At 53.6% G+C, this 163,784-nt stretch carries 145 protein-coding genes and 1 pseudogene (1 of these 146 only partly in view); 72 read left to right on the plus strand and 74 right to left on the minus strand.

Annotated elements, in window-relative coordinates:
• Positions 1 to 521, minus strand: partial view of an SrfA family protein gene (locus F3J40_RS18625; protein WP_167016961.1) — the start only. The gene continues 688 nt to the left of window position 1, outside the view; only the first 521 of its 1,209 coding nucleotides appear in the window; the start codon lies at positions 519 to 521; its stop codon lies off the left edge, out of view.
• Positions 522 to 682: 161 nt separating this feature from the next.
• Positions 683 to 1,510, minus strand: a complete 828-nt coding sequence (locus F3J40_RS18630) for a helix-turn-helix transcriptional regulator (RefSeq protein ID WP_369410955.1) — start codon at positions 1,508 to 1,510, stop codon at positions 683 to 685.
• A 96-nt stretch (positions 1,511 to 1,606) separates the two neighbouring features.
• Here F3J40_RS18630 and F3J40_RS18635 point away from each other — a divergent pair, with 96 nt between their 5' ends.
• Entirely contained in the window at positions 1,607 to 2,494 is an 888-nt protein-coding gene (locus F3J40_RS18635) for an SDR family oxidoreductase (protein ID WP_167016963.1), read from the plus strand.
• On the opposite strand, the gene F3J40_RS18640 is transcribed toward F3J40_RS18635, so the two are convergent.
• A complete protein-coding gene (locus tag F3J40_RS18640; protein ID WP_167016965.1) occupies positions 2,491 to 3,666 on the minus strand; it encodes a benzoate/H(+) symporter BenE family transporter in 1,176 nt (391 codons plus the stop codon). The two genes, F3J40_RS18635 and F3J40_RS18640, sit on opposite strands and share 4 nt — an antisense overlap.
• Positions 3,667 to 3,760: 94 nt before the next feature.
• Here F3J40_RS18640 and F3J40_RS18645 point away from each other — a divergent pair, with 94 nt between their 5' ends.
• The 3 genes from F3J40_RS18645 to F3J40_RS18655 all read left to right on the plus strand — a co-directional run bounded on the left by F3J40_RS18645 (position 3,761) and on the right by F3J40_RS18655 (position 5,380).
• Positions 3,761 to 4,318 (plus strand): helix-turn-helix domain-containing protein, encoded by a 558-nt coding sequence (locus F3J40_RS18645; RefSeq protein ID WP_167016967.1) that lies wholly within the window; start codon positions 3,761 to 3,763, stop codon positions 4,316 to 4,318.
• 68 nt (positions 4,319 to 4,386) lie between these two features.
• On the plus strand, positions 4,387 to 4,812 hold the full coding sequence (locus tag F3J40_RS18650) for a MarR family winged helix-turn-helix transcriptional regulator (RefSeq protein ID WP_167016969.1): 426 nt from the start codon (positions 4,387 to 4,389) through the stop codon (positions 4,810 to 4,812).
• A gap of 16 nt (positions 4,813 to 4,828) precedes the next feature.
• A complete protein-coding gene (locus F3J40_RS18655) occupies positions 4,829 to 5,380 on the plus strand; it encodes an isochorismatase family protein (protein ID WP_167016971.1) in 552 nt (183 codons plus the stop codon).
• A 54-nt stretch (positions 5,381 to 5,434) separates the two neighbouring features.
• On the opposite strand, the gene pqqU is transcribed toward F3J40_RS18655, so the two are convergent.
• A complete protein-coding gene (pqqU, locus tag F3J40_RS18660) occupies positions 5,435 to 7,561 on the minus strand; it encodes a TonB-dependent receptor PqqU (protein WP_205297434.1) in 2,127 nt (708 codons plus the stop codon).
• Positions 7,562 to 7,769: 208 nt separating this feature from the next.
• Here pqqU and F3J40_RS18665 point away from each other — a divergent pair, with 208 nt between their 5' ends.
• Both F3J40_RS18665 and F3J40_RS18670 read left to right on the plus strand, forming a co-directional pair.
• Positions 7,770 to 8,633 (plus strand): NAD(P)-dependent oxidoreductase, encoded by an 864-nt coding sequence (locus F3J40_RS18665; protein ID WP_167016973.1) that lies wholly within the window; start codon positions 7,770 to 7,772, stop codon positions 8,631 to 8,633.
• 14 nt (positions 8,634 to 8,647) lie between these two features.
• Complete coding sequence (locus F3J40_RS18670; RefSeq protein ID WP_017346076.1) at positions 8,648 to 9,415, plus strand: AraC family transcriptional regulator; 768 nt, start codon at positions 8,648 to 8,650, stop codon at positions 9,413 to 9,415.
• Here the strand turns inward: F3J40_RS18670 and leuA are convergent.
• Entirely contained in the window at positions 9,351 to 11,066 is a 1,716-nt protein-coding gene (gene leuA, locus F3J40_RS18675) for a 2-isopropylmalate synthase (protein ID WP_167016975.1), read from the minus strand. The genes F3J40_RS18670 and leuA overlap by 65 nt on opposite strands.
• Positions 11,067 to 11,252: 186 nt before the next feature.
• Between leuA and F3J40_RS18680 the strand changes: the two genes are divergently transcribed.
• The 9 genes from F3J40_RS18680 (at position 11,253) to F3J40_RS18720 (ending at position 19,651) form a co-directional block, all read left to right on the plus strand.
• A complete protein-coding gene (locus tag F3J40_RS18680) occupies positions 11,253 to 12,185 on the plus strand; it encodes an ABC transporter substrate-binding protein (RefSeq protein ID WP_167016978.1) in 933 nt (310 codons plus the stop codon).
• 46 nt (positions 12,186 to 12,231) lie between these two features.
• The gene (locus F3J40_RS18685; protein ID WP_167016979.1) at positions 12,232 to 13,257 is read left to right on the plus strand and encodes a dipeptidase; all 1,026 of its coding nucleotides are present in this window, start codon (positions 12,232 to 12,234) and stop codon (positions 13,255 to 13,257) included.
• Positions 13,258 to 13,409: 152 nt separating this feature from the next.
• Positions 13,410 to 13,481, plus strand: coding sequence for a pyrroloquinoline quinone precursor peptide PqqA (gene pqqA, locus F3J40_RS18690; RefSeq protein ID WP_010617686.1), 72 nt, complete (start codon positions 13,410 to 13,412; stop codon positions 13,479 to 13,481).
• Between the two features lie 52 nt (positions 13,482 to 13,533).
• On the plus strand, positions 13,534 to 14,451 hold the full coding sequence (gene pqqB / locus F3J40_RS18695; protein ID WP_017346072.1) for a pyrroloquinoline quinone biosynthesis protein PqqB: 918 nt from the start codon (positions 13,534 to 13,536) through the stop codon (positions 14,449 to 14,451).
• A 3-nt stretch (positions 14,452 to 14,454) separates the two neighbouring features.
• A complete protein-coding gene (gene pqqC / locus F3J40_RS18700) occupies positions 14,455 to 15,210 on the plus strand; it encodes a pyrroloquinoline-quinone synthase PqqC (RefSeq protein WP_167016981.1) in 756 nt (251 codons plus the stop codon).
• 4 nt (positions 15,211 to 15,214) lie between these two features.
• Positions 15,215 to 15,493 (plus strand): pyrroloquinoline quinone biosynthesis peptide chaperone PqqD, encoded by a 279-nt coding sequence (gene pqqD / locus F3J40_RS18705; protein ID WP_017346070.1) that lies wholly within the window; start codon positions 15,215 to 15,217, stop codon positions 15,491 to 15,493.
• Positions 15,480 to 16,622 (plus strand): pyrroloquinoline quinone biosynthesis protein PqqE, encoded by a 1,143-nt coding sequence (gene pqqE / locus F3J40_RS18710; RefSeq protein WP_167016983.1) that lies wholly within the window; start codon positions 15,480 to 15,482, stop codon positions 16,620 to 16,622. Before pqqD ends, pqqE begins: the two co-directional genes overlap by 14 nt.
• Positions 16,622 to 18,928, plus strand: coding sequence for a pyrroloquinoline quinone biosynthesis protein PqqF (gene pqqF, locus F3J40_RS18715; protein WP_167016985.1), 2,307 nt, complete (start codon positions 16,622 to 16,624; stop codon positions 18,926 to 18,928). The genes pqqE and pqqF overlap by 1 nt, the downstream gene beginning before the upstream one ends.
• A 138-nt stretch (positions 18,929 to 19,066) precedes the next feature.
• Positions 19,067 to 19,651, plus strand: a complete 585-nt coding sequence (locus F3J40_RS18720) for a YceI family protein (RefSeq protein ID WP_167016987.1) — start codon at positions 19,067 to 19,069, stop codon at positions 19,649 to 19,651.
• Positions 19,652 to 19,686: 35 nt separating this feature from the next.
• Here the strand turns inward: F3J40_RS18720 and F3J40_RS18725 are convergent, their stop codons facing one another.
• On the minus strand, positions 19,687 to 21,867 hold the full coding sequence (locus F3J40_RS18725) for a glycoside hydrolase (RefSeq protein WP_240155534.1): 2,181 nt from the start codon (positions 21,865 to 21,867) through the stop codon (positions 19,687 to 19,689).
• A 647-nt stretch (positions 21,868 to 22,514) separates the two neighbouring features.
• Here F3J40_RS18725 and F3J40_RS18730 point away from each other — a divergent pair.
• From F3J40_RS18730 to F3J40_RS18745, 4 genes are all read left to right on the plus strand, one after another.
• Complete coding sequence (locus F3J40_RS18730) at positions 22,515 to 24,518, plus strand: protein-disulfide reductase DsbD family protein (protein WP_167016989.1); 2,004 nt, start codon at positions 22,515 to 22,517, stop codon at positions 24,516 to 24,518.
• Positions 24,515 to 25,237, plus strand: coding sequence for a DsbA family protein (locus F3J40_RS18735; protein WP_167016991.1), 723 nt, complete (start codon positions 24,515 to 24,517; stop codon positions 25,235 to 25,237). Before F3J40_RS18730 ends, F3J40_RS18735 begins: the two co-directional genes overlap by 4 nt.
• Positions 25,234 to 25,734, plus strand: coding sequence for a protein disulfide oxidoreductase (locus tag F3J40_RS18740; protein ID WP_167016993.1), 501 nt, complete (start codon positions 25,234 to 25,236; stop codon positions 25,732 to 25,734). Before F3J40_RS18735 ends, F3J40_RS18740 begins: the two co-directional genes overlap by 4 nt.
• 345 nt (positions 25,735 to 26,079) lie before the next feature.
• The gene (locus F3J40_RS18745) at positions 26,080 to 29,325 is read left to right on the plus strand and encodes an ATP-binding protein (RefSeq protein ID WP_167016995.1); all 3,246 of its coding nucleotides are present in this window, start codon (positions 26,080 to 26,082) and stop codon (positions 29,323 to 29,325) included.
• An 8-nt stretch (positions 29,326 to 29,333) separates the two neighbouring features.
• Here the strand turns inward: F3J40_RS18745 and F3J40_RS18750 are convergent, their stop codons facing one another.
• The 3 genes from F3J40_RS18750 to F3J40_RS18760 form a co-directional block, all read right to left on the minus strand.
• Entirely contained in the window at positions 29,334 to 30,380 is a 1,047-nt protein-coding gene (locus F3J40_RS18750; RefSeq protein WP_167016997.1) for a tyrosine-type recombinase/integrase, read from the minus strand.
• A 667-nt stretch (positions 30,381 to 31,047) separates the two neighbouring features.
• Entirely contained in the window at positions 31,048 to 31,371 is a 324-nt protein-coding gene (locus F3J40_RS18755; RefSeq protein WP_167016999.1) for a hypothetical protein, read from the minus strand.
• A complete protein-coding gene (locus tag F3J40_RS18760; protein WP_167017001.1) occupies positions 31,372 to 32,112 on the minus strand; it encodes an NADPH-dependent oxidoreductase in 741 nt (246 codons plus the stop codon).
• A 145-nt stretch (positions 32,113 to 32,257) separates the two neighbouring features.
• On the opposite strand from F3J40_RS18760, the gene F3J40_RS18765 reads away from it, so the two are divergent.
• A complete protein-coding gene (locus F3J40_RS18765; RefSeq protein WP_167017003.1) occupies positions 32,258 to 32,731 on the plus strand; it encodes a GNAT family N-acetyltransferase in 474 nt (157 codons plus the stop codon).
• A 111-nt stretch (positions 32,732 to 32,842) separates the two neighbouring features.
• On the plus strand, positions 32,843 to 34,135 hold the full coding sequence (locus tag F3J40_RS18770) for an OprD family outer membrane porin (protein ID WP_167017005.1): 1,293 nt from the start codon (positions 32,843 to 32,845) through the stop codon (positions 34,133 to 34,135).
• Positions 34,136 to 34,182: 47 nt separating this feature from the next.
• On the opposite strand, the gene fraE is transcribed toward F3J40_RS18770, so the two are convergent.
• Positions 34,183 to 35,226 (minus strand): fructose-asparagine asparaginase, encoded by a 1,044-nt coding sequence (gene fraE / locus F3J40_RS18775; RefSeq protein WP_167017007.1) that lies wholly within the window; start codon positions 35,224 to 35,226, stop codon positions 34,183 to 34,185.
• A gap of 330 nt (positions 35,227 to 35,556) precedes the next feature.
• Between fraE and F3J40_RS18780 the strand changes: the two genes are divergently transcribed.
• The 3 genes from F3J40_RS18780 (at position 35,557) to F3J40_RS18790 (ending at position 37,173) form a co-directional block, all read left to right on the plus strand.
• Complete coding sequence (locus tag F3J40_RS18780; RefSeq protein ID WP_017349235.1) at positions 35,557 to 35,766, plus strand: YMGG-like glycine zipper-containing protein; 210 nt, start codon at positions 35,557 to 35,559, stop codon at positions 35,764 to 35,766.
• A gap of 164 nt (positions 35,767 to 35,930) precedes the next feature.
• Positions 35,931 to 36,569, plus strand: coding sequence for a glutathione S-transferase family protein (locus F3J40_RS18785; protein WP_167017009.1), 639 nt, complete (start codon positions 35,931 to 35,933; stop codon positions 36,567 to 36,569).
• 31 nt (positions 36,570 to 36,600) lie between these two features.
• On the plus strand, positions 36,601 to 37,173 hold the full coding sequence (locus F3J40_RS18790; protein WP_167017011.1) for a flavin reductase family protein: 573 nt from the start codon (positions 36,601 to 36,603) through the stop codon (positions 37,171 to 37,173).
• Positions 37,174 to 37,220: 47 nt separating this feature from the next.
• On the opposite strand, the gene F3J40_RS18795 is transcribed toward F3J40_RS18790, so the two are convergent.
• From F3J40_RS18795 to F3J40_RS18810, 4 genes are all read right to left on the minus strand, one after another.
• Positions 37,221 to 37,661 (minus strand): 6,7-dimethyl-8-ribityllumazine synthase, encoded by a 441-nt coding sequence (locus tag F3J40_RS18795; protein WP_167017013.1) that lies wholly within the window; start codon positions 37,659 to 37,661, stop codon positions 37,221 to 37,223.
• Between the two features lie 512 nt (positions 37,662 to 38,173).
• Positions 38,174 to 38,932: an ABC transporter ATP-binding protein gene (locus tag F3J40_RS18800; RefSeq protein WP_167017015.1), complete on the minus strand. Its 759-nt coding sequence runs from the start codon at positions 38,930 to 38,932 to the stop codon at positions 38,174 to 38,176.
• Between the two features lie 10 nt (positions 38,933 to 38,942).
• Complete coding sequence (locus F3J40_RS18805; protein WP_167017225.1) at positions 38,943 to 39,683, minus strand: ABC transporter permease subunit; 741 nt, start codon at positions 39,681 to 39,683, stop codon at positions 38,943 to 38,945.
• Between the two features lie 117 nt (positions 39,684 to 39,800).
• The gene (locus F3J40_RS18810) at positions 39,801 to 40,796 is read right to left on the minus strand and encodes an ABC transporter substrate-binding protein (protein ID WP_167017017.1); all 996 of its coding nucleotides are present in this window, start codon (positions 40,794 to 40,796) and stop codon (positions 39,801 to 39,803) included.
• A 331-nt stretch (positions 40,797 to 41,127) separates the two neighbouring features.
• Between F3J40_RS18810 and F3J40_RS18815 the strand changes: the two genes are divergently transcribed.
• The 6 genes and pseudogenes from F3J40_RS18815 (at position 41,128) to F3J40_RS18840 (ending at position 46,968) form a co-directional block, all read left to right on the plus strand.
• A complete protein-coding gene (locus F3J40_RS18815) occupies positions 41,128 to 42,024 on the plus strand; it encodes a LysR family transcriptional regulator (protein WP_167017019.1) in 897 nt (298 codons plus the stop codon).
• Positions 42,025 to 42,141: 117 nt separating this feature from the next.
• Positions 42,142 to 43,092 (plus strand): efflux RND transporter periplasmic adaptor subunit, encoded by a 951-nt coding sequence (locus tag F3J40_RS18820; RefSeq protein ID WP_167017021.1) that lies wholly within the window; start codon positions 42,142 to 42,144, stop codon positions 43,090 to 43,092.
• Between the two features lie 2 nt (positions 43,093 to 43,094).
• Positions 43,095 to 44,276: pseudogene (locus tag F3J40_RS18825) on the plus strand (efflux RND transporter permease subunit); the annotation flags it as partial.
• Positions 44,277 to 44,300: 24 nt separating this feature from the next.
• Positions 44,301 to 45,404: a heavy metal sensor histidine kinase gene (locus F3J40_RS18830; protein ID WP_240155538.1), complete on the plus strand. Its 1,104-nt coding sequence runs from the start codon at positions 44,301 to 44,303 to the stop codon at positions 45,402 to 45,404.
• Positions 45,405 to 45,513: 109 nt separating this feature from the next.
• Positions 45,514 to 46,134, plus strand: a complete 621-nt coding sequence (locus F3J40_RS18835; protein ID WP_167017023.1) for a VTT domain-containing protein — start codon at positions 45,514 to 45,516, stop codon at positions 46,132 to 46,134.
• A 66-nt stretch (positions 46,135 to 46,200) separates the two neighbouring features.
• On the plus strand, positions 46,201 to 46,968 hold the full coding sequence (locus tag F3J40_RS18840) for a COG4705 family protein (protein WP_167017025.1): 768 nt from the start codon (positions 46,201 to 46,203) through the stop codon (positions 46,966 to 46,968).
• Positions 46,969 to 47,088: 120 nt separating this feature from the next.
• On the opposite strand, the gene F3J40_RS18845 is transcribed toward F3J40_RS18840, so the two are convergent.
• The 4 genes from F3J40_RS18845 to F3J40_RS18860 all read right to left on the minus strand — a co-directional run bounded on the left by F3J40_RS18845 (position 47,089) and on the right by F3J40_RS18860 (position 51,682).
• The gene (locus F3J40_RS18845; protein ID WP_167017027.1) at positions 47,089 to 48,198 is read right to left on the minus strand and encodes an SDR family oxidoreductase; all 1,110 of its coding nucleotides are present in this window, start codon (positions 48,196 to 48,198) and stop codon (positions 47,089 to 47,091) included.
• Positions 48,199 to 49,262: 1,064 nt separating this feature from the next.
• Complete coding sequence (locus F3J40_RS18850; protein ID WP_167017029.1) at positions 49,263 to 50,222, minus strand: quinone oxidoreductase family protein; 960 nt, start codon at positions 50,220 to 50,222, stop codon at positions 49,263 to 49,265.
• Positions 50,223 to 50,284: 62 nt separating this feature from the next.
• A complete protein-coding gene (locus tag F3J40_RS18855) occupies positions 50,285 to 50,965 on the minus strand; it encodes a type 1 glutamine amidotransferase domain-containing protein (protein ID WP_167017031.1) in 681 nt (226 codons plus the stop codon).
• A 111-nt stretch (positions 50,966 to 51,076) separates the two neighbouring features.
• Positions 51,077 to 51,682 (minus strand): TetR/AcrR family transcriptional regulator, encoded by a 606-nt coding sequence (locus tag F3J40_RS18860; RefSeq protein ID WP_167017033.1) that lies wholly within the window; start codon positions 51,680 to 51,682, stop codon positions 51,077 to 51,079.
• Between the two features lie 260 nt (positions 51,683 to 51,942).
• Between F3J40_RS18860 and F3J40_RS18865 the strand changes: the two genes are divergently transcribed.
• Positions 51,943 to 54,228 carry an FdhF/YdeP family oxidoreductase gene (locus tag F3J40_RS18865; RefSeq protein WP_167017035.1) on the plus strand — a complete coding sequence of 762 codons (2,286 nt, stop codon included), beginning with the start codon at positions 51,943 to 51,945 and terminating at the stop codon, positions 54,226 to 54,228.
• 49 nt (positions 54,229 to 54,277) lie between these two features.
• Here F3J40_RS18865 and F3J40_RS18870 read toward each other — a convergent pair whose 3' ends face one another.
• The 4 genes from F3J40_RS18870 to F3J40_RS18885 form a co-directional block, all read right to left on the minus strand.
• Complete coding sequence (locus tag F3J40_RS18870; RefSeq protein WP_167017037.1) at positions 54,278 to 54,511, minus strand: glycine zipper domain-containing protein; 234 nt, start codon at positions 54,509 to 54,511, stop codon at positions 54,278 to 54,280.
• A gap of 203 nt (positions 54,512 to 54,714) precedes the next feature.
• Positions 54,715 to 55,641, minus strand: a complete 927-nt coding sequence (locus tag F3J40_RS18875; RefSeq protein WP_167017039.1) for a DMT family transporter — start codon at positions 55,639 to 55,641, stop codon at positions 54,715 to 54,717.
• Entirely contained in the window at positions 55,638 to 56,207 is a 570-nt protein-coding gene (locus F3J40_RS18880) for a TetR/AcrR family transcriptional regulator (RefSeq protein ID WP_167017041.1), read from the minus strand. The genes F3J40_RS18875 and F3J40_RS18880 overlap by 4 nt, the downstream gene beginning before the upstream one ends.
• Before the next feature lie 85 nt (positions 56,208 to 56,292).
• Entirely contained in the window at positions 56,293 to 57,102 is an 810-nt protein-coding gene (locus F3J40_RS18885) for a shikimate 5-dehydrogenase (protein ID WP_167017043.1), read from the minus strand.
• A 337-nt stretch (positions 57,103 to 57,439) separates the two neighbouring features.
• Here F3J40_RS18885 and F3J40_RS18890 point away from each other — a divergent pair, with 337 nt between their 5' ends.
• Positions 57,440 to 58,465, plus strand: a complete 1,026-nt coding sequence (locus F3J40_RS18890; protein WP_167017045.1) for a GlxA family transcriptional regulator — start codon at positions 57,440 to 57,442, stop codon at positions 58,463 to 58,465.
• A 3-nt stretch (positions 58,466 to 58,468) separates the two neighbouring features.
• On the opposite strand, the gene F3J40_RS18895 is transcribed toward F3J40_RS18890, so the two are convergent.
• Positions 58,469 to 59,851, minus strand: a complete 1,383-nt coding sequence (locus tag F3J40_RS18895) for an MFS transporter (RefSeq protein WP_167017047.1) — start codon at positions 59,849 to 59,851, stop codon at positions 58,469 to 58,471.
• Between the two features lie 244 nt (positions 59,852 to 60,095).
• Entirely contained in the window at positions 60,096 to 61,007 is a 912-nt protein-coding gene (gene yddG / locus F3J40_RS18900) for an aromatic amino acid DMT transporter YddG (protein WP_167017055.1), read from the minus strand.
• 441 nt (positions 61,008 to 61,448) lie between these two features.
• On the opposite strand from yddG, the gene F3J40_RS18905 reads away from it, so the two are divergent.
• Both F3J40_RS18905 and F3J40_RS18910 read left to right on the plus strand, forming a co-directional pair.
• On the plus strand, positions 61,449 to 62,351 hold the full coding sequence (locus F3J40_RS18905; RefSeq protein ID WP_017349209.1) for a dihydrodipicolinate synthase family protein: 903 nt from the start codon (positions 61,449 to 61,451) through the stop codon (positions 62,349 to 62,351).
• A gap of 9 nt (positions 62,352 to 62,360) precedes the next feature.
• Positions 62,361 to 63,854 carry an aldehyde dehydrogenase gene (locus F3J40_RS18910; RefSeq protein ID WP_017349208.1) on the plus strand — a complete coding sequence of 498 codons (1,494 nt, stop codon included), beginning with the start codon at positions 62,361 to 62,363 and terminating at the stop codon, positions 63,852 to 63,854.
• Positions 63,855 to 64,018: 164 nt separating this feature from the next.
• On the opposite strand, the gene F3J40_RS18915 is transcribed toward F3J40_RS18910, so the two are convergent.
• Positions 64,019 to 65,338, minus strand: coding sequence for an NAD(P)/FAD-dependent oxidoreductase (locus F3J40_RS18915; protein WP_167017060.1), 1,320 nt, complete (start codon positions 65,336 to 65,338; stop codon positions 64,019 to 64,021).
• A gap of 292 nt (positions 65,339 to 65,630) precedes the next feature.
• Complete coding sequence (locus F3J40_RS18920) at positions 65,631 to 66,311, minus strand: GntR family transcriptional regulator (protein WP_017349206.1); 681 nt, start codon at positions 66,309 to 66,311, stop codon at positions 65,631 to 65,633.
• Between the two features lie 183 nt (positions 66,312 to 66,494).
• Here F3J40_RS18920 and F3J40_RS18925 point away from each other — a divergent pair, with 183 nt between their 5' ends.
• From F3J40_RS18925 to F3J40_RS18935, 3 genes are all read left to right on the plus strand, one after another.
• Entirely contained in the window at positions 66,495 to 67,949 is a 1,455-nt protein-coding gene (locus F3J40_RS18925) for a UbiD family decarboxylase (RefSeq protein ID WP_167017062.1), read from the plus strand.
• A 102-nt stretch (positions 67,950 to 68,051) separates the two neighbouring features.
• Positions 68,052 to 69,398, plus strand: coding sequence for a glycoside hydrolase family 10-like protein (locus F3J40_RS18930; protein ID WP_205297438.1), 1,347 nt, complete (start codon positions 68,052 to 68,054; stop codon positions 69,396 to 69,398).
• Positions 69,399 to 69,492: 94 nt separating this feature from the next.
• A complete protein-coding gene (locus F3J40_RS18935) occupies positions 69,493 to 69,780 on the plus strand; it encodes a VF530 family protein (RefSeq protein WP_167017064.1) in 288 nt (95 codons plus the stop codon).
• Positions 69,781 to 69,864: 84 nt separating this feature from the next.
• On the opposite strand, the gene F3J40_RS18940 is transcribed toward F3J40_RS18935, so the two are convergent.
• The gene (locus F3J40_RS18940; protein ID WP_167017066.1) at positions 69,865 to 70,113 is read right to left on the minus strand and encodes a DUF2442 domain-containing protein; all 249 of its coding nucleotides are present in this window, start codon (positions 70,111 to 70,113) and stop codon (positions 69,865 to 69,867) included.
• Entirely contained in the window at positions 70,097 to 70,315 is a 219-nt protein-coding gene (locus F3J40_RS18945) for a DUF4160 domain-containing protein (RefSeq protein ID WP_167017068.1), read from the minus strand. Before F3J40_RS18945 ends, F3J40_RS18940 begins: the two co-directional genes overlap by 17 nt.
• A gap of 411 nt (positions 70,316 to 70,726) precedes the next feature.
• Here F3J40_RS18945 and F3J40_RS18950 point away from each other — a divergent pair, with 411 nt between their 5' ends.
• The 7 genes from F3J40_RS18950 to F3J40_RS18980 all read left to right on the plus strand — a co-directional run bounded on the left by F3J40_RS18950 (position 70,727) and on the right by F3J40_RS18980 (position 77,907).
• The gene (locus F3J40_RS18950) at positions 70,727 to 73,087 is read left to right on the plus strand and encodes a membrane-bound PQQ-dependent dehydrogenase, glucose/quinate/shikimate family (RefSeq protein ID WP_167017070.1); all 2,361 of its coding nucleotides are present in this window, start codon (positions 70,727 to 70,729) and stop codon (positions 73,085 to 73,087) included.
• 120 nt (positions 73,088 to 73,207) lie between these two features.
• Complete coding sequence (locus F3J40_RS18955; protein WP_167017072.1) at positions 73,208 to 74,065, plus strand: MurR/RpiR family transcriptional regulator; 858 nt, start codon at positions 73,208 to 73,210, stop codon at positions 74,063 to 74,065.
• Positions 74,066 to 74,200: 135 nt separating this feature from the next.
• Complete coding sequence (locus tag F3J40_RS18960; RefSeq protein WP_167017074.1) at positions 74,201 to 75,544, plus strand: aspartate aminotransferase family protein; 1,344 nt, start codon at positions 74,201 to 74,203, stop codon at positions 75,542 to 75,544.
• Positions 75,541 to 76,107 (plus strand): carboxymuconolactone decarboxylase family protein, encoded by a 567-nt coding sequence (locus F3J40_RS18965; protein ID WP_167017076.1) that lies wholly within the window; start codon positions 75,541 to 75,543, stop codon positions 76,105 to 76,107. The genes F3J40_RS18960 and F3J40_RS18965 overlap by 4 nt, the downstream gene beginning before the upstream one ends.
• Positions 76,108 to 76,110: 3 nt before the next feature.
• Positions 76,111 to 77,148 carry a C45 family autoproteolytic acyltransferase/hydrolase gene (locus F3J40_RS18970; RefSeq protein WP_167017078.1) on the plus strand — a complete coding sequence of 346 codons (1,038 nt, stop codon included), beginning with the start codon at positions 76,111 to 76,113 and terminating at the stop codon, positions 77,146 to 77,148.
• 44 nt (positions 77,149 to 77,192) lie between these two features.
• Complete coding sequence (locus F3J40_RS18975) at positions 77,193 to 77,600, plus strand: type II toxin-antitoxin system RelE/ParE family toxin (protein WP_167017080.1); 408 nt, start codon at positions 77,193 to 77,195, stop codon at positions 77,598 to 77,600.
• Positions 77,593 to 77,907 carry a helix-turn-helix domain-containing protein gene (locus F3J40_RS18980; RefSeq protein ID WP_017349191.1) on the plus strand — a complete coding sequence of 105 codons (315 nt, stop codon included), beginning with the start codon at positions 77,593 to 77,595 and terminating at the stop codon, positions 77,905 to 77,907. Before F3J40_RS18975 ends, F3J40_RS18980 begins: the two co-directional genes overlap by 8 nt.
• 80 nt (positions 77,908 to 77,987) lie before the next feature.
• Here F3J40_RS18980 and F3J40_RS18985 read toward each other — a convergent pair whose 3' ends face one another.
• Genes F3J40_RS18985 through F3J40_RS19005 form a run of 5 tightly spaced genes read right to left on the minus strand, consistent with a single transcriptional unit; the run spans position 77,988 to position 84,350 of the window.
• Positions 77,988 to 79,598 (minus strand): dipeptide ABC transporter ATP-binding protein, encoded by a 1,611-nt coding sequence (locus F3J40_RS18985; protein WP_167017082.1) that lies wholly within the window; start codon positions 79,596 to 79,598, stop codon positions 77,988 to 77,990.
• Positions 79,595 to 80,428 carry an ABC transporter permease gene (locus tag F3J40_RS18990; protein ID WP_167017084.1) on the minus strand — a complete coding sequence of 278 codons (834 nt, stop codon included), beginning with the start codon at positions 80,426 to 80,428 and terminating at the stop codon, positions 79,595 to 79,597. The genes F3J40_RS18985 and F3J40_RS18990 overlap by 4 nt, the downstream gene beginning before the upstream one ends.
• Positions 80,425 to 81,408 carry an ABC transporter permease gene (locus F3J40_RS18995; RefSeq protein ID WP_167017086.1) on the minus strand — a complete coding sequence of 328 codons (984 nt, stop codon included), beginning with the start codon at positions 81,406 to 81,408 and terminating at the stop codon, positions 80,425 to 80,427. The genes F3J40_RS18990 and F3J40_RS18995 overlap by 4 nt, the downstream gene beginning before the upstream one ends.
• Positions 81,409 to 81,411: 3 nt before the next feature.
• Entirely contained in the window at positions 81,412 to 83,013 is a 1,602-nt protein-coding gene (locus F3J40_RS19000; protein ID WP_167017088.1) for an ABC transporter substrate-binding protein, read from the minus strand.
• A gap of 11 nt (positions 83,014 to 83,024) precedes the next feature.
• Positions 83,025 to 84,350 carry an LLM class flavin-dependent oxidoreductase gene (locus tag F3J40_RS19005; RefSeq protein ID WP_167017090.1) on the minus strand — a complete coding sequence of 442 codons (1,326 nt, stop codon included), beginning with the start codon at positions 84,348 to 84,350 and terminating at the stop codon, positions 83,025 to 83,027.
• 342 nt (positions 84,351 to 84,692) lie between these two features.
• Between F3J40_RS19005 and F3J40_RS19010 the strand changes: the two genes are divergently transcribed.
• Positions 84,693 to 85,292 carry a hypothetical protein gene (locus tag F3J40_RS19010; RefSeq protein ID WP_167017092.1) on the plus strand — a complete coding sequence of 200 codons (600 nt, stop codon included), beginning with the start codon at positions 84,693 to 84,695 and terminating at the stop codon, positions 85,290 to 85,292.
• Between the two features lie 43 nt (positions 85,293 to 85,335).
• Positions 85,336 to 85,974, plus strand: a complete 639-nt coding sequence (locus F3J40_RS19015) for a TenA family protein (RefSeq protein WP_167017094.1) — start codon at positions 85,336 to 85,338, stop codon at positions 85,972 to 85,974.
• 32 nt (positions 85,975 to 86,006) lie between these two features.
• Here F3J40_RS19015 and F3J40_RS19020 read toward each other — a convergent pair whose 3' ends face one another.
• The 12 genes from F3J40_RS19020 to F3J40_RS19075 form a co-directional block, all read right to left on the minus strand.
• Positions 86,007 to 86,966 carry an apurinic/apyrimidinic endonuclease family protein gene (locus F3J40_RS19020; RefSeq protein WP_167017096.1) on the minus strand — a complete coding sequence of 320 codons (960 nt, stop codon included), beginning with the start codon at positions 86,964 to 86,966 and terminating at the stop codon, positions 86,007 to 86,009.
• 130 nt (positions 86,967 to 87,096) lie between these two features.
• Positions 87,097 to 87,288: a hypothetical protein gene (locus F3J40_RS19025; RefSeq protein WP_167017098.1), complete on the minus strand. Its 192-nt coding sequence runs from the start codon at positions 87,286 to 87,288 to the stop codon at positions 87,097 to 87,099.
• A 77-nt stretch (positions 87,289 to 87,365) separates the two neighbouring features.
• Positions 87,366 to 88,340 (minus strand): LysR family transcriptional regulator, encoded by a 975-nt coding sequence (locus tag F3J40_RS19030; RefSeq protein ID WP_167017100.1) that lies wholly within the window; start codon positions 88,338 to 88,340, stop codon positions 87,366 to 87,368.
• 113 nt (positions 88,341 to 88,453) lie between these two features.
• Positions 88,454 to 89,146: an amino acid ABC transporter permease gene (locus F3J40_RS19035; protein ID WP_167017101.1), complete on the minus strand. Its 693-nt coding sequence runs from the start codon at positions 89,144 to 89,146 to the stop codon at positions 88,454 to 88,456.
• Positions 89,147 to 89,159: 13 nt separating this feature from the next.
• A complete protein-coding gene (locus tag F3J40_RS19040; RefSeq protein ID WP_017349178.1) occupies positions 89,160 to 89,852 on the minus strand; it encodes an amino acid ABC transporter permease in 693 nt (230 codons plus the stop codon).
• Positions 89,853 to 89,934: 82 nt separating this feature from the next.
• The gene (locus tag F3J40_RS19045) at positions 89,935 to 90,756 is read right to left on the minus strand and encodes a transporter substrate-binding domain-containing protein (protein WP_167017103.1); all 822 of its coding nucleotides are present in this window, start codon (positions 90,754 to 90,756) and stop codon (positions 89,935 to 89,937) included.
• 18 nt (positions 90,757 to 90,774) lie between these two features.
• Entirely contained in the window at positions 90,775 to 91,512 is a 738-nt protein-coding gene (locus F3J40_RS19050) for an amino acid ABC transporter ATP-binding protein (RefSeq protein ID WP_167017105.1), read from the minus strand.
• A 2-nt stretch (positions 91,513 to 91,514) separates the two neighbouring features.
• Positions 91,515 to 92,087, minus strand: a complete 573-nt coding sequence (locus F3J40_RS19055) for a peroxidase-related enzyme (protein WP_167017107.1) — start codon at positions 92,085 to 92,087, stop codon at positions 91,515 to 91,517.
• Positions 92,084 to 92,566, minus strand: a complete 483-nt coding sequence (locus F3J40_RS19060) for a CMD domain-containing protein (RefSeq protein ID WP_167017109.1) — start codon at positions 92,564 to 92,566, stop codon at positions 92,084 to 92,086. Before F3J40_RS19060 ends, F3J40_RS19055 begins: the two co-directional genes overlap by 4 nt.
• Positions 92,563 to 94,014: a flavin-containing monooxygenase gene (locus F3J40_RS19065; RefSeq protein WP_167017111.1), complete on the minus strand. Its 1,452-nt coding sequence runs from the start codon at positions 94,012 to 94,014 to the stop codon at positions 92,563 to 92,565. The genes F3J40_RS19060 and F3J40_RS19065 overlap by 4 nt, the downstream gene beginning before the upstream one ends.
• Positions 94,015 to 94,270: 256 nt before the next feature.
• Complete coding sequence (locus F3J40_RS19070; protein ID WP_167017113.1) at positions 94,271 to 95,470, minus strand: FAD-dependent oxidoreductase; 1,200 nt, start codon at positions 95,468 to 95,470, stop codon at positions 94,271 to 94,273.
• Positions 95,471 to 95,547: 77 nt separating this feature from the next.
• Positions 95,548 to 96,447, minus strand: coding sequence for a LysR family transcriptional regulator (locus F3J40_RS19075; RefSeq protein WP_017349170.1), 900 nt, complete (start codon positions 96,445 to 96,447; stop codon positions 95,548 to 95,550).
• Positions 96,448 to 97,014: 567 nt separating this feature from the next.
• On the opposite strand from F3J40_RS19075, the gene F3J40_RS19080 reads away from it, so the two are divergent.
• The gene (locus tag F3J40_RS19080) at positions 97,015 to 98,322 is read left to right on the plus strand and encodes an MFS transporter (protein WP_167017115.1); all 1,308 of its coding nucleotides are present in this window, start codon (positions 97,015 to 97,017) and stop codon (positions 98,320 to 98,322) included.
• 23 nt (positions 98,323 to 98,345) lie between these two features.
• Complete coding sequence (locus F3J40_RS19085) at positions 98,346 to 99,818, plus strand: amidase (protein ID WP_167017117.1); 1,473 nt, start codon at positions 98,346 to 98,348, stop codon at positions 99,816 to 99,818.
• Here F3J40_RS19085 and F3J40_RS19090 read toward each other — a convergent pair.
• Together F3J40_RS19090 and F3J40_RS19095 are read right to left on the minus strand one after the other, a co-directional pair.
• The gene (locus tag F3J40_RS19090; protein ID WP_167017119.1) at positions 99,815 to 100,837 is read right to left on the minus strand and encodes an ABC transporter substrate-binding protein; all 1,023 of its coding nucleotides are present in this window, start codon (positions 100,835 to 100,837) and stop codon (positions 99,815 to 99,817) included. The genes F3J40_RS19085 and F3J40_RS19090 overlap by 4 nt on opposite strands.
• 1 nt (position 100,838) lies before the next feature.
• Positions 100,839 to 102,956 (minus strand): TonB-dependent receptor, encoded by a 2,118-nt coding sequence (locus tag F3J40_RS19095; protein WP_167017121.1) that lies wholly within the window; start codon positions 102,954 to 102,956, stop codon positions 100,839 to 100,841.
• 294 nt (positions 102,957 to 103,250) lie between these two features.
• Between F3J40_RS19095 and F3J40_RS19100 the strand changes: the two genes are divergently transcribed.
• Both F3J40_RS19100 and copC read left to right on the plus strand, forming a co-directional pair.
• Entirely contained in the window at positions 103,251 to 103,745 is a 495-nt protein-coding gene (locus F3J40_RS19100) for a DUF2946 domain-containing protein (protein WP_167017124.1), read from the plus strand.
• A 296-nt stretch (positions 103,746 to 104,041) separates the two neighbouring features.
• The gene (copC, locus tag F3J40_RS19105; protein ID WP_167017126.1) at positions 104,042 to 104,416 is read left to right on the plus strand and encodes a copper homeostasis periplasmic binding protein CopC; all 375 of its coding nucleotides are present in this window, start codon (positions 104,042 to 104,044) and stop codon (positions 104,414 to 104,416) included.
• 58 nt (positions 104,417 to 104,474) lie between these two features.
• Here copC and proP read toward each other — a convergent pair whose 3' ends face one another.
• The gene (proP, locus tag F3J40_RS19110) at positions 104,475 to 105,944 is read right to left on the minus strand and encodes a glycine betaine/L-proline transporter ProP (protein WP_167017128.1); all 1,470 of its coding nucleotides are present in this window, start codon (positions 105,942 to 105,944) and stop codon (positions 104,475 to 104,477) included.
• Between the two features lie 543 nt (positions 105,945 to 106,487).
• On the opposite strand from proP, the gene F3J40_RS19115 reads away from it, so the two are divergent.
• Together F3J40_RS19115 and F3J40_RS19120 are read left to right on the plus strand one after the other, a co-directional pair.
• A complete protein-coding gene (locus tag F3J40_RS19115; protein WP_205297451.1) occupies positions 106,488 to 107,732 on the plus strand; it encodes an OprD family outer membrane porin in 1,245 nt (414 codons plus the stop codon).
• A gap of 110 nt (positions 107,733 to 107,842) precedes the next feature.
• The gene (locus F3J40_RS19120) at positions 107,843 to 109,636 is read left to right on the plus strand and encodes a flotillin family protein (RefSeq protein WP_167017132.1); all 1,794 of its coding nucleotides are present in this window, start codon (positions 107,843 to 107,845) and stop codon (positions 109,634 to 109,636) included.
• Positions 109,637 to 109,676: 40 nt separating this feature from the next.
• On the opposite strand, the gene F3J40_RS19125 is transcribed toward F3J40_RS19120, so the two are convergent.
• From F3J40_RS19125 to F3J40_RS19135, 3 genes are all read right to left on the minus strand, one after another.
• Positions 109,677 to 110,579: a homocysteine S-methyltransferase family protein gene (locus F3J40_RS19125; protein ID WP_167017134.1), complete on the minus strand. Its 903-nt coding sequence runs from the start codon at positions 110,577 to 110,579 to the stop codon at positions 109,677 to 109,679.
• A gap of 128 nt (positions 110,580 to 110,707) precedes the next feature.
• Positions 110,708 to 111,136, minus strand: a complete 429-nt coding sequence (locus F3J40_RS19130) for a DUF3828 domain-containing protein (protein WP_167017136.1) — start codon at positions 111,134 to 111,136, stop codon at positions 110,708 to 110,710.
• Between the two features lie 3 nt (positions 111,137 to 111,139).
• A complete protein-coding gene (locus F3J40_RS19135; protein ID WP_167017138.1) occupies positions 111,140 to 111,496 on the minus strand; it encodes a CHAP domain-containing protein in 357 nt (118 codons plus the stop codon).
• Between the two features lie 185 nt (positions 111,497 to 111,681).
• Between F3J40_RS19135 and F3J40_RS19140 the strand changes: the two genes are divergently transcribed.
• Entirely contained in the window at positions 111,682 to 112,431 is a 750-nt protein-coding gene (locus tag F3J40_RS19140) for an HAD hydrolase family protein (protein WP_369410956.1), read from the plus strand.
• Here the strand turns inward: F3J40_RS19140 and F3J40_RS19145 are convergent.
• Entirely contained in the window at positions 112,411 to 113,799 is a 1,389-nt protein-coding gene (locus F3J40_RS19145) for an aminotransferase-like domain-containing protein (protein ID WP_167017142.1), read from the minus strand. The two genes, F3J40_RS19140 and F3J40_RS19145, sit on opposite strands and share 21 nt — an antisense overlap.
• Before the next feature lie 129 nt (positions 113,800 to 113,928).
• Here F3J40_RS19145 and F3J40_RS19150 point away from each other — a divergent pair, with 129 nt between their 5' ends.
• Positions 113,929 to 114,786, plus strand: a complete 858-nt coding sequence (locus tag F3J40_RS19150) for a DMT family transporter (protein ID WP_167017144.1) — start codon at positions 113,929 to 113,931, stop codon at positions 114,784 to 114,786.
• On the opposite strand, the gene F3J40_RS19155 is transcribed toward F3J40_RS19150, so the two are convergent.
• The 3 genes from F3J40_RS19155 to F3J40_RS19165 form a co-directional block, all read right to left on the minus strand.
• The gene (locus F3J40_RS19155; protein WP_167017146.1) at positions 114,787 to 115,311 is read right to left on the minus strand and encodes a GNAT family N-acetyltransferase; all 525 of its coding nucleotides are present in this window, start codon (positions 115,309 to 115,311) and stop codon (positions 114,787 to 114,789) included.
• Between the two features lie 13 nt (positions 115,312 to 115,324).
• On the minus strand, positions 115,325 to 115,519 hold the full coding sequence (locus tag F3J40_RS19160) for a hypothetical protein (protein ID WP_167016890.1): 195 nt from the start codon (positions 115,517 to 115,519) through the stop codon (positions 115,325 to 115,327).
• A gap of 373 nt (positions 115,520 to 115,892) precedes the next feature.
• Positions 115,893 to 117,068, minus strand: a complete 1,176-nt coding sequence (locus F3J40_RS19165) for a YbfB/YjiJ family MFS transporter (RefSeq protein WP_205297439.1) — start codon at positions 117,066 to 117,068, stop codon at positions 115,893 to 115,895.
• A 117-nt stretch (positions 117,069 to 117,185) separates the two neighbouring features.
• Here F3J40_RS19165 and F3J40_RS19170 point away from each other — a divergent pair, with 117 nt between their 5' ends.
• The 3 genes from F3J40_RS19170 to F3J40_RS19180 all read left to right on the plus strand — a co-directional run bounded on the left by F3J40_RS19170 (position 117,186) and on the right by F3J40_RS19180 (position 120,686).
• A complete protein-coding gene (locus tag F3J40_RS19170) occupies positions 117,186 to 117,983 on the plus strand; it encodes a helix-turn-helix transcriptional regulator (RefSeq protein ID WP_167017148.1) in 798 nt (265 codons plus the stop codon).
• A gap of 137 nt (positions 117,984 to 118,120) precedes the next feature.
• Positions 118,121 to 118,516, plus strand: coding sequence for a hypothetical protein (locus F3J40_RS19175; RefSeq protein ID WP_167017150.1), 396 nt, complete (start codon positions 118,121 to 118,123; stop codon positions 118,514 to 118,516).
• Between the two features lie 346 nt (positions 118,517 to 118,862).
• Positions 118,863 to 120,686 (plus strand): M48 family metallopeptidase, encoded by a 1,824-nt coding sequence (locus tag F3J40_RS19180; protein WP_167017152.1) that lies wholly within the window; start codon positions 118,863 to 118,865, stop codon positions 120,684 to 120,686.
• A 64-nt stretch (positions 120,687 to 120,750) separates the two neighbouring features.
• On the opposite strand, the gene F3J40_RS19185 is transcribed toward F3J40_RS19180, so the two are convergent.
• Positions 120,751 to 121,146 carry a VOC family protein gene (locus tag F3J40_RS19185; RefSeq protein ID WP_167017154.1) on the minus strand — a complete coding sequence of 132 codons (396 nt, stop codon included), beginning with the start codon at positions 121,144 to 121,146 and terminating at the stop codon, positions 120,751 to 120,753.
• Positions 121,147 to 121,402: 256 nt separating this feature from the next.
• Positions 121,403 to 122,323, minus strand: coding sequence for a LysR family transcriptional regulator (locus F3J40_RS19190; protein ID WP_167017156.1), 921 nt, complete (start codon positions 122,321 to 122,323; stop codon positions 121,403 to 121,405).
• A gap of 109 nt (positions 122,324 to 122,432) precedes the next feature.
• Between F3J40_RS19190 and F3J40_RS19195 the strand changes: the two genes are divergently transcribed.
• From F3J40_RS19195 to F3J40_RS19205, 3 genes are all read left to right on the plus strand, one after another.
• Positions 122,433 to 123,815, plus strand: coding sequence for an MFS transporter (locus F3J40_RS19195; protein WP_167017158.1), 1,383 nt, complete (start codon positions 122,433 to 122,435; stop codon positions 123,813 to 123,815).
• Complete coding sequence (locus F3J40_RS19200) at positions 123,812 to 124,189, plus strand: DUF4440 domain-containing protein (protein ID WP_167017160.1); 378 nt, start codon at positions 123,812 to 123,814, stop codon at positions 124,187 to 124,189. Before F3J40_RS19195 ends, F3J40_RS19200 begins: the two co-directional genes overlap by 4 nt.
• Positions 124,190 to 124,303: 114 nt before the next feature.
• On the plus strand, positions 124,304 to 125,104 hold the full coding sequence (locus F3J40_RS19205; RefSeq protein ID WP_167017162.1) for a MetQ/NlpA family ABC transporter substrate-binding protein: 801 nt from the start codon (positions 124,304 to 124,306) through the stop codon (positions 125,102 to 125,104).
• A 53-nt stretch (positions 125,105 to 125,157) separates the two neighbouring features.
• Here the strand turns inward: F3J40_RS19205 and F3J40_RS19210 are convergent, their stop codons facing one another.
• From F3J40_RS19210 to F3J40_RS19220, 3 genes are all read right to left on the minus strand, one after another.
• The gene (locus F3J40_RS19210) at positions 125,158 to 125,817 is read right to left on the minus strand and encodes an HAD family hydrolase (protein WP_167017163.1); all 660 of its coding nucleotides are present in this window, start codon (positions 125,815 to 125,817) and stop codon (positions 125,158 to 125,160) included.
• A gap of 571 nt (positions 125,818 to 126,388) precedes the next feature.
• Positions 126,389 to 126,826, minus strand: coding sequence for a type II toxin-antitoxin system YafO family toxin (locus F3J40_RS19215; protein WP_167017165.1), 438 nt, complete (start codon positions 126,824 to 126,826; stop codon positions 126,389 to 126,391).
• A 10-nt stretch (positions 126,827 to 126,836) separates the two neighbouring features.
• Positions 126,837 to 127,376 (minus strand): hypothetical protein, encoded by a 540-nt coding sequence (locus F3J40_RS19220; protein ID WP_167017167.1) that lies wholly within the window; start codon positions 127,374 to 127,376, stop codon positions 126,837 to 126,839.
• 168 nt (positions 127,377 to 127,544) lie between these two features.
• Between F3J40_RS19220 and F3J40_RS19225 the strand changes: the two genes are divergently transcribed.
• The 3 genes from F3J40_RS19225 to F3J40_RS19235 all read left to right on the plus strand — a co-directional run bounded on the left by F3J40_RS19225 (position 127,545) and on the right by F3J40_RS19235 (position 130,553).
• Positions 127,545 to 127,982, plus strand: coding sequence for a universal stress protein (locus tag F3J40_RS19225; RefSeq protein WP_167017169.1), 438 nt, complete (start codon positions 127,545 to 127,547; stop codon positions 127,980 to 127,982).
• Between the two features lie 355 nt (positions 127,983 to 128,337).
• Entirely contained in the window at positions 128,338 to 129,639 is a 1,302-nt protein-coding gene (locus F3J40_RS19230; protein WP_205297440.1) for an OprO/OprP family phosphate-selective porin, read from the plus strand.
• Between the two features lie 14 nt (positions 129,640 to 129,653).
• Complete coding sequence (locus F3J40_RS19235; RefSeq protein WP_205297441.1) at positions 129,654 to 130,553, plus strand: ParB/Srx family N-terminal domain-containing protein; 900 nt, start codon at positions 129,654 to 129,656, stop codon at positions 130,551 to 130,553.
• A gap of 39 nt (positions 130,554 to 130,592) precedes the next feature.
• On the opposite strand, the gene F3J40_RS19240 is transcribed toward F3J40_RS19235, so the two are convergent.
• Genes F3J40_RS19240 through F3J40_RS19250 form a run of 3 tightly spaced genes read right to left on the minus strand, consistent with a single transcriptional unit; the run spans position 130,593 to position 134,697 of the window.
• Positions 130,593 to 131,999 carry an efflux transporter outer membrane subunit gene (locus F3J40_RS19240; RefSeq protein ID WP_167017171.1) on the minus strand — a complete coding sequence of 469 codons (1,407 nt, stop codon included), beginning with the start codon at positions 131,997 to 131,999 and terminating at the stop codon, positions 130,593 to 130,595.
• A gap of 24 nt (positions 132,000 to 132,023) precedes the next feature.
• On the minus strand, positions 132,024 to 133,589 hold the full coding sequence (locus tag F3J40_RS19245; protein ID WP_167017173.1) for an MDR family MFS transporter: 1,566 nt from the start codon (positions 133,587 to 133,589) through the stop codon (positions 132,024 to 132,026).
• The gene (locus F3J40_RS19250; protein ID WP_167017176.1) at positions 133,582 to 134,697 is read right to left on the minus strand and encodes an HlyD family secretion protein; all 1,116 of its coding nucleotides are present in this window, start codon (positions 134,695 to 134,697) and stop codon (positions 133,582 to 133,584) included. The genes F3J40_RS19245 and F3J40_RS19250 overlap by 8 nt, the downstream gene beginning before the upstream one ends.
• Positions 134,698 to 134,827: 130 nt before the next feature.
• Here F3J40_RS19250 and F3J40_RS25230 point away from each other — a divergent pair, with 130 nt between their 5' ends.
• On the plus strand, positions 134,828 to 135,535 hold the full coding sequence (locus F3J40_RS25230; RefSeq protein WP_167017178.1) for a CerR family C-terminal domain-containing protein: 708 nt from the start codon (positions 134,828 to 134,830) through the stop codon (positions 135,533 to 135,535).
• Between the two features lie 29 nt (positions 135,536 to 135,564).
• Here the strand turns inward: F3J40_RS25230 and efeB are convergent, their stop codons facing one another.
• From efeB to efeU, 3 genes are read right to left on the minus strand one after another with little or no spacing between them, the layout of a single operon-like run.
• Positions 135,565 to 136,830, minus strand: a complete 1,266-nt coding sequence (gene efeB, locus F3J40_RS19260) for an iron uptake transporter deferrochelatase/peroxidase subunit (RefSeq protein WP_167017180.1) — start codon at positions 136,828 to 136,830, stop codon at positions 135,565 to 135,567.
• Between the two features lie 3 nt (positions 136,831 to 136,833).
• A complete protein-coding gene (gene efeO / locus F3J40_RS19265) occupies positions 136,834 to 138,057 on the minus strand; it encodes an iron uptake system protein EfeO (protein WP_167017182.1) in 1,224 nt (407 codons plus the stop codon).
• Positions 138,058 to 138,068: 11 nt separating this feature from the next.
• Positions 138,069 to 139,649, minus strand: a complete 1,581-nt coding sequence (gene efeU, locus F3J40_RS19270; protein ID WP_167017184.1) for an iron uptake transporter permease EfeU — start codon at positions 139,647 to 139,649, stop codon at positions 138,069 to 138,071.
• Between the two features lie 341 nt (positions 139,650 to 139,990).
• On the opposite strand from efeU, the gene F3J40_RS19275 reads away from it, so the two are divergent.
• From F3J40_RS19275 to F3J40_RS19290, 4 genes are read left to right on the plus strand one after another with little or no spacing between them, the layout of a single operon-like run.
• Positions 139,991 to 140,554, plus strand: a complete 564-nt coding sequence (locus F3J40_RS19275; RefSeq protein WP_017348766.1) for a peroxiredoxin — start codon at positions 139,991 to 139,993, stop codon at positions 140,552 to 140,554.
• Between the two features lie 16 nt (positions 140,555 to 140,570).
• On the plus strand, positions 140,571 to 141,794 hold the full coding sequence (locus tag F3J40_RS19280) for a protein-disulfide reductase DsbD family protein (protein ID WP_167017186.1): 1,224 nt from the start codon (positions 140,571 to 140,573) through the stop codon (positions 141,792 to 141,794).
• 60 nt (positions 141,795 to 141,854) lie between these two features.
• Positions 141,855 to 142,400 (plus strand): sigma-70 family RNA polymerase sigma factor, encoded by a 546-nt coding sequence (locus F3J40_RS19285; protein WP_167017188.1) that lies wholly within the window; start codon positions 141,855 to 141,857, stop codon positions 142,398 to 142,400.
• On the plus strand, positions 142,387 to 143,019 hold the full coding sequence (locus F3J40_RS19290) for an NrsF family protein (protein WP_167017190.1): 633 nt from the start codon (positions 142,387 to 142,389) through the stop codon (positions 143,017 to 143,019). The genes F3J40_RS19285 and F3J40_RS19290 overlap by 14 nt, the downstream gene beginning before the upstream one ends.
• Positions 143,020 to 143,487: 468 nt before the next feature.
• Here the strand turns inward: F3J40_RS19290 and F3J40_RS19295 are convergent, their stop codons facing one another.
• The 4 genes from F3J40_RS19295 to F3J40_RS19310 form a co-directional block, all read right to left on the minus strand.
• Entirely contained in the window at positions 143,488 to 144,402 is a 915-nt protein-coding gene (locus F3J40_RS19295) for a hypothetical protein (protein WP_167017192.1), read from the minus strand.
• 128 nt (positions 144,403 to 144,530) lie between these two features.
• A complete protein-coding gene (locus tag F3J40_RS19300; RefSeq protein WP_167017194.1) occupies positions 144,531 to 145,754 on the minus strand; it encodes a YncE family protein in 1,224 nt (407 codons plus the stop codon).
• A gap of 23 nt (positions 145,755 to 145,777) precedes the next feature.
• Entirely contained in the window at positions 145,778 to 148,024 is a 2,247-nt protein-coding gene (locus F3J40_RS19305) for a condensation domain-containing protein (RefSeq protein ID WP_167017196.1), read from the minus strand.
• A 69-nt stretch (positions 148,025 to 148,093) separates the two neighbouring features.
• The gene (locus tag F3J40_RS19310) at positions 148,094 to 150,208 is read right to left on the minus strand and encodes a TonB-dependent receptor (protein ID WP_167017198.1); all 2,115 of its coding nucleotides are present in this window, start codon (positions 150,206 to 150,208) and stop codon (positions 148,094 to 148,096) included.
• 488 nt (positions 150,209 to 150,696) lie between these two features.
• Between F3J40_RS19310 and F3J40_RS19315 the strand changes: the two genes are divergently transcribed.
• The 4 genes from F3J40_RS19315 to F3J40_RS19330 all read left to right on the plus strand — a co-directional run bounded on the left by F3J40_RS19315 (position 150,697) and on the right by F3J40_RS19330 (position 157,984).
• Positions 150,697 to 152,286 (plus strand): condensation domain-containing protein, encoded by a 1,590-nt coding sequence (locus F3J40_RS19315; RefSeq protein WP_167017200.1) that lies wholly within the window; start codon positions 150,697 to 150,699, stop codon positions 152,284 to 152,286.
• A gap of 32 nt (positions 152,287 to 152,318) precedes the next feature.
• The gene (locus F3J40_RS19320; RefSeq protein ID WP_167017202.1) at positions 152,319 to 155,360 is read left to right on the plus strand and encodes an amino acid adenylation domain-containing protein; all 3,042 of its coding nucleotides are present in this window, start codon (positions 152,319 to 152,321) and stop codon (positions 155,358 to 155,360) included.
• A gap of 48 nt (positions 155,361 to 155,408) precedes the next feature.
• The gene (locus tag F3J40_RS19325; protein ID WP_167017204.1) at positions 155,409 to 156,782 is read left to right on the plus strand and encodes a condensation domain-containing protein; all 1,374 of its coding nucleotides are present in this window, start codon (positions 155,409 to 155,411) and stop codon (positions 156,780 to 156,782) included.
• 662 nt (positions 156,783 to 157,444) lie between these two features.
• Positions 157,445 to 157,984, plus strand: coding sequence for a VOC family protein (locus F3J40_RS19330; protein ID WP_167017205.1), 540 nt, complete (start codon positions 157,445 to 157,447; stop codon positions 157,982 to 157,984).
• A 145-nt stretch (positions 157,985 to 158,129) separates the two neighbouring features.
• On the opposite strand, the gene F3J40_RS19335 is transcribed toward F3J40_RS19330, so the two are convergent.
• The 4 genes from F3J40_RS19335 to licT all read right to left on the minus strand — a co-directional run bounded on the left by F3J40_RS19335 (position 158,130) and on the right by licT (position 163,422).
• Positions 158,130 to 159,413: a carbohydrate porin gene (locus F3J40_RS19335; protein ID WP_167017207.1), complete on the minus strand. Its 1,284-nt coding sequence runs from the start codon at positions 159,411 to 159,413 to the stop codon at positions 158,130 to 158,132.
• Complete coding sequence (locus F3J40_RS19340) at positions 159,403 to 160,815, minus strand: glycoside hydrolase family 1 protein (protein ID WP_167017209.1); 1,413 nt, start codon at positions 160,813 to 160,815, stop codon at positions 159,403 to 159,405. The genes F3J40_RS19335 and F3J40_RS19340 overlap by 11 nt, the downstream gene beginning before the upstream one ends.
• A 95-nt stretch (positions 160,816 to 160,910) precedes the next feature.
• Entirely contained in the window at positions 160,911 to 162,344 is a 1,434-nt protein-coding gene (locus F3J40_RS19345; RefSeq protein ID WP_167017211.1) for a PTS transporter subunit EIIC, read from the minus strand.
• A 232-nt stretch (positions 162,345 to 162,576) separates the two neighbouring features.
• Complete coding sequence (gene licT / locus F3J40_RS19350) at positions 162,577 to 163,422, minus strand: BglG family transcription antiterminator LicT (RefSeq protein WP_167017213.1); 846 nt, start codon at positions 163,420 to 163,422, stop codon at positions 162,577 to 162,579.
• Positions 163,423 to 163,784 lie beyond the last annotated feature (362 nt).

The following is a 163,784-nucleotide window of genomic DNA, read 5'->3' on the forward strand; positions in this document are numbered from 1 at the left end:
ACGTCTTTCTCTGCCACCAACAGCGGTAAACGTTCTTCCAGGGTGTCTCGTAAACACGCCAGCGGATCCAGGTTCTGCTGTTCGTGGTTCTCCACAAATCCCCAGAAAGTGATGACCGGTTTGCCGTTGACCAGGCTGATATATTGCTGGCCGGGAAAGTGCAGGCTTTTGCTCAGCAGCGCCGCAAAAAGCTGCTGTGCAGGGCTAGTGGTCGCACTGGCCTTGGCGGCGATCTCTCTGAATGTTTGCTGGTATTCTGTCAACAGGGTCAGCGCCTGCTGGCGTTCTTCCGGGCTGGCCGCCAGCCAGGATTTTACTTTTCCTTCGAACGGGGCATACCAGTAAAGACGATCGCCGCGATCGCAAGCTTGCGGAATCGCCAGACAATCAGCCAGCGCGCTGTAATTACGCAGTCGTAGGGTTTCACGTATTTGTAGGGCGGAGAGGAAGACCGGTTTGCCGTTTTCCCCCAGTGACAGCAGTGCGTCAGGATTGCCGCTGCGCAGAAAAGTCTTAGCCACTCGGTGTCCTTATAGGATGATCGCAGGCAGAAAATCGCGTTTTATCAACAATTGCAGTGATTTTAGGTGGGCTAAGCGAAAATCAAACGCCAGAAAAGGCGCTGATTTTAGTTAATATTCATTTGTTAGCGTCGGTAACGCTCAGGGTAATGGCAGGACATTTACCGGGTGGTTGCCAGATATTGCCGCAGCCGCAGCGCATCCGTGGGATGAACCGGATTAAAGACCATCAGGCTCAAGGCCGGATGACCATCAACGGAAAAGCTGGAGTATTCAAGCTCAAGCGGACCGAGGGTGGCGTGATATAAACATTTAATGCCTTCAGCATGTTGCGAAACATCATTGTTCAGCCATAACGCGGCAAACTCTGGGCTGGCGGCACAAAGTTCATCCACCAACTGCTTAATCTCAGTTTGCGCCCCGGCTCTGACCGCATCGGCACGAAAGGCGCTCACTACCGCACGAGCGGTAGATTCCCAGTCACGCTGACCACGGCGAATGTGAGGAGCGCAAAAAATCAGCCGTAAAATATTGCGTTGGTCGGCAGGCAACAGGCTGTAATCCGTCAGCACCCGCGCCGCTGCATGATTCCAGGCCAGCACATCCCAGGTGGCTGATTTGATAATGGCTGGGCTGGCATCCAGCGTATCTAACAGGCGTTGTAAACGCGGCGTCACGGCAACCGGCGCCCGGTAACTGGCTTCCGGTGGGTGGCCAAAAGCCAGCATAAACAAATGCTCACGCTCTGGTTCGCTCAGCAACAGGCTTTGTGCAATTCGATTCAGCACTTCCGCTGAAGGCCCGCCGCCGCGCCCTTGTTCCAGCCAGGTGTACCAGGTCGGGCTAATATTGGCACGTTGTGCGACTTCTTCCCGCCGTAAACCGGGAGTACGACGGCGGCCAGGCGCAAAGCCAAGCTGCTCCGGATCAAGGCGACGTCGGCAGTTTTGCAAATAGTGCCCGAGTAAATTGGCTGGCTGAACTGACACAATTACCCCGTTAGTTTTTATACCCTGATAATGTCACTACTTTTACCCGATGGCGCACCGGATGATGATAACGCTTCACCAATAGGGGAGTTGATTATGCGCATATTTCTTACCGGTTCAACAGGCTTTGTCGGCAGTCAGGTCGCTCAGGAACTTATCAACGGCGGCCATCAGGTGCTGGGCGTTACACGTTCAGAGGCGGGCGCGGAGAAACTGGCCACTTTGGGTATTGAGGCGTATCGCGGTGACTTAAATCAGCCGGAAAGTTTACAGCGCGGTGCCGCAGAATGTGATGGCGTCATTCAAACCGCTTTCGATCACGACTTTAGCAACTTCGTTGCCAATTGTGAAAAAGACCGCCGCGTGATCCTCGCCTTGGGTGATGCGCTGGCCGGTAGTCAACGCCCGCTGATCATCACATCGGGCGTAGCCATCGGCGCAGATGCAGAAGGGTTGCGCGCGCATGAAGACAATTTTAATCCCGACTATCCCCATCCACGCATCGCCTCTGAACTGGCCGGGAACGTATTGTTGCAGCGCGGTCTTAACGTAATGACGTTGCGCCTGGCGCAGATCCACAACCCGCAAAAGCAGGGACTTATAACGGAAGTCATCAGAGTGGCGCGCAGCAGTGGCATTTCTGCCTGGGTCGGGGATGGAGACAATCCCTGGTCGGCGGCGGGACTGTCGGACACGGCCCGTCTCTATCGCCTGGCTTTAGAAAAAGGTCAGCCTGGTGCCCGTTACAATGCGGTGGCGGAAGAGGCCATTAGCTTTAAAGATATCGCATTGGCAATCGGCGAGCGCCTCGGGTTGCCGGGTGTCTCCCTGACAACGGAACAGGCCACAGCGCACTTTGGTTGGATGGCAAACTTTGTCACAGCGGATATGTCGGCGGACAGCGCCCGAACCCGTCAACGGTTGCAGTGGCAACCAACCGGGCCGGGTCTGTTACAAGACCTGGCCCGGTTAGAGGTTGATTAAGGGCGTACGCGGGTCAGGAAGAGGTGGGCGATCATTCCGCCCACTAACCCCCAGAAGGCGGAGCCGATACCAAAGAGCGTGAGCCCGGAAGCGGTGATCAGGAAGGTAATCAGCGCCACATCGCGTGAGCCAACGTCCTCTACGGCGCGCTGCAAACTGTTCCCTAAGGTAGCAATAAGCGCCAGACCGGCCAGCGTCTGAATAAAGACCGGTGGTAGCGCGCTGAACAGCAGGCCAATCAGTGCGCCCGAAAGCCCGGCCAGAAGATAGAACAAACCGGCCAAGGCCGCGGCCATCCAGCGGCGACGCGGATCGGCATCCACATCCTCGCTCATGCAAATTGCCGCAGTGATGGCCGCAATGCCCACAGAGTAGCCGCCAAATGGCGTGAACAGCAGGGCGATCAGGCCCGTCCAGCTGATCAGCGAGGAGACCGGCGGTTTGTAACCATACGCCTGCAAAGTCGCAATACCGGGGGCGTTTTGTGAGGCCATGGTGACAAGGAAATAGGGTAAGCCGATGCCTACCAGCGTGGCCAGGTTAAAGCTCGGCATAATAAATTGCGGCAGTGTGAAATGGACCTCTTGCAATGAGAGGTGCACATTGCCCTGCCCAAAGGTGACTACGATTCCGGCCAGTAATGTCATCAAAATGGCATAACCAGGCATCCAGCGACGGCAGACAAGCCAGGTCAGGCACATCGCACCGCAGAGTGCGATATTTTGTTGTAGCCCCGTGAAGGTTTGCAGTCCAAAGCGCAACAGAATCCCGGCCAGCAGGGCGGCGGCCAGTGACTGTGGGATCCACGCCATCATGCGGGCAAACAGGCCGGTAATACCGCATATAATAATCAAGACATTAGCAAACACGAACACGCCAATCGCTTCGTTCAGCGTGGTGCCGTGCAGGCTGGTTGCCAGCAGGGCGGCTCCAGGCGTTGACCAGGCCGTGAGCACCGGGATGCGATAGCGCAAAGAGAGAAACAGCGAGCTGATGCCCATCGCCACACCCAATGCCGACAGCCAGCCGCCGATTTGCAGCGTAGTCGCCCCCGCCGCCTGAGCGGCCTGGTAAACAATCGCGGCGGAACTGCTGTAACCTACCAATACGGCAACCAGGCCAGAAACCAACATTGGAAAGGAAAAAGGGGTGCGAATAGTCGTGCTGAGCATCAAAAAATTCCGGTTGTGCGTTATAACGCACATCGTCGCACAGGCTGAGTATGCGCACAAGTGATACAATGCTGGGGTCATATCAGGAGATGTTATGGAAAGTCCTCACGATTATCTCAGCCACGCTTTGAAGCAGCTACGCCAGGCCAACGGCTGGAGCCTGACGCAGGCGGCAGTGAACACCGGCGTCAGCAAAGCCATGTTGGGTCAGATTGAAAGAGCAGAGTCCAGCCCCACGGTGGCGACATTGTGGAAAATAGCCACGGGCTTTAACGTGCCATTCTCTTTCTTTATACAGAGTGAAAACGACGGCAGTGAAACACCGGTAACCTTCAGTCAAAGCAATGCACAGATGGAGGTTCGCAGCCTGCTGCCTTACGATCCGCAACTGCATATGGATCTGCTTGAAGTCACGTTGGCACCCGGCGCGCAGAGTCACTCTTCCGCCCATGAAGAGGGGGTGATTGAGCAGGTCGTGGTGCAGGAAGGTGAATTGCTGCTTGGCGTGGCAGGCGTGTGGCACCGGCTGGTTCGTGGCCAGGCCCGTCAGTTTTCTGCTGATGTCGCGCATAGCTACCGTAATCCGCTTGCCACACCGTTGCGTTTTCATAGCCTGATTCACTATTTGTCCAGGCCACGCATTACAAATTGATACGAAGGTAAACTACACAGTTTAGCTTCGCATCTATATACTGCCCGCACAGCAGTAAGGAGCGAGCAATGAGTGATTTAAGTAACGCCGCCGTCGCGCTGCGGATGATCTCCGGCAAACTGAGCCGTCGCCTACGCGAGTCGGCCCCACCGGCCGATCTCACCTGGTCCCAGGTGTCCGTACTGGGTCATCTGGTCCGCAATGGCGGCATGACGATTACCGAATTGGCAAAAGCCGAAGGTGTGCGCAGCCAGTCAATGGGGGCGACGGTCGCCAGCCTGTCAGGTGCAGGCATGGTGAAGGCGGAGAGTGTGCCGGGGGATGGCAGAAAAACCCGCTATGTCCCAACCGCCTCTTGTCTGGCGCTGATCGATGAAAATCGCGCAATGCGTGATGACTGGTTGCTACAGGTGATGGAACAAACATTCAGTGCTGAAGAGCGCCAAACGCTACTTGCCGCGATCCCTCTACTGCAACGTATCGCCGATCAATAATCTTTAAGGAGTTTCCATGGCCGTAACCACACTTGATGCAAAAACCGCGCTGATCGTCATTGACCTGCAACACGGTATTATCCGCCTGCCGGTGGTTCACGATCCAAAACCGGTGATTGCCCTTAGCACCTCACTGATCGCCGCATTCCGCAGCAAAAACCTGCCGGTGGTATTAGTGAATGTGGCTGGCGGTGCGCCAGGCCGTAACGAACAGGCGCGCCATGCGGGTGAACTACCTGCGGACTGGGCAACCTTAGTCGACGAAGTGGCACCACAATCAGGCGATCTGACCATTACCAAACATAGCTGGGGTGCATTCAACCAGACCGCACTGCATGAAGAGCTGCAACAACGCGGCATCACCCAGGTGGTGATCTGCGGTATTGCAACCAGCATCGGGGTAGAGTCTACCGCCCGTCAGGCTTATGAATTAGGTTACAACGTCACGTTGGCCGTAGATGCGATGACTGACCTGAACCTCGAAACCCACGAGAACAGCATCAAGCGTATTTTCCCACGTCTTGGTGAAACCGGCACCACAGCCGAGGTGATTGCACTGCTGGGCTAACCCGATATTACGAAGTGAAAACCCCGACACAGTCTACTGTGCCGGGGTTTTTTATTACTGGAAGGCGTACGTTACGGTCAGGCCCACGCTGTAGTTGCGGCCAGGCGCTGGCTCGTAATAGCGGCTGTTGCTCTCATTGACGATAACAGAACCGATGTAGTTGCGATCAAACAGGTTATCGACGCGACCGAACATATCCAGCGTCCAGTTGCTCAACAGCCATTTGTAACCGGTATTCAGCGAGGTGATGCTGTAAGCCGGTGCTTTCACGCTGTTGGCGTCATTGGCGGCGATATCGCTCATGTAGCGAATCTCTGCACCACCGTACCAGCCCTGTTCCGGGGCATATTCCAGACCGGCATACGCCATGCTGCGCGCAATACCTGGAATACGGTTGCCATCACAGTTAGCGGTGCCACAAGCATTGGTGCGGTAACGTGCATCCAGCAATGTCCAGGCGGCTTTCAAACGCCAGTCATAGGCAAACTGCTGATCCAGTCCCAATTCGAGACCACGACGACGGGTTTGGCCAGCATTCTTGTAAGTCGATCGCCCGTTGCTGCTGGTATCGGTGACAATTTCATTTTGTGTATCGGTCTGGAACACCGCCGCAGAAATCAGGCCATTGCCAATGCGTTTTTTGGTGCCCAGTTCAATGGTGTCACTGGTGGCAGGTTTCAGATTGATATTCAGGCCAGATACGCCGCCAGAGCGGTAGGCCAGCTCATTGATGGTTGGCGTTTCGAAGCCACGACCGGCAGAAAGGTAGGCATTCCAACTGTCATCAAACGCATATTTCAGCGCCGCCGCTGGCAGCCAACGGTGATAGCTGGTGCTACCGCTGTCGTCGCCGTTTCCGGTGGTGATGTAATAATCGTTGGAGTCGAAATAAACCGAGCTATAACGCAGACCGGCATCCAGTGACAGCTTGTTGGTAAGCTGCCAACTGGTTTGCAGATACGGATCAAGGTTCCACATCAGGTTGCGTTCGTTACGACGCATATCGCCCATGACACCATAATCGGTGCTGGTCCCGTTGTTACTGAAATTGAGGTAGCCCTTGCGGCGTTCCATCATGGTTTCGTAGTCAACGCCGCCAGTGAAACTGACCGGAATCGAGAACAGGGTGTCGCGGTGCGTCCAGCGTGTATCAATACCCTGATAGTGACGGGTCAAATCAATCACGCCGCCGGGGTGCGCTGCGCTGCTCTGTGAGGAAGCGGGCAGTGACTGATATTGCGTGGTTTCACGGATACCGGCGTACATCATGACGCTCAGGTCATCATTCTCGCCCATTTGTCGCACGTAGTGCAGCCCGGCCTGAGTCTGATCAACCGTCTTGCGCGCATTGTAGATACTGACGTTGCTGGCAACCTGATGCGGGTCAGCGCGCCACATATCGGGCGTTAAGCCACCTGGGTCATCAGCCTTCACGTGCACGCTGTTGAACAACAGCGTCAGGGTACTGGCATCATCCAGGCGTACGCCGAGTTTTGCGTTGGCAAGGTTCTTCTCAGCGCCGCTGTGGTCGCGATAGCCATGGGTGGTGAAGCGTGAAGTCGACACGGTGTAGTTTACATCGCCAGCATGGGTGCCATCGCCCGTCGCGCCGCTGACCTTCAAACTGTTACGCCAACTGCCGTAGCTACCAAACCAGGTTCCGGCCTCTAACGTGGTGGGCTGTTGGCCGGTTTGGGTATCGATATTGATCACCCCACCGGACGAGTTGCCATACAGCGCAGAGAACGGGCCGCGCAGCACTTCAATATGATCGATAGAGCCGATATCAACGTTAGACGTCTGTCCCTGACCATCAGGCATGGTGGCCGGAATACCATCGACATAAATGCGGATACCGCGCACGCCAAACGTCGAGCGGGAACCAAAACCACGCACCGACAGCTGCAAATCTTGCGCGTAGTTCTGACGGTTCTCGATTTGCAAGCCCGGTACACTGCTGAGATTCTCGGAGAGATTGACGCGTGGAGCCGCCTGACGCATATCATCACCGCTCACCACGCTCACAGCGGCGGGTGTATCCAGTTCGGATAAACCGCTGGCGGCAGGGGCGGCAGAAACGACCATTGTGTTGCTGGCATCGGCGGCATACAGCGGCAGTGGCAACACCACTGGCAACAGCAGCATGGAGAGCGGTGCCTGGCGTAATAAGGCAATTTTCATGGTGAAAGACCGTAAAAAAGTTAAGTAAATTAGTTGTCTACGTGTGGAGTGGGTCTTATGTTAAACGCTTTTGTTCTGGCGGGAAAACGATTAATCAACATATTCCCTTACGGTTTTCTGTCATTAATGCCACACAGTGCCTGCTGCGTGATGACAATCTGATGTAGTCTGAAAGACAATCAAAGATGAATAAATAGAGGGACATACGATGAGTAAACCCGTAGTGGCTGTGCTGGGCTTAGGCGCGATGGGGCACGCTTTTGCCGCCAATCTGTTGAAAAATGATTTTGTTGTGCAGGGCTGGAACCGCACCAAATCACGCGGCGAAGACCTGTTAGACCACGGCTTGCAGTTGGCAGACAGCGCGCAACAGGCGGTGCAGGGCGCAGATGTGGTGCTGACCATGCTGTCTGACGGCGAAACCACCGAACAGGTGCTACATGATGTCAGTGAGACACTGAAATCCGGTGCAACTGTGTGTCAGATGGGCACGATTGGGGTTGAGAAAACCGATGCACTGATCGGCTATTTCGCCGCACAGCGTAGCGATGTGATCTTTATCGATGCGCCGGTCTCCGGGACCAAAGCCCCGGCTGAGAATGCACAGATTCTGGTGATCGCCAGCGGCGATCAGAGCAAAGCGCAGGCGGCTGAGCAGGTGTTTGCGGCTATTAGCAAAGGCACGCGCTGGCTGGGTGAGGCCGGGGCCAGTTCACGCATGAAACTGGTGGTGAACAGTTGGTTGATCGGTATGGTGCAAAGCCTGGCGGAAAGCACGCGTCTGGCCGAGCAGTTTGGTTTCACACCGGATGACCTGTGGCAAGTGATTGAGGGTGGCCCACTGGCTGCACCATACGCCAAAGCCAAGCTGGGCATGATGGCCAGCGAAGATTTCACGCCGCAAATGCATCTGATCTGGGCGTTGAAAGATGCGCGCCTGGCGCTGGAAGCCGCAGAAGGTCAGACTTCACTGCCTGCGTTACCAAACATTGTCAATGTCTGGCAGGATGCGGTAGATGCGGGCTTCGGCCAGCAGGATCTTGCCGTCATTCATCAATACCTGAAAAAGTGACAGCGTAACCAAAGATGAGCGCGCAGCTACAGTTTGATTTTACCCACCGTCCGCTGGTTCCCTATGCACATGATTATCAGCACGGGGAAGGTGAACCCTGGCATTTTCACCACTGCGCGCAGCTCATTCATACGTTAAGCGGCGTGGTGCGCGTGGATACCGCGCAGGGAAGCTGGATTGTGCCGCCCAGTCGTGGCGTCTGGTTACCTGCATTTACTCGCCATGCTTTGCACATCACCGGGCGCGTTGCGGCCCGCACGCTGTTTATCGATCCACTCGCACGCGCGGATCTGCCCGCCAGTTGTCAGGTGGTACAGATTTCCCCGCTGCTGCGTGAACTGATTGTGAGCGCACTGACGCTGGCAGAAAGTTACCAACCCGGCACGCGAGAAGAGCGGATTTACGAATTAATTCTTGATGAACTGCGCGGCCTGGATGTCCTGCCTTTTGCCCTGCCAGGTGCAACGTCTGAACGACTGCTACGCCTGTGTGAACAGATCCAGCAAGCGCCAGGGGAGAGCTGGACGCTGGCCCGTGCCGCAGCGCTGTTGAATGTGGCAGAGCGCACGCTGGCACGCCACTTTATGCGCGAAACCGGGCTGCATTTCAGTGACTGGGTGCGCCAGGCGCGACTGGTGATTGCATTGACGCGGCTGGCACAGGGCGACTCGGTGTTACGTGTCGCCCTTGATCTCGGTTATGAAAGCCCGAGTGCCTTTAGCGCGATGTTTCGTCGTTTGCTGGGTGTGTCACCGGCGGAGTATTTTCCAGCGGGATCGTAGCGGCTGCCGCGTTAAGCAACGCCTGCAACGAAGCGCGCGCCACATCATTATCAATCGCCACGCCCCAACTGCGCTCACCCTGAGCATTCAGGCAGCTAACGTAAGCCACTGAACGACTATCACTGCGTTTGCCCAGCGTATGTTCGTGGTAGTCCTCAATACTCACCACCACCCCCAACGACTGGCGTAACGCGTGCGTTGCAGCGGAGAGCAACCCATTGCCATTGCCCTGTAAACGCAGCACCTGATTCTGCTTGCGTACGCTAGCGCGCAGCTGCGTTTGCTCCCCCTGGCCACTGTGGCTCTCTGCCTGTTCCAGTTGCAGCAGCGGGGTGTCCGTGCCGTAGCTATGGCAGAACAGTTGCCACAAACTGTGCTGGGTCATCTCTTTCCCGTGCCGGTCGGTTTCGCGCTGTACCCGCTGGCTAAAGTCTTGCTGCAATCCGCGCGGCAGTTGCAAACCGTGATTTTGCTCCAGCAGCCAGGCCGCGCCACTCTTCCCTGACTGACTGTTCACGCGGATCACCGCCTCATAGCTACAGCCAATATCCGCCGGATCGAGCGGCAGGTAAGGCATCTGCCACAGGGTTTCCTGCTGCTGCTGGCGGATAGCAAAGCCTTTTTTGATCGCATCCTGATGTGAACCGGAAAAAGCTGTGAACACCAATTCACCGGCATAAGGATGACGCGGATGCACCGGCAATTGATTACAGCGCGTCACCACCTCAATCACCTGTTTCATCTCGCTGAAATCTAATCCCGGCGCGATACCCTGGGTATAGAGATTTAAGGCGAGGGTAATCAGGTCGACGTTTCCGGTGCGCTCACCGTTGCCCAACAAGCAGCCCTCAACCCGGTCAGCCCCGGCGAGTAATGCCAGCTCGGCACAAGCGATGCCAGTCCCGCGATCGTTATGGGGATGAACACTGATGCACACCGCCTGGCGGCGGCTAAAGTGGCGGCAGAAATACTCAATCTGATCGGCATAGACGTTAGGGGTGTTCACCTCTACCGTCGCCGGTAAGTTGATGATCATCGGGCGTTCGGGACAGGGCTGCCAGACTTCTGCCACGGCCTCGCAAATTTCCAGCGCAAATTCGGGTTCGGTAAAGCAAAACGTCTCCGGTGAGTACTCAAATGTCCAGGCCGTTGCTGGGTTCTGCTCACAGCCGCTGCGGATCTCCCGTGCCGCACGCGTTGCTAGCTCAATAATTTCGGCTTTGCTTTGGCGGAACACGCGCTCGCGGAACAGCGGCGCCGTGGCATTGTAGAGATGGAGAATAGCGCGAGGCACGCCTTCTAACGCGGCAAACGTGCGCTCAATCAGATCGCTCCTCGCCTGGGTCAGCACCTGGATGGTGACATCTTCCGGGATGCGCTGTTGTTCGATTAAATCACGCACAAAGCGAAAATCCGTCTCTGAGGCGGATGGGAACGCCACCTCAATCTCTTTAAAACCGCACGCCAGCAGCAGTGACCAGAACTCAAGTTTACGTGCCGCATCCATCGGCTCCGCCAGTGACTGGTTGCCATCGCGCAGGTCTGTCGAGAGCCAACGGGGGGCTTTGCTCAGCGTCTGCGCGGGCCACTGGCGGTCAGGCAGGTTGACCGTGGGGAAAGGGCGATATTTGTTTTCTGGTTGGGTCAGCATGGCGATTCTCCTGTGTTTTTTCCTATTGTGGCGCGTCTGTTCACGCCGTCGCGCCTGCAAAACTGACAATCCATCCTGCATAAGTGACACCTTTAGCTGCCAACTGGCATTGCTCATGCGGAATCGGCAACAACGATTTCTGCCCGGCGGTTTACTCTGGCACCACACATCACGCAGGGAAACCCCATGAAATTATCGCGTTTTTTAGCTCTTAGCCTGTTACTGACGGCCCACGCCCATGCAGCAGAGGTCACGCTGCGTATTGCCGACCAAAAGGGAAATATGCGCGCTGAACTGGAAGCCGCACAGCAGCTGCAAAATTTGCCTTACCACATTGAGTGGGCTGAGTTTCCGGCGGCTGCGCCGCTGGCTGAAGCCCTGAATGCCGGGGCAGTGGATGCCGGGATTATTGGCGATGCGCCACTGTTATTTTCTCTCGCGGCCGGTTCACCGGTTAAAGCGGTTGCGGTGAGCAAATCAGCGCCCTATGGCACGGCTGTGGTGGTTAACAGCGATTCACCGCTGAAAACCGCCGCAGACCTGAAGGGAAAACGTATTGCCACCGGACGGGGATCGATTGGACATTTTGTCGCGTTGAAAGCACTGCAACAGGCAGGTGTGAAAGACAGTGAAGTCAGCTGGCGTTTTCTGACACCTGCGGATGCGCGTCTGGCATTGGCCAAAGGGGATGTCGACGCCTGGGCAACGTGGGACCCGTATACCGCCCTGGTGGAAACCACTCACAGCGGGCGCGTATTAGTTCCGGGCACTGGGTTAGCAACCGGTAACAGTTTCCTTGCCGTGACCGACAGCGCATTAAAAGATGAGGCTAAGCGTGCGGCCTTACAGGATTACGTTAATCGTCTCGCCGCCGCAGATCGCTGGGCCAATAGCCATGCCGATGCCTACTCGCAAACGCTGGCAAAAATCATTGGCTTCCCCGCCGATGCGGCGAAAAAAGCCTTTACCCGGCGACAGTCTCACTGGCAGAGCATCGATAGCGGGACGATTGAACAACAGCAAGCCACCGCCGATTTTTATCAGCAACATGGGCTGATTAGCCAACCGCTGAATGTGAAAGTGACATTCTGGCAGGGGTTTGAGGTTAAGCAGCAGTGAACTATTGGTGTTAGCATAAGAGAAATGCCATTTTTGCAGGAAAATCATGAGTACATTACCGGTATTTGACGGTCACAACGACCTGTTGTTGCGTTTGTGGATGTATCACCGTGACGCGCCAGCGGAAGCCTTTTTCAATGGCATCCCAAACGGACACCTTGACTATGACCGCATGCGTAGCGGCGGTTTTACAGGTGGGATGTTTGCCATTTTCGTCTTGCCGCCTGACCGACTGGCACAAATGCTGCCGGAGCGGGCAAAGCTGCCTTACGATCCCCTGAGTGTGATGTGGGAGCAGTTTGATATCCTGCAACAGCTGATTGACGCTAGCGCAGGAAAGATGCGGTTGTGCCGGACAGGCGAGGAGATTGCCGCCTGTCGTGAACAGGGCGTGATCGCCGCCGTTGCCCACATTGAAGGCGCAGATGCTCTGGATGAACAAGGCGAGGGGCTGCAAGCGTTTTATCAAGCCGGGGTGCGCAGCATCGGTCCATTCTGGAATTTGCCGAACCGTTTTGGCACCGGCATCAGCGGATCGTTTCCCGGCTCGCCCGATACGGGACCGGGTTTAACGCCCGCGGGTGAACGGTTGATCCAACAGGCGGCGGAATCAGGCATGGTCATTGATGCCTCGCACATGAATGAAAAGGCGTTTTGGGACACGGCGCGACTCACGACACAACCGTTGGTTGCCACGCACTCAAATGCACATGCTCTGTGCGCACAGCCGCGCAATCTGACCGATGAACAGCTTCGGGCCATCCGCGCCAGCAAAGGTATAGTAGGTGTTAATTTTGGTAACGCTTTCTTACGCGCGGATGGGCAACGCAATAGTGACACGCCGCTTGAGGTCATCGTCCAGCACATCGATCATCTGATTGATGTCGCTGGGGAAGAGCACGTTGCGCTGGGTTCAGATTTTGATGGTATCTCTGTTCCCAATGACTTAGGTGACGTTAGTGGCCTGCCGCGCCTGTTCACGCAACTGCGTGCCGCAGGCTATGATCAGCAGACGTTAGAGAAGTTAGCCTGGCGAAATTGGCAGCGAATTATGAACCAGTTGTTACGTTAGTTATGATTACCTGTTCATAACAACTTGATCTCAACCGCACATTGGCGCAACATTCTCTCGCGCTAAATCGATAAACTGGATGGGTAGTTTCATCTGGTTCGATAATCCCCATTGGATTAGTGTGTGTTTAATGACTCTTGAGGAAGAATATTATGTGGAAAAAACCTGAATTCGTTGATTTGCGTCTGGGCCTGGAAGTGACTCTGTACATCTCCAACCGTTGATGTTTATGCCCGCCTTCGTGCGGGCATTTTGTTTCCCACCAGGTTCCTCTTCATGTTTATAAAAGTCCTCGGTTCCGCCGCAGGGGGTGGTTTTCCCCAGTGGAACTGCAATTGCGCCAATTGTGCCGGTTTACGTCAGGGCACGATTCAGGCCAGCGCGCGTACTCAGTCTTCAATTATCATCAGTGATGATGGTAAAACGTGGGTGCTGTGTAACGCCTCACCCGACATCAGCCAACAGATTGCGCATACGCCAGAGTTGAATAAAACCGAAGTGCTGCGTGGCACCAATATTGGCGCAATCATTCTGACTGACAGTCAAATTGACCATACCACCGGCCTGTTGAGCCTGCGTGAAGGTTGCCCACACCAGGTGTGGTGTACCAAAGAAGTGCATGACGACCTCACCACCGGCTTCCCGATTTTCACCATGTTGCAGCACTGGAATGGCGGTTTACAGCATCATCCGCTGACCCCGCTGGCCCCTTTTCGCGTCGACGTGTGCCGCGATCTGCAATTTACGGCTATCCCGATTCTCAGTAACGCGCCGCCTTACTCGCCGTTCCGCGACCGTCCGCTGCCGGGCCATAACGTGGCACTGTTTATCGAAAACACCGCCAACGGCCAGACGCTGTTATACGCCCCCGGGTTGGGCGAACCCGATGATGTGATTATGCCGTGGCTTCAGCGTGCCGACTGCCTGCTGATCGACGGTACCGTCTGGCAGGATGATGAACTGCTGACAACCGGCGTAGGCAAAAACACCGGTAAAGCCATGGGCCATTTGGCGCTGGCTGAAGAAAAAGGGCTGATGGCACTGCTTGGTAAGCTGCCAGCGAAGCGCAAGATCCTGATTCACATCAACAACACCAACCCCATCCTTAACGAGCAATCGCCGCAGCGCCAGTACCTGAAACAACAGGGTATTGAAGTGAGCTGGGACGGTATGGCGATCCACCTGCAGGACTAAATTATGGCGATCACTGAGGCTTTAAGCCCCGCAGCCTTTGAAGAGGCATTACGCGCTAAAGGCGCCTATTATCATATTCATCACCCGTATCATATTGCGATGCATCAGGGTAACGCGACGCCGGAACAGATCCGTGGTTGGGTAGCCAACCGTTTCTACTACCAGACCAATATCCCGTTGAAAGATGCGGCGATCATGGCGAACTGCGCGCACCCGGAAGTCCGTCGGAAGTGGGTACAGCGTATTCTTGACCATGATGGAAATAACGGTCAGGAGGGCGGCATTGAAGCCTGGCTGCGTCTGGGTGAAGCAGTGGGGATCGATCGTGAAGACCTGCTGTCGGAAAAACATGTGTTGCCGGGCGTACGCTTCGCGGTAGATGCCTATGTGAACTTTGCCCGTCGGGCGAACTGGCAGGAAGCGGCATGCAGCTCTTTAACTGAACTGTTTGCGCCACAGATCCACCAGTCGCGTCTCGATAGCTGGCCACAGCACTATCCGTGGATCAAAGAAGAGGGCTACTTCTATTTCCGTAGCCGTCTGAGCCAGGCTAACCGCGACGTTGAGCACGGTCTGGCGTTGGCGCTGGAAGTCTTTACCACCGCTGAACAGCAGAACCGCATGCTGGAAATCTTGCAATTTAAGCTGGATATTCTCTGGACCATGCTGGATGCCATGACCATGGCTTATGAACTGAATCGCGCACCGTATCACACCGTCACCGATAAAGCGGCGTGGCACACAACCCGACTGGTATAACATCATGAATGATTTGCAAATCCCGGCTTTCCGTCGCGGCTATCGTATGCAGTGGGAAGCGGCTCAGGAGAGCCATGTTGTACTCTATCCAGAAGGGATGGCGAAACTGAACGAAACCGCCGCGCTGATTCTGGAGTTAGTGGACGGCAAACAGAGCGTTGCCGCAATCATTGCTACTCTTGACGCACGTTTCCCGGAAGCGGGTGGCGTGGGCGAGGATGTAAAAGAGTTCCTGCAATCTGCGATTGAACAGAAGTGGATAATGTGTCGTGAACCCGCATAAACCTGGCGTTAACCCGCCGCTCTGGCTGTTGGCAGAGCTGACTTACCGTTGCCCGTTGCAGTGCCCTTACTGCTCAAACCCGCTGGACTTTGCCCAGCAGGAACAAGAGCTGACCACCGAACAGTGGATTGACGTTTTTCGTCAGGCACGCGCCATGGGTAGCGTGCAGTTAGGCTTTTCTGGCGGCGAACCGCTGACGCGTAAAGATCTGCCTGAACTGATTAAGGCCGCCCGTGATTTGGGTTTCTATACCAACCTGATCACCTCCGGGATCGGCCTGACGCCGAAAAAACTCGATGCTTTTGCCGAAGCGGGTCTTGACCATATTCAGATCAGCTTCCAGGCCAGTGATGAAACGCTGAATGCGGCGCTGGCCGGTTCGAAGAAAGCCTTCCAGCAGAAGCTGGAGATGGCGCGAGCGGTCAAAGCCCACGGCTATCCGATGGTGCTTAACTTTGTACTGCATCGCCATAACATTCATCAGATCGATAAAATCATCGACCTGTGTATTGAGCTGGAAGCCGATGACGTTGAGCTGGCAACCTGTCAGTTCTATGGCTGGGCACATCTGAATCGCAAAGGGCTGCTGCCTACGCGCGAACAGATTGCGGATGCAGAAGCGACGGTGAATCGTTATCGCGAAAAAATGAGCGCCAGCGGTAACTTTTCAAACCTGCTGTTTGTGACGCCAGATTACTACGAAGAGCGGCCTAAAGGCTGTATGGGCGGTTGGGGAGCGATCTTCCTCAGCGTGACGCCAGAAGGGACTGCGTTACCCTGTCACAGCGCGCGTCAGTTACCTATTAAGTTCCCTTCAGTGCTGGAACAGCGGCTGGATGATATCTGGTACAACTCCTTTGGCTTCAATCGCTATCGCGGCTACGACTGGATGCCAGAGCCGTGCCGCAGCTGCGATGAAAAAGAGAAGGACTTTGGCGGATGCCGCTGTCAGGCCTTTATGCTGACCGGTAATGCCGATAACGCCGATCCGGTATGCAGCAAGTCTGAACATCACGATAAAATTCTCGAAGCGCGACGTGAAGCCAACTGTAACGATATGCAGATATCCCAGTTGCAGTTCCGTAACCGGGTAAATTCTCAGCTGATCTATAAGTCCACCGTATTCTGATGGATCAAAATCAGCGCCTGCTGCGGCTCTGCAACGGTTTTGAGCTGCACCTCAGCCATCAACCTGGCGCTTCCCAGAGCGCTGCGTTGCTGCAAGTCAAAGCAGGCAGTTATGATGAGCCAGCCCGCTGGTCTGGGCTGGCGCACCTGCTGGAGCATCTTCTTTTTAGTGGTGGGGAGCAGTTTCCCGGCCAACAGCGTCTGATGCCATGGGTACAGTCGCTGGGCGGGCAAGTCAATGCCACCACGCTAGCCTATCGAACCGCCTACTTTTGGCAGGTGCCAGCGAATTGCCTGGGTGATGGAATGGCGCGCTTAAAAGACATGGTGTTGCATCCGCAGTTGACCGCAGCGGCGATTGCACAAGAAAGCCGTGTTATCGATGCCGAGTATCGGTTATTGCAGCAACATCTCCCCGCACTCACGGAAGCCGCTTTACTACACAGTATCGAAAACCCGGCCTGTTTTCGGGATTTTCATGTGGGTAGCCTGGCCTGTTTTGGTGAAGACACCGCACTATTGCGTCAGGCTTTAGTGGCGTTTCATGCGCGCTATTATGTCAGCCAGAATGCCCAGTTACGGCTGAGCGGGCCGCAGTCGCTCGATGAGCTTGAAGAAATGGCGCGGCAGTTTGTGGCCGGCTGGCCCGAAGGTACTGCGCGAGCAGCCGAGCCACTGCCGCAACTTGCCGCGGCTCCGCATGCCCAGTTAAAACAGAATGGCCCGCAGCAACTGTGGATCAGCTGGCTGATACAGCGAAGTGATGATGTAATTCGTGACGCTGTCACTTTATTGCGTGAGTTTGCCTTAGATGCTGCACCCGGAAGTTTGCTGGCACAGTTACGTGAGCAGGGTTTCTGCCGCGAAATCAGCTTCCACTGGCTCAGTACAGGCGATAACAGTTGCTGGCCAGCCGTTAAATTTATTACCGATACCCCCGACCAACTGTTAGCCGCGTGGCAACAGTGGTTGGCTCAGTTGGCGGAGACCAGCCCGCAACAACAAGCGCATTATCAGCAGTTAGCGCTACGTCGCTTCCATCACCTGACACCGCTGGAAAAAGTGCGCCAGCAGACGCTGGGGTTTGCGCCCGAATCTGCCATTCCGCATCTTGATCAACTGCTACCGCTACTGAAAGAGAGTGTCTGTTTGTGGGTGTCACCGGATGCGCCAACTCAGACCTGTGTGACGCAAGGGTATACGCTTTCACGTTCTTCCTGGTCTTTACCTTCGATGAGTCTAGAAGTCCGCTGGAAATTTACGTTTTATCCCCAACCGCTGCCTGAGCCAGCACCCGCCGTTCTCGCTGACGGCGCAGGTTTATTACACCTCAAACCGGATAGCTGGCCAGCCACATTGCTGTTGCGCCCAGCATGGCACTGTAGTCCGGACGCGGTCCGTGGCCGCGCGCTGGCCGAGCAATTAGGCGGCAGTTTTGCCTGGCTACGCCATCTCGGCGGTGAGGCTGAGTGGGCTGAAGTGCAGGGTATCTGGCAATTCACGCTGCAACTTCCGGCGAACCACAGCGCGGCACAGTGGTTGATGACACAAATCGCTGACGCGCTGGTATCCACTTCTCCTGCTCATCCACTCCCACCGGAGAGCATCGCATTACGCCAACTGCTGGCTGCGTTGCCAGGCGTGCTGCTTGCCTCAACGGGCAGTGGTCAGTGGCAAGGTGCCTTACTGGGGGGCGATCGCACCCTGGCACAGCAACTGGCCGCACGCATGGCCGTTTTACCCCCACTGGAAGAGGTTGAAAAAGCCCGCCCGGCAAGACAAATGCAACCCATTGCTCACCCTGGTAATGAAAATGCACTTTTGCTGTTTATTCCGCTACTGGATGCCACACCCGCCTCATTGCTGGCATTGCAGGTGTTGGCACGTTGCTATGAGCCGCTGTTTTTCCAGCGACTGCGGGTTGAATTGCAGGTGGGATATGCGGTGACATGTCGTTATTTACGCTGTGGCGATCGGGACGGTGTGTTACTGGCGGCCCAATCTCCTGATGTGCCCATTGCCACGCTTTTGGCGGAGTTCAAGGCATTTTTGCGCAATATGACGGCACAAATTGCACAGCTCACTCAGGAAGACATTCAGCAGCATGTGCAACGCCTGCTGCATGAGGCACAAGGGCAGAACATTGCCACGACGCTGCAACGTACCCTGCGGCGTGAAGCGGGGCTGGCCGAACTTCCTGAAGAGACAAACACCCAATTAACGGCCGTTGATTTACTAGGATTGCATCAGCAATTGTTAAGTCAGCGTCGCCAATGGCGCATGCTGTTTAGTCGTGGAAAACAGTAAATAAATGGATGAAAGTGATTATAACCCACCGATATTACTGAATATATTTGAATAGCTCGAACAAATCTCTTCACTGGCGCAAATAGTCGATATGCACCTAGACTGCATAAGTCGATAAATTTTAATAAGGATTGTGCAGTGAAATCATTCAAACGTGTTGCGTTACCTTTACTGGCTGTTGCTAGCCTGTACGTGCCTTTCAGCCAGGCGGCTGCAACTCAATACCAGCTTGATCCAACGCATACCTCGGTGATTGTCACCTGGACCCACTTTGGTTTCTCTCACCCAACGGCCGCCATTCCAGGTACCACGGGTACAGTGGTGTTTGATAAAGAAAATCCATCACGCTCCCGTGTAGACGTCACTCTGCCGGTCAGTAAAATCGATACTTTCGTGCCAAAGTTGACCCAGGAATTTCTGACTGCCGCCTACTTTGATACGGCTAAATACCCAACTGCGGTGTTCCACAGTACGAAAGTGACGGCAACCGGCGACAACAAGTTTGATGTAGAAGGCAATCTGACCATCAAAGGCATTACTAAGCCGGTCACGCTGCACGCCACGCTGAACAAGCAGGGTGAACACCCAATGGCGAAGAAGCAGGCGATTGGTTTTGATGCCACTGCCACGCTGAAACGTTCAGACTTTAAAGTGGATCAGTTTATCCCGGCGGTCAGTGATGACGTCACGCTGACTATCTCCACTGAAGGTTTCGCGAAATAATGTCGACGCCCGCCCAAGCTGGGGCGGGATGTTTTTCACAACGAGAAGCGTATTACTTCTCCGCTTGGCCTGTGCATCACCAGTTCATAAGGCTGAATACCGGCACGGACAACCTCACTAAAATTAGCGCTAAGCAGTGAACCATCACTAAAGCGCGTCTGCTGTACCCAGCCTGTTTCATCGAGCCAGCGAAAATCCACGAGGGCTTTATCCCACAAAATTTCGTGCATCGGGCGGAACAGACGATCCATTTTAACGATTTCAGGCAAACGTAGCGCTAGCGAAGCACGTGACAGGTTGAACAGTGGAGGGGTGTTATATAACAGGCTCAGCAAATCACGGTTTCGCTTCACTTCAGGAAACTTCAGGTTGTCGTAGGTCCAGTGGTGCGTCGCGATCACCGAATCATGAAATACAGCCTGATAGAGCGGTACACGATAGCGGGGATCGAACACCACGGTTTTATAACGTGGCTTCAGCTTTGTCGGCTGGAAAAACTGTGCGGGCTGACTCTCAGGCCACCAGGCACCCAGGAACCACGGCGAGGTTTTATCTTGGTGGATAGACGTATCCTGCCAGCCAAACCCCCAGGTTTCAGTGCCATGCGCAAACAACAAATGCTGAGCCGTTAACGCATTGCCATCTTCAGAGCCCACCGGGATACCCAGTTTTTCGCCAACCCACGCCAACCTTTGGTTCCTTGCCGTGGCCATTTCAGCCGCAGAGGTGGGATGCCGGGGATGAAAATCATCACGCACCATTGCCGTTCCGTCGACATCCAGAAACAGGCTATTAATGCCGCTGGTCGTCACCACTGACTGCATGCGCTGTCGTGACCAGTCCAGCATACAGCCCGGATTGAGGTAGTAACCGGCACCACCAAATCCCGGCAACCGCGTTCCGTTTTCTCTGACGATGGCGCACTTTTCCCCGAGATTTGTCGGTATTTGCGCAGTCAGCCAGTTGTTATTGATACCACGGGGGATGGCGGTATCGTAAGAGTCATAGCTGGCCACTAACCAGCCTGCATTTTTGGCCTGGCCGATCGCAGCGGGGTTGAGTAACGCGGCCGTCCAGTTATCCGTCCCTAACCATAGGCGAGGCAAACCAGCGAGTTGCAAACTTTCCAGCAAGGGGAGCGACAAACTCTGGCCCCACGTAGTTGGCGGTGTTAGCCACTGCGCCAGATGTTGTTGTGTCCAGTCCCGCACGGCAGCCGCTTGCTGTTGCTGAGGCGTCAGATCGGAACTGACGACATCTGTTTTTATGTCTTTAACCTGCGTGGTAATCGCCTGATTCAGGGCTTCAATCAGCTGTATTTGTTGCCATTTTTCTGGCCTTTGGCTCCCTATTTGTTGAATGTCGGCCACAATATCGTTCGCTAACCTCTGGCGCAGTTCGATGCCCGATTCCGATCTTAGCCAATCTATGAGTCCGGGCCAGTCCCGCACATTCTCTGCAGCCAGCAATCCGTTCCCCCACAAATAGAGATGACTGGCCCCGATCAGTTTGTTGCCATCCTGCGTTTTCGCCATTTTTTCAGCAAGCGATGAAAATTGCCCTTGCTGTTGCAGCTGTTCACGATAGCGAATGGCACCTGAAAGCGGGGTGTCTCCCACCGTGAGTAGTACGCGGAAAGGGGTAGCAAGGCTCATCGGACTAAATTTGTGACTGGCCTGCATCATTACGCGCGTGGCATCCCCGCTGAACTGGAGTTCATTATCGTAGGGATTGAGCATCAGCCAACTGATCCACTGTTGCTGATGTTGCTGGCTCCAGAGCGGTAACTTCAAATCCCAATGGGTATTGATGGCGTTCATTTCTTGCTGCAAATAGGCACGCCACTCAGGATCGTCAAGGGGGATTCGGCTCCCTTCACCAATCGGCAGTAAAAGGGTCTCTGCTTTATCCGGTAAATGGTACCAGTTCATGGCTTGGGGCGTACTGGTCTGAAATGTCAGGAGTAGATCACCTTCTTGTAAGCTGGCACTGATGTGCATCTGCTTGCCGGGCCAATACCATCGGGCCGCGCGTTCATCCTGTTGCAGCGCTGCAACCTGCTGCGCGACAACACCTTGATTTAACAGATGATGATTAATATGGATACGCAAAGTGGCGGGGTCTAAGGTAAATACGGTTTCTCCTTGCTGCAGGGTTAGCGCATAAAGCGGCGTGCTACTTAGCATTGCAAACACAAATAGGGCGTTTCGAAGCATAGTTGCCATCCTCAGACTAAAAAAACAGCCTGGCACTAAAACGGCGAGCCCACCCCAAGACCGGGCTTGAACTGGGAAAATGATTAAACCAGAGCTTGACGTTGTCAGCATGATCAACAGGTTAGGATAAACAGCATGACGTGTAAGTTATAGATGTCATTTATTTTCTATCGATGACAAATTTTTACATGGCGTGACGTTTTCCTGCGAGTTGCGCGCTTATCATAGCCGCACTTTTTTTGTGGAACCCGCTAATGACTCGACCTCACCACTGTGCAAAATGGATTCTCGCGCTGGCTTGCTGCGCGATGATCTTTTGCCTGGCACAGAGGGTGTATCAGCCAGCGCCTTTACCGTCCTCTCTCGCTTCATCATCTTTTAGCGAACTCATCGCGGATGGCAGTGATATGACCTGTTCCCTGGGTGAAAAATCGCTTTTTTCATACCCCCCAGTCATTGAACACCTGTTTATCCCTTTACTGTTTCTGTTATTGGCTCTGGCGACACGGTCTAACGTGGTTTCAGTCTGTTCATTTACACCTTCTTACCGACCACCCAGGTTAAGAAGACATCTGACTTTCTGTGTTTTCCGGGAATAAAACGCACAGTTTCGCACTGTGCCATTTTTATTAACCGGAGAAATAAATATGTTTGTTATCTTGCAGCGCTTGCTACTCACACTGCTTTTCTTTAGCGCATCAACATTTGCGGCCGATACCGGCTGGCAACGTAGTGATACTAATCCTTATGCTGAAGTGCGCCTGCGTGGCGCAACTCTGCAACAACAACCCCGCATGCTGATGGATATTCAGCTGGTTTCAGGCTGGAAAACCTATTGGCGATCGCCAGGTGAAGGGGGAATAGCGCCTGCAATACATTGGGAAGATAGTGCGGTTCAGGCAAAGTGGCATTGGCCACTGCCGACACGTTTTTCAATAAGTGGTTTTACTACACAGGGCTATCGTGGTGATGTCACTATACCGATTGAACTTAATCAGGTGCCGGAAGGGCCACTACGCGGCGTATTGACGCTCTCCTCATGCAGTAATGTCTGCATCCTCAGTGATTTTCCCTTTGAGCTTCCTCCATTAACTCCGGCAGATGCTGCTTTTCAGGCGGACTACGCCCGAGCAATGGGTACAGTACCGCCAGCGGAAGGGGTGACTGAACAACTTGAAGCCAGTTGGGTGGGAAACACGCTGCAAGTGAAAGCGGAACGTGCAGCGGGATGGTCTCGCCCCGCATTGTTTTTTGATTACCCGCCAGAGGTGATGTTGGGGGAACCCGAGATTCAGGTCAAAGGCTCGGTGTTGACAGCACGAGTGTCAGCGACCGATGAATGGGGTGATAAACCGGAAAGCCAGGTGGGACATTCGCTTTCTCTGGTGATTGCTGACGGTGATATCGCCCAGCAAAGTCACGTTACGCTGAGCAATAAGGTTTTAACGCAAAATACCGACGAAAGCTTTTTGATGGTGATATTGCTGGCATTGGCTGGCGGTCTAATCCTTAACCTGATGCCGTGCGTGTTGCCGGTGCTGGCGATGAAACTGGGCAGTCTGGTGCAACAAACCGGTCAAACCCGGCGACAAACCCGGCACCAGTTTCTGGCCTCCAGTGGCGGAATTCTGGTCTCCTTCTTGTTGCTGGCGCTGATGATGACGTTGTTGCGGTTGAGCGGGCAGGCGCTAGGCTGGGGAATACAGTTCCAGAGCAGCGGATTCCTCGTTGTCATGGTGTTGGTGACGTTTATCTTCAGCTTGAGCCTGTTTGATTTACTGCATTTTCAGCTTCCTTCCGGGCTCACAACCCGCATGGCAACCCAGGGTGGAAATGGCCTGAGCGGGCATTTTTTCCAGGGCGCCTTTGCCACTTTACTCGCGACACCGTGCAGTGCGCCGTTTCTCGGCACCGCCGTAGCCTATGCCTTGACCGCATCGTTACCTGAACTCTGGCTGCTCTTTTTGTTCCTTGGCATCGGGATGAGTTTGCCGTGGCTAGCCGTGGCATTAATGCCCGGAATAGCACGCATTCTGCCACGTCCAGGCCGCTGGATGATCCATCTACGCACTGTGCTTGGGCTTTTGTTGCTGCTGACCACGGGCTGGTTGATCACCTTACTCCAGCCACACTGGGGGCAACAGATCGTGGTTATTGTGTCTTGCTTGTTGCTGCTGTTGCTGGGCGTCCTGCTGTGGCGGCAGCGAGATCGGGTTCGGCTCGTGTTGCTGCCACTTGTTTTGCTGGTGGCCGCAGCGGCCGGGCATTTCTACCAGCAACCCGACCAGACCGAGCCATTACCCTGGCAGCCGTTAACGGAAGAAGCGTTACAACAGGCGCGCGCGAAAGGCGGCCTGGTGTTTGTTGATGTCACGGCTGACTGGTGCATTACCTGTAAAGTGAATAAGTTGCGCGTGCTCAACCATCCAGATATTCGCGCAGCGCTTATGGCACCCAATGTCACGCTATTACAAGGTGACTGGACACGCCCCGATCCTGCCATCAGTGAATTCTTGCGCCATCGCAATGTGGCTGCCATTCCGTTTAATCAACTCTACAGCCCGGCTTACCCGGACGGACTCATCTTCTCACCTCTGCTCAATACAGAGGATCTTTTGACTGAGCTCAACTCCAATAAGGCAAAAAAATGAAAAAATCTCTGCTTCTAAGCTTATCTCTGCTCGCATTTCCCTTGATGGCATCAACGGCGCTGACATCTGAGCAAGAAGCACGCGTGCGCGAGTTGGTGCGTGAAACACTGGTCAGCAACCCCGCAATCCTGGCGGAAGCGGCAGATGCGTGGGATAAACAGGCAGCGCAAAACCAGCAGTCGATGGTGCAGGAAGCCATCAAAAAAAATCACGCTGCGTTATATGAAGATGCCTATTCACCGCGATTGGGCGCTAAACAGCCGCAGTTGACCCTGGTGAATTTCACTGATTACAACTGCCAGTTCTGTAAGCGTCAGGAGGCGGATCTGGAACGTTTGATGCGCGCCTATCCGCAGGTAGCGGTGATCATCAAGCCGTTGCCTTACCGTGGTGAAACCTCTATGACCTCTGCGCGCTACGCCATCAGTATCTGGCAACAACAGCCGGAAAAATTTGCGGCATTCCATGAGACCCTAATGAGCAAAAAGGGCGATCACACGGATGCCACCCTTCAGGCAGCACTAAAGAAAAACGACCTTGTTCTAAAAGCGATGACGCCGGAAAGCGAGAAAACCATGGCGCTTAATCTGGCATTAGCGCAGCAGATGATGGTGCAGGGAACGCCCGCTACCCTGATTGGCAAGCAGATGGTCATGGGTGCCGTACCTTACGAGCAATTAGAAGCGGCAGTTAAAACTGCGCTGGCTGAAGGTACATGAAAAGGCTAAAACGCCTGCTGCGTGAAGGCGTTCTGCTGCTGTTGCTTCTGGCCTCAATATTGTGGGGACTTGATCTCTGGCGCGCACCCAAACTCACCGATCAGATGTTGACGCAGTCGTTGATGGATATGAATGGGGAATCACTCTCGTTGCAAGCGATTAGCCAAGAGGAGCCAGTACTGGTTTATATCTGGGCCACTTGGTGTGGTGTTTGTAAGTTGACGACGCCAACGGTTGCGGCGTTGAGTGCAGAAAGTGTGCCCGTGTTAAGTGTTGCACTGCGTTCAGGTGATGATGATCGGGTTACGGAATGGATGAGAAAGAAAGCGTTGCCGCAACCGGCACTCAATGATGAGCGCGGTGAACTAGCGCAACGTTGGGGAATTAATGTCACACCCACTTTCGTCGTGATTTACCGTGGTGAGGTCAAAAGTGTGACCACCGGGTGGAGCAGCCGCTGGGGCTTGCAATGGAGAATGTGGCTGGCAAAACAATGACGATCAGCGCCGCTGAAGGGTGGCGCTGCTCTTATTACCAGAGATAAGTGTTTTCTCATCTCCCATGAGCCTGCTTCCGCCGTCACCTGAAAAAATTTCAGCGCTTGAACAAAGAGGCAGAACTTTTTTCGCAATGAATGAACCCAGATTAGAGCCGCATTACCTGACAACGATTATCGTTATCAAACAGCAGGCATCAATTAGATTGTAGTGCTTCAGATGAAGTGATTAATTAAAAGTTGTTAAATTTTTGTCGTATTATTTTTATGTCAGATGATTTTTGCGCAACGTCTTCTATCCGGGATAGCCATGCTCATGTTGTTTTATTATAAAAAAGGTGCCGTGATGAAAGCGTTCATGCTGCTATTATTGATGCTGACATTTACTGCCCAAAGTGAACAAGTGCGACAGGCTAATGTATTACTGCATATAGAACCGACGCATAACATTGTTTTACCGTTATCTCCGGCAGAAAAACACTATCTGAGCCATAAACGGCAACTCCGATTGGGTTTATTGACCGAGCCTTCTCCTCCATGGAGAACGCAAAATTATCGTGGCGAATTCGAAGGTGTGAGCGTTGATTATTCAGCAATTATTGCCAACCGACTAGGCTTAACCCTTGAAGCTTATCATTTCAGCAATCTAACCGAAGCGAAAAGGGCGCTAGCGCGCGGCGAAATTGATTTGCTGGCAGATATAGATGTGACCAGCTGCTCCTCTCGTTTTCTCTGTAGCAGCATGTACACGGAAAACAGACCGATAATTGCGGTCAAAAAAAATCAGCACTATCCCATCCCTGCGGACCTGGCTGATATCGAAGTGGCAATTGCGGTTGATTATGTAGCCCTTGAGAATGTGCAACACACTTATCCCAAGGCCAGGGTTCGGTTATATAGCAATACTCAAGCTGCGTTGAGTGCAGTCGCTTATGGCAATAAACAGGTCTATTTGGGCGGCAGTGAAACGGTGGGATACAATGACTTTGATGGGCTACGAACGGAGCGTTACGCGCTACTCCCTGAAAAGAAAATTGGCTATTTACTCAATGATAGTCACCTGATTCTGGTTGCACTGATTAATCGGGCGATTACTTCACTGACCCGTTCTGAAATTGCTAGCATACAGCAGTTCTGGCAGCCAGAACTGTTTTTGTCGGGAGAGAACGCCCTGACATTAGCATTAAGTGACACTGAAAAAAAATGGATTTCAGAGCATCCACAAGTGAATGCACTACTCTATGATAATAACTATTCATCACCGTTGGCGTTTGTGGATGACTCAGGTGAAATACATGGTCTGGCGGCAGATATCTTACGGATTGTTGAATTACACACCGGTATAAAATTTAATTTCCAACGGATGGAAACCGTCACGGAGATGATTGATACAGTAAGCGCAGGGCATGCCGATTTGCTTTCTGCCCTGGTTTCCAGTAAACCTCGCGAGCCTTCCATCTTATTTACCCGCCAGTACATCACCAGCCCCTTTGCCCTGTTAACCCATAAAGAGACGGAGAAAATTCAGCACCTTGCCGACGTCCGTGGGAAAAAACTAGCGTTGATTCAGGGGACATCAGTGGCTGAAATGGTGCGAAGAAATTATCCCGACATCGATATCTACTGGGTTGAGAGTGATAAAGCACTACTGGACAGTGTTGCGAAGCGCAAGGCTGATGCGGGTATCATGACACTGATTTTTGCTCGTTATCAAATTAACCGACATTATCATGAACAATTAAAAGTCGTGAATACCGCCGGTATGACGCCGGCTTTTATTTCTTTTGCTGTAGGGAAACATGTTCCCGAACTGCGCGATATTATTGATAAAGTCATGATGACGATTCCGCCTGGTCATATGAATCTGCTGGCCAGCCGCTGGCGACCGGAATCCTTGGTGGTACATCAAAGTTTCTGGCAGAAGTATCAGACCTGGGTATTATCCGGCATTGGTTTAAGCACACTCCTGATCTTCTTTTCTCTCATCTGGCTTTTCCATTTACGTCGCCAGGTGATATTACGTACCCGAATTCAGCGCCAGCTTGACGATCAACTTACGCTGCTTCGCCAGATGGTTGATGGTACGCCTTTCCCGGTATGGATGCGCGATCAGCGTGGCGCACTGACCTACTGTAATCAGCGTTATCTGGCAGAAACCGCCAGTGACTGGTTACACGTAAAAGGCACAACGCTACTGGAATATCAGGGGAACCTGACCCGGGAAGAAGCCGTTGCCGCACATCAACTTCTTCAACAGGTGATCGAACATGGCAAAGCGCGATTTGAAGATCGCAATTATCAACGCCAGCATCAGAATGGAGAACAAGACAGCTGTACGGTATTTCAATGGCTGCAACCCTGGCTGGACAGTGAAGGGAATACCTGTGGTGTCATGGGCGGATGGATGGATATCAGTAATCGCCAGGCGCTGTTGCTGGAATTACGTGAAATGCGTGATAAAGCCGAGGCCTCCAACCGTGCCAAGTCCACCTTCTTGTCAACGATGAGCCATGAAATCCGCACGCCGCTAAATGCTGTGATCGGCATGTTGGATATGGCGATTCGGCAGATGAAAATGGGGCAGCAGGATCTTCAGGCGCTGGAGTTGGCTCATGATTCTGCTCAGAGTCTTATCGGTTTGATCGGAGATGTACTCGACATTTCTCGTATTGAAGGTGGCTATCATGAGTTTCATCCTGAGCGCGTGAATCTACGCAGTCTGGTTGAGAAACTCCGTTTAGTGTTTGGCGGAGTGGCGAGTGAAAAAAATCTGCAAGTGGTACTGCAACTCAGCGGCGATAGCGAGCAAGATGTGGAAGCCGATCCTTTGCGCATCAAACAGATACTCACCAACCTGTTGAGCAATGCGATTAAATATTCCGATCGCGGCAGTGTTTTGCTCCGACTGGAACAGAACTGGGATGTCGACCTTAATCAGGTACGTTGTGTGATTGAAGTTGAAGATAACGGCATAGGTATTCCGCTGGAACAACAGGCCGCACTGTTCCAGCCTTTTGCGCAAGCAGAAAACCGACGTGCCGGTACCGGACTGGGTCTCTATATCAGTCGAAATTTATGTCAGGCCATGCAGGGTAACCTCACTTTGCGCAGCCAACCGGGTGAAGGGACCTGCGTACGTGCTGAGTTTTATTTACCGACGGCAGTTTCGCCACCCGTCTCCGAAGATATGACAACCGTTGTAACCGCAGTCAGCACAAAGTTAACTGTCCTGGTGGTTGATGATAACTCTGCAAACCGGCTGTTGTTGTCGCGCCAGCTCACCTGGCTGGGCCATGAGTGCGAGACAGTTGGCAGCGCCACTGAGGGATTGGCGCAATGGCGTTCAGGAAAATTTGACGTCATCATCACCGACTGCAATATGCCGGTGATGAACGGCTACCAGTTGGCCGCTGCGATCCGTTTAGCTGAGCAGCAAAAGTCGTGCAATCCTGTGTGGATTATCGGTTTTACCGCGAGCGCACTTCATGAAGTGAGCCTCAGCTGTGAGCAAGCGGGTATGGATGACTGTTTATTTAAACCCTGTTCGTTGAATGCTATCGCTGAAGCGCTGCAAAAAAGTCTCACTGTGTAATGAGTCCATTAGTCACGCGGTTGGCGGAAGACGCGCTTCTCCATTAAATCAACCATCGCACCTTGTTGTGCTTCCACATGACGAATGTAGCGCATCAGGGTTTCGGGTTTTTTCCATGTGCCTTCCTGCATAATTTGTGCGACCGAGTAGCCTTGTTTTGCCAGATCCTGAGCGGCACCGACACGGCTGCTATGACCACTCCAGCTCAGATAGCGTTTTTTGTTGGCTTTAACATTCCGGCTGCTGGCAATACTGTGCCAGGCATTTTGGAAAATAGCTTCCAGCGCCGGGAGCGTTAAGGGCTTTTCGAACTGTAGATGGACACGATTGGATCGATGTACCCGGCAGAACAGAAACGCGTCTGGCTCATGTACCAATCCCGAATTGATTAGCCAGTCTGTCAGACGCTCGCTGGATAAACTGCTCAGTGCTTTAACCAGGCCGCCAGTCTGTACCACGGTTTTGGTCCAGCCCACATCAAGAATGATCCGCCCATCTTCCGCGCGGGAAATATCGCGCACTCGCAGGCGGGCAACTTCACTCACACGCAGCAGTGTACTGTAAGCCACATGAAGAAAGGCCAAATTGCGTTGCTCAATGAGCCGACTGGATTGCTGCCAACAAGCATCGATCTGCTGCAGGTCTTCCAACCGAAAGGGTAAAGCCTGGCCGCTGCGCTCCCCGGACACCACCGCCGAACGGTTAATCTTTTTCATGGCGCGGAAGACAAGAGGATCAAGATTGGGCGGGACCAATCCTGCATTTCTATGCAGCATGGCAATCAGCGCCGCGTGGGTTGCAATGGTGGACGATGCGCGACCGGCCTGTTGCAGATGCTGCAAGTAATCACGCAGATCTTCTGCACTTAAGGGAAAAAAGATCCGTTGGTGATCATTTGCCCAGCGGTAGCAAAGGCGCATTACGCTCATCAGTTGACGCCAGGTATTGGGAGAGAAGGCGTCCCGATCCTGAATAAATGACAGCAGACGCGCAGTAATCTCTTCATTGACGTTAGCCTGGGCCAGTAACGTGGAGTGTGGGGTGATCAACGACATAATTAGGGCGCTTTTCCTTGCTTACAATTGATCGCGCTACGCGAATTCTGCAAATAAAGCAGGGGGATTACCCTGAAGAATTCACGTAGCGTCGTCAGTAAAATTCACGGCAATCGTCAGTTTTCTACGGATCCTAAGAAGATCCTGATGATACAGGCTTTATTCAGCCTTGTCCTGACTTTATATAATGCCAATTATATAAAGCCAGAATCATGAAATGGCGGTTTAATGGCTAAATTGTCTTTAATTTGTGCAGATTGAGATCAAAACACTCGCCTGTAAAATCGAGATGCCTTGGCCTGTCAGGGGAGTCGGGTTACGACGTGGCTCGCTCCGATGTTCCTGTTCTCCGAAATCGATACGGTTGTTTTTGTCTGTAAAGCAGGTCAAGGTCAAAACACTCGTCTGTGAAATCGAGATGCCTCGGCCTGTCAGGGCAATCGGGCTACGACGTGGCTCGCTCCGATGCTCCTGTTCTCCGAAATCGACACGGTTGTTTTTGTCTGTAAAGCAGGTCAAGGTCAAAACACTCGTCTGATAAATCGAGATACTTCGGCCTGTCAGGGCAATCGGGCTGCGACGTGGCTCGCTCCGATTACCCTGCCCTCCGAAATCCATACGGTTGTTTTGCCTGAACATAGGCTGTCTGGAAGTTAAGCACTGAAACTCACCAAGGGCTGGGGCTGCTAACAGCCGCACTGCTGCTTCTGGGAAGATGATGGGGGGTATGACAGCAAATGCCTCTGGCACATGGATGTGCCAGCGGATCGCAGGATGCGGATTTCTTTGCAGTCATACCCCCCATTGTCTGACCTGTCACCTGAATCCACAGCGGATTCTCAAAGCGCGCACCGGCCAGGTTGGGCAGGTTGGGCAGGTTGGGCAGGTTGGGCAGGTTGGGCAGGTTGGGCAGGTTGGGCAGGTTGGGCAGGTTGGGCAGGTTGGGCAGGTTGGGCAGGTAAAGATGATCCTTTTCCCTGCCCGGTGTCACTTATTTATCGTTACCGAAACCTTGTTTCAATAACGCCGGTAACACATCCGGGAAGTACACTTTTTGATAATAACCTGCAACGCTATCGCTCCAGTTTTCACCATCATTGCGACCGGTATTCTGCCAGTGCTGCACAATTTGCTGATTATAATTTGCAATGCTTTCAGCTAATTGGCTGTTATCGTAACGCTCTTCATGCCGGAAAGTGCCAATCGGCAAGCGTGGTTTCTGATGAGAAGGAACATCAACGTGACCGATAACTACGCCCGCTACCGGGAAAGTGTGCTGCGGTAATTGCAGATGTTCAATCAACTCCTGAGGCACACGACGGATCCCACCGATCGGAACAACACCCAGGCCTTCGGCACGGGCTGCTGCTAAAACGGTACCCAGTGCAATGCCTACATCGGTGGAGCCAGAAACAATACTTTCAATACTCTCATGCGCCACTTGTTCTTTACCGGCGGCAGCAATAGCCTGCTGGCTCTTGTGCATATCCAGAACAAAAGTCAGGAAAACCGGTGCCTTAGCAATCCAGGGTTGGCCGCCGGCAATCTGCGAAATTTTCGCGCGTGAGGCCGCATCACGGGTCACAATCACTGAAACTTGCTGCGAATTGACTGAAGTGGGTGCGCGATACGCCGCCTGAATAATACGATCGAGTACCGCTTCGTCTACGGGTTGATCGGTAAAACTGCGATCGCTTTTATGGCTGGTGAAGATATCGTTTAATGAACTCATACATCCTCCGATTGTGTGCGATGGAGAATAACAGCACTTGCGGGTAGCCAGTTAACCGCTTATGCGATCACACGATAAGTGCAGAATTGATATAAACTTTGCACCACAAAAGCGATCATTTCAGCCCGGAAAAAGCAGGGGAATTATGGATATCAGCATCAGAACGTTGTCAGCCACGGATTATCCTCACCTGGCTCGTATCTATTTTATTGCCGTATATGAAGGAACGCGTGAGCTTTATTCTTTTCAGCAGCGGTTTGCCTGGGCAGGTGAAACTATCGACCTTGCCGCCTGGCAACAACGCTGCGAAATGTTGCAGGGGTTTGTCGCCGTAAAAGAAGACGAACCCGTTGGTTTTCTGGCAATGGATGAAAAGGGTTACATCGACCTGCTGTTTGTTCTGCCATCATTTGCACGTCAGGGGGTTGGGGCACAATTGCTCGATCGGGCACAGCAACTTGCTCAGCAAACAGGCGTAGAAAAGCTAACTGCATTCGCCAGCTTAGTTTCCCAGCCCTTTTTTAGTCGTCAAGGTTGGGAAATTTTATCCAAAGAGGTTGTCGTCAGAAAAGGTGTTTCGCTTGATCGTTATGCAATGCAAAAAGACTTGAGCCACTAATGCTGCTACGTTGAGGGTTTATTTACAAACTATTTAATAATCAGTGCGTTATTGAGCTATCGTTTAATGCTGATGCTAATAATTATCATTTTAATTAGCATAAGAAATCTCATGGAACGAATAACGACAAAACGTCACTTGCTCTTAACCCCTCTGGCTCTGGTCACCGCTGCGATTACACATACTGCTACGGCGGGCATCATCGATGACAGCCACATTGATTTAACCAGCCGCACGCTGTACTACAATAACGACACGCGTTCAGTGGCAAAAAATCAGCCAACCGGTGAGCAGTTAGGGCAAGGATTTATCCTGGAAGGAAAGTCCGGCTACACAGAAGGGCCAGTAGGGTTCGGTCTGGATGCGATTGGCCTACTGGGGGTAAAACTTTACGGACCCACAGGAAATAATATTTCCACCGGCATGTTCCCACAACATGATGATAATAGTGCGCCGGGCAGTTTCGGTGCGTTGCGTCTGGCGGCAAAAGCCAGGATCAGTGAAACGCAACTCCGGGCGGGTTATCAAACCATTAATCTGCCTGTAATCAAAACCAACAACGGTCGTCTGTTACCCTCCCTGTATCGCGGCTACACGCTACACTCTGATGACATCGATAACCTGGTGCTGGACGCCGGTTTTATTGATCGTGTTGAAGGACGTAATCAAACCCACTATCAAAAGCTGAAATCCACGGGTAAAGCCAGTGGCTTCAGTTCGGGCTTTAGTTATGCCGGGGGCCGCTATACGCCGATCAAACCGCTGGCTCTGAGTTACTACTTCGCTCAACTGAATGATTTTTATGATCAAAACTATTTGGGTATCCAGCACAATTTAACGCTGGGTGCCGGGAAACTCACCACCGATTTGCGTTATTTCAACAGCCAGGGCAACGGTAATCGCTACGGCGGCAGTGTGGATAACAATGCCTATGGTGCAATTGTGACTTACAGCCTGTGGGGAAACAGCCTGGGTCTGGGTTATCAGCAGTTAACCGGATCCAGTGATTTTCCCTATCTCGATCCCGGTCAGACGGTTGACGGAATCTCAACTGACACCACCGGCGGATCAACCGGTTTAGTCACGGAATCTCCGCTGTCGAAATTCAAAACGGCGCATGAGCGGGCATTCGTCATTCGTTACAGCGTGAAGTTGGATGCGATCGCTAGTGGACTGCGTTTCAACAGCAGCTATGTTTCAGGGCATCACGCCCGGGCTTCAGGCAGCCAGGTCAATCAAAATGAGTGGGTGCGCACTGTAGGGCTGAGTTATCAACTGCCTGCGGAGTGGGTGAAGGGCGTCACGCTGGACTGGAAAAATGTGACTTATCGTACCAACATCACCGGTACGCGCAGTCAGGATCAAAACATGTTGTCCGTCACGTGGAAGTTCGGCCTGCTTTAATACGCTGGGAACATCGCTCCGCTTGAGTTGCGGAGCGATAAAACCGATCAGTAGGTATGGAAATATTGCTGAATCAGTTCAGGATTTTTTGTTTGGGTCAGGGCGGTCATCAACAGAATACGTGCCTTGGCCGGATTTAGCGAGTCCGAAACCAGACCTGGTTGCTGTGAATCGACCGGCACAACACCGCTGCCGGTGCGAGAAGCACGTACCACCACGATACCGGCTTTCTCTGCTTTCTCAATTCCCGCCGCACTGCGAACTGAAACAGAACCCGCACCTGTCCCCGCATAAATAATGCCTGCGGCATGGTGGGCGATTGCCGCATCATACATATATTCCGGATCATCCTGATACCCGTAGATGATCACTACCTGTGGCAGGGTTTTCACCTGACGCACATCAAACACTGAGCGCAGCGTATGAATTTTCTCAACGCGCGTTTCAAACTCGGGTTTTCCACCCACGATCACACCGAGGTATCCCTCTTCGGGCGCTTTGAACGTGTCCAGCGTGGTCGCATTGGTTTTGGTAACAAAACGAGCAGCACCGATGCGATCGTTAAGGACAACCATCACGCCACGTCCTTTTGCATCGGGATCTGCCGCTACGGTAACCGCTTCCAACAGGTTCATTGGACCATCTGCACTGATTGCCGTAGCAGGTCGCATTGATGCGGTGAACACCACCGGCTTGTTACTCTTCACCGTCAAGTTCAGGAAGTAGGGGGTTTCGTCTAAGGTATCAGTACCATGAGTGATTACCACGCCATCCACATCATCTTGTGCCAGTAACTGGTTAACCCGATCGGAAAGTTTGAGGATGACATCGCTGGTCATATTTTCACTGCCGATATTCGCCACCTGTTCACCGGTGACATTAGCGACCTGTTTGAGTGCAGGAACGGCGTTGATCAGCGTATCCACGCCTAGTGCGCCTGCTTTATATCCCGTGGTTTGTGTGCTGCTAGCCGCTGAACCGGCAATAGTACCGCCCGTCGCCAGGATGACGATGTGGGGTAATTTTGTGGCACTAAAAGCGCCAGCGCTGAGAGTCAGTAACAGCGTTGCGACTAAGGCTTTATATTTCATTCTATTTGCTTCTCCAGAAATTAAAATCAACCAGATAAAGCAAAAACGATGCCAGCTTATTTTGCTGATTATTTAACCGTTATTAGCCTCTGTGACAACCAATACACACGGTCATGTTGTTAGCCAGTGCAATGGCGAGTGAAAGCGCACCATTTACAGGCAGCCAATCACAGTACCATTAAAAAATAGGAATTTTTACCTAGGCGTAAAACACGAAAAAATCTAAATTAGCTACGCCGGGCAGTGTGTTCCAACGCTGCTTTGAGGTTTAAAAAACAATCACATTTAACTTTTTTACATTCCATTAGTATTAATGGTGATGGGGCTTTCATGCTGGTAAATCGCAGCTTTAAAATCTCGGTAGTATTACTTCTTACGCTCTCTGTTACCGCTTGTGGTATGTCACATCGCGGCAGAAACACCGCCATTGGTGCAGGTGTAGGTGCGTTAGGCGGTGCGGTTCTTACCGGCGGCAGCACCTTTGGTACGTTGGGTGGCGCAGCCATCGGCGGTATCATTGGGCATCAAGTTAGCCGTTAATTGCAGCATGTCACGTCCCGGAAGCCGCTTCGGGACGTGATGGATTCACCTCATATTAGTACTTATTCCCACCCCATATTTCCCCGCCACTTCTGACCAATGCCATCGCTGCGCTTAAGTGATAAGGTATTTAGCTACTGTGCCAGTCGTGAAAGGAAGGAAAAATGCTGGAAGTCTGGGGTCGTAAAACGTCGTCCAATGTTCAGGCGTTAATGTGGTGTATTGGTGAACTGGGCTTACCTTATCAACGTCATGACGTTGGTCATAAGTATGGCGGTACTGATACTGACTGGTTTTATGCGTTAAATCCCAACCGTACCGTCCCCGTTCTTCAGGATGGTGATCATCCTCCGCTGTGGGAAACGGGTGCTATTTTACGGTACCTTGCAAGTCGCTATGGCCATGATGCATTTTGGCCAGCGGAGCTCTTTGCTCGCACAGAAGTCGACCGCTGGCTCGAGTGGTCTAAAATCAATGTGGCGTTGATGTTTACTGCTCCGGTGTTCTGGCACGTAGTGCGCACGCCGTTGGCACAGCAAGATAGTACCGCTATTCATAAGGCGGTAACACAGCTTGAAAAATCGCTGTTGATTGCCGAACAGCAGTTAAAGAAACACGCTTTCCTGGTGGGTGAACACCTCACTCTGGCGGATATTCAGTTCGGCCACATCTTATTCCGTTATTACGACATCGATATTGAGCGTGCACCGTTACCCGCCCTGGCATCTTATTATGCGCGTTTATGCGAGCGTCCCGCTTTTCTTGAACATGTTTGCGTCTCATATGACGATTTACGTGCCTGATCGCAATCAAAAACCAAAGGAATCACCCTCCATGAATCATTATCTTGCGCCTGTCGAACTGGAGAAAGCCTACCGTTTGATTAATCATGGCCCAACGGCGTTGGTTTCTTCTCAGTATCAGGGCATTGAAGATGTTATGTCGGCGTCGTGGGTTTGTGGCCTGGAATTTAAACCGGCCAAACTTACGGTGGTGTTGGATAAAGCGGCGTATACCCGCCAGTTGATTGAAAAAAGCCATCAGTTTGTGATCCAGGTGCCGACCGCTCGTCAGGCGCAAATGGTGCATTATCTCGGTACGCATACCCGCTACGACGAACCGGATAAACTGGAAACGTCAGGGGTAGAGCTATTTCGGCTGCCAGAAATTCCCGTTCCGCTGGTCACAGATTGCGCGGCGTGGCTTTACTGCGAGCTTATTCCTCTGGAACAGAACCAGAATGAACACGATCTGTTTATTGGCGAAATTAAAGCCGCATGGGCAGACAGCAGAGTGTTTCGCGACGGGCGCTGGGTATTTGAGGAAGTGTCGGAAGAGTGGCGCAGTCTACATTACATCGCGGGCAAGCGTTTCTATACCACGGGTCCAGCGCTTGACGTTGAGTAGCCATAAAATAACCCGGCCCTGTGAAGGTGCCGGGTCATGAAGGGCAATTACAGCTCGCTGCTCAGCTGATGAATCGCTAATACTGCGCGCGCCGCTTCAGCGCCTTTCTTGATGAAGTGAGTCTGGAAGAAATCAATGTGCTCATCAATAGGCTGGAAGTTGTGTGGCGTTAACGACACTGAGAACACCGGTACGTTGGTTTCCAGCTGTACGTTCATCAGGCCATCAACCACTGCCTGAGCGACGAAGTCATGGCGGTAGATACCACCATCAACCACCAGTGCGGCGCAAACAATCGCGTCATACTCGCCAGTTGCTGCCAGTCGTTTGGCTAACAGTGGCATTTCAAATGCGCCAGGGACATCCAGAACTTTCAGCTCTGCATTGACTGACTTCTCCTGCAACTCCTGTTTAAAACCAACCAGAGCATTGCCGACGATTTCCTTGTGCCAGTTGGCTTTAATGAATGCAATTTTCAAATTTTTCATAAGGCTTCCGAAACCATTTTTTTCCAGTAAGTATTCAACTGCGTTATGCTGTTGGTATACCACATCTGCCTATTCTGAGCTACATCAAAACCAGCAATGCTTTTTCGTTACGTGCGGTCATACGGGTTTTATGGTGATAAAGGCCATTTTGGCGGCATTTCCTCCAAAAAAAGCTCTTTTTTCAATCAGCTCTGCTATCGCCCACCCCAGGAAAGATGTGTGATCCAGAAGATTAGAGGCACAGTTTATTTATTTACTGTTATGTTCCAGGAGTGCATGAAGAACACCTTCAATCTGCATTGTCTCCTGTACAGCAGGACAGCAGACACCGAATGCGCAAGTTTCAACAGATCGCTGAAGTGACAAGCTGAAATATTTTGTGAAGCTCACTCTCAGCCCGACGTCATTGTCGGGCTGATACGTACCAATCTCATCTCGATCATTTTAAGTGGGAAAGAGCAGGGCAAAACGGGTTTTTCCCTGTTCAACCTTCATCAAAAGGTAGCCTCCCGTTAGATGGTGAATTCTGCCTGTGTGCTCTGATGTTCCGGCTGATGCAGGATCTTGCTGAGAATCAGTTTCTTGTAGTGCAGCAGGTCCTCTTCGGCGGTGTGCGGGCGACTGAGCTCAATACGGACATCCAGCGCGATGTGCTGGTGCGCCATAACGATCACCCGATCCGCCAGCCGCACGGCTTCGTCCACGTCATGGGTAACCAAAATGCCGGTGAAGCGCTGCTCCAACCAGACATTCTCGATCAGCGCCTGCATGTCAAGGCGGGTGAGGGCATCCAGTGCACCGAGCGGTTCGTCCAGCAGCAGTACGCGCGGTTTGGCAACCAGCGCGCGCGCCAGCGCCACCCTCTGTTTCTGCCCACCGGACAGCACGCCCGGCCAGCTGCGCTGCTTATCAGCCAGACCGACTTTGGCCAGCACGCTCCGCGCCACGTCGTAGTCCCGACTCGGCGAGCCGGAACGCACGTTGTCCAGCACACTGCGCCAGGGCAGCAGACGCGCTTCCTGGAACAGTACGCGGACGTGCGAGTTGACGCCGTCGATCGGCAGATGGTTGATGGCGATCGTGCCGCTACTGGGCTGCTCCAGCCCGGCGATCATGCGTAGCAGCGTACTTTTACCGCAGCCACTGTGGCCAACGATGGCGACGAACTCGCCGGGTACCAGCGTCAGGCTGACGTTGTTGAGGATGGACACGTCGCCGAAACGCTTGCTGACGTTGTCGAGGGTAATGCCATAGCCGTTGGGTGTCGTCATGATGGATTTCCTATTGATTGCGCCAGCGCAGAACCCGGCGCATCAGCGACGAAGCGATGACGTCGGACAGTTTACCGAGCAGCGCATAGATGATGATGCTCAGCACCACCTTGTCCATTTGCATCAGCTCGCGGCCAGTGATGGCCATGTAGCCGATACCCGCATCGGAGGCGATGGTTTCGGCAGCAATCAGCACCAGCCACATGATGCTGAGCGACAGCCGCACACCGACCAGAATCGAAGGCAACGCGCCGGGGAAGATGATGTCGCGGAACATTTCCATCGGTGTGAAGCCGTAGACTTTGCCCATCTCCAGCAGGCCGCGATCAATGTTCCGGATACCGTGAAAGGTATTGATGTACACCGGGAAAAACACGCCAAACGCCACCATAACGATTTTCACTTCCTCGCCGATACCAAACCAGACGATAAACAGCGAGATCAGGGCCAGCACCGGAATGTTGTGCACCATGTTGATCGTAGTGCTGAGGGTAATTTCAGCCCGCCGCGATATGCCGTTGAGCAGGCCGAGTACGAAGCCAATGCTGCCGCCGAGCGCGAAGCCTGCAAGGGCGCGCCGAGCGCTGACGTACATGCTTTCGGACAGATCGCCATTCTCCAGACTGGTGACAGCGCGCGTTACCACCTCAAACGGCGACGGCAGGATAGTGCGGCTGGCTTCGTTCAGGCTGGAAAGGTACCAGACGATCAGTAGTACAATGGGCAGCAGCCAGGGGGCGAGCAGGCGCATCAGCCGTGCCAGCGCTGGTTTGAACCGCGACGCAGAGATGACGCGCGGCGGCTGAATCACCGACTCGCCGGTGAGTGAAACGGGATGATTTTTCTGCATTGCGGTCGTTCCGTGAAGTTATTTGGGAAGGTGGCTGGCAAGGGACTGATTGATTCCATCGGTCAGTGAGGTGTCGTAGAACGTGGCGACATCGACCGGTTTTTCCAGCAATCCAGTGGCGTAAAGTGTGTCGGCCACGTCCTGCTGGGTCTTGCGCGCTTCAGGTGAAACTGTGGTGTCGCGGGTTGGGCGCTGGGCGAACTCAGCTTTGGTGTCTGCCAGCGCGACGTCGTAGGGGCGGCCGGTCGGGTCGGCGGAGACTTTAGCCCAGGCTTCCGGGTGCGTTTGGGCATAGTAGTACGCGGCATTCAGGCGTCCGATGTAGTCTGCGAAGGCGGCACGTTTGCCGGGGTCTTGCAGCGAAATTTGTGACGCCACGATAGGGAAATTGCCGGACAGAATATTTTCGGCGCTGGCCAGTTGATGAGCACCGCGCAGCTCGGCGGCCCTGATCGAGTTGCCGTAGCTGGCGAAAGCATCGATGCCGCCGCCGAACAGCGCGGTGACGCCGTCGGCGGTGGTAATTTCCACACGCTTAATGTCGTCCCACTTCAGACCGGCGCTTTTCAGCATCTGATAGAGAAAATAGTGCGCGGTGGTGGATTTAATATAGCCGACGCGTTTGCCTTTTAAATCCGCCACGCTTTTTATCGGCGAATTAGGCGGAACAATCAATTCCTGATGCAGCGTGGTGCTGTTTTGAATCGCGATAATTTTGAAATTACCCTTATTTGCTGCCAGCGAAGCAAATACCGGTGGAATTTCGCTGGTGACGGCGAAATCCACTTTGTTAGCCGCCATCGCTTCCAACCCCAGAGCGCCGCCCTGGAAGGTCTGATAGGTCACGCGATAGGGTGTGTCGTCCAGTTTAGCCAGCTTTAACACTGCCTGTTCGACCTTCCAGCCGGTACTGGCCACGCTCAGCGTGGTCTTGCTCAGATCGGGAGCGGCGATAGCGCTTTGTGCCCCCAATGTCAGCAGGGTAAATACCCAGCCCAAAGTTTTTATTCTCATTTATTATTTCCTGTTGTGTTGGCGTTTTTAATTGATGCTATGGCAATGTTATTGCCGGTTCGAGAATAAGGTAGTTTTTATGATGTTTGTAGAATTTCGTAATGCTTTATATTGCATTACTTATGCGGCAATTTACTGCACAAGTATTTACTGTTGCGCCTGCCCATAAATCTCAGTAACCGCGAACATCTCGCCAATCCCCTCTCACATGGATAAATTTCAGCGGCGTCGATCCGGGCGCAAAGGTTTTTTTCCCTGTTCAACCTGAGCGTATTTCGCCTATATTCCCCCTTTGGTATGCCGCTGAAGGGTACAAAGGTGAAAGCGTAAAATGCTTAAAGAAAACTTTAACGACCTCATTTACCTGGTCATGGTCGCGCAGGAACGCAGCTTTACGCGTGCAGCCGCAAAACTGGGTGTTTCGCAATCGGCATTAAGCCATGCCATCCGGGGTCTGGAAGAACGCCTGAATGTACGCCTGCTGACCCGTACCACACGCAGCGTTGCGCCGACGGAAGCAGGGGAACGTCTGGTGCAGAGCGTTGAACCAATGATCAACGACATCGAAAAAGCGCTGGTGAGTGTTCAGGAGAAACAGGGCAATATCTCCGGCAATATCCGCATTACCGCCGGTGAACACGCGTTGACCACCACGCTGTGGCCACTGCTCAAACCCTTTCTCCAACAGTACCCGGAAGTGAACGTTGAAATGTCGGTGGATAATACGCTGACCGACATTGTCAGCGGTCGGTTTGATGCCGGGGTGCGCTTAGGCGAACAGGTCGAGAAAGATATGGTCGCCGTCCGTATCGGTCCTGACTGGAGTATGGCGACCGTGGCTTCACCTGGCTATTTTGCCCAGCACGGTATTCCGGCCACGCCGTATGAGTTACAACATCATAACTGCATCAATATGCGGCTTCCCACCCTGGGGGGAATATACAACTGGGAATTTCGCGATGGCGATAGGGAGATCAAAGTCAAAGTTGAAGGCCAACTGATTTTTAATAATTTGTCCTCACGTATTGATGCCGCAGTTTCTGGCATGGGCATCGCCTATGTGCCGGAAGACAGCGTAAAGTCTCTGATTGCAGAGGGGAAACTCCAGCGCATTCTACAGGCATGGTGTACACCGTTTAGCGGGTATTATTTGTATTACCCCAGCCGCAAACAACACACCGCAGCCTTCGCGAAACTGATCGACGCGGTTAAGTACCGGCCATCGTAAAACACCTTCCCAAAATCGATAGTCACGGCAAGATGACAGGATTGTCATCTTGCTAACCCCTTTCTGTAGAGATCACCTCAGTAGACTGGCCCCATTTCTTATTCACAGTGAATAACCATGACATTACTTCGCTCAAGACCCTCGCTGGTTATCGGTCTTATTTTGGGTGCCGGCCTCCTTTCTTATTTCCTCTTTCGTCAAAACAGCAGTGCAGCATCGGTTCAAAAAGCAACCGAGCCACTTGTCAGCCTGAGTCAGGCAGAGATGAAGTCCGTACCGCTGCGGCTTTCCACTCAGGGACATGTGGTGTCACTGAATCAGGTGGATATCCAGTCTCAGGTAACCGGAACGGTAGCCTCCGTGGCTTTTAAGGAAGGGGATTTTGTTAAGCAGGGACAGCTGTTATTTACGCTGGACGATAGCACGCAGCAGGCTTCGTTACGCCATGCGGTGGCGGCACTGGCGGAATCCCACTCTGCGTTGACCAAAGCGCAGAACGATGTTGCCCGTGGCCGCAGCTTAAAAGCGAAGAATTATATTTCCGCCTCTGACTGGGACACGCTAATCAGCACGCAGCAGCAGTATGCGGCGCAAAGCAGCGCCGCGCAGCAGGATATCGAGACGGCGCGGGTGCAGCTGGGCTACACCAAAATTTATGCCCCCGTTAGCGGTAAAACCGGCGCGCTGAACGTCCATATCGGGAGTCTGGTGCAGCTCGGTAGCAGCTCACCGATGGTCAGCATTAATCAGTTCGATCCTGTCGGCGTCTCGTTTACTCTGCCCGAAGCCAGCCTCAATGCTGTGCTGTCCGCACAGAGTCAGGGGCCGGTAACCGTGTGGGTGAAGAATGCCAGAGGCGAAAAGGTGGCAGGGCAACTGGATTTCATCAATAACACCGTGAGTACCAATACCGGGACGATGGCCTTTAAAGCACGATTTTCGAATGCCGACCATCTGCTGTGGCCAGGGGCTTATGAGGATATCACTGTCGATGCCGGCTCGCAGAGTGCCGTGGTGCTGCCGCCTGCGGATTTGATGCCGTACTCAGCGGTTACGCACGCGCGTTGAACGTGGTTATCGCCCATAAGATATCGATGGTGCTCGCGGCACTGGCGACGGTACTCCTGACGATCTTCCTGTACTGGATCGCACCGAAAAGCTTCTTCCCACAGGAGGATATCGGCCAGATCACCGCGAATATCGATACGCCACAGGACATGTCCTACGATGGCCGTCTTGCCGTGGCGCAGCAGATCGGCAAAACGCTGCTGGCTGACCCGGCCGTGGCGGATATGGTCACCAAAGTGGATCATGACACCACACAAGTAGTACTCACGCTGAAAGACCTCTCGCGGCGCCCGGCCATGCCACAGTTTGTGCAGCAAATGCGTGCCGAAACAAGCTATATGCCTGGGATCACGGTGTTTTTCAGCCCGGTGCAGAACCTGAAAATAGGGGGGCGTTCGTCTAAAAGTAGCTATCAATACACGCTGCAATCCGTCAATAGCAGCGATGCGCTGGCGCTGAACAACTGGGCAAATAAACTGATGGAGGGGATGAAAAAAACCGGCGTATTTGTGGGCGTTAACAGCGACTCACAGCTCAACGGGCTGGAAGCCGACCTGAACATTGACCGTAACAAAGCTTCACTGCTTGGCGTTGATGCCGATCAGATCCGCAGTAACTTGTATGCGGCATTTGGTACTCAGCAGGTCTCAACCATCTACGCGCCGGAAGACAGCTACGAAGTGATTATGGAAGTGAAGCAGCCGTTCCGTCAGAACGAAAGCGATCTGTCGAAGATCTATGTCCGTTCTGCCGCCAACACGCTGCTACCTGTGACAACCTTCACCCATATTTCTCGTATGCAGGGCATAACCGCCGTTAACCACCAGGGACAGCTACCCGCGATCACTGTCTCTTTCGACCTTGCACCGGGTAAGTCACTGTCAGATGCCACCGCGGCGATCGCCCAGGTGGAGCACGACATGCAGATGCCTACATCGGTCTTTGGTAGCTACGCTTGACAGGCGGCGCTCTACCAGCAGTCGCAGAGTAGCCAAATCTGGCTGATTGTCATGGCACTGGCGGTTATTTACGTGATCCTTGGCGTGTTGTATGAAAGCTGGATCCACCCGCTGACCATTTTGCTGGGCTTGCCCTCGGCGGCGGTAGGCGCGCTGCTGGCGCTAAGGCTGGCTCATCTGGATCTCACCTTTATCGCCATGATCGGTATTCTGCTGCTGATTGGCATCGTCAAGAAGAATGCCATCATGATGATAGATTTTGCACTGGTGGCGCAGCGACAGCATAATGTTTTTCCACCGCCATCCCGTGACTTTACCTACCGCTCATGGCGCTATCACCAAGGGGAGATCAGGGAGAAATACCTGATCGCTTCAACCAATTTCATTCTGAAAGGAAACCAACCCTGGCTGGTTCAGGCGGCGCTTAATGTCTCACGGAACAATGAAATTATTGAAGATTACTGGCAGCGCATGCAAATTGCGGTAGCGCTGTCTATTGTGGTCTTTTCCGCCATTGGCTACTGGCTTGCCCGACGCGGCTTGCTGCCCCTGCGCAAGATCAGCCGGGAAATTGAGGCTATTGATGCGGAAGATTTGCATACACGCCTTGCTACACGGCACTGGCCGCACGAACTCAACACCCTGGCGACCTCCTTTGACCGGATGATGACGCGGCTAGAAGCGTCCTTTAAACAGTTAAGCCGTTTCTCATCCGATATCGCTCACGAGCTTCGCAGCCCGATTAACAACCTCATCTCAGCCGCCAGCGTGACGCAAAGTAAAGACCGTAGCCCGCAAGAGTATCGGGAGACGCTGGCCGAGATCATCGAGGAGGGCGAAAGGCTCTCGCGCATGATTTCCTCGATGCTGTTTCTGGCGAGAGCAGATAACAGCCGCGAACCGTTGCATCGCGAACCGCTTAATAGCGTCACAGAGTTTGAACGTCTGATGGGTTATTACGACATTCTGGCGGAAGAGAAAAATATCCGTTTAACCTGTGAAGGCGATGTCTCTTTCCATGCCGATGCGCTTCATCTACAACGCGCGCTCTCTAATCTGCTGTCAAATGCGATTCGCCATACCGGATCGGGGGGAGCCGTTTATCTCAAGGCATCTCGGGAGAATGATACGGTATTGCTGGCGGTGCAGGACAATGGTGAAGGGATCAGCCCGGAATATTTGCCGTATATCTTTGACCGCTTTTATCGCGTGGATGCGGCCCGAAGTAGGGCAGAGCACACCGGGCTGGGGCTGGCGCTTGTAAAGACAATCGCAGAACTGCACGGCGGCAGAGTCAAGGCGGAAAGCACTCCAGGCCAGGGCAGTTGCTTTACCCTGATACTGCCTCTGTAGCAGTAGCGCCCAGAATCTAACAAAATTGTCATCCTGAGGTTCAGGTTTGGTCATGGTCAGAAGCAGATAATCACGGGAATTCCACTGTGGAAATTTCCCGGAGCAACCCATGGTTCTGCATGACATTCTCACCTTTTTTTCTGCTTCGCATATCAGCGAACTCCTGGCCCACTACGGCTTGTGGGGGCTGGGCGTCATCGCGCTGATTATATTTTGTGAAACGGGCGTGGTCATCGCGCCTTTCCTGCCTGGTGACTCGCTGCTCTTTGCCTTGGGCGCTTTTCTGGCCAGCAGTACCGTTTCACCCCTCCTGGCCATTGGCGTCATGATTGCCGCCGCCGTTGCCGGAGATAGCCTGAATTATCTGGTTGGCCGCTCAGCCATTGGTCAGCGCATGATGAATCAACGCATTTTAAAACCGCATCACGTCGCACAGACAAAGCACTATTTTGAGAAATACGGGCCTGCCACTGTTTTTATCGGGCGCTTTATTCCTGTCATCAGAACCTTTGCGCCTTTCACTGCCGGTATGGGGCAAATGCCCACAGGCAAATTTATGTTATGGAACGGCGTTGGCGGCAGTTGCTGGTGCGTATTCTTCATCACCCTGGGTTACTGGCTGGGCTCGGTTTCGTGGGTAAAAAGTCACATGGAATGGATGGCGCTGGCCATCGTAGCGCTTTCTGTGATGCCGGTAGGGTACCAGTTTGTTCGCCGGGTGGCTCGCTAGCGCGGCTCAGTGCCGGGGGTGATCCCGGTGCAAACATTCAGTTTTGATAATGGCAGGAATATACAAATGACGATTCAGCAAAGCCATTCAGTATGGCTCAATAAAGTGCCCGAGATTACGCTTGTATTCTGGTTAATCAAAATGATGTCCACCACCATTGGTGAAACAGCGGCGGATTTTCTGAATATGGATTTGCGGTTTGGTTTAACCATCACGTCGATAGTGACTGGCGCGCTGCTGATGTTGTCACTGTTTTACCAGATGCGGGCAACCTGTTACCAGCCGGTTCGGTATTGGACTACGGTGGTGTTTATCAGTGTTTTTGGCACCCTAATCACCGATAACCTCACCGATGTCTGGAATGTGCCGTTAGTTATCTCATCACTGATCTTCAGCCTTCTTTTGCTGGCTGTTTTTATCCTGTGGTATCGCCGGGAAGGGACGCTGTCGATTCATCACATTGACAGCCGTAGGCGCGAATTATTTTACTGGCTGGCAATTCTGGCCACGTTTGCGCTCGGTACCGCAGTGGGCGACTGGCTGGCGGAAAACGTTAATCTCGGTTATTACGGTGCGGCGGTGTTCTTCGGTACATGGATCGTGATTATCGCGGGTGCCCACTTTATTTTTAAGGCCAACCCGGTCTTTTGCTTCTGGGCGGCATATATCCTGACCCGACCGTTCGGCGCAGCCTGCGGCGATCTGCTGTCACAGCCAGTGGATAACGGCGGTATCGGCCTTGGCGCAAACCTCACCAGCCTGATTTTCGGCTTTGCTATCGTATTAATGATTGTTGGGCTGGTTGTGAGTGGCAGGCGTAAACGCGCAGCTTGATAACAGTTTCACGTTTTGCTTGCGTAGACGCTAACGGCCCTACTCAATATGAGTAGGGCTGCAGAAATCCAGTTTGTTCTAAAGTTCTGCAGTAATTACGATCTCATCGAACCATTACGCTTATTTGAAATCTACCTGCATAAGTTCTGCAATTGACGCATCCCGTGTTGACAGCACACAGCGATCGACATAATCGATGAATTTTGACGGTTTCCGTATTCCCAGCTTCAGAAGCTTAGAATTATCAAATACCACATTGAGTTCTGAGAAATGACCATATAAGTTCATGGCGCGCAGCATGATTCGTTCGTTACAGGGGCCAAACAACGCTTTAAATTGCTTTCTGCTCTCAGAAAGTTGCTTATACGAGACTTTCTGATAATTATCTCCTAACGCTGGTGTACCTGAGGCTTTAGCCATCGCCTCATCAATCTCTGCAAAGGTTACACTTCTGTCTGTGCCCGCAGAAATATGGAATATTTCATTGAGAACGCCCTCAGCACTGAGCAATAGCACCAGAGCATCTGCACAATAGTCGACGGGAATAACATCAATGCGGTCTTGCATTTGGCAGGTGAATTTACCCAATGTGAGTGCCATACGGAAAACCCAGAAAATACTCGCAGAAGGCAGGCAACCTTGATTTGAATGTCCAACCACAATAGAAGGACGAGCAATAATGAGCGGCAGCTGTGGTAATCGCTCCGTCATCATTTGTTCAATCGTGGCTTTACTCCATGTGTATTCGACAATATGCTGCTCCCTGTTGGAAACCAGCTCGCTTTCAGTCACAAGGGAATCAGGTTCCGGTGTGCACGACATTGCTGTTCCGACATGGATAAACTTTTCTAAGACGCGAACCCGACTCATGCGCTCAGCAAACTGGAAGGTTCCCTCAACGTTGACCTTCCAGATGAAAGGATTTTTTCCAAACGAAGCCACCGCCGCACAGTTGATCACATGCGTGATTTCATCCAGCAGGGGATTGTCGATAAAGCTTTCCGCTGTAGCGAGGTCGCCCAAAATAATATTTTTGAGGGTAACATTGTTAACGACATCCTCACTGAGGCCAAAATTTCTCAGGTTGATCTGAATCCTGTCCAGTCCTTCCTCTGGTGTGTTGCCTCTGACAAGGAGATACAAATGGTCATCATTGCCTTGCTGGAGCAAATTTGCCAGCACAGCTCCACCTAAAAAGCCTGTTGAGCCGGTAATTAAAATTTTTTTCATCTTATTCATTTCTTTAAATAAATTTAACCGAGAGAGGTGTTTCCAGGAAACATTCTCGCTGTTGAGTTATGAATGCAGCCAACGCCAGCTCTTAATGGCTTACAGTTGTAAACCTACTCAGGAACCTGTATTTCATCGTCATGAAGCAAGTCAGGTGATGATGAAGAAAATCATAATCACTCATTTAACACCGATAGAATGAACAGGGCAGGTGATACAAGGATCTTTGCATTCATCAATACCCGAAAAATTACCTTTCAATTTGAACAGTGTTCGTGGTGTCTTATCAAGCGCTTTTTTAACTTTTTTTCCTGGAACTTAATGTACTTCTTGCGAATGAATATTTTCCGCGCCTGTTTGTTTGAGGTGCGTTTACTCTGTGTGTAGATCGTGTGTAGAAAAAAATAATTACACCTGAAATGCGCGAATATAAAACTTGTTGTGCGTTCGTTTAGTAATTCAAATTCACAGTTCTATTTTCCTTTAAACAAATCCTCAACGGATCATCAATGTTTATTGGGTTAGGTTGCCATCATTATTGAATAGATAAAAATTCGACCGCAAGTTTACAGCTTCATCCACAGCTGCTTGTTTGAACAAGACGCGGAAATTGAGAAGGGAGCATCGCTTAACATTATCATCGCCAGGTCATGTTTAGACGAAGTAGCGCATTGCGGCCTGTGCATGTTACTGATAAGGAACAGCAGCAAGCTGCTCGAGTTCGGCCCAGGGTGCAGTCTGAAATTGTTAGTCGTCAACGCGATGATAATGCTGCTGGCAATGCTCAGCCTGTAACAGCAGAAGGAGATGAGAGTGCGGGCGTTATGAGGGGGAAATGCGGTAGCAGGGAGCACAAAGCAATGGAGAGTACGGACTCAGTGTCACTATTTAACATAATTATGATTGTACGTATTTATGTTATAGAGGCAAAGCTGACCTGATTGTTCCGAACTAAGACGCCATGAGATGACCTTCATCTTCTCTGGCTGGTTCGGCATTGATGACAATGCCAGATCAAAATCTTGACCGGTTCAGCATAGAGTATCGCTTCACCGGCCTGTTCACTACAGGGTCATGAACACACGACCAAGACGCCCGCGGGTTTCTGCACGCTGGTGTGCCTCAATCACCTTTTCCAGCGGGAACGTGCTGTCAACGGGCACGGTTAACTCACCGTTTGCCGCCATCTGCATCAGTTCATTCACCAGATCGCGTGCAATCTGTTTTTCACCCCATTCCGGGCCTAACAGGCAACCAATCAACGTGATGCGATGCAGCAGCAGATATTCGGTATCAATCATATGATTGCGACCGGCCAGAATGCCGATAATCACTGCGGTTCCGCCATCACGCAGGACTTCGACACCATCCGATAACGCATCACCGCCGATGGTATCAATCAGCAGATCGACTTTGTTACCGCCCAGCAGCGCACGCACTTGATCGCCCGCCTGTTGCTCGCCAACCACGATGGCGTCATCCAGGCCGAACTGACGCAGCTTCTCGAGTGATTCGGCTCGTGTTCCAGTACCGATAACGCGTGCGCCCATACGTGATGCCAGCTGAACGGCAGCGACGCCAACACCACCTGCTGCACCCAAAATCAACACGGTCTGGCCGGGTTGTAATTTACCCAAATGGTACGCCCATGCAGCGGTGCCAGGTCCAACCGGTATGGCCGCCGCTACGCGCGGATCAAGGCCTGCGGGAACAGGAAAACAGTTATAGGCTGGGACGGCACGGCGTTCTGCATAAGCTCCACGCCAGTTGAACGTGGCCACCTTTTGTCCTGGTGCCAGGCCCTGCACATCACTGCCGGTTGCGAGAATCGTGCCCGCCGCCGAGTAGCCTAAGTATTCACCCGGCTGCAAAGACTGGCTGTTACGCGAGATAATATCGCCGCCTTCAATACTGATGGCTTCCACGGCAATCAGCACTTCATGCGGTTTGATCACCGGTTCAGCAACGTCGACTAACTGCATGACTTCCGGGCCGCCGGGCTGTGCATAGGTTACTGCTTTCATTGGAGGTATCCTTTGCTATACAAACTGGCTGAGCCATAATCGTGCTCAGCCAGTGATTTCAATTACTTAGTCAGCGCTTTAATCAGCTGCGCCGCAGTAGCTTCTGATGAACCTGGGTTCTGCCCGGTGATCAGCAGACCATCAGTGACGACATAAGATGACCAGTCAGCGGCTTTCGAATAAAGACCGCCCTTCGCAATCAGCTCGTCTTCAACCAGGAATGGCACGACATCGGTCAGGCCGACGGCCTCTTCTTCGGTATTGGTGAAGCCCGTCACTTTACGTCCGGCAACCAATGGCTGACCGTCTGGTGCTTTTACATGACGCAATACGCCCGGCGCGTGGCAGACAAAAGCAACCTGCTTGCCCGCGGCAAAGAACGACTCAATCAGTGCAATGGAGTGTTTGTCTTCAGCCAGATCCCACAGTGGACCATGGCCCCCTGGATAAAATACGGCATCGAAGTCAGCCTGAGATACGCTGTCCAGCTTCACGGTGGTGGCAAGCTGGGCTTTGGCAGCCGCATCGGCTTCGAAGCGATGAGTAAATTCGGTCTGGAAGTCAGGTTCGTTACTTTTCGGATCAAGCGGAGGATTGCCACCCAGCGGAGATGCCAGCGTAATTTCTGCGCCTGCATCTTTAAACGCGTAATAAGGTGCTGCTAACTCTTCAAGCCAGAAGCCAGTTTTATGGCCGGTATCACCGAGTTTGTCGTGCGAGGTCAGTACCATCAGAACTTTCATTGTCTAACTCCTGTTTGTCGATAGGTAATTAATAGTAGACCGGGCGCTCATAAATGCATCGGTTTAAAGTAGACCGGTCGACTATAAAACAGATAAAAAATAACTCCCTCCTTAGAGGGAGATGCGTAACGTCTGTCGGGTCAGGCTCAGCGCTGCTTCAAACGGTGTCGCCGTGCGGACAATTTTCACCATAATGCTTGCCCCCACCCACAGCTGATAAAGTGCTTCAGCAGCCCTTTCAGCTTCACCTTCGAACTGCAAAGAACCTTCCGCTGCGCCGGCTTCCAGCGCCGCCGCCAGTCGTGAGATAATCCCAGCCGTACCGCGCATCAACGCGGCGCGCATCTTGTCTGACAGATCAGAGACTTCTGCGCCCAGTTTTACCGCCAGGCATTTGCCCTGACAATCTTCACAAGACTGGGTTTCAGACCACAGCAACCAGTAGTTCATCAACCGTTGAGCGTACGTCGTCCCGTTTTCAGCGAGCAATTGATCAAGCTCCGCCAGGTAGGCGTCGAAATAGTGACTCAACATCGCTACCCCGAAATCCTCTTTGGACGTGAAGTAGTAGTAAAAGGAGCCTTTTGGCACCTCTGACTCATCGAGAATCTCTTTCAGGCCAACGGCTGAAAAGCCCTTACCCGCCATAATACGCTGGCCGACAGCCAGAATATGTTCGCGGACTTGCTGGTTATGTTGATGCGTTGCAGTTTTCATGTTGCTACGGTAACAACAATTCGACCGGTCGTCTATAAAATATTTTCAGCAACCGGGATCCCCTTTTCAAGCACGGAATGGATCTGCACAGGCCTCTTCCAGTGGCCATGAACCCCACCAGCCGAATCACCATCCGTGTGCAAGCCCTCTCCTGTCTGGGCTTCACAGCAAAATCGCCGTTGTGCTCTACAATTATCAGTACATTTTGCAGGGGTAATTACGCCTGTCCGTCATTATCAGGAAGCACACCCGGAGCCAATATGAGCAACAAACCGCGTAATGTCCCAGGGGTTCACCCTTACGATGGCCCAGCAGGAGGCTGGGGAGCACTGAAAGCGACAGCCATTGCCGTAAAAACGCAAATGGATGCGCTGGTCGCGCCTCAAACGCTGATGCGCACCAATCAGCCCGATGGTTTTGATTGTCCCGGCTGCGCGTGGCCGGATAAAGACCACAAATCGACGTTTCAATTCTGTGAGAATGGTGCCAAAGCCGTCACCTGGGAAGCGACCAATAAGCGGGTTACGCCGGAGTTTCTCGCGCAGAATACGGTGTCCAGCCTGCTCAGGCAGAGTGATTTTCAAATTGAAGGCTATGGCCGGTTAACCACGCCGCTGCGCTATGACGCCACAACGGACACCCTGGTGGAAGTCAGTTGGGAAGAGGCTTTTAGCCGCATCGGGGAACAGCTACAACAGTTATCTCCCCATCAGGTTGAGTTCTATACCTCCGGTCGCGCCTCAAACGAAGCCGCGTATCTGTTTCAGTTGTTCGCCCGGGAATACGGCACCAATAACTTCCCGGACTGCTCCAATATGTGCCATGAAGCCACCAGTGTTGGCTTGCCGCAATCTATTGGCATCGGCAAAGGCACCGTTTCGCTGGAAGATTTTGACCATGCCGAGTTGATCTTATCGATTGGGCATAATCCCGGTACTAACCATCCACGGATGATGGGCACCCTGCATGAGTTGGCCCGTAAAAATGTTCCCATCATCGTATTTAATCCGATGCGTGAACGGGCGCTGGAGCGCTTTGCCGATCCACAAAACGTGATGGAAATGGCGACCTATCGTTCCACCAACATTGCTTCAACCTACTATCTGGTGCGCGCAGGTGGAGACTCTGCTGCATTGAAAGGGATTGCGAAAGCGGTATTAGCGCTGGAGGAAGAGACCGGCCAGGCGCTTGATCACGCGTTTATCGATGAACACACCCAGGGCTTCCCCGCCTTTAAGCAGGATATCGAGACCACTTCATGGACTTCCATTGAGGCGGTCTCCGGCCTTAAACGCGCAGAACTGGAAAGCGTTGCCCAGGCGTACGTGAAATCCAAAGCGACCATCCTGACGTATGGCATGGGCATCACCCAGCATAACCGGGGCACGGATAACGTCCGTCTACTGACCAATCTACTGCTGATGCTCGGCAACATTGGTAAGCCCGGTGCGGGCGTTTGTCCACTGCGCGGACACTCTAACGTGCAGGGCAACCGGACGGTGGGGATCACGGAGAAGCCCTCTGCAACCTTCCTGAATAATCTCCAGCAGACCTTTCACTTTACCCCTCCGCAGGCGCATGGGCACGATGCGGTACAGGCGATGAAAGCGATGGTTGAAGGCAGCGCTAAAGCACTGATCTGTCTCGGGGGTAACTTTGCCGTTGCCCTACCCGATTCCGATGCCTGCTTCCCGGCCATGAAAAAACTCGATCTGAGTGTGCATGTGGCGACGAAACTCAACCGCACGCACCTGCTCACCGGCAAGGAGACGCTGATCCTTCCCTGCCTCGGTCGCACAGAAGCTGATGACCAGGCCACTGGACGCCAGGCCATCACGGTTGAGGACTCCATGTCGATGGTGCATGCCTCTTCAGGCAAGCTGAAACCGGCTTCGCCCCTGTTACGTTCTGAACCAGCCATTGTTGCAGGAATGGCGAAAGCCACCTTACCGGCATCTCAGGTACCTTATGACGAACTGGTTGCGGATTACGATCGCATTCGTGACTTGATTGAAAAAACCATTCCCGGCTTTGAGCAGTACAATCAACGCATCCACCAACCCGGCGGCTTCCAGATGCCTCTGCCGCCTCGTCAACGTATCTGGCCGACACCCAGCGGTAAAGCCATGTTCTCAGTGTATCAAGGGGATGATGAAGACCCGGCCTTGCAGGAAGCCGATGTGCTCAGGATGATTACGCTACGCAGCCACGACCAGTACAACACCACCATTTATGCGCTGGACGATCGCTATCGTGGCGTGTTTGGCCGCCGTGATGTGTTGTTCATGTGTGATGAGGATTTACAGCGGCTCGGGCTTGAACACGGAGATACGGTGGATCTTGAGTCTGCGGTACCGGGGCATCATATGCGATTGGAGGGCATGACGGTGATCCGCTATGGCATTGCACAGGGATCGATTGGTGCCTATTATCCAGAAGCCAACGTGTTGGTACCGCTGGATTATATCGATAAGGAGAGCGGTACGCCTTCCTACAAGTCAGCGCCGGTGCGCATTCTACGTCACCCAGAAATCACCGAAGCCTGATAAGACAAAAACCAGCGGCTTATGCGGCCGCTGGTCTGTTGGGTATCACTTAGTGTTGTTGTTGCTGTTGCTGCTGGCGTTGTTCAGCTTCTTGCTTCTGCTTTTTGCTCGCCAGATGGTGTCCGACGACGCAACCCACCGCTGCACCGGCTAATGCATGATGCTTAAGATGGCCTGCGGCACCCCCTACAATCGCGCCCTTAATACAACCAGCCGCTTGAGCTTGTGTCGTGGCTACCATTAATAAACCGAACGTTACGGCAATAAACGTCATCTTACGCATACAAAAATTCCCCGATCAATATACGGATAAAATCGTCCGTAACCGGATGATAAGCGCAATCCCGGGAAAAAAAAGTGGGGTGTCAAAAGCAAGGTGAAAGCAAACGTAATCATGTGGGCTATTGCGCATAAACCCCGGCGATTTTCTGCTATTTCCGGGGATATGCATTACCAAAAAAAGCGTATATAAGCGTTACGCGAGGCTTAAACTGCCTCTGTTTGGGGACGTCGGGTCAACAGCGAAGCCGGTACGGTGATAATCACCAGGCAACCCACAATCAGCACGATGCCCCCCCATCCCATCAACGGTAGCGTTTCCCCCACCCATACCACTGCCAGAATTGCCGCGACTACCGGCTCCAGTAAGGTAATGGTGGTGGCGGTACTGGCGCGAATCCGGGCCAGACCCATGCCATAACAGAGATAGCCAATAAACATCGGTACCAGGGCCATGTAAATACCGACTGCCGCATTAACCCAGCCATGCAGCAAGGGTGCTCCGGTCAGTAACAGCACCGGCATCAGTAGCAACCCACCGATACCGAAGGTCGCCCCCATTGCCGCCCGGCCGCTCGTCCCTTGTTGCATCATCTGACGCGCAGACCAGGAGTAAAACGCATAGGTTAACCCCGCAACCAGACCTAAAAGGATCCCCAGCAGCGCGTGGGTATTGACTGCCTGGCTTCCATGACTTTCTGCAAAGGTTAACAGCCCCATTCCGGTCACGCCGACAGCGGATCCGCACATCCAGCGGCGGCTTAAGCGATGCCCCTCCAGCCAGAACTCCAGCAGCGCAGAAAGTAACGGAGCAGATCCAATTGAAATAACAGTACCCACAGCGACCCCCGCCAAATGCATCGATGCGTAGAACGAGAGCGGATAGATTGCCACCGCCACCGCCCCCATCAGCAGGTAGCGTCGCTGCTGCCAGATTTGACGGCGCTGCCTGATAATCGCGGACCAGGCGACCAACGCCTGCAAAATACCGCCAGTCCCCATGGCTACCGCGCCGATGGCGAGCGGGCTTAACGCCGGCGCAAAGGTTGCGGCGGTGCCCGTGGTGCCCCAGAGCAATGCGGCAATCAATACGCCTGACATCCCTAAGGCCTGTTGCCCATTGCCGCGGCTCATAATGCCTCCATCATCTGCTGAGCCATCTCACTGGCCTGAAAAATACAGCGGCTATCGCCTTCCAGCCCCGCACGGGAGATGCTCCCCTCCAGTAAAAAGGCGAAGTGGCGTGCCAGTGGTTGAGTGTCACGTCCTGTGGACCTGGCCAGCTCTGCAAGGTGTTCTGCAAGAATCGATTCAACCTGCTCTTTGTGTTGTCGCACCGCCAAACGACCCGGTGAACCTGCGGGAAACTCAGCCGCAGCATTTAATAACCCGCAACCGCGAAAACCCTCTTCGTAAGCGAACTCAGCGTGATCGGCGTAGGCCTCAAACACCGCCACCACTTTGTCACGCGGGGTTTGCGCCCTTTTCTCACGCGCGTAATAAAAATCTAACCACTCCTGATGGCGAGCCGTCAGATAGGCCTCAATCAGCGCGTCTTTAGAACTGAAATTGTTATATAAGCTCTTTTTCGCCACCCCGGCACGTTTGGTAATCGCATCAATACCGGTGTTATTAATCCCGTGGCTGTAGAACAGCGCGCGTGCGGCATTCAGCAGTTTGTCATGGGCGCTGTCTGTCATGGACACTCTCCAGAGTCTTAAGTAGGTAGACCAGTCTACCTACTTAACAAAAAAGCACAACTCTGGCTGAGGATTGAGAGGAATATCAGGCTCGAGACCAGGCAGAGGCTTCGAGCATTAACGCGTGATCGGGACGAACGCCGGTATATAAAGCAAACTGTTCCAGCGCCTGCAAGGCAATGACTTCGGCCCCGGTGACCACGGTTTTATTTAACTGCCGCGCCCGCTGAATCAAGGGGGTTTCTGCCGGGAATGCCACCACGTCAAACACAAATGTCGCTGCGGCAATCGCAGGCTCAGAGAACGCGAGCTGATCCTGCTCTGCGCCGCCGCTCATCCCAATTGGGGTGACATTCACTAAAATATCTGCCGTCACGCCTTCAGGGGTGGACTGCCAGCGATAGTGATATTTGTCCGCCAGAGCCTGACCTTGCTGCTGGTTGCGCGCCGCAATCACCACATCGCGAAAACCACTGTCACGGAATGCCGCGATCACCGCTTTTGCCATGCCGCCACTGCCCTGAATCAACACACGTTGTTGTTTATCTTTGAAGTTGAGGTCAATCAGGTCTTTTACCGCAATGTAATCCGTGTTGTAGGCAGTTAAGTGACCCTTGTCGTTGACGATGGTATTCACAGAATCGATCGCCTTAACGGAATCAGACAGCGTATCAATGAACGGGATGCAGCTCTCTTTGAACGGCATAGAAACCGAACAACCGCGAATCTGCAAGGCGCGCACGCCTTTAATGGCGTGCTCAATGTCATCGGTTGAAAACGCTTTATAGATGAAGTCCAACGCCAGTTTTTGGTACAGATAATTATGAAAACGCGTGCCAATGTTGCTCGGCCTGCCTGAAAGCGAAATACAAAGCTGGGTATCTTTATTCAACATCACTCTCTCCATGCATCAGAATTCATCAATAAATACCTTAACCACTCGCCGTTACCTGGCGGATGCGTTTAAGCTGAATCGATTATTCTAGTAGAATTCCTTAACGTTCGCCGCAAATTTTCGCCTGAAAATTCACCGGTTAGCGATCAGAGAATCGCCCTTTTCAGCAGGAGGACAATAGCCCTTTTTCACCCGCGAATTTGCTTAGCCAAACGGGGAGTGAATAGCGGAAAAAAATTGTGTTATATCGCGGCAAATCTGCACCATTGCATTTCATTTTGGCCGTATTTGGGCGATCATCAAGACAGTAAATATTTCCCCGAATGGGCCAGCATTTATGACATTTTCCGCCGTATCGCCCGACGAAATTGCCCAACCGAAACCCGAACTCCGTATCGGTTTTCTGCTGATGAATCATTTCACCCTGATGCAGGTTGCCGGGTTAGTGGAATCGCTGCGTTTCGCCGCCGATGAGTCTTTCTCCAGTCGGCAGATTTTTTGTCAGTGGGAGTGGATGACCTGCGACAATCAGCCAGTAACGGCCAGTTGTGGTCTACCCGTTAGCCCAACGGCACCGCTGGATTTCAATCAACACTGGGACTATTTGGTGCTGGCCGGCGGGCTGCTGGAAGAGACGCGAAATCCCCCCGCGTGGTTACTGGATGCCGTGCGCGAAATCCACGCGCGCAATATTCCCATTATCACCCTGTGCAGCGGCGCGTTTATTGTGGGAAATGCGGGTCTGTTAGACGGTAAGCGCTGTGCCATTCACTTCACAACCCGTGATGAATTTCGCCAGCGCTTTCCCAAGGCAATACCGGTAATAGATAAAACTTATATCAAGGATGGCGGCATCATCTCTTGCCCTGGCGGCACGGCTATTGATCTGGCAGCGGACCTGATTCGTAAACATTGTGGCGAGATGCGCGCAGAGAAAGGGTTGCAATATTTGCTGGTCGATAACGGCAAATCTCGCTCCACTAAGAAAGCGACCGGTGAGGCGGCAACCCTGCTGTATGACAACCCGGCGGTACGCAAAGTGATTGATTTTATGCGTCATCATCTCGACTCACCGCTGCCGTTAAGCGAGGTTGCTGAATTCTCTGCGCTGACGGTGCGCCAGCTCAACCAACTGTTTATCAAAAACACCGGTTATACCGCCGCAGTGTACTGGCGGCGGATGCGCCTGGAACACGCCCGTAAACTGATGTCTGACACAGACAGTAGCATTCACGCCATTGCCACTACCTGTGGCTTTAGCGATGCTTCGCATCTGGTGGACTGGTTCCGTAAGCAGTATGGCGAAACGCCGGGCTCCTTCAGGAAGCGCCGGCGTGATGTGGAGAAATTAGTGAAGCCTTAAGCTTCAGATATTACTGCGTCGGGTGAGTGGCGCAGTTTTTTCACTCAGCCCAGGGCTCGCTTCAGATAAAGACGCAGCATCTTCCAGGCTCATGGCATTGGTTTCTGGTGCCAGCCACCAGGAAACCACCAGTCCCACAAAGGTAATGCCTGCAGCAATGTACATGGTATGGCCGATGCCAATGGTATCCAACGACATCGGCACCAGATACGTCCCCACCGCCGCGCCAATACGAGATAAAGACGTCCCGATGCCCACTGCGCCAGCACGGATCGCGGTCGGGAAGATTTCATTGGGATAGACCAGCTGCAACACCTGCGCACCACCAATAAACAGGGCATAAGCGCCAAACATCAGCAGAATCATCGCGGATGATCCATCGCGCAGATAGCCGAGGGCTAACAGCGCCAGCCCAGACCACAGGAAGCTGTGCAGCAGCAGTTTACGACGCCCTACTACGTTGACTAACTTGGTAGCAATCAAACAACCGACCACAAACAGCAAGGTAATCGCGATCGAACCCAGTGAAGCCCAGTTACCGTCGAGGTGCAGTGCCTGAAGCACTTTCGGCGCAAAAGCGTAGACGGCAAACACCGGGATCACCGAACAGGTCCAGAACAGGCTGACAAACACCATGCGTTTGCCGTAACCCGAGTGCAGCAGGCTTTTGAATGAGAGGTGCTTTGAGGCGGGCTGTACCGGCAGATTGCGCAGGCTAAACTCCGGGCCGTAGACTTGTTTAATAATGACTTCCGCTTCCTGCTGACGCCCTTTACTGATCAGCCAACGCGGAGATTCCGGTGTCCCCAGGCGAATAATAAACAGCAGCACACCAATCACCACCGTACTTGCCAGCGTATAGCGCCAGGCATCCGCCCCGCCAGATTGCATAATCGCTTCGCCCACCATATAGGCGGTGGCCGCGCCAGCAAACCACAGCAGCGTCAGCGTGGCCAGACAAGGACCGCGTGATTTCTTAGGCAGAAACTCTACCAGAAAGGCAGTAGCCACCGGATATTCAATACCGATGGCGATACCACTCAGAAAACGCAGGGTAAACAGCATCTCTCCGCTCTGTACCCAGAACTGCGCCAGCGAGCAGACGATAAACAAGGTAGGACCGACAAAATAGATACGTTTGCGGCCAAAGCGATCGGTCAATGCGCCACCGAAGAAGCCGCCAAAGAAAATACCAATCAGCGCGGAGGCGGCAATAATACCTTCCCAGAAGGCCGTCAGCCCGAGCGCGGGTGATACTTGCGTCATCGCGATACCGATAATGCTTAACACATAGCCATCAACGAAGGAACCGCCGCCGGAACGGAGGGTTAACAGCCGATGAAAACGACTGAAAGCGACATCTTCTACAGAAATTGGGTGAGACATAAAAACTCCCGTTTTTCTAATACTTTGCTACTAAGCAGGCGAATGAATGCAACCCGTAAATAAACGGGCGACACTATGAAGTTATAATTAAGCGATCAGCCTGACGGCCTGGTTGCGATAAATAAAGAGATTAATCAGATTAAGCGGCTGATAATTTCTCCGTTATCAAATATTAAAATAAAAACAGTGCAATCACGATTAAAAGAGGCTGATGCCGATGGGTAACGGCATCAGCTTCAGGTGCTTATTGCGCTTCTTGCGAAACTTTTGACAATGACCGTGTCCGGGTTGACCACCAGCAAACCAGGGAGCCAATACACACCAGTGCCGCGCCCTGCCAGAACTGGATACTGAGGCCAGACTGCAAAATCGTGGCGGCAATAACGGAAGAGATTACCGGAATAAAGTAAGAGGCCGAGGCCAGCACCGTCACATTGCCGTGCAGAATCCCCACGTTCCAGGCAGCATAGCCAAAGGCCATTGCCATCGCCGCCAACAACAGACTAATCACAACGTGCGTATTAATAATAAAGTCCGGTTGATGTGAAAATGAGAATTTAATCCACAGTGTCAGCGCTGTCAGAATAAAGAACAGCGTCACGCCATTTTTTCCGTTCGCGATGCGCTTGGTCACAATACAATATACCGACCAGATAATTGCGCCAGCAAAGGCCAGACCATAACTGAGTGGGTTTGATTGCAGGTTGAGTCCAATTTCATGCAGCGATAGCCCATGACTGCCGCCCAGCACCTGCCCAATTCCGGCAATCGCTAACAGCATACCTGGGATAATCAACAAACTGGCCCTCTGCTTGTTAAACACCACGGAGAACAAAATGGTCATACTGGGCCAGAGATAATTCACCATCCCCACCTCAATCGCCTGTTGTGCGCTATTGGCGAACCCCAGTGAGAGTGAAAGACAGAGTTCATAACTGACAAACAGCAGGCTTCCCCAGATAACGTAAGCGCGTGGAAATTCCCGCAGGCGAGGAAAACCCACGGTAAATAGCAGCAGTATCGCGCTACAGGTGTAGATCATGGCTGCGCCGCCAATTGGGCCGAACCCTTCGCTAACACTCCTAATCAGCCCTACAATTGCGCTCCACAGCAGGACTGCCATCAGTCCAATCAGTGTCGCTTTGCGGTTTGTCATTCCTACCACCTCGGTATCACTACAGCCTGGCTACGCGCAGCAAAGCTGTTAAAAACAGGTTAAATTCAGCGTTAAAAGTATGCTTCTCCCACCGCAGTGTAAAGAGACTCCACGCAATAATTCTCACAGATTGTGATCGTTATTAAACTTCAGCTATAAAATTATCACGCTGAAATTTATTACATAATCGAATGATTTTTATCAAAAAAATATTTTACACCGGTAAAATCCTCCTACGATTTTGTATTTACCTTGTATTTTTCAGGTATACAAAATTCTTATCCCCGTTGACCCCGCTATCCACTCTATGCAAATTTTTAACAACCACCCGCACTCTGCCCCGCAAGTGACAGGGATGACACAGCGCTTAAATCGCAATTTATCGCCGCAAGATGGCACCCGATGATAGACGGCCATCTGCATCTAAACCTGGAGAGAATCGTGTTTAAATTTGAAGGCATTTATACCCCAGCTATTACCCCTTACGCAGCCGATGGCAGCATTGATTTCGCGAGCTTTTCCCAGGTGCTGGAATCCCTGATTGAGGGCGGCGTTCACGGTATTATCATCGGCGGTTCTACCGGCGAATATTACGCACAGACCACCGAAGAGCGCCTGGCGCTGGCAGAACACGCACGTAAAGTGATTGGCGACCGTCTGCCGCTGATCATCGGTACTGGCGCAATCCGTACTGAAGACGCGGTGACCTACGCTAAGCATGCGCGTGAAATCAAAGCCGACGCGATTTTAGTGACCTCTCCTCCATACGCTCTGCCAACCGAGCTGGAGAACGCACACCACGCACTGACCGTCGATAAAGCCGCTCAGCTGCCAATTATGCTCTACAACTACCCAGGCCGTATGGGTATCTCTATGGGCGAAACCTACTTCAATGCGGTGAGCAGCTCACCAAACGTTGTGGCTATCAAAGAGAGCTCCGGTGATTTCAACAATCTGCACCTGCTGGCGTGCAAATTCCCGAACATCTCACTCTCTTGTGGTTGGGACGATCAGGCGCTGGAGTTCTTCGCCTGGGGTGCACCGAGCTGGGTTTGTGCCGGTTCTAACTTCATCCCGCGTGAGCATGTAGCGCTGTATCAGGCGTGCGTAGTAGAGAAAGACTTCGCTAAAGGTCGCCGCATTATGGCTGCCATGATGCCACTGATGCACTTCCTCGACGGCGGCAAGTTTGTACAGTCAATCAAATACGGTTGCGAACTGGCTGGCCTGTACACCGGTCCGGTGCGCGCGCCACTGCAAGCACTGGATGCGAGCGAGAAAGAGCAGCTGCAGGCTGTGATCGAAGGAGTGAAACGTAACGTGGCAGCGGCTATCGCCCAGTAAGGAGTCAGCATGACAATTCAGAATTTGAATCAGGCGGCGGCAATGGCGCGGGATCTTAACCTGCCCAATAAAGCCTTTATTAATGGTCGCTTCATGTCCTCATCCAGTGGTCGTACGCTTGCGACCACCAATCCGGCGACCGGCGAAATCCTGGCGGATATCGCCGCGTGTAACGCGGAAGATGTGGAATATGCCGTTACCAAAGCGCGTGCTGCATTTGAAGACGGTAGCTGGAGTCAACGTGCCCCCGCTGAACGTAAACAGGTGCTGCTGAAGCTGGCAGAGCTGCTGGAACGGGAAAGTGAACAGCTGGCGGTAATGGAAAGCCTCGACAGCGGCAAGCCCGTGGGCGAATGCCTCAGCGTCGACGTGCCGGAAACCATTCATATCCTGAAATGGCATGCGGAAGCGATTGATAAGCTGTACGACCAGACCGCACCTACCGCCCGTGAAGCGATGGCGTTGATCGTCCGTGAGCCCATTGGCGTAGTAGGCTGCGTGCTGCCATGGAACTTCCCGCTGCTGATGCTGGCCTGGAAAATTGGCCCAGCGCTGGCGGCAGGTTGCTCGGTGATTGTGAAACCGGCAGAACAGACCTCACTGACTAGCCTGCGTGTCGCGGAGCTGGCCTTTGAGGCGGGCATCCCAGCGGGTGTACTGAATATCGTTACCGGCACCGGTAAAGATGTCGGTGAACCGATTGGCCTGCACCCGGATATTGATATGGTGAGTTTCACCGGCTCAACCGTGACGGGTCGTCGTTTCCTGCGTTATGCCGCTGACTCGAACCTGAAGAAGGTGGTACTGGAGTGCGGAGGCAAAAACCCAGCGGTGGTGTTTGCCGATGTGGAAGATATTGATGCCGTTGCCGAGCAAGTGCTGAACGGCTCCTTCTGGAACATGGGTGAGAACTGCTCCGCAACCTCTCGCCTGTTAGTGCAGGAAGACGTTAAAGCGCCACTGCTGGCGAGCATTGCCCGTCAAATCGCTGGCTGGACGCTGGGCAACCCGCTGGACCCGGAGAATCGCCTGGGCTCCATGATCAGCCCAGAGCATTTTGCCAAAGTTAGCGAGTATCTGGAGATTGCTAAAGCAGAAGGTCTGCCAGTGCTGCACGGCGGTAAAACGGAACGCGATATCTACGTGCAACCGACCATCTTCGATAACGTGACGCCGCAAAGTGCCCTGTTCCAGGAAGAGATCTTTGGTCCAGTCCTGTGTGTCACCACCTTCAAAACCGAAGCAGAGGCCATTGAACTGGCTAATGATACGGAATACGGGTTGGCGGCATCGGTCTATACCGACAATCTCAACAAAGCCGTACGCGTTGCCCGTGCTATTCGCGCAGGTACCGTCACCGTCAATGGATTTGGCGAAGGCGATGCAACCACACCGTTTGGCGGTTATCGCCATTCAGGTTTTGGTGGCCGTGATAAGTCTATCTATGCCCACGATCAGTACACTGAGCTGAAGACTATCTGGTTCAACATCGCTACACAGTAATTCCCCCCTGTTCGTCCCTGCTGCCGGGTTCACCGGCAGCAATTTATTCCCCCTGTCAGAACATCCCGTTGGGCCTGTCCGCCCGCAAGTTCCCTACTCGTTTGAGGTTTCACAGGCATAAAAAAACCGCCGCGATGTGCGACGGTTGCTGTCTGGTGGCTGGACTAGACTTCCAGACCGGCTCTGAAATGCCCCCACTTCAGGACCGAGTTCACCCCAATGGAGAGGAACGGCTCTGGCGGCGTCTTATTCGGGCCCGGCGAGGCTAACAGGAAGTCAATCGTGTCATTACGCTCTCCGGCAATCATATCCGCCAGCAGCTTGCCTGTCGCAGTACCGCGCGTGATCCCCAGCCCATTACAGCACAGCGCACCATAGACGTTTGGCGCCAGCTTGCCAAAGAACCCTTCGTGGTTGTCAGAGAGGCAAATTGCGCCGCTCCAAGAGTACTCAAAATCAACACCTTTCAGCATAGGGAAGCGACGCGCAAACGACTTACGGTGATTGCGTTTATAGCTCTCCAGCTGTTTGGCACGTGGACGACCATCCGGGTAGAAACTAAAGCTGTTACGCACCAGAATACGGTTATCCAGCGTGCGACGAATGGTGCTGCCAAACGGATGCGCAGGAATCACCCCCCACACCGGCTTACCGCCCAGACGGCGCTGCTCATCTTCCGTTAGCTGACGCGTCAGGCTGCCGTAGAGGAACGTCGGGAGCAAACGCCCTTTCAGGAAACCAAAGTGCGAAGCAAAGCCGTTATTCGCCAGAATCAGCGTATCGGCGGTGATTTTGCCATTGGCATGGATCAGCGTGACCTTATCGCCATAATCAATATCGGTGATCGGCGTATTCTCATACAGCGTGACGTTCGACGGCAAGCTGTCCGCCAGCCCTTTTACCAGGGCTGAGGGTTGCAGCAGGACCGTACCGGGAATATAGAGCGCCTGCTTGTAGTAAGAGGTGCCGAGATGATCTGGCAGGTCTTTGCCCGCAATCATTTCGGTTTCACGGCCAATTTTGGCTAAGCCACTGCGATAAGCCTCCAGAATCGCGATACCCGGCGCGCCCACCGCTGCCTGATATTTACCCGCATCCACCATCTGACACTCAATCTGGTGCTCGGCCACAATAGCTTTCAGGTAATCCTGACCCACGGTATTGAGCTTCAATACCTTACTGGCAATACCCACATCGCCAATGTAGTCCTTTGCCCCGATATCGTGCGGGACATCAATAGCAAAGCCCGCATTACGTCCGGCAGAACCAAACCCCACTTCCTGAGCCTCAATCAACACGACTTCATCATTGGGGAAATTAAGCGCCAGCTGGCGCGCCGCAGCCAGCCCGGTTAGCCCCGCGCCGACAATCGCCCAGCGGGCTTTTTTCTGTCCGACATGGGCCGGACGAGGGGTACGCGCTCGGCTGGTGTGATACCAACCCGGTAGCGCATCATCAGCGGGAAGTGAAGTGATCTTTTGCACGGTAATACTCCATAAGGGGGGTGAAGCATATCTCTGAAAAGCGGCGGAACAGTGCCGGTGAGGTACTGTTCCATACGCTTAGACCTGTGTAAAATAGATATATCTTATGTATACTTTGCGTATACGATATGTGTTCGGAATATATCGCCAGCGTTATGTTGCGTCAATGTAATGAAATAGCCACGTAACAGAACTGTGAGCGAGTACGAAAAAAAGGCGCGGAATTGCCCTCCAACCGCAGTTGGAGAGCGTGCATCAAGGTAAGTATTTAGGGGTTACATCCGGGAAAGGATCAGAACGGCATGGTGTCCGCTTTCAGACCTTGTGGGGCAATAAACATTTCCATATTCGCGCGGGAGAGTTCCCAGTGTTCCATCACCAGTGTTACTACCGCCTCTTCATCACGGTTTTCCAGTGCAGTAATGAATTCATCGTGGTGTTGGGCAGAAAGCTGCAGGCGATGCTCCATGTCCTCGTTCTGGGGACGGTAAAACGTGTGACCAATGCGCGAATGGTCGATCAGCAAGCGACCCAGACTCGGTTGCAGGTAGGGATTGCCCGCCATTTCGCCCATCAACTCATGGAAACGGTTGTTCTCCAGCACCAGCGCCAGCGGATCGCGGGTTTGTACCGCCTTACGGAACCGTTTTTGCGTCTCTTTCAGCGCCTTCAGCTGCGCCGGTCGATAGTTTTGCACCGCCAACCGACCAATGGCGGCATAGACCAGCGGAGCAACCTGAAAGAAATTACGCAGCGTGGCGTGGTTCATCGGGATCACTCTGACGCCGCGCTTCTCAATAATCTCCAGATACCCTTCACCCGCCAGACGCTGAAACACCTCCCTGACCGGGGTGCGGGAGAGCCCATATTGCGCACTCAGTCCCGACTCATCCAGGACATCATCGGGATCGATTTCCATGGTCAGAATCATGCGCTTTAGGTCTTCGTACAGTGCTGCTTTACCTGAACTCACAACCGCCTCCTGCAAAGAATGTCACTTTTTTTATGTTTTTGATCTCAAGGGGTGTGAGGTTATACCGATCGCACATTTTTTGTATACCCAAAATATAAAGCAATTGTGTGGCGTAGGCCAAAGTTTGACGCTTAACCTGCATTACACGCTGCCTGATTCCCGCTACGGCTTAAGGAGAGCCTGATGAAATATTACGACGATTTGAGAAGTTACATTGATGCCCTTGATGCGCTGGGTGACATCATGCACGTGGAACGTGAAGTCGACGGTGATTTTGAACCCTCCGCGATCACCCGCCGCAGTTGCGAAATTCAGTCGCCTGCCCCGCTGTTCCACCATATCAGCGGCGTTGAAGCCGGTTTCCGTATCTTCGGTGCCCCGGCGGCGCTCTCATCACGACCAGAAATGCCTTATGCCCGCGTGGCACTGTCATTTGGCCTGCCACCGGAATCCACCGGCCAGCAGATCATTGAAGCGCTCTACGATGCGCGCCAGCAGCCAGGCATTCCGCCGGTACGCGTGGAGCGCGCCGCCGCGGCCTGCCAGCAGAACATTTTGCAGGGTGAGGCCGCCAGCCTGGATCGCTTCCCGATTCCGTTTATTCATGACAAAGACGGTGGCCGGTATGCCAACACCTGGGGCACGCTGATCGTGAAATCCCCGGACGGCAAATGGATTAACTGGTCGATTGCACGCGTGATGAAGGTAGACGGCAAGCGCATGGTAACGCTGATTGTACCAAGCCAACATATTGGGCAGATTTGGACAGAATGGGTGAAGCTGGGTCAGCCGATGCCGTACGCGTTGGTACAAGGACCGGCTCCGGCCATCTCCTGCGTGTCCGGTATTCCTATTCCTGCGCACGCTGATGAAGCGGACTATATCGGCACGCTGGCGGGCAAACCGGTCGAGGTGGTGAAAGCCATCAGCCTCGATCTGGACGTGCCTGCCACGGCGGAGATTGTGATTGAGGGGCACGTTTCCATTGAGCGTGATTGCCCGGAAGGCCCGTATGGCGAATACGGCGGTTATCTCGGACATGGCTCTTCAATGCAACCGACGTTCTCCGTGGATGTGATTACCCATCGCGATAACCCGATCTGGCCGATTTCGGTTACCGGTCGTCCAACCGATGAGTCACATACCCTGTGGGCGATTGGCCTCGCCGCCGATGCCTTAACCTATTTGCGCGCCGCCAATCTGCCGGTGAAAACCACCTGGATACCGGAAGATTCCGCCGTACACTGGCTGCTGGTGGTGATGCCAGAGAACTGGCGCGAACAGCTGCCGGGGGTGAGCAGCCAGCAGTTAGCGGAACAAGTGGCTGAAATTCTGTTTAAAACCGATGCGATGGTCTTTTTGCCGACCGTGTATCTGGTGGATGACGATTTCGATCCCACAAATCTGCGTGAAGTGGCCTGGGTCATCTCTACCCGCGTTCACCCAACTGGCAAACGTGTGATCTACGAAAACCAGCGTGTTATCCGCCTGCCGCAGTGCTACACCGAAGAGGAGTATGTGGCTGGCAAAGGGCCAAAAGTGGTGTTTGACACGCTACAGTCTGAGCGTCATCGCCATGCCTCGTTTGACCAGGGCTACCCGGAAGAGGTGAAACAGCGCGTGCTGGATAACTGGTAACATCCCCTTTCAGCCGCTGTGATACGCAGCGGCTGCAATCCCCCTAATTGACTTTGTCTGCGATAAGATGAGAATGGCTGTTTAGCGCTGCGACCTGACAACATGGAGTTCATCATCGCCCGTTCTCTGTTAAAAACCCGCGTTTTTCCCTACGCAACCTTGACGGCGATGGCTCTGCTACTGGCAAGCTGCGCCTCAAAGCCGCCTAAATCACTGGTTACGCCTTTTCCAACGGCCACCAAACCGCCGCTGGTGACTCAGCCCGCTCAGCCTGCTCAATCTACGTCTGAAGTGCGGGGCGTATGGCTAGCCACGGTTTCACGTCTTGACTGGCCACCCCCCAGTTCGGTGTACGCCAGTAACCGTATCCAACAACAGCAAGCGGCGCTGATCGCAACACTGGATAAACTCAAGAGCCTTGGCGTGAATACCGTGTTTTTCCAGGTTAAACCGGATGGCACTGCGCTTTGGTCATCTAAAATTCTGCCCTGGTCAGATATGCTCACCGGCACCATCGGTAACGACCCAGGGTATGATCCGCTGCAATTTATGCTGGATGAAGCTCACAAGCGTGGCATGAAGGTCCATGCCTGGTTTAACCCTTACCGCGTTTCGACCAATACCAAACCCGCCACCACGGCTGCGCTCAATCGCACTTTGTCGTTGCACCCGGCGAGCGTGTTTGTCTTGCATCGGGACTGGATTCGTACCGCGGGCGATCGCTATGTGCTCGACCCCGGCATTCCTGCCGCACGCGACTGGATAACCAGCATTGTGGCTGAAGTGGTGTCCCATTATCCGGTGGATGGCGTGCAGTTTGACGACTACTTCTACGCCGAAGCACCGGGGCAGTTACTGAACGATAACCAGACCTTCCGCGAATATGGTCAGGGCTTCAGTAATAAAGCTGACTGGCGGCGGCATAACACGCAGCAGTTGATTGAGCAGGTGTCACGGACCATCAAACAGTTGAAGCCTGGCGTGGCGTTTGGCGTCAGCCCTGCCGGTGTATGGCGCAATATCTCTCACGACCCGGCCGGTTCGGCGACCAGTGGCGCAGCCGCGTATGACGAAGCCTATGCCGACACCCGGCGCTGGGTGCAGCAGGGGTTACTTGATTACATTGCGCCACAGCTCTACTGGCCGTTTGCTCGCCAGGCCGCGCGTTACGATGTGTTAGCCAACTGGTGGGCAAACGTGGTGAAACCCACGCATACCCGGCTGTATATCGGTATTGCGCTGTATAAAGTAGGTGAACCAGCCAGGAACGAGCCCGACTGGATGGTGCAAGGCGGTGTGCCGGAGCTGAAAAAGCAGCTTGATCTGAATCAGTCCGTGCCAGAGATCAACGGCACCATTCTGTTCCGCGAGAACTACCTCAATCAGCCACAGACGCAGCAGGCAGTGAGTTATCTGAAAACCCGTTGGGGCAACAACCCCGTTGAATAGGCCGTAAAGGTCGCTTTCCTTTCTGCCTGCCCTTGCACATCCCGCTGGCGCTCAGTATGGTGAGCGCCATTGTTTGTATACCCCTGGAATTGTTATGACTGGCCACACCTCAAAAGATCCTCTGCACGGCATCACGCTGGAAATGCAGGTCAACGCGTTGGTAGCACGCTACGGCTGGGTAAAACTGGGGCAGCTAATTAAAATTAACTGCTTTAACAGCGATCCGAGCGTGAAATCGAGCCTGAAGTTTCTTCGCCGCACCCCGTGGGCACGGGCCGAAGTAGAAGCCCTGTATCTTGACTCACTGGAAGCGCCCGAACCCACGCAGGATGATGCCGAAAACCCGTGGGCAAACTGGAGCGGAAACAAACCCCAGGGTTAAGTGAGTGCAGGCGATTGTCCGCAAATGAGCTATACGATGTGACACAAAAAACGCTGGCCGAAGTCAGCGTGGAGTTTTGCATTATCAGGCGACCTGATGGGGAGGATGTGTAATATCACCACGGCCATTTAACAGGCCTTCGATAGACACATCTTCATCCAGCGAGTCCCAGTGAATGCCTCGGGGGGAAAGCTCATAGTCTTTCCGCTGTTCAGCAGACGCCTCGCGCAGCCGCGGGAACCACGACAGGGGTACGCCAATAATGCGGTCGTCTGTCAGCTCGACCCACATCGTGTGTTCGTCGAACCGGACTTCTTTAGCTGAAATAGTCATTCCAGGCCTCCAGAAGTTGAGGTTGATGAAGCTTTACCAGGATTAGCAGCTCTTTCACTGTCCGGGAATCGAATCCGTCGTTGCGTGCCAGTTTCACCACTGGCTCCAGCCAGAACTTTGCTTCTGTACCGGCTTTCATCACATGAATGTGAGCAGGCTCGAGCGGATTACCTTCGTTGGGACAGCCTGTTGATGTGTTCATCGGCTAAAACCTTGCTTGTCGAGTTGTCACAATAAATCTCTACGTAAGATTGCGGCTTTTTAAAGCCACTTCCTGCAAGATTTATCTCGGTTTGTTCGGGTTTAAAATTATTTTTATTTGCGTGTGTTTTTTGCGGCTATAGCACCCTACAAAAACTTCTGGACGGGCGGTTGGCTGACACACTTTTGAAATGGCAGTCCATTACGGCCAGCGCTGGCCTGCCCCACGATTCCCCACTGAAACAGCTCCATCTCCACCGAATCCACCTGGATAATTCGCTTTTCACTGAGAAAATCCATTCCCATTAGCCGTGAAGCTGGTACCCTGCCATCTTGTTAAGAAATGGTTAAGTAAAATAATGAATTCTGTTTTTAATCCGTTTGTTATCAATTCTTGGAAAAAGGAAAAATCATGCTGAATAAGTTATCCGGCATCGTCATCGCCCTGTTTGGGCTGGCGTTACTGTATATGGGCGGCAAATTGCTGTTGGTGGGAGGCAGCGCATTTTATGCCGTGATTGCCATTGGGGTACTGGCCACTGCGGTACTGCTGTTGCTCAATAAGCGCAGTGCTTTAACCCTGTATGCGTTACTGATGTGGGTCACGCTTATCTGGATCATTACCGAGGTCGGTTTCGACAAGTGGCAGTGGATCCCGCGTGGCGACCTGTTTGGCGTGATCGGAGTATGGTTAGCCCTGCCGTGGACGGTCAGCCGTCTCTCTCCGGCCGAGCGTAAATTTCATCCCTTTCTCGGCAGCACGGTCATCGTGATGATTGCGCTGGTCATTGGCCTGTGCTTCTACGATCCGGTACCGCAACAGGGCACCATTACCAATGAGCGCAGCAACAGCGATGTCAGCGGTGCCGGTGATGACTGGGTAGCCTACGGCGGCAACGACAACGGCCAACGTTTCTCCACCCTGAAACAGATCACCAAAGACAACGTCAGCAACCTTGAAGTGGCCTGGACCTATCACACCGGGGATCTGCGTCAGGATAGCGACGCTTCGGAATACACGTTCGAAGCAACGCCGCTCAAGGTCAACGGCCTGCTGTACATCTGTACACCGCACAACGAAGTTCACGCGCTGGATCCGGAAACCGGCGCGGTGAAGTGGAAATATGAACCACCACATGACGGGTCATACCTGTGGCAGCATCAAACCTGTCGCGGCGTAAGCTACTACGACGGCAGTAACAGCGCTGCGAACAACAACAGTGCGCAACCTGTGCTGTGCCGCAAACGGATCTTTAATGCTTCCGTCAACGCACATCTGGTGGCTCTGGATGCCGATACCGGGCAAGTGTGTAGCGATTTCGGCCACAACGGTTCGATCGACCTGCACGATAACCTCGGCACACTGCGCCCACATGCCCTGATGGAAACTTCAGCGCCGCTGGTGGCTGGAAATCTGGTCATTGTGGGCAGCTCGGTGATGGACAATGGTTACAACCAGGGCAACCCGTCCGGCGTGATCCGCGCCTATGATGCCCAAAGCGGCCGCCTGGTGTGGAATTTCGATCCGGCTAATCCCGATCAGACGCAGCCCATCGCGGCTGATGCGATCTACCCGCAGGACACACCGCTGGCCTGGGCAACCCTGAGCGCCGATGTGAAAAATGGCCTGGTCTACGTGCCTTTTGGCAACGCCTCGCCAGATGAAGTCGGCACCCACCGTGATGAAACCAGCACCGCAGAACAGTTCCGCGATAACCTGGTGGCGCTCGACCTGCAAACCGGTCGTTTCAAATGGCGTTTCCAGAGTTCTCATCATGACTTATGGGACCGCGATAATCCTTCTCAACCCTCGCTGTTGGACATCGACTATCAAGGCAGCCGCCAACCTGCACTGATTCTGCCAACCAAAACCGGCAACCTGTTTGTGCTTAATCGCCTGACCGGCAAACCGATTTATCCGGTCAATGAGGTGAATGTCTCCACCGAAAGCCCGGTCACAGGTGAAAAATACTCGCCAACGCAACCGGTCTCTGCACTCAATTTCATTCCGCAGCCGATCACGGAAAAATCGATGTGGGGCATCACGCCGTTTGATCAGATCAGCTGCCGCATTGATTTCCGCCAGTTACGTTACGATGGCAACCCGTGGACACCGCCAACGGAACAAGGCTCGCTGATTTTCCCTGGCAACATCGGCGTATTCAACTGGGGTTCGGTGGCGGTAGATCCGCAGCGCCAGCTGCTGATTGCTGCGCCGGTACGTCTGGCTTACAAGTACAACCTGATTAAACGCAGTGCACAAACAGAGAACAGCCGACTGTTCAGTAAAGACGGACAGCCGTTCTGGAATGAAAACTTCCAGGGTGAATACGCGATTCACATCCAACAGTTCGCATCCGACCTGGGTATTCCTTGCATCGCGCCCCCCTGGGGCCGGATGGTCGGTGTTGATCTGAAAACCGGAAAAACAGAGTGGCTGCGTCGTATTGGGACCACCAAAAACCTCAAAACCACCTTCCTGCCGGGACGTTTCCCGATTGGCTTCCCGATGGGCATGGTCGCGCACGGAGGACCGTTGGTGACGGCTGGCGACCTGGTGTTCCATGGCGCAACGGCGGATAACTATTTCCGCGCCTATGACAGCACCACCGGCCAGTTACTGTGGCAAACCGAGCTGCAAGCCGGTGTCCAGGCCACCCCATCCACCTTTGTCGGGAAAGATGGTAAGCAATATGTGGTAGTTGCCGCAGGCGGCCACGGTTCACTCGGCACCAAACTGGGTGATACGCTGGTGGCCTTCCGTCTGAAGTAATCTTGCGAGTTTCTCTACTGGGGGCTATTAGCCCCCTTTTTGTTTTCTCACCGTTGGACGGCGCTTTTCCTGCTCAGTTGCTTTACAGTAAGCGCAAAGAAGTCAAAAAAGGATAACGTTATGAACCTGAAGGCGTTGATTACCCTTCACTTTAATCAGCTGTCGCCAGAGTTGCAGCGCGCTGCCGAATACGCACTGCAAAACAGTAGCCAGCTGGTGGTGGTCTCTATGCGTACGTTTGCGCTGAGCGCCGGATTTAAGCCGGCCACGTTTATGCGCCTTGCGCAGCGCCTCGGTTATCAGGGTTGGGGAGAGCTGAAGCAAGCGTTGATTGAAGAGCTGGGCCTGCATGATGATACCTATGTCGCGAAAGCGCGAAAACTGGTGGATCAGGGCAAAACCAGCAGCCTGTATAGCGAAATGATCACCGCGCATGAAAGCAACCTGCTGCGTACTCATGATGAAAATCAGCGCCAGATGCAGCATGCGGTGGACCTCCTTGAAGCTGCCGCACACACCTATATCTGCGGCTATCGCGCCAGTTTCCCCGTGGCATGGTCACTGTTCTACGTCTATCGGTTATTTAATCGCAAGGTAACCTTAATTGATGGCCTCGCCAGCGACAGTGAAATCTACAGTCGCGAATTCACCGCTGAGGATTGCCTGCTGATCGCCAGCTTTGCGCCCTATTCACGTGAATCCTTACAGATGCTTCAGGCTGCGCAGAGCGCGGGCAGCAAAATTATCGCGTTGACGGATTCCCCGCTGTCCCCTTTAGCTCAGGCGGCAGACTGTGTGCTGCTGTTCTCCACCGACAGCCCCTCATTCTTCCCCTCGATTGTGGCTGGCCTGAGTATCTCCGAATGTCTGATGGCAATGTTGGTGGCACGTCATGGCACTGAAGCCGTGACAAAGATTGAAAACGCGGAGCGCTACCTCAAGACCTCCGGAGCCTATGTGCCGCCGGGAAAATCCTGATGCAGATATAACTGTATCTTTGGATCATACAAAAGATACATATTTATCATTTTCTCATTGACCAGATCGAAATGAATCCTGCATGATGCGAGTAGAATCGCCAGCATCTCGCTGTCGCGCAGGAGTCAGATCGTCATGAGCCATATCATTCATCGCAGTCTTCGTTTCACGCCTCCTACCGCTGTCTCCGCCGAAGGGGTATGGATCACGGACAACCACGGTAAACGTTATCTTGATGCCTGCGGTGGTGCGGCCGTGTCCTGCCTTGGTCACGCTCACCCAGACGTGCTGGCAGCGATGCACCAACAGATTGATCGCCTGGCTTATGCCCATACCGGTTTCTTCACCACTGATCCGGCTGAATCACTGGCAGAAACGCTGGTGCGCACCGCGCCTGGCGATCTGGATTACGCCTACTTTGTTTCCGGCGGATCGGAAGCGATGGAAACCGCCCTTAAGCTGGCTCGCCAGTATGCGGTGGAATCGGGCCAGCCACAGCGCACCAAGTTCATGGCGCGCCGTCAGAGCTATCACGGCAATACTCTCGGCGCTTTGGCCGTCGGCGGAAATGAGTGGCGTCGTCGCCAGTTTGCCCCGCTGCTGATCGATGTGGTGCGTGTTTCCGCCTGTAATGAATACCGCGATCGCCGCGCCGATGAGAGCCAGCAACAATACACCGACCGCCTGTTGGCTGAATTTGAAGAGACGATTCTGCGCGAAGGCGCTGACACCATTATCGGCTTCTGTGCAGAAACGGTGTCTGGTGCCACTACCGGTGCCACGCCGCCCACGCCTGGCTATTTTCGCGGTATCCGCCAGCTGTGCGACAAATACGGCATTTTGCTGATTGCAGATGAAGTGATGTGCGGTATGGGTCGCACCGGGACGCTGCACAGCTTTGAACAGGATGATATCGTGCCGGATATTGTCGCCATCGCCAAAGGGCTGGGTGGCGGCTATCAACCGATTGGTGCTGTGCTGGCTCGTCGCCACATTGTCCAGACCTTGCAAAACGGCAGCGGTTTCTTCCAGCACGGTCATACCTATATTTGCCACCCTACCGCTGCCGCCGCCGCATTGGCGGTACAACAGGTCATCGAACGCGACAACCTGCTCGCACGGGTTAAGCAACAGGGTGACTATCTGGCTCAGGTGCTGCAACAACAGCTGGGGGGATTAGAATTTGTCGGTAACACGCGCGGGCGTGGGTTGTTTGCGGGCGTCGAATTAGTACGCGATCGTGACACTAAAGCCCCGTTCGATCCGGCCTGTAAACTTCATGCTGCTATCAAGCAGAGCTGTATGGCAAAAGGGTTAATGGTCTATCCGATGGGCGGCACCATTGACGGGCAGTCTGGTGATCATATTCTGATTGCTCCACCGTTTATTATTGAGCCGGCGCAGCTCGATTTTGTTGCAGAAACCCTGCGCGAAGTGATTCAAACCGAAACGCATAAAGCCGCAGGATATTCAGCATGAATCGTATGCCCGCTTTAGCGCCAGAAGCCTGGAATGACGAACAGCGCACACTGGCAGAAGAGATCATCAACGGCCCGCGCGGTGCACTGTTGCCGCCGTTTGAGCCGCTGCTACGCAGCCCGGAATTGATGGCACACACCCAACGCATGGGCGAGTATTTGCGCTATCGCAGCAGCATCGGTCAACGTCTGACCGAGTTGGCGATTCTGGTGACCGCTCGCCACTGGTCACAAACGGTGGAATGGGCGATTCATGCCCCGATTGCGCTGGAAAAGGGGATCTCCGCCAGTGCCATTGAGGCAATCAATCAACGGCAAGTGCCCAAGGAATTACAGGATGACGAATGGGTCATCTACCACTTTTGCCAGCAGCTACAGCAAAACCAGCAGGTCTCTGATGAGACATGGCAGCAGGCTGTGGCGCTGTGGGGCGAAAAAGGGGTGGTTGATCTGATCGGTATCAATGGCTATTACAGCCTGCTCTCCATGGTGATGAATGCGGCACGCACCCCCGCACCGGCCAGCTCACATACGCTGCACTGCCCTGATGTCAAAAGAGATTAATCAATGAAAACAATCAACCTGAGTGGTTCAGCCTGGGACATTGGACATGGACTGGGCCTGGCCGGTCGCGAAGCCTGGCATCAACAACTGCGCCAGACTTCACTGTGGCAGACGGTTACCGCCATGGGCCAAAGCAGCGAACTGCTGGCCATGGAGCAGCGGGTACGCGAGCGTTTTCCTGCTATCTGGCAGGAAATAGAAGGTCTGGCAGCCGGGCTGGAGGCCCCCGTCAGTGAGGTGTTTGCCTGGAACTGCCGCGGTGATCTGGTCCCTTCCACCTCCGATGGCTGTACGACCGTTACTGGCTCAGCCGGGCGCGATGAGTGGATCATTGCACATAATGAAGATGGTTTTCCGCAACTGCGCAACGCCTGCTTTTTGGTGCGCGTAAGGCCGGAAAAGGGGCTGGCTTTTCTCAGCTTTGCCTATCCGGGTTCGCTGTGTGGCCACACTTTTGCCCTCAACGAAAAAGGCCTGGTCAATACGGTCAACAACATTCGCGCCCAGGTACGTCCGGCTGGATTACCGCGTCAAATTCTTGCTCGTGCGTCGCTTAATGCAGAAACCCTGCAAGAGGCTGTCGAAATCCTGACATCCTCCCCCCGCGCTGGCGCATTTCACCATACGTTAGGTCAGGCTGGCTTTGGTGTGGTCAGCGTTGAAGCCTGCGGCACCGGCTGCTCGGTCGCGGTCATTAACACAGTGAGCGGACATGCCAATCACCTGATCCATCCAGAGCAGGCCGCGACGTTGCAAACCATCACCGCCAGTTCAGGCGAGCGCCAGGCGTGTTTAGATCGCTGGCTGGAAACGCAGTCCGCCCACCTGAGGCCAGAAGCCGCCTTAACGGTTCTCTCCAGCCAGGAGAATGCGCAACTGCCTGTGTATCGCCTTGATCCCCAAGACCCAGACGACGAGAACACGCTGGCTACCGCTATTTTCCACCTGACGACACAAGGAGTAAGCTGGGAACTCTTTGGCCTCGATCGCCAACAGGCAGAAAATAGTGGATTGGGTGTGAACTTATCTCCATGTGGATAGCACTGTAGTAAATCTTACTATAGGATCACAATCCAGGAGCATGGATGGCAGTCAGAGTGTTTATTGAAAAAGGTTATAATAAGGATAGAAAAAAATCACAGATCACTGATACACAGCTTTATCTCCTCGCCGAAGATGTGATTGCCAATCCGCACCGAGGAGCATTAGGTGGTGGTGTTTACAAAAGACGTATAGAGCTGAGTTCTGGAACAAGTGGTGGAGCCAGAACAATCATTTTTTACCATCATGATAACAACGTTTTTTATTATGATGGATGGGAAAAAAATCAAGTTGGTCAGAGTGGGCAGGAGATTCCGCCAGACCTTCTCAGTGCCTATAAGATACAATCTAAAGTCTATAAAAATCAGACGGTAAAACAACGTACGATTGATATTAAGAGTAAGGATTTGGTAGAGATAATCCTAACTAAACCGGAGAATACTGATGGTTGATAAGCGCATTCTGCGTATCCAGGAAAACATCATGCGCCAGCACGAGCGTGGTACAGCTTCCGATGAAGCGCTGGCTGACATCAACTCCATCGTTGCGGAGGCCAAAGGTAAAGCGACAATGACCGGGGATCAAATTCGTGAGTTACGTAAGCGCGAGCAACTCAGTCAAAGTCAGTTGGCAACACATATGTACCTCACCGCGAACTGCATACAGAAATGGGAACGCGGGGTAACACACCCCAAAGGCCCGGCGCTTGCAATGCTCGAACTTATCGAGAAAAAAGGCCTGGCCTTCTTAATCTCCTGAGCAACCAAAGCATACGCCTTGCAGTGGACATTCCGTAATAAATAAAAAGCCCCATAAGGGGCTTTGCGTTTTGACGTTCATCACCCGTTAACCCTACTCGGCTCCGCAGTCAGTCGTGGAATATTCTCAAGCAACTGACGGGTATACTCCGCCTGCGGTGCGGAAAAAATCTCTGCGACTTTACCCTGCTCGGCTATTTTCCCCTGTTGCATGATCACCACATAGTCGGAAATCTGCCGCACTACTGCCAGATCGTGGGAGATAAACAGGTAAGTTAAGCCCTGTTCACGTTGCAGACGGGCCAAAAGCTGCAAGATTTGCGCTTGAACTGCCACATCCAGTGCGGAAACCGGTTCATCCAGGATCAATAACTCCGGCGCAATAGCCAATGCCCGTGCAATGGCGACGCGCTGGCGTTGCCCGCCGGACAAAGCCGTGGGACGCACATCCAACAGCGTTTCGGCAAGCTCCACCGCCTGCAACAGCTCAAGCGCACGCTGACGCTGGCTGTGTTTATTCCCGATACGAAACGCACGCAGTGGCTCCGTGATAATCTGCGCCAGCGTCATTTTAGGATTCAGTGATGCATAGGGGTTCTGATACACCACCTGAACCCGGCGGCGAAACTCAGGGCGTTGGAATTGGGCCAGGCCCGAATATTCGGTGCCGTCAAACTGCACCGTGCCGCCGTCCGCCGTTTCCAGACCCAGCAACATGCGCACCGTGGTGGATTTCCCCGAGCCGGATTCCCCCACCAGGCTGGTGGTTCCGCCGCGAAACACCGGAAATGAAACCCCCGCCACCGCTGTGAAATGGCTACCATCCGGCAGTGCGAAGCGTTTGTGTAGCTGTTGAGCCGACAGCAACGGTTGCCAGTTCAACGGAGTGGCACGAAAAGGCACCTGTAAAAAGGCCGGTGACGCCGCCAGCAGTCGCTGGGTATAAGCGTGGCGGCTCTGGCGCAGTTGGTGTGCCGCAGTGTCTTCAATCAGATGGCCTTCATGCATCACCAGAATTCGGTCGGCGCGTTCCAGCGCCATGTTCAAATCGTGGGTAATCAAAAGCAACGCGATGCCCTTACTCACCACGACCCTGGCCAGGGTATCCAACACCTGTTTCTGCATACTGACATCAAGTGCACTGGTCGGCTCATCGGCAATCATCAACTGTGGGTGATGGCACATGGCCATCGCCAGCAATACGCGCTGCCGCATCCCTCCAGACAGTTGATGCGGATAACTCGCCAGCACGCGCGTACTGTCCGTTAAGCCGACATCAGCTAACAATGCGGGCAAACGCGTGGCCGCAATCTTCTTCGGCACGCCATGTAAGGTATAGGCCTCCAGCAGTTGCTTACCGATGGTCTGAATCGGGTTAAACGCCAGAGCCGGATCTTGCGGCACAAAACCGATTTCCAGCCCGCGTAGCTGCCGCCACTGGCGCTGGCTGGCCTGCTCTAACGCCTGGCCATTAAAGTGGATCGCGCCGCTACGAATCACGGCCTGGCGGCTCAGCAGCCCGACCAAAGCCCCGGCCGTGGTGGATTTGCCAGAACCTGATCCCCCGACAATCGCGACGACTTCCCCCGGTTGAACGGAGAAGCTCAGCCCTTTCACCGCCTGGATGATCCCGCCCTCATTACGGTGATAATCCACCGACAATTTTTCGACCGTTAACAGTGCCTGACTCATCGTTCCTCCGACGCATCCTGAATAAAGCCTGCGATGCGGTTGGTTGCCAGCACCGTCAAAATAATCACCACCCCAGGTAGTGAGGTGAACCACCAGGCGGCGGCAATATAGTTACGTCCTTCGGCAATCAGCAACCCCCATTCCGGCGTCGGGGGCGGTGCGCCAAAACCGAGAAAACCCAGGGAGGAAACGGACAATAAGGCAAACCCCATCTCCAGCGCCGCCAGTGACAGCACCGGCCCCAGGGCGTGAGGTAAAATATGCTGACGGACCACGCTGAAATGCCCGACGCCGCTGGCACGCGCCGCTTCGACAAATAACTGGGTGCGACTACGCAGTACTTCACCGCGAGAAAGCCGGGCAAACGTCGCGACTGAAGAGAGGCCCACCGCCACCGCAATATGCAACGTGCCAAAACCCAGCACGGTGATGATCGCCATCGCCAGCAGCAGATTAGGGATCGCCATCAACACGTCGATGACGCGCATAAACAAGGTATCCAGCCTTCCTCCACAGTACCCCGCCAGCACCCCGGATAGCGTACCCACCACCAGCGCAATCACTACCGAAAACAGCGTGGCCTGTAAGGTCAACGCCGTGCCGTACACCGTACGGCTCCAGAGGTCACGGCCTAAATGGTCAGTACCGAACCAGAACTGCGCGGACGGCGGCTGCAATGCCTGGCGTGGATCGCCCACCAGCGGGTCGCCATGGGCAAACAGCGCCGGGAACAGCGCCCAAAGCACCACCAACACAAGCATCACGGCACTCAGCCATAAAGTGACGGCGAAACGACGGCGGCGCACAGGTGCAAGCAATACCAGGCTCATGATCTCTCTCCCATCACGATGCGGGGATCGAGTAAGGGATAAAGCAGATCGGTCAGCAGATTGATCACCACAAACACCGTCGCGGCGGTCAGTACCACGCCTTGCACCACCGGGATATCCTGCGTCAATACCGCAGACTGCGCCAACCGGCCAAGCCCCTCACGGGAGAAAATGGTTTCAGTGATCACTGAACCCGCCAGCAGATGACCGAAAATCATCCCGCTCAGCGTCAGCAGTGGGATGGCGGCATTGGGTACGACATGACGCCACAACAGATAACCCGTGCTGGCCCCTTTTAGCCGCATTGCATCAATAAACGGACGACGCCAAACCTCAGACAGTGAACGGTTCATCACCTGGGCAATGGTCGCTGCGGTAGGGATCGCCAGCGCCACCGAGGGAAGCACCAGCGACCGCCAGCCGCTATTGCCCATCGCCGGAAACCAGGGATGATTGAAAGAGAAGACCTGTAACAGCAGCAGGCCCAGCCAGAAGGTGGGCAGTGCCGCGCCAAAAGAAGGCAGTGACAGCAGGCCAGATTTTAGCCTGCCTGGTGGCAGCACACTGACGCCCGCCGCCAGGCCACCGCCGATGATTAAAGCCAGAACCAGTGCAGATAACGCCAGTAACAGCGTGGCCGGAGAGGACTGCCAAATTAAATAAGTGACATTGTCACCACTGACAATCGACTGCCCAAGATGAAGATGCAACACGTCCCACAGCGCCAGACCATATTGTTGCCACAGCGGCAAATCGAGATGATATTGCGCTTTTAACGCTGCCACCTGAGCCGGGTCCACTGTGCTTTGCTCACCCTGATTCAACATGATGGTGATGGGGTCCGACGGCAAAATATAGAGGATCAGGAACGTCAGACTCCACGCGGCCCACAGTACAATGATGCCCTGTAATAGCCGCCGGAATAGTAATTTCGTACGGCGGCGTGCCGCTGGTACTGCGGTGAGCGTTGCCTCTGTCATGCGCTACTCCTTCGCACTCAGCCAGGTGTCATACAGCTGAAAACGGGATGATGCATCAAAATGGAATCCGTGCACGTTCTGCCCAGTTCCGATGATGGTCGCCAGTTCCACCAGCGGTATCGCATCGCCTTCGCTGATCAACAGCGATGACGCTTTGGTGACATCCTGTTGGCGCTGCTGTGCATCCAGCGTTTCACTGGATTGCACCAACAGCTTATCCACTTCGCCCGGCGCGCGTTTATTGACGTTGCGGCCATTAGCATCAAACACCGTGCGCAGCACGTCCGGATCGGACCGCGTCAGGTTATAGAAATCCACCACCAGCTTCCCGCTGGCCTGGCGGGCGACCACCTGGCTTATCGGCGCTTTCTCCAGTTGCAGATCAATACCCACTTTTCTCAGTTGCTGCTGCACCACTTCAAGGAACGGCGCAGATTGCCAGTAGGAGATCGTGAAGCGCAGCGGTTCGCCATTTTTACTGCGAATCCCGTTGGCCTGCCGTTGCCATCCCGCCTGATCCAGTAACTTTTCCGCCCCTTGCGGATCGTATTTCAACTGCGCACTCAGGTCCTGATACAGCGGTGTGGTTTTCGCCAGCACCGAAGTCGCCACGTTCTGGTAGCGAGATAACACCGGTTTTAGCGCATCGCGATCGATAGCCAGGTTGAGTGCGCTACGCACCTGTTTATCGGCCATCAGTGGGTTGGACTGATTAGGGAACAGGCTGTAGACCAGCCCTGGGTTGGCGCGGGCAATCAGGTTGATTTTTTTCGCCAACAGCAGCGCTTCGTCTTGTGGGGTGACGCCGACATTCACATCCAACTGACCGGAAATCAGGCTACCAAAGCGCACGCCGCTTTCCGGGATCACCCGATATTCCACCCCATCGAGATAACTCTCTCCCTGATGCGCCGCGATGGAAGATGACCACTGGTATCCCGTTCGCCGTACCAAATCCACCTTTTGGTTATGAATAAACTTTTTCAGCACAAAGGGGCCAGTGCCGGTTAACTCCCCCTGGCAGCGTGCCTCCGCGGTGGCATTCACCGTTTTGGGTGCAAAGAACCCAAGGCTCATGGTTGAGGTGGCTTGCAGGAACTGCGCGTTTGGCTGGTCAAAACTGATTACCACCGTATGGGCATCAGGCACATCAATCTGTTTCAGGCCTTTGAGATAGGTCGAGGCCAGTGAGGCTTTCGCCCCGAGTTTCACAATCGCTTCAAAGTTGTCTTTGACTGACTGCGCAGTAAAGGGGGTGCCATCGCTAAACGTGACGCCGTCACGCAGAGTGAACGTAAAGCGGCGGTTGTTATCATCAACCTGCCAGTGCGTTGCCAACCAGGGCACAATCTTGCCGGTTTGCGGATCTTGATCGGTGAGAGAGTCGGTTAACTGGCGACCAATATTCAGTGAATTGTTGTTACCTGCCTGTTGCGGATCAAGGCAGTTGGGATCGGTATCAATCGCCACCAGCAAATTCCCGCCTTTTTGCGGCGTGGTTGCGGCCTGTTCCGCATGCGCCCCGCCAGCCAGTACCCCAGTGATCAAAAAGCCGTACAAAGAGCGACGTAACTGTGCCGCCCGTTTAAAGGTTTTCTTCTGCATGCTATTTCCTGTTATGCCTTGAGTGTTTCAGCCGTGGCGATTTGGTAACGGTTGCGTTTAAACGGAATGTCCAGCCGCTCACGCAGTGTGCTGGCGCTGGCAGGTTGCCAATAGCCACGTTCGGCCAGAATCGGTAACACAAGCTCAATCACATCATCCAGCGCTTCGGCCAGCACCGGCCCGCTGATGATAAAGCCATCGGCCCCGCCATCCTCGACCCAGCGAATAAAGGTGTCAGCCACCTGTTCTGGCGTGCCAAAGAATTCTCCGCGCGGCAATGTGGCTTCAAAGGCCGCCTGGCGTAGCGTCTGATTGTGCGCTTTGGCGCGGCGTTTGATGTCATCGGTTGTGGAACGGAAGGTGTTTTTCCCCAAATCGCCCAGTTCAGGGAAAGGTTCATCCAGCGGGTATTGGCTGAAATCATGATGGTCGAAAAAGCGGCCCAAATAGGCCAGCGCATCATCCACGGACAACAGCGAGAGTAGATATTGATATTTCTCTTCGGCTTCCTGTTCGGTGCGGCCAACGATCGGCGTGATACCTGGGAAAATACCCACGGGATGGCGGCCATTCTGGGCCACCTGACTCTGTAACTTATCGGCATAAATACGCGACTCTTCCACGGTGCGCGCATTGGTAAACACCGCATCCGCCGATTTCGCCGCCAGATGAATGCCGGTATCCGATGCGCCAGCCTGGAAGATCACCGGTTGCCCCTGTACCGAGCGCTGAATATTTAGCGGCCCGGAAACCGAGAAAAATTCCCCCTGATGATTCAGCTTGTGCAGCTTAGTGGCATCGAAAAATACGCCGCTGGCGCGGTCACGAATAAAGGCATCATCTTCCCAGGAGTCCCACAACCCCTGCACCACATGGATATACTCCTCCGCGATCTGATAACGACGGCTGTGTTCCAGCGGCCCTTTACCAAAGTTGCCGGAAGCACTCTCCAGCGGTGTGGTGACGACATTCCAGCCAGCACGACCTCCGCTGATGTTATCCAGCGTGGCAAGCTGACGCGCAACGGTAAAGGGTTCGCTGTAGGAGGTGGACACCGTTCCCGCCAGGCCAATCTTCTCCGTTACCAACGCCAGCGCGGAAAGCAGCGCAATCGGCTCAAAGCGATTGAGGAAGTGCGGCAGCGATTTTTCATTGATATGCAGCCCATCCGCCACAAACAGAAAGGCAAAACCAGCGGCCTCTGCCTGCTGCGCCAGTCCGGTGAAATAACGAATATTGACGCTGGCATCCGCTGGCGCTTTAGGATGACGCCAGCTGTGCATGTGCCCGCCAGCGCCCTGTAACATCAGACCAAGTTTTAGGATTTTTTTGCTCATCAGCTTCTCTCCGTAGAACCTGTTCCCGGCCTGCAAAGCGGCGGTTTTCTGGCATAGAATCCGCCATAAGGTGGCCGCAGTACCGGGACAGGCGTAAGTAGAAAAGCAGAATCACACAACAGGATTTGCAGGCTAACTATGAAAATAGTCTTACCAATGCCAACAAGGTGATAACGCGGTGACGGGCTACCACAGGGGCGGTATTTTTTGCTATAAGAAGGGCATGGCATCAGGCGCGGGCATCAAAACTGCCTGTGACAGGAAACCAGCGCAAGAGGAAGCGCGTCACTGATGCGCTTCCCCCTGAATGACGTTAAAAGGATTTTAAACGGTGGATATTACATGACGACGCTGCATTCTGTTGCCGTGCAACAGCTTCAGGCATTGCTGGCCATCCGACGTTTTGACCAGTGCTATTTATCCGAACGCGTGCCCGAAGATAATCAGGCCATTACCGGCTGGGCGGAAGCCCAGCTCAGTCAGGACAATCCGGGAGATAATCTGCTGATTCTGGCTTCGCTGAATTTCGATTGCCCGCCAGATGCGCATGACCTTGCCTGTTACCTGGATAAGTTTCTGCAAGAGCAGCAAATTGCCGAGTTGGATGACAATTTAGCCGCCACGCTGTGGTTACGGCGGGAGCTGGGCTTTATTCTCGACACGCGCAATCGTGCTGTGCTGATGAATTTGCTGTTTCGTTTCGACGATTATTTACTGGATCTTTCGCATACCCGCTTCACGCGAAAGACGCGTCGTTCACTCAGTCGTCTCTATCGCTACCTGTTCGAGGGTTATGACCAAAATTATGACCCCAAGGCAGAAGCCGACAGCATGAGTGATGAAACGCTGTTTGCTTACGTACACCAACAGGTCGCCCCGTTCTGTCGCGCGTTAAAAAATAACGACTGGCGTACCCTGCTGGCGGCACCGAAACGCCTGTGATATAAAAATTTCGCACCTGCACTCTACACCTCAAGGGAATAAAATGACTGGACGTTTCACCGATCACCTGCGCGCCATCTCACAACCCACCTGGGAAAATGCCGTTAACCACCGCTTTATTACTGCACTGTATGCCGGAGAAGTACCGGATGCCGCAATGAAAAACTATCTGATTCAGGACTACCGGTTTCTTGATAGCTTTTTAGTGTTGATCGGGGCGGCCATCACTCAGGCGGATACGCTGGAAGCCCGGTTACGCTTTGGTCGCTTTGCGGGCATGATCTCCTCGGATGAAGATACCTACTTCCAGCGCGCCTTTGCTGCGCTGGGGATTAACGAAGCAGAAGCGGCGAAAATCCCGGATACTGCCCCCACCGCGGGTTTCAAAGCGATCATGCGTGAAGCGGCGGCAACCGGCTCTTATCCGGTGATCCTGAGCGTATTAAACGTGGCGGAGTGGCTCTATTACGAGTGGGCATCGGCTGCACCGCGGCCACTGCCGGAAAACTTCATTTACGCAGAATGGGTGACGCTCCACGACAATCCGGATTTCAACGCCTTTGTTGCGTTTATTCGCAGCGAGCTGGATCGCACCGGGCCGAACGCGCCGGATATTTGCGAAGCTTTCTTCAAACGTGCCGTGGTACTCGAAGAACAATTCTTTGATGCGGCGTATGCCTGATAGCGTGAGCCCGGCGCTGGCCGGGCTGTTTCTCAAACCTGCTGCAGGCTATGGTAATAGAGCTGCGTGCTGGCGATATTTTTCATTTTCACCTCACACATCAGGTCAAACTGGCGGAAAGAGAGCGCCCAGTCGTTGAGTGTCGGATTGAAGTAGTAATCCGAATGGGCACGCAATTTGGCTTTAGATAACCCCAGCGTCTCCTGGTCAGGATACCCTTCTGTCGAGATCAGTCCTTCCTGAGAAATCGAATAGTGCAACACCGGCCGTACACCGCGCCACGAGGCGATCACTTGTTCAATGCGCGCATCATCAGGTCGAATAAACGCATTCTCTTTAACCCAATGATGGTGAATATCCAGCACAATCGGGCAGAGCTTTTGCGCCTGAAGGACATCATCCAGCGAACAAGACACTTCATCGTTCTCAACCGTCAGCATCAGCCGCGCTTCCGGGCTTAACCGACCAAATGCCTGGGCAAATCCGGCGAAACCCGCCTTGCCGTTCATATGAATATTGATTTTAAAATCCTGAAACGTACGACCATATCCCAGCCAACGTGCGCACAGGGTGTGATATTCCACATCTTCCAGCGCACGCGTCACAACATCCGGGTTATCTGATGCCAGCACCGTATATTGTCCAGGATGAAAAGAGAGGCGGATCCCCTGCTCACGCGCCAGATTACCGCAGCGCGTAAACAGCGGCAGCAAATCTGGCATCAGTTCCTGATACACCGGCCCCGCTTCCGGCACGGTATATAACGGCAATAAATCGCTGCCGATACGCATCATCCGCAGCGCTGGCGGCAGCAGTGCCAGTTCACGCAGCACATTTTCCAGCTGTAACAGGTTATTTTGCGCCAGCGGCGCAATGGCACTCACCCGCGCTGCATGGTCGAGCGCAAGAAAGCGGGTGCGCGTGGTTCCCTTAAAGGGGAAAGGCTGTTGTAGCGCGGAATTCAAATACTTACAGGCAAAACCAAATTTCATTAGGGCTCCTCAGGTTACGCCGCTAAGTGTATCAGCCTGAGGGAAAAGTGCCTGTTGAACGGTGAGTTTTTAGCAATTGTCCCGTAAACCCTCTCCCACTTAACCCCGTACTATTGAAATCACACATCATTCAAAGTTTCTTTTTTATTGCCGGAATGACGAACGCATCGAAAACCGCAGCAGCAAGAGTGGCAAAAATCCCACAAACAAACCAATAGTCAGGAATAAACAGGTAAGATAAAACAAACAGGACAATAGCGACGATATAAGCGAAAGAAACTGAAAGGATTTCCTTTAAAAAATTAGCCAGAAATCGCTTCATTCTTCACTTACCTTCTTTTAATTACCTTCGTGTTGACTCTCGTCATCACCACAAAAAGTGACAACGTCACGTAAAGATCAGGCTTCATCCTGATTCAGTAACCGCATCACGCGCGGGTGCTCTGAACCAGGTAAGCAGACAAAGTCAGGCAGCATCTCCTGGGCGGCGGTATTCAGCGCGCTGATCAGTGCCTGCGCGGCGGGCGACAGCTGGCGTCCTTGTGGGGTGATAACGCCAAAGAAATAAGGCACAACTTCTACCAACGGTCGAATGGCGACACCTTCCAGCGGCATGCCCCATGCGGTGACCGGCTCCAGAATGGCGACGCCAAGTCCGGCACGCACGCAGGCAAGAATATTGGCGGAGGCGTTGGTTTCGATCATCTCATGCGGTGCCACGTTCAGCTTTTTCAACACCTTGGCAAAGCGACCGCGCAAACGCAGGGGATCAAGCGGTGCCACCAGCCTGCGCCCGGCGAGGCACGCCAGCGTCAATTGCGACTGCGCAGCCAAAGCATCCTCCTGTGGCAGCGCCACCACGCAGCGGGACTCACCAATCCAGTGCAGTTCGAAAGCGTGGTGCTCAAGGGGCAAACTACACAGACCTACATCCGCATCTGCCGTGATCACTGAATGTGCGGTCTGCTCGGCGGATTCATTCACAATCTGGACTTTGTTCTGCAACCCTTGAGCTGCCAGCAACGCCAGCGCGCGGGGTAATAACCCTGCGGCCAGGGCGGGGGTCGCCGCAATACGCAGCGGACGATGTTGCTGCACGCCAATCTCCAGCGCTTGCTGGCGAATCTGTTCCAGGGAGAGCAGCGCTTTATGTACATACTGATGCAGTTGCAGCGCCTGTTCAGTGGCATGAATGCGCGGCCCGTTACGCATAAACAGCGCATAGCCCAGAGACTGCTCCAGTTCCTGAATCTGCCGGGACACCATGGGCTGCGAACGTTTCAGCGTTTTTGCTGCTGCCGTCACGCTCCCGGCGGCAATCACTGCCGCGAAAGCCTCAAGCTGGCGCAAGTCCAGATCGTTTAATGCGCTCATTGTTTTACTTCCCTGAAGGTGCGATAGCCGCCATTTTAAAAGGCCTATCGCCATGATGCACTGAAAAAAAACCCGAGCATCGGCTCGGGCATTGGGTCGCTTCACGCGCGTAATCAGGTACGTACTCGCAAGGCGGATTCGATTTTATCGGCCACTTTAGTCACCCCCCACGCGATGACCATATAGAACACCACTGCAACGCCAAAGGCCTCAAGGTAGTAGAAGTTCAGCGCAGCGGTGAGCTGTGCCTGTGCGAAGATATCCACCACCTCAATCGCAAACGCCAGTGACAGCGCCTTCATAATCACCATAAACGCATTGGCTAAATCGGGGATCGCCGACACGATAATTTGTGGAAACAACACCCGGCGGAACAGCTGCCAGCTACTGTAACCAAAGGCATAGGCCGCATCCGCCTGGCCTTTATCAAACGCGTTCAACGCCCCTTTCACCACTTCCGCCTGGAAAGCCGCCACGCAGGCACTCAGCGCCACAATAATGATCACCCAGTTCGGCATAGAGTGGGCATTAACGGCCACTCCAAGCTGCGTTGCGAAGAACTGTAACGCCGCCGGTAGGCCGTAATAAGCCAGGAAAATCACCACCACCATCGGCACGCCTTTAAAGGCAATTTTGTAGACCAGTACCGCCTGACGCAGCAGCGGAATACGCTTGTGCTCGATAAAGGCCAGCAGCCCACCTAACAGCGTGGCGCAGATAAAGATCGTCACCGCCATCGCCAGCGTGACGGGTACAGCATCCAGAATGCTCCAGAAATCTTCCAGCAGCAGAGAAGAATCAAACATGGTCATGCTCCTGTCAGATATTCGGCATTAGCGGGGCTTTTGCCGCCGCGCTTTTCTGTGTGAAACGACCCGCCCGGCGCTCAAAGGCGCGCACAATCAGCCACGCAATCAGACACAGCAGTGAATAGATCACCGCCAGAACCAGATAAGTCCCGAACTGATATTGGTTATAGGCGCGTTCCATAATCAGGTGTGCCGTCGCCATCACGTCGGCCGCGCCGATATACATCACCAGCGCCACGTTGTGGATCAGGTAAATGATCGCGTTACCGTAGCCCGGTAAGGCAATGTGCAGCGCTTGCGGCACAATCACCCTGGTGAGCTTGCGCCAGAAACCGTAGCCAAGACTATCCGCCGCATCATGCTGACCCCGCTCTACCGCCAGGTAGGCCGGACGCATCACTTCTGATAAGTAACCGCCGTGATAGAGACTCAAACCCACCATCGAAGCCACGGTCGCGGAAAGAAAATCCTCGACGCCAAACAGACCTGCCACCAGCGGCAGGCCATAAAACGCGACAAACAACTGCAACACCACCGGCACGCTGCGGGCATAGGAGACGTAAAGGTCTGCCAGTTGGCTGATCACCGGTACCCGACGCACGCGAAAGGTTGTCGCCAACAGGGCCAGCATAAAACCTGCAATCAGGGCGACAAAAACAATGGCGAGCGTCAGCGGTAATGCCGCAAGCAGCTCGGGAATCATTAGCGTTAGATTCACGTTAAAACACTCCAGACAAAATATTCAGCCGTGCCCGCAGGCCTGACGATTAAGGCGACGAATCGCCTTATTTCATGTACTTAACCACATCTTCGCCAAACCATTTCTGCGACAGTTTGTCGAGGGTGCCGTCGGCTTTCAGCTGTTGCAGCGCCTTGTTGATATCCTCGCTCAACACTTTGTTTTCATCAGATTTGTGGATCAGTACATAGGTGTCGTTGATGGAGACGGGCTCACTGGCTTTGATATCCAGTTTTTGGTTATCGATAACCGTCTGCTCACCCAGATTTGAAGGCAGAATCAGCGCGTCATATTTACCGCTCTGAACTTCTTTCAGGCGATCTGGGTAAGGAATACCGGCGCTGGAGGCCTTGATAGCGACTTTATCGTTCGGATTTTCCTGCTGCCACTGCATGACAAACTTGTACACGCCGCCACCCGCCGTCACCGGAACAATATTTTTGCCCACCAGGTCTTTCATGCCGTTGATGTTGCTGTCTTTGCGGCTGTAGATCTTCATCAGGCTTGCCCCAATTGGGCTGTCCGGGATCAGGAACTGTTTGCTGCGCGCAGGGGCTTTGTAATAGCCGCCGGTCGCGATGTCATATTTACCGGTGACCAGACCGGTCTCCTGGGCAATATCCGCTGCGCCTTCCATCACAAATTTATACTGTGGCAGTTTCGCATTGATGGCACGTAACACGTCTGGTTCGTAGCCCTGCGGCTCGACACCAATCGCGCCCCACGAGAGCGGTTTAGATTCAGCGGCAGTGGCAATTTTAATGGTACGCACGGCATCAGCGGCATAAGTCAGATTGGCTGAAGCCAGCGTTAACACAGCAGCACTGGCGAGGGCAAGGCGACGGAAAGTGGTAGTCAAAGCAGGCATGTTGGTTTCCTTTTATTCTTAGAAAGCGTGTTCAGCGTTAAGAAACTGGGCCAGTCGTGGCAGCGTTGGGCGGTCGAAAATCTCTTCCGGCGTCCCTTCTGCGGCCACCACACCCTGATCCATAAACACGATGCGGTTGGAAATACTTTTGGCAAACTGCATTTCATGGGTCACCAGCAGCGAGGTGATCCCCGAAGAGGTGACGTCTTTAATCACTTTCAGCACTTCACCCACCAGTTCCGGGTCAAGTGATGAGGTGGGTTCATCAAACAGAATCACATCTGGACGCACGGCTAACGCGCGGGCGATACCGGTACGCTGGAGCTGACCGCCCGAAAGCTGTGACGGATAGTGATCCATTTTGGTGGCCAGACCGACGCGCTCCAGCTCCTGACGCGCGATTTCCCGCGCTTCATCACGAGATTTCCCCTGCACCACCACCAGCGGATCCATCACGTTTTGCAGTACCGTCATGTTTTTAAACACGTTGAACTGTTGGAACACCATGGCCGTGCGCAGACGAACCGCCTGAACCGCTGCTTTGGTGGGTGACGGATAGTGCATCTCGATGTTGTCGAGACGAACCGTGCCCGCCGAAGGCTTGGCCAAATGGTTGATGCAGCGCAACAGCGTGGTTTTGCCGGTGCCGCTTGGGCCGATGATCGACACCACATCTCCCCGTTTTACCGACAAATTGACGCCACGCAGAATCGGGGTGCTGCCATAGGAGAGCGTAATATTATTCAGTTCAAGCATGGTTAATCTCCTTTGCCGGGTTCAGCATGACCCAGTACATGCATCAGACGGTTGGCCCAGCCAAAAATCGCGATGGCATGAATCAGGTCAATAATCTCTTCATCACTCAGGCCCGATGCACGCAGCGCCGCCATATCTTCTGCCGTGGCCTCAGCGGGAGTGACCGAAAGACGCTGTGCGAAGCGATACATCGCCGCATCACGCGCGTTAAGCCGATCAGGCAGATTGAAATAGAGCGCGCTCACCAGCGCATCACTCTTCACCAGCTGTGCATGGCGGCGTGCATGTACCACGGCGCAATACTTACAACCGTTGGTCACAGAAGCGCCCAGCGCGCCCACTTCCCGTGCGGCACGATCCAGGCCGCCCTCTACGTACATAATGGCGTTGAACAACACCGTCCGCGCGACATAGCTTTCCGGGTCGTGCGCCAGGGTGCGCACATACTCGGAGATCTTCTTGCTGGAAGGCGTGACTTTCATCGCCTCCAACTGTTCCGCATTGGCTTCATCCAGGCTGACTGGCGTGATATAGGGATGCCAGTTCAGGGGTTTTAGCGTCACTGACGGGATCATAAGGACCTCAACAAACGCAGGCCAGCCGCGACGCGCGTCTGGAAATTAACAAATGCAATCAGCTCCGACAGCGCAACAATTTGTGGATTGTTCAACCCGGCTTCAGCCAGTAGCGCCATATCGTTGGCTTCCGCCAGCGACGGGGTTAAGGTCACACGATCGGCCTGACGGGCCAGGGCGGCCAGCGGTTGCGCCAGTTCAGTCTCCCCTGCGGCCAGTGCTAACAGCGTGGCGTCTGGCTGCTGTGCGGCCAGTAATTCACGGTACTCCGCCACTAACGCGGCATCGTTATTCAGTGCCGCAATACGTTGTGCCAGAGCCAAACGTAGCGCGGAGGAGAGCCCCTGATCGCTGGCGGGTTGCAACACCGCATCACGGCACTGTTCGGCTCCCGAGACAAATTCCGGACGGAAACGGCGCGCGGCGTAAAGTTGATCCTGCGGGGTCAGACCAGCAGCCTTGTCGATGGCGTCAATCACAAGCCATTCTCCTGTTTCAGTAAGGGGGTAGAATCTATCCACTCGTCACCCAGCAATTCCGGCTTATCAAAGGCTTGCAGGTTGGCGAAATGCGTTTCAACATCTTCGGCAAACAGTGAGGCTGCCAGCGCGCGCACCAGGCGATCCGCCCCTGCGCTTACCGCCGGGATGTCGCCAGAGACCTTGCCGTGCGTCAGCATTGCGGCATCGTTGAAGCAGTGAATGTGGGCCAGTATCGGGCACGCGCCGGGCTGGCGTTCGCGGAAGGCGAAGTCGGGGCCGAGATCGGGAGCCTGCAGCAGGCTGGCGCGCGGCGCGCCCATCTCAGGGCGATAGCGTCCATCAGCCCAACTGCGGATATGCGGCGCCAGGGCGGCAAATTCAGATCGGCCATGAAAATCATTGGCAAATCCGGTGGCCGCAATCAGAAAATCGTAGGTCATCTCCCCTTGCGTGGTGTCAATCAGCAGCGCATCGCCCTGTTGAGTCACCGCGTTAATGGCACAGTCGAGGAAGAAATGCGCATTCGCATGGCGCGACACACGCAGGGTTGAAGCGCGTGGAGGAGGCGTTTGCATGGTTGCGGTGTAATCAACAAACTTCCACTTCCAGCTGTCAGGTAACTGGAACATGCCATGGACCACGCCCTGGCTACCAATACCGGTCATTTTGTTAATGCGCGGCATCTCTTTGCGGCGGATCAGCAAGTCTACCGTGGCCGCACCCGCTTCCAGCGCCGTCGCGGCATTGTCCATCGAGGAGGCACCCGCACCAATCACCGCAACCCGCTTGCCTTTAAGCTGTGCGAAGTCAATCGGGTCGGCAGAGTGCGCCCACAGATGGCGATCAACATGACGCAGGAACTCTGGCACGGCGGCACCACCAAGACCTGAACGGCCTGTGGCGAGCACCAGGCGGCGCGTTAATACCCGTCCCGTCTCAGCACCACTGAGTTCGAGCGCAATCAGGCTCTCTTGTTGCGTAATACCCGTAATACGCACGCCATTATGCACTGGCAGGTTCAGCACCTGGCGATACCACACCAGATAATCCATCCATTGTGCTTTCGGGATTTTATCCAGCGCTTCCCACGCGTCTACGCCCCACTGCGCGGTAAACCAGGCGCGGAAAGTCAGTTGCGGCAACCCCAGAGCCGGGCCGTGTAACGTTTTGGGCGAACGCAATGTTTCCATGCGGGCAAAAGTGACCCATGGCCCTTCTTGCCCCGCTGCGGCGGCATCATAAGTGACGATGTTGTCAATGCCGCTCAGCAGGAGTTTGGCCGTTGCCGCCAGGCCACACATACCAGCGCCTATCACCACAACATCCCGCACCTGCTCGCCCTGATACTGACGCGGCGGCACCCAGGCTTTCGCTGGCAGCTCCAGCAAGTCGAGATCCTGTTGCAGTCTGGCTTCCAGTGCCTGTAATCCGGTGGATGAATTCATGCAATCATGTCCTGATCAAAGCGCGATAGGCCGCGCCGCTGAGCATAATAAGAGGGTTGTTATTATTCATATTGATTATGATTAAATGCTTATGATTTATAATATGCATAATAAAAACAGGAGGCCGCATACTCACCTGACGCCAGAAATCAGTCAAGGGATGCGCTGGGTTTTTGACCGATGGATTTCTTATATCTTATGTCAGAAAAAGCATATAGGCGGGAAAGCCCCAGCGTGGTGCTGAGGCGAAAGAGGCTTAAAGACGCGGTGTTTCCATACGAAAACCGAGGCCAATCAGGCGACCGAAGACAAAACGCAGCCAGGGAAAACGGGCAATGATGCCGGGAATTGGGCTTTTTTTCCCACTGCTCTTCTTCTTGCCACTCATTTTAATTTGCAGGAACTGCGTGGCAACGGTGGGGAAATGACGGCGCTTTTGCACACTGGCTAAATCATTCAACGTTAGCGTGCCCTGGCGTAGCGGCTCGGTTAACAAATTCGCGCAGGCAACGGCATCCTGAATAGCGAGGTTCACGCCCACTCCCCCAATCGGTGACATGGCATGGGCCGCATCGCCGATACACAGCACGCCCGGCTTCATCCATTTTTCCAGCCGATCAATTTTAATCACCAGCAGCTTTAACTGCTCCCACGCGGTGATCTCTTCCAGTCTTTCCACCGGGAACGGGGCAACAGCTGCAATATTTGCTTTCAGCGCAGGCAAGCCACGTTGCTTCAGGCTTTCAAACTGGCCTTTATCAATGGTGTAGCCACACTGCCAGTAATCGCCGCGATCAATCATAATAAAGTTATGCCGTGGCCCTTTGTGGCCCATTCCCCAGTCTGGATCGCCTGCGTGTTTGCTCAGTTTCAGCCATAGCACATCACGCGAAGCGCCAAAACTCTGGCTCACCAGCCCACTCTTCGCCCTGACCTGCGAATGTCGGCCATCGGCACCGATCACCAGCGGGCAGCGAATTTCCATCGGTTGCCCTGCGCGCACTGCTTTAATCCCGACCACCACACCCTGCTCTTCTAACAGATCGTCAAATTGCGTTGAGGTGAGTAACGTAAAGCCGGGGAACTGCGCGCTCTTTTGGGCGAGGAAGTTGAGAAAATCCCACTGCGGCATAAAAGCAATAAAACGGCACTGTACGGGCAGGCGCGAAAAATCGGCCATCGTCACTTCCTGCCCGCCAATTTCTGCCTGTAGTTTTTCTGCTTTTTGATGTGGCAGTTGCAGCAGCTCTTGCAACAGGCCGAGATGATGCATGACTTCCAGGGTGGAAGGATGAATGGTATCGCCACGGAAATCGCGCAGAAAGTCAGCATGTTTTTCTACCACCACCACGCGCAGGCCCGCGCGGGCAAACAGATAGGCCAACATCAGGCCGGCTGGGCCGCCGCCGACAATACAGCAATCTGCTGACAGGTTTTCATAAGGTTGTGGCTGCATTGCGTGTCTCCCGTTTATGCCAGACCTTATTATGATAATAATTCTCATTACTGTATAGCGCGATTGCTGCGCATCGCCTACTGATTTTGCCGTCTGATACGCGCCGCCAGCATGTCATGAAACAGCCGACTGGCTATCGACACGCTGCGCTTACGCGGCATGCAGAGATCGACTTTTACTACGCCAAGCTGGAGATCGGTCAGTAACGTGGCAATCAATCGACCCTGTTCCTGGTGGTCATCGACATTCAGTTGCGGCTGGATAATGATTGCCTGGCCTAGCAGTGCCAGCTGCTTTTGCACATCCAGAGAGCTGGTGACAAAGCGCAAATCAAACTGTAGCCCTTCGCGTCGGGCCGCGGACTCCAGCGACTGACGCATCGAATAGTTAGCCGGGGGGATCGCAATCGGATGCTGTGCGATATCTCGCAGGGTCAGAAAGCTTTTCCCCGCCAATTCATGGTCAGCGGCCATCATCACTTTATGTTGCAGTTCGCAGCTGTGGGTCACGCTCAATTCGCTGGTAACCGGCATATAAAACGTGAGGGCCAGATCAACCTGCCCATTAACCAGCGCCTCGGCCACCAACGGCGCGCTGCCCACATCGATTTCGAAACCCACATGGGGATGCAGCTTACGAAAATCGGCTATTGTGGGGGCGACAAACGGCCCCACCAGGCTTTCAGCACAGCAGATGCGGACAATGCCGGTGACAATACTTTGTGTCGCCGCAATCTTCTCTTTAACCACGTCCAGTTCACGTAACGTCGCCTGCACCGCCTGAGCCAGATACTCACCCTCTTTGGTGAGCTTGATCCCGCGCGGACTGCGTTCAATCAGTTGTGCACCATAATAGTGTTCCAGTTGCTCAATTTGCCGCGTAACTGCGGTAGGCGTGACAAACAGCTTTTCTGCCGCATCACGTAATGAAGTGGACTGCGCCACCTGACTGAAATAACGCAAGGCTCGTAACTGCATATTAAGTTTTCAGGCTCCGCTGTTTGCACTGCATATCGAATAATCAACATAACCGGAGTGGGAGAAATAAACCAGCTGGCACATTTTGGTGCACTATTGGGGCAATTACCTCAGCCGGTATTTAATGATTGAACCATAAGCGTGCAATTTATTTTTCCGCTCACTGCGCGCGATCACAGATTTATTTCACTTATTTAAAATCAATAAGTTACAATCAAATCCGTGCAGCAATTTATTTGCTAAAAACATGACAGAACGCACATTTTGAGTGCATATGTTTTCTCCTCAGCATAAGACCCTGACTTTCCTCTGATGAAAAAAATCATAACAAGCTGATTTATAATCATTTTGTTGTTTTATTGATTTTTCCTATGTCAGGCAGGCATATAAAGTGCACTCATTTTGTGTGCACCGGGCAAGCTGATTTGTGATAGTCACTGCCAAAGTGCTTTGCTATATCTGAATACGCCCTTAGGGCCAATAACAATAAATCTCCCGGAAATTATGATAACGGCATAAAAAGAGTCATCACACGATTGCCCATATCACCCGTTCGAGGAAAACGACATGGTAAATGAAACAGTTCCCCGCCAGGCAACGCGAAAAGAAGTTTTCGCCGTAGTGCTTGGTGCCGCAATCGAGTTTTTTGATTTCAGTGCCTACGCCACTTTTGCTGTGATGATCGGCAATGCCTTTTTCCCCTCCGACAATGCATTTGTCAGCCTGATGTTATCCGTTTCAGTATTTGGCATTGGCTTTGTAGTACGCCCGCTCGGCGCAATATTTATTGGCAGCTACGCTGACCGGGTGGGACGTAAACCGGCCATGCTGCTGACCATGCTGTTCATGACTATCGGTACGGGTGGTCTGGTGTTTTTGCCCAGTTATGCCACGTTAGGGCTGGCCGCACCAATATTGCTGGTGGTGTTGCGTATGTTACAAGGGTTGGCCTGGGGCGGTGAAGCAGGCCCGGCGACCACCTTTATTATGGAAGCGGCACCGCAGGGCAAACGGGCATTTTATACCAGTTGGCAGATCGTAGCTCAGGGACTGGCGGGGATCAGCGCTGGGGTCATTGGCTTTGCGCTGACTCAGCTGTTGACCCCCGAGCAACTGGCCGGTTGGGGCTGGCGTATTCCGTTCGCCTTTGGCTTGTTGGTCCTGCCCATGGCGATCTATCTGCGCCGTAACCTGAATGAAACCTTCAATGTGGAAGAGAACACCGTTGCCACCAGCACCCGCAGCCTGCTCACCGAAGTGTTTAGCAAATATCGTCGCCTGGTGCTGTTGGGCATTTTTATTCTCTGCGGTAGCACAATCACGCAGTACTTCCTGAATTACATGACCACCTATGCGCTCAGCGAATTGCACTTTGCCCCAGGCATGGCAATGGTCTCGACCATTCTGATCGGCGTCTGCGTGGTGGTGTTTTCACTGGTTGGCGGGTGGATGGCCGACCGTTTTGGTCGCAAGTTTACCATTATCGTGCCACGCCTGATTCTGCTGTTGTTATTACTACCTGGGCTGGAAATCATTAATACCTTCCCGACGCCAGCCGTATTCTTCAGCGTCATCACCCTGTTTGCGGCGTTACAGTGCATCAGTGGTTCGGGCGTCCTGGTGGCGCTGTGTGAGAACTTCCCACGCTATATCCGCTCAACAGGTTTCTCGATTGCCTACGCCTTCGGTATCACGCTGTTCGGCGGCACAGCGCAGATCGTCTTCTCCTGGCTGATTAAAGCCACCGGTAATCCGGTCTCGCCGGGCTATTACCTGATCGCCGCCAATATTTTATGTCTGATTTCAGTGGCCCTGCTCAGGGAAAGGCCGCGCGCTTCCAGACCGGTAACGCTCAAGCCCCTGGTTAACCGCTAAACCAATCCACAGGAGTGAAAAACATGAACACAGTGATGAGTTGGGAAGAGTGGGCCGCCCACGACGCTACCGCACTGGCCGAGCGCCTGCAACAGCGTGAAGTAACTGCCGCTGAACTGGCAGCACAGGCCGCTGCGGCCGTGGCGAAGGTGAATCCTGCGCTAAATGCGGTGGTGGAACTGTTTGATGATGCCATTGCCACCCCCGCCACCGATGGCACACAGCTGGACAGTGGATTTAACGGCGTGCCGTTTTTGATGAAAGATCTCGGCCCAGGGGTGAAAGGCCGTCTACAGGAGCAGGGTTCGCTGTTCATGCAGGGTAACCGCCCAGCGGAAGACGGCTTTCTCACTCAGAAGATTCGCGCGGCGGGTTTAAATATTATTGGTCGCAGCGCCACACCCGAATTTGGCGTCTGTGGCTCGGCAGAAAACCCGGCGGTCTATGTTGCGCATAATCCGTGGAACCCGGAATACACCACCTTTGGCTCCTCTGCCGGGGCTTGTGCGTCAGTGGCTGCGGGAGTCTTGCCATTAGCACACGCCACGGACGGCGGGGGTTCCATCCGCATTCCTGCGGGGTCACACGGGTTAATTGGCCTGAAAAGCACGCGCGGCGTGTTTTCCATTGCCCCGGCACTCAGTGATATTACCGGCTACGTCTCGACTCAGGGCTGTGTCAGTCGCAGCGTGCGCGACACGGCAAACTTTATCGATCGCTGTCGCGGCGGCGCGCCGGGTGAGTTTATGCCCTACTGGCACAGCAGTGAACCCTATGCCACGCTCATCAATCGCGATCCTCAGCCTTTACGCATTGCTGTATCACACGAATGGGGCAACTACTCTGCCGATCCGCACTTTGTTAGCGAACTAGAACGCACCGTGACGCTGTTGCAGGAGTTGGGTCATCAGGTTGAGTGGGTAACGCCAGATATTGATTTCGAAACCGCCTTTGCGGCCCAAACCACCTGTTACATCAGCAATTTTGCGCAGTTTATTCAGCGGTTGTTGGAGAAAAAAGGCTTAACGGCACCGCCTGAAGATAAAGTTGAACCCATCAATATCCGCATCTGGCAAAAAGGGCTGAATATGTCTTACAGCGAGCGCTGGCAGATGCAAGATGTGTTTAACAGCGTGTCGCGCAAGCTGGGTGAGTTTTATCAACAGTGGGATATGGTTCTGACGCCGACCTTTGCCAAACCCACGCCGCTGATGGGTGAAAAACGCTATTTGACGCTGAGTGACAACCCGGATGTGCTGAGCTGGTTCTACGATCTGTGGGAAATCTTCTCCTACACGCCACTGGCAAGCCTGACCGGCACGGCGGGTATTTCTGTTCCTCTGGCGCGCCAGGCTTCAGGACTGCCGCTGGGAATGCACTTCCAGACACGCCAGGCGAATGACGGCCAGTTACTGCAACTGGCCGCGCAACTGGAGCGCGCAATGGGAGGACGCTTTATGCCCCATTCGCGCCCACAGGTGCATGTTACCCGTTAAGGCTGCGTAGCGGGCGGTTGCGCATGGAGAATACGCGCCGCCTCTTCCGCACTCAGGGGGTAGTTAAAGAAGCGACGGTAGAAGTCCTGGGTTTCGGGGATCATGTTACTGCGTGGAAATAGCTCGGGATGCAGCAGTTGGGTCGCCCACTGAATTTGTAGCGCCGCTTCAACCCCATAGCGATCCCAGGGAAACACGCCTGCCGGATTCTGCCACACCTGATGTCGCTGTACCGCCTTAAGCGGCGCAAACAGACTGGCGTAATCCGAGTTCGCCAGTTCTCCCGCACCTGCGCCAATAATGATCACATCTGGCTGCCACTTCAGAATGGTCTCTGGTGAGACCGGCTTCATGTTGCCATCCACTGAGGCGGCAGCATTACGCCCGCCTGCCAGCGTAATCCAGGTATCGATCAGCGTATTGCGCCCGTCCACCTTCAATGGATGCAGAGACTCAATGTGCAACACCGAGGGGCGCTGCTGAGCCGTTAGCCCTGCCGTCTTTTGCTTTATAGCCGCTATCTGTTGCTCCAGATAGCGATTGTAAGCCACCGCACGTTGCTCAACCTGCTCTCCTCCCACCACCTGTGCGGTAGTGAGCATGGAACGCTCCATCGACGGGAAATCATCAAAGCGCATTTCAAACACCGGCAGTCCGGCCTGGCGGTAGGCGGCGGCATCAGGATCGCCTGCCGGGACAAAGACCGCATCCACCTTGCGTGTCACCAACGCCTCACTGTCAAAGGTTTTGCCGCGCACCTGCAATGCCTGATTGAGAGAGGGCTGTAGACGGAACATCCAGGGATGATCTTCAGGGTGATTAACGGTGGCGACAATGCGATCCCCTGCCCCTAACGCCATGAGCAGCGAATGATGGGCAAACCAGCCATCGGCAATACGGTTCACCGCATGGTTCACAACCACCTGATTGCCGACATCATCGGTGATGGTTTGTGCCACACCGGGTGTGCCATACATCAGCGAGCTGGTTGCCAGCAGTAACGCTAATACTCTACGCATGTTAAAAGTCCAGTTTCATTGATAGCTCAATCATGCGCGGATCGCCCAATGAAGCGCTGGCATTCCCCGCACCGCTGTACCCATTCAGGCCGCCAGGGACAATGTTAGTCCAGTAGTGACGATTGAACAGATTAGTGACGTCCAGACGGAACGTGGTAGCGGTATTAAACAGACGGGTGTGCCAGGCGGAACCCGCATCAAAGGTGGCGTAGCTGCCGACCCAGTGCGCATTTTGGTTATCGCTGGCACGGCGTCCAACGTAATGCGCACCGCCGTGAATATCCACCCCGGCAGCAGGTAAGAGGTCATAAGCCACAAACAGGCTGGACGCGTAGCGCGGCAGACCCACCACTTGTTTATCCTGCGTGCTGCTGCTGGCGGTTTTTAGCAATCTAGGGTCCAGCCAGCTCATGCCGCCAAACCAGTGCAGGCGCGGCGTCAGGTTGCCGCTGACATTTAGCTCAAGCCCTCGGTTACGCTGTTCGCCATCCACTGCATAGTCGCCCTCGCTGTTGGTGTAAGCATAGGGGCGTTTGATCTGGAACAGTGCGGCACTGTACAGCGTCTCGCCGACCACCAGCTTGCTGCCCGCCTCGATTTGCGTGCTGCGGTATGGCGCTAAGATGTTACCCGCGTTATGGGAGCCACTTGGCGCGGTATCCCCTTGTTGCAGGCTGTTGGCCCAACTGACGTAGAGCGTCAGGGGATCAACCGGTTTCCAGCTCAGGTTGGCTGAGCCGCTGAAACCACTGTTGTCGCTGCTGCTGGTTTGCGTACCGGTTTTGCTGTAGTTCGCCGAGGTCAGCAAGCTTTCGCTGCCTGCCAGTAACAGGCTCCACTGTGGGGAGAACTGGAGGTTGTCACTCAACAGGAAAGCGTGTTGAGTGGCAGTAGCGGAGTGGTAGCGATCGGTAAAGTCGGGATAATCAGGCTCTGCAAACGCCTGTGGGTTATCCAGAGAAGCCGACCCTAATGTCTGGGTTGCACCATTAACGGGATTCATGTTTTTCCAGACAAACCCGCGTACCCCAGCGGATACCTGATGGTGTAACCAGCCAGTGTCAATTTCACCGTTGAGGTTCGCCAGATAACTGTTGATGGTGAAACGGCTCGCCGTAGCGGAAGACGTGGTGGTGGTATACGCGCCAGCCGCATTGGTAAAGGTATTGGTGACCGCCGTGGATTCACGATCGGCTATCTGGCGCAGTACGCCAATTTCGCCCTGCCAGTTTCCGTCAAAATCATGTTTGAGATGAACGCTGGCCGTCAGGGTGTGGTTATCATCACCCGCATAATACTGGCCCAGATGGGCAGTTTTGGGATTCAGCGCCGCCGGGAAACTCATGCCGCTGCCCAGGGCAAATTTGCCAGGCAGGCCTTTATCGTAAAAATGATATTCGCTGATATTGGTTTCCAGCACGGTGCTATCGGTCAGATTGGCATCCACGGCCAGGCTGAAGAGCTGACGGCGTTTGACGCTGCCACTGACGTAACCCCGCCCTTCATCATCCAACAGGTTCAGGCGGTAGCGCACACGATCGTTGTTATCCAGTGGGCCACTGAAATCCAGCGCCAGTTCGTGACTCAGACCGGTGCCTACGCCAAAGGTCAGGCTGTGTTGTGCTGTGTCTGTCGGGCGTTTCGCCACAAAGTTAAACAGCCCCGCCGGGTTAGCCGGACCGTAGAGCGCCCCCGCCAGACCGTTGAGTATTTCAATATGATCGAACTGCTCGGCGGCGTAGTCGGTGGTGGAAACCACATTCAGCCCGTCAATCATGCTGTTCTGCACTACGCTGCCCTGCATCCCCCGCGTTTGCGGGCGTGCGCCATCCCCCTGTACTGAGGGCAAGTAACGATACAGATCAGTGACGCTTTTCAGTTGCTGCTGCTGTATCTGCTGTGAGGAGATACTTTGCACGGACCACGGCGTATTGCGGATATCTTGCTGACCGAGATTGCCCAGTCTCGCGCTAGCATTAACGGCAGTGGTGTTTTTTTGCGGTGCCGCGCTCACGGTCAACGTCGGTTGTTCAGTGTTTTCACTTGCCACAGCCTGACCGACCGCTGCACTGATCAACAGGCACAAGAGCTTGCGCCGGGCGCTTAGCGGGGAATTCATCCTGTTCTTTCCTCGTCCATAGAGATGCCAAAATGGTGCGTTATGATATTTTTTTAGGCGGCGAGTATAGATGATGTAAAACAGCGGGGAAAACAACAAATGTGTCAATCAGTAAGTAGCGTGAACCTTTTACCGTAAACCCCCCAAATAAATAGGGTCGCAAAAAACCAAACCAGAGTGGTTTGATTATTGCGGCATGATGGCGCTGGCGATATTAATTTTAAAAAAACATTAACAAGCACGCCCCTTTTAATTACACTGACACCCCATAAATATCCTTGCCGGACACCCGTTGTGCGTTTCCTGATAAGACTCTCCCGCAAAAAACAGCCCGCCGCGATCGCGATTCTTGCGATCCTGATGCTGTTTATTGCACCGGAAGTGTCGAGAACGCTTGAACACTGGCGGCTGGCTCAGCCACACGTCATCGCGGCTCACCATGCGGCATTATCGTCAGAGGCGATGCACAGCGATGACATGCCCGGTATGGATATGTCCGGCACAGCGCATGAGGCCATGGCCTCATCCTCTGCGGAGCACAACGTCGGGCACCCGACAACCATGGCTGGCATGCCAGGGATGATGTCGGGAGGCAATATGCTCGATGACATTGCCTGCGGCTACTGCCTGGTCCTGACGCATCTGCCGCTGATGCTGTGGATTTTCACCGCCATTGTCTGGCTGACTCTCCGGGCCTCTATTTCTCCGCCACCTCGGCAAGTTATTTCCTTCTTCCCCTTATATTTTCCGGGTCTGGTTCAGCCCCGTGCGCCTCCCTATTACGCCTGATTTCGGCTCATCAGTTTCGTTTTAATGCTGATGTTGAAAATGGTTATTTGTATTTTGCACTTTGTGTAGGGTCGCTGACGCCTTTTAAATATCATCGCAGGCACGCCATTATTTCGATGCGGGTGCGTCCACCCTGAGCCTTTTATTTTTCAGCGGCCTTATCGGTGTTATTTATTTGCGCACTACTCGCTTTACGTCTGCATGACCTCTGATATGCAGAGGGAAGTCTTACTGCTGCGCACAACGCACACTTTTCCTGTCCCGGTGTGGGACCACGTTAATCAATGGAGTTCGATATGTTTTACAAAATGAAGATGGCATTAACTGCAGCAACCGTCGTCGCGGGTCTGCTTTGCAGCCAGCAGGCAATGGCGCATGCGCACCTGGCCTCAGCCGTACCGGCAGATATGAGCAGCGTGGCCCAGTCACCGGACAAGCTGTCGCTCTCTTTTACTGAAGATCTGGAAGTGGGTTTCAGCGGGGTAAAAATCACTGACGCCAGCGGTGCTACCGTGAAAGAAGGCAAAGCCGAGTTGGCACCTGCGGACAAGAAGAACCTGATTATCCCAATCACCACCCCTCTCAAAGCGGGAGATTATCAAATTGAGTGGCATGCCCTGTCGGTAGATGGCCATAAAACCCAGGGTAAATATATGTTTACCGTGAAATAACACGCATAAAAAAGCCGCGCTACCAAAGGTAACGCGGCGGCTTTCATAGAAAAAGTGCTTAATCTGCGGCGGTGCGCGCCAGTTCGCGGGCTACCGCTTTCTTACGCTCATGTTGACCACGCAGCTTTTTAATCAGGCTATGGGCTTCAGCGCGGGTTGCCACCGCAGGCATCGAACCACTCAGCGGTTTGCGTGCGGTTTCACGCAGCGTGTACACCGTGATCAGGCCAATCGCACCGGCACCCATCATGTAGTATGCCGGCATCATGACGTTTTGCGTGGTATCGACCAACCATGCCGTCACCAGCGGTGTTGTCCCACCGAACAGGGAAACCGAAACGTTAAAACCGATCGCCAGCGCACTGTAGCGGATATCCGTAACGAACAGAGCCGGAAGCGTTGATGGCGTACCACCACTGAAGGTGGTATGCAGAATGCCTAACACCACCAGACCCGCCAGCACCAGGGCGATATCACCACTGCCAATCAACATGAAGCTCGGTATCGCCAGCACCACCAGACCTGCCGCACCAAAACCGATCACCGGGCGACGACCAATACGGTCCGTCAGGTGACCCCACAACAGCGTCAGCGGCATCATCAGGATCATCACCACCATCACCAACAACAGGCCGGTCAGTTCAGACATGTGCAACACGCCAGTGAGGTAACTCGGCATGTAGGAGGTCAACATGTAGTTCGACACATTGAAGACCAGCACCAGGCCAATACATTTCAGCATCTGATGACGATATTTATGCAGCATCTGCCAAAGAGTCAGACTGGGCTTTGCGTGTTCACGCGCTTCCTGCTGCTCCATATGTTTCTGGAACGCCGGCGTCTCTTCCAGCTTCAGGCGCACAAACAGGCCAAACAAGCCCAGCGGTGCAGCGAGGAAGAACGGAATACGCCAGCCCCAGCTCAGCATATCTTCACTGGACAGCAGTGATGTCATGCCTGTTACCAGCGCCGCACCGAGGATATAACCGAGAATCGTACCAAATTCCAGGAAACTCCCGGTGAAACCACGGCGTTTATCCGTTGAATATTCAGCGATAAATGTTGCTGCCCCACCATATTCTCCGCCGGTGGAGAAGCCCTGTACCAGACGTGCTAATAACAGCAGGATGGGCGCCATAATACCGATTTTGCTGTAGTCAGGGATCAGGCCAATACAGAACGTCCCGATTGACATCATTATCATGGTGAAGGCCAGCACTTTCTGTCGACCATAGCGATCGCCCAATGGGCCAAATACCATCCCACCGATGGGTCGAACTAAAAAGGCTGCGGCGAAGGTCCCGAAGGAGGCAATTAACTGGGCCGTATTGCTGGCATCGGGGAAAAACACTTTACCGATGATCACGGCAAGGTAGCTATATACACCGAAGTCGAACCACTCCATGGTGTTGCCAAGCGCTGCGGCACCTACCGCTCGCTTCAGCAATTTATTGTCGACGACGGTAATATCATCCACCGTGAGATTGCTTTTATCTGGATGTTGCGCAGGTGTTATTCTGGTGCTCATAGACTCCCCAATATTGCGTGAAGAGCGTGCTCATAGCTTTCAATTCCGTCATCACCACAGCTGGGCTGGAAAGCTATAAGTCGCCATTACATTGTTTTAATTTCCGACAGTGTAAAACCGCCAGATACGGGCCACCATAACCAATAGGTCGGCATGATGCAACCCTATATACAAATAACGCCTCCCGAAAAGTCCAGATATTTATCCAATACCAGACGAAAAATCGGTAATAAATCCAGCATAGTTCACCCCGTAATTTTCGCCAGAAACAGTGCGTTATTATCCCTGTTATTATGGTCAAATAATGCGATATAACTGGTGCCCTATACAGGCGACAACAAGAAATCCTTACCTTGGTCAAAAACCAGGCAAAAAGGCGATGCTTAGCACGAATGGTTAAAGAAACGCACGAAATGGCAGGTTTTCAATGTTAAGGTGATGCCCCCTCAAAAAGGGCAACCATCATACTGGTTGATAATTAAACAAAATAAGTCACAAAACACAGGCATACACAACGTGAAAAAGAGTTTCCCTTTTGCGCTTTTGACAACACTGACCCTCTCCTCTGGCGCAGCCTTTGCTGCCGATCAGACTGATGGCGGATTTATTAATGACAGCCACCTGAACGTGTTGCTGCGCAACGCCTTCATTAACCGTGACTATAAAGGTGATTCCCGCGATCGCCGCGAGTGGGGCCAGGGCGTTATTGCCAACTTCACCTCTGGCTTTACCCAGGGTCCAGTGGGCTTTGGTATTGATGGTCTGGCACAGTATGCGGTACGTCTGGACGGTGGCCGTGGGCGCAGTGGCGCAGGCGGTATCGACTTCTTCTCTCAGGACAATGACGGCACAGCTAAGCACGATCTGGCGAAATTTGGCGCAACCGCCAAAATGCGCTTCTCTCATACCGTATTGAGCTATGGTACTCAGCGCCCGGTTCTGCCTATCATCACCAGCGATGATTCGCGCCTGCTGTCTGAAACTTATACGGGCTTTATGCTTGATTCGCAGGAAGTAGACGGCCTGGACGTCAGCGCGGGTTACTTCACTGATGAACAGCGTAAAAGCGATGACAGCCATAACTCTGGCCTGAAAAACCTGATGTTTGGCGGTGCCAGCTATCAGTTCAATGACCAACTGCGCGGTGCATTCTACGCTTCAAACGTACAGGACGTGCTTAACAAGCAGTATCTGGGCCTGAACTACAAGCAGCCGCTGGCGGGCGATCAGTCACTGGACTTCGATTTCAACGGCTATAACTCGCGCCTCGACCCGAACTATGCCAAATCGCTGGATACCGGTCGCAGCAACACCATCTGGAGCCTGGCTACCAGCTATAACCTCGGTATCCACACCTTTAAGATTGCCTATCAGCAGAGCAGTGGCAGCACCGGCTATCACTACGGTGGTTACCGTAATCAGGGTGGCGTTGGCGACGGTGGCAATACCATCTGGCTGTCTAACTCCTACTGGTCCGACTTTAACGGCGAAGATGAGCGTTCATGGCAGTTGGCTTACTCTGTTGACCTGAGCGGCATCGGGGTTAATGGTCTGAGCTATGATGTGGCTTACGTACGTGGTGATAACATTAAAACTGCCGCTACAGATAACGGTCACGAGCATGAGTTCTTCAATCAGCTGACCTATAAAGTGCCACAAGGCCCGGCGAAAGACCTGAAAGTGAAACTGCGCTTCTCAACCCTGCGCGTTTCCTCAGATGCGTCTGACTACAACGTAGGCGGTGAAGAAGTCCGCGTTTACGTTGAGTATCCATTCGCACTGTTCTAATCCCCTCTCCCTAGTCTGATTCTTCAGGCCAGGGAACACCTCTCGCACAATAGACTGAACCTTCTCGCTGCACGGGTGACTCAAGGCGTTTGTCCTGTAAAGCGCCTACTATGCCGAAAAGTATCTCTACCCATGCCTTACCCGCGCCGATGGCCCATGCGCCATGCTCCACGGCACCCGCTGCTCGCTGGCAAAACATCCAGAGTTACCTGAATGACCCCAACGTTCCCGTCAAACGACTGGTGGTGGGATGTGGACAATCGCCGCAAAACGTCACGATGGGCAGTTTGAGTGGCACCCCCTGCTCACGACAGCGCAATCACGCCCAGGATTTCACCCTCGATATCAGCCCAGATGCCGGGGCAGACTGCGTCATGGATTTTGTGATGGTGCGCGGCAGCGATATCTATCTGCACGGTAAATCCCGCTTTGATAGCGTGGAATTTGAATACCTTAGTCGGGGACCCAAACACCCTTTTACGCCACAACATATTGAAAGCTGGATTAAAAACGCGGATGCGCTGTTGAAATCATCCGGGCAGATTCACTTCTACAACTGGCATCCGCCCTATTTAGCCCAGGCGCGGGCCGCGATGGAGGCACTGGGTTATAAGGTTTCCACGCCAGAAGATTATCAACGACCAGGTGGCGATAGCTATTGCAGCGGCAGCAAGCCCTCTCTGCTCTCTCGTTTCTGGTATCGTTCTTCACTCACTGCCACCTCTGACAAAATACATCAGAAAATTACTGCCAATACGCCCGCCCCACTCGCCGAAATGCAGGCATTTGAGTCACTAAAAAAACTGATGATGTTACCTGCCAGCAAGGAGCTCTCCTTGAGCGCCACCGCGCTGACACCGCATCTGATCCAACAGCTAGATAGTCTGCTGCCGCTGGTGGCTTTACTACAAACGCCCCACGGCGGAAAAATGCTGGCAAAAATCACCGGTGCAACCACACCCGCTGAGCTAAATCTCATTCTGGCGGAGCGTTTTCGCGCTCATTTTCTGCAACAGGCGCAGCAGGCTCAACCTCAATATGGCTACGCGCTAAAAGCACTGCTTGATGCACGTCTCACGACATTCATTACCGCGCTGCCTTCCAGAGACACTATCGTGCCTTGGCAACAGGCGATTTCGCTGCTGAGTGATACGCTGTTAGATAACCTTCAGGGAAAAGTGCAGCGGGCACATTATGCAAAACGGATTGCCCGGAGAAAATGGCCATCCCCTGAGCTTACCCAAGCCGGGTCTGAACCCTCAATGGCATTGCCTGGTAAGCTGGGCGCACAGGATGAACGTCAGTGGCGTCAGATGCAGCATCAGCTGAACGAAGCCGTAGAATCACAACAGAAAAAAATCGCGTGGCAGCAGGAAGAACAGCGGATCGCCAAATGGCAAGCCAGCCAGAGTGCCAGCCAGCAACGTATTAAAACGGAAGCGGCGCAACACCTCGCTCGTGGCCTTATCGCCGCCAATCAGGCTTATGCCGCCTCAATACACAAGCGCGAGCAGAACCGCCAACAGTTGGCAGAGAGCATGGCTGGCAGCCGGGCGCAGCGCCAGGCGGACTATCAGGCGGAACGCGTGGCATTAGCACAGCAACAAAAACAGATGGGACAGCGCCTGCACGCTCAGGCATCGCTTCCTGCAATTTCACCTGAGAGCCCCTCGGGCAAGCGCATCGAACAGCCCGCAACAGGAGTTTTGTCATCCAGCACATCAACCTTGAGCCTGGCAAGCAGCGACTCTTCGTTCTCCAGCGCTTCCTACACGGATACATCGGGCGATGCATCCCTGTTACAGCAGGGTGAGAAAGCACTGGCTACTCAGCAGCAGCATATGGCCGAGGCGGAAAAGACGTTGGAAGCACTGCAGGCGTTGATTAACCGTTGGGGAGGGTAACTTTTGCCACCCGTGAGCCCCGGGTGGCAGGGCTTGCAGCTTACTTCAGCGCCTGAGCCAGAGCCGCAATGTTTTCCGGCCCAATGCCACAGCAGCCGCCCACCATGGAAGCCCCTTCGGCGATCCACTCTTGCGCCCACAGCAGATAGCCTGCGGGGTCGGTGTCTTTACGCAGCGTACTCAGACCATCGTTCGCTTCACCGCTGTTGCTGTTGTGTTCAAACGCATTGGCGTAAACGCCAATCGCGATTGGGCTGTTATGCGCCAGCAGCACGGCTTTTGCTGTGCGCACCGCGGAGCGCATCACTTCTGGATGGCTACAGTTGAACAGAATCGCCTCTGCACCCAGCTTAATCGCCGCTTCGACGGCGGCGGAGACGGGCTCACCGGATCGCAATACGCTGTCGCGTTCAGCGGCGTCATCTTCATCTTGCAAGGTGAAGGAGAGCCACAACGGCTGAGGGTGTGAGGTCAGCAGTTCGGCAATGGCTTCCGCTTCAGCAACAGAACTGATGGTTTCGCCTAGCCACAGGTCAACGGACGGTGACTGCGCGTTAATTAACACCTGGTGAATTTTCTGCGCGGCCTGTTTTTCAAACAGATCGGGACGATAAGAGCCCAGTGCTGGCGGAATCGAACCCGCGACACGCACCGGCTGGGAGGCCTGATCGGCGGCTTCACGCGCCAGGGTGCCGGCTAATGCCGCCAGACGGGCACCATCCTGCTGAAAACGCGTTTCCCCAATATGGAACGGCACCACGGCGTAGCTGTTGGTGGTAATCACCTCCGCCCCGGCGGCAATAAAGCTGCTGTGCACGGCTCGCACCTGTTCTGGCGCTTCATATAACGCCAGCGCTGACCACTCCGGCTGACGAAAAGGTGCACCAATACGCGCCAGTTCACGGCCCATACCGCCATCGAGAATGATTTTCTGCGTTGTCATTGTAAATCCCTGAAAGACAAAAGTGGCATGATGCTACCGCCATTCAATTAGCAGTGTCCAGCGCGGGTATGAATGGATTTTTTCAGGTGGGAAAAGTGCAAGCCCCCTGATGCAGAGGGCCAAAAGCATTACTTAATCAACGTCACTGAACGAACTTTCCAGTTGCCTGCTTCCTGAACCATGCAGTCGGCTACGACGTGATCCTGTTTCTTGCCAAAGGCAACATACACGTTGGTGCAAGCGGCATCGTAATCAGACGAGATCACGTTGATTTTGTTCCAGTCTGCGGCATAGTCCTGGGCTTTAATAAACATATCCGCATCCGGCACGTCCACGTCATTGCTGTCGGCCTGGTAGATTTTCTTCAAGGCCTGCACGGTATCTGCCGTGACGTAACGGCCCAGATTGGCGTAATCCTCCAGGGGTTCTTTCCTGGCAATCAACTGCCCCACATACCACTGGTTGAAATGAAGTGCGGCCAGCTCTGCGGGTGAAGATGCCTGAGCAGACGCAGCCAGCGGCGAAAGTAGCAACGCTGCAATCAAAAGCTTTTTCATAGATTAGTTGTGCCTGTAGATAACATAGCCGGGATGCACAGCACGATAACCCGGACCGGGATACATGGTGCGCTGAACAAAATCACTGATCCACTCTCGCCCATCATAAATACAGGCATGACCATAAGGATGACCGGGAATCGGTTGAATCACCGCAACATCCCCTGGCTGTGGATTGCCAGAAATTGCTGTAAATCCTGCCGCGATTAAATTGCGGCCCATGTCTTTGGCAAACGGGGTGAGTTGCAATTGCGCGCCACCGTGCTTTAAAGCATCAGTCACGAAGTGGGCGCATTTGCCGTGGCTACGGCTTAACGCGTGCTGGCGAGCATAGGCTATTGCTCGAGGGGTGCTCCACATAAAAGATCCTTTTTATGTTGAAAAAATCACGGCTCATTCTGTGCAAGAAGCGTCCCAATATCAAACGATGTTTATGGATCGCGATTCAGAACAATCTGAAATGCTTCGCTTTGTGCAGTCGCGTCAGCGGGAGGGTTGTGTTAACGTTTCGCGCTTCAAACCTGAGTGAAAAGAAAGGATGCAACGTGAACACATTACCCAACTGCGTGTTTGACCTCGACGGAACCATTATCACCAATGGCGCGCCGCTGGAACCGCAACTGGCGCAGAGCATTGTGCAGTTGATGCAAAGTCATCGCGTGATTTTTGCTTCGGCCCGCCCGGTGCGCGACATGCTGCCACTGCTACCCGCAGAACTGAAGTCATGCCTGATGATTGGTTGTAACGGCGGCATGGCGTGGCAGGCGGGGGATTGCTTGTTTAGCAGCCAGTTTGATGCCCAATACGCCGATTTGATCATCACCTTCCTGCAACAACGCCAGGTGCCTTATGTGCTGGATGGGCCATGGAGTTTTTCGACTTCTCGCCTGGCGCACCCGTTCCACGACTACATGCGCAGTTTGTCACAGCATGAAATTGAAGAGTCGCGGTTAATCGGCCAGGGTGTGGTAAAGATCCTGATCCTCGATGGCGCTTTCCGCAGTGAATTTGATGCGTTCCTCGCCGCACAGCAGCTCACATTTACGCTTTATCATCACCGTCACGACAACGTGTTTGATATCAGCCCACGGATCGAGAGCAAATACCTTGCGTTGCAGCGGCTGGACGTGGATATGTCCCGCACCGTGGCGTTCGGTAATGACAGCAACGACTTTGAGATGCTACGTCACGCCAACCGTTCTGTGTTTATTGGCGAGCGTGACTATTTTGCTGAAGCGACACATTACTCCAGTACCGCTGCCCTGCCCGCACTGTTAGCGCAGCTGGTCGCTTAAAGCCTGTTGCAGCGAGCGATAGATTCGTTCGTCGCTGCACTGTGAGACATTAAAACGCATCAGCGTGCTGGCACTGCCGGACTGGCTGAAAATATTGCCGGGGGCCAGCACCACATCATCACGCAGGCAACGGCGCGCCAGTTCCACCGCATCGATGCTATCCGGCAACTGACACCAGAGAAACAGCCCGGCCGGCGGCATTAACCAGGGCCGAATGCCTAGCTGTTGCAACCGCTCATGGGTGTTTTTCATCGCCTGCGCCAGCCGCAGCTTTAACCCTTCGAGATGGCGACGATAGCCACTGTCCGTTAACACCTGTAGCAACATTTCGGCGGCTAATCTGCCGCCGCCAAAGCTGGTGGCAATTTTCAAATCGATTAATGCCTCAACCCACTCAGCCCTGGCTGCAATATAGCCACAGCGTAACGCCGCTGACACGGTTTTGGAAAAACTGCCTATCGCAATCACGCGGGATAAACCATCGAACGCCGCAAGCCGTGGGGCCGGACGGTGTTCAAAATCAGCAAAAATATCATCTTCAACGATGATCAAATCATGCTCTTCCGCCATTTTCAGCACCTGATGGGCCACCAGTGGCGACAGCACTGCGCCGGTTGGGTTATGGATCGCTGAATTGGTGATGTAAAGTCGCGGTGAGTGAGCCTGTAATACCGCAGCGAATGCAACCAGATCCGGGCCATTGGCGGTGTATGGCACGCTAACGATATTCACGCGATGCGCCCGCAGCAAAGCGTGGAAGTTAAAATAACAGGGATCATCCACCAATACTGTATCGCCCGGCTGCAACAGAAAGCGGCAGATCAGGTCAATCGCCTGTGTACCCGATTCGGTTAACATCACCTGGTCGGCCTGGGTTTTAATGTCCTGATTTGCCATGCGCCGGACTAAAAGCTGCCGCAAGGGCAGGCTATTCGCCGAGGTGGCGTAATCTGCCAGCGTTGATGCAGGCTCGCGCGCCATTTTGCGCAGTGCGCGCCGCATCCCCTCTTCATACATCCAGTCAGATGGCAGCCAGCCACAACCGGGTTTGAGTTTGCCATCTTCCGCATCTAACGCCTGGCGCGAGATCCATAACGGGTCAATATCGCGCTCCTTCACTGGCGTCATGTGCGTCAGGTCGAGGGGAGCGATAGACCCGGCAACAAAAAATCCGGCTCCGGGTCGTGAAGTGATGACGTTTTCTGCCGCCAGCCGGGCATAAGCTTCCACGATGGTTGACGTCGAAACGTCTGAGAGTCGCGCCTGTAACCGGACCGAGGGTAATTTCATCCCCGGCGTCAGCGCACGTGCCGCAATTTGGCGGCGAATAACGGCCATGACCTGCCCGGTTTTATTGTGCTCACTCATCTATTCCCCCATAACTGTACTGGTCGCAGTACCAATACAGTTTTATAAAACTGTACTGAAGTGTATCTGTCTCTGCGCCCTGCGCCAATGGTTAACTGATGGCTTCAATTCTGACAGATGGACGTATCAATGAGAGTGAACGGTTGGCTGAGTGGTTTTGCAGGCGTGGTGATATTTGCCGGTTCGTTACCCGCTACCCGCGTGGCGGTGGCGGAGCTCAACCCGCTTTTTCTGACCGGCGGGCGGGCGACGGTCGCGGCGGTATTGGGGCTGTTATTGCTGAGGCTGCTCAGGCAGTCCCGCCCGAAAAAACACGATATTGGCAAACTCCTCATCACCGCCGCAGGCGTAGTGGTAGGCTTCCCGCTACTGACTGCACTGGCGCTACAGCACGTGACTTCCGCCCACTCCATTGTCTTCGTCGGGCTGTTGCCGCTCTGCACCGCGCTGTTCGCGGTGTTGCGTGGAGGGGAACGACCCCGTCCGATTTTTTGGCTGTTCTCCCTCAGTGGCGCGCTGTTTGTGGGCGGATTTGCTCTGTTTAACGGCAGTGAGGGTTCGTTAACCGGAGACAGTTTGATGGTTGCAGCGGTGATCTTGTGCGGCATGGGATATGCAGAAGGAGCCACCTTGTCACGCCGCCTGGGGGGCTGGCAGGTGATCTGCTGGGCGTTGATTCTCTCCCTGCCAGTAATGCTGCCTTTGACGCTGCTCACCCTGCCCAATGACATCACTCAGGTGAGCGGAACTGCATGGGGTGGATTTGTCTATGTTTCCGTGTTCAGTATGCTGGTGGGATTCATTTTTTGGTATCACGGTCTGGCACAGCAAGGCATAGCGGCCGTTGGCCAGCTTCAGCTCCTGCAACCGTTTATCGGTATGGCACTGGCCGCCTTGCTGTTACACGAATCCGTCACCTGGCCGATGTTGTTAGTGACCTGCGCCGCCGTGGCTTGTGTGTTCGGCGCGCGCAAATACGCAGCCTGATTAGGCTGAAAGGTGTTTGTAGAACAGGGAAGTTGGGGTTAACGCACCATCGGGCATCAGCGCATAATCCGGGATCTCTCCGGCCTTCTGCCAGCCAGCATGTTGATAAAAGGTTTCGGCTCCGCTGCCCGTTGCGGTGTCCAGCACCAGTAAGCGAATGCCGTGCTGTTTTGCTTCCTGCTCCAGTGCCTGCATCAAGGCGCTGGCAACGCCTGAGCGTCGTGCGCGTTGATGCACTAACAGTTTCGCCACATCCGCACGGTGCGGCTGGTTTTCCGGCTGATCGGTAATCAGTTGCACCGTGCCCACAATCTGGCCATCAACATCTTCACACGCCAGTACCACCCTTTCCCCACGGGCGACACTCTGGCTGGTCTTCTGCCAAAAAGCCACCGCGCGCTGATGTTCAAACGGCAACATGAAACTCACAGAAGCCCCCTGATTCACACAGTTATGCAGCACCTCGGCCAGTTCATCCTGACGTGCTTCAATTTGCGTTGCCGATAAGGTAAGTATTGTTTGCATTCAAGTCGCCAGGTTAATGTAAGCGTTCTGTACTTATCACAAACAGTCTATGGGGTGTCACAAAGCCGGGCAGAGAAAAGTCTTTTACGCCTGATGAAATAAAGGCCTGAGTGTGATCAACATTCTTGTCGGTAATGCTCAGTTTGGCATCAAATCCAGCTGATGGGATAAGTAGTGGTATTTTCTGATGTTTTAAATAGGGTTGCATGATGTCCTCCATGTGCACTGGAGTACTTCGCTCAAAAGGTTAGACTCGCCTGCGTCAGGTTAACGCCCAAAACCTAGTCTAATTACAGTTGTTAACCGTGTAAAGATTAACCGGTTTAGCCGGTGGATAACAGCGGGGATAATGCGGAATAGCGGGCAAAAAAATGCCGTCATTCAAGACGGCTACCTACAGGTACTACTTATATTATTATTAAAATGTGTTTCTGCCGTGCAGCATAGCGTCAATTGCTACCGGTAGCAATCGCTGAAGGGTAAATTTTGAAGTTTTTATTCCAAAAATTGTCTGGTTTGAAATTTAATCACCAAAATGCAACAACGGGATCACAATCCCGGCGCTTAGCGGGATCGCCCAGTCAGGCTTTTTCACGCATCAGACCGATCACGGCCAGCCCCGCCAGTACCAACATCGCCGCCGCCAACAGAATCGCCGGGGCTAACGACCCCAGCAGAGCAACACTGGCCGCAGAGATCAGCGGGCCAATCAGTTGACCGCTGGCGTAGCCTGAGGTCAGCATACCCACAGTGCGTGCCAAGGATCCGGTTGAGAACAGACGTGCCAGACGCATACTGAACTGCATGATGGCGAGAAAACCTAACCCCGTCAGCAGCGTAGAGATCACCAGCCCTGCTGTATTTGGCAAAACCACCGACGCTGCAACGCCAATACCTTGCAAGATCAGCGCTATCGCCAGGCAGTAACGTGGACGGTATTTACCGGCAACAAAGACCGCCAACAGCACCCCCGCCACCGCAGAAAGACCAAACAGCGGCCAGAAAAGAGAGACCATCGGGCTACCAGCAGGAAACTGACTGTGCGCCATCTGGGCCAGAAATGTCGCCGGTAGGATGTAGCCAAATCCCGCTAATGAGTACACCGCCAGTAAGACTTTTAAATTATGACTGATCTTAGCTTTAGGCGCTGACGCAGCAGGCGTTGCAACCGCAGCGGGTAACGTCCGCCAGATCCCCATCGCCGCGACCAACGCAACCGCACCATAGATGTACCATGCTGATGAGGCCGAAAATCCTGCCATTGACCATGCCAGCAAGCCACTCAGGGTAATCCCTATTCCGGGTCCGGCGAACACCAGAGCAGACAGGCGCGGAGCCTGACGTTCGGCCAGCATAAGCTGTGTCCAGGAGGTCACGATAATCAGCGCCCAGGCGCCGCCTACCCCCGCCAGAAAACGAAACAGGCATTGCAATATAAAGGAGGTGGTGGCCCCTGATGCGAGGGTAACGGCCACCGTGATTGCCAGCCCGGTTTTCAAATAGAGTGCATGATGTTGCCGTAAACGGCTGACATAGATTGCCCCCAGCAAGTAGCCGACATAGTTCATAGCGGCTAACACCCCGGCGCTTGAAAGAGACAGTTGCCCGTCACGGATCATTAATGGAATTTGTGGTGTCAGTGCAAATCGTCCAATACCCATTACCGCAACCAACGTCAAGATGCCGGTAAACATAATGGCCAACGCACTGACTGGCAGCCGCTGTGTTGTCTGTGTGAATAACTGCTGTGAAGACATTTGTGCTTTTTATCCTCGTCTGGATTAACGTATTCTTGGCGGCAATAATACCAGGCTGAATAAAAGTAAAAATGGGGCGGTTTATCCTATGATTAAAACTCATACCCAGGAGAAATAATGGCCAGAAACGAAGATGTTAAAAACTTTCTGCATAAACATCGCGCGCAGGTTAAACCTGAAGTGTATGGCATTGACAGTCAACAGCGGCGCGTACCGGGCTTACGCCGTGAAGAAGTGGCTCAACTGGCCGCCGTTAGCGTCAGTTGGTACACCTGGCTGGAACAGGGGCGGGATATCCGCATCTCCCCGGCGGCAATTCAGCGCATTGGCAAAGTATTACAACTCACGCCAGTAGAGCAGAACTATTTTTCCGCGATCGTCTTTGGTCACACTTTGCCCTCAGAACAGAGTCCCGACATTCCCAAAGAGGTTAAGGTGATGGTGGATGCCCTGCACCCCTATCCTGCTTTTGTACGGCGGGAAAACATGGATATTCTTTACTGGAACCGTGCCGCACAGGAGAATATCTTTGACTGGACGCAGGTCCCCCTCTCTGACCGTAACTCACTGAAACTGATGTTTATTGATCCCGCCTACAAGCAGCGGATTGGCAACTGGGAAAGCGCGGCACTGCACACCATCGCTGCATTTCGCAATTATCAGGCTGCGGGACGCAACTCCGCCGATTTCGACTCTATAGTGAATGATTTGAGTACCCGCAGTGCTGATTTTGTCGCGCTATGGCAACGGCATGAAGTGAGTCGTATGGGGGCTGGAAATAAAGCCATTTTAGATCTCAACAGCGAGATGAAACATTATACCTATACCTCGCTAGAGGTGGAAAATACTCCAGGTATATTTGTTATTTTTTACGCACCCGTCGTGGAGAAATCGTCACAAACAGGGTGTGAATGAAATATGTGAAATTTCATTTTTCTTCATTTAATTCCGGTGGACGTTACATTTTACTCGTGGGATTTGCTGATAATTCAGACTATTTTATTGCCATACCGTCGCACTGCGCGTGATATTTCACCGGTATCGGGAATAAAATGACAATTAAAACGCAAATCCTCATCGGCCTGCTGAGCTGTGGCTGGCTAGCCCCCGCCTGGAGCGAAGGCGAATATCAGATTCAGTGTGACGGACATCCCCCCATGGAGATGGTGATGGCGCAGTATGGCGTCAATTTTCTGCTGTGGCCGCCTGACGAGCAGATGATCATGGCGGCTGGCACCAAATTCTCTCATCTGGCAAATGGCGATCCCGTGACGATAACGGCGTTCGTCAACGGCGATCAGCTGCTGGAAGACAGTGAAGATGGTGCCACCTTCTTTCGTTTTGCCGACAGCGGACAAAGTGAGTTTTGTGGCCGCACCTCAACCCGACCGTTACCGGAAATTGAGGTCCAGCGTTACGAGCCCGATCAGCAAAAGCAGCCTTCCTGATATCAGTAACACTCATGCTTTTCTTTGTTTGGCCGTATTGCGGAAGATGAGGTTTTCTCTCGAGTAGGCTCACAAACCACCCTCTTCATTGCTGTGTCTCCAGCATGAATGTGCGCACCACTTTCGGAATAATCCAAAAATGCATCACTTTGGCTGATGTATGGCTTGATCTGGGGAGCGGTTTCCGTAAAGTAGCGCACCAGCGGTCCCAGAAAGAAATGGACCTAAAAAAAACATCTGAAGCCGGTGCCCCGGCGATGCGGAAAAGGATTTCTGCCGACCTGAACTTTCCTTGCCGTATTGCCACTCTGGCCTTTGTATTTTTATGAGACAAGGAAACCTCACCATGAAAAAGGGATTTAGCCGAATCCTGATCTACCTGCTGCTGTCGCTGTTTTTAATCCCCATTACCACGCTGATTTTTACCGAATACGGCAGTCATAAATTTGGCAACGAGGTTGCCAGCATCATTATTGATAACGCCCGTAAGCAAAACCAGGATGTGACGGAGGTGCAAGCCTTCCTTGATGAACATCCGCCACAGAGTGTTTGTGTCCCTGTGGATTCTGACCTGCAAGATTACCAAAATTCCGTCTGTCCCCTAGGCTCTGAGCTGTGGCAGTTCCATGCCTTTACCAAACTCTCGGTCGCGCTGATTGTCTTTGGCGTGTTTATCCTGCTGCTGATCGCCGCGTTAAGTGGCTTAGCGTTTGTCGGGCCTGCTATTCAGGCCATTAGCCTACGTCTGGCCCGCCCGATCCTGATTCTGGTGACGCTGATCGAAGTCCTGGTTCAGGGGGTGCTGCTGGTGTGGCTCTCATTCTGGATCACCGCCTTCTTCACCAACAGTTATTTCCCAAAACTCATCCTGTTGATTGGTTTGGCCGTGGTTGTTGGTATCTTCTGCATTCTCAAAGGGATTTTCCGTCGCCTGCCACCGCCGGACGATACCGAAGGGATTGAGGTCACTCGCACCCATGCTCCCGCCCTGTGGGCACGTTTGGGTCAGTTGGCCGCTCGCCTGGGTACCACGGCACCTGACCACGTTATCGCCGGTATTGATGCCAGCTTTTACGTTACCGAAGCCCCGCTGAGTGTTAAAAAGCAGAAGCTGCGTGGCCGTAAACTCTACGTCAGCCTCCCTCTGCTGCGTCACCTGACGCCGGAACAGGCTGATGGTGTCATGATCCATGAGCTGACTCACCTGCAAAAAGGCGACACCGCATCCAGTGCGGCGCTGGGACCTAAGCTGCACCATCTGGATCTGTATATCGAATTGATGGGCGAGAACCCTTTCACCCTGGCGGTCTATTATCCACTGGCCGTGTATCGCATGCTGTTTGAACTGGCATGGCAACGCTACAGTCGCGATCGAGAGTTTATTGCCGACCGTAAAGCGGCAGAAGTTGCCGGACCGGCCACCATTGTGGAATCACTGGTTAAAATTTCTGCTTACTCCGCCTACTGGGGGGAAGTAGAACATGAGATGTTTGCGCGTAACGAACGCCATGAAGAAACCCTGAACATGCGTGACGCGATTGCCAAGGGGCTGACTGATTACGCCCATTCCGACGGTTTCACCAGCATGATGCGCGAGCAAAACGTGCCACACCCGTTTGACTCTCACCCACCGCTCAGTGAAAGGATGCAGAGCGTCGGCCACGTGATCGATGAACGTGATTTTGCCGCCGTAGCCACGCTGATGCCGCAACACAGCTGGGTGGATTTAGTCCCACACGCTGATGAGATTGAGCAAACCTTGTGGCAGCGTTATGAGAGCGATTTCTCTTCCGCACACGAAGAGAGCCTCTCCTGGCGCTATGAGCCGGTAGGTGAAGAACAAATTGCCCTAGTGGAAAAATACTTCCCGTCTGTGACCTACAAACTGCGTAAAGGCAGAGAGATCAGCGTTGGCTGGCAGGGCGTCACCGAGCCGAAGCATGGCAAGGTATGGAGTTGGGATGAGATTAGAACAGCAACCTTTAACAGTATGCTGGGCATTACCTATGTCATTTTCTACTTCCACGAAAAACAGGACAACGGTAAAAAAGTGCGGATGGTGTTTTTACCGGGTATCCGCAAAAAATTAACGGAATTTAGTGAAGACATTGGTAAATTCCTCTACCGCCACCAGGTGATGCGCGAACAGCAAAAAAACACCGAATCCTGATTCCCGCTTTAACAGTGAGAGAACATCACGTTCTCTCACTCGTTCACCTCTTGCCCGGCTACAGCTATTTATTCTGATACAGATCCCAGCGGTTGCCATACAGATCTTCAAACACCACCACCGTGCCATACTCCTCTTCACGGGGCTCCTGCACAAAGTTGACCCCTTTCGCCTTCATCGCCCGGTAGTCACGCCAGAAATCATCCGTCTGTAGGAATAAAAACACTCGGCCCCCACACTGATCGCCAATGAAGCGCTCTTGTCTCTCATTGGAAGCGCGCGCGAGCAGAAGATTGCAATCGCTCTCAGGATTAGGCGTCACCACGACCCAACGTTTACCCGGTTGCGGTGTATCTTCTACCAGCGTAAACCCCAACTTGTCGGTGTAATACTCAATCGCACGATCATAATCATCAACCACCACTGCGATGTATCCCATGGCTCTTTTTTGCGTACGCATTAATGACTCCCTTCTGGTTTGGATACTGTTTTGTACCACATCTGCCGAGGGCTATGGTGCATTACTCAGGTGCGCAACCGTTTGCTTATTAAGCCAGTTATCCACAAACTACCGGGATATCTGCCGAATAAGCCTGTGGATAAATCTATTGGGACGCCGCCAAATGCACAACACAGCGAAGAGGTTAAATATTGACCATGCGATGCGCCGCGAAAAATATAGCATCGTGAGATGACGCGGAGATTGCGCGCCCTCTTTACCTTTCGACACTCTGCGTAATGGCCGGATGCGACACATGGAAATGGCGTAAAAAATCGATAAAGGCGCGCACGCGTGCAGGGACATGTCGGGTATCCGGATAGACCGCATAAATCCCCTGAGGCGGAAATTGCCACTCCGGTAACACCCGCTGCAATGTCCCCGCCGCAATATGAGGCCCGGCTAGCCATTCAGGTAGCAGTGTGACGCCACACCCGGTCAGGGCAAACCCGAGCAATGCAGAAGAGCTATCAGCGGAATAGTGGATAGGGCTGCGTATGGCCAACTGCTCGGGTTGATCTTCAGGGCCGTGCAACGTCCAGTTAAGGGGATCAGCGAGGCGATTGTGGATAATCCATTGGGTTGTGGCTAGTGCCTGGAGTGAATCGATTGGATGTTCAGCAAGCCACTGCGGTGACGCTACGGCGAAGACCGAAAAGCGATCAATCAGCGCCGCGCGATAGCTGGAGTCCGCCAGGGTGCCGAGACGAATTGCGACGTCGAAACGCTCAGAAATTAAATCCGCATGGTGAGAGGAAGAGACAAACCGTACCTGCAAGTGCGGGTGAAGACGCGTAAAAGCCGCCAGTGCAGGGATCACCCGCGCCTGACCATATTCGGGGGTGCTGGTGATACGCAGCTCCCCGCTGAATCCACTGTGAGTCAGTTGGATATCCCCCACCAGACTCTCTGCCTGCTGTAACAACTGTTTACTGCGCTGATAAAAGACCTCTCCGGCCTGGGTCAGCGCTAAACGTCGGGTTGAACGCACCAGCAGCGAGACGCCCAGCTCGGCCTCTAACTGACGGATGTTAATGCTAATCGCTGCTTTAGTTTGGCGTAGTGAAGCTGCCGCAGCGGTAAAACTGCCTGACTCAACCACGGCGATAAACATCGCCACCCGCTGTAGGCTAAGCATTGAAATGGCCCATGATTGTCAAAATAATTTTGACAGTCTATCACCGCCATCCCCGTTTATCCCGCCAGGTGTTCACGCTAGATTGTCGCCACTTCACGGAGAGACAATCATGACCTATCGCAGCAAAGTGGCTACCGTCTATTTACTGAGCCTGTTTCTGGACCTGATCAATATGTTTATTTCAGGCGTCGCCCTACCCGCGATGTCCGCCGATTTACACGCTTCAGTGGCACAGTTAGCCTGGGTCAGTAACGGTTACATTATTGGCTTGACGCTGGTCGTGCCGCTCAGTCGCTGGCTGACGCATCGCTTTGGCGCACGACGTCTGTTTTTACTCTCTTTAAGCTTGTTTGCGCTCGCGACACTGGCGGTGGGCCATGCGCAAAGTCTGGCCAGTCTGGTGAGCTGGCGGGTGATTCAGGGCGCAGGAGGTGGTCTGTTGATCCCGGTCGGTCAGGCGCTGACCTGGCAGCTTTACGCCCCTGCCGAGAGAACCCGGATCTCCACGCTGGTGATGATGGTGGCACTGTTAGCCCCCGCAACCTCACCGGCATTGGGAGGACTGCTAGTTGAGCATTCTGGCTGGCATGCTGTCTTCCTGGTCAGCCTGCCAATGACAATCATTGCGCTGGTTTGCGCTTTTATCTGGCTGCGTGATGCGCCGACGTCTTCCCCCAACACCGCTTTAGATATTCTCAGCGTTGTGACCAGCGCAGGGGGATTGTTGTGTCTGTTGCTGAGTCTCACCGCGCTGAGCGAACCTGACAAGATGATCACAGGACTATTATGGCTGCTTCCCGCGCTGTTACTGTTGGCTGCATTTATTGTTCGCAGCCGTCGCCACCCTGCTCCACTGCTGGCTTTACATCTACTGCGTATGCCACTTCTGCGCTTTTCAATGCTGGTTTATCTCTGCACGCCGGGCTTCTTTATTGGCGTTAATATGATTGCGGTGTTCTGGTTACAGCAGATGGCTGGCCTCAGTGCAGCGGCAAATGGCGCGTTGATGCTGGCATGGTCTGTTGCCGCGTTTATCGCCATTCACACCAGTGGTAAAGGGTTTAATCGCGTCGGCCCTAAGCCGATGATCATATGCGGTTGTTTGTGTCAGGCCGCGGGCATTCTCTGGCTAATCGATGTAAACCCCTCAACCCCGCATCTGATGCTTTACTGCGCGTATGCGCTAATGGGGTTTGGCGGCTCATTGTGCAGTTCGAGTGCGCAAAACAGCGCCATGCTGGAGATTGATGCGGCAGAAATGGCAGATGCCAGTGCGCTGTGGAATATCAATCGCCAGCTGAGTTTTTGCCTGGGTGTTGCATTATTAAGCCTGTTACTCAATGTGCTGGAACAACAGATCCCGCAGACACAGGCTTATACGTTGTGCTTTATCGTCGCGGCCGGTGTCACCCTGCTGCCCGCCCTCGTCAGCCTGCGATTGAATAGTCAGGCGATCAAACTGCATTTACTTACTGAGGAAACACAAAAATGAACCCTTATCTTACCGAACTGCATCAAGGCCTGGACGCACTCGCTCACTGGTTAGGTTCTGCCGAAGGGGACTTTGCGCAACTGATTGACCGGTTTTCAGCTGATTTTTCGATGACGGTGCCCAGTGGTGCACAGCTCGACCGCAACGGGTTGGCGGCATTTTTACAGGCACAGCAGGCCAGCCGTCCGGGTCTGAACATTAGCGTTGATCGGGTATCGGTTCTTCACCAATGGGATCAGGGCGCGGTAGTGCATTATCGCGAATTACAGCATTGGGATGGCAACAGCGGCAATGTGCGCTGGGCTACCGCACTGTTCAGTCTTGAAAATGAAAAAGTCCGTTGGCGACATGTGCAGGAGACGCTGGAGGCATAATTTCTGTCGCAGCGCGTCCGGCGCTGCAATTTTCGGCAGTCGCACCAGAATGGATGTACAGACGTCTAGATGTGTATTATAGTCCGTTCCCTACGTTAAGAAGGGACCTGTGTCATGAACAAAAAAGTATTATCCATCCTGTTAGCGGCCTCTGTGACGCTGCTGAGCGCCTGTAAAAAAGAAGATGACAACACCATCAAAGTGGCGATTAACACCGGCCCGGATCAGGCGTTGTGGGATACCGTTAAACAGGTTGCCCATGATAAGTATCATCTTGATGTAGATGTGATTGCGTTCAACGATTACGTGCAGCCAAATGAAGCGCTGTACAACAAAGATGTGGATGCCAATGCCTTCCAGAGCCTGCCTTATTTGAACATGCAGATGAAAGAGCGTGGCTATCACTTCGCCGTGGTGACCAATACGTTTGTCTTCCCGATCGCTGGCTATTCTCGCAAGATCAAATCATTGAAAGATCTGCCTGATGGCGCAACGGTAACGATTTCCAACGAAGCCACGACGCTGGGCCGCAGCCTGCTGCTGTTGCAGGCTCAGGGATTAATTACTGTGAAGCCAGAGGCTGGTCTGCTGCCAACCACGCTGGATATTACGTCTAACCCGAAAAATCTGAAGATTGTTGAAGTGGATACTCCACAGTTAGCGCGTACGCTGGACGATCCACAGGTCTACGTATCCGTGATCAACAATAACTTTGCCGCGCTGGCTAACCTGTCGGCTTCCCGTGATGGCATGTTTATGGAAGGCAAAGCCTCGCCTTACGTGAATGCGATTGTGGCGCGTGAAGACAATAAAGACAGCCCGAATGTGCTGAAGCTGAAGGAAGCGTTCCAGTCACCTGAAGTGCTGGAAAAAGCGAACCAGATCTACAAAGGCGATATCATTAAAGGCTGGTAATGACTCACGCCTAATCGATTGAACCGCGCGACTTTTCGCGCGGTTTTTTTGCCTCAGGCCAGCAACAGCTGACTCAGCGCTGCCACATCATGGGCGATAGCATCAGGTTCACTGGCGCGTAAACGCGCTTCGCTGTGTGCTCCCCAGGTGACGGCACAGGTGTGTACACCGGCATTTTTTCCCATTTCGATATCGGTTACGGCATCCCCGACCATAATTGCATGGCGTGAATAGGGGCCATCAGTGAACAACTGTTGTAATGCAATATAGATCCCCTCAGGATGAGGTTTATATTGCTTCACCAGATCGGAGCCAATAATAATATCGATCGTGCTTTTCAAACCCAGCTTTTCGATATTACTCTCTGCAACGGCCGTTTTCTTACTGGTAATTACAGCCACTTTTTTCTGGGCGGCTTTCAAATTTCCCAGCATCTCAGCAACGCCGTTAAATGCCGTGATATGGGTTGCCGCATGGTCGCGATACAATTCACGAAAAGTGGTTAATAGCTGGGTAAACTGCGCTTCCGAAAAAGCTTCTGCCCCCATCTGGCGGAATGAAACCTCAATGGGAATGCCCATACAGTCAGTGATAGCTGCGGCCTCAGGCGCTGCAAGGCCATGAGCCACGAAGGCTTGCTGCGTCGCAATGACCGAACATGAAGAGGAATCGGCTAGCGTGCCGTCAAAATCAAACAAAATGGTATCGTACATGTCTTGTATCCTTGCCATCACAGCTTACACGTTGATTATCATCTCAGGTGAATATCAGCTACAGATAATATCTGCTGAAAAATACACCTGACCGGCATGATACCACCGACACTTGATGAGGTGTCGTTAATATTCCATTCTGGTTGAATAAATCGTGAAAAGCCCTGCTGGATATAATGATATTTCCTTCATTGATAATTTCACATCGCGATGTCGGACTTTTTCCTCATCTTTTATGGGGGTAGGCCTGTGAGTTGTGCAGCCACAAATCGCACGGACGAAGGTCTGCACATCACTCACATAAAGGCGGGGATGGCGGGGAGTAGAGTAAAGCTTCCGCTGCATGGATGCAGCGGCAGAGCCTCCAGGGAAGGATTCACGGCGTCTTTACGGCACTCCCCGGAACGCACGAATCCCAGCCGCACCGCACCAACCTGAAACGCACCAACACAGCCGCTTCAATCCCGACTAAAACGCACGGCACGATCCCTAACGCATAAGTAAACCACCATCGACGGCATATTCACTCCCGGTGACAAATGCAGTGCAATCTTTATCGCCAGGATTAACGTTAGTTATTATCTCTAAACTCTTGTGCAATTCTGGTGGGATAATTCATCACCTCATGTTGCCTGGCTTTGCCATGAGCATCAGGATGCATTATCGCGATCAACGAGTATCTGTTTTCATACAACTCTCCCTGAACATAGACCAAAGAAGCATCATTTTCAGGGCTCCCACGTTTGCATACGCGATCGGGCTGAGGGCGATTAGAGGGAAATGAATCCGGGGGAAAACAAAGATGAATGTGCATCAAGCCTGAACGAAACGCGGCATAAGGCTCTGTGTATGCTACATCACGACCAAAGTAATCAGGTAATATATCTTCGGACTTATAGCGTTTGAAATCGGCTAATATTGCGCTTTCTAAGGTTGGGTATTTAGTGAAAATTTCAAGGAAAAATCTTTCTCGCGTTGCAGGGTGTACTGAAACCTCGATTTGGCTCATAGGCATAAGCTCAATGAAATTTTGCTTCTTTCAGTTTGGTAGAAGTGTAAGCAGCCAACTCTTTCACGGCGGATAAGTCAGTCGTACTCTTGTACGTCACGGCATCCTTGAACAACCCTAGAGTGAACTGGTTGAGTCGAGTGACAGATGAGCGTGCTTTTGCGATATGCCGCCAATAGATGCGTAACTCAGTAGCAACAAAGCCTGGCAAATTGCCGGATATCGTCTTTTTAATCTCTTCTTCGAAAGCACGCAAGAACATCTCACAAGCTTCCATAGTTTCAATGCCGTTCTCTACAACAGTCTGCCGCGCAGAAACAAAATCCATTTTAATCAATGAAATATAGTAATCATCAATAGAAATCGTCAATCTGCTCAGTGTTTCTTTACCCTGCTCCAGGCTATTTGCATAATCATCAAGGCTGGGTGATTTTTGACTACAGCGGGTTACGGTCGTTACGGATTCAGGGATAAAATCCAAGGCAAGTGCCGCAGGCTGTGCTAAAGGCCCACACAACGCAGCGAAAGTAATGGCATTTAAAGGGTTCATATCAACCTCATCAGCAACAGGGCAGCAGTATAAGCCCGCTTACCTGACAAAGTTTAATCTCTTTACGCTTCTTTGAGCAACGCAAAACGCGCACTTGCTCACAGCCTGCCGCCGTTCTCTGACCTATACATTCTGTGTAGTTTCTTTTGGCACAGTCGGAGGTGAGTTATGGCCTGTTATCGTCATGCACTGGTGTTGATTGAGGATCAAAATGATGGACTGGTGTTACTCGAACATGCTGCATCGGTCGCTGAATCTCTGGATATGACCATCACGCTGGCCCATATCAGCGATGATTACCGCAGTATGAACTATGTAGCAGACAGCATGATGAATGACGTGGTTGCCGATGAAATTATTCGCGCTAAAACACTCTTCAGCCAACTGCTGCTCACCACTCCTCACCCGGTCAATGTGCGGCATTTTGTCACCCTACGGCGTCTGGAAGAAATTGAACAATGTATTCGCCAGTCGGGCATTGATTTACTGATTGCGGGCCATCGCAACCGGCTAATGAGCATGTTCACTTCACGCTGCATGAGCTATATCAATAATCTCGATGTGGATGTGATGATCAAACATATTTTACCTGCCAGACAAAAGTGATTGACGGTAAAAAGTGCGGCGATATTGTTTTCAGGTAAAAACAATATCGCCCATCAATTATTGAGAAAATTGCACACCATTCCAGCCATAAAAACATGCCCAACCAATAAAACCCTAAAAACACAACATAAAACACCTCTACCGTAAAATATGTTGCCTGACAAAATAAAATAGTTAGCCTTATTCTCTAAAAATAAAAAATCACCCACAAGTTAATCACCACAATAAATTAATTATATTAACTTCTCTCGTAACCAACCTCTATATCAGCCAGTAACATTGATTAATAAAAACTTAACAAAACTGTGTGAGTATCGCTGCCGCTCGTCACTTCACTCTATTAAGGAAAATAATAATGTTGTTTAAATTAAAGCCTCTCGCTGGGTTAGTTATGCTGTGCGCTGGATTAAATATCGCCACCGCACATGCGGGAACCGTCACGACTGACGGCCAGGATCTGGTGATTAATACCCACAGCGGACTGGAATTAAAAACCACCGATGATGCTTTCAGTTTTAAAATCAGCGGCAAAATTCAGTATGACATGGTGGCTTTTAGTGGCCTGGCGGCCGCCAGTCAAAATAAACACTTCGCGTCCAGTAGCGATGCCTTTGTGCGCCGTGGACATTTAAATTTTGAAGGCACCGCCTTCACCGACTGGTCGTACGGCGTGCGCGTTAATTATAACGGCCTTGAAGATGGCACTGACGTTGATCGTGTGTGGATCGCGCGTGATTTTGACGGCATTGGTAAATTCACGCTGGGTAAATTCGGGGTTAACTACGGTTTAGAAAACGCCACCAGCTCGTCCTGGATCACCGCAGCGGAATTACCCGCAATGTATGACTTACTCAGTGGCGGCGATGACACTGATTTTGGTCTGAACTTCACACGTTCCGGGGATAATTACAGCTTAATGGCTCAGGTGGCGACGCAAGGCGATAAACCTGACGACGGCAACAGCGATATTTATGGCTATACGCTGCGTGCCACCTGGGCACCGATATTACAGCCCGATCAAATTTTACACCTCGGTATTGATTACCATGATTCCAACCCGCGCAATAACGAAACTAAAATCCGTTCGCGCTTTGGCGTGCGGAGTGATGCCGATGACAGAATGCGCTTTGCCGATATCGAAAACACCTCCAGCGATAATGAATTTGCCCTTGAAGCGGCCTGGCAATATCAAAGCTTGCGTCTGCAAAGTGAATATTACGCCCGTCAGGTCCATGGTCAGCAAGATGGCGATGATGCCCACGTCAAACTCAACGGCTATTACGCGCAAATCTCCTACTTAATTGGCAGCCAACGCGGCTATGACGCTGGAGAAGGGAAATGGAAAGCACCTAAAGACTTTGGCACCTTTGAACCGTTTATCCGCTATGAACGCACCAGTATTGACGCTAACAAAGCGGCGAGCCAGAAAAATATTGATAGCAATATCGACGGCGTACTGGCGGTAGATCGTAACCAAAAACACAATATCGATGCCTTCACAGTGGGTGTGAACTACTTCGTCAACAAAAACGTTCGTGTTACGCTCGATTACCTGACCTACAAGATCAGCAATATCGATACCAGTAAAAACATTGACGGCCGCAGCGTCAAAGACTCCAGCGATGCGGTGCAGTTACGACTCCAGTACGCGTTTTAAAGGGACGATTGATAATGAAGCTACGCCTTCTGTTTGCTGGACTGCTGCTAAGCGGATCCGCGCTGGCCGCACCGGAAACCCCGCTCAAAGTTGGCTCGCTGGCTGAAGTTCCGATTGCCAGCCTCCACCCTACTCAGGCGACGTTGGGTTTTCGCCAGATTGATTACAAGGTCAACCGATACAAGCACGACGCCAAAAAGTTATTCGATGATTTCTGTGAGTCGGCGGGGGCGAAAGGCATCGAAAAATACAACGACGCCTCACGTATCAGTGATTTTGCCAGCTTTAGCTGCAAAACCGCGCCCGGCAGTGAGTTGAAAAAGGTGAATACTGCGGTGATCGCCCCCGATAACCAGCTCTATTTAACCGATGGACATCACACCTTTACGTCGTTTGCTGAAGTGGGCGGCCTACAGACCAAAGTCTATGTGCGCATTACGGATGATTTCCGCCATTTGCCGAACATGACCGCCTTCTGGCAAACCATGCAGGCACGCAAACTCACCTGGCTGGAAACGCCACAGGGTGTGATTACGCCGCAGCAACTGCCGCAGCAGTTGAGCCGTAAACAGATGATCAATGATGAATACCGCTCACTGGTCTGGCTGACGCGCGATATTGGCTACCGCAAACCCGATAGCCCACCGCCGTTCCTGGAGTTTTACTGGGGCAAATGGCTGGCAACCCAATTGCCACTCAGCAAAATGGATCTCACCAGTCAGTCCGGCTATGCCGCAGCAGTGGAATCAGCTGCGGAGAAAATGGTTGCTGCACCAGCGGAAACCCTGTTGGCCCAAACCGACAGTGGCCCACTAACCGCAGAAAAAGCCGGTCAGATGTCGCGGGTTAATCAAAAAGCCTTGCGTAAACTGGTCTCGGCTACCGGTAAACTCACCTACGCGTTTGCTAACTAGGTTACAGGGAATACCCCTCACGGGTATTCCCCTCTTCCCTTAGCTCTGCCAGCCGAGACCGAGGCTTTTCTGTACCGCCACGAAATCTGTCACCAACTGCGTCTGGGCACTGATCTGGTTTTGCTGTGCCGACAAACGGCTCCGCTCGGTATCCAGATAATCAATCAAACTGGCCGCTCCAGCTTTATAACGCTGCTGCATTAGCTGGCTTGCACGATCGGCTGCGTGCGTGACGGTGGCTAAATCCATCACCGTCTGACGCTGTTGCCCGTAACGCGACAGTGAACCGTTGGCATCACGCAATGCACTCAGCACGCTTTTCTGCCAACTGGCTTGCGCTTCATCCCGCGCTGCACGCGCAGAGGCAACCTGGGATTTGATGCGGCCAAAGTCGAGGATATTCCATTGCAGATACGGCACCAGCATCCAGCTGAGATTCTTCCGCTGCCACAGGTTTCCGGTGGAACTGCTGGTGAACCCGAGATTGCCGAGGAAATTCACTTTTGGATAGTAATCGGCAATGTGTTCACCGATCTCCGCATTGCTGGCCGCCAGTTTCCGCTCGGCTTCCCGCACATCAGGCCGCTGACGTAACAACGTCGTAGGATCACCGACGTTCACCTGCGCAGGCAACGCAGGCAGTTGAATCACATTGTTCAGCTGTTGGTCCAGTTCACCCGGCGTTTTCCCGGCGAGAAACGCCAGAGTGTCGAGGCTGTTGGTAATATCATTTTGTAAGGACGGGATTTGCGAACGGGTGGTTTCCAACTGCGTTACCAGGCGCTGCACATCGCTGTCATTTGCCGCCCCGCGACTGTATCGCTGCTGCGTCAGGGTTAACATCTGCTGCTCCAGCGCGATCGACTGCTGTAACACCGCCAACTGCTGACGTTGACCACAGAGTTCCAGGTAATTGCGCGCCACTTCAGCGGCAATCGACACATGGGTATCCGCCAGGCTCTCCTGCGAAGCCTGGGCCTGAGCGCGCGCGGACTCAATCGCCCGACGCGTGCCACCAAAGATATCCAGCTCCCAGCTGGCATCAAAGGTGTTGGCATACATATTCAGCGGGTTATTACTGGTAATGCCGGTACTGTCTGGCAGTTTTGCACGCAGCGCTGCCCCATCTGCCCCAAGCTTAGGATATTCATTGGCCTGCTGACCATCTAACGCGGCGCGTGCCTGACGAAGACGCGCCTGCGCAATCGCAATGTCCGGGTTATTTTTCAGCGCCATGGCAATCAGCGTATTGAGTTGCGGATCGTTTAGCGTCTCCCACCAGCGAGCCACACCAGGTGCGGTATTTACACCGCTCTGCGGCAGGCGAGCGAACTGATTCACCTGCGGCGTTTTACCGGGGCCATGATAATCCGGTCCGACACTGCATCCCGCGAGCACCAGCGCAATCATCAGGCTGGAGCAGGCAAAAAAAGGTTTGGTATTCATTACTGTGATTTTCCGCTTTAACATTTATTTCCCCGCCTTAGGCATACGCAGCAACAGTGCCAGTGGAATACAGCACGCCAGCGCGATGCCAAGCAGATAAAACGTTTCTGAAAAGGTCATGACCATCGCCTGCTGCTTGATCTGTTGCGCCAGTTGCCCCAACGCCTGGAGGTGAGCCCACGCGGCATCCGTGGTCTGGCTCATAAACGATGCCGTACTGCCCGCAATCCGTTCATTCGCGAGTGGCGAGTTGGCGGTGATTGACTCGCGGATCATGTCATCATGCATTTTGCTTTGACGGTCAATAAAGACGCCAACCAGCGCCAGTCCGACGGACCCCCCCAGATTGCGCATCATGTTGTACAAACCGGCAGCATCAGCGGCCTCTTCGGTTTTCACCACCGCCATTGAGGCCTGATTGAGCGGCAACATCGCCATAATTTGCCCGGCACCACGCAGGATTTGCGACCAGAAGAAATCATCACCGGTGCTTTGCGCCGTTAGCGTGGTATCAAGGAAACAACTGGCGGCGAACAGCACCAGCCCACCAATCACCATCAGGCGAATATCCATTTTGCCTAACAGGCGCGGCAAAATGGGCATCACTAACAAGCTCGGAATCCCGGAGATCAGCAACACCATCCCCGCCTGCTGGGCGTTGTAACCGGCGATATTGCTTAAAAACTGCGGGAGCAGATACAGCACGCAATAGAGGCCGCTGCCCACCACAAACACAATCAAAATCACTGTCACAAAGCGCAGATTCGCCAGCAAAGAGAGGCGGATAACCGGCCGCTTTGCCGTTAACTGCGCAATCAGCAGCAGCAGAAAGCCCAGCGCGCAGACGACGGAAAGCCAGATAATCATGCTGGACTCAAACCAGCGCTCACGTTGCCCCTCTTCCAGCACCACGGTCAGACTACTGAGCGCGGCACTTAAGCCCACCACGCCAATCCAGTCCGCCTTGATAAATTCTTGCATGTTGCCTTTTTCCGGCGGCAGGCCACGGAACAGCAGAAACACCAGCGCAAAACTGATTGGCACGTTGAGGAAGAAACACCAGTGCCAACTGACGTTTTCGGCCAGCCAGCCGCCCAGTACCGGCCCTAATACCGGTCCGAGGATCACGATCACACCGAAAATCGACATCCCAACCGGCAGTTGTCGGCGCGGCAAACGGGTACGAATAATCATTTGTGCGGTGGGGATCATCGCCCCGCCGGTAAAGCCCTGGCCAATACGTCCGACCACCATCTGCCCGAGGTTGGTCGACAAACCACACATAATCGAGAACAGCGTGAAGAACACCGCCATCCAGACCAGAAAATTACGCAGCCCCATCGAACGTGTCAGCCAGCCCGCCAACGGAATCATCACGATTTCCGCCATCAGGTAGCCGGTAGAGATCCATGTTCCTTCAGTGCCGGTCGCGCCCAGTTCACCCTGAATCTGCGGCAGCGCCGAGTTGGTGATGGAGATATCCAGCGTTGCCATGAGTGCGCCCAGCGCACCGGCAATCACCGCGACCCAGTCAGTGACGGAGGCCTTCTCCTCGCCTGCTGCATTGGCGGTCAGCGTGGTGCTACTCATGGGTTTGATCCGGCTGGAGATGATGTGTGTCCACATCTACCGTCACTGACATGCCCGGCAGCAGGCGCTCGCGCGCAGGTGAGGTATCCGTAATGCGGATGCGGACCGGCACGCGCTGAATGATTTTCGTGAAGTTACCGGTGGCATTTTCCGGCGGCAGCAGCGCAAATTGTGAACCGGTGCCGGGAGAGAAGCTCTCAATCACGCCGGTAAAGTCATGGTCAGGATCGGCATCGACGTGCAGCGTGGCAGGCTGCCCCACACGCATGCGTGTCATCTGCGTCTCTTTGAAGTTCGCCACTAAATAGACATCGTGCGTGGGCACCACCGTCAGCAGTCGCGTGCCGGGCTGCACATATTGCCCCACGCGTACCGTGCGATTACCGACCACGCCATCAATCGGGCTGGTAATCAGGGTGTCATGCAGATCGATACTGGACTGTTGCAGGCTCGCTTTGGAGGAGTCGAGCTGTGCGGTATCTTCCGAAATCTGCGCTTTCAGGGTTTGAATCTGCGCAGCCGCCGCTTTTACCGCCGCGACGTTGGCATTGTAATCGGCTTTCGCCTGATCGCGACTGCGGCGTAGATCGGCCAGGTGCTCCTGGGCTTCCGCACCGGTCGCCGCCAGCGGTTGATAGCGCTGGAATTCATGTTCTGCATAGTGCATCTGCACCTGCGCGGACTGCTGTTTTGCCTCTGCCTGTTCAATTTCAGCCTGTTGGCGGGTGATATCCGCATTGGCGCGCTGAATCGAGGCCTGACGCGCAAGCAGCATTGCCTGCATTTCACTGACTTTCGCCAGATATTGATCATCATTGATACGCACTAACGGCTGGCCCGCTTTTACCTGCTGGTTATCCGCCACCAGCACCTCGCTGACGTTACCGGCAATTTTCGGTGCCAGCGTCACGCTGTCCGCTTGCAGGTACGCATCGTTGGTTGATTCGCTGTAGCGGCCAAAGAAAAACCACCAGAGGGCGACCAGGGCAGCGATCGCCAGCAGAGCCAGCACCACGATGCGCAGCACGCGATTTTTTGATTTTGCTGGCGCAGGGGTTGGGGCTGTCCCGGCATCCGGGGCAGAAGAAGAAACTGAGAGTTGCAGCACGAAAGCTCCTGGGGTGAAAGTATATCAACCGGCATAAATTGAACTGAGCGTAAATTTATGTCAAGCGATATAATTTTTTAAACCGTGATAATTTACGTATACTCAGGCGGTTCTTGAGAGGGGTAGACGAGTGACTGGGAAGAAAAACAAGCCGTTACGGCATTCGCAGGATGGCGGCTATGCGCGCGGTGACGAAACGCGCCAGCGCATCATTGAGGCCGCTATCGAGGTGTTCGGTGAACAGGGGTTTGATGCCGCCACCACCCGGCAGATTGCCACACGGGCTGGGGTGAATCCTCCCGCCTTACAGTACTATTTCGACAACAAAGAAGGCGTGTATTCCGCCTGTGCCCGCTATCTGGCAGAAGCTAACCGCCCTGCTTTCCAGCCGGTACTGGATGCTATTGAACAGTTGCCCGCCGATGCGCCCACGGCGCAGTGCGTCACACTGTTTTGCGATTTGGTGGATACCTTGCTGGATAAGGTCTTTGGCAATGATTACACCCTCAACAAACGGCTGTTTCACGCCCGTATTCAGTTGGGGCAAGGTCCGGAAATTGCCTTTCAGATCATGCGTGAATGCATGGGAAGAGAGATACATCGGGCTGGCGCGGATTTAATTTCACGTTTGAGCGGTGAAGCGATTGATAGCGAGCTGACGCAATTGCGCACCGTTGCACTGTTTGGACAGGCGATCACATTCCACATTGCCCGCCGCTCAGTGCTTGATCAGCTGCAGTGGAAAGAGGTGGATGGTAAACGACTGACGCAGCTTAAAAAACTGATCCGGGATAACAATACCGTGATGCTGAATAGCTGGCACAACGAGCGCTCGTGAACATCGCCGGGTTGACCCCGGCGAGTCGGTCAGGCAAACAGCTGAGAACCAATATATTCCCCGGCAGCCGGAGCCGGCGGCACGAAGAAAATGCCGGATCCGATATGGGAGATATACTCGTTAAGCGCATCGGCGGCACCGAGACGGGACTGTAGCGTTTCAAAATGTGCCGGATCTTTCTGGTAGCTGATAAACAGCAAACCTGCATCCAGCATACCGAGGTTATTCAGGCCATCGGTGTAGTTGTAAGAACGGCGCAGAATACGGATACCCTGGTTATTCTCGTGGGCAGCAAGGCTAATGTGCGAGGTGGCTGGAATGATCCGCTCACCGGCACTGTCCTTTTTGGTGAAGTCTGGCTGATCGAACTCTTTCTCTCCGCTTAGCGGCGCACCCGAAACCTTATGGCGACCAAACACCACGTTCTGATCGCTGACGCGGTCAGTATCCCAGTTTTCGATATGCATTTTGATTTTGCGCACCACCTGATAGCTCCCCTGCTGCTGCCAGGCGGGGCCGCCATCGTTGATCCAGACGAACTTATCAAAATCCGTTTTTTCTGTCAGGTTGCGCGTGCCGTCTTTAAAGCCAAACAGGTTGCGCGGCGTTGATTGCCCCTTGCCTGCTGAAGCACGGCCAAATCCCAGCACCGACCAGCGCGTAGCCGCTGCGCCGGTATCTTTCGCGATACGCGCGAGATTACGGATAGCGTGATAAGCCACTTGCGGATCGTCCGCACAGGCCTGGAGCGAGAGATCGCCACCAGTCAGTTCTGCTTGCAGATTATCACTCGGTAACTGCACCAGCTCACGCATCAGCGCCGGTTTGTGCTGTGCCAGACCGTAAGTCTCACCGAAAATGCGAGGTCCCAGACCTACAGTCACCGTCAGAGAGGCCGGGCCTAAATCCAGCGCCTCGCCGGTATCCATGCCGATGCCACTGTTTCTGGCGGGTTCAACCTGGCCAATAATCTCACCGGCCATCATCTGAGCGATGGCGGCTGACCAGCGTGCCAGCAAAATTTGCAGGTCGCGCGGGTTTTGACTGGTCATATCAAAAGTCATAAACATGACGTGACGCTGGGGAGGCGTGATAATGCCCGCCTGTCCACCCGTGCCATAAAATGCATGTTGATGGGAGAGATCCACCCGGTCTTCCGGGTCGGATTTTGCCACTGCCGCACTGTGTGCGGCAGCAACTCCCGGCATGGCCAGCGCACTGGCCACCGCCCCTTTCAACAGATGCCGGCGGGAAACGTTAGCGGTTTCCCCAGTCGGTAACTGTTTTTGCTTCATAAACTACTTGCCTCCAACCGTCGCCACTTTCTCAGCGATTTTCGATAAAGGTTCCTGCAACGCCTGCACCGCTTTACTCAGCTTCGCCGCATCTGCCGCTTTCACTTCCGCCGTGTAGTATTTGTAACCGCCAGGGATTTTACCATCGCGGTAACCATCCAGCAGTTTATTGACGTTAGCGAATTGCGTTTCTACACGCTGAGTCAGGTCGGGATCGATTTTGCTCAGGCCAGGTTTGAGGAACTCAAATGCCTGCTGTGCACCTTCAACGTTGCCAGCAAAGTCAACCAGGTCAATGTGGCTGAAGGCTTCCTCTTCACCGCTGATTTTATTGCTCTGCACTTCTTCCAGCAGGTCTGCCGCACCATTGGCGAGATCTTCTGGTTTGTAGGTCAGGCCTTTGGTCAGGCTGTCCAGTTTGGTGACGTTCTGTTGCAGCTCAGCCGCCAGTTTTTTGGTGGTGTCGGTGATTTTTCCGTTACCAAACAGCTCGCGCTCAATGGCGTGGAAACCATGCCAGCCCACTTTCGGGTCCTGGTTAGAAGCACGCATATCGATCAGATAATCGAGGTTGCCTGCGTTATCCGTCGCGCTGAAGCCAGGCAGAACGAAGCCGCTGACATCCGATTCAATACGCTCATAGAATGGACGCGCCTTGGCATACTGCGCTTTGGCTTTTTCCAGATCGCCCGCGTCAATATCGGCTTTCAACTGGTTAACGGCCACCACCATCGCATCCACTACGCCATTTACGTAAGTGGCATAGCCATCGGTGCCTTGCTTAAGCAGGTCTGCGGTGCTGCCCGTGGCTTTCGCCGCGCTTTTACCGGTGACGGTGAAGTTAATCAGCTCTTGTTTTGCGCCTGGGCAGTAGATCTGATATTTGCCGCCGTCCAGCGTCAGGGTGAATTTGGAGGCCGGTAAGCCCGGTGCCAGGTTCTCTTTTTCGCCCAGGATGCGGTTATCGCTCAGCAACTCCAGCTCAGTAATGGATGTCGCCGTTTTGTTGACCACCGTAAAGGTCACTGGACCTGCTTTAGCACTGGTATGATCGATTTCACAGGTGCCGCCTTCTGCGCCTGTCAACGTGACATTGACCTGAGAAACGCCGTTGGTCACCGGGGCTGCGCCCGTTGCGGCAGAAGCGCCGCCCGCTACCAGCATGAACGCTGAAACGATAGCGGCATTGAGTGCCATATTTTTCTTTTTAAAAGCAGTTTTTAACATGAAAAGGTCCCTTACTTATTTTCAGGCAAAGTGGAGCGAGAACCGGCAACAGACACGGCTGATGCGCGACGTGAGGCGCTCAGACGGCGTAATGCCAGGATGAGTGAAATGATAGCCATTAAGCCCAGCAGCAATGGCAGCTGGTTAGCCCAGAAGGTGTGGCGAACCTGCGCCTGGCGTAGATGTTGTAGCGCATCACTGACCTGCTGTTGCCAGCGCGGATCTAACTGCCAGTTACAGCCAATTTCAGGCATGGCGCTGCGCACGGTAAAAGTACGCGGCGAAAGTAGTCCACTGCCAGAGAGCGTCATTAAAATCGTGGCATGGGCAGAGGCGTTATACAGCGCATTCCCCGTCACGGCAGCCTCCACCGCGCAATCCGCACGCCAGGTCACGTTGTAAGGCCCTGGATGCTGCGCCGGACTGAGACCCACCGGAATACGATGGCCGTAAAGTGCCAGGACCTGATCCAATGTCAGCATGGTAGGCAGAGAGTCCACCGCAGCTTGCTGAGTGAGGTTCCACTCCTGTAAATCAACACCTTGCTCACGCCCCATTTTTTGATCGGCGCTGGAGAGGGTGTAATCAACCGGCGCCTGATTATCCGCACTGACGTGCAGTTGATAGCCACCTTCGTCCTGGGCTTGCAGGATTGCCTGCCCGCCGCCTTGCAACGGTGCATTGACCGGTAACCCTAACTGGGCTTGCGGATAGAAACTCAACAGCGCCAGTGCAGCCACCGCCAGTATGGCACTGCTACCCAACAGCATCTGGGTGATGCGCACAGGCTGCGGCCGGTATTGGCGCGGCCAGTAAACCAGCACAGCCACCAGCAGGACATAAATGCCCCAGCCACTCAGCTCCAGTACGCGCGGGTCAGTTGGGATACCCAATACGCCCGTCATTAATGCAGAACGCACGGAACCTGGCGGCATAAACCAGCTGAGATTAAATACGCGATCCTGCCCGATATTCAGCCAGCCTGCTTCATGCCCGCTGCGCAGCGCGCTGATGATCAAACCGGCCGCTACCAGAATCAGGAACATGCCGGTATAGCGGAAGAAACGCCCGAGGTTGAGCTTCACGCCACCAATGTAAATACCCCAGCCGATCGCCACCGCCAGAATCAGCCCGAGCACGGCCCCTGCCGCCGCCCAAACCGCAGATTGTGCCACCGAAAAGGTCGCCAGCAGGAAAACGCTGGTTTCAAACCCCTCCTTCAGCACGGCCAAAAACGCCATGCTGGCGAGGGCCAGCGCACTGGATTGCCCAATCGCCGCAGCGGCTTCGCTCTCTAACTGACGTTTGATTTCATGGGCGTGATTATTCATCCACATCACCATGCCCGTGACGAAGAACACGGCCACCAGACCAATTGTGGCTTCCATCGCTTCCTGACTGGCCTGCGGCAATGCGCGTTCTGTCAGGCTCAGGCCAACACCCACCAACACTGACAAAACAACAGCCAGCAACACACCGGCCCACATCGCCGTGAGACTTTTGCCATTTTTACGTAAAAAGGCAGCAATGATGCCGACAATCAGCGCTGCTTCCAGCCCTTCTCGCAGCGCGATAACAAAGGTGGCTAACACAAGGAGGTCCCCGCCAAAATATATTTCAAATGATAATCATAATTAAAATCAGTTCCGCTGAGCGTATGAAATAGCCCGGAAAGCCGGGAAAGTAAACCATCCACTGTCACAACTTTTTGTAATAAATTATGAGATCGCACAGGTTGTGAGGACAGATGATTTCAAGCTTAATTTAACCTTAAGAAATTACCCCTTTTCGCAAAAATATCCCGCTGTCACCGGCATAAAACGTCGCATGAAAATTTTTTTTTACTCCCGCGCAACTTTTCCCGCATCCGAGACGAATCTTAGAGTAACGCTGCTATCAGCCGATGGCAGTGAACCTTCATACGGAGCAGAAGATGAAAACGTTGAAAACGCAACTGGGCCGCCTGGCGGCCATCGCAGCACTGAGCATGGCAATGACCGCCCCCAGCTGGGCAGCACTGCCGGTCGGCGCACAGGCACCAGACTTCAAGTTACAGGGTGCATTAGGCGGCAAAGCTTTGACTTTCTCACTTCAGGATGCTTTGAAAAAAGGCCCAGTGGTGCTGTATTTCTTCCCTGCCGCCTTCAGCGCTGGCTGCACCATTGAGGCTCATGATTTTGCCGAAGCGACAGATGGCTTCAATAAACTGGGCGCAACGGTGGTGGGCGTTACCGCCGGTAACGTTGAACAGGTAAGTGACTTCTCCAAACTGGAGTGCCGTGACAAGTTCACCGTGGCGGCTGACCCAGGCGCTAAAATCGCTACCGAATATAAAAACACCATGGTGCATGACGGAAAAACCCTGTCAGATCGCACCTCCTATGTGATTGCACCGGACGGCAAAATTTTGCTGAGCTACACCGACCGCAATCCAGAAGTGCATATTCAGAAAGCCATGGATGCGGTGAAACAGTACCGTGCTGAACACCACTCTTAATCTCTGAAGGTTTCCTATGTTGACAGCGATTCTGGCCGCCTTCCTTGGCGGCATTATTCTCAACGTGATGCCCTGCGTCTTTCCGGTGATCTCCCTGAAAGCGCTCAGCCTGTTGAAACATCATGAGCGTCCGGGTGCTGCGCGTGCGGAAGGTCTGGCTTTCCTTGCCGGAGTGGTGGTGACGATGCTACTGCTGGCCGGAGTCCTGTTTGCGCTGCGTGCCGCAGGCACCTCTATCGGTTGGGGCTTCCAGCTTCAGTCGCCGGTCGTGATTGCCATTCTGGCGCTGATCATGCTGGCCGCTGCGCTCAATTTGTTGGGCGTGTTTGAAGTGGGCCTGAGTGTTCAGCGCGTCGGTCAGGTTTCCGGCAATCGCGGGGGCCTGTGGGGTTCTGCTTTAACTGGCGCACTGGCTATTGTGGTCGCAACACCCTGCACTGCCCCCTTCATGGCGAGTGCGGTCGGGTACGCAGTGGTGCAGCCTCCTGTGGTAGGTCTGGCCGTATTCTTGTCGCTGGCCTTAGGCTTTGCCGCGCCCTTTACGCTGATCTCATTCTTCCCCGCTCTGGGCCGTCGTTTGCCACGTTCCGGTGCATGGATGGTGCGGTTGAAACAGGCATTGGCTTTCCCCATGCTCGGTGCGGTGGCTTGGCTGGTCTGGGTTGCCGATCGCCAGGGCGGCGCGGCCGCATTAGCCACCCTGTTAGCCTGTGCGGTGTTGCTGAGCTGCGCGGCCTGGCTGTATGGCATTGCGCAACAGCGTCATATGCTGGGACGCAGCCACAAAGTGTTATATGCCGTCACAGCTCTGTTCGTCGTGCTGGTCGCAGCCCCGCTTACCACGTTGACCACCGTAGCCACGTCTGAGAGCCAGGTTGCGGACGTTGCCAGCACGCCATGGACGCCGCAAACCGTCGCGGCAGAGAAAGGCAAAGGAAAAGCGATCTTCGTCAACTTTACCGCTTCCTGGTGTATTACCTGTCAGGTCAATGAGCGCACCACACTTTCCACCGCTGCCGTGAAAGAGGCGATGGCAAAAAGTGGCGCGATCTATATGATTGCCGACTCGACTAAATACAACCCAGACGTGGATGACGCATTAAGTGAATTTGGTCGTGGGGGATTACCGCTGTATGTGGTCTATCCTGCTAATGGTGGCAAACCTGTTGTGCTTCCGCAGGTGTTAACCCCATCGATTGTGATCAATGCGCTTAATCAGGCATCCGGTAATAAGGCGTGACGTTATTTACCGCCGTCACGCCCGCATTAGTCTGCGGTAACAGTGACATGGCGAAATCTAATGGATGAACAGGAGAGTTGGCCGGTATTGATGGCCCGCGCGCAAGCGGGCGATCAAACCGCATACAACCAACTGCTACACGCGCTGGTGCCGGTGATTCGCGCACTGGCGCGTAAAAAGATCTATGACGATGCGCTGACGGAAGATGTGGTGCAGGAGGCGTTGATTACCGTCCACCATGTGCGCCACACCTACGATCCTACGCGGCCGTTTATGCCTTGGCTGGCAGCCATTGTGCGTGCCCGCGCCGTGGATGCGCTACGCAAAAATGGTCGTCATCTGCGCTGGGAAGTGCAGGATGATGAAGCCGATGCAGCGGTTGCATCACATGAACCTGCTGCAGAGCAAGAAGAAGTGCTGGAACATGCACTCCATCAGTTACCGCTGCGTCAGCGCGAGATGGTCGAAATGGTCCATTTACGTGAGCTAAGTCTGGCGGAAGCAGCACTACAACATAACCTTTCAGTTTCGGCAGTGAAATCACTGCTGCATCGGGCGCTGCTTAATTTGCGGCGTCTTGGGGGAAAAGATCGTGAGCGATCATGAAGTTCTGATTAAGCAACTTAGCCAGGCGGCAAAACCCGTCAAAAGAACAGCGGCGGTCTGGCGGCGAGTCCTGGTGTGGATCGCGCTGGCACTGCCTGCGGGCGCGTTGTTTTCACTGCTGGCACAACGAGCCTTGACGGACTGGCAGCAGCCAGGGGCATTCTGGGCAGTGATCGAACTGTTGCTGACACTGTGCATTGGCACACTGGCCGTGGTCCGCACTTTTACGCTGAGTATTGCCGGGCGCAAATCGCTGCGCTGGCAGATTTTTATTCCGCTGGTGGCCGCGTGGCTGCTGGTGAATGTGATTAGTATGAGTGAGGGACATCAGCCTTTAGGGAATATTGGTGATGGCACGCCCTGCTACACCTTCATGATGCTGGCAGGAACCCCAATGGTGCTGCTGATGCTGACCGCGTTGCGCCGCACCCGCACCCTTCATCCAGTGCGTACGCTGTTAATGGCGGGCGTCGGGATTGCGTTTATGGCGTTGTCACTGTTGGCATTATGTCATCCCGTTCATGGCGACTTCCCCGATTTTGTTATGCACATAGCCGCAATTTTCACGTTGATCGGCGCAACTATTCTGGCCGGTTTCCGTTGGGTGGCTGTGGGCTGAGGATAGAGGCCGCAACTGACTTCCCCTCACCCCAGCCCTCTCCCGCAAGCGGGAAAGGGCGCCCGTCCGGTGACGCATGTGATAACTGTGCCGTATATTCCCTCTCCCTTTTAGGGAGAGGGAGCACGCTCGGCAATCAATGTGAGTTGTGCAGCCAAAAATCGCACGGACGATGTCCTGCACATTGCTCGTATGAAGGCTCGGAAGAAGATCTGCACATCACTCACATGAAGGCGGGGATGGTGGGGAGTAGAGTAAAGCTTCCGCCGCATGGATGCGGCGGCAGAGCCTCCAGGGAGGATTCACGGCGTCTTTACGGCACTCCCCGCCATCTGCGACTGAAACGCACGAATACAACCCGCACCATCTGCGACTGAAACACACGAACCCAACCAGCACCGCGCCAACCTGATACGCACGAACATCACCCTACATGCCCCCCCTCTCACGCAGGATGGTGCTCAACAATCAGTAAGTTGTCGTTCCGCTAGCGGCGCTGATGGTCGCAGTGCTGTCAGTAGTAGCGGCACTCGCATCCGTATTATCTGTGCTGGAGGTATTCACCGCCGTACCTGTCGCCTGGGTGACACTGGACGTTGAGCCAGTCGTTGCTGCTGTCGCCGCTGGGGTGGTTGTAGTTACTGAACCAGAAGTCGTAGCAGCAGGGGTTGTTGTGGTAGTCGTCGCTGTTGAAGCTGGCGTCGTCGTGCTAGCTGCTGGAGCGGTAGTACTGCTCGAAGTACTCGCGGCTGTTGCTGTACCGGATGTGGTCGCGGTGGTACCGGCAGTACTCACGGTTCCGGTTGACGCCGTTGACGCCGTCGCAGGCGTGGTGGCAGCAACCGTGGATGGCGTGGTCTCTCCCGTTGTTGCAGCACCTGCGGTGTTAGCCGCACTCACAGGCTGAGCACTGGACCCGGTGGCCTGCTGCGCTGACACCTGTTCCAACTGAGGCACCGGTAACGGCTCACCTTTTGGCTCTGGGGGTTTTGGTGGCGTCAGCTTCGTCTGTTTCACCAGCTTAAAGCCAGGCGCACGCACAACGCGGTAATCAATCTCTGACAGCTGATTGCTATTCGTATTGATCTTCAATGAGGTAATCGTCACCCGGCCATAGCCGAACAGCGTCTGCACATAGCCGCCGATCTCATGGGAACCTGGCTTGAGATTAAACGAGGTGGTTTGCCCGCCAGGTAATCGCCCCGCTTCTTTGCCATCAATGGTTACAATCACGGGTGAACCGTCGTCGGTACGTGTCACCACATGGGTAATCGACACCTGAGAAGGCCCCTCAAATTGCGAAGCATCACCCGGCGAATGCTGAGCACAGGCGGTGAGTAAACTACTTGCTACCACGGCGGTAAGGGTAAAACGGGAAACCATACGCACTCAATCTCTCTATATTGCCAAAGGCGTAAGTTTAGCAAACTGTGATTTAGCGCAACATATGAGAGTTAACCGAAATTGCGTGAACAGGTGTAAGTGACAACGTCACCTACACCTGCTAAACATTACTGCTGAATACGCACTACGCTCTCTTTCTCACCCGCTTTGGTCGCGGCGATATCGTTCTTCACGGTAACGTATAAAGCGTTGGCTTTGCTGTCCAGCGTCAGACTGTTCGGATGCGGCGGCAGTGGCAACGTCTGCAACCGGTTCAGCGTCTTCGCATCAAACACCGCCAGCGTTCCCTTGCCGTGCTCTTCACGCACACCATTGCGGTTAGTCACATAAATCCGCTGATTCTTCTGATCTAACAACAGACCAATTGGCACCTCATCCGTCTCTGCTGAGGCCAACGTTTTTCCGCTGTCCGCATCGATTGCGTAAAGCTTATGGCCGGTGCTGCGGCGCGTATAGGCTTTATCAAGATAGTGATTACGATACTTATCACGATCAATACCCTGATCAACACCCAGAACGCGATTGCTGGTTGGGTCATACACCAGGTTCAGCAGTTGGTCAGCGTCAATCTCTTTTACCGACGTCAACGCCAGCGTATCCGCATTCAGCGTCATTAACTGACCCTGCATGTTTGAGACAAACACCCGACGGCCCTTCTCATCCAACGCAATCCCCACCGCATAGAAACCGAAACCGGGAATCACTTTCTCCAGCTTACCGGCTTTGGTATCCACCACGAACAGCACGCTCTCAACGCCATAACCCAGTCCCGGCAGAAACAGACGACCGGTTTTCGCATCGAATTTAATCTCGCGGATCTTATAAAGATAATCATCCGTCAGCTTAAAGCGCTTCAACTCTGCCAGCAGGAAATCCAGCTTCTCACCCTGCAATCCTGCCGCACGATAAGCCTGCTCCAGGTTCACTTTATTCTGCAGTGCGATCTCCGCCAGATTGCGATTCGTGGCCGTATCCACCACCCCAACCGCACCATCAAAACCTTGCGTCAGGTATAAACGGTTATCGGCATCATCCAACGCTACGCCAAACCCTTTCACCTTCTGCGGGATCTCTGCTTCAATTTTTAAGGTAGTGGGATCGAGACGTAACACGCGCGACTGCGTCTCCTGCTTCCAGTCTGGTGCGCTAACAAACACCGCCTGCTGCTTGGGACTAAACGCCATCTCCACCAGCGTGGAACTCAACGCGGCGCGGCTAATATCCTGATTGCGAATCGGCGCTTCCGCGCCCTGGGCTCCGCTGGCGACCAGCATCGAGGCCCCCATCAGCAGCGACATCAACGTACGCGGTGAAGTAAATGGTGCAGACATAACCTTATCTCCTTATAAAAGCCTTACTGTGTGACAGCTGACGCCAGAGCCTGAAGCGCAACGGCGTGATTCTCTTCTGCGGCAAAAGCGGCAAACACTCGCTGCACGGTGGCGGCAATTTTCTCCGCCTGATCCGGGGTGTAGTGATCTGTGCGGTACGTCATCTGCACGCGCAGGTTGTCTATGCCATCAATCTGCTCTTCCAACACTTCAAATTGCAGCCCCAGCAACGCTCCCGGTTTATCCGGCTCCACCTGACGGTAGGCCAGCGAGCCTCCGTCCTGCAGTGGGAACTCACCGTTCAGGAGAATGCGGGTGTGAATCTGAATAAACACCTCAAACATATGGTTTTTACGGTCTGAATCCGCACCAAACAGCGCCTCTTCCACCAGATCGATAGGAACATCGCTGTACGGCAGTGAATCATTAATGGTGTCTCTGACCTGATTCACTAATCCATCAACGGTCAACGCCTCACCGAAGCGAATACGGTGTGCCACCACGGTAGTGAAATAGCCGATGGTGTCGAAATAGCTGGCATCATTACGCCCGGAAGTCGAGGTACCGACCAGCATATCGGCCGGTGCGCCTAACAGATGCAAAGCGCTGGTAATACCTGAATAAATAGCGTTAAAACGCGAGGCGTGATTACGTCTGGCTAAGGCATACAAACCATTGGCAACCTGCTCTGGCACCGTAAACTCGACCCAACCCGGCGTAACATCCGCATCGGACGGCTGTGACATCGAATTCACCTGATCAGAGCCAAAAATTGGCTGGCCAACAGGCGCGCCACGCAGGTGTTGCAGCCAGTAATCAAGGTGCGCTTGCTGCAATCCCGAACTCTGCTGCTGCTGTGCGAAACGCTGGAACGGCGGAGGCTGATGCGTCCACGCCGGTTGCTGCCCCGCGGCACGATAGCCATAGGCCTGGCCCAGCTCTTCCATCAGGAGATTCAGCGACCACTCATCCAACACCACATGGTGGAACAACAGCGAAAGGATCTGCTGACCGTTCTGGCGATCACGCAGGAAAGTGGCGCGTAACGGCAGTTCACGCGTCAAATCAAACTGGTAATCACTCACCTGCGCCAGCACCGCCTCCCATTCACCAATAGGTGCCTGATCGGAGTAGCCAAACCACTGATAGTCTGACAGCGCGGCCTCGGCCACCACCTGCTGACGCACGCCATCAGGCTGAGGAATAAACAGCGAACGCAATACGCTATGGCGCACCATTACATCAATAAAGGCCTGACGCAGCGCGTCTTCATCGACCGCATCGAGGAAACGGATGGCAAACGGTAAGTTGAAAATATCGTCGTGATCAAAGGCTTCATAGACTTTCCACAATGAAGCCTGGGCCAGAGAAAGCGGTGCATTGACCAGGTCTGGCTCGGCTGTCGCCGCATTCTCGCTTTGACCGTCGTTCAATGGCTTAGCGCAGGCAGAGAGCGCATCGGCGCTCGGGTGATTAAACAGATCGTTGATATTCACCGCCAGTTGATGCTCGCTCAACAGACGGCCAATCACACGCGTGGCGACTAAAGAGTGGCCACCGTGATCGAAAAAGTCATCGCTGGCACGCATTTCCGGCGCGTTTAACGCACTGCGGAATTCAGCCAGAATCAGGGCGCTGATCGCCGCATCGATATTTCCCGCCGCACTCGCGATCGGTGACGAAATCGCGACAGGTGCGGCCTGCACTTCCCACTCGCTCGCCAGCAAAACATCCGCCGGGTGGGATTGCTGCCACGCGGTTTCAACCGCCTGCATCAAGGTCGCCGCGTCGAGTTGGGCGATTTCATGCAGCACCACACCTAATAACAGGCTGTTATCGGGCTGGCTGAGCAGTAACAGCCGTAACGGAATCTGTTTATCTAATGCTAACGGCTGCGTTTGCGCCGTTTGCAGCCATTCTGCTGCCGCATTCTCATCATCAACCGCCGTGAGGGAAATCGCCCGGGTCACGGCATTCAACGCAAATTTAACGATCCCCTGCTCATCATCAAAGGCATAGCCCACATTAATGGCAGGCGTGTTATGCAGCATATTCTCCAGGGCAACAATCACTTCGCCCACGCTGCGCTGTTCTGTCAGATGCCAGGCACGCAGTGTTTGCAGCGCAGCAGCTTCACCTTGCTGATGGCGAAACCACAGATCCTCTTCCTGCTCACTCAGCGGCGAAAACGCAGGTGCCTCAGCGGCGAAAGCCTGGTCCAGTTTTGCCAATTCACTATCACTGAGCAGTGTATGGAATGCGTCACTCACAGCATTACCTCCTTCTTATCCGCCTTGCGGCAAAAAAACGGGGGCCTAAGCCCCCGGTGAACGGTTAAATCAGAAATCCAGTTCCAGTGCTACGCCATACAAGGCCGCGCGCTGTTGAATCGCAGTATTGATATTGTTGCTGCTGATCATCACGTAACGATCTGAATCGAACAGGTTCTTGGCAAACAACGTGGCGCGTCCACGGGTAAAGGTGTAAGCCAGCTGGGCGTTAGCCGTCCAGTAAGAACCCACTTTGCCGCGTGCATCGTTGTCGTAAGCTGAGAAATACCCATCAGAGAAGGAGACATCGGCACTGACTTCCCAACTCTGCAGGAACTGATATTTCGCTCCGCCATTGGCAGTAAAGTGCGGTGCACGTGCCAACTGATGCCCTTCTACACCGCTGCCACCAAACTCTTTGATTTTGGTATCCAGCAGGCCAATTTTACCAAACAGGTTCCAGTCGAGGCTTGGCGTCCAGTTGGCACCAAACTCCGCACCATAAGTCACCACTTTATCGGCATTACGAATCACCGATGAAGAGGATGACAGGTAGTACGGCAACTGCATGTCTTTGTAATCGTTGTAGAACAGGTTGCTGGTCAGCAGCACATCACCAATCTGATGGCGGCTGTACAGCTCATAGTTCCACACATACTCAGCACCGTAGCTGTAGTTGGTGTAAGGCGCTGCGAGGGTGATCCCGGCACCACCGGCGTTGTAACCGCGCGCAATACGTGCACCGTAGGTCTGCATATCGGTCGGTTTCCATGCCAGGTCGACCTTCGGCAGGAACACGTTGTACGTGTCATCAAAATCAAGACGTACGCTGCCGCTGCCGCCGTTACGGGTGCGGTGTTCACGCTCCAGTCGGCTGGAACCGGTCAGGTCGATGGTTGGCGTCAGTGAATAGGTTAACTCACCGTAAGCCGAGGCCGTTTTGGTCTTATCTTCGAAGGTTGAACCGCCAAACAGATAGACATATTCGTCCTGGCTGGCATCGAAGTAGCGCAAACCAGCAAGCCCGCGCACCACGGTATCCCGGTCACCAAAGTGGACTGACGGCTCTACCTGAAGTTCATGCCCTTTGATGTGGGCATAAGGCAAGCTGTAGCCGGTGTAGCGATTAACGTTGAAGCCGGTATAACCGATGTTGTTCTCGACTTTTAACGTCTGGGTTGGCTCCCAAGCCACGTTCCAGATACCGCTGTTGGTATTGCTTTTGAATACCGGGCGACGGTAGTCATAGCGGGCGCTGGAAGGATCGACCAACGGGTCATTCGATTCGTTCTGCGGTGAACCGTTGTCGGCGTGGTTAAAGGTAAACAGCGAGGTGAAATCACGCCAGTTTTCCGGGTTATACAGCAGTTTGGCTCGTGCGGTGGTGGTCTGCACTTCACGCGGATCGCCTACCGGCTGATAGGAAGGCATATCCACATCGCTGCGGCGCTTCTGACGCTCAGCGCTCACACGCAACGCTAATTGCTCATCCACAATCGGCACGTTAAACATCGCCGCCAGTTGTGAAGAGTTATAGTTACCAAAACCGCCTTTAAAGGCACTTTCAGTATCGAACGTTGGATTTTTGCTGGTCATGACAATCGCACCAGCGATGGCGTTGCGTCCCTGAATGTAACTTTGTGGGCCAAGGAACACTTCCACCCGATCCATATCCCACAGCGACGGCGAGCTGTAAGCCTGCTCGTTGTAGGTCAGCGAGCGGCCATCCACTGACAGGCCAAGACGTGGGCGGGTGCCGCTAAGAAACGCGCCCGCGCCGGTGCTCGGTCCCGATCCATCAATACCACGTACGGTCGGCAGATCGTTACCGGTGCCGGTATCGACCACGTTCGCGGTCATGCGCAGCAGGTCAGAGACCTTGGTGGCATTCGCCATCGATTCAATGCGTTTTTGGTCGAAGACTTCCACGCTCGAACCGGTGTCGAAAATCGTACGGTCACTCTTCTCGCCCGTTACGATCAGCGTTTGATCTTGTTGTTCTTTTTTCTTGCTGTCAGGGGTCTGAGCAGCGGGTTGTGTTGTTTCGGTGGTGTTGGTTTCAGCCGCAATAACGCTGCCAGGCAGCAACGTGCAAAGTCCAAAAACCAGAGTGGAAAACGCGCTAGCTGTGTGTCGTTTTGTCACTGCAAAATGTCGAACCTGAGCCGCAGAGAGCTTGCCCATTTATCTTATCTCCTTCATCCCAGAGGGTAAAAAACGCGCATGTTTTTTCAATAGATAAATCTTGCCGGGGCTCACATTTCACAACTGAACAGGGCGGGCTTCCCGGCCTCGCTTTCCCCTGCTCTAAACCTGACAGAACACCGCTTTTCTTGTCCCAAAAAGGCAGTTTTTTGCCTGTCACGGTAAAAAATTGTTAGCAACGATAATGTTTACATTTTCTGAATGCAAATCATTATCACGATCATGTAAAAAAATAATCTCACAATGTAATCACACGAAATGAGAAAACCTCTTACAAATGAGAAAATAAAGATAAAAATCAACCAATTAAAAATTGGCAATGTGTGTTAAAAGTGAATTAAATATTTCCAGATGTTTTTGCCTTACAAATCCCTCACATTTTGCGGGATAATGATAATCGTTTTCATTTGAAATTTTATGACATATATTCTTGCAGTTTATGATTCAGGATGAAGAGAGAAACAACGATGAAAGCGTTAACAACGATGCAAGCCGCCTATTGGGTTGGACGTCAAACCGATGGCCCGCTGAGTGGCGTTGCCGCGCACCTTTACGCTGAATTCGACCGCGAAGGGATGCAGGTTGCCCCGTTGGAGAAGGCGGTCCGTGCCCTGTTTCAACACCACCCGGCGCTGCGTTTACAGGTAAGCCAGGCGGGTGAGCAGAGTATTGCCCCGCTTAACGAGCACCACTGCCTGCAACTGGATGACTGGCGAACAGAAAGTGCCGACGCGATTGCGCAAGGCCTTGAAAGTAAGCGCTATGCAAAAAGCCAGCAAAAACTGGCGCTGGACCAGGGCGTGGCCTGTGAAATCAGCCTGACGCTACTGCCAGACAATCGCAGCCGTTTACATATTGATGTCGACATGATCGCCTGCGATGGCGTGAGTTTTCGTATTTTAGTTGAAGCGTTGGCGCACTATTATCATCAACTGCCGCAACCGCCGCAGGATTTACAGGCGTCACAATGGCTTCAGTATCTGGCGCTTAACACCCCTGATGCTGAACGTCGCAGCCGGGCGCGTATCTGGTGGCAGTCGCAACTGGCCACTATGCCACCAGCGCCGCGTCCGCTGGCAGCCCCTGGCCCCTGTCGCAGCAACCGGCTGGCACTACAACTCTCCGCCTCCCACTCCGCCCAGCTTAGTCGGCTGGCGCGTCAGCATCATCTGACCCTTTCTGCCCTGTTTTTGGCGCTTTTCGCCCTTACCGTGAGTCATGGCTGGAAGATGACGCGTTTTCGCCTCAATGTGCCGATGTTCTTCCGTGAACCGCTGATGCCTGCGGTGGATAACATCATTGGCGATTTTTCAGAAGTGTTGCTGCTGGCGGTTGAGATTCGTGCTGGCGAATCGCTGGTGGCTTTCACTCAGCGCCTGATGGCACAACTGGCCGAACTGATTAGCCATGCGGATTACCCTGGCGTCAGCGTGGCGCGCGATCTCTCCCGGCTACACGGCAACGTGCAGTCAACGCCAATCGTGTTTACCGCTGGCTTTGGCATTCAGGGTCGCACGCTGTTTTCTCCGCAGGTCAAACAGACGTTGGGTGAGCTGAACTGGGTGATTTCTCAGGGGCCGGAAGTGATGCTGGATGCGCAAGTGGCGCACCATGATGATGGCATCTTGATCAACTGGGATGTGCGCGAAGATGCCTTCCCGGCGGGCACACTGCCACGCTTACTGGCGTGCTGGCGGCAGCTACTGCATCTCACTGCCTGGCATCAACCGGGTATGACACTGCCGGTAGGACAATTACTGGCGCGCGCTACCCCTCAGGCATGGCAACAGCAGCAACCGCTGCGCGATCTGCTTTTGCGCCTGTTGAGCCGCATGAATATTCAGACCGACGCAGAAGCAGATTTGCGCCGGTTCGATCTCAGCCCAGAGACGTTAATGCCACTGCGGCAAGTGCTGGAAAAATACCTGAGAGTCAGCCTTAGCGAGAGCGATATAAGTGACACCGTCACTATTGCAGCGCTGGCAGCGGAAATCCACGCGCGTCAGCCTGCCAGCCCGCAGGCTGCGGAGAAATTGCTGGCCGCACTTGCGGCATAACACCGTTTATCAGAACCACCACAGGAATCAACATGGAAAGTGTTTTAACGCCTTTGCAACAGGCTTATCTGCTGGGCCGTAGCGATCGCTGGTCACTGGGCGGCATTGCAATGCATGATTTCCGCGAGTATCGCGGCCAACAATTAGATGTGGATCGCCTGCAACAGCGCCTGCTGGAGTTAATACAGCATCATGATGCCCTGCGTACCTGTATTGATCCGCTGCGCCTGACACAACGGGTGCTGCCAGAAGCCCGGCTTAATTTTGAGTTATTCGATTACACCACATTACCTGTCGAAGCGGCCGAGCAACGGCTGGCTGCCCTGCGTGAACGTTATGCGCATATGTGTCACGATCCGCAGCAGCCGCTGTGGGGCGTTGCGGCGGTGAAGCTTCCCGCCAGTTGCGCACTTCCGTGTGTGGTGTTCACCAGCTTCGACGCACTGATCCTCGATGGCCCCGGCATCGGTGAAATTACGGCCCGTCTGTTTGACGACCAACCGCTGAAACCAGTGCTGGCAGCCGCCGCCCCCGTGACCTTTAGCGAGCAGCAGCGTCAGGCCGATGCCGCCTGGTGGCAGCCACGTTTACAGGCCATGACCACGCCCGCCGCGCTTCCGTGGCAGGTACCGCTGGCCCAGGTAAAAGTGGCTCAGTTCCGTAGCCAGCAGGTGCGCATTCCGCGTGAGCAGTTGCGCAAAGTAGGCCGCCTTGGCTCCGCCGAGGGGTTGATGCGTAACAGTGTGTTATCCGCGCTGATTCTCGATACGCTGGCGTTCTGGAGTAGCGACAGCGAGATCTGCGTAGGCGTGCCGGTGGCTTTTCCTGCCGCCGATAATGCCTTGAGTAATCAGTCCAGCTTTATTGCCGTGCGCTATCAGCGCACTGACGCCACCTCACTGGCAGCGCGGGCGCAGGCGTTCCAGGAAGATGTCCTGCGTTCGCTGGATCATCTGGCCTTTTCGGGTGTGGACTTGTCACAGGCGTTGAGTCAGCAAGCCCAGGGAGGCCCGGCGCTGCCGGTGATCATTACTAACTGCCTGAGTTGGGAGACGCTGTCCGCCGCAGGCGACATGCATTATCACCACGGGCTGACCCAGACACCCCAGGTCGCAATTGATATTCGTCTGATGCTGGATGAGCAGAAGAATTTGCTGATCCGCGTTGATTATGTTGAACAGGTGCTCTCCGCCAGCCTGATTACCCAGTTTATGACGGCGCTGGAGCAGCGCTTCCAGGCCAGCAGCCAGCAGGAAACGCTGGAGTTGCCTGCGGCGCAGTTCATCGACTATCGCCACTATCAGCGTAATACCCCAGAGAGCAGCGCGGTGCAGGCTCCCTGGCTGGAGCAACTGAGCCAGCGACTTTTCAACGCAACCGCGTCGGAAACCGCATTGATTTGCGACGACCAGCGTTGGAGCTATCACCAGTTAGGTGAGCAGGTGAAGCAGTTGATGGCCGCCCTGCAACAGGGAGATGTTCAGGCGGGGGAAGTGGTTGCCATTTGCCTGCCACGCGGGCCACAGCATATCAGTCTGGCCTTGGCCTGCGTGTTACAAGGTATCGTCTGGGTGCCCATTGATATCAATTCGCCGGAAGATCGTCGTGCCTATTTGCTGGAGAACTGCCAGCCAGCGTTGGTGATTCATCACGGCCAACTGAATAGCGGCGTGACGTTTGAAGCACTTCTGCACTCCGCGGCACCTCCTGCACGCCTGCACGATAGCCGCTGGTTGCAGACACGCAGCCTGAGCGAGGATGCCAGTTACTATCTTTACACGTCCGGCACAACCGGCAAGCCAAAATGTGTGGTGCTAAATAACCGCGCCACCGGCAACGTGATCGCACAGACCGTGCAGCGCTGGCAGGTCAGCGCCCAGGATGTTCTGATTTCAGTGACGCCCCCTCATCACGATATGTCGATGTTTGATCTGTTCGGCGCACTGTGCAGTGGAGCCACGCTGGTGCTCCCTGCTGCGCATCAGGAAAAGGATGCGATTAGCTGGAATCAGCTGATTGAGCGTTACAGCGTCACGATTTGGTGTTCAGTGCCAGCGATGCTGGAGATGCTGCTGAGTTGCAAAACCGCGACCAGCCTGGCTTCACTACGTCTGGTGGCGCAAGGTGGAGACTATATTAAACCCGCCACCGTGGCACTGCTGCGCACGCTGCGGCCAGATATTCAGCTCTATTCACTCGGTGGGCCGACGGAGACCACGATCTGGAGCATCTGGCATCCCATCGGTGAACATGAACACGGCACCGTGCCTTATGGTGAGCCGCTGCAGGGCAATCAGTACTTTATTTGCCATGCCGATGGTAGCCACTGCCCGACAGGCGTGGTTGGTCGAATTCACACCAGTGGGGTAAATCTGTCGCTGGGTTATCTCACCGACGGCGAGTTACATCAGCAGGATTTTGTCGAGGTGATGCAGCCTGATGGCACGCCGGTGCGCACTTTCAGAACCGGCGATCAGGGTTATTACCGCGACGATGGCAATATTATGTTCGCCAGTCGTATTAACGGTTACGTGAAGATTCGCGGCGTCCGCGTTTCCCTGCCGGAAATCGAAGAAGCCCTGGCTGCAAACAGTGCGATTCGTGACATCGTGGTGGTGGATTATGTGGATGCCAGCAGCGGAGATACCTGTCTGGGGGCATTTTACCTGAGCGAGACGCAGCAGCCGATGAGCCAGGGCGAGCTGCGCCGTTGGGCCAGCCACTGTCTGCCTTCGACCCATACGCCTACCCGGTTTATCCACGGCACAGCATTACCGTTGTCCGCCAACGGTAAGACCGATCGCCATCAGATCCGCGCCCAATTTAGCCAGCCCGATGCCGCTGCCAGCCCCGATCTGAGCCAGCAGATTATCGCCTGCTACGCGAGTGTGATCGGCAAGTCAGTAGAGGCGAGCTGGAATGATGAGACACCGTTTTTAGCGCTCGGATTGACCTTGCCACACCTGCGAGCGGTGGCGCAGAAGTTAAACCTGGCCACGGAGCGCCCGCTGACCGTGGGGCAGTTACTGCCGTGCAAAAATGTGGCTGACGTGAAGCAGTTACTGCGTAGCTAAGCCGCGATTAAGCGTTATACGACGATGTGATAATTCAAGGAGAGTGATATGTCGCACACCGTTCTTAGCACCGAATGGCTACCGCTGACCTCTGCACAGCTCGATTTCTGGGAAGAGTACCGTCTCCATCCGCAGCAGACTTTTGCCACTGTGGCCCACTGTACCCGTTTTAGCGGTGCGGTGGATGTGGCACTGCTGGCGCGGGCCATTAGCCTGACGTTGCAGGAAGTCGCCGCATTTAGCCTGCGTTTTAATTCCGCTGCCGTGCCGGATCAGGCGCAGCAGCGGCTGGATTCATGCGCGAGTCCCCACCTTCAGTTGATCGATTTACAGCAGCAGCCGCACGGAGAGCGGCTGGCAATGCAACAGATGCGGGAGGATACGCAACGCGTGGCCGATCTCACCGGGGCGGACATTACACATAGTGGGTTGTTTGTTATCAGCCCTGAGCGTTGTTTATGGTATTTGCGTACTCATCACATCATGGTGGATGGGTATGCGATGGCGCTGATTGAACACCGTGTCGCAACCCATTACAACGCGATGCGTAATAATACCGCTGCCGGTGCGGCGCTGGGCTGTTTCCGCACTTTCCACGCCGAGGAGCAGGCCTACCCAACGTCCGATCGTGCTGTAAAAGATCGCCTTTTCTGGCAGCAGGCACTGCCGGATATCTCTTCACTGCCGCAGGTGAAAAAAGGCGATGCGGCTTATGGCCAGCGTGCGTTGAGCAGTAGCCAGCCGATCGCGGCAGCGCTGAGTGAGCCGTTGGTGCAGTTGGCCGCGGATTACGATCTGAGTTGGCCAGATGTGCTAATCGCCCTTTCCGCTGCCTGGCTGTTTGAGGTCGTGCCGCCCGCGAAGATGCAGCAGGATCAGCGGGTGATGTGGATGCCGGTGATGAACCGCCGGGGTTTTGCCGCTGCGTCTGTTGCCGCGCTCGCGGTGAATACGGTGCCGATGCAGGTGGTTTTAACCCCCGAGACCCAACTGGCGGATTATCTGCCTGCCATGGTGCAGCAGCTGAAGCGTCTGCGCCGTCACGCAGGTTATCGTCTGCGTCAGCTGGGCCAGGATCGCGGTGTTGCGCAGGATCGGCGTTTTTTTGTGTCGCCGTTTATTAACGTGCAGCCGTTTGATGCTCCACACTATCCCGGTATAGATACACAGCGCCAGGTGCTGGCGGGCGGCGCAGGTGATGGTATTAATTTGATTTGGCGCGCCGATGCTGATGGCAGCAATCTCACACTGGATCTGGATATTTTCCGTGCCCATTGTCCGCAGGCGGCCGAAGCGCAGCACTTTGCGCCATCATTGTTGGCTTTCCTGCAACGCGCCGTTCAACCCAGTGCGCAACGGATGCCGCTTGCGACGCTCAGAGAGCTTAATAACCGGGTTATTTTTTCGCATGTAACGGCTTAGCGGAGTGTGGTGAGCATCGCCGATGGCATGGGTGGTGTTCGTGCGTTTCAGTTGAGATGGTGCGGGCTGGGTTCGTGCGTTCCAGTCGCAGATGGTGGGGGCTGGGTTCGTGCGTTCCAGTTGCAGATGGTGGAGGCTGGGTTCGTGCGTTCCAGTCGCAGATGGTGGAGGCTGGGTTCGTGCGTTCCAGTCGCAGATGGTGGAGGCTGGGTTCGTGCGTTCGAGTCGCAGATGGTGGGGAGTGCCGTAAAGACGCCGTGAATCCCTCCCTGGAGGCTCTGCCGCCGCATCCATGCGGCGGAAGCTTTACTCTACTCCCCACCATCCCCGCCTTCATGTCAGTAATGTGCAGAACATCGTCCGTGCGGTTTGTAGCTACCCAACTCACATTGATTGCCGAGCGTGCTCCCTCTCCCGCTTGCGGGAGAGGGTTGGGGTGAGGGAAAACCTGCTGCGTTCTGTACCCTCTCCCTGAAAGGGAGAGGGAATATACGGCACAGTTATCACATGCATCACCGAACTGGCTCCCTCTCCCACTTGTGGGAGAGGGCTGGGGTGAGGGAATGCCTGCTGCGAGCAACACCTTCGTCCAGATCCAGCACACTGGCTGAAAAGGGACTACCCTCTGTAGGAACCGCTACGTTTATAACTGGAGGATAAGTATGGAAAATAAAAGGGAGCGCCCTTTAAGCCGAGGTATCAACCACGTTGGGCTAACCGTTCCAGACCTGCAACAGGCCACTGAATTTTTGCAGCAAGCGTTGGACGCAAAATTTATCTATAACGGCCTCACAGACAACGATCCTCCCAGAAAAGGGGCTGATACTGAGCGGCAACTGGGCCTCACATCAGGCTCAATGATTATCAAACAACGCTTATTGCGGATTGGTAATGGCCCCAATCTGGAGCTGTTTGAGATAGTCAGTCAGGAACAGAAACAACCTGCCAGGCTTCAGGATGTGGGCTGGAACCACATTTCGCTGTACGTGGACGATATTCATTACGCAATAGAACGCGTAAAAGCCGCAGGTGGTAAATTTCTTTCTGAGGTGCATGGAAATTCACGCCATGAAGATACCGAAGAGAATGCCAGCGTATACTTTCAGACCCCCTGGGGCAGCCTGATAGAGCTGCAATCCATTCCCAATGGCTATTATTACCCCGACGATAGCGAAGCCAGGGTTTGGCTACCCGAACCCTAAACACAATGGCAGCCCCGGCTGCCTGAAAAACATCGCCAGGACAAGCCACCAGCCAAAAATTACCTACCGACATTCGAGTTGATACCACCGTCAGCGGCACACTGTACAGGCGCTGGGGCGGTATCCACATAACGGGGTTTGATGCCTACAGATTTATCACAATTTGCGTCAGCAGGTTCCACGCATCATCTTCTTTAGGGGTGACGGAGGGGTGATGCGTCCAGGCCAGTTGATTGGTCCAGTACACGCCATTGCTGACGCGCAGCGTATAGGCGGTTGAAGCCGTGGTGCTGTAGCTCTCTGCGCTGCTGCCGTGCCGTTCGTAATAAGCCTTCGCATCCTTACTGAATTTATTCCAGGCCAGACCAAACGACAGCATATCCATTGGACGACTATCAAACGGACCAATACTGAACAGCGTCAGCGAGGCATCCTGCGTGAAGACATTGCGATCTTGCGGTGCATAGTTTGTTTTTCCGTCAATATACCATCCTCTGAACGGCAGGCTGGCATCCGGCTGGCTGAGCTGATGAGTGGCCGCCAGGTAGTGAGACCAGGTTTCCTTCCTATCCTGCCCGGAGTTGTAGTCGAAGTACGGTGTCTTATTGTAGACCGACCCACCGCGCAGCCACGTCATGTGTTCTGACTCACTGGCATTAACGCGATAACCGATTTCGTTAATTAACAGCGTTCCTGCGTTCGGGACCTGCCAGCGCAGTCCGTAAGTATTGTATTTCGAATCCGCTCGTAGCCCGTCCGAGCTTTGGCTGCGGGCTACGCCAATATGATCGTACCAGCGCTGATCCTCAGACTGAAAACGAATATCCATGCCCGGGCTGGGTTTCAGGCTGGTCAGCCCAGCCTGGCTCAGCATCACGCTGGTGGGTCCGAGCGCCGAAGACGCGGTACTGCTGCCAAGATACAGCCCGTAGAAATGCGTCAGCCAGGCCGAATAGCCGTAATGCAAGATCACCCGGTTGTTGAATAAAGGCTGATAGACAGACAGATCGCTGATGGCAACATGCCCGTCCTGACCGTTGCCTTTGAAATTGTTATAGGCGTACATCGCCCCAAGGTGTAGCTGGGCACCCTCGCCCATGCCGATACGCGCCAGATCCCAGGTGAGATCCGCGCTTAGTGCGTTACCGGTGGTCAATCGCTGACCCACATAATTCGGCTCATTTTTCCAGTTACCGGCCACGTCATAGGTCAGGTTGGTTAACAGCTGCACCTGAGCGTATAAGCCATAATCGGCCATATCCTGTCGTAGTCCGCCCCATTCGGGAGAGATCGTGTCACAGACTGAACCAATAGTGGGCGTCTCAGGTCCTTTAGGCAGCATTTTATCGAACCGGGAACAGTCATCAGCGGCCTGCGTCAGGGGTGCCAACGACAGCAGCAGTGACGTCAGCAGCAGCTTATTGCGCATTTTTATCTCCCTGCACCAGATTGGCACCCGCGCTGGCGATCACCTGCTGATACCAGCCGAAGCTCTGTTTGCGATGGCGTTGCAGGGTGCCCTGTCCCCGATCGTCGCGGTCTACATAGATGTAGCCATAACGCTTTGACATTTCTGCCGTTGAGGCGCTCACCAGGTCAATTGCGCCCCAGCTGGTGTAACCCAGAACCTGTGCACCATCGGCAATCGCTTCGCGGACCTGAACCAGATGGTCATTCAGATAGGCAATGCGGTAGTCGTCACGGATGCTGCCATCCTCCTCAATCCGGTCTTTTGCACCCAGCCCGTTTTCAACGATAAACAGCGGTTTCTGATAGCGATCCCAGAGCATATTCAGCAGATAGCGGATGCCAGCCGGATCGATCTGCCAGCCCCACTCCGACGCTGTTAAATGCGGGTTAGTAATCAGATTTAAAATATTACCGGTGACTTTATGCTGCTCTGGATCGGCACTGGCGCAACTGCTCATGTAATAGCTGAAGGAGAGGAAATCCACCGTTTCGCGTAGGTCTTCCCGATCCTGAGGAGTGATTTCCAGCAGGACGTTTTGCTGCTCAAAGTGGCGCACCATAAAGCTGGGGTACTCCCCGCGCGCCTGAACGTCGAAGAAGAACAGCCACTCTCGTTCTTTACGCTGCGCTTCCAGCACATCGTCAGGATGGCAGGTTAGCGGGTATTGCGGCATGGCCGCCACCATGTTGCCAATTTTTGCATCCGGGATAATGCGATGGCAGGCTTTGACCACCCGTGCGCTGGCAACCAGTTGATGGTGGACCGCCTGATAAACGTCCTGCGGGCTACTGCCTTCCGGCAGGCCCAGCGGCCCGAAATGGGCGAACAGCGCGGCGTTGATTTCATTAAAGGTCAGCCACCATTTGACCTTGTGCTGATAGCGTTCAAATACCGTGGTGGCATAGCGTTCGAACAAGGTAATCGTCTGCCGGTTTCCCCATCCGCCCAGGTTTTTCGCCAGATGGTAAGGCATCTCGTAGTGGGAAAGCGTAATCAGTGGCTGAATGTTGTACTTGAGCATTTCATCGAACAAGGCATCGTAAAAGGCCAGCCCGGCTTCATTCGGCGTGGTTTCGTCACCGTTAGGGTAGATACGTGTCCAGGCTATCGAGGTACGCAGGGTTTTAAATCCCATTTCGGCAAACAGGGCAATATCTTCGGGATAGCGATGGTAGAAGTCGCTGGCAACGTCTTTGATGTACAACTCACCGGCTGCTCGCTCTGTGGGGGGATAGAGCAGGCCGCGCGTCTGATAGTCTGACGTGGAAAGGCCTTTACCCGCCACGTTAAAAGCACCTTCAACCTGGTTAGCTGCAACCGCACCGCCCCAGAGAAAATCAGTAGGAAATGTTTTTTTCATGTATTAATCCTCATTTTTAGGCCATACCCTGCCCGTCCGGCAGCGCCAGGCAGCCAGGAAGGGAAACGCAGGGTGAAAGGGATGAAACTAAAGTGTTAGCGCGGTGCAGCCGGACGTAGCTCCGCTTGAGGGTCAGGAACCGATCGTGGTATGCCGACCATCCAACTGCTGATAAAGGCGAACAGGAAGGCGACGGCAGAACCGATCACAATTCCCCAAAAACCGGCATCGAGACCTGATGGCGAGATAAAGGACGGGAAGGCAAAAATTCCCAACCCTCCGAAGGCATAGGCAGTGCCGTGGTAATACCCGATAATCGCCCCTCCGATAGCACCGCCCATGCAGCCAAACACAAACGGACGCTTCAGCGGCAGGTTAACGCCATAGATTGCGGGTTCGGTGATGCCGAAAATGCTGGAGAGGAATGATGGCCCGGCAATACGTTTCAACGCCGTATCACGGGTGCGCAACCAGACACCCAGCGTAGCGCCCGCCTGAGCCCAGACCGCAGCCTGAACCAACACAGAAACCGTATCCACACCCGTGGTCATAAGGTTATTGATCATCAACGGTGCCAGTCCCCAATGCAGACCAAAGATCACGCAAACCTGCCACAGTGCGCCAAAGACTGCGCCCGCAAAGGTGGGATTGAGGTGCCAGACCCAGTTATACCCGGTGCCGATGGCGGAACTAAGCTCCGTAGCCAGTGGGCCGATGACGAGGAAGGTGGCCGGTAAGGCAATCGCCAGGCACAAAAAGGGCGTCACGAAGGTGCGGATGGATGCCGGTAACCAACGGTTGAAGCGTTTTTCCAGCCAGCAGCTGAACCAGGCCGCGAGTATCACCGGGATCACCGTTGAACTGTAATTGATAAAAGTAACCGGGATAGCCATAAACGAATAATGCTGTGCCGGATCGGCCTGAGTGGTGTGAAAAGCTTCAATCAGCGAGGGATGAACCATGGCGGCACCCAACACCAGCGTGACCAGCGGATTGCCGCCAAACTTTTTCCCTGCGGTATATCCCAGCAGGACGGGCATAAAGAAAAATACCGCATCACTGGCAGCAAAAAGGATCAGATAGGTGCCGCCCTCTTTATTTATCCAGTTAAACAGTGTGGCAATGATCAGCGAGCCTTTTAATAGCCCTGCAGCCACCAATATCCCCAGCAGCGGTGCGAAGATGCTGGAAATAATATCAATAGCGCCATTTAATACCGCTTTAAACCCACGAGGAGATGAAGTTGATGAGGCGTTATCATCAATACCCTCCTCCTTGTTATTATCAGGAATCAATTCAATAAGCTGATTGTATACTTCACCGACATGGCTACCGATAACCACCTGAAACTGTCCACCACTCTCCACAACGGTAATAACGCCCGCTACCTTCTTTAATTTCTCCGCCTGAGAAAGACTGCCATTTTTCAATTTAAAACGCAGGCGCGTAGCGCAATGAATAACGCTGACAATGTTATCCTTACCCCCTGCACCGTTTATGATCTCAGTACACAAATGGGCATACCCCATAACTTACCTCTTATCAGAATTTCCTGAGAAGGAAATTTTAGGCAAAAAAAAACCTAACTTTCCTTCCCGTTGAACTGATTCGGGAGATGAAGTTAGGTTTTGCTCAACACGCTGATGAAGCGAGAAGATAACAATCCTGTTATGAAAAAATTTATAACCTCAAACTTTCGCTCCGACAAGTGTTTTTCTAAACGTTATGACACTGTGTGAAGCTCTTCACAAAAAATAAGTGTTATTTATCCCCAGTGGAAATTGATATTTTTACCTGCTCAATGTGGATAGTTAGAAACATCAGCTCATCGATCGTCAGCTGATGATCGTGATGCAATTCACTGTATTGGCTGATTTTTATAGCGCACGCATAGGCATCCTTGTATTTATGCTTCACTAAATCCGCCAGTTCAGCATCGCCAGTGGTCAGGTGTTTTTTATCAAGAATACGCTGTGCAAAAAATTTTAGATGGGTGACAAAACGCTGATAGCTTAATGCCGACTCCTGATAGGTAATATCAAAGTGGTAAGCCACCAGGCTTAATATATCTTGCATAAAACGTGTGATCTTCATCGTGTTCTGCATATTATCATTGAGCTGGGCATTGACCAGATGCAAAGCGATAAAACCGGCTTCGTCTTCGGGTAGCAATGTGCCGGTATGCTGATAGATAATCTGAAGCGCGTCTTTTCCGATTGCGTACTCGTGTGGGTAAACTTTCTTGATTTCCCACAGCAATGCATTTTGAATGCTGACATTCTCTGAAAATCGCTGTAGTGCATAGTGTAAGTGATCAACCAGTGAAATTAATAAACTGTCGTGTAGTTTTCCGGGAAGCCGACTACGGGCCAGAGAAATGATCGCTTCCGTGGCAAGAATGCACTCTTTCGAAACCTGGTCCAGTAATGACCTGAAATGATCGCTGTAGGCGTTATCCAGTGAAAACGTTTTTTCAACCTGGGACAAATTAATCTCTTCTCCGGCTTTTTTGTTAAAGCCGATCCCCTTACCCATTAGTACCATTTCCTGCAAATTGTCATCAACCGTGATAACAACATTGTTGTTCAGTATTCGATCTATTTTCATCACAAGCTCCAGAGGGAACAAGGCGGGAGATTTATCCAGAAAAAAAATAAAGGAGTGCCCACCAGAATGTCAATTACCAGGTTGCCGAAGCGCCTGTTGGCCCGCTTCTTTTGTCTTAAGTGCAGGTATTGTCACATTCCAGAAGAGCCCCCCTTCTCTCTCCATCGATGATTTCGGGCTGGTGGCCGGAAAGCCATCGACAATCGCCATAAAGTGCCTGGAAGTGCAGCCGCTGGCCATCTTTTCTTCAAAGGGTACTCCCACCGAAGGAGGTGGGAGGGGAATTTGAATTGACGCGGTAGCGTCAAATATTTCTCAGCCTCGCGGGTTTTGAAAGTACTTTTTCACAACTTCAGGCGGCG

The sequence above is a fragment of the Candidatus Pantoea multigeneris genome, assembly GCF_011752615.1.
Classification (GTDB): Bacteria; Pseudomonadota; Gammaproteobacteria; order Enterobacterales; family Enterobacteriaceae; genus Pantoea; species Pantoea multigeneris.

Coding starts and splice junctions, on each gene's coding strand:
- F3J40_RS18780 (WP_017349235.1), top strand. CDS start 35,557: ATGCTGGTAAATCGCAGCTTTAAAATCTCGGTAGTATTACTTCTTACG.
- F3J40_RS18670 (WP_017346076.1), top strand. CDS start 8,648: ATGAGCGCGCAGCTACAGTTTGATTTTACCCACCGTCCGCTGGTTCCC.
- F3J40_RS19295 (WP_167017192.1), bottom strand. CDS start 144,402: ATGGTTTCCCGTTTTACCCTTACCGCCGTGGTAGCAAGTAGTTTACTC.
- F3J40_RS18765 (WP_167017003.1), top strand. CDS start 32,258: ATGGATATCAGCATCAGAACGTTGTCAGCCACGGATTATCCTCACCTG.
- licT (WP_167017213.1), bottom strand. CDS start 163,422: ATGAAAATAGATCGAATACTGAACAACAATGTTGTTATCACGGTTGAT.
- F3J40_RS18645 (WP_167016967.1), top strand. CDS start 3,761: ATGGAAAGTCCTCACGATTATCTCAGCCACGCTTTGAAGCAGCTACGC.
- leuA (WP_167016975.1), bottom strand. CDS start 11,066: ATGCTGACCCAACCAGAAAACAAATATCGCCCTTTCCCCACGGTCAAC.
- F3J40_RS18655 (WP_167016971.1), top strand. CDS start 4,829: ATGGCCGTAACCACACTTGATGCAAAAACCGCGCTGATCGTCATTGAC.
- F3J40_RS18815 (WP_167017019.1), top strand. CDS start 41,128: ATGCTTAAAGAAAACTTTAACGACCTCATTTACCTGGTCATGGTCGCG.
- F3J40_RS19135 (WP_167017138.1), bottom strand. CDS start 111,496: ATGTGGAGCACCCCTCGAGCAATAGCCTATGCTCGCCAGCACGCGTTA.
- F3J40_RS19075 (WP_017349170.1), bottom strand. CDS start 96,447: ATGCAGTTACGAGCCTTGCGTTATTTCAGTCAGGTGGCGCAGTCCACT.
- F3J40_RS18770 (WP_167017005.1), top strand. CDS start 32,843: ATGGAACGAATAACGACAAAACGTCACTTGCTCTTAACCCCTCTGGCT.
- F3J40_RS19070 (WP_167017113.1), bottom strand. CDS start 95,470: ATGCAGCCACAACCTTATGAAAACCTGTCAGCAGATTGCTGTATTGTC.
- F3J40_RS18850 (WP_167017029.1), bottom strand. CDS start 50,222: ATGAAAGCAGTAACCTATGCACAGCCCGGCGGCCCGGAAGTCATGCAG.
- F3J40_RS18725 (WP_240155534.1), bottom strand. CDS start 21,867: ATGCTTCGAAACGCCCTATTTGTGTTTGCAATGCTAAGTAGCACGCCG.
- F3J40_RS19005 (WP_167017090.1), bottom strand. CDS start 84,350: ATGAGCAAAAAAATCCTAAAACTTGGTCTGATGTTACAGGGCGCTGGC.
- F3J40_RS19275 (WP_017348766.1), top strand. CDS start 139,991: ATGAAAACGTTGAAAACGCAACTGGGCCGCCTGGCGGCCATCGCAGCA.
- F3J40_RS18980 (WP_017349191.1), top strand. CDS start 77,593: ATGGTTGATAAGCGCATTCTGCGTATCCAGGAAAACATCATGCGCCAG.
- F3J40_RS18995 (WP_167017086.1), bottom strand. CDS start 81,408: ATGACAGAGGCAACGCTCACCGCAGTACCAGCGGCACGCCGCCGTACG.
- F3J40_RS19180 (WP_167017152.1), top strand. CDS start 118,863: ATGAAAAAGGGATTTAGCCGAATCCTGATCTACCTGCTGCTGTCGCTG.
- F3J40_RS19345 (WP_167017211.1), bottom strand. CDS start 162,344: ATGGGGTATGCCCATTTGTGTACTGAGATCATAAACGGTGCAGGGGGT.
- F3J40_RS19035 (WP_167017101.1), bottom strand. CDS start 89,146: ATGTTTGATTCTTCTCTGCTGCTGGAAGATTTCTGGAGCATTCTGGAT.
- F3J40_RS18975 (WP_167017080.1), top strand. CDS start 77,193: ATGGCAGTCAGAGTGTTTATTGAAAAAGGTTATAATAAGGATAGAAAA.
- F3J40_RS19240 (WP_167017171.1), bottom strand. CDS start 131,999: ATGAATACCAAACCTTTTTTTGCCTGCTCCAGCCTGATGATTGCGCTG.
- F3J40_RS18790 (WP_167017011.1), top strand. CDS start 36,601: ATGAATCATTATCTTGCGCCTGTCGAACTGGAGAAAGCCTACCGTTTG.
- F3J40_RS19280 (WP_167017186.1), top strand. CDS start 140,571: ATGTTGACAGCGATTCTGGCCGCCTTCCTTGGCGGCATTATTCTCAAC.
- F3J40_RS19165 (WP_205297439.1), bottom strand. CDS start 117,068: ATGTCTTCACAGCAGTTATTCACACAGACAACACAGCGGCTGCCAGTC.
- F3J40_RS18860 (WP_167017033.1), bottom strand. CDS start 51,682: ATGAAAACTGCAACGCATCAACATAACCAGCAAGTCCGCGAACATATT.
- F3J40_RS19285 (WP_167017188.1), top strand. CDS start 141,855: ATGGATGAACAGGAGAGTTGGCCGGTATTGATGGCCCGCGCGCAAGCG.
- F3J40_RS19050 (WP_167017105.1), bottom strand. CDS start 91,512: ATGCTTGAACTGAATAATATTACGCTCTCCTATGGCAGCACCCCGATT.
- F3J40_RS19215 (WP_167017165.1), bottom strand. CDS start 126,826: ATGAGCCAAATCGAGGTTTCAGTACACCCTGCAACGCGAGAAAGATTT.
- F3J40_RS19150 (WP_167017144.1), top strand. CDS start 113,929: ATGAGAGTGAACGGTTGGCTGAGTGGTTTTGCAGGCGTGGTGATATTT.
- proP (WP_167017128.1), bottom strand. CDS start 105,944: ATGAGCACCAGAATAACACCTGCGCAACATCCAGATAAAAGCAATCTC.
- F3J40_RS19015 (WP_167017094.1), top strand. CDS start 85,336: ATGACTGGACGTTTCACCGATCACCTGCGCGCCATCTCACAACCCACC.
- F3J40_RS18745 (WP_167016995.1), top strand. CDS start 26,080: ATGAAAGCGTTCATGCTGCTATTATTGATGCTGACATTTACTGCCCAA.
- F3J40_RS19085 (WP_167017117.1), top strand. CDS start 98,346: ATGAACACAGTGATGAGTTGGGAAGAGTGGGCCGCCCACGACGCTACC.
- F3J40_RS19160 (WP_167016890.1), bottom strand. CDS start 115,519: ATGCAACCCTATTTAAAACATCAGAAAATACCACTACTTATCCCATCA.
- F3J40_RS18840 (WP_167017025.1), top strand. CDS start 46,201: ATGACGATTCAGCAAAGCCATTCAGTATGGCTCAATAAAGTGCCCGAG.
- F3J40_RS18930 (WP_205297438.1), top strand. CDS start 68,052: ATGGAGTTCATCATCGCCCGTTCTCTGTTAAAAACCCGCGTTTTTCCC.
- fraE (WP_167017007.1), bottom strand. CDS start 35,226: ATGAAATATAAAGCCTTAGTCGCAACGCTGTTACTGACTCTCAGCGCT.
- F3J40_RS18820 (WP_167017021.1), top strand. CDS start 42,142: ATGACATTACTTCGCTCAAGACCCTCGCTGGTTATCGGTCTTATTTTG.
- F3J40_RS19325 (WP_167017204.1), top strand. CDS start 155,409: ATGTCGCACACCGTTCTTAGCACCGAATGGCTACCGCTGACCTCTGCA.
- F3J40_RS18875 (WP_167017039.1), bottom strand. CDS start 55,641: ATGAGCCGCGGCAATGGGCAACAGGCCTTAGGGATGTCAGGCGTATTG.
- F3J40_RS19120 (WP_167017132.1), top strand. CDS start 107,843: ATGCCGAAAAGTATCTCTACCCATGCCTTACCCGCGCCGATGGCCCAT.
- F3J40_RS19190 (WP_167017156.1), bottom strand. CDS start 122,323: ATGCTTAGCCTACAGCGGGTGGCGATGTTTATCGCCGTGGTTGAGTCA.
- F3J40_RS19155 (WP_167017146.1), bottom strand. CDS start 115,311: ATGCAAACAATACTTACCTTATCGGCAACGCAAATTGAAGCACGTCAG.
- efeB (WP_167017180.1), bottom strand. CDS start 136,830: ATGAAGCAAAAACAGTTACCGACTGGGGAAACCGCTAACGTTTCCCGC.
- F3J40_RS19245 (WP_167017173.1), bottom strand. CDS start 133,589: ATGAGTAGCACCACGCTGACCGCCAATGCAGCAGGCGAGGAGAAGGCC.
- F3J40_RS18870 (WP_167017037.1), bottom strand. CDS start 54,511: ATGCGTAAGATGACGTTTATTGCCGTAACGTTCGGTTTATTAATGGTA.
- F3J40_RS19200 (WP_167017160.1), top strand. CDS start 123,812: ATGAACCCTTATCTTACCGAACTGCATCAAGGCCTGGACGCACTCGCT.
- F3J40_RS18735 (WP_167016991.1), top strand. CDS start 24,515: ATGAAAAAATCTCTGCTTCTAAGCTTATCTCTGCTCGCATTTCCCTTG.
- F3J40_RS18805 (WP_167017225.1), bottom strand. CDS start 39,683: ATGCGCCTGCTCGCCCCCTGGCTGCTGCCCATTGTACTACTGATCGTC.
- F3J40_RS19315 (WP_167017200.1), top strand. CDS start 150,697: ATGAAAGCGTTAACAACGATGCAAGCCGCCTATTGGGTTGGACGTCAA.
- F3J40_RS18740 (WP_167016993.1), top strand. CDS start 25,234: ATGAAAAGGCTAAAACGCCTGCTGCGTGAAGGCGTTCTGCTGCTGTTG.
- F3J40_RS19335 (WP_167017207.1), bottom strand. CDS start 159,413: ATGCGCAATAAGCTGCTGCTGACGTCACTGCTGCTGTCGTTGGCACCC.
- F3J40_RS18955 (WP_167017072.1), top strand. CDS start 73,208: ATGAACCTGAAGGCGTTGATTACCCTTCACTTTAATCAGCTGTCGCCA.
- pqqD (WP_017346070.1), top strand. CDS start 15,215: ATGAATGATTTGCAAATCCCGGCTTTCCGTCGCGGCTATCGTATGCAG.
- F3J40_RS19310 (WP_167017198.1), bottom strand. CDS start 150,208: ATGGGCAAGCTCTCTGCGGCTCAGGTTCGACATTTTGCAGTGACAAAA.
- F3J40_RS18940 (WP_167017066.1), bottom strand. CDS start 70,113: ATGACTATTTCAGCTAAAGAAGTCCGGTTCGACGAACACACGATGTGG.
- F3J40_RS18935 (WP_167017064.1), top strand. CDS start 69,493: ATGACTGGCCACACCTCAAAAGATCCTCTGCACGGCATCACGCTGGAA.
- F3J40_RS18785 (WP_167017009.1), top strand. CDS start 35,931: ATGCTGGAAGTCTGGGGTCGTAAAACGTCGTCCAATGTTCAGGCGTTA.
- F3J40_RS18830 (WP_240155538.1), top strand. CDS start 44,301: ATGATAGATTTTGCACTGGTGGCGCAGCGACAGCATAATGTTTTTCCA.
- F3J40_RS19045 (WP_167017103.1), bottom strand. CDS start 90,756: ATGCCTGCTTTGACTACCACTTTCCGTCGCCTTGCCCTCGCCAGTGCT.
- F3J40_RS18855 (WP_167017031.1), bottom strand. CDS start 50,965: ATGAAAGTTCTGATGGTACTGACCTCGCACGACAAACTCGGTGATACC.
- F3J40_RS18965 (WP_167017076.1), top strand. CDS start 75,541: ATGAATCGTATGCCCGCTTTAGCGCCAGAAGCCTGGAATGACGAACAG.
- F3J40_RS18730 (WP_167016989.1), top strand. CDS start 22,515: ATGTTTGTTATCTTGCAGCGCTTGCTACTCACACTGCTTTTCTTTAGC.
- F3J40_RS18635 (WP_167016963.1), top strand. CDS start 1,607: ATGCGCATATTTCTTACCGGTTCAACAGGCTTTGTCGGCAGTCAGGTC.
- F3J40_RS18945 (WP_167017068.1), bottom strand. CDS start 70,315: ATGAACACATCAACAGGCTGTCCCAACGAAGGTAATCCGCTCGAGCCT.
- F3J40_RS18665 (WP_167016973.1), top strand. CDS start 7,770: ATGAGTAAACCCGTAGTGGCTGTGCTGGGCTTAGGCGCGATGGGGCAC.
- F3J40_RS18685 (WP_167016979.1), top strand. CDS start 12,232: ATGAGTACATTACCGGTATTTGACGGTCACAACGACCTGTTGTTGCGT.
- F3J40_RS19230 (WP_205297440.1), top strand. CDS start 128,338: ATGTTGTTTAAATTAAAGCCTCTCGCTGGGTTAGTTATGCTGTGCGCT.
- F3J40_RS18750 (WP_167016997.1), bottom strand. CDS start 30,380: ATGTCGTTGATCACCCCACACTCCACGTTACTGGCCCAGGCTAACGTC.
- F3J40_RS19130 (WP_167017136.1), bottom strand. CDS start 111,136: ATGAAAAAGCTTTTGATTGCAGCGTTGCTACTTTCGCCGCTGGCTGCG.
- F3J40_RS19170 (WP_167017148.1), top strand. CDS start 117,186: ATGGCCAGAAACGAAGATGTTAAAAACTTTCTGCATAAACATCGCGCG.
- F3J40_RS19030 (WP_167017100.1), bottom strand. CDS start 88,340: ATGAGCGCATTAAACGATCTGGACTTGCGCCAGCTTGAGGCTTTCGCG.
- pqqF (WP_167016985.1), top strand. CDS start 16,622: ATGGATCAAAATCAGCGCCTGCTGCGGCTCTGCAACGGTTTTGAGCTG.
- pqqU (WP_205297434.1), bottom strand. CDS start 7,561: ATGAAAATTGCCTTATTACGCCAGGCACCGCTCTCCATGCTGCTGTTG.
- F3J40_RS18895 (WP_167017047.1), bottom strand. CDS start 59,851: ATGTCTCACCCAATTTCTGTAGAAGATGTCGCTTTCAGTCGTTTTCAT.
- F3J40_RS19080 (WP_167017115.1), top strand. CDS start 97,015: ATGGTAAATGAAACAGTTCCCCGCCAGGCAACGCGAAAAGAAGTTTTC.
- F3J40_RS19065 (WP_167017111.1), bottom strand. CDS start 94,014: ATGAATTCATCCACCGGATTACAGGCACTGGAAGCCAGACTGCAACAG.
- F3J40_RS19040 (WP_017349178.1), bottom strand. CDS start 89,852: ATGATTCCCGAGCTGCTTGCGGCATTACCGCTGACGCTCGCCATTGTT.
- F3J40_RS18990 (WP_167017084.1), bottom strand. CDS start 80,428: ATGAGCCTGGTATTGCTTGCACCTGTGCGCCGCCGTCGTTTCGCCGTC.
- F3J40_RS18845 (WP_167017027.1), bottom strand. CDS start 48,198: ATGAAAAAAATTTTAATTACCGGCTCAACAGGCTTTTTAGGTGGAGCT.
- F3J40_RS18950 (WP_167017070.1), top strand. CDS start 70,727: ATGCTGAATAAGTTATCCGGCATCGTCATCGCCCTGTTTGGGCTGGCG.
- F3J40_RS18640 (WP_167016965.1), bottom strand. CDS start 3,666: ATGCTCAGCACGACTATTCGCACCCCTTTTTCCTTTCCAATGTTGGTT.
- F3J40_RS19320 (WP_167017202.1), top strand. CDS start 152,319: ATGGAAAGTGTTTTAACGCCTTTGCAACAGGCTTATCTGCTGGGCCGT.
- F3J40_RS18985 (WP_167017082.1), bottom strand. CDS start 79,598: ATGAGTCAGGCACTGTTAACGGTCGAAAAATTGTCGGTGGATTATCAC.
- F3J40_RS18910 (WP_017349208.1), top strand. CDS start 62,361: ATGACAATTCAGAATTTGAATCAGGCGGCGGCAATGGCGCGGGATCTT.
- F3J40_RS19020 (WP_167017096.1), bottom strand. CDS start 86,966: ATGAAATTTGGTTTTGCCTGTAAGTATTTGAATTCCGCGCTACAACAG.
- efeO (WP_167017182.1), bottom strand. CDS start 138,057: ATGTTAAAAACTGCTTTTAAAAAGAAAAATATGGCACTCAATGCCGCT.
- F3J40_RS18650 (WP_167016969.1), top strand. CDS start 4,387: ATGAGTGATTTAAGTAACGCCGCCGTCGCGCTGCGGATGATCTCCGGC.
- F3J40_RS19025 (WP_167017098.1), bottom strand. CDS start 87,288: ATGAAGCGATTTCTGGCTAATTTTTTAAAGGAAATCCTTTCAGTTTCT.
- F3J40_RS19225 (WP_167017169.1), top strand. CDS start 127,545: ATGGCCTGTTATCGTCATGCACTGGTGTTGATTGAGGATCAAAATGAT.
- copC (WP_167017126.1), top strand. CDS start 104,042: ATGTTTTACAAAATGAAGATGGCATTAACTGCAGCAACCGTCGTCGCG.
- pqqC (WP_167016981.1), top strand. CDS start 14,455: ATGGCGATCACTGAGGCTTTAAGCCCCGCAGCCTTTGAAGAGGCATTA.
- F3J40_RS19175 (WP_167017150.1), top strand. CDS start 118,121: ATGACAATTAAAACGCAAATCCTCATCGGCCTGCTGAGCTGTGGCTGG.
- F3J40_RS18865 (WP_167017035.1), top strand. CDS start 51,943: ATGAGCAACAAACCGCGTAATGTCCCAGGGGTTCACCCTTACGATGGC.
- F3J40_RS18800 (WP_167017015.1), bottom strand. CDS start 38,932: ATGACGACACCCAACGGCTATGGCATTACCCTCGACAACGTCAGCAAG.
- F3J40_RS19195 (WP_167017158.1), top strand. CDS start 122,433: ATGACCTATCGCAGCAAAGTGGCTACCGTCTATTTACTGAGCCTGTTT.
- F3J40_RS18835 (WP_167017023.1), top strand. CDS start 45,514: ATGGTTCTGCATGACATTCTCACCTTTTTTTCTGCTTCGCATATCAGC.
- F3J40_RS18970 (WP_167017078.1), top strand. CDS start 76,111: ATGAAAACAATCAACCTGAGTGGTTCAGCCTGGGACATTGGACATGGA.
- F3J40_RS18880 (WP_167017041.1), bottom strand. CDS start 56,207: ATGACAGACAGCGCCCATGACAAACTGCTGAATGCCGCACGCGCGCTG.
- F3J40_RS18795 (WP_167017013.1), bottom strand. CDS start 37,661: ATGAAAAATTTGAAAATTGCATTCATTAAAGCCAACTGGCACAAGGAA.
- F3J40_RS19235 (WP_205297441.1), top strand. CDS start 129,654: ATGAAGCTACGCCTTCTGTTTGCTGGACTGCTGCTAAGCGGATCCGCG.
- F3J40_RS18810 (WP_167017017.1), bottom strand. CDS start 40,796: ATGAGAATAAAAACTTTGGGCTGGGTATTTACCCTGCTGACATTGGGG.
- F3J40_RS19055 (WP_167017107.1), bottom strand. CDS start 92,087: ATGATCCCGTCAGTGACGCTAAAACCCCTGAACTGGCATCCCTATATC.
- F3J40_RS19340 (WP_167017209.1), bottom strand. CDS start 160,815: ATGAAAAAAACATTTCCTACTGATTTTCTCTGGGGCGGTGCGGTTGCA.
- F3J40_RS19125 (WP_167017134.1), bottom strand. CDS start 110,579: ATGACAACGCAGAAAATCATTCTCGATGGCGGTATGGGCCGTGAACTG.
- F3J40_RS19205 (WP_167017162.1), top strand. CDS start 124,304: ATGAACAAAAAAGTATTATCCATCCTGTTAGCGGCCTCTGTGACGCTG.
- F3J40_RS18885 (WP_167017043.1), bottom strand. CDS start 57,102: ATGTTGAATAAAGATACCCAGCTTTGTATTTCGCTTTCAGGCAGGCCG.
- F3J40_RS19220 (WP_167017167.1), bottom strand. CDS start 127,376: ATGAACCCTTTAAATGCCATTACTTTCGCTGCGTTGTGTGGGCCTTTA.
- F3J40_RS19300 (WP_167017194.1), bottom strand. CDS start 145,754: ATGTCTGCACCATTTACTTCACCGCGTACGTTGATGTCGCTGCTGATG.
- F3J40_RS19330 (WP_167017205.1), top strand. CDS start 157,445: ATGGAAAATAAAAGGGAGCGCCCTTTAAGCCGAGGTATCAACCACGTT.
- F3J40_RS18760 (WP_167017001.1), bottom strand. CDS start 32,112: ATGAGTTCATTAAACGATATCTTCACCAGCCATAAAAGCGATCGCAGT.
- pqqB (WP_017346072.1), top strand. CDS start 13,534: ATGTTTATAAAAGTCCTCGGTTCCGCCGCAGGGGGTGGTTTTCCCCAG.
- F3J40_RS19145 (WP_167017142.1), bottom strand. CDS start 113,799: ATGAGTGAGCACAATAAAACCGGGCAGGTCATGGCCGTTATTCGCCGC.
- F3J40_RS19210 (WP_167017163.1), bottom strand. CDS start 125,817: ATGTACGATACCATTTTGTTTGATTTTGACGGCACGCTAGCCGATTCC.
- F3J40_RS18925 (WP_167017062.1), top strand. CDS start 66,495: ATGAAATATTACGACGATTTGAGAAGTTACATTGATGCCCTTGATGCG.
- yddG (WP_167017055.1), bottom strand. CDS start 61,007: ATGACAAACCGCAAAGCGACACTGATTGGACTGATGGCAGTCCTGCTG.
- F3J40_RS19185 (WP_167017154.1), bottom strand. CDS start 121,146: ATGCGTACGCAAAAAAGAGCCATGGGATACATCGCAGTGGTGGTTGAT.
- F3J40_RS19000 (WP_167017088.1), bottom strand. CDS start 83,013: ATGCAGAAGAAAACCTTTAAACGGGCGGCACAGTTACGTCGCTCTTTG.
- F3J40_RS18680 (WP_167016978.1), top strand. CDS start 11,253: ATGAAATTATCGCGTTTTTTAGCTCTTAGCCTGTTACTGACGGCCCAC.
- F3J40_RS18960 (WP_167017074.1), top strand. CDS start 74,201: ATGAGCCATATCATTCATCGCAGTCTTCGTTTCACGCCTCCTACCGCT.
- F3J40_RS19095 (WP_167017121.1), bottom strand. CDS start 102,956: ATGAATTCCCCGCTAAGCGCCCGGCGCAAGCTCTTGTGCCTGTTGATC.
- F3J40_RS19090 (WP_167017119.1), bottom strand. CDS start 100,837: ATGCGTAGAGTATTAGCGTTACTGCTGGCAACCAGCTCGCTGATGTAT.
- F3J40_RS19010 (WP_167017092.1), top strand. CDS start 84,693: ATGACGACGCTGCATTCTGTTGCCGTGCAACAGCTTCAGGCATTGCTG.
- F3J40_RS18890 (WP_167017045.1), top strand. CDS start 57,440: ATGACATTTTCCGCCGTATCGCCCGACGAAATTGCCCAACCGAAACCC.